The 223,912-nt window shown below is 62.4% G+C and carries 216 protein-coding genes and 2 pseudogenes (1 of these 218 running past the window's edge); 102 read left to right on the top strand and 116 right to left on the bottom strand.

What is annotated here, in order from left to right; translation table 11 throughout:
* Positions 1-788: the 3' portion of a LysR family transcriptional regulator gene (locus ACLEJW_RS10395; protein ID WP_440777497.1), read on the top strand. 118 nt of this gene lie to the left of the window's left edge; only the last 788 of its 906 coding nucleotides appear in the window; its start codon lies beyond the left edge, outside the window; the stop codon is at positions 786-788.
* The gene (locus tag ACLEJW_RS10390; protein WP_313646130.1) at positions 776-1,597 is read left to right on the top strand and encodes an aldo/keto reductase; all 822 of its coding nucleotides are present in this window, start codon (positions 776-778) and stop codon (positions 1,595-1,597) included. The genes ACLEJW_RS10395 and ACLEJW_RS10390 overlap by 13 nt, the downstream gene beginning before the upstream one ends.
* 22 nt (positions 1,598-1,619) lie before the next feature.
* On the opposite strand, the gene ACLEJW_RS10385 is transcribed toward ACLEJW_RS10390, so the two are convergent.
* The 4 genes from ACLEJW_RS10385 to lexA are packed head-to-tail and all read right to left on the bottom strand — an operon-like array spanning position 1,620 to position 7,359.
* On the bottom strand, positions 1,620-4,700 hold the full coding sequence (locus ACLEJW_RS10385; protein ID WP_440777496.1) for an error-prone DNA polymerase: 3,081 nt from the start codon (positions 4,698-4,700) through the stop codon (positions 1,620-1,622).
* Complete coding sequence (locus ACLEJW_RS10380) at positions 4,697-6,115, bottom strand: Y-family DNA polymerase (RefSeq protein WP_313295151.1); 1,419 nt, start codon at positions 6,113-6,115, stop codon at positions 4,697-4,699. Before ACLEJW_RS10380 ends, ACLEJW_RS10385 begins: the two co-directional genes overlap by 4 nt.
* A 6-nt stretch (positions 6,116-6,121) precedes the next feature.
* Positions 6,122-6,742 (bottom strand): translesion DNA synthesis-associated protein ImuA, encoded by a 621-nt coding sequence (gene imuA, locus ACLEJW_RS10375; RefSeq protein ID WP_313295152.1) that lies wholly within the window; start codon positions 6,740-6,742, stop codon positions 6,122-6,124.
* Entirely contained in the window at positions 6,742-7,359 is a 618-nt protein-coding gene (lexA, locus tag ACLEJW_RS10370) for a transcriptional repressor LexA (RefSeq protein WP_178108284.1), read from the bottom strand. The genes imuA and lexA overlap by 1 nt, the downstream gene beginning before the upstream one ends.
* Before the next feature lie 95 nt (positions 7,360-7,454).
* Here lexA and ACLEJW_RS10365 point away from each other — a divergent pair, with 95 nt between their 5' ends.
* On the top strand, positions 7,455-8,114 hold the full coding sequence (locus ACLEJW_RS10365) for an HAD family hydrolase (protein WP_440777495.1): 660 nt from the start codon (positions 7,455-7,457) through the stop codon (positions 8,112-8,114).
* Between the two features lie 79 nt (positions 8,115-8,193).
* Here the strand turns inward: ACLEJW_RS10365 and ureG are convergent, their stop codons facing one another.
* From ureG to ACLEJW_RS10325, 8 genes are read right to left on the bottom strand one after another with little or no spacing between them, the layout of a single operon-like run.
* Positions 8,194-8,817 carry an urease accessory protein UreG gene (gene ureG / locus ACLEJW_RS10360; protein WP_145183211.1) on the bottom strand — a complete coding sequence of 208 codons (624 nt, stop codon included), beginning with the start codon at positions 8,815-8,817 and terminating at the stop codon, positions 8,194-8,196.
* An 11-nt stretch (positions 8,818-8,828) separates the two neighbouring features.
* Complete coding sequence (locus ACLEJW_RS10355; RefSeq protein WP_440777494.1) at positions 8,829-9,503, bottom strand: urease accessory protein UreF; 675 nt, start codon at positions 9,501-9,503, stop codon at positions 8,829-8,831.
* Positions 9,503-10,048, bottom strand: coding sequence for a HupE/UreJ family protein (locus ACLEJW_RS10350; RefSeq protein WP_313295154.1), 546 nt, complete (start codon positions 10,046-10,048; stop codon positions 9,503-9,505). Before ACLEJW_RS10350 ends, ACLEJW_RS10355 begins: the two co-directional genes overlap by 1 nt.
* Before the next feature lie 19 nt (positions 10,049-10,067).
* Positions 10,068-10,577 (bottom strand): urease accessory protein UreE, encoded by a 510-nt coding sequence (gene ureE / locus ACLEJW_RS10345; RefSeq protein ID WP_145183202.1) that lies wholly within the window; start codon positions 10,575-10,577, stop codon positions 10,068-10,070.
* 10 nt (positions 10,578-10,587) lie between these two features.
* Positions 10,588-12,291 (bottom strand): urease subunit alpha, encoded by a 1,704-nt coding sequence (gene ureC, locus ACLEJW_RS10340; protein WP_145183199.1) that lies wholly within the window; start codon positions 12,289-12,291, stop codon positions 10,588-10,590.
* Positions 12,288-12,605 carry an urease subunit beta gene (locus ACLEJW_RS10335; RefSeq protein WP_313295156.1) on the bottom strand — a complete coding sequence of 106 codons (318 nt, stop codon included), beginning with the start codon at positions 12,603-12,605 and terminating at the stop codon, positions 12,288-12,290. The genes ureC and ACLEJW_RS10335 overlap by 4 nt, the downstream gene beginning before the upstream one ends.
* A 19-nt stretch (positions 12,606-12,624) precedes the next feature.
* The gene (locus ACLEJW_RS10330) at positions 12,625-12,927 is read right to left on the bottom strand and encodes an urease subunit gamma (RefSeq protein ID WP_145183193.1); all 303 of its coding nucleotides are present in this window, start codon (positions 12,925-12,927) and stop codon (positions 12,625-12,627) included.
* Positions 12,928-12,936: 9 nt separating this feature from the next.
* A complete protein-coding gene (locus ACLEJW_RS10325; RefSeq protein WP_313295157.1) occupies positions 12,937-13,770 on the bottom strand; it encodes an urease accessory protein UreD in 834 nt (277 codons plus the stop codon).
* Between the two features lie 272 nt (positions 13,771-14,042).
* Between ACLEJW_RS10325 and ACLEJW_RS10320 the strand changes: the two genes are divergently transcribed.
* The 4 genes from ACLEJW_RS10320 to ACLEJW_RS10305 all read left to right on the top strand — a co-directional run bounded on the left by ACLEJW_RS10320 (position 14,043) and on the right by ACLEJW_RS10305 (position 17,757).
* Positions 14,043-14,420 carry a glyoxalase superfamily protein gene (locus ACLEJW_RS10320; RefSeq protein WP_313456738.1) on the top strand — a complete coding sequence of 126 codons (378 nt, stop codon included), beginning with the start codon at positions 14,043-14,045 and terminating at the stop codon, positions 14,418-14,420.
* A gap of 123 nt (positions 14,421-14,543) precedes the next feature.
* Positions 14,544-15,563: a branched-chain amino acid aminotransferase gene (locus ACLEJW_RS10315; protein WP_313645873.1), complete on the top strand. Its 1,020-nt coding sequence runs from the start codon at positions 14,544-14,546 to the stop codon at positions 15,561-15,563.
* Between the two features lie 144 nt (positions 15,564-15,707).
* A complete protein-coding gene (locus ACLEJW_RS10310; RefSeq protein ID WP_145183182.1) occupies positions 15,708-16,388 on the top strand; it encodes a response regulator transcription factor in 681 nt (226 codons plus the stop codon).
* Complete coding sequence (locus ACLEJW_RS10305) at positions 16,366-17,757, top strand: sensor histidine kinase (protein ID WP_145183179.1); 1,392 nt, start codon at positions 16,366-16,368, stop codon at positions 17,755-17,757. Before ACLEJW_RS10310 ends, ACLEJW_RS10305 begins: the two co-directional genes overlap by 23 nt.
* 33 nt (positions 17,758-17,790) lie before the next feature.
* Here ACLEJW_RS10305 and cysS read toward each other — a convergent pair whose 3' ends face one another.
* Together cysS and ACLEJW_RS10295 are read right to left on the bottom strand one after the other, a co-directional pair.
* Complete coding sequence (cysS, locus tag ACLEJW_RS10300; protein WP_145183176.1) at positions 17,791-19,173, bottom strand: cysteine--tRNA ligase; 1,383 nt, start codon at positions 19,171-19,173, stop codon at positions 17,791-17,793.
* A gap of 9 nt (positions 19,174-19,182) precedes the next feature.
* Positions 19,183-20,886 (bottom strand): glutamine--tRNA ligase/YqeY domain fusion protein, encoded by a 1,704-nt coding sequence (locus ACLEJW_RS10295; protein WP_440777493.1) that lies wholly within the window; start codon positions 20,884-20,886, stop codon positions 19,183-19,185.
* A gap of 248 nt (positions 20,887-21,134) precedes the next feature.
* On the opposite strand from ACLEJW_RS10295, the gene ACLEJW_RS10290 reads away from it, so the two are divergent.
* Positions 21,135-21,635: a peptidylprolyl isomerase gene (locus tag ACLEJW_RS10290; RefSeq protein WP_145183170.1), complete on the top strand. Its 501-nt coding sequence runs from the start codon at positions 21,135-21,137 to the stop codon at positions 21,633-21,635.
* Positions 21,632-22,357: a UDP-2,3-diacylglucosamine diphosphatase gene (gene lpxH, locus ACLEJW_RS10285; protein WP_145183167.1), complete on the top strand. Its 726-nt coding sequence runs from the start codon at positions 21,632-21,634 to the stop codon at positions 22,355-22,357. Before ACLEJW_RS10290 ends, lpxH begins: the two co-directional genes overlap by 4 nt.
* A 54-nt stretch (positions 22,358-22,411) precedes the next feature.
* On the opposite strand, the gene pvdQ is transcribed toward lpxH, so the two are convergent.
* On the bottom strand, positions 22,412-24,718 hold the full coding sequence (pvdQ, locus tag ACLEJW_RS10280) for a bifunctional acylase PvdQ (protein ID WP_440777492.1): 2,307 nt from the start codon (positions 24,716-24,718) through the stop codon (positions 22,412-22,414).
* A 198-nt stretch (positions 24,719-24,916) separates the two neighbouring features.
* Here pvdQ and ACLEJW_RS10275 point away from each other — a divergent pair, with 198 nt between their 5' ends.
* Complete coding sequence (locus ACLEJW_RS10275) at positions 24,917-25,291, top strand: fe2+ zn2+ uptake regulation protein (protein WP_313456723.1); 375 nt, start codon at positions 24,917-24,919, stop codon at positions 25,289-25,291.
* 34 nt (positions 25,292-25,325) lie between these two features.
* On the opposite strand, the gene ACLEJW_RS10270 is transcribed toward ACLEJW_RS10275, so the two are convergent.
* Entirely contained in the window at positions 25,326-25,514 is a 189-nt protein-coding gene (locus tag ACLEJW_RS10270) for a hypothetical protein (RefSeq protein ID WP_145183158.1), read from the bottom strand.
* 148 nt (positions 25,515-25,662) lie between these two features.
* Between ACLEJW_RS10270 and ACLEJW_RS10265 the strand changes: the two genes are divergently transcribed.
* From ACLEJW_RS10265 to ACLEJW_RS10250, 4 genes are all read left to right on the top strand, one after another.
* Positions 25,663-26,121: a hypothetical protein gene (locus ACLEJW_RS10265; RefSeq protein WP_145183155.1), complete on the top strand. Its 459-nt coding sequence runs from the start codon at positions 25,663-25,665 to the stop codon at positions 26,119-26,121.
* A gap of 232 nt (positions 26,122-26,353) precedes the next feature.
* The gene (locus ACLEJW_RS10260; RefSeq protein WP_145183152.1) at positions 26,354-26,734 is read left to right on the top strand and encodes a Mor transcription activator family protein; all 381 of its coding nucleotides are present in this window, start codon (positions 26,354-26,356) and stop codon (positions 26,732-26,734) included.
* A gap of 63 nt (positions 26,735-26,797) precedes the next feature.
* Positions 26,798-27,448, top strand: a complete 651-nt coding sequence (locus ACLEJW_RS10255; RefSeq protein WP_313295164.1) for a DUF2589 domain-containing protein — start codon at positions 26,798-26,800, stop codon at positions 27,446-27,448.
* 86 nt (positions 27,449-27,534) lie between these two features.
* On the top strand, positions 27,535-28,071 hold the full coding sequence (locus ACLEJW_RS10250; RefSeq protein WP_409520656.1) for a DUF2589 domain-containing protein: 537 nt from the start codon (positions 27,535-27,537) through the stop codon (positions 28,069-28,071).
* A 6-nt stretch (positions 28,072-28,077) separates the two neighbouring features.
* Here ACLEJW_RS10250 and ACLEJW_RS10245 read toward each other — a convergent pair whose 3' ends face one another.
* From ACLEJW_RS10245 to ACLEJW_RS10235, 3 genes are read right to left on the bottom strand one after another with little or no spacing between them, the layout of a single operon-like run.
* Positions 28,078-31,752, bottom strand: coding sequence for a translocation/assembly module TamB domain-containing protein (locus tag ACLEJW_RS10245; RefSeq protein WP_313456718.1), 3,675 nt, complete (start codon positions 31,750-31,752; stop codon positions 28,078-28,080).
* Positions 31,749-33,491 (bottom strand): autotransporter assembly complex protein TamA, encoded by a 1,743-nt coding sequence (locus ACLEJW_RS10240; RefSeq protein ID WP_313456715.1) that lies wholly within the window; start codon positions 33,489-33,491, stop codon positions 31,749-31,751. The genes ACLEJW_RS10245 and ACLEJW_RS10240 overlap by 4 nt, the downstream gene beginning before the upstream one ends.
* A 52-nt stretch (positions 33,492-33,543) precedes the next feature.
* Positions 33,544-34,194, bottom strand: a complete 651-nt coding sequence (locus ACLEJW_RS10235) for a GNAT family N-acetyltransferase (protein WP_313295167.1) — start codon at positions 34,192-34,194, stop codon at positions 33,544-33,546.
* A gap of 145 nt (positions 34,195-34,339) precedes the next feature.
* On the opposite strand from ACLEJW_RS10235, the gene xthA reads away from it, so the two are divergent.
* On the top strand, positions 34,340-35,152 hold the full coding sequence (gene xthA / locus ACLEJW_RS10230) for an exodeoxyribonuclease III (RefSeq protein WP_313295168.1): 813 nt from the start codon (positions 34,340-34,342) through the stop codon (positions 35,150-35,152).
* A 55-nt stretch (positions 35,153-35,207) separates the two neighbouring features.
* On the opposite strand, the gene ACLEJW_RS10225 is transcribed toward xthA, so the two are convergent.
* Both ACLEJW_RS10225 and ACLEJW_RS10220 read right to left on the bottom strand, forming a co-directional pair.
* Positions 35,208-35,960, bottom strand: a complete 753-nt coding sequence (locus tag ACLEJW_RS10225) for an anti-sigma factor family protein (protein ID WP_313295169.1) — start codon at positions 35,958-35,960, stop codon at positions 35,208-35,210.
* Positions 35,957-36,478, bottom strand: a complete 522-nt coding sequence (locus ACLEJW_RS10220; protein ID WP_145183132.1) for a sigma-70 family RNA polymerase sigma factor — start codon at positions 36,476-36,478, stop codon at positions 35,957-35,959. The genes ACLEJW_RS10225 and ACLEJW_RS10220 overlap by 4 nt, the downstream gene beginning before the upstream one ends.
* A gap of 127 nt (positions 36,479-36,605) precedes the next feature.
* Between ACLEJW_RS10220 and ACLEJW_RS10215 the strand changes: the two genes are divergently transcribed.
* From ACLEJW_RS10215 to ACLEJW_RS10205, 3 genes are all read left to right on the top strand, one after another.
* Positions 36,606-37,652 (top strand): catalase family peroxidase, encoded by a 1,047-nt coding sequence (locus ACLEJW_RS10215; protein WP_313456710.1) that lies wholly within the window; start codon positions 36,606-36,608, stop codon positions 37,650-37,652.
* Entirely contained in the window at positions 37,649-38,182 is a 534-nt protein-coding gene (locus ACLEJW_RS10210; RefSeq protein WP_440777491.1) for a cytochrome b, read from the top strand. Before ACLEJW_RS10215 ends, ACLEJW_RS10210 begins: the two co-directional genes overlap by 4 nt.
* A gap of 144 nt (positions 38,183-38,326) precedes the next feature.
* Entirely contained in the window at positions 38,327-38,872 is a 546-nt protein-coding gene (locus ACLEJW_RS10205) for a cupin domain-containing protein (protein ID WP_145183123.1), read from the top strand.
* Between the two features lie 32 nt (positions 38,873-38,904).
* On the opposite strand, the gene ACLEJW_RS10200 is transcribed toward ACLEJW_RS10205, so the two are convergent.
* The 3 genes from ACLEJW_RS10200 to ACLEJW_RS10190 all read right to left on the bottom strand — a co-directional run bounded on the left by ACLEJW_RS10200 (position 38,905) and on the right by ACLEJW_RS10190 (position 41,383).
* On the bottom strand, positions 38,905-39,498 hold the full coding sequence (locus ACLEJW_RS10200) for a 2-hydroxychromene-2-carboxylate isomerase (RefSeq protein WP_145183120.1): 594 nt from the start codon (positions 39,496-39,498) through the stop codon (positions 38,905-38,907).
* Positions 39,499-39,523: 25 nt separating this feature from the next.
* Positions 39,524-40,255 (bottom strand): SDR family oxidoreductase, encoded by a 732-nt coding sequence (locus tag ACLEJW_RS10195; protein ID WP_145183117.1) that lies wholly within the window; start codon positions 40,253-40,255, stop codon positions 39,524-39,526.
* Positions 40,256-40,378: 123 nt separating this feature from the next.
* Positions 40,379-41,383, bottom strand: coding sequence for a bile acid:sodium symporter family protein (locus ACLEJW_RS10190; RefSeq protein WP_145183114.1), 1,005 nt, complete (start codon positions 41,381-41,383; stop codon positions 40,379-40,381).
* 106 nt (positions 41,384-41,489) lie between these two features.
* Here ACLEJW_RS10190 and ampC point away from each other — a divergent pair, with 106 nt between their 5' ends.
* Both ampC and ACLEJW_RS10180 read left to right on the top strand, forming a co-directional pair.
* A complete protein-coding gene (gene ampC, locus ACLEJW_RS10185; RefSeq protein WP_440777490.1) occupies positions 41,490-42,659 on the top strand; it encodes a class C beta-lactamase in 1,170 nt (389 codons plus the stop codon).
* A 261-nt stretch (positions 42,660-42,920) separates the two neighbouring features.
* Positions 42,921-43,253: a hypothetical protein gene (locus ACLEJW_RS10180; protein WP_145183108.1), complete on the top strand. Its 333-nt coding sequence runs from the start codon at positions 42,921-42,923 to the stop codon at positions 43,251-43,253.
* A 27-nt stretch (positions 43,254-43,280) separates the two neighbouring features.
* Here ACLEJW_RS10180 and ACLEJW_RS10175 read toward each other — a convergent pair whose 3' ends face one another.
* The 5 genes from ACLEJW_RS10175 to ACLEJW_RS10155 form a co-directional block, all read right to left on the bottom strand.
* Positions 43,281-43,595, bottom strand: coding sequence for a hypothetical protein (locus ACLEJW_RS10175; RefSeq protein ID WP_313295175.1), 315 nt, complete (start codon positions 43,593-43,595; stop codon positions 43,281-43,283).
* 171 nt (positions 43,596-43,766) lie between these two features.
* Positions 43,767-43,955 (bottom strand): hypothetical protein, encoded by a 189-nt coding sequence (locus ACLEJW_RS10170; protein WP_440777489.1) that lies wholly within the window; start codon positions 43,953-43,955, stop codon positions 43,767-43,769.
* Positions 43,956-44,091: 136 nt separating this feature from the next.
* The gene (locus ACLEJW_RS10165) at positions 44,092-44,412 is read right to left on the bottom strand and encodes a YbjQ family protein (protein ID WP_313295177.1); all 321 of its coding nucleotides are present in this window, start codon (positions 44,410-44,412) and stop codon (positions 44,092-44,094) included.
* A 58-nt stretch (positions 44,413-44,470) separates the two neighbouring features.
* Positions 44,471-45,358: an EamA family transporter gene (locus ACLEJW_RS10160; RefSeq protein WP_313456697.1), complete on the bottom strand. Its 888-nt coding sequence runs from the start codon at positions 45,356-45,358 to the stop codon at positions 44,471-44,473.
* Between the two features lie 189 nt (positions 45,359-45,547).
* A complete protein-coding gene (locus ACLEJW_RS10155) occupies positions 45,548-47,578 on the bottom strand; it encodes a PAS domain-containing protein (RefSeq protein WP_440777488.1) in 2,031 nt (676 codons plus the stop codon).
* A gap of 304 nt (positions 47,579-47,882) precedes the next feature.
* On the opposite strand from ACLEJW_RS10155, the gene yghU reads away from it, so the two are divergent.
* The 3 genes from yghU (at position 47,883) to ACLEJW_RS10140 (ending at position 51,598) form a co-directional block, all read left to right on the top strand.
* Positions 47,883-48,686, top strand: a complete 804-nt coding sequence (gene yghU / locus ACLEJW_RS10150; protein WP_440777487.1) for a glutathione-dependent disulfide-bond oxidoreductase — start codon at positions 47,883-47,885, stop codon at positions 48,684-48,686.
* A gap of 197 nt (positions 48,687-48,883) precedes the next feature.
* A complete protein-coding gene (locus tag ACLEJW_RS10145; protein WP_313456692.1) occupies positions 48,884-50,587 on the top strand; it encodes an amidase in 1,704 nt (567 codons plus the stop codon).
* 93 nt (positions 50,588-50,680) lie between these two features.
* Positions 50,681-51,598, top strand: coding sequence for a pyridoxal-phosphate dependent enzyme (locus ACLEJW_RS10140; RefSeq protein WP_313456690.1), 918 nt, complete (start codon positions 50,681-50,683; stop codon positions 51,596-51,598).
* Between the two features lie 18 nt (positions 51,599-51,616).
* On the opposite strand, the gene ACLEJW_RS10135 is transcribed toward ACLEJW_RS10140, so the two are convergent.
* Both ACLEJW_RS10135 and ACLEJW_RS10130 read right to left on the bottom strand, forming a co-directional pair.
* Positions 51,617-52,075 carry a metallophosphoesterase family protein gene (locus ACLEJW_RS10135; protein ID WP_313295184.1) on the bottom strand — a complete coding sequence of 153 codons (459 nt, stop codon included), beginning with the start codon at positions 52,073-52,075 and terminating at the stop codon, positions 51,617-51,619.
* Between the two features lie 87 nt (positions 52,076-52,162).
* A complete protein-coding gene (locus ACLEJW_RS10130) occupies positions 52,163-52,372 on the bottom strand; it encodes a DUF2945 domain-containing protein (protein ID WP_145183083.1) in 210 nt (69 codons plus the stop codon).
* A 194-nt stretch (positions 52,373-52,566) separates the two neighbouring features.
* On the opposite strand from ACLEJW_RS10130, the gene ACLEJW_RS10125 reads away from it, so the two are divergent.
* The 10 genes from ACLEJW_RS10125 to ACLEJW_RS10080 all read left to right on the top strand — a co-directional run bounded on the left by ACLEJW_RS10125 (position 52,567) and on the right by ACLEJW_RS10080 (position 64,216).
* Positions 52,567-53,664 (top strand): carboxynorspermidine decarboxylase, encoded by a 1,098-nt coding sequence (locus ACLEJW_RS10125; protein WP_145183080.1) that lies wholly within the window; start codon positions 52,567-52,569, stop codon positions 53,662-53,664.
* Positions 53,665-53,697: 33 nt separating this feature from the next.
* Entirely contained in the window at positions 53,698-54,942 is a 1,245-nt protein-coding gene (locus ACLEJW_RS10120) for a saccharopine dehydrogenase family protein (protein WP_145183077.1), read from the top strand.
* Positions 54,943-55,099: 157 nt separating this feature from the next.
* Positions 55,100-55,591 carry a hypothetical protein gene (locus ACLEJW_RS10115; protein ID WP_145183075.1) on the top strand — a complete coding sequence of 164 codons (492 nt, stop codon included), beginning with the start codon at positions 55,100-55,102 and terminating at the stop codon, positions 55,589-55,591.
* A gap of 65 nt (positions 55,592-55,656) precedes the next feature.
* The gene (locus ACLEJW_RS10110; RefSeq protein ID WP_440777486.1) at positions 55,657-56,139 is read left to right on the top strand and encodes a hypothetical protein; all 483 of its coding nucleotides are present in this window, start codon (positions 55,657-55,659) and stop codon (positions 56,137-56,139) included.
* A 129-nt stretch (positions 56,140-56,268) separates the two neighbouring features.
* A complete protein-coding gene (locus ACLEJW_RS10105) occupies positions 56,269-57,489 on the top strand; it encodes a putative DNA modification/repair radical SAM protein (protein WP_145183069.1) in 1,221 nt (406 codons plus the stop codon).
* Positions 57,480-58,319, top strand: a complete 840-nt coding sequence (locus tag ACLEJW_RS10100; RefSeq protein WP_313295189.1) for a TIGR03915 family putative DNA repair protein — start codon at positions 57,480-57,482, stop codon at positions 58,317-58,319. Before ACLEJW_RS10105 ends, ACLEJW_RS10100 begins: the two co-directional genes overlap by 10 nt.
* A gap of 122 nt (positions 58,320-58,441) precedes the next feature.
* Positions 58,442-60,598, top strand: coding sequence for a TonB-dependent siderophore receptor (locus ACLEJW_RS10095; protein ID WP_440777485.1), 2,157 nt, complete (start codon positions 58,442-58,444; stop codon positions 60,596-60,598).
* Positions 60,599-60,712: 114 nt separating this feature from the next.
* A complete protein-coding gene (gene treS, locus ACLEJW_RS10090; RefSeq protein WP_440777484.1) occupies positions 60,713-62,779 on the top strand; it encodes a maltose alpha-D-glucosyltransferase in 2,067 nt (688 codons plus the stop codon).
* 99 nt (positions 62,780-62,878) lie between these two features.
* Positions 62,879-63,505: a riboflavin synthase subunit alpha gene (locus tag ACLEJW_RS10085; protein WP_313295196.1), complete on the top strand. Its 627-nt coding sequence runs from the start codon at positions 62,879-62,881 to the stop codon at positions 63,503-63,505.
* Between the two features lie 9 nt (positions 63,506-63,514).
* Positions 63,515-64,216: a YoaK family protein gene (locus ACLEJW_RS10080; protein ID WP_313295198.1), complete on the top strand. Its 702-nt coding sequence runs from the start codon at positions 63,515-63,517 to the stop codon at positions 64,214-64,216.
* 3 nt (positions 64,217-64,219) lie between these two features.
* On the opposite strand, the gene proP is transcribed toward ACLEJW_RS10080, so the two are convergent.
* From proP to ACLEJW_RS10050, 6 genes are all read right to left on the bottom strand, one after another.
* Positions 64,220-65,722 carry a glycine betaine/L-proline transporter ProP gene (gene proP / locus ACLEJW_RS10075; RefSeq protein ID WP_145183052.1) on the bottom strand — a complete coding sequence of 501 codons (1,503 nt, stop codon included), beginning with the start codon at positions 65,720-65,722 and terminating at the stop codon, positions 64,220-64,222.
* Between the two features lie 183 nt (positions 65,723-65,905).
* A complete protein-coding gene (gene hemB / locus ACLEJW_RS10070) occupies positions 65,906-66,880 on the bottom strand; it encodes a porphobilinogen synthase (RefSeq protein WP_145183049.1) in 975 nt (324 codons plus the stop codon).
* A gap of 161 nt (positions 66,881-67,041) precedes the next feature.
* A complete protein-coding gene (locus ACLEJW_RS10065) occupies positions 67,042-67,935 on the bottom strand; it encodes a PA4780 family RIO1-like protein kinase (protein ID WP_313295202.1) in 894 nt (297 codons plus the stop codon).
* A 121-nt stretch (positions 67,936-68,056) separates the two neighbouring features.
* Positions 68,057-69,664 (bottom strand): aldehyde dehydrogenase (NADP(+)), encoded by a 1,608-nt coding sequence (locus ACLEJW_RS10060; RefSeq protein WP_313456680.1) that lies wholly within the window; start codon positions 69,662-69,664, stop codon positions 68,057-68,059.
* The gene (gene araD1 / locus ACLEJW_RS10055) at positions 69,661-70,650 is read right to left on the bottom strand and encodes an AraD1 family protein (protein WP_313295207.1); all 990 of its coding nucleotides are present in this window, start codon (positions 70,648-70,650) and stop codon (positions 69,661-69,663) included. The genes ACLEJW_RS10060 and araD1 overlap by 4 nt, the downstream gene beginning before the upstream one ends.
* The gene (locus tag ACLEJW_RS10050; protein ID WP_313456676.1) at positions 70,641-71,963 is read right to left on the bottom strand and encodes an MFS transporter; all 1,323 of its coding nucleotides are present in this window, start codon (positions 71,961-71,963) and stop codon (positions 70,641-70,643) included. Before ACLEJW_RS10050 ends, araD1 begins: the two co-directional genes overlap by 10 nt.
* A 185-nt stretch (positions 71,964-72,148) precedes the next feature.
* Between ACLEJW_RS10050 and ACLEJW_RS10045 the strand changes: the two genes are divergently transcribed.
* Positions 72,149-73,882 (top strand): IlvD/Edd family dehydratase, encoded by a 1,734-nt coding sequence (locus ACLEJW_RS10045; RefSeq protein ID WP_313295211.1) that lies wholly within the window; start codon positions 72,149-72,151, stop codon positions 73,880-73,882.
* A 106-nt stretch (positions 73,883-73,988) separates the two neighbouring features.
* Entirely contained in the window at positions 73,989-74,711 is a 723-nt protein-coding gene (locus ACLEJW_RS10040; RefSeq protein ID WP_440777483.1) for a FadR/GntR family transcriptional regulator, read from the top strand.
* 29 nt (positions 74,712-74,740) lie between these two features.
* On the opposite strand, the gene ACLEJW_RS10035 is transcribed toward ACLEJW_RS10040, so the two are convergent.
* Positions 74,741-75,241: a hypothetical protein gene (locus tag ACLEJW_RS10035; RefSeq protein ID WP_313295214.1), complete on the bottom strand. Its 501-nt coding sequence runs from the start codon at positions 75,239-75,241 to the stop codon at positions 74,741-74,743.
* A gap of 1,179 nt (positions 75,242-76,420) precedes the next feature.
* Here ACLEJW_RS10035 and ACLEJW_RS10030 point away from each other — a divergent pair.
* The gene (locus ACLEJW_RS10030; RefSeq protein WP_313295216.1) at positions 76,421-76,597 is read left to right on the top strand and encodes a hypothetical protein; all 177 of its coding nucleotides are present in this window, start codon (positions 76,421-76,423) and stop codon (positions 76,595-76,597) included.
* Between the two features lie 435 nt (positions 76,598-77,032).
* On the opposite strand, the gene ACLEJW_RS10025 is transcribed toward ACLEJW_RS10030, so the two are convergent.
* Complete coding sequence (locus ACLEJW_RS10025; RefSeq protein WP_440777482.1) at positions 77,033-77,173, bottom strand: DUF7660 family protein; 141 nt, start codon at positions 77,171-77,173, stop codon at positions 77,033-77,035.
* A 1,255-nt stretch (positions 77,174-78,428) separates the two neighbouring features.
* Positions 78,429-78,920: an immunity 8 family protein gene (locus ACLEJW_RS10020; protein ID WP_440777481.1), complete on the bottom strand. Its 492-nt coding sequence runs from the start codon at positions 78,918-78,920 to the stop codon at positions 78,429-78,431.
* On the opposite strand from ACLEJW_RS10020, the gene ACLEJW_RS10015 reads away from it, so the two are divergent.
* Entirely contained in the window at positions 78,880-79,011 is a 132-nt protein-coding gene (locus ACLEJW_RS10015) for an endonuclease V (RefSeq protein ID WP_409520936.1), read from the top strand. The two genes, ACLEJW_RS10020 and ACLEJW_RS10015, sit on opposite strands and share 41 nt — an antisense overlap.
* 153 nt (positions 79,012-79,164) lie before the next feature.
* On the opposite strand, the gene ACLEJW_RS10010 is transcribed toward ACLEJW_RS10015, so the two are convergent.
* From ACLEJW_RS10010 to codA, 4 genes are all read right to left on the bottom strand, one after another.
* Positions 79,165-79,413 carry a hypothetical protein gene (locus ACLEJW_RS10010; RefSeq protein WP_440777480.1) on the bottom strand — a complete coding sequence of 83 codons (249 nt, stop codon included), beginning with the start codon at positions 79,411-79,413 and terminating at the stop codon, positions 79,165-79,167.
* Positions 79,414-79,661: 248 nt separating this feature from the next.
* A complete protein-coding gene (locus ACLEJW_RS10005) occupies positions 79,662-79,994 on the bottom strand; it encodes a hypothetical protein (protein ID WP_313295330.1) in 333 nt (110 codons plus the stop codon).
* Between the two features lie 59 nt (positions 79,995-80,053).
* Positions 80,054-80,452, bottom strand: a complete 399-nt coding sequence (locus ACLEJW_RS10000) for a transposase (protein WP_409520651.1) — start codon at positions 80,450-80,452, stop codon at positions 80,054-80,056.
* 94 nt (positions 80,453-80,546) lie between these two features.
* The gene (gene codA / locus ACLEJW_RS09995; protein ID WP_313295223.1) at positions 80,547-81,788 is read right to left on the bottom strand and encodes a cytosine deaminase; all 1,242 of its coding nucleotides are present in this window, start codon (positions 81,786-81,788) and stop codon (positions 80,547-80,549) included.
* A 144-nt stretch (positions 81,789-81,932) separates the two neighbouring features.
* On the opposite strand from codA, the gene ACLEJW_RS09990 reads away from it, so the two are divergent.
* Both ACLEJW_RS09990 and ACLEJW_RS09985 read left to right on the top strand, forming a co-directional pair.
* Entirely contained in the window at positions 81,933-82,184 is a 252-nt protein-coding gene (locus ACLEJW_RS09990) for a hypothetical protein (RefSeq protein ID WP_145183025.1), read from the top strand.
* A gap of 123 nt (positions 82,185-82,307) precedes the next feature.
* Positions 82,308-83,027 carry a TorF family putative porin gene (locus ACLEJW_RS09985; RefSeq protein WP_313295228.1) on the top strand — a complete coding sequence of 240 codons (720 nt, stop codon included), beginning with the start codon at positions 82,308-82,310 and terminating at the stop codon, positions 83,025-83,027.
* A gap of 36 nt (positions 83,028-83,063) precedes the next feature.
* On the opposite strand, the gene ACLEJW_RS09980 is transcribed toward ACLEJW_RS09985, so the two are convergent.
* The 3 genes from ACLEJW_RS09980 to pobA all read right to left on the bottom strand — a co-directional run bounded on the left by ACLEJW_RS09980 (position 83,064) and on the right by pobA (position 87,070).
* The gene (locus ACLEJW_RS09980) at positions 83,064-83,945 is read right to left on the bottom strand and encodes a LysR substrate-binding domain-containing protein (RefSeq protein ID WP_145183019.1); all 882 of its coding nucleotides are present in this window, start codon (positions 83,943-83,945) and stop codon (positions 83,064-83,066) included.
* A 71-nt stretch (positions 83,946-84,016) separates the two neighbouring features.
* Positions 84,017-85,813 (bottom strand): gamma-glutamyltransferase, encoded by a 1,797-nt coding sequence (gene ggt / locus ACLEJW_RS09975; RefSeq protein WP_440777479.1) that lies wholly within the window; start codon positions 85,811-85,813, stop codon positions 84,017-84,019.
* 69 nt (positions 85,814-85,882) lie between these two features.
* The gene (pobA, locus tag ACLEJW_RS09970) at positions 85,883-87,070 is read right to left on the bottom strand and encodes a 4-hydroxybenzoate 3-monooxygenase (RefSeq protein ID WP_145183013.1); all 1,188 of its coding nucleotides are present in this window, start codon (positions 87,068-87,070) and stop codon (positions 85,883-85,885) included.
* 125 nt (positions 87,071-87,195) lie between these two features.
* On the opposite strand from pobA, the gene ACLEJW_RS09965 reads away from it, so the two are divergent.
* The 3 genes from ACLEJW_RS09965 (at position 87,196) to ACLEJW_RS09955 (ending at position 89,460) form a co-directional block, all read left to right on the top strand.
* The gene (locus ACLEJW_RS09965; protein ID WP_145183010.1) at positions 87,196-88,074 is read left to right on the top strand and encodes a helix-turn-helix domain-containing protein; all 879 of its coding nucleotides are present in this window, start codon (positions 87,196-87,198) and stop codon (positions 88,072-88,074) included.
* 73 nt (positions 88,075-88,147) lie between these two features.
* Positions 88,148-88,546 carry a MerR family transcriptional regulator gene (locus tag ACLEJW_RS09960; RefSeq protein ID WP_313295240.1) on the top strand — a complete coding sequence of 133 codons (399 nt, stop codon included), beginning with the start codon at positions 88,148-88,150 and terminating at the stop codon, positions 88,544-88,546.
* A gap of 14 nt (positions 88,547-88,560) precedes the next feature.
* Positions 88,561-89,460, top strand: coding sequence for a hydroxymethylglutaryl-CoA lyase (locus tag ACLEJW_RS09955; RefSeq protein ID WP_440777478.1), 900 nt, complete (start codon positions 88,561-88,563; stop codon positions 89,458-89,460).
* A 529-nt stretch (positions 89,461-89,989) separates the two neighbouring features.
* Here ACLEJW_RS09955 and ACLEJW_RS09950 read toward each other — a convergent pair.
* Positions 89,990-90,508, bottom strand: a complete 519-nt coding sequence (locus ACLEJW_RS09950) for an MgtC/SapB family protein (protein ID WP_313295245.1) — start codon at positions 90,506-90,508, stop codon at positions 89,990-89,992.
* Positions 90,509-90,646: 138 nt separating this feature from the next.
* On the opposite strand from ACLEJW_RS09950, the gene ACLEJW_RS09945 reads away from it, so the two are divergent.
* The 3 genes from ACLEJW_RS09945 (at position 90,647) to ACLEJW_RS09935 (ending at position 94,596) form a co-directional block, all read left to right on the top strand.
* The gene (locus tag ACLEJW_RS09945; RefSeq protein ID WP_313295248.1) at positions 90,647-90,886 is read left to right on the top strand and encodes a DUF3203 family protein; all 240 of its coding nucleotides are present in this window, start codon (positions 90,647-90,649) and stop codon (positions 90,884-90,886) included.
* A 167-nt stretch (positions 90,887-91,053) separates the two neighbouring features.
* Positions 91,054-92,463 carry a GntR family transcriptional regulator MpaR gene (gene mapR / locus ACLEJW_RS09940; protein WP_145182996.1) on the top strand — a complete coding sequence of 470 codons (1,410 nt, stop codon included), beginning with the start codon at positions 91,054-91,056 and terminating at the stop codon, positions 92,461-92,463.
* Positions 92,464-92,520: 57 nt separating this feature from the next.
* Positions 92,521-94,596, top strand: a complete 2,076-nt coding sequence (locus tag ACLEJW_RS09935) for an ATP-binding protein (protein WP_440777477.1) — start codon at positions 92,521-92,523, stop codon at positions 94,594-94,596.
* A 33-nt stretch (positions 94,597-94,629) separates the two neighbouring features.
* Here the strand turns inward: ACLEJW_RS09935 and ACLEJW_RS09930 are convergent, their stop codons facing one another.
* The 3 genes from ACLEJW_RS09930 to ACLEJW_RS09920 are packed head-to-tail and all read right to left on the bottom strand — an operon-like array spanning position 94,630 to position 97,859.
* Positions 94,630-96,165 carry a DHA2 family efflux MFS transporter permease subunit gene (locus ACLEJW_RS09930; RefSeq protein ID WP_145182992.1) on the bottom strand — a complete coding sequence of 512 codons (1,536 nt, stop codon included), beginning with the start codon at positions 96,163-96,165 and terminating at the stop codon, positions 94,630-94,632.
* A complete protein-coding gene (locus tag ACLEJW_RS09925; RefSeq protein ID WP_145182989.1) occupies positions 96,162-97,355 on the bottom strand; it encodes an HlyD family secretion protein in 1,194 nt (397 codons plus the stop codon). The genes ACLEJW_RS09930 and ACLEJW_RS09925 overlap by 4 nt, the downstream gene beginning before the upstream one ends.
* A 30-nt stretch (positions 97,356-97,385) precedes the next feature.
* Positions 97,386-97,859 (bottom strand): MarR family winged helix-turn-helix transcriptional regulator, encoded by a 474-nt coding sequence (locus ACLEJW_RS09920; RefSeq protein ID WP_313295256.1) that lies wholly within the window; start codon positions 97,857-97,859, stop codon positions 97,386-97,388.
* Positions 97,860-98,114: 255 nt separating this feature from the next.
* Here ACLEJW_RS09920 and ACLEJW_RS09915 point away from each other — a divergent pair, with 255 nt between their 5' ends.
* The gene (locus ACLEJW_RS09915; RefSeq protein ID WP_145182983.1) at positions 98,115-99,122 is read left to right on the top strand and encodes a FecR family protein; all 1,008 of its coding nucleotides are present in this window, start codon (positions 98,115-98,117) and stop codon (positions 99,120-99,122) included.
* A gap of 2 nt (positions 99,123-99,124) precedes the next feature.
* Here ACLEJW_RS09915 and ACLEJW_RS09910 read toward each other — a convergent pair whose 3' ends face one another.
* A complete protein-coding gene (locus tag ACLEJW_RS09910) occupies positions 99,125-100,444 on the bottom strand; it encodes a Na+/H+ antiporter family protein (protein WP_440777476.1) in 1,320 nt (439 codons plus the stop codon).
* 58 nt (positions 100,445-100,502) lie between these two features.
* On the opposite strand from ACLEJW_RS09910, the pseudogene ACLEJW_RS09905 reads away from it, so the two are divergent.
* The 5 genes and pseudogenes from ACLEJW_RS09905 to msuE all read left to right on the top strand — a co-directional run.
* Positions 100,503-101,945, top strand: a pseudogene (locus tag ACLEJW_RS09905) (PDC sensor domain-containing protein); the annotation flags it as partial.
* 102 nt (positions 101,946-102,047) lie between these two features.
* Positions 102,048-102,803 carry a methyl-accepting chemotaxis protein gene (locus ACLEJW_RS09900; RefSeq protein ID WP_371921219.1) on the top strand — a complete coding sequence of 252 codons (756 nt, stop codon included), beginning with the start codon at positions 102,048-102,050 and terminating at the stop codon, positions 102,801-102,803.
* 84 nt (positions 102,804-102,887) lie between these two features.
* A complete protein-coding gene (locus ACLEJW_RS09895) occupies positions 102,888-103,904 on the top strand; it encodes an ABC transporter substrate-binding protein (RefSeq protein WP_313295264.1) in 1,017 nt (338 codons plus the stop codon).
* A complete protein-coding gene (locus ACLEJW_RS09890) occupies positions 103,901-104,749 on the top strand; it encodes an ABC transporter permease (RefSeq protein ID WP_440777475.1) in 849 nt (282 codons plus the stop codon). The genes ACLEJW_RS09895 and ACLEJW_RS09890 overlap by 4 nt, the downstream gene beginning before the upstream one ends.
* Positions 104,750-104,938: 189 nt before the next feature.
* Positions 104,939-105,499 carry an FMN reductase gene (gene msuE / locus ACLEJW_RS09885; RefSeq protein WP_313456659.1) on the top strand — a complete coding sequence of 187 codons (561 nt, stop codon included), beginning with the start codon at positions 104,939-104,941 and terminating at the stop codon, positions 105,497-105,499.
* Positions 105,500-105,517: 18 nt separating this feature from the next.
* Here msuE and ACLEJW_RS09880 read toward each other — a convergent pair whose 3' ends face one another.
* Positions 105,518-106,141 carry a glutathione S-transferase family protein gene (locus tag ACLEJW_RS09880; RefSeq protein ID WP_313295269.1) on the bottom strand — a complete coding sequence of 208 codons (624 nt, stop codon included), beginning with the start codon at positions 106,139-106,141 and terminating at the stop codon, positions 105,518-105,520.
* 280 nt (positions 106,142-106,421) lie between these two features.
* Between ACLEJW_RS09880 and ACLEJW_RS09875 the strand changes: the two genes are divergently transcribed.
* The 3 genes from ACLEJW_RS09875 to ACLEJW_RS09865 all read left to right on the top strand — a co-directional run bounded on the left by ACLEJW_RS09875 (position 106,422) and on the right by ACLEJW_RS09865 (position 116,170).
* The gene (locus ACLEJW_RS09875) at positions 106,422-110,984 is read left to right on the top strand and encodes a hypothetical protein (protein WP_440777474.1); all 4,563 of its coding nucleotides are present in this window, start codon (positions 106,422-106,424) and stop codon (positions 110,982-110,984) included.
* Positions 110,981-115,369 (top strand): RHS repeat-associated core domain-containing protein, encoded by a 4,389-nt coding sequence (locus tag ACLEJW_RS09870; protein WP_440777473.1) that lies wholly within the window; start codon positions 110,981-110,983, stop codon positions 115,367-115,369. The genes ACLEJW_RS09875 and ACLEJW_RS09870 overlap by 4 nt, the downstream gene beginning before the upstream one ends.
* A 267-nt stretch (positions 115,370-115,636) precedes the next feature.
* On the top strand, positions 115,637-116,170 hold the full coding sequence (locus ACLEJW_RS09865) for a GNAT family N-acetyltransferase (RefSeq protein ID WP_313295278.1): 534 nt from the start codon (positions 115,637-115,639) through the stop codon (positions 116,168-116,170).
* 23 nt (positions 116,171-116,193) lie between these two features.
* Here the strand turns inward: ACLEJW_RS09865 and ACLEJW_RS09860 are convergent, their stop codons facing one another.
* Positions 116,194-117,072: a DMT family transporter gene (locus ACLEJW_RS09860; protein ID WP_440777507.1), complete on the bottom strand. Its 879-nt coding sequence runs from the start codon at positions 117,070-117,072 to the stop codon at positions 116,194-116,196.
* A gap of 316 nt (positions 117,073-117,388) precedes the next feature.
* On the opposite strand from ACLEJW_RS09860, the gene ACLEJW_RS09855 reads away from it, so the two are divergent.
* Positions 117,389-117,703 (top strand): hypothetical protein, encoded by a 315-nt coding sequence (locus tag ACLEJW_RS09855; protein WP_313295280.1) that lies wholly within the window; start codon positions 117,389-117,391, stop codon positions 117,701-117,703.
* Positions 117,704-117,748: 45 nt separating this feature from the next.
* Here ACLEJW_RS09855 and ACLEJW_RS09850 read toward each other — a convergent pair whose 3' ends face one another.
* Positions 117,749-117,961, bottom strand: coding sequence for a PLD nuclease N-terminal domain-containing protein (locus tag ACLEJW_RS09850; RefSeq protein WP_145182950.1), 213 nt, complete (start codon positions 117,959-117,961; stop codon positions 117,749-117,751).
* Between the two features lie 244 nt (positions 117,962-118,205).
* Between ACLEJW_RS09850 and ACLEJW_RS09845 the strand changes: the two genes are divergently transcribed.
* Complete coding sequence (locus ACLEJW_RS09845; RefSeq protein WP_440777472.1) at positions 118,206-119,213, top strand: GlxA family transcriptional regulator; 1,008 nt, start codon at positions 118,206-118,208, stop codon at positions 119,211-119,213.
* Positions 119,214-119,216: 3 nt separating this feature from the next.
* On the opposite strand, the gene ACLEJW_RS09840 is transcribed toward ACLEJW_RS09845, so the two are convergent.
* Positions 119,217-119,888 carry a TetR/AcrR family transcriptional regulator gene (locus ACLEJW_RS09840; protein ID WP_145182944.1) on the bottom strand — a complete coding sequence of 224 codons (672 nt, stop codon included), beginning with the start codon at positions 119,886-119,888 and terminating at the stop codon, positions 119,217-119,219.
* 180 nt (positions 119,889-120,068) lie between these two features.
* Between ACLEJW_RS09840 and ACLEJW_RS09835 the strand changes: the two genes are divergently transcribed.
* Positions 120,069-120,317 (top strand): CsbD family protein, encoded by a 249-nt coding sequence (locus tag ACLEJW_RS09835; protein ID WP_145182941.1) that lies wholly within the window; start codon positions 120,069-120,071, stop codon positions 120,315-120,317.
* Positions 120,318-120,425: 108 nt separating this feature from the next.
* Here ACLEJW_RS09835 and quiC read toward each other — a convergent pair whose 3' ends face one another.
* A complete protein-coding gene (gene quiC / locus ACLEJW_RS09830; protein WP_313456647.1) occupies positions 120,426-122,333 on the bottom strand; it encodes a 3-dehydroshikimate dehydratase QuiC in 1,908 nt (635 codons plus the stop codon).
* Positions 122,334-122,811: 478 nt separating this feature from the next.
* Between quiC and ACLEJW_RS09825 the strand changes: the two genes are divergently transcribed.
* Positions 122,812-124,185 (top strand): MFS transporter, encoded by a 1,374-nt coding sequence (locus ACLEJW_RS09825; protein ID WP_313295292.1) that lies wholly within the window; start codon positions 122,812-122,814, stop codon positions 124,183-124,185.
* Between the two features lie 55 nt (positions 124,186-124,240).
* Here ACLEJW_RS09825 and ACLEJW_RS09820 read toward each other — a convergent pair whose 3' ends face one another.
* From ACLEJW_RS09820 to tam, 4 genes are all read right to left on the bottom strand, one after another.
* Complete coding sequence (locus ACLEJW_RS09820) at positions 124,241-125,650, bottom strand: DOPA decarboxylase (RefSeq protein ID WP_313295295.1); 1,410 nt, start codon at positions 125,648-125,650, stop codon at positions 124,241-124,243.
* Between the two features lie 96 nt (positions 125,651-125,746).
* A complete protein-coding gene (locus tag ACLEJW_RS09815) occupies positions 125,747-126,691 on the bottom strand; it encodes a LysR family transcriptional regulator (RefSeq protein WP_313456643.1) in 945 nt (314 codons plus the stop codon).
* A 64-nt stretch (positions 126,692-126,755) separates the two neighbouring features.
* Entirely contained in the window at positions 126,756-127,466 is a 711-nt protein-coding gene (locus ACLEJW_RS09810; RefSeq protein ID WP_145182928.1) for a YebC/PmpR family DNA-binding transcriptional regulator, read from the bottom strand.
* A gap of 107 nt (positions 127,467-127,573) precedes the next feature.
* Positions 127,574-128,350, bottom strand: coding sequence for a trans-aconitate 2-methyltransferase (gene tam / locus ACLEJW_RS09805; RefSeq protein WP_145182925.1), 777 nt, complete (start codon positions 128,348-128,350; stop codon positions 127,574-127,576).
* Positions 128,351-128,433: 83 nt separating this feature from the next.
* Here tam and ACLEJW_RS09800 point away from each other — a divergent pair, with 83 nt between their 5' ends.
* Positions 128,434-128,613 (top strand): hypothetical protein, encoded by a 180-nt coding sequence (locus tag ACLEJW_RS09800; RefSeq protein WP_145183353.1) that lies wholly within the window; start codon positions 128,434-128,436, stop codon positions 128,611-128,613.
* A 16-nt stretch (positions 128,614-128,629) separates the two neighbouring features.
* Here ACLEJW_RS09800 and ACLEJW_RS09795 read toward each other — a convergent pair whose 3' ends face one another.
* Positions 128,630-130,042 (bottom strand): amino acid permease, encoded by a 1,413-nt coding sequence (locus tag ACLEJW_RS09795; RefSeq protein ID WP_145182922.1) that lies wholly within the window; start codon positions 130,040-130,042, stop codon positions 128,630-128,632.
* 324 nt (positions 130,043-130,366) lie between these two features.
* On the opposite strand from ACLEJW_RS09795, the gene ACLEJW_RS09790 reads away from it, so the two are divergent.
* Positions 130,367-131,782, top strand: a complete 1,416-nt coding sequence (locus ACLEJW_RS09790; protein ID WP_313295310.1) for an aminotransferase-like domain-containing protein — start codon at positions 130,367-130,369, stop codon at positions 131,780-131,782.
* Between the two features lie 77 nt (positions 131,783-131,859).
* On the opposite strand, the gene ACLEJW_RS09785 is transcribed toward ACLEJW_RS09790, so the two are convergent.
* The 3 genes from ACLEJW_RS09785 to ACLEJW_RS09775 are packed head-to-tail and all read right to left on the bottom strand — an operon-like array spanning position 131,860 to position 135,463.
* A complete protein-coding gene (locus tag ACLEJW_RS09785; protein ID WP_440777471.1) occupies positions 131,860-132,882 on the bottom strand; it encodes a histone deacetylase family protein in 1,023 nt (340 codons plus the stop codon).
* Positions 132,882-134,123 carry a Zn-dependent hydrolase gene (locus tag ACLEJW_RS09780; RefSeq protein WP_440777470.1) on the bottom strand — a complete coding sequence of 414 codons (1,242 nt, stop codon included), beginning with the start codon at positions 134,121-134,123 and terminating at the stop codon, positions 132,882-132,884. Before ACLEJW_RS09780 ends, ACLEJW_RS09785 begins: the two co-directional genes overlap by 1 nt.
* Positions 134,124-134,149: 26 nt before the next feature.
* Positions 134,150-135,463 carry an MFS transporter gene (locus ACLEJW_RS09775; RefSeq protein ID WP_313295317.1) on the bottom strand — a complete coding sequence of 438 codons (1,314 nt, stop codon included), beginning with the start codon at positions 135,461-135,463 and terminating at the stop codon, positions 134,150-134,152.
* Positions 135,464-135,615: 152 nt separating this feature from the next.
* Between ACLEJW_RS09775 and ACLEJW_RS09770 the strand changes: the two genes are divergently transcribed.
* From ACLEJW_RS09770 to ACLEJW_RS09760, 3 genes are all read left to right on the top strand, one after another.
* The gene (locus ACLEJW_RS09770; protein WP_145182908.1) at positions 135,616-136,536 is read left to right on the top strand and encodes a LysR family transcriptional regulator; all 921 of its coding nucleotides are present in this window, start codon (positions 135,616-135,618) and stop codon (positions 136,534-136,536) included.
* Between the two features lie 117 nt (positions 136,537-136,653).
* On the top strand, positions 136,654-137,196 hold the full coding sequence (locus tag ACLEJW_RS09765) for a WYL domain-containing protein (RefSeq protein WP_313295321.1): 543 nt from the start codon (positions 136,654-136,656) through the stop codon (positions 137,194-137,196).
* Positions 137,197-137,337: 141 nt separating this feature from the next.
* Positions 137,338-138,867: a catalase gene (locus ACLEJW_RS09760; RefSeq protein WP_440777469.1), complete on the top strand. Its 1,530-nt coding sequence runs from the start codon at positions 137,338-137,340 to the stop codon at positions 138,865-138,867.
* Positions 138,868-138,876: 9 nt separating this feature from the next.
* Here the strand turns inward: ACLEJW_RS09760 and ACLEJW_RS09755 are convergent, their stop codons facing one another.
* The gene (locus tag ACLEJW_RS09755; RefSeq protein WP_440777468.1) at positions 138,877-139,896 is read right to left on the bottom strand and encodes an AraC family transcriptional regulator ligand-binding domain-containing protein; all 1,020 of its coding nucleotides are present in this window, start codon (positions 139,894-139,896) and stop codon (positions 138,877-138,879) included.
* A gap of 166 nt (positions 139,897-140,062) precedes the next feature.
* Between ACLEJW_RS09755 and ACLEJW_RS09750 the strand changes: the two genes are divergently transcribed.
* Both ACLEJW_RS09750 and ACLEJW_RS09745 read left to right on the top strand, forming a co-directional pair.
* On the top strand, positions 140,063-141,247 hold the full coding sequence (locus ACLEJW_RS09750; protein ID WP_440777467.1) for an acetyl-CoA C-acyltransferase family protein: 1,185 nt from the start codon (positions 140,063-140,065) through the stop codon (positions 141,245-141,247).
* A 10-nt stretch (positions 141,248-141,257) separates the two neighbouring features.
* The gene (locus tag ACLEJW_RS09745) at positions 141,258-142,106 is read left to right on the top strand and encodes a 3-hydroxybutyryl-CoA dehydrogenase (RefSeq protein WP_440777466.1); all 849 of its coding nucleotides are present in this window, start codon (positions 141,258-141,260) and stop codon (positions 142,104-142,106) included.
* A gap of 27 nt (positions 142,107-142,133) precedes the next feature.
* Here the strand turns inward: ACLEJW_RS09745 and ACLEJW_RS09740 are convergent, their stop codons facing one another.
* From ACLEJW_RS09740 to ACLEJW_RS09720, 5 genes are read right to left on the bottom strand one after another with little or no spacing between them, the layout of a single operon-like run.
* The gene (locus ACLEJW_RS09740) at positions 142,134-142,511 is read right to left on the bottom strand and encodes a response regulator (RefSeq protein WP_110699668.1); all 378 of its coding nucleotides are present in this window, start codon (positions 142,509-142,511) and stop codon (positions 142,134-142,136) included.
* 44 nt (positions 142,512-142,555) lie between these two features.
* Entirely contained in the window at positions 142,556-143,782 is a 1,227-nt protein-coding gene (locus ACLEJW_RS09735) for a hybrid sensor histidine kinase/response regulator (RefSeq protein ID WP_145182891.1), read from the bottom strand.
* Positions 143,776-144,351 carry a chemotaxis protein CheB gene (locus ACLEJW_RS09730; protein WP_313456620.1) on the bottom strand — a complete coding sequence of 192 codons (576 nt, stop codon included), beginning with the start codon at positions 144,349-144,351 and terminating at the stop codon, positions 143,776-143,778. The genes ACLEJW_RS09735 and ACLEJW_RS09730 overlap by 7 nt, the downstream gene beginning before the upstream one ends.
* Positions 144,348-145,169, bottom strand: a complete 822-nt coding sequence (locus ACLEJW_RS09725; RefSeq protein ID WP_145182884.1) for a CheR family methyltransferase — start codon at positions 145,167-145,169, stop codon at positions 144,348-144,350. The genes ACLEJW_RS09730 and ACLEJW_RS09725 overlap by 4 nt, the downstream gene beginning before the upstream one ends.
* Complete coding sequence (locus ACLEJW_RS09720) at positions 145,166-148,633, bottom strand: response regulator (protein ID WP_440777465.1); 3,468 nt, start codon at positions 148,631-148,633, stop codon at positions 145,166-145,168. Before ACLEJW_RS09720 ends, ACLEJW_RS09725 begins: the two co-directional genes overlap by 4 nt.
* A 253-nt stretch (positions 148,634-148,886) precedes the next feature.
* Here ACLEJW_RS09720 and ACLEJW_RS09715 point away from each other — a divergent pair, with 253 nt between their 5' ends.
* A complete protein-coding gene (locus ACLEJW_RS09715; protein ID WP_145182878.1) occupies positions 148,887-149,237 on the top strand; it encodes a response regulator in 351 nt (116 codons plus the stop codon).
* A gap of 30 nt (positions 149,238-149,267) precedes the next feature.
* On the opposite strand, the gene cobF is transcribed toward ACLEJW_RS09715, so the two are convergent.
* Positions 149,268-150,017, bottom strand: coding sequence for a precorrin-6A synthase (deacetylating) (gene cobF, locus ACLEJW_RS09710; RefSeq protein WP_313296751.1), 750 nt, complete (start codon positions 150,015-150,017; stop codon positions 149,268-149,270).
* Positions 150,018-150,302: 285 nt separating this feature from the next.
* Here cobF and ACLEJW_RS09705 point away from each other — a divergent pair, with 285 nt between their 5' ends.
* From ACLEJW_RS09705 to ACLEJW_RS09695, 3 genes are all read left to right on the top strand, one after another.
* Positions 150,303-150,665, top strand: a complete 363-nt coding sequence (locus ACLEJW_RS09705) for a histone-like nucleoid-structuring protein, MvaT/MvaU family (protein ID WP_145182872.1) — start codon at positions 150,303-150,305, stop codon at positions 150,663-150,665.
* A 227-nt stretch (positions 150,666-150,892) separates the two neighbouring features.
* Complete coding sequence (gene gloA / locus ACLEJW_RS09700) at positions 150,893-151,420, top strand: lactoylglutathione lyase (RefSeq protein ID WP_145182869.1); 528 nt, start codon at positions 150,893-150,895, stop codon at positions 151,418-151,420.
* A gap of 95 nt (positions 151,421-151,515) precedes the next feature.
* Positions 151,516-151,758, top strand: a complete 243-nt coding sequence (locus ACLEJW_RS09695) for a hypothetical protein (protein ID WP_145182866.1) — start codon at positions 151,516-151,518, stop codon at positions 151,756-151,758.
* A gap of 6 nt (positions 151,759-151,764) precedes the next feature.
* Here ACLEJW_RS09695 and ACLEJW_RS09690 read toward each other — a convergent pair whose 3' ends face one another.
* Complete coding sequence (locus tag ACLEJW_RS09690; RefSeq protein WP_440777464.1) at positions 151,765-152,595, bottom strand: shikimate 5-dehydrogenase; 831 nt, start codon at positions 152,593-152,595, stop codon at positions 151,765-151,767.
* Positions 152,596-152,852: 257 nt separating this feature from the next.
* Here ACLEJW_RS09690 and ACLEJW_RS09685 point away from each other — a divergent pair, with 257 nt between their 5' ends.
* From ACLEJW_RS09685 to pbpG, 3 genes are all read left to right on the top strand, one after another.
* Positions 152,853-153,035 carry a hypothetical protein gene (locus ACLEJW_RS09685; protein WP_145182861.1) on the top strand — a complete coding sequence of 61 codons (183 nt, stop codon included), beginning with the start codon at positions 152,853-152,855 and terminating at the stop codon, positions 153,033-153,035.
* Positions 153,036-153,429: 394 nt separating this feature from the next.
* Positions 153,430-153,720, top strand: coding sequence for a hypothetical protein (locus ACLEJW_RS09680; protein ID WP_313296740.1), 291 nt, complete (start codon positions 153,430-153,432; stop codon positions 153,718-153,720).
* Positions 153,721-154,138: 418 nt separating this feature from the next.
* The gene (pbpG, locus tag ACLEJW_RS09675) at positions 154,139-155,065 is read left to right on the top strand and encodes a D-alanyl-D-alanine endopeptidase (protein WP_145182855.1); all 927 of its coding nucleotides are present in this window, start codon (positions 154,139-154,141) and stop codon (positions 155,063-155,065) included.
* A 51-nt stretch (positions 155,066-155,116) separates the two neighbouring features.
* Here the strand turns inward: pbpG and ACLEJW_RS09670 are convergent, their stop codons facing one another.
* The gene (locus ACLEJW_RS09670) at positions 155,117-155,554 is read right to left on the bottom strand and encodes a hypothetical protein (protein WP_145182853.1); all 438 of its coding nucleotides are present in this window, start codon (positions 155,552-155,554) and stop codon (positions 155,117-155,119) included.
* Positions 155,555-155,740: 186 nt separating this feature from the next.
* On the opposite strand from ACLEJW_RS09670, the gene ACLEJW_RS09665 reads away from it, so the two are divergent.
* From ACLEJW_RS09665 to ACLEJW_RS09625, 9 genes are all read left to right on the top strand, one after another.
* Entirely contained in the window at positions 155,741-157,075 is a 1,335-nt protein-coding gene (locus ACLEJW_RS09665; RefSeq protein ID WP_313456598.1) for a lysine N(6)-hydroxylase/L-ornithine N(5)-oxygenase family protein, read from the top strand.
* Positions 157,076-157,238: 163 nt separating this feature from the next.
* The gene (locus ACLEJW_RS09660) at positions 157,239-158,432 is read left to right on the top strand and encodes a PepSY-associated TM helix domain-containing protein (RefSeq protein ID WP_440777463.1); all 1,194 of its coding nucleotides are present in this window, start codon (positions 157,239-157,241) and stop codon (positions 158,430-158,432) included.
* A complete protein-coding gene (locus ACLEJW_RS09655) occupies positions 158,429-158,968 on the top strand; it encodes a thiamine pyrophosphate-binding protein (RefSeq protein WP_145182843.1) in 540 nt (179 codons plus the stop codon). The genes ACLEJW_RS09660 and ACLEJW_RS09655 overlap by 4 nt, the downstream gene beginning before the upstream one ends.
* Complete coding sequence (locus tag ACLEJW_RS09650) at positions 158,965-159,285, top strand: hypothetical protein (protein WP_440777462.1); 321 nt, start codon at positions 158,965-158,967, stop codon at positions 159,283-159,285. The genes ACLEJW_RS09655 and ACLEJW_RS09650 overlap by 4 nt, the downstream gene beginning before the upstream one ends.
* 11 nt (positions 159,286-159,296) lie before the next feature.
* The gene (locus ACLEJW_RS09645) at positions 159,297-159,881 is read left to right on the top strand and encodes a DUF6162 family protein (RefSeq protein WP_440777461.1); all 585 of its coding nucleotides are present in this window, start codon (positions 159,297-159,299) and stop codon (positions 159,879-159,881) included.
* A 15-nt stretch (positions 159,882-159,896) separates the two neighbouring features.
* Positions 159,897-160,799, top strand: a complete 903-nt coding sequence (locus tag ACLEJW_RS09640) for a metal ABC transporter substrate-binding protein (RefSeq protein ID WP_313456591.1) — start codon at positions 159,897-159,899, stop codon at positions 160,797-160,799.
* Positions 160,796-161,542: a metal ABC transporter ATP-binding protein gene (locus ACLEJW_RS09635; protein WP_145182831.1), complete on the top strand. Its 747-nt coding sequence runs from the start codon at positions 160,796-160,798 to the stop codon at positions 161,540-161,542. The genes ACLEJW_RS09640 and ACLEJW_RS09635 overlap by 4 nt, the downstream gene beginning before the upstream one ends.
* Complete coding sequence (locus ACLEJW_RS09630; protein WP_440777460.1) at positions 161,542-162,441, top strand: metal ABC transporter permease; 900 nt, start codon at positions 161,542-161,544, stop codon at positions 162,439-162,441. Before ACLEJW_RS09635 ends, ACLEJW_RS09630 begins: the two co-directional genes overlap by 1 nt.
* Complete coding sequence (locus ACLEJW_RS09625; protein ID WP_313456587.1) at positions 162,438-163,319, top strand: metal ABC transporter substrate-binding protein; 882 nt, start codon at positions 162,438-162,440, stop codon at positions 163,317-163,319. The genes ACLEJW_RS09630 and ACLEJW_RS09625 overlap by 4 nt, the downstream gene beginning before the upstream one ends.
* 141 nt (positions 163,320-163,460) lie before the next feature.
* Here ACLEJW_RS09625 and ACLEJW_RS09620 read toward each other — a convergent pair whose 3' ends face one another.
* Both ACLEJW_RS09620 and ACLEJW_RS09615 read right to left on the bottom strand, forming a co-directional pair.
* On the bottom strand, positions 163,461-163,922 hold the full coding sequence (locus ACLEJW_RS09620) for a hypothetical protein (protein WP_145182822.1): 462 nt from the start codon (positions 163,920-163,922) through the stop codon (positions 163,461-163,463).
* A gap of 84 nt (positions 163,923-164,006) precedes the next feature.
* Positions 164,007-164,342 (bottom strand): hypothetical protein, encoded by a 336-nt coding sequence (locus tag ACLEJW_RS09615; RefSeq protein WP_440777459.1) that lies wholly within the window; start codon positions 164,340-164,342, stop codon positions 164,007-164,009.
* A gap of 130 nt (positions 164,343-164,472) precedes the next feature.
* Here ACLEJW_RS09615 and ACLEJW_RS09610 point away from each other — a divergent pair, with 130 nt between their 5' ends.
* The gene (locus tag ACLEJW_RS09610; RefSeq protein WP_313296718.1) at positions 164,473-165,243 is read left to right on the top strand and encodes an SDR family NAD(P)-dependent oxidoreductase; all 771 of its coding nucleotides are present in this window, start codon (positions 164,473-164,475) and stop codon (positions 165,241-165,243) included.
* Between the two features lie 232 nt (positions 165,244-165,475).
* On the opposite strand, the gene ACLEJW_RS09605 is transcribed toward ACLEJW_RS09610, so the two are convergent.
* Positions 165,476-166,732, bottom strand: coding sequence for an MFS transporter (locus ACLEJW_RS09605; RefSeq protein ID WP_313296715.1), 1,257 nt, complete (start codon positions 166,730-166,732; stop codon positions 165,476-165,478).
* A 61-nt stretch (positions 166,733-166,793) separates the two neighbouring features.
* On the bottom strand, positions 166,794-168,293 hold the full coding sequence (locus ACLEJW_RS09600) for a sensor domain-containing diguanylate cyclase (protein ID WP_145182810.1): 1,500 nt from the start codon (positions 168,291-168,293) through the stop codon (positions 166,794-166,796).
* A gap of 188 nt (positions 168,294-168,481) precedes the next feature.
* On the opposite strand from ACLEJW_RS09600, the gene ACLEJW_RS09595 reads away from it, so the two are divergent.
* Positions 168,482-169,270: a substrate-binding domain-containing protein gene (locus ACLEJW_RS09595; protein ID WP_313296711.1), complete on the top strand. Its 789-nt coding sequence runs from the start codon at positions 168,482-168,484 to the stop codon at positions 169,268-169,270.
* Between the two features lie 40 nt (positions 169,271-169,310).
* Here the strand turns inward: ACLEJW_RS09595 and ACLEJW_RS09590 are convergent, their stop codons facing one another.
* From ACLEJW_RS09590 to ACLEJW_RS09575, 4 genes are all read right to left on the bottom strand, one after another.
* Entirely contained in the window at positions 169,311-170,564 is a 1,254-nt protein-coding gene (locus ACLEJW_RS09590) for an OprD family porin (RefSeq protein ID WP_313296708.1), read from the bottom strand.
* Between the two features lie 63 nt (positions 170,565-170,627).
* Entirely contained in the window at positions 170,628-171,932 is a 1,305-nt protein-coding gene (locus ACLEJW_RS09585; protein ID WP_313296706.1) for a CitMHS family transporter, read from the bottom strand.
* A 122-nt stretch (positions 171,933-172,054) separates the two neighbouring features.
* The gene (gene dctA / locus ACLEJW_RS09580) at positions 172,055-173,368 is read right to left on the bottom strand and encodes a C4-dicarboxylate transporter DctA (protein WP_145182797.1); all 1,314 of its coding nucleotides are present in this window, start codon (positions 173,366-173,368) and stop codon (positions 172,055-172,057) included.
* A gap of 63 nt (positions 173,369-173,431) precedes the next feature.
* Positions 173,432-174,511, bottom strand: coding sequence for a 4-oxalomesaconate tautomerase (locus tag ACLEJW_RS09575; protein ID WP_313296701.1), 1,080 nt, complete (start codon positions 174,509-174,511; stop codon positions 173,432-173,434).
* A 145-nt stretch (positions 174,512-174,656) separates the two neighbouring features.
* Here ACLEJW_RS09575 and ACLEJW_RS09570 point away from each other — a divergent pair, with 145 nt between their 5' ends.
* From ACLEJW_RS09570 to ACLEJW_RS09560, 3 genes are all read left to right on the top strand, one after another.
* Positions 174,657-175,550: a LysR family transcriptional regulator gene (locus ACLEJW_RS09570; RefSeq protein WP_145182774.1), complete on the top strand. Its 894-nt coding sequence runs from the start codon at positions 174,657-174,659 to the stop codon at positions 175,548-175,550.
* Positions 175,551-175,639: 89 nt separating this feature from the next.
* A complete protein-coding gene (locus ACLEJW_RS09565; protein ID WP_440777458.1) occupies positions 175,640-177,397 on the top strand; it encodes an OPT family oligopeptide transporter in 1,758 nt (585 codons plus the stop codon).
* Positions 177,398-177,418: 21 nt separating this feature from the next.
* Complete coding sequence (locus tag ACLEJW_RS09560; protein WP_313296694.1) at positions 177,419-178,111, top strand: DUF421 domain-containing protein; 693 nt, start codon at positions 177,419-177,421, stop codon at positions 178,109-178,111.
* 16 nt (positions 178,112-178,127) lie between these two features.
* Here the strand turns inward: ACLEJW_RS09560 and ACLEJW_RS09555 are convergent, their stop codons facing one another.
* The gene (locus ACLEJW_RS09555; protein WP_440777457.1) at positions 178,128-179,462 is read right to left on the bottom strand and encodes an APC family permease; all 1,335 of its coding nucleotides are present in this window, start codon (positions 179,460-179,462) and stop codon (positions 178,128-178,130) included.
* 178 nt (positions 179,463-179,640) lie between these two features.
* Here ACLEJW_RS09555 and ACLEJW_RS09550 point away from each other — a divergent pair, with 178 nt between their 5' ends.
* The 3 genes from ACLEJW_RS09550 (at position 179,641) to ACLEJW_RS09540 (ending at position 181,504) form a co-directional block, all read left to right on the top strand.
* Positions 179,641-180,168 carry a DUF3455 domain-containing protein gene (locus ACLEJW_RS09550; protein WP_440777456.1) on the top strand — a complete coding sequence of 176 codons (528 nt, stop codon included), beginning with the start codon at positions 179,641-179,643 and terminating at the stop codon, positions 180,166-180,168.
* A 101-nt stretch (positions 180,169-180,269) separates the two neighbouring features.
* The gene (locus ACLEJW_RS09545; RefSeq protein WP_313456563.1) at positions 180,270-180,818 is read left to right on the top strand and encodes a sigma-70 family RNA polymerase sigma factor; all 549 of its coding nucleotides are present in this window, start codon (positions 180,270-180,272) and stop codon (positions 180,816-180,818) included.
* On the top strand, positions 180,815-181,504 hold the full coding sequence (locus tag ACLEJW_RS09540) for an anti-sigma factor (protein ID WP_440777455.1): 690 nt from the start codon (positions 180,815-180,817) through the stop codon (positions 181,502-181,504). Before ACLEJW_RS09545 ends, ACLEJW_RS09540 begins: the two co-directional genes overlap by 4 nt.
* Here ACLEJW_RS09540 and ACLEJW_RS09535 read toward each other — a convergent pair.
* Together ACLEJW_RS09535 and ACLEJW_RS09530 are read right to left on the bottom strand one after the other, a co-directional pair.
* On the bottom strand, positions 181,501-182,670 hold the full coding sequence (locus tag ACLEJW_RS09535; RefSeq protein WP_145182755.1) for an MFS transporter: 1,170 nt from the start codon (positions 182,668-182,670) through the stop codon (positions 181,501-181,503). The genes ACLEJW_RS09540 and ACLEJW_RS09535 overlap by 4 nt on opposite strands.
* Positions 182,663-183,475, bottom strand: coding sequence for an alpha/beta fold hydrolase (locus tag ACLEJW_RS09530; protein ID WP_313296681.1), 813 nt, complete (start codon positions 183,473-183,475; stop codon positions 182,663-182,665). The genes ACLEJW_RS09535 and ACLEJW_RS09530 overlap by 8 nt, the downstream gene beginning before the upstream one ends.
* Positions 183,476-183,612: 137 nt before the next feature.
* Between ACLEJW_RS09530 and ACLEJW_RS09525 the strand changes: the two genes are divergently transcribed.
* The 6 genes from ACLEJW_RS09525 (at position 183,613) to ACLEJW_RS09500 (ending at position 189,472) form a co-directional block, all read left to right on the top strand.
* Entirely contained in the window at positions 183,613-184,107 is a 495-nt protein-coding gene (locus ACLEJW_RS09525; protein WP_440777454.1) for a MarR family winged helix-turn-helix transcriptional regulator, read from the top strand.
* 25 nt (positions 184,108-184,132) lie between these two features.
* Positions 184,133-185,071, top strand: a complete 939-nt coding sequence (locus ACLEJW_RS09520) for a LysR family transcriptional regulator (protein WP_145182749.1) — start codon at positions 184,133-184,135, stop codon at positions 185,069-185,071.
* Positions 185,072-185,201: 130 nt separating this feature from the next.
* On the top strand, positions 185,202-186,134 hold the full coding sequence (locus tag ACLEJW_RS09515; RefSeq protein WP_145182746.1) for a TauD/TfdA family dioxygenase: 933 nt from the start codon (positions 185,202-185,204) through the stop codon (positions 186,132-186,134).
* Positions 186,131-187,612 carry an AMP-binding protein gene (locus tag ACLEJW_RS09510; RefSeq protein WP_145182742.1) on the top strand — a complete coding sequence of 494 codons (1,482 nt, stop codon included), beginning with the start codon at positions 186,131-186,133 and terminating at the stop codon, positions 187,610-187,612. Before ACLEJW_RS09515 ends, ACLEJW_RS09510 begins: the two co-directional genes overlap by 4 nt.
* 10 nt (positions 187,613-187,622) lie before the next feature.
* Positions 187,623-188,234 (top strand): thermostable hemolysin, encoded by a 612-nt coding sequence (locus ACLEJW_RS09505; protein ID WP_313296671.1) that lies wholly within the window; start codon positions 187,623-187,625, stop codon positions 188,232-188,234.
* Positions 188,235-188,281: 47 nt separating this feature from the next.
* The gene (locus ACLEJW_RS09500; protein ID WP_145182736.1) at positions 188,282-189,472 is read left to right on the top strand and encodes a multidrug effflux MFS transporter; all 1,191 of its coding nucleotides are present in this window, start codon (positions 188,282-188,284) and stop codon (positions 189,470-189,472) included.
* Positions 189,473-189,493: 21 nt separating this feature from the next.
* On the opposite strand, the gene ACLEJW_RS09495 is transcribed toward ACLEJW_RS09500, so the two are convergent.
* The 5 genes from ACLEJW_RS09495 to ACLEJW_RS09475 all read right to left on the bottom strand — a co-directional run bounded on the left by ACLEJW_RS09495 (position 189,494) and on the right by ACLEJW_RS09475 (position 194,449).
* A complete protein-coding gene (locus ACLEJW_RS09495; RefSeq protein ID WP_145182733.1) occupies positions 189,494-190,396 on the bottom strand; it encodes a LysR family transcriptional regulator in 903 nt (300 codons plus the stop codon).
* 51 nt (positions 190,397-190,447) lie between these two features.
* Complete coding sequence (locus ACLEJW_RS09490) at positions 190,448-191,662, bottom strand: MFS transporter (protein ID WP_313296665.1); 1,215 nt, start codon at positions 191,660-191,662, stop codon at positions 190,448-190,450.
* Between the two features lie 154 nt (positions 191,663-191,816).
* A complete protein-coding gene (locus ACLEJW_RS09485; RefSeq protein WP_313296663.1) occupies positions 191,817-192,539 on the bottom strand; it encodes a pirin family protein in 723 nt (240 codons plus the stop codon).
* A gap of 137 nt (positions 192,540-192,676) precedes the next feature.
* Positions 192,677-193,129: a GNAT family N-acetyltransferase gene (locus tag ACLEJW_RS09480; RefSeq protein ID WP_313456549.1), complete on the bottom strand. Its 453-nt coding sequence runs from the start codon at positions 193,127-193,129 to the stop codon at positions 192,677-192,679.
* A 102-nt stretch (positions 193,130-193,231) separates the two neighbouring features.
* Positions 193,232-194,449, bottom strand: a complete 1,218-nt coding sequence (locus tag ACLEJW_RS09475) for an MFS transporter (protein ID WP_440777453.1) — start codon at positions 194,447-194,449, stop codon at positions 193,232-193,234.
* Between the two features lie 140 nt (positions 194,450-194,589).
* On the opposite strand from ACLEJW_RS09475, the gene ACLEJW_RS09470 reads away from it, so the two are divergent.
* Both ACLEJW_RS09470 and chrA read left to right on the top strand, forming a co-directional pair.
* Entirely contained in the window at positions 194,590-195,057 is a 468-nt protein-coding gene (locus ACLEJW_RS09470) for a winged helix-turn-helix transcriptional regulator (protein WP_440777452.1), read from the top strand.
* Positions 195,050-196,249: a chromate efflux transporter gene (chrA, locus tag ACLEJW_RS09465; protein WP_440777451.1), complete on the top strand. Its 1,200-nt coding sequence runs from the start codon at positions 195,050-195,052 to the stop codon at positions 196,247-196,249. The genes ACLEJW_RS09470 and chrA overlap by 8 nt, the downstream gene beginning before the upstream one ends.
* Positions 196,250-196,266: 17 nt before the next feature.
* Here the strand turns inward: chrA and ACLEJW_RS09460 are convergent, their stop codons facing one another.
* The 9 genes from ACLEJW_RS09460 to ACLEJW_RS09420 all read right to left on the bottom strand — a co-directional run bounded on the left by ACLEJW_RS09460 (position 196,267) and on the right by ACLEJW_RS09420 (position 203,863).
* The gene (locus tag ACLEJW_RS09460) at positions 196,267-196,464 is read right to left on the bottom strand and encodes a DUF1289 domain-containing protein (RefSeq protein WP_145182712.1); all 198 of its coding nucleotides are present in this window, start codon (positions 196,462-196,464) and stop codon (positions 196,267-196,269) included.
* 73 nt (positions 196,465-196,537) lie between these two features.
* The gene (locus ACLEJW_RS09455) at positions 196,538-197,047 is read right to left on the bottom strand and encodes a ProQ/FinO family protein (RefSeq protein ID WP_145182709.1); all 510 of its coding nucleotides are present in this window, start codon (positions 197,045-197,047) and stop codon (positions 196,538-196,540) included.
* Positions 197,048-197,201: 154 nt separating this feature from the next.
* Complete coding sequence (locus ACLEJW_RS09450; RefSeq protein ID WP_145182706.1) at positions 197,202-197,426, bottom strand: hypothetical protein; 225 nt, start codon at positions 197,424-197,426, stop codon at positions 197,202-197,204.
* Positions 197,427-197,478: 52 nt separating this feature from the next.
* Positions 197,479-197,913 (bottom strand): acetyltransferase, encoded by a 435-nt coding sequence (locus ACLEJW_RS09445; RefSeq protein ID WP_313456538.1) that lies wholly within the window; start codon positions 197,911-197,913, stop codon positions 197,479-197,481.
* Between the two features lie 239 nt (positions 197,914-198,152).
* A complete protein-coding gene (locus ACLEJW_RS09440; protein WP_145182703.1) occupies positions 198,153-199,430 on the bottom strand; it encodes a DUF2254 domain-containing protein in 1,278 nt (425 codons plus the stop codon).
* 408 nt (positions 199,431-199,838) lie between these two features.
* Positions 199,839-200,852 carry a transketolase family protein gene (locus ACLEJW_RS09435; protein WP_313296639.1) on the bottom strand — a complete coding sequence of 338 codons (1,014 nt, stop codon included), beginning with the start codon at positions 200,850-200,852 and terminating at the stop codon, positions 199,839-199,841.
* Entirely contained in the window at positions 200,849-201,697 is an 849-nt protein-coding gene (locus ACLEJW_RS09430; RefSeq protein ID WP_440777450.1) for a transketolase, read from the bottom strand. Before ACLEJW_RS09430 ends, ACLEJW_RS09435 begins: the two co-directional genes overlap by 4 nt.
* Before the next feature lie 17 nt (positions 201,698-201,714).
* Complete coding sequence (locus ACLEJW_RS09425; protein WP_313456533.1) at positions 201,715-203,013, bottom strand: MFS transporter; 1,299 nt, start codon at positions 203,011-203,013, stop codon at positions 201,715-201,717.
* Positions 203,014-203,113: 100 nt separating this feature from the next.
* Positions 203,114-203,863 carry an SDR family NAD(P)-dependent oxidoreductase gene (locus ACLEJW_RS09420; RefSeq protein ID WP_313296631.1) on the bottom strand — a complete coding sequence of 250 codons (750 nt, stop codon included), beginning with the start codon at positions 203,861-203,863 and terminating at the stop codon, positions 203,114-203,116.
* A 174-nt stretch (positions 203,864-204,037) separates the two neighbouring features.
* Here ACLEJW_RS09420 and ACLEJW_RS09415 point away from each other — a divergent pair, with 174 nt between their 5' ends.
* Positions 204,038-204,955 carry a LysR substrate-binding domain-containing protein gene (locus tag ACLEJW_RS09415; protein WP_440777449.1) on the top strand — a complete coding sequence of 306 codons (918 nt, stop codon included), beginning with the start codon at positions 204,038-204,040 and terminating at the stop codon, positions 204,953-204,955.
* Between the two features lie 35 nt (positions 204,956-204,990).
* A complete protein-coding gene (locus ACLEJW_RS09410; RefSeq protein ID WP_440777448.1) occupies positions 204,991-205,944 on the top strand; it encodes an alpha/beta hydrolase in 954 nt (317 codons plus the stop codon).
* A gap of 87 nt (positions 205,945-206,031) precedes the next feature.
* Here ACLEJW_RS09410 and ACLEJW_RS09405 read toward each other — a convergent pair whose 3' ends face one another.
* The gene (locus ACLEJW_RS09405) at positions 206,032-206,202 is read right to left on the bottom strand and encodes a hypothetical protein (RefSeq protein WP_313456524.1); all 171 of its coding nucleotides are present in this window, start codon (positions 206,200-206,202) and stop codon (positions 206,032-206,034) included.
* 456 nt (positions 206,203-206,658) lie between these two features.
* A complete protein-coding gene (locus ACLEJW_RS09400) occupies positions 206,659-207,018 on the bottom strand; it encodes a LexA family protein (RefSeq protein ID WP_440777447.1) in 360 nt (119 codons plus the stop codon).
* A 167-nt stretch (positions 207,019-207,185) separates the two neighbouring features.
* On the opposite strand from ACLEJW_RS09400, the gene ACLEJW_RS09395 reads away from it, so the two are divergent.
* Both ACLEJW_RS09395 and ACLEJW_RS09390 read left to right on the top strand, forming a co-directional pair.
* Positions 207,186-207,644 carry a response regulator gene (locus tag ACLEJW_RS09395; RefSeq protein WP_440777446.1) on the top strand — a complete coding sequence of 153 codons (459 nt, stop codon included), beginning with the start codon at positions 207,186-207,188 and terminating at the stop codon, positions 207,642-207,644.
* 302 nt (positions 207,645-207,946) lie between these two features.
* Positions 207,947-208,318, top strand: coding sequence for a response regulator (locus ACLEJW_RS09390; protein ID WP_440777445.1), 372 nt, complete (start codon positions 207,947-207,949; stop codon positions 208,316-208,318).
* A gap of 11 nt (positions 208,319-208,329) precedes the next feature.
* Here the strand turns inward: ACLEJW_RS09390 and ACLEJW_RS09385 are convergent, their stop codons facing one another.
* From ACLEJW_RS09385 to ACLEJW_RS09375, 3 genes and pseudogenes are all read right to left on the bottom strand, one after another.
* Positions 208,330-208,554, bottom strand: coding sequence for a hypothetical protein (locus tag ACLEJW_RS09385; protein WP_440777444.1), 225 nt, complete (start codon positions 208,552-208,554; stop codon positions 208,330-208,332).
* Between the two features lie 12 nt (positions 208,555-208,566).
* Positions 208,567-208,719, bottom strand: a pseudogene (locus ACLEJW_RS09380) (DUF2514 family protein); the annotation flags it as partial.
* A gap of 38 nt (positions 208,720-208,757) precedes the next feature.
* A complete protein-coding gene (locus tag ACLEJW_RS09375) occupies positions 208,758-208,973 on the bottom strand; it encodes a DUF6555 family protein (RefSeq protein ID WP_440777506.1) in 216 nt (71 codons plus the stop codon).
* A 162-nt stretch (positions 208,974-209,135) separates the two neighbouring features.
* Here ACLEJW_RS09375 and ACLEJW_RS09370 point away from each other — a divergent pair, with 162 nt between their 5' ends.
* Positions 209,136-209,450 (top strand): hypothetical protein, encoded by a 315-nt coding sequence (locus ACLEJW_RS09370; RefSeq protein ID WP_440777443.1) that lies wholly within the window; start codon positions 209,136-209,138, stop codon positions 209,448-209,450.
* A 9-nt stretch (positions 209,451-209,459) separates the two neighbouring features.
* Here ACLEJW_RS09370 and ACLEJW_RS09365 read toward each other — a convergent pair whose 3' ends face one another.
* From ACLEJW_RS09365 to ACLEJW_RS09310, 12 genes are all read right to left on the bottom strand, one after another.
* Positions 209,460-209,744, bottom strand: coding sequence for a hypothetical protein (locus tag ACLEJW_RS09365; RefSeq protein WP_440777442.1), 285 nt, complete (start codon positions 209,742-209,744; stop codon positions 209,460-209,462).
* Entirely contained in the window at positions 209,741-210,103 is a 363-nt protein-coding gene (locus ACLEJW_RS09360) for a hypothetical protein (protein WP_440777441.1), read from the bottom strand. The genes ACLEJW_RS09365 and ACLEJW_RS09360 overlap by 4 nt, the downstream gene beginning before the upstream one ends.
* Positions 210,100-210,726 carry a glycoside hydrolase family 19 protein gene (locus ACLEJW_RS09355; protein WP_440777440.1) on the bottom strand — a complete coding sequence of 209 codons (627 nt, stop codon included), beginning with the start codon at positions 210,724-210,726 and terminating at the stop codon, positions 210,100-210,102. Before ACLEJW_RS09355 ends, ACLEJW_RS09360 begins: the two co-directional genes overlap by 4 nt.
* Positions 210,727-210,781: 55 nt before the next feature.
* Positions 210,782-211,339 carry a tail fiber assembly protein gene (locus ACLEJW_RS09350; protein WP_313456420.1) on the bottom strand — a complete coding sequence of 186 codons (558 nt, stop codon included), beginning with the start codon at positions 211,337-211,339 and terminating at the stop codon, positions 210,782-210,784.
* Positions 211,336-211,905, bottom strand: coding sequence for a hypothetical protein (locus tag ACLEJW_RS09345; protein WP_313456417.1), 570 nt, complete (start codon positions 211,903-211,905; stop codon positions 211,336-211,338). The genes ACLEJW_RS09350 and ACLEJW_RS09345 overlap by 4 nt, the downstream gene beginning before the upstream one ends.
* A 1,200-nt stretch (positions 211,906-213,105) precedes the next feature.
* Positions 213,106-216,912 (bottom strand): TipJ family phage tail tip protein, encoded by a 3,807-nt coding sequence (gpJ, locus tag ACLEJW_RS09340; RefSeq protein ID WP_440777439.1) that lies wholly within the window; start codon positions 216,910-216,912, stop codon positions 213,106-213,108.
* A gap of 55 nt (positions 216,913-216,967) precedes the next feature.
* Entirely contained in the window at positions 216,968-217,552 is a 585-nt protein-coding gene (locus ACLEJW_RS09335) for a tail assembly protein (RefSeq protein WP_440777505.1), read from the bottom strand.
* A 442-nt stretch (positions 217,553-217,994) separates the two neighbouring features.
* On the bottom strand, positions 217,995-218,750 hold the full coding sequence (locus ACLEJW_RS09330; protein WP_440777438.1) for a C40 family peptidase: 756 nt from the start codon (positions 218,748-218,750) through the stop codon (positions 217,995-217,997).
* Positions 218,751-218,752: 2 nt separating this feature from the next.
* Entirely contained in the window at positions 218,753-219,502 is a 750-nt protein-coding gene (locus ACLEJW_RS09325; protein ID WP_440777437.1) for a phage minor tail protein L, read from the bottom strand.
* Entirely contained in the window at positions 219,499-219,837 is a 339-nt protein-coding gene (locus tag ACLEJW_RS09320) for a phage tail protein (RefSeq protein ID WP_440777436.1), read from the bottom strand. The genes ACLEJW_RS09325 and ACLEJW_RS09320 overlap by 4 nt, the downstream gene beginning before the upstream one ends.
* A complete protein-coding gene (locus tag ACLEJW_RS09315) occupies positions 219,837-223,289 on the bottom strand; it encodes a phage tail tape measure protein (protein ID WP_440777435.1) in 3,453 nt (1,150 codons plus the stop codon). Before ACLEJW_RS09315 ends, ACLEJW_RS09320 begins: the two co-directional genes overlap by 1 nt.
* Before the next feature lie 99 nt (positions 223,290-223,388).
* A complete protein-coding gene (locus tag ACLEJW_RS09310) occupies positions 223,389-223,841 on the bottom strand; it encodes a type II toxin-antitoxin system YafO family toxin (protein WP_440777434.1) in 453 nt (150 codons plus the stop codon).
* Positions 223,842-223,912 lie beyond the last annotated feature (71 nt).

Raw genomic sequence — 223,912 nt, 5'->3', positions numbered from 1 at the left:
AAGAAAACCTCGGTGGCGCCCTGCTCACCCGCACTACCCGCAGCGTCAGCCTGACCGCCGAAGGTGAGGTACTGCTGCCGTTGGCCCGGCGCCTGCTGGCCGATTGGGACGATACCGAGGAAATGTTGCGCCAACGCTTCACCTTGCAACTAGGGCGGGTGTCGGTGGCGGCCATGCCCGCCTTTGCCGGGAACCTGCTGCCGCACTCGCTCAAGGTGTTTCGCCAACGCTATCCCAAGGTCAACGTCACCGTGCACGACGTGATCAACGAACAGGTGCTGGAACTGGTGCGCCATCGCCGCGTCGAACTGGGCATCGGCTTCGAGCCGGATAACACCGATGGCTTGAATTTCCATCCGTTGTACCTGGATCGGTTCGTCGCCGTGCTACCCGCCGATTCGGTGCTGGCGCAGCAGGCTCAGGTGAGCTGGGCGCAACTGCTCGCCGAGGACTTCATCGCCCTGCAACGTCCGTCGGCGGTGCGCTTGCTGTTGGAGCAGAATGTCGCATCCCGCCATGGCAAGCTGGCGGTGGCCTTCGAAAGCCACCAGTTGACCACCATTGGCCGCATGGTCGCCAGCGGACTTGGGGTCAGTGCGGTGCCGGCGTTGTGCATCAAACAGATGGTCGAACTCGGTGCACGCTGTGTGCCCCTGGTCGAGCCTGCGGTGCAGCGGCGCATCGGTGTGATCGCCCTGGCCGACCACAAGCTGTCCACGGCCGCGCAAGCGCTGCTTGAGGTCGTGCTTTCCCATACCCAGACTCCGGAGGTGACATGCGTTACGTGAAGTTGGCAGGCGAGAGCGTCCCGGCCATTGGCCAAGGCACCTGGTACATGGGTGAAGATCCAGGGCGCCGGGCTGCTGAGGTGGCCGCGTTGCAACAAGGCATCGAGCACGGCATGGGCTTGATCGACACCGCCGAGATGTACGCTGAAGGCGGCGCCGAGCGTGTGGTCGGCCAGGCCATCGCCGGGCGCCGGGACCAGGTGTTTCTGGTCAGCAAGGTCTACCCGCACAATGCCAGCGAGCGTGGCGTGGCGCAGGCCTGCGAGCGCAGCCTCGAGCGCCTGGGCACTGAAGTGATCGACCTGTACTTGTTGCACTGGCGCGGGCAGTACCCGCTCGAAGAAACGGTCGAGGCCTTCGAGCGGCTGCGCGAGTCGGGCAAGATCCGGCACTGGGGCGTCTCGAATTTCGACGTCGATGACCTGCGCGAGCTGCACAACCCTGCCTGTGCCACCAATCAGGTCCTGTACAACCCTACCCAGCGCGGCATCGAGTTCGATCTGCTGCCCTGGAGCCGGCAACGCCGCCTGCCCACCATGGCCTACTGCCCCTTGGCCCAGGCCGGTCAGTTGCTGCGCCACCCGGTGCTGGGCGAGATCGCCGAGCGTCATGGCGCAACTCCGGCACAAGTGAGCCTGGCCTGGGTCACCCGCGAGGACGATGTCATCGCCATACCTAAGGCAGTGTCGCCAGAGCACGTGCGCTTGAACGCTGCGGCCGGCGCCCTGAGGCTGACCGCTGAAGACCTGCGGGCGATCGACCGGGCATTCCCGGCGCCGACGCGCAAGCAGCACCTGGCGATGGTCTGACGCTAAGCAGACCCGTGCGTTTTCAATGAAAGTCCCGGCTCCTGACGTCCAGCCCCTGCAGCAGTGGGCTAACGTCTTCCAGGCGCCGGGCGATCAGATGACGCACGCCATTTTCCTGCTCGAGCCGCCCGCTCACCTTGAGCAGCTGCGCGCCAACCAAGGCCCGCCGCTGCCGCTCGGCCAGCTCACGCCAGACCACGACATTGAGCATGCCGTATTCGTCTTCCAGGGTAACGAACGTGACACCGCTGGCGGTGCCTGGTCGTTGCCGGCCCACCACCAATCCGGCCACCGCCACGGCATCACCGTGCTCCACTCCGTCAAGCTCGGCTGAGCTGCGACAGCCCAGCGCGCGCAATCTCGGTCGCAACAGCCTGAGCGGATGCGGTCCCAGGGTGGTGCCCAGGGTGTCGTAATCAGCCACCAGGTCCTCGCCGACCGTGGGTGCTGGCAACACCACCTCGTCTTCCGGCGCCGCTTCCACCTCGGCGAACAGCGGCAATTGCGACTGGACGGCGGCCACTTGCCAACGCGCGTGATGACGGTCGCGCGCCAACCCGCGCAGCGCGCCAGCATCGGCCAGGCGCGCGCGGGCACGGCTATCGAGCCCGGCGCGCAGGCACAGATCCTCGACATCGCGCCACGGGCGCTCGGCCCTGGCCTGCTGCAAGCGCTGGGCATCGGGTTCACTGAAACCACGAATCTGCCGCAAGCCCAAGCGAATCGCCAGAACATCGTGTTGCACAGGCTCCAACGTGCAATCCCATTGGCTGTGAAACACATCCACCGGCCGCACTTCGATGCCCTGGCGTCGCGCCTCCTGCAGCAACTGATCAGGGCTGTAGAAACCCATGGGCCAGCTGTTGATCAGCGCACAGGTGAAGATCGCCGGCTCGTGGCACTTGAGCCAGCTGCTGGCATAACACAGCAGGGCGAAACTGGCCGCATGGGACTCGGGAAAGCCATAACTGCCAAAACCCTTGATCTGCTCGAAAATGCGCTCGGCAAACGCCAAGTCGTAACCGTTGCGCAGCATGCCGTCGAGCAGCCGCCGGCGATGCGGCTCCAGACCGCCATGACGCTTCCAGGCCGCCATGCTGCGGCGCAACTGATCAGCCTCGCCTGGGCTGTAATCGGCGCCGATCATGGCCAGTTCCATGACCTGCTCCTGAAACAGCGGCACGCCCAAGGTGCGCTCGAATACCGCCTTGAGCTTTTCCGAGGGGTAGGTCACTGGCTCCTGCTTGAGGCGCCGACGCAGGTAAGGGTGAACCATGTCGCCCTGAATCGGGCCGGGGCGCACGATGGCGACTTCGATGACCAGGTCATAGAAGGTACTGGGACGCAGGCGCGGCAGCATGGCCATCTGCGCCCTGGATTCGATCTGGAACACGCCCATGGTTTCGGCGCGGCTGATCATCGCGTAGGTCGCTGGGTCTTCACTGGGTATGGTGGCCAAGGTCAGTTGCCGGCCGCGATGGCGTTGCAGCAGATCGAAGCAGCGGCGCAAGGCGCTGAGCATCCCGAGCGCGAGGACGTCGACCTTGAGCAGGCCAACCATGTCCAGGTCGTCCTTGTCCCACTGAATGACCGTGCGTTCGGCCATCGCAGCGTTTTCCACCGGTACCAGCTGATCCAGCGGTTGCTCGGAAATGACAAAGCCACCGGGATGCTGCGACAGGTGCCGGGGAAAACCGATCAGTTCACCGGCCAGCACCAGGATACGCCGCAGCGATGGACTGGCTGCATCGAAGCCGGCCTCGGCCAGGCGCTGCGCATCCGGAATGCGGTCGGTCCAGCGTCCGCAGCACTTGGCCAGTGCATCGAGCTGATCGGCCGGCAGGCCCAGCACCCGGCCGACATCGCGCACGGCACCTGCGGCATGGTAGGTGTTGACCACGGCAGTCAAGGCTGCCCGGTCGCGCCCATAGCGACGGAACACGTACTGAATCACCTCTTCGCGGCGTTCATGCTCGAAGTCCACATCGATATCCGGTGGCTCATTGCGCTCGCGCGACAGAAACCGCTCGAACAACAGGCGATGCTCCATCGGGTCCAGTTCAGTGATACCCAACACGAAGCACACCACCGAGTTGGCTGCCGAGCCTCGGCCTTGGCAGAGGATGCGCTCGCGGCGGGCGAAAGCGACGATGTCGTGAACGGTGAGAAAATAACTCTCGTAGCCAAGCTCCTCGATCAGCGCCAGCTCTTTGTCCAATGCGCCACGCACCTTGGCGCTCACCCCTGCCGGCCAACGCTGCGGCAAACCGCGTTCACACAAGGTGCGCAGCCAGCTGGCAGGGGTTTGCCCAGCCGGCACCAACTCACGCGGATACTGGTAGCGCAACTCGCCTAGGTCAAAGTGGCACTGCGCGGCAATGACCAGGCTCTCGGCCAGCAGCGCTGGCGGAAACAGCTCGGCCAGATGCTGCACGGTGCGCAAGTGCCGCTCGCCATTGGCGAACAGATGCCTACCTGCCTCGGCCACGGTGCAATGCTGGCGGATGGCAGTCATGCAATCCTGCAAGGCACGCCGGCCACGCACATGCATGTGCACATCGCCACAGGCCACGGCCCGGATGCCCAACTGCTGCGCCCACGCCAGCGTGCGCGCCAGGCGCTGGGCATCGTCGCTGCCGCGGTGCAGGTGCACCGCCAGCCACAACCGCTCGGCGAACGCCTCACCCAGCCAGGCGGCGGCGGACTGAGGGGTGTCGTCATCAGCGATCCATAACGCCAGCAGCCCCTGTTGGTAGCGCTGTACGTCCTCGGCAAACAGCTGATAGTCACCTTTTGCGGCGCGCCGCCGGGCGCGGGTGATCAAGGCACAGAGGTTTTGATAACCCTCGAGATTCTGCACCAACAGGACCAGGCGAGTGCCATCCACCAGCTGGACCTCGCTGCCGACGATCAAACGCACCTGGTGCGCTTTGGCGGCCTGCCAGGCCCGCACGATGCCGGCCAGCGTGCATTCATCGGTGATCGCCAACGCCTGGTAGCACTGCTCGCGGGCACGGCGGAACAACTCATCGGCGCTCGAGGCGCCGCGCTGGAAACTGAAGTTGGACAGGCAATGCAATTCGGCGTATCCCGGCACGCTCATGCGAACCAACCTTGCAGCCAAAGCGGGCCAGGCTGGGCGAGGTCCTGATAGGCCCAGCCACGCAGGCCATCGCGGGTTTCGATACGGTAGTAGTCGCGGCGCACGTCACCGCCGTCCCACCAACCCGACTCGATCCGCTCGGCTGGCCCCAGGACGATGTGCGCTGCCGGCTCCAGGGCTTGCGGGGTAGACAACAGCCAGCCAGGGCGGCTACCGGCCGTTACACTCAGGCCGCTCGCAGCGCCCTGCTCCGCTACTTGCCAGGCGCATTCAGGGCGATGGTCGGCCTCGGCGCGCAAACCGTTGACCGCCTCGTCACCGAGGCGGGCGCGCAGGCGTTCGCGCAGTTGCGGCCATGGCTGAGCCTGTTTGGCTCGGGGGTCGAACAGCGCCTGATGCTGGGGTACGAAAGGCGGTAGATCTTCAGCGACCAGGCGCAGATTACGCACCGGCGCCGGAATGCGCAGCGGCTCAAGACGTCCACGGGCCAGTTCGAAAAGCAGGGTGGCGTCGCGTTCGGCAGCCAGCAGCCCGACTTGCAGCAGCGTCTCTGGACCTTCAGCGTGCTCGAGGTACACGTTGAAACGCTGCACGCCGCAGTCACGCCCGGCCAGAAACGCCGCCAGGTCGTTGAGCATGCGCCGTAACGGGAACAGCAAGGCCTGGTGCGACTCGACGTCGAAGTTCAGTTCCAGGCGGGTTTCGAAACGGTCCGGTGGCTGGTAGAAGTCCAGGGCCATGGAGCGCAGCCCGGTCAACTGGTCCAGGTGCAATAGCACCTGGGCACTGAAGCGCTTGGCCAAGGCATCACGCGGCAAGGCCAGCACCTGCCCCAATTGCTGCAGCCCCATGCGGGCAAAGGCTTGGGCGGCGTCGGCAGCTAATCCGACCCGGCCGATAGGCATGCGCGCCAGCGCCCGGCGCGTGTCTTCGGCGCAGGTCAAGGCCAGGCCATCATGGCCGTTGGCAAGCATGCGCGCCGCGACCGGGTTGCTCGCCAGGACGATGCGCTGACGCAAGCCCAGGGCTGCCAGCTCCTCACGCAGCCGCGCCTCGAAGCGAGGCCAAGGGCCAAACAACTGCAAGCTCGAGCCTACTTCAAGCAACACTGCACGCGGGTAATGCAGGCTTACCTGGGCACTGAAACGATAGGCCCAGGCAGCCAGCAGTCGTTGCAAGTGCTCGATGCGAGCGGGGTCGGCTTCGACGCACTCGAAACCATCGGCCAGGGCTCGCGCTGCCGTAAGTGCCTGCCCTGCCTTCAAGCCCAGCGCTGCGGCAGCGGGGTTGACCGCTTGCAGCACTCGGCGCTGCTGCGGACCGCCCACCAGGACCAGCGGCGCATTGGCATCGTCACGCTCACGCAGGATCGAGTCCAGCGCTAGCTGCGGCAAGAGAATACAGGCCCAGAGCATGTGTCATCAGCCTCGCCCGGGGCTCGCGATCGGCACGGCCGGGGGCATGCCCCCGCGGCATTTGAGTACCCGCCATTGCGCCGGACGGGTGTCGATGGCCAGGCGCAGTGCGGCCGGCGATGGATTATGGGCGGCCTGCTGCGGCCGGCAGGCGAATGCCAGTGCCTGGCCCGTTTCGGCGGCCACCTGCAAGCGCCGCAATGCGCGGTCATCGGCGCGCTCGGGCCAGCACAGCACAGCGGCGCAACTGCCTGAACGCAGGCACTGTTCAGCGGCCCACAGTGCCTCGGCCTGGCCGGCCTCGACCTGCACCAGCCAACGTAGATCCACACCTGCCGCTTGCCAGGCCGGGGCGTAGGGAATGAACGGTGGTGCTACCACGACCACTCGCCCGCCCTCAGCGGTCAGGCGCGCCAAGGTCGGCCAGAGCAGCTGCAACTCGCCGCAGCCTGGGCTGGCCAGCAACAATTCGCTCAACGCCGCGGCGGGCCAGCCTCCTTCGGGCAGCCGCTGGTCGAGTTCGCCATGACCGGTGGGCTGCAGGCCCGCCGGGCGCGCCTGGCCTTGCCGCCCACGCCAGACATGACGCTGATCGAGCAGCCGGTCGAGTTCAACTACCGCGCCCATCAGTCACGCCTCAACAGGCCACAGAACACGCCTTCGATGAAGAATTCGCGCTCAGGGCCCACCTCGATTGGCGCATAGGCCGGGTTACGCGGCAGCAAGCGGTAGCCACCCGGCTGACGCTGCAGACGCTTGATGGTGACTTCGCCATCCAGGCGGGCCACCACGATCTGCCCATCCCGAGCATCGCCCTGCTGACGGATGCCGACCAGGTCACCGTCAAAGATGCCGTCGTCGATCATCGAGTCGCCACGCACCTTCAGCAGGTAATCGGGCGTGCGTTGAAACAGGCTGGGGTCGAGCAGCAGCTGCTCATGAATATCCAGGTCGGGGCCGATGGGGGCACCGGCAGCTACTTGGCCAAGCACAGGCACCTCGAGAATCTGCGCCCGGCGCAGCGGCCCGGCCAGGCGAATGCCGCGCGCCTGATTGGGCGTGACCTCGATGAAGCCGGCCTGGCACAGCGCGGTGATGTGCTTGCGCGCAACGCTGCGCGAAGCGAAACCGAAGCGCGCAGCGATGTCGGCCAGGCTTGGCGGCTGGCCGTGGTCTGCGATGCGCTCGCGAATGTAGCCGAGGATGGCCCGGCGTTTGGGGGTCAATGTGTCCATGGAGCACATTTGTACTCTTTTCGAGGATGAGTGAACAGCCCCCTTTGTCGCCCGGTTTGGGTATGATCACCAGGCTTGTGATTTTCTGACCACCTGGATACCTGATGCTGACTGCCCTGCTGTTCGATCTCGATGGAACCTTGACCGACACCGACACCCTGCATTTGCAGGCCTTCCGCCAACTGCTCGGCGACTATGACGGCCGTGAGCTGACCCAGGCGCAGTTCGATGCGCAGATCAGCGGACGGGCCAACGGCGAGCTGTTTGGCGAATTGTTTCCGCTTGCCAGCGCCGCCGAATGCCACGCCTTGGCGGCGCGCAAAGAAGCGCTGTTTCGCCAACTGGCGCCCACGCTGCAACCGATGCCGGGCCTGCTGCGCCTGATGGACCATGCGCGGGCCTGGGATATCGGCATGTGCGTGGTGACCAACGCGCCACGCCTGAATGCCGAGCACATGCTCGATGCGCTGGGCATTGCCGAGCGTTTCGACGACGTGGTGGTGGCCGATGAGCTGGCACGGCCCAAGCCCGACCCCCTGCCCTATCTGACCGGACTGCAGCGCCTGCAGGCGCGAGCCACCGAGGCGTTGGCGTTCGAGGACTCGCTGCCTGGGGTCAAGGCCGCGCATGATGCCGGCATCTACACCGTCGGCATCGCCACCACCCAGCCGGCGCAACGGCTGCTCGAGGCCGGCGCGCAGCTGGTGGTCGAGGACTTCAACGACCCGACGCTGTGGGCCCTGATCGAAAGCATGCACGGCTGAGTCGATCGCCAGGCCTTGCCCTGCTGAGTTTGCTCGCTACTGCCTGGTGTCAACCGCTGCGCCCGTGACCGCTTGAGCCTCAGGCGCGCAGGCCAAGCATGCCGCGCTCGACGATGAAGTCGATCACTGCCTGCAGGCCCTCGCCCTTTTTCAGGTTGCTGAAGGTCCACGGACGCTGCGGGCGCATGCGCTGGGTGTCTCGCTCCATCACCTCCAGCGAGGCGCCGACATACGGCGCCAGGTCAGTCTTGTTGATGACCAGGAAATCGGATTTGGTGATACCAGGGCCCCCTTTGCGCGGAATCTTCTCGCCTTCGGCCACGTCGATGACATAGATGGTCAGGTCGGCGAGCTCCGGGCTGAAGGTGGCGCTCAAGTTGTCGCCACCACTTTCCACGAAAATGACTTCGAGGTTGCCGAATTTGCGCGCCAGCGCCTCGACAGCGGCCAGGTTCATCGAGGCGTCTTCACGGATCGCGGTATGCGGGCAACCGCCGGTCTCGACGCCAACGATGCGCTCAGGTTCCAAAGCCCCGGCTTCGGTGAGAATGCGTTGGTCTTCCTTGGTGTAGATGTCATTGGTGACCACGGCGATCTGGTAGTGATCGCGCATGGCTTTGCACAGACATTCGAGCAGTGCGGTCTTGCCGGAGCCCACCGGGCCGCCGACGCCGACGCGCAAGGGTTGCTGATAGCTTTGCATGGAGCCAGTCCTCAGGATCGGAATAAACGGGTGTATTGGGTTTCGTGTCGCGACGAGGCGATGGCCAGCAGCGGCAGGCCGCCGCCCAATTGCTCATCGCCAAGCCGCAAAGCTGTATCGAGGGCGGCGGGCAGCTCGGCGCTGAGGTCGCGCAGCAGGGTCTGCGCCGCTTGCTGGCCGAACGGCACCAGCTTGACGCCAGCCATCACCGCGCCCTCAAGCCAGGCGAACGCGTGGCCCAGGGCCAGTTGGCGCAGCGGGATCTGCCAATGCACCGCAAGCCAGGCCATGCCACCGAGCTGGCTGAGCTCGAGGCTAGGCCGCCAGGCTGGGTCCTGGCCCACCTGCCAGCCGTCGAGCAAACGGGCCAAGGCCGAGCCACGCTGTTGCTCTTCCAGGCGCAATTCGGCGGTTTCACGGTTGGCCAGCAAGAACCGGGTCCAACGCGCGAAGGCCTGTGCATCGCCGCCCTGGCAGGCGCCATACAGGCGCGCCAACAGCGGCCAATCGAGACACGCCAGGGTGTCGTGCAGTTGCTCACGCTGCCAGGCGCTGAAACTGGCGAGGTCTTGCACCCAGCCAGCCTCCACCGCCCATTCCAGGCCTTGCGAATAGGTAAAGCCGCCCACCGGCAGGCCGGGGCTGGCCAACTGCAGCAGGCGCAACAGCGCAAGGTCGCTGTTCATTAGCCCGCCAGCACCACGGCTGCGCCGGCCAGCAAACCGCCGCCAAAGGCTTTCTGCAGGACCGGATGACGACGCAACAGGCAGCCGACGGTGAAACCGGCTGCCAGCAGCAGGCCACTGACGGTAACGAAACCGGCGCTGAACAGCCAGAAGGCGCTTGGGGTAGCTTCGACACCATGGGCCCAGCCATGGAACAAGGCGAATACCGGCATGGCCAGCGCCAATAGAAGCTGGCGGTTGGGCAACAGGACGGCCACCGCCGCGACCAGTACCGACCCGGCGATCAGGCTTTCCATGCCTAGCACATCGCCGAACAGATGGCCGCACACTGCCCCTGCAAACATCGCGCCCAGGGTCGCCAAGGGCAGGAGCAGGGTGCGTCGGGTCAACGCCGCCAACACGCCGGTCCCCAGCAGCATCAGCAAGTGGTCAAGTCCGGTCAGGGGATGCAGTAAACCATCATGCAAGGGATTGGCATCGTGGCCGGGGTGGGCGAAGGCCGGCAGCGCGATCATCAGCAAGGCGAAGGCTAGGGTCTTTTTCATCTTGGGCTCTTTTAAGGGGTCAGGAATGAGCAGGCAAACGCACGAACGGATGGTCGTGGTCATGGTTGTGCGCGTGACTGTGGGCGTGACCATGGCTGTGCGCGGCGCTCTGGTAGGCACCTGCTTCAGGCTCGAACGGCGCCTGTTCGGTGAGCACGTCCAAACCCAGACCGCGCAGCATGTCGTCGAGCACATGGTCGTGCTGGTAGCGCAGCAGACCGGGCTCGATCTGCAGCGGAACATGGCGGTTACCCAGGTGATAGGCAGCGCGGGCGAGCAGGTGCGGATCGACGCAACGCACGGTGGACACCGTTTCAGGGGCTGCCAACACACGGATCACCTGGTTCGATTCGGCATCGCAGAGCAGTTCGCCTCCGCGCAGCAGGTGGCCACGCTCGAGCATCAGTCCGGCTTCGCGACCGTCGTCCAACGTCACCCGCAGGCGGCTTTTGATCCGGCTGTCGACATCCAGGGTGACGCTCCCGGTTATGTGCTCGGACGCCTCGATACGGCGGGTCAGAACAATCATCTTCACTCCTTCAGAACAAGAAATAGCGCTGGGCCAACGGCAGTTCGCTGGCCGGCTCGCACACCAGCAACTCGCCGTCGGCGCGCACCTGGTAGGTCTGCGAATCGACTTCGATGACTGGCTGCAGGGTGTTGTGGACCATGTCGGCCTTGCGCACCCGACGGCAGCCGTGGGCGACCCCGATCAGGCTCTGCAAACCCAGTTCCTGGTGCAGGCCGCGGTCCATGGCGGCCTGGGGCAGGAAGGTCATGCGCGTGGCATGGCGGGCCGCGCCCAGCGCGCCGAACATCGGCCGGTAATGCACCGGCTGCGGGGTGGGGATCGAGCCATTGATGTCGCCCATCGGCGCGGTGACGATCATGCCGCCCTTGACCACCAGGGCCGGCTTGACCGCAAAAAAGGCCGGCGCCCACAGCACCAGGTCAGCCAGCTTGCCCACCTCCAGCGAACCGACCTCGTGGGCGATGCCGTGAGTCAGCGCCGGGTTGAGGGTGTACTTGGCGATGTAGCGCTTGACCCGGAAGTTGTCGCTGTAGTCGCTGTCGGGGGCCAGCGGGCCGCGGCGCAGTTTCATCTGGTGAGCGACCTGCCAGGTGCGCAGCACCACTTCACCAACCCGGCCCATGGCCTGGGAATCGGACGAGGTCATGGCAAAGGCGCCCATGTCGTGGAGGATGTCTTCGGCGGCGATGGTTTCGCGGCGGATGCGCGACTCGGCGAAGGCGACGTCTTCGGCGATGCTCGGGTCCAGGTGATGGCAGACCATGAGCATGTCCAGGTGCTCGTCGACGGTATTGACCGTGTACGGCAGGGTCGGGTTGGTCGAGGACGGCAGCACGTTGGCCTGCCCCGCTGCACGAATGATGTCCGGTGCGTGACCGCCGCCAGCACCTTCGGTGTGGAAGGTGTGAATGGTGCGGTCGCCGATCGCCGCCAGGGTATCCTCGATGCACCCCGACTCGTTCAACGTGTCGGTATGGATCGCCACCTGGATGTCCAGCTCCTCGGCCACCCCCAGGCAGCAGTCGATGGCGGCCGGCGTCGAGCCCCAGTCTTCGTGCAACTTCAGGCCCACCGCACCGGCCGCGATCTGCTCGCGCAGGGCTTGTGGCTGCGAGGCATTGCCCTTGCCCAGCAGGCCGATGTTGATCGGCAGGCTATCGGCGGCTTGCAGCATGCGCGCCAGGTACCAGGGACCGGGTGTACAGGTGGTGGCATTGGTGCCGGTCGCCGGGCCGGTCCCACCGCCAATGAAGGTAGTAATGCCACTGGTCAAGGCTTCTTCGACCTGCTGTGGGCAAATGAAGTGGATGTGCGAGTCGATGCCCCCTGCGGTGACGATCTTGCCTTCGGCGGCAATCACTTCGGTGCCCGGCCCCACCGGTACGCTGACGCCTGGCTGCACATCGGGGTTGCCGGCCTTGCCGATCGCCGCGATACGCCCATGCTTGACGCCAATATCGGCCTTGACGATGCCCCAGTGATCGATGATCAGGGCGTTGGTCAGCACCAGGTCCATGGCCTCGGCGGCGAGCATCTGCCCTTGCCCCATGCCATCACGGATCACCTTGCCGCCGCCGAACTTGACCTCTTCGCCATATACCGTGAAGTCCTTTTCCACCTCGACCCAGAGTTCGGTGTCAGCCAGGCGCACTCGGTCGCCCACGGTGGGGCCGAACATATCGGCATAGGCGCGACGGGAAATCCGGCTCATACCCTGCCCTCCAGCGCGCCCATCACCTTGCCCTGAAAGCCATATACCTCACGCTTGCCGGCATAGGCGACCAGGTGCACGGTGCGCGACTGGCCCGGCTCGAAGCGCACCGCGGTGCCCGCCGGGATATCCAGCCGGAAACCTCGGCTGACGTCGCGTTCGAAGACCAGGGCCTCGTTGACTTCGAAGAAGTGATAGTGCGAACCGACCTGCACCGGTCGATCACCATGGTTGGCCACGCTGACACTGACCGTGGCGCGGCCGACGTTGAGTTCGATGTCGCCAGCGGCAACCTGAATTTCACCTGGAATCATGTGCGGTTCCTGCTCCGGCTCAGACGATGGGGTCGTGCACGGTCACCAACTTGGTGCCGTCGGGAAAGGTCGCCTCGACCTGCACGTCGTGCAGCATCTGGGCAACCCCTGGCATGACCTGTTCGTGGCCGAGCACTTCGCGGCCCAGGCTCATCAGCTCGGCAACGGTACGGCCATCGCGGGCCCCTTCGAGCACGGCGGCGCTGATCAGCGCCACCGCTTCCGGATAGTTGAGCTTCAGGCCACGGGCCAGGCGCCGTTCGGCCAACAATGCGGCCGTGAACAGCAGCAGTTTGTCTTTCTCTCTCGGGGTGAGCTCCATGGCGTTCTCTCAAGTGGCCCAGATTCGCGGCGGGCACGCTGGCAGGCCGAGCACGGCCGGACGCAGCAGGTGCCAAAGGCGCTGCAGGGTCTGTTGCAGATGTTGGTTGTCGTGATCGAGCAGACGGATCACCAGCAGCGAACCCAGCAAGGTCGCGCCGGCTGGAACAGGCAACGCATCGAGCACGACGCGCACCTGTTCCAGCAGTGCCGGGCCGGCCGGTGCTGCGCAGAATGTCGCCAGCAGCGGATGGCCGGCCACTTTGCCCAATTGCCCGCCGCTGATGCGCAGGCGCTCGTGCAAGCCGGGGTCATCCGCCAGCTCGATGCACAAGCGGCTGTCCAGCGCACCGTGGGCGAAACGCTCGTTCATCACCGGGCGGCCCAGGCACAGGGTTTCCCATGCCAGCAGCCGCGCGCCGGGCTCGAGGGTGAAACGGCTGTCGAGGGTGGCCCGCGCACCGTCGAAGAAGATGCTGTCCTGCGGCAGCCATTCCAGGGTGCTGCCGGCTTGCAGGTGAAAGCGCTGGGTCAGCCGCGCGGTGGGGCCGATGCTGCGGTAGAACTTGCTCGCCCCCGGCATGGTCAGCAGCGCATGGCTGCCCGGTGCCAGGTGAATGTCCAGTTCCAGACGGTCGCCGGCGACGATGCCGCCGGGTGGGTGCAGCACATAGACATGACACGGCGCTCCCTCCGGGTAGAAAGGACGCTGCACCAAAAGCGGGCCGAAATGCCGCCGCGCACCAAGGCGGGTCACGCCGTCACGCTGCACAAAGCGCAGCTGCAGGTAAGCGCTCCAGCCTGCGTCCTGCTCTGCTTGCTCGATGTGCTGCGCCAGCGTCATGCTGCGGCCCCTTGTTGGTACTGGCCTGACGGCCGCCTGGAGGGTCAAGCCCCGTCTGCACCTGAGGCGCGGGCTGACCACTCGATCAAATTTCGCAGGCTGGATATAGCAGGTTGCGGGCCAACTTCGCAGGTGAACGCAGATGAAACCTGTACAGCCCCCGCGCTGGCATGGGGCACAGCCCACGATCACGCACAGCCCAGGGGCGCTGCTTGGCGCTGTTTCGGTGCTGGGGTAGAGTCGCGGGATAGCCATTGGCCCAAGGAACCGCCATGTCACTCGCCGCCGCCATTCCTGTCCTGCGCATCTTTTCAGTGGAAAAGGCCAAAGAGTTCTACCTCGACTTTCTCGGCTTCCAACTGGACTGGGAGCACCGCTTCAGCCCGGACTTGCCCTTGTATGCACAAGTCCGCCGCGATGGGCTGATCCTGCACCTGAGCGAGCACCATGGCGACGCCTGCCCGGGCTCGACCGTCTTCATACCTGCCGACGATGTGAGTGCGCTGCAGCGGGAACTGCGCGACAAGCACTATGGCTATGCCCGTCCCGAGGCCGAGCGGTTCGGCTGGGGCTTGCAGATGCAGGTGCGCGACCCGTTCGGCAATCTGCTGCGCTTCTGTCAGCAGCTCGACGAGCAGGCAAGCGCCTAGGCGTGTCGGCATGCCAATTCGTGACTGGCCGTTTCCGATCAGCACGCTTTGTATTATCGTGGCGTGGTGCGCATATAACAGCAGCCCGAGCGATCGGGCACCTGCAAGACAATCGAGGGTGTCATGAGTAACGAGAGCATTAACTGGGACAAGCTGGGTTTCGACTACATCAAGACCGACAAGCGCTACCTGTCGGTGTGGCGCAATGGTGAGTGGGACCAAGGCACCCTGACCGAAGACAATGTGCTGCACATCAGTGAAGGCTCCACCGCCCTGCACTATGGCCAGCAGTGCTTCGAGGGCCTGAAGGCCTACCGTTGCAAGGACGGCTCGATCAACCTGTTCCGCCCTGACCAGAATGCCGCGCGCATGCAGCGCAGCTGCGCGCGCCTGCTGATGCCGCAGGTGCCGACCGAGGTGTTCATCGAAGCCTGCAAGCAGGTGGTCAAGGCCAACGAGAAGTTCGTGCCGCCGCACGGCAAAGGTTCGCTGTACCTGCGCCCTTTCGTCATTGGTACCGGTGACAACATCGGCGTGCGCACCGCGCCGGAGTTCATTTTCTCGGTATTCGCCATTCCGGTCGGCTCGTATTTCAAAGGTGGCATGAAGCCGCACAACTTCCAGATTTCCAGCTTCGACCGTGCTGCCCCTCAAGGCACGGGCGCAGCCAAGGTCGGCGGCAACTACGCGGCCAGCCTGCAGCCGGGCTATGAGGCCAAGAAAGCCAACTTCGCCGATGCCATCTACCTCGACCCACTGACCCACACCAAGATCGAAGAAGTCGGCTCGGCCAACTTCTTCGGGATCACCGCCAACAACGAGTTCGTCACCCCGAAATCGGCATCGGTACTGCCGGGCATCACCCGTCTGTCGCTGATGGAACTGGCGCAATCGCGCCTGGGCCTGACGGTGGTCGAAGGCGACGTCGAGATCAGCAAGCTCGACCGCTTCCTCGAGGCCGGCGCCTGTGGCACTGCCGCCGTGATCACGCCGATCGGTGGTATCGAGTACAACGGCAAGCTGCACGTCTTCCACGACCTGGAAAAGGTCGGTCCGGTTACCCAGAAGCTCTATGACGAGCTGACCGGCATCCAGAGCGGCGACGTCGAAGCGCCTGCCGGCTGGATCGTCAAGGTCGCTTGAGCTCGGACGAGGTAACGAACGACGGGGCATGCCAGGTGTGGCATGCCCCGTTTTCGTTTGCAGGGTGTAGATGAATTTTTCTTAAATCGCCGTTTGGCTATTCTTTGGCACAATCGAGTCTTCACCAGACGCCCAGGAACGAGCATGCCACGCGTATTGACCATCGAAGACGACGCCGTTACCGGCCAGGAAATCGTCGCCGAACTCACCAGCCACGGCCTGGACGTGGACTGGGCCGACAACGGCCGTGAGGGATTGGCCAAGGCGATCGCCGGCGGGTATGACCTGATCACCCTGGACCGCATGCTGCCCGAGGTCGATGGGCTGACCATCGTTACCACCCTGCGCAACCTCAAGATCACCACCCCGATTCTGATGATCAGCGCCCTGTCCGATGTCGATGAACGCGTACGCGGCCTGCGTGCCGGCGGCGATGACTACCTGACCAAGCCGTTTGCCTCCGATGAAATGGCGGCCCGTGTCGAGGTGCTGCTACGGCGCAATAGTGTGCCGATGACCCAGACCCGCCTGCAGGTGGCCGACCTGCAACTGGACCTGATCAGCCACGAAGCCCGCCGTGGCGAACAGACCCTCAACCTGCTGCCCACCGAATACAAGCTGCTTGAATACCTCATGCGTCACAGCGGCCAGGTCATCACCCGGATGATGATCTTCGAGGAAGTCTGGGGCTATCACTTCGACCCTGGAACCAACCTGATCGATGTGCACATCGGCAGGCTGCGCAAAAAGATCGACTCCCCCGGCCAGTCGCCGCTGATCCGCACGGTACGGGGTTCTGGGTATGCCATTGCTGAACCCGTCTAAGGGCTGGAGTTCTTCGACCAGCCGCCTGTTGGCGCTGTACAGCTTTCTCTTCGTGGCCTGGAGCAGCATCCTCATGGGCGTGCTGTATTTCGAGGTTTCGAGTTACCTGAACAAGTTGACCCGCCACTCCATGCTGCAGCGCCAGCACCTGTTCGCCCACATGAGCGGCAAGCAGCTGGATGACGCATTGATCGCCAGCCAGGCCTTCGAGGAACGCAGCTTCGATGCCTATGGTCTGTTCGACGCGCAACTCAACCCGGTCGGTGGCCGCATCCGCACGATTCCCCCGGAGCTGGGTCTCGATGGCAAGGTTCACGAACTCAAGCGCTGCCTCGATGCCGACGATCCGCACATGCCCCGCGACAGCTGCGATGCGGTGGCGATCAAGGTCCAGGACGGCCGCTGGCTGGTGCTGCTGCGCGACAATGGCTCGCTGTTCGTGGTCACGCGCATCATCCTGCATGCCTTGCTGTGGGGGATTTCGCTGACGCTGATTCCGGGTTTCGCCGGCTGGTACCTGTTGCGTCGCCGGCCCCTCAAGCGCATTCGTGCCATCCAGGCGCAGGCCGAGCTGATCGTTGCCGGCGACCTGACTCATCGCCTGCCGCTGTCGACCCGGCGCGACGAGCTGGACATGCTGGCCGACATCGTCAATGCCATGCTCGACCGCATCGAGCGCTTGATGCATGAGGTCAAAGGCGTCTGCGACAACATTGCCCACGATCTGCGCACTCCGCTGACCCGCCTGCGCGCGCAGCTGTACCGCATCCGCCAGCACAGCCCGGCCGACTCACCCCAGGCCGAGGCGCTCGACCAGGCTATCGGCGAAACGGACACGTTGATGGCGCGCTTTCGGGGTCTGCTGCGGATCAGCGAGCTGGAAGACCGTCAGCGCCGCGCCGGTTTCGTCCAGCTCGATCCGCGCGAACTGCTGATCGAGCTACACGATTTCTACCTGCCGCTGGCAGAAGATGGCGGCATTCGCCTGCGACTCGAGCAACCCGAACGCCTACCCGCCTTGCATGGCGACCGTGAGCTGCTGTTCGAAGCGTTGGCGAATCTGGTTGGCAATGCCATCAAATTCACGCCGCAGGCGGGTCGCGTGGCGATCACCGCTACCCAGGATGAAGCGGGTGTGCACATCGCCATCGAAGACAGCGGGCCGGGCATCCCCGAAGAAGAGCGCGCGGCAGTGCTCAAGCGCTTCTATCGCAGCGAGGAAGGCCATCGCCACTCAGGCTTCGGCTTGGGCTTGTCGATCGTTGCAGCGATCGTCGACCTGCACGGGTTCGCCCTGGAAATCGGCGAGAGTGCGTTGGGCGGGGCGAAGCTGGTACTGCACTGTCCGCTGGCCGGCTTGGCCAAATAGAACGGGGCCGCCAGGCGGCCCCGCTTGCCCTGATCAGTCAGCCAGGCGCCAGGTGGTGGTGCCTTTGCTGTCTTCGAGCACCACGCCCATGGCAGTGATCTGGTCGCGAATGCGGTCGGACTCGGCCCAGTTCTTGTCGGCACGTGCTTGCAGGCGGGCCTGGATCAGGGCTTCGACCTCAGCCGCATCGACTTTGCCTTCGGCGCCCGCACGCAGAAAATCGTCGGCGTCCAACTGCAGCACACCGAGCACATCGCCCAGCTCGCGCAGACGCCCTGCCAGGCCTGCCGCGGCCTCCACATCGCTGTCGCGCAGACGGTTGATCTCGCGCACCAGGTCGAAGAGCACGGCGCAGGCTTCAGGTGTACCGAAGTCATCGTTCATCGCCACGCTGAAACGCTCGACAAAGGCTTCGCCCCCCTTCGCCGCGACCCGCGGCAAGCCACGCAGGGCATGGTAGAAGCGCTCCAGAGCAGCCTTGGCATCGCGCAAGCTGTCTTCGGAATAGTTGATGGCGCTGCGGTAATGGCTAGCCACCAGCAGGTAGCGCACGACTTCTGGGTGGTACTTGGCCAGCACATCGCGGATGGTGAAGAAGTTGTTCAATGATTTGGACATCTTCTCGCCGTTGATGCGAATCATGCCGCAGTGCATCCAGGCGTTGGCGTACTGCTTGCCGGTAGCTGCCTCGCTCTGGGCAATCTCATTCTCGTGGTGCGGGAACTCGAGGTCGCTGCCACCGCCGTGGATGTCGAAGCTCTCGCCCAGGCAGCAAGTGGACATCACCGAGCATTCGATGTGCCAGCCAGGGCGGCCAGGGCCCCACGGCGAATCCCAATAGGGCTCGCCTGGCTTGACACCCTTCCACAGCACGAAGTCCAGTGGATCCTGCTTGGCTTCGTCGACCTCGATGCGGGCACCGATGCGCAAGTCTTCGATCTTCTTGCGCGAGAGCTTGCCGTAGCCGAGGAACTTGCCGACCCGGTAATACACGTCGCCATTACCTGGCGCGTAGGCGTAGCCCTTGTCGATCAAGGTCTGGATCATCGCGTGCATGCCAGCGATGTGGTCGGTGGCACGCGGCTCCAGGTCTGGCTTGAGAATGTTCAGGCGGCGCTCGTCTTCGTGCATCGCTTCGATCATGCGCGCCGTGAGGGCGTCGAACGCTTCACCATTCTCGTTGGCGCGATTGATGATCTTGTCATCGATGTCGGTGATGTTGCGCACATAGGTCAACTCGTAGCCGCTCTTGCGCAGCCAGCGCGTGACCAGGTCGAATGCCACCATGCTGCGGCCATGGCCCAAGTGGCAATAGTCGTAGACGGTCATGCCGCACACGTACATGCGCACCTTGTTGCCATCGAGTGGCTTGAAGGTTTCCTTGGTCTTGCTCAGCGTGTTGTAGATGGTAAGCACGGCGGTTCCTCAGCTGCCCCAGGAGTCACGCAGGGTGACGGTGCGGTTGAACACCGGACGACCCGGCTGGCTGTCTTTGAGGTCGGCGCAGAAGTAACCTTCACGCTCGAACTGGAAGCGGTCTTCAGGTTGCGCCTGGGCCAGCGATGGCTCGGCACGGCAGCCGCGCAGCACCTGCAGCGAGTCCGGGTTGATGTTGTCCAGGAAGCTGCCACCCTCCTCGGTTTTCTCCGGGTTGGCCGAACGGAACAGGCGGTCGTACAGGCGTACTTCGCATTCGATGCTGGCCTCGGCCGGCACCCAGTGGATCACGCCCTTGACCTTGCGGCCCTCGGGGTTCTTGCCCAGGGTGTCGGGATCGTACGAGCAGCGCAGCTCGACGATATTGCCCGCGGCGTCCTTGATCGCTTCGTCGGCGCGAATCACGTAGCTGCCGCGCAGACGCACTTCGCCGCCGGGTTCCAGGCGCTTGTAGCCCTTGGGCGGGGCTTCCATGAAGTCATCCTGGTCGATGTACAGTTCGCGGGCGAACGGCAGCACGCGCACGCCCATGTCTTCCTTGGGGTGGCGCGGCAGTTCGAGCTGCTCGACCTGGCCCTCCGGGTAGTTGGTGATGACCACCTTCAAGGGGCGAAGGACGCACATGGCCCGTGGCGCGGTGCGGTCCAGATCGTCACGGATGCAGAACTCGAGCATCGACATGTCGACCACGCCATCGGAGCGATTGGTACCGATCATTTCGCAGAAGTTGCGGATCGACGCCGGGGTGTAGCCGCGGCGACGGAAGCCCGACAAGGTGGACATGCGCGGGTCGTCCCAGGCGCTGACGTGCTTCTCGTCGACCAGTTGCTTGAGCTTGCGCTTGGAGGTGATGGTGTAGTTCAGGTTCAGGCGGCTGAACTCGTACTGACGCGGATGCGCCGGTACCGGCAGGTTATCGAGGAACCAGTCGTACAGCGGACGGTGGCCTTCGAACTCCAGGGTGCAGATCGAGTGTGTGATGCCTTCGATGGCGTCCGACTGCCCGTGGGTGAAGTCGTAGTTCGGGTAGATGCACCAGTTATCACCGGTCTGGTGATGGTGGGCGTGGCGAATACGATAGAGGATCGGATCGCGCAAGTTCATGTTCGGCGAAGCCATGTCGATCTTCGCCCGCAGGACGCGCTCGCCGTCCATGAATTCGCCGGCCTTCATGCGCGCGAACAAATCAAGGTTCTCCTCGACGCTACGCTCGCGGAACGGGCTGTTCTGGCCCGGTTCGGTGAGGCTGCCACGGTACTGCTTGGCCTGATCAGGGGTCAGGTCGCAGACATAAGCCTTGCCACGCTTGATCAGTTCAACCGCCCAGTCGTGCAACTGGTCGAAGTAGTTCGAGGCGTAACGCACATCGCCTGCCCAGTCGAAGCCCAGCCATTTCACATCGCGCTGGATCGCGTCGATGTATTCCTGGTCTTCCTTGGCCGGGTTGGTGTCGTCGAAGCGCAGGTGGCAGACGCCGCCGAACTCCTTGGCCAGGCCGAAGTTGACGCAGATCGACTTGGCGTGGCCGATGTGCAGGTAGCCGTTGGGCTCCGGCGGAAAACGGGTCACGATGCTGCTGTGCTTGCCCGAGTCCAGGTCGGCCTGGATGATCGGCCGCAGGAAGTTCGCAGGGACGGCGGGAGCGCCTTTGGCAGCGGCGTTGGGCGCGTTGTCGGCAGTGGGCTTGCTCATAGGATCCTTGAATGCACGTGTCCGGCCTGGGTAGGCCGATTGAATCAAAGGGCCTATCATAGCCGAAGCAGTCAAGCTGCTGACAGCCGGGGCACCGACAAACTGGCGTGATTTATCCCGTTGCGGGCAAAATGGCCGCCATGCGTCATGTTCATGAACATGTGTCGTGCTTGCCCGATCCTGCGTCAGGTGACTACACGCGCGCTGCGCAGCCCATTTCCGAATGCCTTGAAAGAGTGAATTTGAGCATGTCCAAAGTAAAATTGAGCACCAACCACGGCGACATCGTCCTGCAACTGGACGCCGAAAAAGCGCCGCTGACCACTGAGAACTTCGTTCAGTACGTCAAGGACGGCCACTACGACGGCACCGTGTTCCACCGCGTGATCAAGGGCTTCATGATTCAGGGCGGCGGTTTCGACGGCACCATGAGCCAGAAGAAGACCCGCGCCAGCATTCAGAACGAAGCCGACAACGGCCTGAAGAACAAGAAGTACAGCATTGCCATGGCCCGCACCATGGAGCCGCATTCGGCCTCGGCGCAGTTCTTCATCAATGCTTCGGACAACGACTTCCTCAACCACAGCGGCAAGAACGTACAAGGCTGGGGCTACGCGGTATTCGGTGAAGTGATCGAAGGCCGTGAAGTGGTCGATGCCATCGAAAAGGTCGCCACCGGCTCCAAGGCTGGCCACCAGGACGTGCCGAAAGAAGACGTGATCATCGAGAAAGCCGAGATCGTTGAGTGATCCTGCTGATCTCTGATCTGCACTTGCAAGAAGAACGCCCGGACATAACCCGGGCGTTTCTAGATCTGCTCGACGGCCGTGCTCGGCACGCCAAGGCGCTGTATATCCTTGGCGACTTCTTCGAAGCGTGGATTGGCGATGACGCCATGACCGCGTTCCAACTGTCGATCTGCCAGGCCTTGCGCCAGCTCAGCGACAGCGGCACGGCAGTTTACCTGATGCATGGCAATCGCGATTTTCTGATCGGCGCGGATTTCTGCCGGGCCGCAGGCTGCACCTTGCTGGCCGACCCCAGCGTGGTCGAGCTGGGCGGCGAGGCGGTGTTGCTGATGCACGGCGACACCCTGTGCACCCGCGATGTGGGCTACATGAAAATGCGCCGCTACCTGCGCAACCCCGTGAGCTTGTGGATTCTGCGTCACCTGCCGTTGGCTACCCGGCAGAAGCTGGCGCGCAAACTGCGCAACGAGAGCCGCGCGCAGGTACGCGCCAAGGCCACCGACATCGTCGATGTCACGCCTGAGCAAGTGCCGAGGGTGATGGCTGCGCATGGCGTGCGCACCTTGGTGCATGGCCACACGCACCGGCCGGCGATTCACAAGCTGATGGTGGATGGCGAGCCGGCCAGACGCATCGTGCTCGGCGACTGGGATCGGCGCGGCTGGACCCTGCAAGTCGATGAGCAGGGTTTTGCCCTGGAGCCATTCGACTTCGCTTGCTAAGCGACCTCCCCCTCGCGGGCGCGCTCCGCGAAGGGGTAAGCTGGCGAGCTGAGCTCAAGGCTGACGAGCCACTGCCTGACTGTTCTGCTCGCTGATCACATACTGCCGGTACTGCGGATCCGCCTTGATCTGCGCCTCGGTGAAAGGCAATGCTACCAGCTGTTTGGCGGCAAAAGCCTTGGTCTGGTCACTGGCGTGGGCGGAGCCGGCTTCACTGGATTGCGAGAAGGCCAGCAAACCGCGCGCCTGTGGTCCTTGGTCAGTGAAGCTGACCAATTGCAGGTAACTGGTGCCGCTGACCACCAGGCGCTTGCCCGTGTCATGGGGCACGCTGTACATGGCGTTGTAGATGCCCAGTTGCTGCGGCCCGCCTGGGACCGGTGTGCCGTCGACAGACTGCTGGATCTGCCCCCAACGACTATCGGCTGGAATGCCTGCCTGGGCCACTTGCTGCAACGATGCCTGCGCCGCTGCGTGCAGCCAGTTGCTCACTTCGGCCTGCTCTACCGCCAATCCGCGTGGCGTGTGCTGCGGGTCTGCTGGATCGAAGGCCACGCGCCAACTGTGCGGATGCTCGTTCAATGCCTCGAGCATAGTCTGGAAGTGCACCAGGCCCAGCCCGCTGTCCAGATCAGCCTTGCCATTCCAGGCCGCAAGGCTGGAGCACACGGCCTCGACGTCGGTCGGGGCCGTCTTGCACCAGTGCAGAAGATCGGGCAGCACCAGTTGCGCCAGGTAGACCTCGTCATCGAGCACCATGCGTTGCAGGTCGTCGATACCCAGCTTGGCTGTGCCCTGCAAACGCGCCAGGGCAAACCGCCCACGCAGACTCAGGGGTTCATCGCTGCGGCTGATCAACGGCGAGAAACCGGTCAGCGGCTGGGCCGGATTGGCCATCCAGGCGGGGTCATTGGAGTTTTGCACGAAGTCGCCACGCTGCAGGCTTGGCAACAGCCGTGCGGGGAAGATGCCAGCTTGCGCGGCCTCGGCGTCGCTCTTCCACTGGCAAGCGCTGCGCGAGCCGTCCAGCACTACCAGCGGGCCCTGCGCCGCGGGATTGCCGCATTGGCTCAGCAACTGCTGATCCACATACGGCACTACCGACTGATTGAGGTAAAGCGCCTTGCCAGCGGCATCGACTGCCAGGGTGTTGACCCAGGGAATGCCTTGCAGTTGCTCGATCGAGCCTTTCAGGGCAGCCAGACTGTCGGCACTGTTGATGCGATACCACTGTTGCAAGACCCGAGTGTTGTCCAGATTCGCATCGCGCAGGCTGTAGGCCGCCTGGTTGTCCCAGTCCAGGCGCCCTGGCCACTGCACCACTGGCCCGTAGCTGGAACTGTAGATCTGCCGCTGGACCTGCTTGAGGGTGCCATCGACGCCTTTGACCATGACGCTCACGGTGTGCTGCTTCATCGCTGTGGACTTGCCGTCCTGCAGATAGCGGGTCGGGTCCTTGGGGTCCAGTTGCAGGCGGTACAGGGTGAAGTGCTTGGACGTGTCCACCGTATGGGTCCAAGCCAGGTGCTGGTTGAAGCCGATATTGACCACCGGCAGACCGGGCAAGGCCGCGCCCATGACATCCAGTTTGCCTGGAATAGTCAGTTGCATCTGGTAAAAGCGCATCCCGCCTAGCCAAGGAAAGTGCGGGTTGGCCAACAGCAGGCCATGGCCATTGGCAGAGCGCTGCGCCCCGACCGCCACCGCATTGCTGCCGCGCTCGGAGGCGAAGCGTTGCTGTTGGGCCAACGCTGCGTCAAAGGCCGTGGCGCTGCGTTCAGCGGCAAGCGTGGGCGGCTGCGCCCCGGCCAGCGCTTCGGCGAACTGACCAAGCCCGCCTTCGGCCAACAAGCGACGGGTCAACTTGATCAAATCCTGGCTGGTAATCGCCCGCACCCACTGACCATCGCCACACTCGGCCGGCAAGCCCTGGCGCTGCCGTTCAGCCAGCACGCGATTGAAACCGCTGGCATAGCCATCCAGCAGCGCGCGCACCGGCGCCGGCTGCGCGCGCAGAAACGCATCCACCGCCTCGGGCGTGTTCAGCCATGTGAAGAACAGGTCGCTGGCCAGGTTATCGCGTTGCTCCAAGGTCTTGCCGTCGGCACCGAAATAGCGCGAGCGCTGACCATTGACCGTGAGCACCTCGTTGGCCAGCAGGCACAGGTTGTCCTGCCCATAGGCATAGCCGATGCCATAACCCAGGCCATGCTCGTCCTTGGCCACGATGTGCGGTATGCCAAAACTGGTACGCCGGATCTGCGCACTGGCATCGAGGCTGGCGGCTTGCGCAGCAGCGCTTGGGAGGAGCAGCGCAGCTGCCAGGCTGGCGTAGGTCAGTGGGCGCGAAATAGGCAACACGGGCATTCCTCGGATTCAGGGTCATGTCCCGTTCAAACGAATGACCTCATGAAAATTTTACGCGACCAAACCAGGTAAACCGTCTTGTAGAGACACCAGCAGCAAATCTTTTCGCGCTGCACTGCAGATTTGCCGATCTCATTCGTCCTAATAAGTGCCACCCCTGTTTCGGGGCCGTCCACGAAAAGGAGCATTCACATGTACAACCCGCAATCTTCATTGCAGACCGGGCGTGGCCCGGCCAAGGCGACCAACGGAGCGGACGCCGGCGGGGACGAGCGTACGGGCAACGAGCAGATACGCGAATTGCTGCGCAGCTATGGCCTGCGTACCAGCCTGATCCGCCTGAAGGTGATCGACGCCTTGCACAACGCCGATCGCACCGGGCGCAGCATCGGTGTGCGCGGAGTGCATGCGCAGCTGGAGCAACTGGACATTCCGCTGTCGTTCCTGAGCGTGCGCGAGGTGCTCAAGCGGCTGTGCAGCGAAGGCGTCATCAGCCTTGGCAATGACAAGTGTTACAGCCTCAAGCCCGAAGCGCGGGCCGTGCTCGAGCAGAACCAAGCCCGCTGAGCGGATGGCCGGCTTGCAGTGCCGGCCAATGCCATCAGCGTTTGACCTTGCGCCGCAGGACGCCGTTGATCACCACCACCACCACTGCAATGGCAATGGCCAGCCCCTGGAAAGTCTGCTCACTGATCGTGCCTTGCTTCTGCAGATGTGACAGGCCGAGCATCAGGCCCAACACCACCAGGATGATCAGAAGCGAGTATTTGAGGCGCTGCACGTGTGTCATCGAAAATTCCTTCAACATCGGGGCAATGAGCTCGCAATGAGCGGTGGCAATGATACAACGCCCGTGGCCTGCGGCGCTGCATTTCCTGCTTAGCCTGCCGCGCACGACCTGAAAGCATGGGATGACCCCAATCCCTGCTGGAGGCACCATGCGCCGCTTCGTCCTGTTCCTGAGCTTGTTTACCCCCACCCTGCCCGCCTTTGCGCTCGATACGCGCCAGGTGGCGCCCGAGCGGCTACTCACCCTGGGCAGCCAATTGTCCAGCCATGCCGGCAGCAGCCAGTGGCAGCAGCTCTGGCAACGCACCCGCGCCGCAGGGCATTTCGCTGCCGGTCCAGGGCGGGCCTATTTCACCATCGACCAGGCGGCGCTGCCTGAGCTTGCACGCCAGGCCTTGGGCCAGGCCGAGCATGTCCAGGCGCTGGATACCACGCAGGTTCGCTACAAGCGCGCGATTCCCGGCAGTCCCGTCGGCATGCTCGATGGGCAACCGCTGCACAGCCTGTGTGTCGTCATCGATTGGCGCAGCTTGCCAGAGGCCGCCGACGGCACAGCGCATGCCTCGCTGCGCGGAGCCAGCCTGATGGCCACCTACCCGTGCAACTGAGGGTGTTGATAGCTAAAGCGCTGGCAGCACTAATACCCCAGGAAAATTAAGGGCTGCAGGGCAATGAAGGGATTTCGTCCTACACGCTACGCCATCGTTGCCTGCAAGTCCTGCTCACCGAAACTACAAGTCCCAGCCCACTTGGCGCCTAGCGGCACGCTCTGACCCTCACCGAGAATTCCTCCATGCCACCCATCGGCATCGCGCCCCATCTACCGCGAGGAATTTTCCAATGGAGCTGCCAGATCTCACCGCCATCGATATAAGCCAGTTACCGCACTCGCTGCAGGCTCTGATCGAGTGCATCGGTCTTGAAAATGCCTACCACCTGACCTGCGCCTACGGTGGCAGACCCAAGTACATTCCCAAGCACCGTGAACGCACCAAGCTGGCCAGCGTGCTACCGCCTGATGCCCTCGACGCGTTGATCAAACGCTTCGCCGGGGTAGCGCTGGAAATCCCCAAGGCAGACCATTTCCTGCGCCAGTTGCGCAATTTGCAAATCCAAAAAGAAAGCGCCAATGGGCTGTCCCGCAGCCTATTGGCCGATAAATACGGCTTGAGCCTGCGCCAAATCGGCAACATCCGTCGCCAGGAACACTGCCCGCGCTGACGGCGAACCCCCAAGCGGTCGCCTGATGCGGCCGGTCCACCCTGAAGTAAGAGGTAACCTCCCATGTCCATCGATAACAGCCTCATCGGCTCGGTCATCAACGCCCTGCCGATGGATCGCATGATCTCCGCGCCACTGCAGGCAATGGTGCAAGCCCAGGTCACCGCGAGTAAATCCTACGCCGACTTCCTCATGCAGGTCTGTGTACAGGACGGCAAAGCGGTCGCGATCCAGTTCGACTATGACGAAACCATCGTCGACGAACAGGGCGAATACAAAGGTATCGTCAGCAAAACGATGAAGGTGCCGCTGCTGGCGGCCATTACCCACCCAAACATCTCCATCGAAGAAGGCAACGTCGAGTTCGAGCTGACCATCAGCCAGATGGCTGAAGATTTCAGCGAGTCCAATAAGAGCGGCGAGATGGCCGCATCGCTCGGCTGGGGGCCTTTCAAGCTGGATGTCAAAGGCAGCATCAGCAGTAAATCGACCCAGACCCGCAAAACCGATACCCGCGCCCGTTACGCCTTCAACACCTCGCTGCGCCGCCAGGATCCGCCAGAGGCGATGATGCGGGTGATCGATTTCCTGACCGAAGCGGCCACCAAGCCGACCGTGGTCAAGGACAGCACGCTGCAGAGCCCGGACGAAATTTCCAAGGTTGGCGTACTGCAAAATGATCCAACCCCAGGTGCAGACGGTAAGGAAGGCTGATCTCGCCGCTTGACCGGTTGCCCTGCCGTACCTGGCGGGGCGCCTCGCCACTGTAAGGAGCCAGGCCATTGGACACCCCACCCCCCATGACCGCGATCGACCTGCGCGACATCACGCGCGGCCTGCAAGAGGCCGCTGCCGCCACCAACAGTCTCATCGCCCAGCAATACATCACCTTGTTCGACCAGTTTTTCGACTGCGATAGCCAGGCGCTTGGCAGCCCCATGAAAGCGAAAATGGTCGAGATCGCCATGGACGACCGGCACATCATGCGCGTGCCCTTGTTCGCCCTGGTCGCACCAAAAGGCCTGAGCCTGGAGCGCATGCAGGTCGATCTCTCGGTTCGCGTCAACGCCACCGAAGCCCTCACCGCCCTGCGCGAGCAATGCGAGCAGCCCAATGGCGCCTGCTTCAAGGTGACCATCGGCGCGCAAGGCCGCCAGGGCGAAGTCCGGGATCCGGACGAGGTGCAGATACGCATGCAGTTTCACGCCAGCGAACCACCCGAGGCGCTCAACCGGCTGATCGAGGAATACACCAAGATGATCATCCCGATCCGCCGACCGTTGGTGCCCGAAACTCCGGATACCAACGAATTCATCGAAGCCGCCACGGTCCGCTGAGCGGCCTTAGAAGTCGCGTTTGTAGAAAATGTCCAGCGAGCTTGCCAGCCCGCTGGCTGCCTCCAGATACACCTTCTTGCTCAGCTTGTAACGCAGGGCGATGGTATTGGCCGGCTCGAACACCCCAACCCCATAGCGCAGGCTGAGCTTCTCAGTGAGATTGCCACTGGCAACTACACTGGTGCTGTTGCCCGACCCTTGCGTATCCAACTCGAAGTCCTTGATGCCCAGGCTCGATGCCAGGTTGCCGGTGATCCCGGCACTGCCCGCCAGACCCAAACCCAGTGCTGCCTGGGCCAACATGTTGTTGTCTTCACCGGTATTGCCCAGCGGTCGGCCGAGCACCAGGTACGACAAGGCCTGCTCCTGACTCATCGCAGGCTCCGAGAACACCGTGGTGGTTGGCTGCTCGGCGCTGCCGCTCAGGCGAATGCCGGCGATGACGTCATCGACCTGGCGGATCGCTTCGATATCCAGGTAGGGCTGGTCGATGGGGCCTGCGAACAGCAGCCGGGCGCGGCGGATGTTCAAGCGCTGGCCATAGGCGCGGTAACGACCATCGGCCAGGCTCAGTTCGCCACGGGTATCCATGTTGTCGCCAATGTGCACATGCCCGATCAAATTAGCCGTGAGGCCAAATCCGCTGAACGACAACTGCTCTTGCCCCACCTCGACATCGATGTCCATGGCCATTGCCATGGGCGGCTTGCCCTGCTCGGTCTGATTGCCCACGATGACCGTGTCGTCCGAGACCTTGACCGTCGAGGGCGGCAACTCGCGCACGGTGATCTTGCCCTTGGGCACCAGTACCTTGCCCGTCACTGCCAGCTTGTCGTCCACCAGGCGCAGGTTCAGGTCCGGGGCGACATCCAGGGTCGCATACGGCTCGACATTGACTGGCAACTGCTGCCCCTGCAAGCGCAGGTCCATACCCAACGCCTGCCCCCAGGTCAGCTGGCCGCTGAGGCGGCCGCGACCGGCGGCGCCGCTGCGCCAATTGCCATCGAGCTGCACCTGCTCGCCAGCGACCAGGGCTTGCAGCGACAGGTCCTGCAAGCTGACCGGCAGCTCGGGGCCACTGACTTCGCCACCGCTGAGCTTGAGCTCGCCATTGACCTGCGGCGCCATCAAGGTTCCGGTCAGGCGTCCATTGCCATTCAACTGCCCTGCCAGGCGCTCGACCATCGGCACGAAGGGGCGGGCTATCGACAGTTGCACGCCAGCCAGGCGGAAGTCGCCCGACAGCGGCTTGTCGGTGGCCGTGGGGTCCAGGCGCGCATTGACGTTCAACTCACCCAAGCGATCACCGCGAAACGCCAGGCGAGTGTCGACCCGGCGTGGCGCCAGGGTGCTGTCCAGGCTCAGGGTCTGGTACGGGAAATCGATCCAGCGCCCGTTGTCGCGCACCCGCAACGTGCCGCCGCTGGCGTCGACACGCACCGTGCCTTTAGGACCACCGGCGGGAATGTCGAGATTGACATCGGCATTGAGCATGCCCTGCCAAGCGAAATCTTTTGGCAACCACTGCGCCAAGCTGTCCAACGGGAACTGCTTGAGGTGGTAGCGCAAGCGGGGCTCCGGGGCCAGCCGCTGGTCTTCCCCGCAAAGACTGGCTTGGCCTGAGCGCCAGCAATGGGCGCCGAAATCGATCTGGCCGCTGGCCAGGCGTTGCAGGCGGGCGGGTGCCTGCAATTGCCAGTCCTGTCCGCCTGCCTGAATCCTGCCGCTGGCCAGGCGGCCGCGCCAATCGCCCTTGTTCAGCTGGCCATCGGCGCCGAGGTCGAGCTTGAGCTGTGGGCCGTCCAAGGCCACCGTCAGCGCCTGTTGGCGTATATCGCCCTTGGCGTTGGCCCGCAGCGTACCCAGCACGGTTTCACCCAGGCGAATGCCGGTGGCGGTCATATCGACCAGGCCACGCTGGGCGCTGTCCAGACGCGCCTGAACGTCCAGGCGCTGAATGCGGTTTTGTTCCTGGGCCAATTGCTGGCCTTGCAGGGCCAGACTGCCTTGCGGCGCCTGCAGGGTGCCGGCGAGATCCAGGCGACCTTTGACCTGGCCCTGCAACCCTGGCCAAAGCTGACCCAGACGCGGCAGGTTGATATCGACCTGCCCGGCCAGGCGCTGCTGCAAGCTGCCGCTGCCGTTGATGCGATTATCACCCAGTTGTACCGCCAGGGTGCCGAGGGTCCATTGTTGCTCGGCGCCTTGGGCCTGGACCTTGAGCATCGCCGGTTGGCCGCGCAGACGACCGGTGAGGTCGAGCTGGGCATCCAGGCTGAGCTGTTCGTCCTTCATCTGGCCCTTGCTGCGCAGTGGCCCGGCGAGGGTACCGGGGAGCTCGGCAAGCCAGTACGCCGGATTGAGCGCCGACAGTTGCAAGTCGACGTCCCAGGCCAGCGCATCGGCAAAGCGCACGGCGACGCTGCCAGTGGCCTTGCCCTGCCCGGCAGTCAAGGCCAATTGCCCCAGGCGCACTTGGCTCAGATCACCTTCGAATGGGCTGGCCAGGGTAAAAGCACCCGCCGGACCATCAAGATCGCCATCGAAAGTACCCTGGTAGTTGCCGTCCTGGTAATGAACGTTAGCCTTGAAACGCTTGACCGTGACCTGGGGCGGCGTTTCCAGCGGATACAGACGCAGCCACGGAAAATCCACCCAATCAAGCTGCGCGTCAGCGGTCACGCCCTCCTGCCAATCGGCTGTGGCCTGCAATTTGACCTGCTGACTGTCGTTGGCGGTCAAGTCCAGGGCGTCGAGCCTGGCACCCTTGGCGTCGACCAATCCATTCAGTGCGAGGGCTATAGGCCCCTGCTCAGCGGGCAGACTGGCAGTACCGGCGAGTTTATAGCCCTTGAGCAAATCACCCTGCGCGTTCAATTGCAGGTCGTTGAAGCGCAAGGTGTCAGGCAGCGCGTCTGTCGGCTTGAAGCTGTCGCTGCGAATGCGCAGTTGCGCTGGCAGGTGTTCGGCCAACGCCTGCACCTCGCCGTTCAGGCGTGCGTCGAGGTAGCCGCTGCTGGTGGCTTCCAGACGCAGGGTCTGCTGCAGCGGGCCGGTGGCCGTGAGATCGAGCTGCCAGGGTTTGCCCTGAACGGCGGGCAGTTGGACCTGGCCCTGCAGCTGCAACGGCCAGTCGCCTTCGGGCTTGATGTCGCCTTGCAGGTCCACGCGCAGGTCATCCCGTTGCAAGCGCAGGCTGTCGACGCGCAGACCGTTCTGGGTCCAATGCGCTGCCAGGTGCAGATCGCCGAGCAGATCACTGCCATCGAGGCGCAGTTGACCAATGACTACCTCGCCTACATCGATGGCCAGGGGTAATTGCAGATTGGGTAACTCTATCGGCCCGCTGTCTGCCTTCTGTTCACTTGGGGCAAAGGCCATGTCGATGCGCTGGGCATGCAGGCGCTCGATACACAGCCTGGCACGCAGCAGGCAGGCAGGCGACCAGTCGAGCAACGGCGCTTGCACCTGGACGCGGGTGTCGCCGTCGATCCAGCTCAAGCGGCTGGCTTGCCAGGTGCCTGCAAGCCGGCCCTGAAAATCATCCACGGTCAACCCCGGTACGCGGGCAAGCGCCCAACGGCTGCCGCTTTCGCTGCCCAACAGCACCGCCAGGGCCACCACCACCAGCAGCAGCGTGGCGCACACGCCCAACAGCAGGTATTTCAACACACGCTTCACAGCTCAGGCCCCATGGAGAAATGCAGGCGAATGCCGCCCTCGTCATCCAGCGCCTTGGCCAGGTCCAGGCGCAGCGGGCCTACCGGGGAGACCCAGCGGACACCGAAGCCGACCCCGGTCTTGAGGTTGGGCAATTCCAGGTTATTGAACGCACTGCCTTGGTCGACGAAGGTCGCTACTCGCCATTTATCGGTGAGCGAATACTGATACTCGACGCTGCCTGCGACCAGGTAACGGCCGCCGATGCGATCGCCGTCGCTGTTCTTCGGCGACAACGTCTGGTAGTCGTAACCGCGCACGCTCTGGTCGCCGCCGGCGAAAAACCGCAGCGATGGCGGGATGTTGTTCTTGTAGCCGTTGGTGGCGCTGCCACCGAACTGGACACGGCCAAGCAAGCGGTGGTTCTGCCCGACCGTGGTCAAGCCCTTGAGCAACACATTGCCATGCAGCAAGTTGGTGTCCGACACCAGCCCTTCCTTGGCGACCTGCGCATCGAACTGCAGACGGTAGCCATTGTGCGGGTCGATGCGGTTGTCACTGCGCAGGTACGAATAGCTCACCCCGGGCATCAGCAGCGTACTCAGCCCCGAGTCGTCGCCCAGGCGGTACTCTTCGCGCTGATACTTGAGCGAGATCACCCGCTGCCAGCCGCTGGGCAGCTTGCTGTGCCATTCAGGGCCTACGGTAAGCAGCTTGCTCAGGGTATCGGTGCCGGCGATTTCCTCGTTCTGGTAGCCGCCGGCGAAACGCAGCTTGTCGGTCAGGGGCGGGTCGAGCGGCACGTCGTACCAGATGCCGACGTTCTGCCGGGGTGCGGACAGCTCGGTTTCCCAGCCATAGCTATGGCCCTGCGGATTGACCCAGTGCCGCGTCCAGTTGGCCTTGCCGCGCGGCCCGACGTCGGTCGAGTAGCCCAGACCCAGGCCGATGGTACGAGGCTTGCGCGTATCCAGGCGTACCTGAACCGGAATCTGCTCGGCGACCGCGGCGGTGGGCGCTGCGTCCACCCGCACACCCTCGAAATAACCACTGGACTGCAGGTCGTTGTTGAGTTCGGCGATCAGCTGGGAATCGTAGGGTGTGCCTGGTTTGAACGCCACCATGCGTTGCAGCAGGTCTTCGTCCAATGGCGTGTCGCCGGTGAATTTGACAGCCCCCAGGCGATAGCGCGGGCCACTCTGATACACCAGGTCGATATCGGCAACGCCCGCCTTGGGATCGACGGCCAACTGCTGCCGGCTGAAGCGACCACTGAAGAAGCCGTAACGCGACGCCTGGTTCTGGATCAGCCGCTTGGCATCTTCATACAGGCCATGATTGAGCTGGGCTCCGGATCGCAAGGCTTTGCTGTCGGGCACGTGAAAACCCGGCATGTCGCTGGCCGGACCTTCGATGCGCACCGTCACATTGCGCAAGCGCACCGGCTCACCTGGCTCGATCTTGATGATCAGGCGCGGCGATTGGTCAGCCTGGGCAGGCGGCCTGACTTCGGTGTCGATCTGCGCCAGATAATAGCCAAGCGCCTGCGCCGCCTTGCGCGCCTGCTCCTCGGCTCCGCGACTGAAACGCACCAGCGCTTCTTCGTCACGGTCTCCCAGGCTGCCGATGTAACCCTCTACATTGGTCTTGAGCGCTTTGTTGGCAGGCTTGACCTGCACCACCAGCTCGCTCTGGCCCCATGCTGTAAAACTGGCCACCCAGAAAACCAGGCCCCAGGTAAGTCTTCCTGAATACGTCATGCGCCGCATGCTACCAGAGCCAAGCGCCCAAGGGAGCCGTCAGAGGGCCGGTTCAAGCGATTGATGGCAGGCTCCTCGCCGGATTGGGATGAAAGAACACCCGCTCGCGGATAGGCCCCAACGCCACTTCGCCGATCTCCTCGTAGCCCTGGCGGGCGTAGAACGCCAGGTAGTGCTCGTTGCCAGAGTCCAGCACCACGCCTTCGGTATCGGGATCGTCAGCGCACCAGTCGTGCACAGCTTGTAACAATTGCTCGCCGTAGTGCTGCCCGCGATAGTCCGGATGTACGCCCAGCAGCGGCAACGTATGCACCTGGGTAGGCGGCACGCAGGTCGACAGTGCGGCCTGATAGTCCAGATAACGCCGAGTGCAGCGCTGGCCTGCCCCCAGCAACATGCGCAAGCGCCACGCCCAGCTATCGGCCACGCCCAGGCGGCGCAGCGGCGGGACGATCAACGCCAAAGCGATCAGGCGATCGTCGAGCAGCAGGCCAACGGCAGGCAGTTGCAGGTAGAAATGCTGGCGTACCCACTCACGCACCAGGGTGCGCAGCCGCCGTTCATAGCCGGGTCGCTGGGCTTCGAACAGGTAGGCAAACGTGGGTTCGTTACGGTACGCCTCGAACAGTAGCGCACGTGCTTCTCGTCGGTAGCCGGCATCGAGCAGGCAGACACGTGCCTGGGCGGCAGAGGTTTCGGGCATGGCGGGCAGTCCTCCTGGAAATAGCTGCTCTGTGCCTTGGAGACGCTTCGCTGTGCATCGTTCATCTTTAAACACCACTGCCGCCAGGCTGGTGATCGCGGCCGATGTTGGTTAGCATCCGGCCTTTTGCCGGGATCGTCTTTACATGAAGATCGTCTGTTTCAACATCAATGGCCTGCGCGCCCGTCCGCATCAGCTGGCCGCGCTGATCGAAAAGCATCAGCCGGACGTGATCGGCCTGCAGGAAACCAAGGTCAGTGACGATCAGTTTCCCCTGGCCGAGGTGCAAGCGCTGGGCTACCACGTGCACTTTCACGGCCAGAAGGGGCACTACGGCGTCGCGCTGCTCTCACGTCAGGCACCGCTGAGCCTGGTCAAAGGCTTTGCCAGCGATGAAGACGATGCCCAGCGGCGCTTCATCTGGGGCACCTTCGCCGATGCCGACGGTACGCCGATCACCATCATGAACGGCTACTTCCCTCAGGGCGAAAGCCGCGACCACCCCACCAAGTTCCCGGCCAAGCAACGCTTCTACAGCGACCTGCAAGCACTGCTCGAAGGCCAGTTCAAGCACGACCAGCCGCTGCTGGTGATGGGCGACATGAACATCTCTCCCGAGGATTGCGACATCGGCATTGGCCCGGACAACGCCAAGCGTTGGTTGAAAACCGGCAAGTGCAGCTTCCTACCAGAAGAGCGCGAGTGGATGCAGCGGCTCAAAGGCTGGGGCTTGGTGGACAGCTTCCGCCACTTGTATCCGCAAGTGAATGACCGCTTCAGCTGGTTCGACTACCGCAGCCGGGGTTTCGAGGACGACCCCAAGCGGGGCTTGCGCATCGATCTGATCATGGCTTCACAGGCGCTGGTGCCGCGGATCAAGGCGGCTGGGGTGGATTATGAATTGCGCGCCATGGAAAAGCCGTCGGACCACGCGCCGATCTGGCTAGAGCTGGCTTAAGCGCTTCACGTCGGCCATTGATGGTGCGAGCTGTGCGCCAGTGCTGCAGAAGCTTTCACAGCCCCAGCCGCAGTGCCTCGCCCACCCCTGCCCCACGGCGATCGTCGGCGGCACTGACCAGCGCGAAATTGTACGCGCCATGTGACCAGTAACGCGCTTCGAGCTGGCCATCGACGCGCTGCCCTTGGGGCATGCGCTGATAATGGTCACCGGGCGAGCGCAGGAACAAACTGATGCGCTCGCCATTACGGTCCTGGAACACCAGTAGCGCCGCTGGCCCCTGTTCATTGCTCAACAGACGCGCGCCGACGGGCTGAAAACCGTAGCCGGCCAGATCCGGCAAGGTGCCTACCCGGCTGAAGTGGCGGCCGAGCCAATCACGCAATTGGCCTGGGTCGCTGACCTGGACGTCCAGGGCCTGGCTACTGGCGAACAATCGATGGGCTTGCACGGCATCGGCCATCGGTAGCGCGTTGGCGACCAAGGTCATTTGCCGCGCCTGCCAACCGCCCATGCCACCGATGCCCAGCGCCAACATCACGACCGCCGCCGAGGCCAGGCGTCGTTGGCGGCGCTGACGCAGCCGTTGCTTGATGTGCTGCAGGTCCAAGGCCCCCGCTGCCGGTTGCTCGGCGAAACCGGCCAAGGCGGTGCGCAGCCGCCGGGCATCGTTGCGCCAGCCCTCGACCCTGGCCGCTTCCTGTGGATTGGCCGCCAACCAGGCTTGCACCTCGGCGCGGCGCGCCGGCTCCAGGCGGTCGTCGATATAGGCATGCAGTTCGTCTTCGGCAGGGATCAGACGGGTCATTTAAGTCTCCGCAAGGGCGCAGGCGCGGGATTGCCTTCGGTCAGTCCACGCAAGGCGGCACGCGCGCGTGACAGGCGCGACATCACCGTGCCGATTGGAATTTCCAGGGCTTGGGCCGCTTCCTTGTAACTCAGGCCTTCAACGCTGACCAACAACAGCAACGCGCGCTGCTCAGTCGATAGCTGGGCGAATGCCTTGAGATCGGCCTGGGCGAAGACGATGGCCTCGGTATTGTCGCCCAGCGCTGGATCGTCGGCCGAGCCACGGCCGAACCACGACAACCAGCGGGCGTGCAGACGTTCGCGGCGCTTGGTATCGAGAAACAGGCGATAGAGAATGGTGAACAACCAGGCGCGCAAAGCCTCGGCTTCGCGCTGCTGAGTGCGCCGACTCAAGGCCCGCTCGACGGTGGCCTGGACCAGATCGTCGGCGCTGGCCGGCTCGCGCGTCAGCCACAAGGCAAAGCGCCGCAAGCGCTGCAGCAGATCTCGCCATTGTTGTTCGTCCAGATCTTGCATGGTCAGTACCGGGCGCTGGGTGGTCAGTGTAAGGTCAGACGGCTGATCGTGAAATCTATTCCAGGCCAAGGAATAAGTTTCGCCTGGCTGCGTCGTACTTGCACTTTTACCGACGCGGAGCACTCACATGAATTCACCCTTGCACGGCCCCGCCAAGGCTTTACGCCTGGCGGGCATCGGCGCGGCGATGCTGGCGCTGGGCGCAGGCTTCGCTTATGCCGCCGGCTGGATCGGCAGCCCTGAGCTTACCCCGCAACGCATCATCGACACGTTCGAGGCCCAGGCTGGGCATCACCCCGGCTACCGCAAGAACCACTCCAAGGGCCTGTGCATCAGCGGTTACTTCCAGCCAAGCGGTCAAGCCGCCAGCCTGTCCACCGCGCGCGCGTTCAGCCAGGCGCGGGTGCCGGTGATCGGCCGCTTCGCCATCGGTGGTGCCAATCCGTACGCCCCCGACACCGCCATCGCGGTGCGCAGCCTGGCGGTTCAGTTGAGCACCGATGACGGGCAAATCTGGCGCACCGGCATGAACAACCCACCGGTCCTGGCCGTCAGCACCCCGCAGAGCTTCTACCAGCAGGTGTTGGCCAGCACCCCAGACCCTGCCACCGGCAAGCCGGACCCTGCCAGGATGCAGGCTTTTTTCGCCGCTCACCCCGAAAGTGCGGCGTTCCGCCAATGGGCGGCCAGCTATAAACCCAGCGACAGCTTCGCCAATACCCAGTATCACAGCATCAACGCCTTCCGCTTGATCGATGCCAGCGGCACGGCGCATCCGGTGCGCTGGCAACTCGAGCCGCAGACACCGTTCGCCGCCCTGCCCGGCCAGGTCGACGACAAGCTGTTCCTGCAGCACGACCTGCAGCAGCGCCTGGCCCAGGGCCCGTTGCGCTGGACGTTGCGTGTGGTATTGGCCGACCCGGGCGATGCCGTGGACGACCCGGCCAAGCCGTGGCCGGCCGAGCGCCGCAGTATCGACGCCGGAAGCCTGGTGATCGAACACGTCGACGCGCCTGAGCAAGGCGCGTGTCGTGACCTGAACTTCGACCCGTTGATCTTGCCAAGCGGCATCGAGCCGTCTGCCGACCCCATTCTCGCCGCCCGCTCGGCGGCTTACTCGGAATCTTTCAACCGGCGCAGCCGCGAGTCGCTGGGAACAGGAGCACAACCATGAAGCCGGTCACCTTCCATCCGCTCGCCCGCTTGCTGCACTGGCTGATGGCGTTGCTGATCCTGGGCATGTTGTTCATCGGCGTGAGCATGGTCGGCGACTTGTCGCCGCGCCACCCCCTGCTGGTCGAGCTGCACAAAGCCACTGGCCTGGCCCTGTTGCTGCTGGTGGTCATCCGCATCGGTGTGCGCCTGAGCCTGCCGCACCCAGCGCTGCCCGCTGACCTGCCAAGCCTGCAGCGCCTGGCTGCGAAGGCGTCGCACTGGTTGCTGTATGCCCTGATGCTGGCGATGCCGCTGCTGGGCTGGGCGATGCTTTCTGCAGGCGGCTATCCGCGCCCACTGCAACTGCCGGCCATCGCCCCGCAAGACCTGCAACTGTACGCCGTGCTGCGTCAGGCCCACGGCTGGGCGGGCTACCTGTTGTTCGCCACCGTGCTCATACACCTGGGGGCGGCGCTGATGCATGCACTGGTGCGCCGCGACGGTGTGTTGCGCAGCATGTGGCCAGGCCCCGTCGGGCGCGGCGAGTGACCGCTCGGCCCGAGCGTGCAGCGCGCCGCTCGGGCCAGCACTGGCGCGTGGTCGGGCGCTCCTGATACGCACAGCGCGCAAGCCTGCAGAGTATGTTTTAATGCGTCGCCCATTATTTTCAACACCTCTAATTACAAGGCGGCTATGGACACGGGGACACGACTCAAACTGGTGCGCGAGCGCAATAACCTCTCTCAACGGGAACTGGCCCGGCGCAGCGGGTTGACCAACTCGACGATCTCGCAGATCGAGCAAAACCGTGTCAGTCCGTCGGTCAGCTCGCTGAAAAAACTGCTCGAAGGCATTCCCATGTCCTTGGCCGAGTTTTTCAGCTTCGACGAGCCGGCACGTGAGGAGCGTTTCGTGTTCAGGGCCAGCGAGCAACCGGACCTTGGCCGCAATGGCCTGCGCATGCTGCTGGTAGGCGCCAGCGTAGAAGCCCGGCAAATGCGCATGCTGCGCGAACTGTACGCGCCCGGCGCCGATTCCGGCGAGCCAATCGTGCATGCCGAGGGCGAGGAATGCGGACTGGTCACGCGCGGCACCGTGGAGCTGTGGGTCGATGGCCAGGTGAGCGTCCTCAACTCAGGCGACGGTTACTACATTCCCACCACCCTGCCGCACAGTTTCAAGAACATTGGCCAGGACGAAGCGGAAATCATCAGCGCCAACACACCCGCCAATTTCTGAGCCGCCTGGCCGTACCCGTCAGACGCCAGAGTTCACCGGCTCAACGCCTCGGCGACGAAGTCCAGGCGATCCTGGCCAAAAAACATTTCCTCCTCGACGAACAGGGTTGGCGCGCCGAACACACCGCGCGCCACAGCCTGCTCGGTAAGGCGCTTGAGTTCGGACTTGATCTCGGCGTCTGCGGCAAGCGCATGGAAGCGGTCTGGGTCGATTCCGGCCTCAGCGAGGTGTCGATCCAGCACCCCGGCGTCGCCGAGATCGAGCTGCTGCGCCCACAGACCGTCGAACAGCGCAGCCAACAGCACCTCGAATTGCCCTGGCTCGCGTAACTGCATGCCCAGGGCGCCGCGCATCAGCATCAGGGTGTTGATCGGGAACCCTGGTGGCAAGCCAAATGGCACTCCATAGCGACGCGCGTAGCGAGCAAGATCCTTGAACATGTAGCGGCCTTTGGCGGGGACCATCGCGGGTGAGGCGTTACCGGTGGCCTGGAACACTGCACCGAGTAGCATCGGGCGATACACCCAATGCGCGCCGTGTCGTTGGCACAGCGCAGGCAGCTGAGTCCAGGCCAGGTAACTGGCTGGACTGCCGATATCGAAGTAGAACTCCACGGTTTTGCTCATGCATCACACTCCTGGCACAGCGTATTCACCAACGCTCCATCCACGGGCGCAGGTCCAGTTCGAACGTCCACGCATCACGCGGTTGTGCATGCAGGAACCAATAGCTGTCGGCGATATGCTCAGGATCGAGGATGCCGTCCTGATCCTTCAGGGCATAGCGCTCGGGGAAGCTGTCGCGGATGAATGCGGTGTCGATGGCGCCATCGACCACCACATGGGCGACATGAATATTGCGCGGCCCAAGTTCACGGGCCATGCTCTGGGCCAACGCCCGCAAGGCGTGCTTGGCCCCGGCGAACGCGGCGAAGCCGGCAGCCCCGCGCGTGCCCGCGGTGGCTCCGGTGAACATGATGGTGCCGCGTTCGCGGCCGACCATTCGCCGCGCCACGGCCTGGGCGGTGAGAAAGCCGGCGAAACAGGCCATCTCCCATATCTTGAAATATTTGCGCGGCGTTTCTTCGAGGATGCTGCAGGGCACATTGGCGCCGATGTTGAAAACGAAGGCTTCGATCGGCCCGATATCGCGCTCGATGGTTTCAACCAGCTCAGCCACTTCCTGCTCATCGCGCGCATCGGAACCAAATCCATGGGCCTGCCCGCCGCTGGCGCGGATGTCCTCGAGCAGTGGCTGCAGCTTGTCGACCTGACGGCGCGTCACGCAGGCGACGAAGCCTTCACGAGCGAAGCGCTTGGCGATGGCGCTGCCGGTCGCATCACCGGCCCCGACCACCAGCACGACTTTGCATTGCTCTGGCATGGCGCCTCCTGATTGACTGATCACCTGGCCAACAACGCTAGGGCATGATCGCCAAGGCCGTCAAAGCGCCCATCGGCCATAGTTGCCGGCGATCACGCCAGGCAACCAGGGCCGCAGGTACCGTCAAGACGACGCGCCGACCTGCTCGGCAGCCTGCTCGCGGCTGGCATAACGCTGGGCCAGCACGGCGCACACCATCAGCTGGATCTGATGGAACAGCATCAGCGGCAGAATCATCGCGCCGATGCCGCTACCGACGAACAGCACCTGGGCCATCGGCACACCGGTGGCCAAACTCTTTTTGGAGCCGGCGAACAGGATCGTGATGCGGTCTTCGAGGTTGAAGCCCAGCACTCTGCCCAGCAAGTGCGTACCTACCAGCACCACGGCCAGCAGAATCCCGCACACGGCGAACAAGCCGGCCAGGTGCTGCGACGATACGGTGTGCCAAAGCCCGGTCACCACTGCCTCGCTGAACGCGGTATACACCACCAGCAGAATCGAGCCTTGATCGACCAGTTTCAGCCAGCGGGCGTTGTTCTTGACCCAGGCGCCGATCCAGCGCCGGGCGATTTGCCCAGCCACGAAGGGCACCAACAGCTGCAGGGTGATCTTGAGCACCGCATCGAGCCCTGAGCCAGTATCACCACTGGCGCCCAGCAACAGCATCACCAACAGTGGCGTGAGGAAGATCCCGATCAGGCTGGACGCCGCAGCGCTGCAAATGGCCGCGGGCACATTGCCGCGGGCGAGCGATGTGAAAGCGATGGCCGACTGCACAGTTGCCGGCAACGCACACAGGTACAGCACCCCCAGGTACAGCTCATTGCCCACCAACGGCAGAAACAGCGGCTTGAACGCCAGGCCCAGCAGTGGGAAGAGCACGAACGTACAGGAGAACACCAGCAAATGCAGGCGCCAATGGCCGGCACCGGCAATGATCGCTTCACGTGACAACTTGGCCCCGTGCAAGAAGAACAACAGGCCGATCGCCAGGTTGGTCAACCAGCCGAAATACACTGCGCCATCGCCCGAACATGGCAGCACGGTAGCAATCACCACCACCCCGAGCAGGCACAAGGTGAAGTTGTCGAATAACATGCGCAAATACTTCATAACAGTTTCCATCTTGTCGTTGTGCAACGACAGAGGATAAGGTTTTGCGTTTTTTCCTGCTAACGCTGTAACCCCCAACAGTGTCGCCCAACGGACACTTGCCAGAAAGGACCCTTGCATGCCCCGCCGGTACCTTGCTTCATTGCTCGTTCTCTTCAGCCTGACCGCAGCGCATGCTGCTCAACCTTTGCAGCAGCAGGTGGATGATGTAGTGCGGCCGCTGATGAAACGCCATGACATCGCCGGTATGGCCATCGCTCTCTACACCGGCGGCCAGGCGCACTACTTCAGCTACGGGGTCGCCAACACGGCGACCGGCCAGCCGGTGAGCCCCGATACCGTGTTCGAGATCGGCTCGCTGAGCAAGGTCTACACCGCCACCCTCGCCGGCTTGGCCAGTGCCGAGGGCAAACTCGACCTGAACGCCCCTGCCGAGCACTACCAATCCGCGCTCGCCGGCACTGCGCTGGGCAAGGCCAGTGTCCTTGCGCTCGGCGCCTACAGCGCAGACTGCCTGCCCCTGCAGTTCCCCGACCATGTGCATACGCCCGAGCAAGTGCTGGCGTTTTTCCAGGACTGGACGCCACGCAGCGAGCAAGGCACCCAGCGCTGCTATTCCAACCCGAGCCTGGGGCTGTTTGGCGACCTGGCTGCGCGGGCCCAGCACCGCACGTTCGCCCAGGTCATGACCGGGCAGCTGCTGCCCGGAATGGGTTTGCCTCACACCTATCTGCAAGTCCCGCAAGACGCTCAGGCACGCTACGCGCAGGGCTACGATGCGCAGAACCAGCCAGTGCGGGTCAACCCAGGCCCCTACGCCGATGAAGCCTACGGCATCAAGACCAGCGCGACCGACCTGCTGCGTTTCGTGCGCCTGCACATGCAACCGGCTGAGCTGTCCCCGCCCCTGCGCAATGCGATATCCACCACCCAGGCCGGCTACTTCAAGGTCGGCAACATGACTCAAGGCCTGGGCTGGGAACGTTATGCCTACCCGGTCGACCTGCCTCAACTTCTCGAGGGCAACAGCTCGCGGGTGGCGCTCGAGCCGCAAGCGACCCAACGGCTGGCTCCGCCGCTCCCTGCAGTGCCAGCCGCCTGGTACAACAAGACAGGCTCCACCAGTGGCTTCGGTGCCTACGCCGCGTTCATTCCGGCCCGGGGCAACGCCATCGTGTTGCTTGCCAACCGCAACTATCCCAACGAAGCACGCGTGCGAGCGGCCTTCGAAATACTTTCCAGACTCGACCGCTCAGTCACCGAAAATGGATTGTCCGACAATATGTAGTGAGAAAAAATATTCACTACAAAACGGTTGACGGCGTTCTCGACGCTTGTGCATAGTGAAGCCGTCTCCCCGATCGGGAGCGGTGGCAAGGGTATTCCAGACGGCCTGCGCGGTAACGCAGGCCGTTCGTGGAGCGGGAATCTGTCCAAAAGGCAGCGTGAGAAAGCCCCTGTTGCGATGCTGCGGTAGCAGCCTTGGTAGCGCGCTACATCCTGTGGCGCCAACTGTGACAATCAACAACAAATAGGTAATGGGGGCTTTATGATGAACTTGAACAACGATCCGACCATCGATCAATTGGCCGAACTGTTCGCGGTACGCAAGGACAGCCTCGATGACCACCTGCTGTGGGTCAGCCAGAGTGGCGAAGTGCGCCTCGACCGGCTGCCGCCAAACACGATCGAAGATGAATTCGAAGCGCATCTGCCCAGCATGCGCGCACGCTTCAAGGTCTACCGCCGTGGCCAGGGCTACGTCGGCAAGAAGGCCGCTGCCGACACCGAGTTCGTGGGGCGCGTGCTGCAGGTTCTGCAACAAGAATGGCCCGCCGCCCGAGAGCGGCAGGCAGTCAAGGTAATCGATGCGCTGAACTGAGCTCGACACCTTCGAATAGCCCGGCCCTCATAGGCCGGGCTTTTTCATGCCGCGACGCGCCTGACGGGGCATGGGCAATGCGCCGATGGCCAAAGCCCGCGCCCGGTTCACGCCCCACACCAATGCTCGGGTCATGGTTTCACCAGGCCTTGCGGCATAGTATTCCTCAAGCTTCGCCTGGCCATCTTGCCCATACAACCCCAAGAACAACTGCGTCGCGCCAAGCCGCGATAGACGCACCTGCACGTCCAGGGTTGTACCGTCGCTCAATACCTCATCGTGGCAGCGGCTGTGCAGCTGCGCATCAGCCCACTGCCAGTAAGTCTCGTCCCTGACTCGCATGGAAAATCAATCCTCCGTTTCCTGGATACATCACCAGAAAACCACAATCCCCTGGCACCCGCGAGCGCAACTCACCCATACCCTGCCCAGGATCAAACAACCTCGATATAAACCTGCCGTTCGGCGGGCATTGTGTGAGCGCGCTCACAATCGTGCAGCTGTCGCCAGCACCTATTTGCGCGCGGGTACTCGAGGCGTGAAGCGGGCTTTTTTGGCCCGCTGCAGATGTATTGGCCTGACCTCTTCGGATTCATCGAGGGTCATATGGGCAAAACCCAGGCGGAACGCGGCCTGCCCGCAGCGCACCTGGCTATTGATGGGGAACGCATCGTTCATGTCTTCGAAAAAGGACTCGCTCATGCCCAGTCTCCGCTCAGCAGCAACCGCGTCGGTCGGCGTACAGCCAACCTGGGAAACGCGATCCGTGATTTGCAGACTAGTCGGTCACAAGCAGACTGCTTGGACGAACTTGCCGGAGCCGACAAGTGGCATTTAGCTATCGCAAGCGCACGGCCGTGCCGGTGGCGAACACCACGACCATCCCGCCCTGCACCGACGGCATACTGATTTCGAAATCCACACCCACCACGGCATCGGCATGGATTTCCCGTGCGCGCGCCTTGAGCTCTTCGGTCGCTTGCACCCGAGCCTCGCGCAGTGCGCTTTCCAGGGTCTGCGAACGACCGCCGAAGACATCGCGAAAGCGTGCAAAGAAGTCGCGCACGAAATTCACGCCCTGCACCGATTCGGAGCTGACCACGCCAAGGTATTCAGCGATCGGGCGGCCTTCGAGGTGACTGGTGGTGGAGATGATCATGGGATGCTCCCTGGGCTAGGCGAAAGACGACCGAGTCTAGCAAAAAGCCCAGGGCCGATCAGTGCGCACTCGCCGCGCGCAAGCGCCGCCCCAGCATCGGCCCGAAGACATTGACCAGCAGGCCGAGCATCACCAGCAAGGCCCCCCAGCCCTGGGCTGCGGTCAGCCGCTCGCCGAGTAGCCAGGCCGATGAACTCAGGCCGATGACCGGCACCAACAGTGAGAACGGCGCGACCTTGCCTGCTGGGTGGCGCGACAGCAGCTTGCTCCACAGGCTATAGCCGAGCATGGTGGCGACGAACGCCAGGTAGGCCAGGGCCAGTACCGAGCTCCAGCCGATATTCAGCAGCGCGTGGCCGATGCGCTGCGGACCTTCAAGCCACCAGGACAGGGCCAGAAACGGCAATGGCGGGATCAATCCACCCCAGATCACCAATGCCACCAGGTCCACCGAGCCGAAGCGCCGGGTGATGATGTTGCCCATGCCCCACATGGCACCGCCGCACAGCGTCAACAGCAACGCCAGCATGGGCACGTGACTGCTGTCCTCGCTGCCGATTACCGCGAGGCCGCTGGCGGCGATCAGCAGGCCGACGACGCTGGCTGCACGCAGGCGCTCGCCAAGGAACAGCGCAGCGAAGCCGAGGGTGAAGAATGCCTGGGATTGCAGCACCAGCGAGGCCAGACCCGGCGGCATGCCGCTGTACATGGCTTGAAACAGGAAGGCGAACTGGCCAAGTGAAATGGTCGCCCCATAGGCAATCAGCCAGCGCCAAGGCAGCTTCGGCCGTTTGATCAACAGCACCGCCGGAAACGCCACCAGCACGAAGCGCAATGCCCCCAACAGCATAGGTGGCAAGCCATCGAGGCCAACCTTGATGACCACGAAGTTGACTCCCCAGGCGATGATCACCACCAGGGCGATCAGCAGGTCCTTGAGCGGCATTGGGCGTTCCTTATGCGAGTTCTAGACATATTTCGTAACAGCATAAGGAAATTTCCCAGCAAGCGACCAGCACAGTTGCCGGTAACCCTTGCGCAACAGATCGACTGCGATCGCTGTCGCCTCGCTTCAGCCCAGGCGGCCGAGCACCAGAATGCTTGAGTGGCTAAACTCCAAAGCGTCCGCCAGCCCTCATTCCAGCGGCCGGCTGGCCGCGCCCAGCAGCGCGTGGACCTGAGCGATCAGATCGTCCATGGCAAAGGGCTTGACCAGCACTGCCGCTGACTCACGCCAGGCCTCGCCCTCGAACATCGATGGGTTCGCGTAGCCGGTCATGAAGATCACCGGCAGATCGGCACGCGATAGGCGCCCGTGATCGGCCATCTGCCGGCCGTTTATGCCGCCCGGCAGGCCAATGTCAGTCACCAGCAGGTCGATCGGCGTGTCGGATGTCAGCAACTGCAAGCCAGCCTGGCTGTCGTTCGCCTCGATCACCGTGAAGCCCAAGCCACTGAGCACCTCACTGGCGAACAGGCGAACCGACGGTTCATCATCGACGACCAGCACCGTGCGTTCTGCCCATTGGCGGGTGAAATCATGATCGCTCGGCTCGCGGACGACGACGTGCGCCTGGCACGACTGACTGGGCAGGGAAATATGAACCTGCGTGCCCTGCCCCTGCTGCGAAGTGATCCTCACCTGCCCGCCAGACTGCTTGGCAAAGCCGTAGACCATCGACAGGCCAAGGCCTGTGCCTTCGCCGATGGACTTGGTGGTGAAAAACGGCTCGCAGGCCTTGGCCAGGGTATCTGCCGACATGCCCATGCCATCGTCAGCCACGCAAATGGACACGTAGGCGCCTGGCGCAAGCTCGGCATCCAGGCCCGGCCCTTGCTCGAGCGTTTCGTTGCGGGTAGTGATGCTGATGGTGCCCTGGGCCTTGCCCACGGCATCACGCGCATTGATGCAGAGGTTGAGCAATGAATTTTCGACTTGGGCGGGGTCGACCAGGCACGTCGAAAGCTGCGCCCCCAGGTCGACCTTCAGCGCGATCGCCGGACCGACCGTGCGGCGAATGAGATCTTCCAGGCCGCCGATCAAGGCGTTGACATCCGTGGGCGCCGGCTGCAGCGGCTGACGCCGGGAAAACGCCAGCAAACGGTGGGTCAACGCGGCGGCCTTCTTGGCCGCGCGATGCGCGACGCCCAGGTAGCGTTCGACATCGGCCGTGCGCCCTTGTTGGCCGCGCAGTTTGGCCAGCTCCAGGCTGCCGGTGATGCCGGCCAGCAGGTTATTGAAGTCGTGGGCGATGCCGCCGGAGAGTTGCCCGATAGCTTCCATCTTCTGCGATTGGCGCAGCGCTTCCTGCGCCGCTTCACGTTCGGCGACCGCTTCGCTGATGCGTTTTTCCAGGGTGCGGTTCAGCTCCAGGAGCGCCGCTTCTGCCGCTTTGCGTCCCGACACGTCGATCGATGAGCCGATCAGGCCGATCACATTGCCGTGCTCATCGAGCAGGGGCGCCTTGACCGAAAGCCAGGTGCGCTCGGAGCCGTCAGGCAGGTCGACGCGCTCTTCGATCTGCACGGTCCTGCCGCCGCGCATGACCTCCTGGTCGGTTAGCATCACTTGCCGGGCCTGACCTTTGTCTTCCAGAAATTCAAGGTCGGTCTTGCCCAGATAGAACTCGGGCGGCTTGCCGATCAGCTCGGTGGCGCCGTGGTTGGCGATGAGCATCCGGCCCTCGAGATCCTTGGCGTAGACCACCCCCGGCACGGCAGCGGTGAACGAGCGCAACAGGGCCGAAACGCGGTCGCGTTCGGCTTCGGCGGCGCGTCGCGATTCGATGTCCACGAGCACGCCGGGGAAGCGCACCGGATGCCCCTGGGCATCGAGCTGGGCATGCCCGGTGGCTTCGATCCAATGATACTGGCCATCATCGTTGCGCACCCGGTACTCACAGCGAAACGCGCCGCCGCGCGCCATGGCGTCTTCGATGTCCCTGGATACCCGCTCGCGATCCTCTGGATAAATCGACGCGAAGGCCTCGGCAATCGGAATGCCCGCCTCGCACTTTTGCGCAGGGATGCCAAATGAACGGGAGAAACGTTCATCTGCCGTTACCCGATCATTGGGAATGTCCCATACCCAGGACCCTACGACGCTGGCGGCTTCGAGCACCAGGCGCAGTTTCTCGGACGAATCATCCGAAGTTGTTTCGTTCACGGTTTGTAACCTGCTCAATGGGCTGAGCGCTGTTGCGCCAGCCCGTGTTTATCCATGACTCACCTCGGCCGCGACCGGGGGACCCTCGCTCACGTCATGAACGATTGAACCGAAGAAGACTGACAGACACTCTGACCGCAACGCAATGGCCCCGTTCTGTACCCGTGCGGCAAAGTCATCGTCCACCCGACAGCCCCCCTCGCCCGCGCCCTTGAAGCATTTGCGCTGCCTGGCGAACCCATGGCATACATGCAGGTCCAGGTGTTTACCTGCCCGCTTTCGCGCCTATCGAGGAGATCCCTGCATGAGCACGTCCCCCTACGTACCGCCCAAGGTCTGGCGTAACGACGCAGCAGCCGGTGGCCAGTTCGCCAGCATCAACCGGCCAGTCGCCGGGCCCACCCACGATAAAGAGTTGCCCACTGGCGAGCATCCATTGCAGCTGTACTCCCTGGCCACGCCCAATGGGGTCAAGGTCACTATTTTGCTCGAAGAGTTGCTTGCCCTGGGTCACAGCGGCGCCGAATACGACGCCTGGCTGATCCGTATCGGTGAGGGCGATCAGTTTTCCAGTGGTTTCGTCGCCGTCAATCCCAACTCGAAGATCCCTGCCTTGCTCGATCGCAGCGTCGAGCCGCCGGTGCGGGTGTTCGAGTCGGGCTCGATCCTGCTCTACCTGGCAGAGAAATTCTCCGCCTTCCTGCCCACGGCACATGCGGCCCGCAGCGAGTGCCTGAACTGGCTGTTCTGGCAGATGGGCGCTGCTCCCTACCTGGGCGGCGGCTTCGGTCACTTCTATGTGTATGCACCGCTGAAGATCGAATACGCCATCAACCGCTTCACCATGGAAGCCAAGCGTCAACTCGATGTGCTGGAGCGGCGCCTGGCCGAAAGCCGCTACCTGGGCGGCGATGAATACAGCATCGCCGATATCGCCGTGTGGCCATGGTACGGCCAACTGGTGCGCGGCAACCTGTACAACGCCGCCGAGTTCCTCGCCGTGGACGAGTACCCGAACGTCCAGCGCTGGGCGCAAGAGATCGCCGAGCGGCCTGCCGTACAGCGCGGCACGCGGGTCAACCGCACGTGGGGCGACGAGGCCAGCTAGGTGCCTGAGCGCCATAGCGCAGCGGACCTCGACTAGCCTGCCTCGACAGGGTCGCACCGCGGCCCTGACGCCTGCCTGAAGGCGCATCACTGCCTGGTTGCAACCAGCCATTTCTGCGGCGCAAACCTCCCTGTGCCCATCCCTTCTTGTACACTTCTGCGCACTAGCCCCCACCTGCACAAATTTTTGGTGAACGCATGATCGAGGTAACCGAGGTTTCCATCGCCGAGCTGCGCGACGCGCTCGAAAACGGCCGCACTACCGCAGTCGAGTTGGTCAAGGCCTACCTGGCCCGCATCGACGCCTATGATGGCGCGGACACGCCCACTGCGCTGAACGCCGTGGTGGTACGCAACCCCGAGGCCCTCAAGGAAGCCGAAGCGTCCGACGCCCGCCGCGCCAAGGGCCAGACCTTGAGCCCGCTCGATGGCATCCCCTACACCGCCAAGGACAGCTACCTGGTCAAGGGCCTGACCGCCGCCTCTGGCAGCCCAGCTTTCAAGGACCTGGTGGCCCAGCGCGACGCCTTTACCATCGAACGCCTGCGTGCCGCGGGCGCCGTGTGCCTGGGCAAGACCAACATGCCACCCATGGCCAACGGCGGCATGCAACGTGGGGTGTACGGGCGCGCCGAGAGCCCGTACAACGCCCGCTACCTGACCGCGCCGTTCGCCTCCGGCTCGTCGAACGGCGCCGGTACCGCCACTGCGGCCAGCTTCAGCGCCTTTGGCTTGGCCGAGGAAACCTGGTCCAGCGGCCGCGGGCCTGCTTCGAACAATGGCCTGTGCGCCTACACCCCTTCGCGCGGGGTGATCTCGGTACGCGGGAACTGGCCGCTGACGCCCACCATGGACGTGGTGGTGCCGTTCGCCAGAACCATGGCCGATCTGCTGGAAATTCTCGACGTGGTGGTCGCCGACGATGCCGACCCACGTGGCGATCTGTGGCGCCTGCAGCCTTGGGTGCCGATTCCGGCCGCCTCGGCGGTGCGCCCGGCCTCGTACCTGGACCTGGCGGTCGACGCCAGCGCCTTGAAGGGCAAGCGCTTTGGCGTGCCACGCATGTACATCAACGCCGACGGCGATGCCGGCACCTCGGAAAAACCTGGGATCGGCGGCCCCACTGGCCAGCGCATCCACACCCGCGACAGCGTCATCGCGCTGTGGCAGCAAGCCCGCCAGGCGCTGGAAGCTGCCGGCGCCCAGGTACTGGAAGTGGACTTTCCGCTGGTGTCCAATTGCGAGGGCGACCGCCCGGGCGCGCCGACCGTCTACAACCGCGGGATCGTCAGCAAGCAATTCCTCCATGATGAGCTGTGGGAGCTGTCAGGCTGGGCCTTCGACGATTTCCTGCGGGCCAACGACGACCCGCGCCTCAACCGCCTGGCCGATGTCGATGGCCCGCAGATCTTCCCGCATGATCCAGGCACCCTGCCCAACCGTGAAGACGACCTGGCAGCGGGCATGGACGAATACGTCAACATGGCCAAGCGCGGCCTGAAGAGCTGGGAGCAGATCGACACGCTGCCCGATGGTCTGCGCGGCCTTGAACACACCCGCAAGATCGACCTGGAAGACTGGATGGATGCCCTTGGCCTGGATGCCGTGCTGTTCCCAACCGTGGCCGACGTGGGGCCGGCTGACGCCGACGTCAATCCGGCCTCGGCGGACATCGCCTGGAGCAACGGGGTATGGGTCGCCAATGGCAACCTGGCCATCCGTCACCTGGGGGTGCCGACCGTTACCGTACCCATGGGCGTGATGGCCGACATCGGCATGCCGGTGGGCCTGACCTTCGCCGGCAAAGCCTACAGCGACAACGCCCTGCTCAGCTTCGGCGCCGCCTTCGAAGCCACCGGCTCGCGCCGCCAGGTCCCGCCCCGTACCCCACCCCTGAGCTGACGCGCGTCGCCCTGCGCGCCGACTTGCCGGCGCGGGGCGAAACGGGTATGACTGCCTTCTACATTTATAGATGCGTCGCATTAGAAGGCTGTCATGACCCTGCACATCCAGACCCCGCTTTTCGAATCCCGCCCCCTCTCGCTCGCTGCAGGCCGCGCCGTGTGGCTCAAGCTCGATGCCCTGCAGCCGTGTGGCTCGTTCAAGCTACGGGGCGTAGGCCATGCCTGCGAAGTGCACCACGGCCGCGGTGCCCGGCATTTCGTGTCGTCATCGGGGGGCAATGCGGGGCTTGCGGTAGCTTACGCGGGGCGTCAGTTGGGCGTGCCGGTCACCGTGGTGGTGCCTGAAACCACCACGGCGCGGGCCAAGCAGCTGTTGCGCCTGGAAGGCGCCGAGGTGGTGGTGCACGGCAGTTCCTGGCAAGAGGCCAACCAGTTGGCGTTGACCTTGGTCGGCGCCGAGGATGCGTTCATTCATCCCTTCGATGACCCGCTGCTGTGGGCTGGCCACGCCAGCCTGATCGACGAAGTCGCTGCCAGCGCCTGCAAACCCGATGCGGTGGTGCTGTCGGTGGGTGGCGGTGGGCTGCTCAGCGGTGTGGTCGAAGGTCTCAAGCGCAATGGCTGGAGCGATGTGCCGGTGCTGGCGGTGGAGACCGAGGGCGCGGCTTCCCTGCACGCCGCCATGCAGGCCGGGCACACCGTGGAAATTGAGCGCCTCGCCTCGGTTGCTACCTCGCTGGGCGCCAAGCGCGTCGCCGAGCAGGCCATGCGCTGTGTCGAAAGCCATCCCGTGTACAGCCACCGGGTCAGCGACAAGGCCGCGCTGCTGGCGTGCAAGCGTTTTCTCGACGATCACCGGGTGTTGGTCGAGCCGGCCTGCGGGGCTGCGCTGGCACTGGCCGCCGATGCTCAGGCGCTGGCCGATTACCGTAATGTGCTGGTAGTGGTGTGCGGCGGCGCCACGGCGACGCTCGAACAGATCGATACCTGGTTGGCCACTGCCCAATAGGGGCATACCGCCACGGGCTCACGCCAGCAGGGGCACGATGCGCGGTGCCAGCCCCTGCCCAGTCACTTCGATGATCGCCACCGTCACCGGCAACTTGAAGCGCCGTGGCCCGGCACTGCCAGGGTTGAGGAACAAGCGCGAGTCACGCCACTGGATCAGCGGCTTGTGCGAATGCCCGGTAATCACCACTTTCAGCGCGTCGTCCAGCACTGCGGGCACATCGGCGATATCGTGCACCAGCAACGTCGGATGACCGCCAAGGTCCAAGCGCAGCTCATCGGCAATGCCTGCGGCCCACGGCAGCTTCACATCGTTGTTGCCGCGGATCACCTGCACTGGCGCAAGCGCGCCGAGTGCATCGAGTACCTGGGGCTTGCCGATATCCCCGGCATGCACGATCAACGCGCAGCCGCGCAGTGCCTCGAGCGCCTCAGGGCGCATCAGTCCATGGGTGTCGGCAATAACGCCAATTCTCATCAGTGTTCACTCGTTGTCAGCCTGAATAAAAAAGCCCGTGACGGACACGGGCAAGAGAGCACCAACGCAGATCGTTCGCCATGCGCCTCAGGCTTTGTGCAAGGCCTCTTCCTTGTGCATGGCCAGGTGACCGGTCTTGTCGCTCTTGACCTCGTACTGCGGCTCGTCCTTCGAGCAATGCCGCTGCCGCCCGAGAAATTCCACATCCTCGGTGTGAACCTTGACCACTTTGCCGTCAATCATGCCGGCCTCGGAATTCCACCGTACGTGGTCACCGCGCTTGAACGTGTGGCTCATCGAATTCTCCAGTTATCGGTGGGCAGATGATTACGATGTTCATACTGTCTTGATCTACTGAACCCGTACTCATCCGATTAATTCACTCGACGTGCGCGCGTGCAGACGAAATGCGCATCCCGCCCTTTCGATCTGCGGCCAGTGAAGGCACAATGCGGGTCTTTTTTTTGGCCGGCCTGGCCGGGGGCCTTTAAATGATCAAGACGCCGTACTACCTCATCGACAAAACCAAGCTGCTGAGCAACATGGAGAAGATCGCCTACGTGCGCGAACACTCCGGTGCCAAGGCGCTGCTCGCGCTCAAGTGCTTCGCTACCTGGTCGGTGTTCGACCTGATGCAGCAGTACATGGATGGCACGACGTCCTCGTCGCTGTTCGAACTCAAGCTCGGCCGGCAGAAATTCGCCGGCGAAACCCACGCCTACAGCGTGGCCTGGGCCGATGACGAAATCGATGAGATGCTCGAGAACTGCGACAAGATCATCTTCAACTCGATCGGCCAACTGCAGCGTTTTGCCGAACAGTCCGAAGGCAAGGTGCGCGGCTTGCGCGTCAACCCGCAGGTGAGCAGTTCCGACTACCTGCTGGCCGACCCGGCGCGCCCGTTCAGCCGCCTCGGCGAATGGGACCCGGCGCAAATCGAGCAGGTGATTTCGCAGATTTCCGGCTTCATGTTCCATAACAATTGCGAGAACGGTGATTTCAGCCTGTTCGACAAGATGCTCACGCACATCGAAGAGCGCTTTGGCCACCTGCTGCACCAGGTCGAGTGGGTAAGCCTGGGTGGGGGTATCCACTTCACCGGCGAAGGCTACGCCCTGGATGCTTTCTGCGCCCGCCTCAAGGCGTTCTCCGAGCGCTATGGCGTGCAGGTCTACCTGGAACCGGGCGAAGCCGCCATCACCAACAGCGCTTCGCTGGAAGTGACCGTGCTCGACACCCTGTACAACGGCAAACACCTGGCGGTGGTCGACAGCTCCATCGAGGCGCACCTGCTCGACCTGCTGATCTACCGCCTCAACGCCAAGATGGCGCCCAACGACGGTGAGCACACCTACATGGTCTGCGGCAAATCGTGCCTGGCCGGTGACATCTTCGGCGAATATCAATTCGAGCGCCCGCTGGCCATTGGCGACCGCCTGTCGTTCATCGACACGGCCGGTTACACGATGGTCAAGAAAAACTGGTTCAACGGTCTGAAGATGCCGTCGATCGCGGTCAAACAACTCGACGGCAGCGTCGAGGTGGTCCGTGAGTTCGGTTTCGACGACTACCTTTCCAGCCTGTCCTGAGACAGGCCTCCCAAGTAAGGAGCAACAGGTAAATTGAAGAAGAACGTTCTTATCATTGGTGCAGGAGGTGTCGCCAAGGTGGTGGCCCACAAGTGCGCGCAGCATAACGACGAACTGGGTCGTATCGCTATCGCGTCACGGAACATCTCCAAATGCCAGGCCATCATCGACAGCGTCAAGGCCAAGGGTAGCCTCAAGGTGCCCGCCGACATCCAGGCCTTCTCGCTCAATGCCCTCGATGTCGAAGCGACCAAGACATTGATCCGCGAAACCGAATCGCAGATCGTGATCAACGTCGGTTCTGCGTTTCTCAACATGTCGGTGCTGCGTGCCTGCATCGATACCGGTGTCGCTTACCTGGACACCGCCATCCACGAAGAGCCGGGCAAGATCTGCGAGACCCCGCCGTGGTACGGCAACTACGAGTGGAAACACCTCGAAGAGTGCCAAGAAAAGAACATTACCGCCATTCTCGGCGTCGGCTTCGACCCGGGTGTGGTGAACAGCTACGCGAAACTCGCGCAGCAGCAGTATTTCGACAGCATTGATTCGATCGACATTCTCGACGTCAATGCTGGTTCGCACGGCAAGTACTTTGCCACCAACTTCGACCCGGAAATCAACTTCCGCGAGTTTACTGGGCAAGTCTGGAGCTGGCAGAACAGCCAGTGGACCAGCAACAGCATGTTCGAAGTCAAGCGCACCGACGATCTGCCGGTGGTGGGCTCGCAGAACCTGTACCTGACCGGGCATGACGAAGTTCACTCGATCTCGAAGAACCTCAACGTGCCGAACGTGCGTTTCTGGATGAGCTTCGGCGAGCACTACATCAATGTGTTCACCGTGCTGAAGAACCTCGGGCTGCTGTCCGAACAGCCGGTGAAGACCGCAGAAGGCCTGGAAGTGGTGCCGCTGAAAGTGGTCAAGGCGGTACTGCCTGATCCTGCTTCGCTGGCCCCAGGCTACACCGGCAAGACCTGCATCGGTGACCTGGTCAAGGGCACCAAGGATGGTCAGCCGCGCGAAGTGTTCATCTACAACGTGGCCGATCACGAAGAAGCCTATGCCGAGACCGACAGCCAGGGCATTTCCTACACGGCGGGGGTTCCACCGGTGGCTGCAGCGCTGCTGGTTGCCCGCGGCGAGTGGGACGCCAAGCGCATGGTCAACGTCGAGGAATTGCCGGCTGAGCCGTTCCTCAAGGCCCTTGACGTGATGGGCTTGCCCACCCGCGTTAAGGATGAAAAGGGCGATCGTCCATGGGACGCTGAAGCCTAAGCTGTGATCACGAAGGGGCGCCAAGATGGCGCCCCTTCTGCTTTCCAGGTACATGACCCTACGCACCCGGCGCCCTGCCGGAAACCCTTCTGGCTTCATGGATCTACGCTTGCCCCTACGATTGAGTCCTACCTCAACCCGTCAAGAGGCATGATTCATGGAAGCTGAAGTACTTTACCCGCACTGGGTCGAAGAAACGTTCTTCGGCAAGCTTTACGTCGACATCCGCGAGCAGCAGATGCCGGTGAGCATCCTGGAGACCAAGCGCGAAGTATTTTATGGACTAGACGAGTATTCACCGCCCCCTACGGTCAGCAAATTCTATCTGGCGGTAAGTTCCAAACCGGCATTCACTTGCCTTTTCAGGATTGATAAAAGCCAGCGCGAGCGGCTGCGTTATCGATTGCTGAAGCCCACGGCCAATGAGCACTTCGCACTGGACGCCAAGGGAAACATCATCATTAGCGATCAACACCCGCGAAGCTTCGAGCTTGAAGTGCTGTCAGCGACCACCGACACCGTGCGAGGTTCGCTGTTCTGTGACAAGCGACCAATTGGCCTGGCCAAGCTGGCCCATGACAATGGACCGGCTCACGTGCTGCAGCAAGGTGCCCATGAGGTCTGCGAGTTCATAATCGAGCGCTGTTGAGGCGCGGCGGCTTTGCCAATTCGATGTTCACCGCCAGCACTATTCAATATTGCAAGGAGTTTCCCATGCCAGCAGATCGACAACCCAGTCCGTGGATAAAACGCTCTTCCTTCATTGGGAAATTGTATTTACTGGATAACGCAGAGCGTATCCCCGTTTCAGTGACGACGTCTGGACTCTTCGACGTCGCTGCTGACGACTGGCTGCAAACCTCAGCCGGCAGCTCGCCGGCGGCCATGCTGTTTCACTATCACTCGCAAACGCCCGAACGGCTTAACTACACGATTTCGCTACTGGATAAACGTTCGGCCACCTTGGATGTCAGCCGCAACCAATACCTTGGTTTCTACGCCGAGCAGACGCGCATTAACTTCTTCAAGCTGCAGCCCTTGGAGTGGAACAGGGATTCACTGCGCTGCCTGATTCGCGACCACCAGGGCCACAAGGTCAAGCGTATAGCCGGAGCACCCGCCGACGTGACACAGGCTGCCTACCTGACGGTGGGCGACGGCGTCGAGCATGAGTTTATGGTGGTACGCATCGATTGATGCGTTGCAGAGCATGCATCGAGCGTCGTTGCAGCGGCCTCTGCAAGCCGTGACCGTCTGGCTCCTGGGACTTGCAATCAGACCCGGCGGTCAATACTGTATGAATAGTCAGTATCCAGAGACGACGCCATGCAGCTCATTGCCAAACTCGGCATTCTCGCCGACGCCGCCAAGTATGATGCCTCCTGCGCCAGCAGCGGTGCGCCCAAGCGTAGCTCGCGCGGCAGCGGCGGCATGGGCGCGACCGATGGCATGGGCATCTGTCACAGTTATACCCCCGATGGCCGCTGCGTATCGCTGCTCAAGATCCTCCTGACCAACTTCTGTCTCTACGATTGCCAGTATTGTGTGAATCGCCGCTCCAGTAACGTGCCGCGCGCGCGTTTCAGCCCGGAAGAAGTGGTGCGTCTGACCCTGGATTTCTACCGGCGCAACTGCATCAGCGGCTTGTTCTTGAGCTCAGGCATCATTCGCTCGGCTGACTACACCATGGAGCAGCTGATCCGCGTGGCGCGCCTGCTGCGCGAGGAACACAATTTTCGCGGCTACATCCACCTCAAGACCATCCCCGATGCCGACCCGTTGCTGATCGAAGAAGCCGGACGCCTGGCCGATCGTTTGAGCGTGAACATCGAGCTGCCCACCGATGCCAGCCTCAAGCGCCTGGCGCCAGAGAAGCACGCGCATACTATCCGCCAGGCCATGGGGGTCATTCATCAAGGCCAGCAAGCAGTCGCCGGCGAGCCGAGGGCGCCCAAGTTTGCCCCCGCCGGGCAAAGTACCCAAGTGATCGTCGGTGCCGATGCGACGGACGACAGTACGCTGCTGCGCAATGCCGAGTCGCTGTACCAGGGCTATGGGCTCAAGCGCGTGTATTACTCGGCCTTCAGCCCAATTCCCGACAGCCCTGGCAGCGTGCCTCTGGCGGCACCGCCGCTGCTGCGTGAACACCGCCTGTACCAGGCGGACTTCTTGTTGCGCGGATACGGCTACAAGGCCGGCGAGCTGCTTGGGCAGACTGGTAACTTGGCGCTGGACATCGACCCCAAGCTGGCCTGGGCGCTGGCCAACCGTGAGGTGTTTCCGCTGGATGTCAATCGCGCTGAGCCTGCGCTGCTGGCGCGCATTCCGGGAATCGGCCTGCGCAGCGTGCAACGGCTGGTTGAGTTGCGTCGCGAACGGCGGGTGCGCTACGACGATTTGATCCGCCTGCGCTGCGTGCTGGAAAAAGCTCGGCCATTCATCGTCACCAGCGACTACCGCCCGGCCGAAGCGGAACTGCGCAGTGGCTTGCTGCGCTCGCGCCTGCGGGAGCCGCAGGCGCCCGTGCAAATGGGTCTGTGGGGGTGATTGCACTCGATTGCGATGACCAGTTCGGTACGTGGCGCATCCAGGCCCGAGCGCTGTTGGGCCATGGCATCGATCCGGCCCAGGTGACGTGGGCGCAAGGCCCCATGCAGGACTTGCTGGCCGTGCCCGCGACGCTGCCCGAGGGCCCCGGTCCCTTCCGCGCCAAAGTGCCCGCGGCGCTGCTGGAGCAATTGGAACAGGCCGCTCGCTATCGCGGTGAGCAACGCTGGAACCTGCTCTACGAGATTCTTTGGCGCGTCGCCCACGGTGACCGCACGGCGATGTTGGCCGGCGATCGCATTGGCAGCGAATTGCAGCGGCGGATCAAGCAGGTCAGGCGCGAGGCGCACCACTTGCATGCGTTTGTGCGCTTCGTACCGCTGCCGCCTAACCTGGCGGAGCGCCTGCAGTTGGACCTGGTCGCGTTTCACGAACCCGCCCATGACATTCTGCAGAGCGCCAGCGCGCACTTCGCCGACCGACTGGGACGCCAGCGCTGGCTGATCGCAACGCCCCACGATGGCATCCGCTACGATGGCAAGGTGTTTGACTACCGCCGCCACTGCCCTGAAGAATGGCGCCAATGGGCCGAGAACGCCGACGATCCTGGCGCTGATTTGTGGCTTACCTACTACCGGCATATCTTCAATCCCGCTCGCCTGAATCCGGATGTATTGCGCCAGCACATGCCTGGCCGCTTCTGGCGCCACCTGCCTGAGGGCATGCTGATTCCGCAGCTTGAGGGGCTGGCCCGCCAGGGTAAACAGCGTGATGGCCAAGCGCAGGAAGTTGCCCAGCAACGCGGTAAGACTATTCCCGGTAAAGCCTAGGTTGTGAAAATTTTGTAATGGATTGGTCGCCGGCCTATCCAAGGTGCGACACATCCTGACAAACTTACTGCTAATCGTTCTCATAAACAGTAACATTAGCAGTTATCAGGAGCCGCCTCGTCATGCCGTTGCCCCTCGCGCACACGCGCCCCTCTTCCGCTCGCAACCTGCTCGCCATAGCCGTATGCATGGCCGTTGCCTCCCCCAGCTTTGCCGACGAAGCGCCCACCACGCTGGAGCTGGGTGCGACTGAAATCAGCTCGGACGTACTGGGCAGCACGACCGAGGGCTCAGGCTCGTACACCACCGGGGCCATGTCGACAGCGACCAAGCTGCCGCTGAGCATGCGCGAAACGCCCCAGGCAGTGACGGTGATCACCCGTCAACGCATGGACGATCAGGCCATGACCACCATCAACGATGTGGTCAAGGCCACCCCAGGGCTGTTCCTCGACTACTCCAACGGCCCGGGCCGTCAGGCCTATTCGGCCCGTGGTTTCAACATCGATAACCTGATGTATGACGGCATCCCCAGCGGCTACACCGGCTGGGTGGTCGGCGCGCAGCCGAACCTGGCGATGTTCGACCGGGTCGAGGTGGTGCGCGGCGCCACGGGCCTGGTGACCGGTGCCGGCAACCCATCAGCCGCCATCAACCTGGTGCGCAAACGTCCGCTGGCGGAGCAGAAGGTCACCTTGACCGGCGCGGCGGGTAGCTGGGACGACTACCGGGGCGAGATCGACGCCTCCAGCCCGCTCAATGACAGCGGCAGCGTGCGCGGCCGGGTGGTGGCGTCCTATCGCGATGCCAACAGCTTCATCGACGGTGTCGAAGACGACCACGGCCTGTTCTATGCCGTGACCGAAGCCGACCTGTCCGACGATACCAGCCTGATGGTCGGGTTCTCGCATCAAAAGGACAAGACCAATTACTTCTGGGGTGCCATGCCCACCGCCCTCGATGGCCACCACATGGGCTTCTCGCGCTCCTACAACCCGGGCACCGACTGGGAGAACAAGGACCAGGAGATCGACACCCTGTTCGCCGAGCTGCGCCATCGCCTGGCCAACGACTGGCAACTGCAGGTCAATGCCAACTATGCCCAACAGCAAGCCACCTTCACCGGTTCCTACCAGTCGCGCTGGGCTGGCCTGGGCGCTCCGCTGTCGCGGACGGTCTACCAGTCCAAGCACCAGGAAAATCAGGCGGGTCTGGATGCCTTCGTCAGCGGCCCGTTCGAGCTGCTCGGGCGCAGCCACGAGCTGGTGATCGGCGCCAGCAAGCGTATCTACGACATGGACACGCGCAACTACAGCCCCTACGACACCAACTGGCCGCTCAACGGTGGCAAGCCGGACTTCGTGCACACCGGCAACAAGCGTGAAGTCACCACCCAGGATGGCGTGTACCTGACCACCCGCCTGAGCCTGGCCGACCCGCTCAAGCTGATTCTCGGCGGGCGGCTGGACTGGTACGACTACGACAACCGTGATGGCGACGGCGACTACAAGGTGACGCGCAATGTCACCCGCTACGCCGGGCTGATCTACGAGCTGGACCAGCACCACTCGGTCTACGTCAGCTACAGCGATATCTTCACTCCGCAAAGCGAGAAGGATACCAGCGCCACGCCCGTCAAGCCGATCGTAGGTAAAAACTACGAGGTCGGCATCAAGGGTGAATACTTCGACGGCGCGCTCAATGCCAGCGTGGCCCTATTCCGCGTCGACCAGGAAAACCGCGCCACCCAGGTGATCGTTCCCAACTGCCCGCAAACCTCCTGCTACGAGGCCTCCGGCGAGGTACGCAGCCAGGGCATCGACATGGAACTGCAAGGCGCGCTGACGCCGAACTGGCAGGTCGGCGCCGGCTACACCTACGCGCGGGCACACACCATCAAGGATGCGGCCAACCCCGGCAAGGTCAACCAGCGCTTCGATACCGATACCCCTGAGCACATGTTCAAGCTCAACACGGTGTACCACTTCCAGGGTCCGCTGGAGAAGCTGCGCGTGGGTGGCAACATTTCGTGGCAGAGCCGTATCTACAATGACTTCACCGTGGCCGATGGCAGCGAGTACCGGTTGATCCAGGGCGCTTATGCGGTGACCGACCTGATGGCCGGCTACCGGGTCAACCAGAACCTCGACCTGCAGCTCAATGCCAACAACGTGTTCGACCGCAAGTACTACTCGGCAGTGGCCATGTCGGTGGACTACGGCGGCGATACCTGGGGCACGCCGCGCAACCTGATGCTCACGGCCAAGTACAGCTTCTGAGCCTCGGGCCAGCCTGCCCGCACGCAGGCTGGCCTTGCCGCGCTTCGAGCCGAACGATCCGCGCGCTATACCGTCATAACTTGGGCCGGTGCCGCCACGCAGAGAGGATGCGAAATGACCCAGCCCGACCCGTCTTATGTGAAATGGCTTGAAGAGCGTTCCATGCTCAAGGCCTCGCAGGAGCGAGCCACTCAATATTCCGGCCAGTCCCGTCTGTGGCAGAATCCCTACGCCGAAGCGCAACCGCGCCGCGCCACGGAAATCGCCTCGGTGTGGCTCACCGTATACCCCGATGCGATCATTGCCCCCGAAGGCTGCTCGGTGCTCGCGGCGCTGGGCCACCAGGCGCTGTGGAAGCGCCTGTCCGAGATTGGCGTGCAGGGGGTTCACACCGGGCCGATCAAGCAATCCGGCGGCGTGCGTGGGCGTGAATTCACCCCTAGCATCGACGGCAACTTCGACCGCATCAGCTTCGACATCGACCCGCTCTACGGCAGCGAACAGGAGCTGGTGCAGATGAGCCGCATGGCGGCTGCGCACAACGCCGTCACCATCGACGACCTGATCCCCTCGCATACCGGCAAAGGCGCCGACTTCCGCCTGGCCGAGCTGGGCCATGGGGCGTATCCCGGGCTCTATCACATGATCGAGATCCGCGAAGAAGACTGGTCGCTGCTACCGGATGTGCCCGCAGGCCGGGACGCAGTCAACCTGGCGCCCGCGCAGTGCGACGAACTCAAGGCGCGCCACTACATCGTTGGCCAGTTGCAGCGGGTGATCTTCTTCGAGCCTGGTGTCAAGGAAACCGACTGGAGCGCCACGCCGCCGATCACGGGCGTCGACGGCAAGACTCGACGCTGGGTGTACCTGCACTATTTCAAGGAGGGGCAACCGTCGCTGAACTGGCTGGACCCAAGTTTCGCCGCCCAGCAAATGATCATCGGCGACGCCCTGCATGCGCTGGACTGCCTGGGCGCCCGCGGCCTGCGCCTGGACGCCAACGGTTTTCTCGGCGTGGAAACCCGCGCCAGCGGCAGCGCCTGGTCGGAAAGCCACCCGCTGTCGATCGTCGGCAACCAGATCATTGGCGGCATGATCCGCAAGGCTGGCGGCTTCAGCTTCCAGGAGCTGAACCTGACCCTGGACGACATCGCGCAGATGTCCAAAGGCGGTGCCGACCTGTCCTACGACTTCATCACCCGCCCGGCGTATCAGCATGCCCTGCTGACCGGCGATACCGAATTCCTGCGCCTGATGCTCAAGGAGATGCATGCCTTCGGCATCGACCCGGCGTCGCTGATCCACGCCCTGCAGAACCACGACGAGCTGACCGTGGAGCTGGTGCACTTCTGGACGCTGCACGCCCACGACATGTACTTGTACAAAGGCCAGACCTTGCCGGGCAACATCTTGCGCGAGCACATTCGCGAAGAGATCTACGAGCGGCTTTCCGGTGAGCATGCGCCGTATAACCTGCGCTTCGTCACCAACGGCATCTCTTGCACCACCGCCAGCTTGATCACGGCGGCGCTGGGAATGCGCGACATCGAGCAGCTGTCTGCCAGCGACATCGAACTGATTCAGAAACTGCACTTGCTGCTGGTGATGTACAACGCCATGCAGCCGGGTGTGGTGGCGTTGTCTGGCTGGGACATGGTCGGTGCCCTGCCCCTGCCTGCCGAAGCGGTGGCCGAGCGCATGGGCGACGGCGATACCCGCTGGATCCACCGCGGCGGCTACGACCTGGCCGGTCTCGACCCGCAGGCCGAGGCATCGGTTCGCGGCATGCCCCGAGCCCGCGCTCTGTATGGCAGCCTCGACAGCCAGCTGGAGAATCCCGACTCGTTCGCCAGCAAGGTCAAGAAGCTGCTTGCGGTGCGCCAGGCCTACGGCATCGCCAACAGCCGCCAGGTGCTGGTACCAGATGTCAGCAGCCCTGGGCTGCTGGTGATGGTGCACGAGCTCCCGGCCGGGCGCGGAATCCAGATCAGCGCCTTGAACTTTAGCCAGGAGGTCATTGCCGAGGAGCTGCTGCTGACTGGCTTTACCCCAGGCCCGGTGGTGGACATGATCAACGAGACGGTCGAAGGCGACCTGACCGAGGATGGGCGCCTGATGGTCAATCTGGACCCCTACGAGGCCTTGTGCCTGCGTATCGTCAACAGCAGCGGCCACGTCTGAGGCGCGATGTCGGCGCCCGAGCCGGCACCCTCGCCTTGCTTTTGCCGCGCCACAGGCTTAGCGTGCGGGAAATTGTTTTCCCGTGCGCAGGAGCTCTTCATGTACACCGGCATCGTTCAAGCCGTGCGTCCTCTGCTTGAGGTGACCCGCCACCCGGGCCACCACCAATTCACCCTCGACCTGACCCCAGCGCTGCTCGAAGACCTCAAGATTGGCGCCAGCGTCAGCGTCGAAGGCACCTGCCTGTCGGTCACCGAGATCCACGGCAGTCAGGTGCGCTTCGACGCCATGAGCGCCACTCTGGAGCGCACCAACCTGCGCTTTTTCAAGCCAGGGCAAGGGGTCAACATCGAACGCTCGGCCAAGATGAACGCCGAAGTCGGCGGTCATCTGATGGCCGGCCACATTGCCACCACCGCCGAGATCGTCGCCTTGGTGATCGAACCGACTGGGGCCTTCATTCGCTTTCGCATGCCGGAACCCTGGGACAAGTACGTATTCCCCCGGGGGTTCATCGGTGTCAATGGCTGCAGCTTGACCGTGGCCGATGTCGAGGACAGCGTGGTGACCATCAACCTGATCCCGGAAACCCTGCGCCAGACCACCTTCCCCCGCTACCAGGTGGGCGAGCTGCTGAACATCGAGGTGGATCACCAGACCATGGTCCTGGTCGATGTGGTGGAACGCACCATCAAGAGCACCCTGGCCCGCGAACTGCCTCGCTGAGGCCTGCGCATGCTGCCCTCCGCTCACCCTGCCCGCTCCGCCAAACGCCTGCACCTCGAGCGCCGGCGCGGCCGCGTTGGGCTTGGCCTGGTGGCTGGCCTGTCGGTGCTGGCAGGCATGACCGACGCCATCGGCCTGTTGGCGCTAGGCGATTTCGTCTCGTTCATGAGTGGCAATACCACGCGCCTGGCGGTGGCCATCAGCGAGGCTGACGCGAGCATGGTGCTGCGCCTGGGTGCTGCCGTGCTCGGCTTCGTTGCCGGCAACGCGCTGGGCGTGCTGCTGGCACGGGCCAGCCGGCGCCGCGCGTGGCCACTGCTGTTGGTGGTAACGGGGCTACTGGGTCTGGCTGCCAGCTGGCCTGGCACGACCACACTGGCGCCGCTGCTGAGCGCGATCCTGGCCATGGGCATGCTCAATGCGGTGGTGGAACAGGTCAACGGCTTGCCGATCGGGCTTACCTACGTGACCGGCGCGCTGTCCAGATTCGGCCGCGGCCTGGGGCGTTGGCTGCTCGGCGAACGTCGCGCTGGTTGGCGGGTGCAACTGGTGCCCTGGGCGGGGATGCTGCTCGGCGCTGCCCTGGGCGCCTGGTTGCAACAGCGGATGGGCCTGCAGGCCATGGCCGGGAGTGCTGCTCTGGCCTGCCTGCTGGCCCTGCTCTCGGGCCTGATTCCGCGCGTGTGGCAGCGCGGCTACATGCCGCGCTGAGCCTCAGTCGATACGCGGGTGTTGCTGCACCAGCAGCTTGCGCTTGGCCTCAAGCTCCGCAATCTGCTCGTCGATGTCTTCGATCTTCTGCTCGATATTGTCGTGGTGCTCTTGCAGCAGCTCGCGCGCCTCGTTGATGTCCGAGGCGGCTGGGGCCGCGCCGCGCAGAGGCTTGTTGGCGGTTTCCTTCATGGTCAGGGCAGTGATGAGGCCAACCACGGCGATGACCATCAGGTAGTAAGCGGGCATGTAGAGGTTGCCACTGGTTTCCACCAACCAGGCCGCAAGCGTGGGGGTGAGGCCGGCGATCAGCACCGAGATGTTGAACGCGCTGGCCAGCGCACTGTAGCGGATGTGCGTGGGGAACATCGCCGGCAGGGTCGAGGCCATCACGCCAATGAAGAAGTTCAGCAGCACCGCGATCATCAGCAGACCGGCGAAGATCAATCCCAGTACGCCGCTGTTGATCAGCATGAAGGCCGGAATTGCCAGGGCGAACAAGCCGATGCTGCCGACCATGATGAAGGGCCGACGGCCGAACTTGTCGCTCAGCAGGCCGATCACCGGCTGCACGAACAACATGCCGACCATGATCGCGATGATGATCAACACGCCGTGGTCTTCGCTGTAGTGCAGGTTATGCGACAGGTAGCTGGGCATGTAGGTGAGCAGCATGTAATAGGTGACGTTGGTCGCGATCACCACGCCAATGCAGGTGATCAGACTGCGCCAGTGCTTGGTCGCCACTTCCTTGAACGACACTTTCGGGCCGGACGCCAGACCCTCGCGGTCACCCTGCTCAAGCTTCTCGACGTGTTGCTGGAACGCCGGCGTTTCTTCCAGCGCATGGCGCAGGTACAGGCCGATGATGCCCAGCGGCAGCGCCAGGAAGAACGGCAGGCGCCAGCCCCATTCGAGGAACTTCTCTTCACCCAGCACGGTGGAGATCAGCACCACTACCCCAGCGCCGAGCACGAAGCCTGCGATCGAGCCAAAGTCCAGCCAACTGCCGAGGAAGCCGCGTTTGCGATCCGGGGCGTATTCGGCAACGAAGATCGAAGCGCCGGTGTATTCACCACCGACCGAGAAGCCCTGGGCCATCTTCGCCAGTAACAGCAAGATCGGCGCCCAGATACCAATCGAGGCGTATGACGGTATCAAGCCGATGGCGAAGGTGCTCAGCGACATGATCACGATGGTGGCGGCGAGGATTTTCTGGCGACCGAATTTGTCGCCCAGTGCGCCGAAGAACAGACCGCCCAGCGGGCGGATCAGGAATGGCACCGAGAAGGTGGCCAGCGCAGCGATCATCTGGATGCTGGGGTCGGCGTTGGGGAAGAACACCTTGCCCAGGGCGTAGGCGACAAAACCGTATACACCGAAGTCGAACCATTCCATGGCGTTGCCCAGCGCAGCGGCGGTGATCGCCTTGCGCATCTTGGCATCATCGACAATGGTGATGTCTTTCAAACCGATCGGTTTGACGCTTTTTTTGCGGGATCTCATGCCTGTTTTTTCCTGTTACTGAAGGCTCTATGGCATCAGATACAACAGGACACTAAATAATTCAGCGCTTAGTGTTTTTTTGTGCGTGCGCCCCGTCAGGCCGAGCAAAAACGGTTCCGCACCCGCGGCACAAGGGTCGATGACAGCCCTGCGCTGCTGCTACAGCGCAGGGCCAGGCGGCGGTCAGATACCGTCGCGGGCCAGGTCCATGGCGAAGTAGGTCAGGATCAGATCGGCCCCGGCGCGCTTGATCGCGCCAATGCTCTCGCGCATGACCCGGCCCTCGTCGATCGCACCCGCCAGGCCGCCGAACTTGATCATGGCGTATTCGCCGCTGACCTGATACGCCGCCAGCGGCAAGCGCGACGCGGCGCGAATGTCGGCAATCACGTCCAGGTAGGCACCGGCCGGCTTGACCATGAGCACATCGGCTCCTTCTTGCTCATCGAGCAGCGACTCGCGCACCGCTTCACGGCGGTTCATCGGGTTCATCTGGTAGCTCTTGCGATCACCCTTGAGCGCGGTGCCGCCAGCTTCGCGGAACGGGCCGTACAGCGACGAGGCGAACTTGGTGGAATAGGCCATGATCGCCGTGTCATGGAAACCGGCGCCGTCCAAGGCGCTACGGATGGCCTGGACCTGACCGTCCATCGCCGCCGAGGGAGCAATGAAATCGGCACCTGCGGCAGCGGCAATCACCGCCTGCTTGCCCAGATTGGCCAAGGTAGCGTCGTTGTCCACGCCGTGGTCATGCAGCACCCCGCAATGGCCATGGCTGGTGTACTCGCAGAAGCAGGTGTCGGACATCACCACCATTTCCGGTACGGTGTCCTTGCAGATGCGCGACATGCGCGCCACCAGGCCGTTCTCGTTCCAGGTGTCGCTGCCGGTGGCGTCGAGGTTGTGGGAAACGCCAAAGGTCATCACCGACTTGATGCCGGCGCGGGCGTAACGCTCGATCTCCTGGGCCAGACGTTTCTCCGGAATGCGGTTGACACCCGGCATACTGGTGATCGGCACGAAGTCATCGATGCCTTCCTCGACGAAGATCGGCAGGATCAAGTCTTCGAGGCGAAACTCGGTTTCCTGGAAAATCGTGCGCAGGGACTCGTTCTGGCGCAGACGGCGTGGGCGAACGGAGGGGAAACGGTTGGACATGACAGCTCCAGGGAATTTGAACGGCGTATACCTTATGCCTGTAGCGGGCCAGTGAAAAGGCCAAATGACGAGATAGTGCCTTGCGTCAAAGGCAACAGCCGCCAGCTGCCTTTGTCGCAGACGCAAGAAGGCCTTTGCAAAACGCCACCGTCCTCACCGCCTCACTGCAACCACGGCGGCGTCGGTTCCTCGGCTTTGCCTGACCCATGCTCGGCCTCATCACGCGCGGCCCTGCGGCGTGCTTCGTCGCGCAGGGTGGCGTCGATCTCGCGCATCACACCGGCGACGTCGGCGGCCTGGGCGTCATCCTCGAACTGGCCGGTCAGTGGGCTGTCCGCACGCAACTCGCCGGCTTCGTACAGCGCCCACATTTCATCGGCAAAGCGAGTGGTCTTGAGTTCGGGTGCGAAGCGGCCGAAATAATGCGCCATGTTCGCCACGTCGCGCTGCAACATGCTGAACGCGTGGTTATTGCCCGCCGCGTCCACTGCTTGCGGCAGGTCGATGATCACCGGGCCGTCAGGGCCGAGCAGCACATTGAATTCGGACAGGTCACCGTGCACCAGGCCTGCGCACAGCATCAGCACGATCTGGCGGATGACGAAGGCGTGGTACTCGCGCGCTTGATCGGCATCCAGGTGCACGTCATTCAGGCGCGGGGCCGCATCGCCGTCGGCGTCGGTGACCAGCTCCATCAGCAGCACACCGTCCTGGAAGTCATAGGGTTTGGGTACGCGCACGCCGGCATTGGCCAGACGGAACAACGCCGCCACTTCGGCGTTCTGCCAGGCATCTTCGGCCTCTTTGCGGCCGTACTTGCTGCCTTTGGCCATGGCCCGGGCCTGGCGGCTGTTGCGCACCTTGCGCCCTTCCTGATACTCGGCTGCCTGGCGGAAGCTGCGTTTGTTGGCCTCTTTGTAGACCTTGGCGCAGCGCACCTGGGCACCGCAGCGCACCACGTAGACGGCCGCTTCCTTGCCGCTCATCAGGGGCCTTAGTACTTCGTCGACCAGGCCATCTTCGATCAGTGGTTCGATTCGTTTTGGTGTCTTCATCAGGCTGCGTTCGGGGTCCTGGCTGGGGTGGTGGACATCCTCTCACAGGTGCGCAGGAGTTGCTCGTTTGTCTGCAGCGGCCCTTGCGCAATCGCGCCTTGTCGCACAAGGGCCGCCAGCGTCAGGCCAGCGCCTGGCGAGTATGCTCGCCGTTGACCAGGCGCAACAGGCCCAGCGGATTGCCATCGCGCAAGGCCGGCGGCAGCAGCGCATCGGGGTAGTTCTGGTAGCACACAGGCCGCAGGAAGCGGTCGATGGCCAACGTGCCCACCGAGGTGCCACGCGCGTCCGAGGTAGCCGGGTACGGCCCACCGTGCACCATCGCCTCGCTGACTTCGACACCGGTCGGGTAGCCATTGACCAGCAACCGCCCCGCCTTGCGTTCAAGCACCGGCACCAGCGCCGCGAACTGCTCGAGGTCGGCGGGCTCGGCGATCAGCGTCGCCGTGAGCTGGCCGTGCAGCGCCTCGAGGGCCAGGCGCAGTTGCTGTTCATCCGCAACTTCGACCAGTACCGTGGTCGGCCCGAACACTTCTTCTTGCAGCAGTGCGTCGCCTTCGAGCAACAGGTGCACATCGGCCTGGAACACCTGCGCATGGGCCTGTTCGCCGCTCTGCTGCGCACCGGCCAGATGGCGGATGCCCGGATGCTGGTGCAAATGCGCCAGGCCCGTGGCGTAGCTGCGCAGGGTACCGGCGTTGAGCATGGTCTGGGCCGGCTGATCAGCCATGCGGGCGCACAAGGCGGTAACGAAGGCTGACCATGCCGGACTGGCGATACCGAGCACCAAGCCTGGATTGGTGCAGAACTGCCCGCAACCGAGCACCACCGACGCCGCCAGCTCGCTGGCCACCTGCTCGCCCCTGCCCTGCAACGCAGCCGGCAGGACCACCACCGGATTGATGCTGCTCATCTCGGCGAACACCGGTATCGGCTGCGCACGCGCGGCGGCCAGGTCACACAAGGCGCGCCCGCCCTTGAGCGAGCCGGTGAAGCCTACCGCCTGAATGGCCGGATGCCGCACCAGCGCTTCACCGACCCCGGCACCAAAGATCATGTTGAACACACCTGCCGGCATGCCGGTAGAGAGCACAGCACGTTCAATCGCCTCGCCCACATATTCGGCGGTCGCCATGTGGCCGCTGTGCGCCTTGACCACCACCGGGCAACCGGCGGCCAGAGCCGCAGCGGTATCACCTCCGGCGGTGGAGAACGCCAGCGGGAAATTGCTCGCGCCAAACACCGCCACCGGACCGACGCCGGTGCGGTACTGGCGCAGGTCCGGGCGTGGCAGCGGCTGACGCTGGGGCAGCGCCGTATCGATGCGTGCGCCCAGGTAGTCGCCGCGGCGCAGCACCAGGGCAAACAACCGCAGCTGGTTGCTGGTGCGGCTGCGCTCACCTTGAATACGCGCGGCGGGCAAGGCGGTCTCGCGGCATACCGTGTCGATGAAGGCACTGTCGAGCGCATCGAGCTCGGCCGCGATGGCGTCGAGGAACTGGGCACGGCGCTCTGGCGCCAGGCTGTGATATTCAACGAACGCCTGCTCGGCAGCGCGGGCGGCAGCATCGACCTCTTCGGGCGTTGCCTGGGTGAACTGGATGGGCAGTGCCTCTGCGGTGTGCGCATCGAGGCTCTGCAGCCGCACGCTGCCGGTGGCACTGCGGCGGCCACCAATGAAATTGCTTCCCGACATGGCTGTCTCCTGTGGCGAGGTTTGAAGGTTCATAGGCTTTTCACCTGGCCGGGGCGCAGGGCCTGCTCGGCAGCGACGATGCCGTTGCGCAGGGGCTGACCGAAGGCATCTAGGCTGACTTCGAAAGTGTCCCCAGGCCGCGCCTGAATGCCGTCGGCGAACGACAGCGTTGCGGTGCCGAAATAATGCACGTGCACATCGCCAGGGCGCAGGAACTGGGGGTACTTGAAATGATGAAACTCAAGGTTCTCGAAGCTGTGACACATGTTCTGCTCGCCGGACAGAAACGGCTTGCTCCATAGCGCCTGGCCGTCGCGCAGGATGCGGCTACGGCCCTCCAAGTGCGCCGGCAGCGCGCCCAGGCGCAGCTCCGGACCGAAGCTGCAGGCACGCAACTTGGAATGGGCCAGGTAGAGGTAATTACGCCGTTCCATCACATGGTCGGAAAACTCGTTGCCCAGGGCATAGCCCAGTCGAAACGGCGTGCCACATGGGCCGATCACGTACAGGCCCACCAGCTCAGGCTCCTCACCGGCGTCTTCGGCAAACGCTGGCAGCGGCAGGTCGGCACCTGGGCGCACGACGATGCCGCCATCGCCTTTGTAAAACCACTCCGGCTGTGCGCCCTGCTCGCCCGCAGCGGGACGCCCGCCTTCAAGGCCCCACTGGAACATGCGCATGCTGTCGGTGACTGCTCCGTCGACCTGTTGCTGGTGCATCTTGTCGCGGGTGGCGGCGCTGCCCAGGTGCGTCAAGCCAGTGCCGGTGACCAGGCAATGGGCCGGGTCGGCATGGTCCAGTGGCGGCAGTACCCGCCCCGCGGCCAGCAAGGCGAGGTAATCGTGCACCTCCCCGAGGCCCGCCACTTGCACCTGAGCCGCCAGTTCACGCCCGGCGGCGATGGCCTGCAGCGCCAGTTCGCGGGTCGTGTCGACGCCGCAGATTTCCAGGGCGCGCTCGCCCTCCACCACGCCGACCCGGCGCTGACCGGCGGCGGTTTCGAATTGGATCAATCGCATGCTTGAGCTCGCTTGTCGGTTGCAATGTTATCGGATGCCAGGCGCTGACGGCGCTCCAGGCGGTTGTAGACGACCCCGGTCAGCACCAGCCCGAACATCATCACGACAGCCAGGAAGTACAAACCCGAGGACAGCTGCCCGGTGTGCTCCTTGAGCGCGCCGATGCCGAACGGACCCAGGTAACCACCGAGGTTGCCGATCGAGTTGATCAGGGCGATGCCGGCTGCTGCGCTGGCGCCGGAAAAGAAGCGTCCGGGCAAGGTCCAGAAGATGGCGGTGCAGGAAAACAGCGCGAAGGCGACCAGGCACAGGGCTGCCAGTTGCAACGCCGGCACGCTCAGCCAGGCGCTGAGGAACAGGCCCAGCGCACCCAGGGCATAGAGCAGCGCCAGATGCCCATAGCGGTCGTTGAGGCGGTCGGAGCTGCGCGGGATGATCAGCAGCCCGATGATGCCGAACAGGTACGGTACTGCGGACACGAACCCGGTGATCAGGTCACTGCCGCCAAACTGGTGGATCAGTGTGGGCAACCACAGGCCCAGGCCGTAGATGCTCAGGGTCACCGGCAGGTAGAACAATGCGAGCAACAGCACCCGACCATCCTTCAAGGCGTGCAGCGGGTTGCCGTGCCGGGTCTGGCCGAACTCGCGCAGGTCGTTGGCCAGCTGCGCTTGCAGCCAACTGCGTTGCGCGTCGGTCAGCCACCGCACCTTGTCCGGCCCGTCAGGCAGCAGGCGCAAGGTCGGCCAGGCCAGCAGCACGGCAGGGGTACCGATGCAGATGAACAGCCACTGCCAGCCATGCAGCCCAAGGTTGCCATCAAGGCCCAGCAAAGCCCCGGACAGCGGCCCGGTGACCAGCATCGCCAACGGCTGCGAAAGAATGAAGAAGCCCAGGATCTTGCCGCGATGACGCACCGGGTACCACTGGGTGATGTAGTACAGCACGCCGGGGAAGAAGCCCGCTTCGGCGGCGCCGAGCAAGAAGCGCATGACATAGAAGCCGTTAGGGCCAGTGACGAACGCCATACCGATGGTGATCGCACCCCAGGTCAGCAGAATGCGGGCGAACCAGCGGCGCGCGCCGAAGCGGTCGAGCATCAGGTTGCTGGGCACCTCGAAAAAAAAGTAGCCGATGAAGAAAAGCCCGGCACCCATGCCATAGGCCGCATCGCCGAGACCGATATCGGCCCCCATGTGCAGCTTGGCAAAGCCCACGGCCGAGCGATCGACATAGGCCACCAGGTACAGCAGGACCAGGAAGGGGATGAGTTTAAGCGTGATCAGGCGGACGAGCCGCTGCTCCTGAATCATGGCGAAGTCTCCGATTGTTCTTGTAGTGGGGACAGCACATGGCTGGGGTCTCCACGGGGGAGCTCCAGCGCGGTGGCCAGATCATATAGTAATACTATTTAAAACGACAACCCTTCACACCGGCGCTTTTTGTAGTTACATTTGGCCCATAACGACAATTAGTAATACTAATAAAGGTGACTGCTATGTCTGATCCCAAACGCCCCCTGCGCTCGGCCCAATGGTTCGGTACCGCCGACAAGAACGGTTTCATGTACCGCAGCTGGATGAAGAACCAAGGCATTCCGGACCATGAGTTCCAGGGCAAGCCGATCATTGGCATCTGCAACACCTGGTCCGAGCTGACCCCGTGCAACGCGCACTTTCGCAAGATCGCCGAGCACGTGAAAAAAGGCGTGCTCGAAGCCGGCGGTTTTCCCGTGGAGTTCCCGGTGTTCTCCAGCGGCGAGTCCAACCTGCGCCCCACCGCCATGCTGACGCGCAACCTGGCCAGCATGGATGTCGAGGAAGCCATTCGCGGCAACCCGGTCGATGCCGTGGTATTGCTCACCGGCTGCGACAAGACCACGCCGGCGCTGCTGATGGGGGCGGCGAGCTGTGACGTGCCGGCGATCGTGGTCACCGGTGGGCCGATGCTCAACGGCAAGCACAAGGGCCGCGACATCGGTGCCGGGACCATCGTCTGGCAGATGCACGAGGCGTACAAAGCCGGGCAGATCGACCTGAACGAATTTCTCTCGGCCGAAGCTGGCATGTCGCGTTCGGCCGGTACCTGCAACACCATGGGCACCGCCTCCACCATGGCCTGCATGGCCGAGGCGCTGGGTACCTCGTTGCCACACAACGCGGCGATCCCGGCGGTGGATGCGCGCCGTTACGTATTGGCGCACCTGTCCGGCATGCGCATCGTCGAAATGGCCTTCGAAGACCTGCGCTTGTCGAAAATCCTCACCCGCGAAGCGTTCGAAAACGCCATCCGGGTCAACGCCGCCATCGGCGGCTCGACCAACGCGGTGATCCACCTCAAGGCGATTGCCGGGCGCATCGGCGTCGACCTGCAGCTCGAAGACTGGACTCGGGTCGGTCGCGGCACACCGACCTTGGTCGACCTGCAGCCATCCGGGCGCTTCCTGATGGAAGAGTTCTATTACGCAGGCGGCCTGCCTGCGGTGATTCGCCGGCTGGGCGAGCACGCCCTGCTGCCCCACCCCGTGGCACTCACCGCCAACGGCAAGAGCCTGTGGGACAACTGCCAAGCTGCACCCTTGTACAACCAAGAGGTGATCCGGCCGATCGACCAGCCGCTGGTGGAAGACGGCGGGATTTGCATCCTGCGCGGTAACCTGGCGCCCAAGGGCGCGGTGCTCAAACCCTCGGCCGCCACCCCGGCGCTGATGCGTCACCGTGGCCGTGCCGTGGTGTTCGAGAACTTCGAGGACTACAAAGCCCGCATCAATGACCCGGACCTGGACGTCGATGCCAACTCGGTGCTGGTGATGAAGTACTGCGGGCCGAAGGGCTACCCCGGCATGGCCGAGGTCGGCAACATGGGCTTGCCCGCCAAGCTGCTGGCCCAAGGCGTCACCGACATGGTTCGGCTGTCCGATGCGCGCATGAGCGGCACCGCCTACGGCACCGTGGTGCTGCATGTGGCGCCGGAAGCTGCCGCCGGCGGCCCGCTGGCGGCAGTGCGCGAAGGCGACTGGATCGAACTCGACTGCCAAACGGGGCGCCTGCACCTTGAGGTCAGCGATGAGGAACTGGCCGGCCGCCTGGCCGACCTGCAAGCGCCGCCGCAGTTGATCAGCGGCGGCTACGCCAAGCTGTACCTCGACCACGTCATGCAGGCCGATGAAGGGTGCGATTTCGACTTTCTGGTCGGCTGCCGCGGTTCGGCTGTGCCCAAGCACTCGCATTGAGCGCCTCAGCGCCCTGCTTCGCCCGCCCCGGCAGGCGAAGCGGTCGCCCCGCCAGGCAGTGATGCTATGATGCCGATCCCGCTCCGATGGACCGCCAACGCCGCACATGAATTACCGCCAACCCACCAAGCGCAAGAGCATGCATGCCACGTTGGTCCAGGACCTGGGCCTGCAGATCGTCTCCGGGCAGCTGCAGCCCGGGCAAAAGCTGCCTGCCGAAGCCAGCTTGTGTGAAGCCTACGCGATCAGCCGGCCGGTGTTCCGCGAGGCCATGCGCGCCCTGACCGCCAAAGGCCTGATCGAGGCTCGCCCACGCGTCGGCACTTTGGTGCGTCCGCGCCATGACTGGCACATGCTCGACCCCGATGTGCTGCATTGGCTGATGCAGGCCACCCCGCAGCAGGAATTTTTCCACACCCTCTCCAGCGTGCGCTGGGTCATCGAGCCAGCCGCCGCCGCGCTCGCGGCGACCAATGCCAGCCCTGCCGACGTCGAGTCGATCAGCGAGGCCTACCAGCGCATGGAAGCCGCTCGCAGCCATGAAGAGCGCCTGCTGCCAGACCTGGATTTCCATGCCCGCATCGCCGATGCCACGCACAACGACCTGCTCGCCTATCTGTGCAACATGTTGTCGCTGGCGCTGCGTGAATCGGTGCGCTACTCCAACCAGCGCCCCAATTTCGACGAGTTGGCCCTGCCCCGGCACAAGGCCATTCTGACCGCCATCCAGAACGGTGACGCCCTCGGCGCGCGGCATGCGGCGCTGGTGCAACTGGAAGATGCGCGGGTGGCGTTGAGCAAGGTGCTGGGGCAGGATCCGATTGGGTAGCTGCTTTTACAGGGCTGAACGGCGCGGCGTCAGGGCGCGACGACTGCGCTCAGCGGTCCACGACTTGAAGGGTGCGAACCTGTGTGGGCAAGGCAGGAAATAGGAACGCCAATAGTAGCCTGGCCGGCTGCCGCTTTTGCACCGACTATCACGTCACCAGAGTCTAGATAAATCGAATAGGACTCATAGTCGCCACCGCAATCAGCCTGAATTACAATTTTGTCGCATGAATCAAATGAAATCTGAAGTGAAGCCCCTTCAACCTCCTCAACAAGCACAACCTCTTTCAACAAGAGATCTAACAACGGCGCGCTGGTAGATGAGTCTGTAAATTCTCTCTTTCCTGATATATCACCAACCTGATAAGTTAAGCCTGCCTTGACACAAATAGAAACCTTATAGGGAGGGACACCAGGAGCAATCTGCGGTCGTGAAAAATCCAGCCTTGTGAGGTGCGCACCATAACAAATCATTTCCAGATAACACTCGGAAAGCAGCATAAAACCAAAATCATCTGGCAATTTGTACATGTACCCGCTATTAATCCATGATTTCAACGACGAACAGGTGGTAAAGAATTCGGCGAGGGTGGAAAATGTGTACCCCCTGCTCTATGCCAGATTTACCTGTTGCTGGATTCAACGGTTGTTTTCCGGAGTTTTGCCAACACCAGGATCCGTTCTCGTATCTTGGAACAGGTGAGCAGCCGGGTGACATGACTTTAATGAGTTCTCCTTTCGCTGGATCGGTACCAGCTGGAAAGTAGATTCCACCGCCATTTCGCCCCGATCGACTGACCACTCTGGGTATGTTCTCGGCTTTAGTTTGACACTAAAAAAGCCTTCTCAGTAAGCGCCTGATCCTCGATCTGCTCGTCGTTACAACGGAAATCTTGCGATCAACTAAAACTTCACCATCCACACCATCGAATTCAACCAACCTCCTTGATCCATTCGCCATCGTTCCTTCTAGCGCGGGAGCTCGGCCAGACTGGGTTGCGGCATTGGAGCGAGCACCGGTCGCTGAATCAATAGAACAAAAACTCCATGACCATCAATTGTAATCTCCATAGCTACTACTTCCATAATCCAATAGGGGAGACGGTTTTACAGTAATTCGTGGTTATATATAGTAGCCCATCGTTTGTATACAGCAATCGCGTGCTAGGCTAATTGCTGCGAGACATAGTGCTATTCAAGCCAATATCAGCTTCAAACCACGTCCCACCTGCGCTCGACGGAAGAACATTCGTCGCATCAAGAAAAATATCCCCACCTATCTGCACGCTCGGAACACTGTTATTCAAAGCCTTTCCAGGCTGCCAACTTTGCTGCATTGCTCGAGCTTAATTCACGTAGTTGGCAGGAAGCCAGTTCGGCTTCGGGGATGGGGGCCATTCGGTATCTTCTCAAACCTTGTCGAGTATCTCACAAGGGATTACTGGCTCCATATAGATATTTTCGTCAACCCTCATCAGAACCAGAGGTGACAATGCCAAGCATCGACTACCATCAAGGCTTGTTCTAGATGAGCTCTACTGAACGCCTCTTTCAGCTACGCAAACAACACAGCCTGACCCAGCAGCAAATGGCTGACACCGTGGGAATCCATATCACCTAGGTAAAACGCTACGAATCGGGCGAGGCTCAACCGTTGTTGGAGATTCCTAAAAAGCTCGCCACCACGTTTACCGTGACCACCGACTGCTGGTGTTCGAGCAAGGCGAGCGCGAGCCACAAGACGAGCTGAAGCTAAAGTTCGTGGCGCAGATGGACGAGTACGAACGCCGCTCGATACTGGCCCTGCTCGATGCCATGATCTTTAAGCACCAGACCAAGCGTTTCTTCGTTCCACAGGCCGAAAACAGCAAGACCGCAGGCCACTAAAGAATGCGGCTAGAGAAAAGGCACTGTGGCATGGGTGTGGCCTCATGTCATCAGGTAGTGCGGGGCATGCAGCCAACAGCGTTGCCGCATGAGGCCACGCTGTTGGCTGATAAACCACCGCAACCCAGTAAATCCGGGGCTTGGCAGCACCGGCAAGGTGCGTATGGTGTAGAGCCCGATGAACAGCAGTTAAGGACAATACAAAGCCCCGAATACACACCAGATTTAAGGGCCAAATCGGCCAGAGGATCGGTTATCGACAATCGCTTGCCTTATTGAGGCGTGGGCTTTATCACTACAGACAATATGCAGACTGTTTGCAGACAAATTACTGACAGCCTCAGCAGTTATTTCTTGGCGCTGACCGCAGATAAAACAACACCGGAGCTAGGCCGGTGTTTTCAACGTGGCATAATTAAACAGCCGGCACTCCGATCACTCGTAGACTTTCGCAGCGTACAGTATTTTTGCAAACGTGCTCCAACTTGGATGGACCACATCACTATCTCCAGTGTTCTTTGCATAGATATCCATTGATCTAATCCAAGCCGCCATTGCAAACAGAAATCGCTCCAAATCAGCGTTTTCCTATTCGTCGGGAGAAACGGTCAGGTCCTCACCCAGGTCTTCGATGAAACTTGCCAGCTCTTCTTTTGTTTGTATCGCAACCACTCGATCAAGATTCATAAGCCCTCACTTACAGACGCCAGGAACGCAAATAATTGATCTATCATTCGGCGTAGTCATTTTCCAACATTTTGGCAACTTCTGCTGGCGTTGCTGGCCCAATCTTGATTGGGACACCGGCTTGTGACGCGGCAAGCGAACGGCAATTGTCCAATCTGTAACTCACTTCATTTTTCTCAAACACCCGAATAGGCGTCAAGTCGCCTGGGGATATTTTCCCAGTTCTTAAGCCATCAATTGTGGCTTGGAGCGTTTTGCCATCCTCGAATGTGTTTGAAACACTGTCCTGCGTAAACCGAATGTCCTACGGGCTTGCATACCCAGTTAAGTTATGAGGCAACGACGATGGGAGCTTACTTCCAGCAGTCCCTGTCGCTTTTGTACCAATGGAGCTACCACCCATCGCCGCACTCAGCGATGTCGAGCCTAGCATGGAAAGGAATCCACTACCATCTCCTCCTCAAGCGCACTCAACTCACTCGCAATGACATTCTTCGCATCTTGATTGCTAGTGCTAGTGACATACCCGATGACAACAGAAGCGCCATAACCTCCCTGCCCCGATGCATCTTTCGCCAACGCTCGAAGCTTCGGCTCACCGGCACTAGGCTTCGCGGAAAGTTCTTCGCACTGCCCTGGGTTATTGCGGCTCACATCGGCCATTGCTTATTGCGCGTCTCATCCAGTAGAGCATACCACTCTCGTAGAACATTGACGCATCCAGCATCCGCGCAGGCTTTCTCTTCAACGCGCTGGGCCCGGGCTTCTTCATGGGTCAGGTAGTCATTGCGTCGAGTAGTTCGCCACCCAGGCGTCCATCTGTGCGCGGTCGCCGTGGCCGCTAACCGCAGCAGCCATCACACCTAAAAATTAGATACTTACCATACCGTTTTGGAGAACTGTTTGATCAGCAGCAGGAAACTATTGATGCGTACACGCGAGCCTGCGCCAAATGGTTACAGCAACTTGAAGCCAGCGAGCAGCGATCTACAAGCCAACAAAAATCCCTCGCGCAAATGCTTCATGCCTTGATCGCCATGTCCACGACCAAAGCCAGCGACTAAGGAAAGGAGATTTCGCGCTGAGCAGATCTAAACATTACCGGCGCGGGGACGGTGGCAGTTATGCATGCATATCTTGTTAGCTATGGTTCGTAATCTTCGAATTCCCACACCCCAATACGAGACAGTTTTTGGGCTAGATCCCAAAAATCTGTCCCCGAGCAACCATCAACGTAGTTTGAAATTTCTTTGACTATCAGATCCTTGTCGTATTCAAAAACGATCAACATATGTCGACCCCACACAGCCCTCTGGAAATAATACTTGTTTTGAATCCAGTCGGGAGTACATACAGGTATCTGAAACAGATGCCCGCCCTCTTGATCGTCAGGTCCAATTTGAACTGTCAGCCATATCCCAAAATTTTTTTCGTCATCGGGCCAGTATTGATCAAAATCAATGGCATCGTTAAGGTCGATTGTTTTTAGGCCTGCCTTCATTAGTTCGTAACACTCAAGTGGCCATTTCTTTGCGTGCAGAAGCTTTTTCGTTTCGCGCACTGCCTTCGATTTCAGCGCTTTTAGCGAACGGGAAGTGCCGCCCCCCGACCTGATCATCTGCGACGGGCAAGGCATCGCCCACCCTCGCCGGTTCGGTCTGGCATCGCTTGCTCTCCAGCGCGATCACACTCCGACTCAACACAGCCCACGCCGCCTCCGGAAATAAAGTCACTGCGATAAGCATCTATATAGCGGCCACAGGCGAATCGCTCGCCCGATACAAGCCTTCGCTTGTGAAATTCTAATGCCGCGCCAGCGTAGAGCGTATTTTGAAATGTCCATGTCCCATCCCGCTCTACTAATGCCGTTTTTTTGATAATCATTTGTTGTTGGTCCCGGTGATAACATCCATAAGCACACCTGGATAACGGGTCAGTACACTGTTCACGGCCCCAGCCTGCGCGTGCAATCCTGGAATAACGTTTTGCACGTCATACCGCTTTCCTGCGCCAACAAGCCCCACGATCATCTGTCCAACCTGACGTGTCAGTGGCGTTCCTGCATTAGCATACAGCTCACTGACCTCTGTCATGAACAAGTCCGTGTTAGTCACTGTGAAGTATTCCATGGCCTCACCGAATCGTTCGATGCCCGGAAAATTCGGTACTCTCGCGTTGATGTTGGTGAACGCGTTACTTATTTAATCCCGGCCTGGCCCCCCCCTGCCCTGGATAACGCCACCCCAGCAATGTCCCAGCCTTGATGTGAGCTGGGCCTTTCCCGTGACAACGGACGCTAAGAAGCCAGCTACACAGCTTGCTGCTCCAATCACTTCGCATAATTATTAGGTGAACGATAACCCAACGCTGAGTGCAGTCAGCTGCTGTCATAGAACCCATGCACGTAGCTAGCAATCCCCAGCTGAGCATGTCTTTTGGTGGAGTAGATCACACAGGTTTCCTCCCTTTTCAGCGTAGCTAAAAAGCTCTCAGCCACTGCGTTTTCCCAGCAATTTCCTCTACGACTCATGCTTTGCTGGACATCTTCTGAATGCGATTTCTGACGCAAGGCTGCGACCAGTCGAGGTCGGCTATTGTCGTTTCGACTGGCTGCTATAACGCTGCGTAAATTAATGCGAACTTGATCGTCAAGGTCGGAGCGAAGCCGACGATCTGTGAAATCGTAGAAGCCTGAAACCGAGACTTCCATCACCTGGCACCACACTCGCACCGGGTGTTGAGTCCTCTCAGCAGCGACGAAGGCGTATCTCACCTGGAGTCTTTGGCAAAGAATACCGCCGCCTTTTTTAGGATTTCCCCCTCCATTTTCAGTTCTGCGACCTCGGCACGCAGGCGGGCAAGTTCGCTGTCTTCCTTGGTAGCGGGTTTGCGCTCGGGTGAGTTCAATGGCTTGCCTCTGCGAACGGCATCTACCCAGTTGTCAAAGGTTTTGACGGTATCCGGAGCCGCTGGGACGGGAGCCGGTGACGATTGCTGGCCTGGGAGATCGCGCAGGTCGTCAAGGCGGCGCTGCTGCTCTTGAAGCAAACGGTCTTGGCGATCGCGGATCAGATCTTGCTCACCCGGCGTAGCCGCCAAGCTGGCGTCAGCTGCGCACAGCCCGACGGTCACAAGGCACAACCTCATCACGAGGTGGTGATACTGCATTGAACTCCCTGCTATGTCATTGTGCCATCATTGGCGGCGCCATCCTAGAGTGATGAAAAACTGACATCAACAAAATCACGCCTCAACGCCACCCTCAGCCCAACCGCTCGACCTGCGCCGGCGTACGGCGCATCAGCACCTGGCCATTGCGCACCGATACCAGCGCATGGCCCTGACTACGCACCATCTCGTAGTCATCCGGCGCCGAGAGCAGCAGCAGATTGGCCGGGCGGCCCACTTCGATGCCATAACGCTCGCCCAGATTGAGCGTGCGGGCGCTGTTGTCGGTGATCAGGTCCAGGCAGCGCTGCAGGTCTTCGTAACCGAGCATGTGGCAGATGTGCAACCCGGCTTCGAGGATGCGCAGGATATTGCCGTTGCCCAAGGGGTACCACGGGTCGACGATCGAGTCCTGACCGAAGCATACATTCATCCCGGCGCGGTCGATTTCGGCGACGCGGGTCAGGCCGCGACGCTTGGGGTAGCCGTCATAGCGCCCTTGCAGGTGAATGCTTTCGGTCGGGCAGGACACGAAGTTGATTCCCGACATTTTCAGCAGGCGGAACAGCTTGTAGCAGTAGGCGTTGTCGTAGGAGCCCATGGCCACGGTATGGCTGGCGGTGACGCGCGCGCCCATGCCGCGCACCCGCGCCTCCTCGGCCAGCACTTCGAGAAAGCGCGACTGCGGATCGTCGGTTTCATCGCAGTGCACATCGACCAGGCAGCCGGTGCGCTCGGCCAGGTCCATCAGGAACTTGATCGACGACACGCCTTGATCGCGGGTGTTCTCAAAATGCGGGATGCCGCCGACCACATCGGCGCCCATGGCCACCGCTTCGGTCATCAAGGCGCGGCCATTGGCAAAGGACTCGATGCCTTCCTGGGGAAACGCGACGATCTGCACGTCGACCCAATCGCGCACCTGCTCGCGCACGTCGACCATGGCCTTGAGTGCGGTGAGGCTGGGATCGGTCACATCGACGTGGGTGCGTACGTGCTGGATGCCATGGTCCACCAGCATGCCGATGGTTTTGGTAGCACGTGCCTTGATGTCCTCGTGGGTGGTCAGTTGCTTGCGTTCGGCCCAGCGTTCAATGCCTTCGAACAAGGTGCCGCTCATGTTCCAGTTAGGCTCGCCGGCCGTCAGCGTGGCGTCCAGGTGAATGTGCGGCTCGACGAACGGCGGCACCACCAGGTTCTGCCGGGCATCGAGGTCGCCAGGTGCACCAGGCGCCGCGCCATCGCCCTGGGCCACGATGGCGGCGATGCGCTGGCCCTGCACCTCGATGCGGTACAGCCCTGGCTTGCCCCGCAGGCGGGCATTGATGATGTTCATGGCGTTGCTCCTTGGCTGTTGTTCTCAGGCTCGCCCAGGGGGTAGCAGGCTCGATAGTCACTATCGACAGCACCAATTTCTAAGCGAGGCGGGCAATCAATATTCTAGCTCCATCGAAACATACACCCTTTCTGGAGCTTCCCGATGACCGCCACGGCCCGCTTGCTGCTCGCTGCCCTGACCGCTACCGCCCTTGCCGTGCTCACCGGTTGCGCCAACCACCCCGAATTGCGCCCCTACACCGCGCAAGAAACCCGCCAATTGCAGCTGGAGTCGCTGCAGCGGCGCGGGCTGTCACTGGATCAATATGAATTGCACAAACGCGTGATCGAGCGCTCGGGCAGTCAGCAAGTGGTCACCGAATCGGCCGAAGCCGACCTGGCCATCAAAGGCTGAACAACCGCGTCGGCGCCTGGCGGCTAGCGCCAACGGTCGCGTGGCGACCGGCACAGGTAGCGCCGCGGTGGCCGACGCAGGTATGCTCGAGCGCTCAAGAGCAAGCCTTCCAGGACGGTGACCATGACCAGGCCACTGCTGATGCTGACTGCGGCCCTCCTTTGCAGCCCGGCACTGCATGCGCAGCAAATCCAACGTCAACTTGGCGATTTCGATTTCAAACTCGGCACCACGCCCTCGCGCAGCATGGCGCAGGGCTTGATCTCGCCGAGTGCGGTCGGCGCCTTTCATGGCGGCCTTGACCTGAGCCACCCCAGCGGCTGGTACATCGGCCAATATGCCCCAAGCATGGGCATGACGCCCGATTCGACCCTGCGCCTGGACAGTTACCTCGGCTACAAGCACCACTTCGACAGCACCCTGGGCTATGAAGTCGGCTTGATTCATTACAGCCAGCCCAAGCTCACGGATGCAGACAGCTACGCACTGTATGGCGGTATTTCAGTGCTGGGCAGCCGCTTCGGCGGCGCCTGGCGCGACAATCCCGACAACCGCACCGGCACCCTCTTCGCCGACTTCGGCCGGCTGCCGCTGTTTGACGTCGACCTCACCGTCAAGGTCGCTCACCACAGCCTAGGCACACCGTTCACCATCGGCGATGGCAGCCGCGTGAGTGGCTTCTCTGACTGGTCGCTGGAGCTGTCACGGCCCTGGTTGGGCCTGGATCTCAACCTGATCTACAGCAACTCAGACCTCAGCGGCGGCGGCTGCGATGCCTACGCCGGGATCAATGCCTACTGCGAGAGCGTGGTTACGCTCAAGGCCCAGCGCAATTTCTTCTGATGCGCTGCAGCCTGGAAGCGCGCAAGCGCATGCCGGCTAGATCCCGCCACCTGCCAGCAACTCGGTCATCACCCCGGCCAGCGCCTTGACCATCGCATCGGCGGTCGGCTTGTGCACGATCACGATCTCGTAGCTGTTCACCTCCGGCAAGCCCTGCTGCGCGCCTAGCACCCGGTGTTCGCCGCTGGCCGCGCGCGGCGGCAGCAGGCTGATGCCCATGCCATCGGCGACCGCCGCCTGGATGCCGCTGAGGCTGGAGCTGGTGAAGCTGATGCGCCAGCGCCGGCCCATGCCTTCGATGGCGCTGATCATGTCTTCGCGGTAAAGGCCTCGCGGTGGGAACGTCACCAGCGGGACTGGGTCGAGCTCGAAGGCCGGGAGTCGCGCGCTGTCGATCCACTGCAAGCGTTCAGGCCAGCAGGCCACGCCCTCGCGGCTGTTGCGCCGTTGCTTGAGCAGCACCAGGTCAAGCTCACCATTGTCGAAGGCCTGGCTCAGGTCACGGCACAGGCCACTGGTGACTTCCAGCTTGACTTGCGGATGCTGGCGGCTGAATGCCGACAGTGCATTGGTGGTGCGCCCGCCGACAAAGTCCTCAGGGACGCCCAAACGTACGGTGACGCCGACCATGGCGCCGGCCAGGGCTTCGAGCATTTGGTCGTTCAGCGCCAGCATGTGGCGGGCATAGCCGAGCAGTGTCTGCCCGGCGTCGGTGGGCAATACATCGCGATTGCCGCGCACCAGCAGGCGGTGGCCGACCATGTCTTCGAGCCTGCGAACTTTCTGGCTGATGGTGGACTGGGTCGAATGCAGCCGGGCCGCCGCGGTAGTGAAGCTGCCGCAGTCGGCCACGACGACGATCGCGCGCAGCAGGTCGAGGTCGAACAGAGCTCTATTCGATTTAACGCTGGTGGACATCTGGGTATTCATCTTTCGAATGGCGAGCGCGACTTCTACCATGGCGCTGTTGGCCCGGCAACGTGCGTTCGCTAATCGCCGAGCGCCACGCCTTCACGCCTTGGATCGGCACCGCCCTCCCAGCCCTGCTCGGTACGCTGAATGATCTGCATGCCACTGGTCATCACCATGGGCGTGACCGGGTGTCCGCGCGCTGCCAGCTGACGCATCAGCGCAGGGCTGATCAACCCCGTCTCCACTTCCGTGCCGGCGTTGCGGCTGCCGAAGTTGGGCAGGTTGGCCGCTTGCTGGGGGTCCAGCCGCCAGTCCAGCAGCGCGACCAGCGCCTTGTTCACATAACCGATGATCTGTGACCCTCCCGGTGACCCGAGGCTGGCCAGCAACTCGCCGGAGCTGCGCGAGAACACCAGCGTCGGTGCCATCGCGGAAAGCGGACGCTTGCCGGGCTGGACCCGATTGGCCACAGGCCGGCCGTTTTCCTCAGGCAGGAACGAGAAGTCCGTCAGGTGGTTGTTGAGCAAGAAGCCGCCGACCATCACATGCGCACCAAAGGCTGATTCAACCGACGTGGTCATGGCCAAGGCCTGGCCCTGGTCATCGACGGCGGACAGGTGCGAGGTGGCAATGCGCAGCGGCGAGCGGTCCGGGGCCATGGCCAGATCTGCACCGGGCGGTGTGCCAGGGCTGGCGCGTTGCATGCTGCGCGCGCCGACTTGCCGGGCACGCTCAGCCAGGTAAGCCGGATCGAGCAGGGCCTTGACCGGCACTGCTACGTAGTCGCTGTCGGCCAGGTACTGAGCGCGGTCGGCGTAGACCAGGCGTTCGGCTTCGGCGATCAGGTGCACCGCCTGCGGCGCAGGCTCGAACCCCGCCGGCGAGGTAATCGGCTGAGGCGCCAGCTTGGCCAGATCATGCGCGGGCGACTGGCGCTGCAAGGCCTCTAGTATGCCCAAGGTTTGCAACACGCTGACCCCACCCGAAGAGGGCGGCGGCATGCCGCAGATGTTCCAGCGCTTGTAGGCGGCGCATACCGGCGTGCGCACCTTGGCCTCGTACTGCTGCAGGTCGTCGAGCGACAGCTGCCCTGGGTTGGCGTGGGCGTGCACCGCCGCCACCACGGCGCTGGCGATCTCGCCTTGATAAAACGCCTGTGCGCCCTGCTCGGCGATGTGTTCGAAGGTAGCGGCAAGCGCGGGATTGCGCAGCAGCGTGCCAACGGCCAACGGCGCCCCTTGCTCGTCCAGAAAGTAGCCAGCCATTACCGGCGCGCTGGCGATGAAGCGGTCTTGCGCAATCAGGGTGTGCAGGCGTTGCGACACGGGAAAGCCTTCACGGGCCAGCTTGATCGCTGGCTCGAACAATACCCTCCACGGCAGCTTGCCGTGCTGCTCATGGGCCAGCTCCAAGGCCCGCAACACGCCCGGCACGCCGACCGATCGCCCGCCGATCTGGGCGTCGCGAAAGGCCATGGGCGAGCCATCGGGCTGCAAGAACAAGCGCTCGCTGACCCTAGCCGGTGCCGCTTCGCGGCCGTCATAGGCCTGAATCTGCTGGCCGTCCCAGTACAGAATGAAAGCGCCGCCGCCGATCCCGCTGGACTGCGGCTCGACCAGCGTCAGCACCATCTGCATGGCGATCGCCGCATCGATGGCGCTGCCACCGGCACGCAACATGGCCCGTCCGGCCTGGCTGGCCAGAGGGTTGGCAGCCGCAACCATGTGCCGTTTGCCCTGCACTGGCAGCAGGCCGCTGCGGTAGCCCGACTGCGACTCAGGCGCGATGGCTAGCCCTGGCCCGTCGGCCCAGGCCGGCAGCGCGGCGGCGCCCAGGCAGAGAATAAAGATGGACGCGGCAGCGTAGCGGAGCATCGGCGGCTTCCTTGCGCGGGGTGGCAGCTGTGGGTCGCCTGCACGAGCGCTTCGCGCCCTGGCGGCGCGCTACAGCACTTGCTCGTACGGCAACCCAACGTAGTTCTCGGCAATGTTGGCCAAACCGGCGGGCGAGGACAAGAAATACTCGCGATCGGCCTCCTGCATCTTCTGGTCCCAGGCATCCTTGTGTTCGCCGAAGTCGTGCAGCAACTGGGTCATGAACCAGCTGAAGCGCTCGCCCTTCCACACCCGTCGCAAGGCCATCGGCGAGTACTGTTGCAACAGGTCGGTGCGCCCTTCGCGGTAGACCTTGACCAGGATCCGGTACAGATAGTTGACGTCAGAGGCCGCCAGGTTGAGCCCTTTGGCACCTGTAGGCGGCACGATGTGGGCAGCATCGCCGACCAGGAACAGCTGGCCGTACTGCATCGGCTCGACCACCAGGCTGCGCAGCGGGGCAATGCTCTTTTCCAGCGCCGGGCCGGTCACCAGGCGCTGCGCCACATCAGCGGGCAGGCGCGCCTTGAGCTCTGCCCAGAAACGCGCATCCGGCCAATCCTCCACCTGTTCGCCCAACGGCACCTGCAGGTAATAGCGGCTGCGGGTCTGCGAGCGTTGGCTGCACAGGGAAAAGCCGCGCGCATGATGGGCGTAGATCAGTTCATGGTTGACCGGTGGCGTGTCCGACAACAGGCCGAGCCAGCCGAATGGGTAGACCCGCTCGTAGGTCTGCAGCACCCCGGCCGGAATGCTCTGCCGCGACACGCCATGGAAGCCGTCGCACCCGGCAATGTAGTCGCAGTCCAGGCGCCGGCGTTGGCCGGCGTGCTCGAAGGTCACGTACGGTTTGCCGCCCTTGAGCTCATGCAACTGCACATCGCTGACGTCATGCAGGATCGCTGCGCCATTGGCGGCGCGCGCTTGCATCAGGTCGCGGGTGACTTCGGTCTGGCCGTAGACCATCACCGTCTTGCCGCCGGTCAGCCCCTTGAGGTCCAGGCGCTGCCGGCGCTCGCCCAGCACCAGCTCTACCCCGTCATGAACCAGGCCTTCACGGTCCATGCGCTCGGCGACACCCGCTTCGCGCAGCAGATCGACCGTGCCTTGTTCGAGCACGCCCGCACGAATGCGGCCCAGCACATAGTCAGCGCTCTGGCGCTCGAGAATGACAGTGTCAATGCCAGCGTTGTGCAGCAACTGGCCGAGCAGCAGCCCGGACGGACCTGCGCCAATGATTGCAACCTGAGTGTTCATTGTTGTTATCTCGTGGGTGTTCGTGCTTGCATTTTTACTGACGACACAGGCCCAATTACTGCGCTTTTTCCGGTTAAACCTGCACTTTTACAAAAATGGTTCGATTAACGGACAGGCCAACCTCCATGAAATCCATTCTAGGCAAGGTGCCGCTGTTTCAGCTCTACGGCGAAAACCACCCCTGGCCGGGCACGGACCTGCTGCATTGCGAGCCCATTCATGCGCGCAGTCGCCCGCATCGCTGGGAAATCAAGCCGCATCAGCACGCCGAGCTGTTTCAACTGCTGCACGTGCAACGCGGGCAGGCCGAGGTGGAAATCGAAGGCGTGCGCAGCACCGTCGCCGAGGCGGCCATCCAGGTGGTGCCGCCACTCACGGTGCATGGTTTTCGCTTCAGCGAAGATATCCAGGGGCATGTCCTGACGTTTGGCGCAGCGCTGGTGGCCGAGCTTGAACAGCGGCTGGGGGCGCCGCTTGGCGTGTTGGCAAAGGCTGCCTGCTATCCGCTGGGCCAGGACCGAGCGCGCCTGCGCGCATTGGTCGAAACCTTGCAGCATGAGTACCAGGGCACCGCGCCGGCACGGGCGACGCTGCTCGAATCACTGATGACCGCACTGATGGTGTGGATCAGTCGCCGCCAGCAGTCAGGTCAGGCACCGCGGACCCGCGATGAGCGCGACCGGCAGGTGCTCGGCGCCTACCTGCGCCTGGTCGAGGCGCATTACCGTGAGCACCTGTCGGTCGAGGCCTTGGCCGGGCGCCTGAACGTCTCGAGCCTGCAACTCAACCAACTATGCCGCACCCTCACCGGGCAAAGCGCCTTGCAGGTCGTGCATCAGCGCCTGCTGCTCGAAGCCCGGCGCAACCTGGCCTACAGCCGCATGAGCATCGGTCAGCTTTCCGATAGCCTGGGCTTCAGCGACCCGACCTACTTCGCCCGATTCTTCAAGCGCATGAGCGGGCAGACGCCCAATGCCTACCGACGTTCGGTGCAAGCCCGATAAGCGCCGCCGCTGACTTGACGTATACGTCAAGCTGGCTTCAGGATACCGTCATCCATACCCCTCGAGCCCGCGCATGAGCAGCCAGACCTACAGCATCTCCGACCTTTCCCGCGAGCTGGACATCACCACCCGCGCTATCCGCTTTTACGAAGAACAGGGCTTGCTCAGCCCGGAGCGACGGGGCCTGGAACGTATCTACTCGGCTCGTGACAAAGTCAGCCTGAAGCTCATCCTGCGCGGCAAGCGCATCGGCTTCTCACTGGCAGAATGCCGCGAGCTGATCGAGCTGTACGATCCCAGCAGCGGTAACATCAAGCAACTCAACAGCATGCTCGCCAAGATTGCCGAGCGGCGCACTCAGCTCGAGCAGCAGATGCTCGACATCCACCAGATGCAGCTGGAACTCGACACCGCCCAGGAACGCTGCGAGCAAGCCTTGGCGGCCACCTTGAACACTCCAGACAAACGCTGACAGGAAGCTTATCCATGCCCATCCCCACCACTGTGCGCGTAGTCGAAGTCGGCCCGCGCGACGGCCTGCAGAACGAAGCCCAACCGATCAGCGTCGCCGACAAGGTGTGCCTGGTCGATGCGTTGGCCGACGCCGGGCTGCGCTATATCGAAGTCGGCAGTTTCGTCTCGCCCAAATGGGTGCCGCAAATGGCCGGCTCTGCCGAGGTGTTCGCCGCCATCGCGCAGCAGCCCGGGGTCACCTACGCGGCGCTGGCGCCCAACATGCGTGGCTTTGAAGCTGCAGTGGCCGCCGGGGTCAAGGAAGTGGCGGTGTTCGCCGCCGCAACCGAGGCGTTCTCGCAGCGCAACATCAACTGTTCCATCAGCGAGAGCCTGCAGCGCTTCGAACCGATCATGGAGGCTGCCCAGCGCCACGACGTGCGCGTGCGCGGTTATGTGTCGTGCGTGCTGGGCTGCCCCTACGAAGGCAGTGTCAGTGCCGAGCAAGTCGCCCCTGTAGCCAGCGCCCTGTATCAGCTGGGCTGTTACGAGGTGTCGCTGGGCGACACGCTGGGCACTGGAACGCCCGGGGCTACTCGACGGCTCTTCGAAACCGTGGCCGATGTGATTCCGCGCAAGCAATTGGCCGGGCACTTCCATGACACCTACGGCCAGGCACTGGCCAACGTCTATGCCAGCCTGCTCGAAGGCATCAGTGTGTTCGACAGTTCCGTGGCGGGCTTGGGCGGCTGTCCCTATGCCAAGGGTGCAACGGGCAACGTGGCTACCGAGGATCTCGTGTACCTATTGCAGGGCCTAGGCGTCGAAACCGGCATCGACCTCGAACGCTTGATTGCTGCCGGCCAGCGCATCAGCGATGTCCTGGGCCGGGTCAACGGCTCGCGTGTGGCCCAAGCACGTCGGGCACAATGAATTTCATTAAGGTGTCACATGAGTGTGGGTGAGTGTTACCGGCCCCACATCGCGGGGAGAAATATCGGGTAACAGGGAAACAGATAAACCGTCGCGCTGCCTCGTGAACACCTACCAATTTTCATAAATCATTGATTTATAGAGCTTTTCAAAAGTTGGCACGGCACCTGCTATATCTTTGGTACAAGAACAAGAAAAACGCGAAACCAATAAAAACAACAGGCAACGGCTCTGACATAACAAGAACAACACGGCAGAGGCGCAGCAAGCAGATTTTTTTGGAGTCGACAGGCTTTTCAGGGGCTCGCCCCGCGAACTGACACAGAACAACAAAACCACCTCCAGGTGGCGACAGTCAGATCGGACCCTTTGGGTAAAAGCAGTTCAGCGCTCAAAAAAATACGTTTGCTCTTGACCCCGGATAGGGGTCACCCGCGACATCAAGGCAGGCCTACAAAAACAACAAAAGGCCGGCCTCAATAATAAAAAAGAGCAGGCAACAACGCTTTGGGGGGAGCTTCGGCTCCCCTTAGTGCTTCTCGCCCCCCTCCTCATGTTGCTTCTCCTCGTTCTGCCCCTCGACCTTGCCCACCAACAGCGGCATCGTGCCCAGCACCAGTAACGCCAGCACTGTACTGATCAGCGCGGTGGCTTCGCGCCCCATACCGGCAGCCGTGCCGATGGCGGCGGTCATCCACAGCCCCGCAGCGGTGGTCAGGCCTTTGACATGGCTGGGGTCCTTGCCGTTACCCTTGAGAATGGTGCCCGCCCCCAGGAAGCCGATCCCCGCCACGATCCCCTGAATCACCCGGCTCAGTGCCTGCTCGTCGGCCCCGGCCATGCTTGGCGCAAGCACGAACAAGGCCGCGCCCAGCGACACCAGCATGTGTGTACGCACGCCGGCTGACTTGCCTCGGTGCTCACGCTCGAAGCCCAGCACCGCGCCCAGCAGCGCGGCCATCATCAAGCGCACGAGGATGCGAACCACCTCCTGCACATCGGTGATGTCGGCGAATTCAGCTTCTATGGCTTCCCAGATCAATTCCATGCGTGGTGTTCCACTTCAAACGGCGACTCCTGAGCGATTGACCCCCAGTCAGTGCGCAAAGTGCCCAGCGGGCGCCTGCATTGAGCATCCTGCAGCCCCCTGCGGTCACAACCACCATCAGCCCTGGAGGATCACGCCATGCCTATCGAAATCGAAGAAAACACCCAACGCTGCACGTTGATTGGCGACACGCTTCGTATCGACGCCATGGGACCTGAAATCGAGATCGTCACCGATGAACAACTGCGCATGTCAGTCGCCGTGCTGGTGGGTGAGCGCTTTCCCATCACTGAGGCCGAAGCCGATGCACTGACCGTGGCAGGTGCCAAGGACAGCCGCAAGCATCTCAAGGCCAGCGTGCCGGGTTCAGTCATTTGATCGCAGGCGGCCGCTCGGCTGATCTGATATGGTTTTCAGTCGCCGACCTGAGCCTGTGCTGAATACAGTTTGCAGGTCATAGTGTCTCGGCTATCTCCGGCCCGGCGCAGTGCTGCGTAGAACGCTACTGCGCCCTTCCCCGCCGTTACCCCTGCTTGCGAGCCGCCATGAAACGTTACGAACGCTTTGCCGATGACATCGCCGAACTCATCCGCACCGGCGTGCTCGGCCCTGGCCAACGCGTGCCATCGGTGCGTTATGCCAGTCAGACCCACGGCGTCAGCCCGTCCACCGTCTTTCAAGCCTACTACCTGCTGGAGCGGCGCGGACTGATCCGCGCGCGCCCGCGCTCGGGCTACTTCGTCAACGCCTATGCGCCGCGCCAGATCAGCGAGCCTCAGGCCCAGCCAGTGCTGAGTGAGTCGACCGAGGTGGATGTCAGTGCTCTGGTGTTCTCCATCCTTGAGTCGATCAAGGACCCCCACACCGTACCGTTCGGCTCCGCCTTCCCCAGCCCCGAGCTTTTTCCGTTGCAACGTCTGTCACGCTCGCTGGCCAGCGCGACCCGCGCGATGGATCCGCGCATGGTGGTCACCGACCTGTCACCGGGCAACCCACAACTGCGTCGGCAGATCGCCCTGCGCTACATGGTCGGCGGCTTGATGCTGCCGATCGAAGAACTACTCATCACCAATGGCGCCTTGGAAGCCCTGAACCTGTGCCTGCAAGCGGTGACCGAGCCGGGTGACCTGGTGGCCATCGAGGCGCCAGCGTTCTATGCCTGCCTGCAGGTATTGGAGCGGCTCAAGCTGAAGGCGGTGGAAATTCCGGTACACCCTCGCGAGGGCATGGACCTGACCGTGCTGGCGCAAACCTTGGACAAACATCCGGTCAAGGCGGTCTGGTGCATGACCAACTTCCAGAACCCGGTAGGCGCGAGCATGCCCGAAGCCAAGAAACAGGCGTTGGTCGAATTGCTGGCGCGGCATCAGGTGCCGTTGATCGAAGACGACGTCTATGCCGAACTGTACTACGCCCAGCAAGCGCCGAAACCGGCCAAGGCCTTCGATACCCAGGGCCTGGTGATGCACTGTGGCTCATTTGCCAAGAGCCTCGCGCCTGGCTACCGCATCGGCTGGGTCGCTGCCGGGCGCTTTGCGCAGAAGATCGAGCGCCTGAAACTCATGACCTCGCTGTGCGCTTCGATGCCCGCGCAGGCCGCGATTGCCGACTACCTGCAGCATGGTGGCTACGATCGCCACCTGCGCAAGCTGCGCTATGCCCTGGAGGGCCAACAAGCCAACATGCTCGCCGCCATCGCTGAACACTTCCCCGCACAGACGCGGGTCAGCCAACCGTCCGGGGGTTACTTCCTGTGGCTGGAGTTGCCCGAGCATGTCGACGCGCTGAAACTGTTCCACCTGGCCTTGGCCCAGGGCATCAGCATTGCGCCGGGTCCGATTTTTTCGCCGACCCGGCGGTTTGGCAATTGCATCAGGCTCAACTACGGCACCCCCTGGCATGCCGGCAGTAGCGAGGCCATGCGCACGTTGGGCAGGATCGTGCGATCGTTTTGATGGCGCTTGGCGAGGCGCTTTTCTATAGTTAGGGCGAGTTTTCATCGAGTCAGCGCCATGTACATCGCCTCGCCATCCAACCAGCACGCGGCCCTCGAAGCGCGTATCGCCCAACTAGAGCAGGAGCTGGAAGACGCACGCTTGAAGGCTACGTGCTTCGAGCTGATTTCCTCGCGCATGGACGAAGGATTCTGCGTGGTCGAATTGCTGACCGACGAGCACGGACGCTATCACGATTACCGCTACCTGCTGACCAATGGCGCGTGCCTGCATCACACCGGCCACCCCAAGAAAATGGGCCAGACCGCCCGGCAGATCATCCCGGCTGAAGCTGACCAGTGGCTGGAGCGCTTCGCCGAGGTCGCGCGTACCGGTCAGTCGGTGAGTTTCGAGAAACGCCTCGAAGTCACCAACCGCCTGTTGTTTCTGACCGTGCAGCGCTTGGAGCCTGCACAGCTCAACCGATTGGCCATCCAGTTCACGGCGCAGACCGCCGGTGAGCCCGAACGCGACCGCCTGTGGCAACGTAACGCCGACCTGAACCAGCGCGTCACCCAGGCCCAGGCCAACAGCAAGCTGCTCGGCGAATTGGTCGATCACAGCCTGGCCAACGTGTTCGCAGCCGACCGCAGCCTGCGCTTGCTGGCGATCAACCGCACGGCCCAGGAGACCTTCAAGCGCCTGCGCGGTTTCGCCCCTCAGGTCGGTGACTTCATCCCGCAATTTCTTGCCCGGCATCCTGACCTGATGAGCCGGCTGGAACCGGTGTGGCCGCGCCTGATGTCCGGTGAGGCCTTCACTGAAATACTCGCCGTGGGCATGCCCGATGCACTGCGCCACTACGAGATTCTGTATAACCCATTGCGCGATGAACAACAGCGCATCCAGGGCGGCTATCTGTTCGCCTATGACATCACCGACCGGGTCAACGAGCAGGAACGCCTGCGCGAAACCGAGCGGGCCCTGCGCCAATCGCAGAAGATGGAGGCGGTCGGCCAATTGACCGGTGGCATCGCCCATGATTTCAACAACTTGCTCGGCAGCATCATGGGTGCGCTGGAAATGGCCGCCAAACACCACGGCAAGCAGCGCCATCACGAGACGTTGCGCCTGATCGGTGTGGCGCAGCACGGCGTGCAGAGTGCCGCCTCGCTGGTACAGCGGTTGCTGGCGTTTTCGCGCCAGCAGACCTTGATGCCGCAGCCTGTGGATGTACACGCGCTGGTTGGCGGCATGCAGGACCTGATCAACAGCTCAACCAACCGCAACATCGAATTCGTCAACCAGACCGTGCCTGGGCAATGGCCGATTCTGGTCGACCCCCCGCAGTTGGAAAGTGCACTGATCAACCTGTTCCTCAACGCCCGCGACGCCATGCCATTGGGCGGTGTGCTAAGCATTGCCAGCGTCAACGCCCGTTTCGATGCTGCCAGCGCGCAAGGCCTGGAAATGCCCCCCGGCGACTACCTGCACATTCAGGTCAAGGACAGCGGCGTGGGCATGCCAGCGGAGGTGGCGCGGCGCGCGCTCGATCCATTCTTCACCACCAAACCCCTGGGCGAGGGTTCAGGCCTGGGGCTATCGATGGTCTATGGCTTCGTGCGCCAATCCGGTGGGCAATTGCACATCACCAGCGCCTGCGGCGAGGGCACCGTCATCGATCTTTACCTGCCCAGACACCTCGGTGCTGCGCAACCGCCGACGGTAGCCGCGCCCAGCATGGTCAACCTGCCCAGCACCCCTTTGCACCTGTGCACGGTCTTGGTGGAAGATCAGGACGTGTTACGCCTGCTGATCACTGACCTGCTGGAAGACTGTGGCCATGACGTGCATTCCTATGCCAATGCGCGCCAGGCACTGGCGGCAGTCAAGGCAGGGCTGAGCCCCGGCCTGTTGATCACCGACGTCGGTTTGCCAGGGCGCTTCGACGGCCACCAACTGGCCCACGAATGCCGCCAGTTGTGCAGCGACCTGCCGGTGTTGTTCATCAGCGGCTACAGTCCCAATGCGGCCTTGCCGGCAACAGCGCTGGGCGAGCGCGACGATATCCTGTTCAAGCCGTTTGAGCTGACCGTACTCAAGCAGCGCATCGCCCAGCTGCTGCAACGCCAGCCGCTGCGCAGCGAGCGGTAACAGCGCTTTCACGAGGCTACCGCCCGCCAGGTGTCAGTGGCCTGCCGAAGGCGGCCCGGCCTTGGCAGTAAACGGTGGCTTGGCCAGCCATACCAGTAGAATCAGCCCCGCGAATATCCAGGTCATCAGCGTGAAATAATCCACGGTCGACATCATGTAGGCCTGGGCGTTGACGATACGCTCCAGTTGGGCGTAGTTCTGCATGTTGGCTCCGCCCAACTGCTCGAGCGTATGGCGCGTGGCCGGGTCGAACTGGCTGATGTGCTCACTGAGGTAGGCATGATGCTGGTCGGCGCGGCGAATCCAGATCCAGGTGGTCAAGGAGGCCGCGAAGCTGCCGCCAAGCGTGCGCAGGAACGTCGCCAGCCCGGAGCCATCGGCGATCTGCTGCGGCGGCAGGTCCGAGAGCAGGATGCTCAAGGTCGGCATGAAGAACAGCGCCACGCCAATGCCCATGAACAGCTGCACCAGGGCGATATGCTGGAAGTCCACTTCACTGGTGAAGCCCGCACGCATGTAGCAGCTGGTGCCGATGGCCAGAAACGCAAGCCCGGCCAGCAGCCGCAGGTCGAAGCGGTGCGCGTACTTGCCCACGAACGGAGACATGATCACCGGCAGCAGGCCGATCGGCGCAACCGCGAGCCCTGCCCAGGTCGCGGTGTAGCCCATCTGCGTCTGCAGCCACTGGGGCAGGATCAGGTTGATACCGAAGAACCCGGCGTAGCCGCCGACCAGCACGATGGTGCCGACCCGGAAATTGCGGTACGCAAACAGGCGCAGATTGACCACCGGGTGACGGTCGGTCAGCTCCCAGATGACGAAGATCGCCAGGAATACCACCGAGATCAGGCTGCCGATGATGATGAACGAGGACTCGAACCAATCCAGGTCATTGCCTTTGTCCAGCACCACCTGCAGTGCGCCTACGCCGACGATCAACGTCAACAGGCCGATGTAGTCCATTGGTTGCCGGCTGGTGACCACCGGGCGCGCCCGCATCTGCTGACGCACCACCGCTGCAGCGAACAAGCCGATCGGTACGTTGATGAAGAAGATCCACGGCCAGCTGTAGCTGTCGGTGATCCATCCGCCCAGTATCGGCCCGGCGATCGGCGCCACCACGGTCACCATCGCCAGCAACGCCAGGGCCATCCCCCGCTTGGCCGGCGGATAGACGGCGATGAGCAGGGTCTGGGTCATTGGGTACAGCGGCCCGGCCACCACCCCCTGCAGCACTCGGAAGCCCACCAGCTCCGGCATCGACTGGGCGATGCCGCACAAAAACGACGCCAGCACGAACAGCAATGTGGCCCAGATGAACAGCTTCACTTCGCCAAACCGCCGGCTCAGCCACCCGGTCAACGGCAAGGCGATGGCGTTGCTCACCGCAAACGAGGTGATCACCCAGGTGCCTTGCTCGTAACTGACGCCAAGGTTACCGGAGATGGTCGGCAGCGCGACGTTGGCGATGGTGGTGTCGAGCACCTGCATGAAGGTCGCCAGCGACAGGCCGATGGTGGTCAGCAGCAAGCTCGGCGGGGTGAACTGCGCCTTGGCATTGTCGCTCATCGGTTGGCCGTCTTGCCTTGGGCGCTGTTGTCATGGATCAGCCGCGCGATCAAGGCATCGGCCTCGACTAACTGGCGGTCATACACCTGGGTGGTGTAGCTGGCCTGCTGCGGCGGTTGCTGGGCCAGGGCCGGGCCGCTCTGATCGTGCAGGTCGACTTCGACCACGGTGGACAGCCCGATGCGCAGCGGATGGTCCTTGAGCTGGTCCGCGTTCAGGTGAATACGCACCGGCACGCGCTGAACGATCTTGATCCAGTTGCCAGTGGCATTCTGCGCCGGCAACAAGGCGAAAGCGCTACCAGTGCCGGCGCCCAGGCTGTCTACCGTGCCGCTGTACTTGACGTCGCTGCCATACAGGTCGGCGCTGATTTCGACTGGCTGGCCGATGCGCATGTCGCGCAATTGGGTTTCCTTGAAGTTAGCGTCGATCCACACCTCGTTCAGCGGAATCACCGCCATGGTCGCAATGCCTGGCTGCAAGCGCTGACCGAGCTGCACGGTACGCTTGGCGACATAGCCGGTAACCGGTGCCACCAAGGTCGTGCGCGCATGGTCGAGGTAGGCCTGGCGCAGATCGGCAGCGGCTGCCATCACTTCGGGATGCGATGAGATGACGGTGTCGTCGACCAGTGCCGTGCTGGTGTTGAGCTGCTGGCGCGCACTGTTCACCGCCGCCTGCGCAACAGTCAGCGCATCACGGGCGTGGGACAGTTCTTCGGCGGCGATGGCGCCGCTTTGCGCCAGCATCTTGCGGCGGTTGTAGTCCTGCTGGGCCTTTTGCAGTTCGGCCTGGCGGGTTTGCAGCTGAGCCTTGAGCGAATCGACATTGCTATACAGCCCGCGCACCTGGCGCACGGTACGCGCCAGCTTGGCTTCGGCAGACTGCAAGGCCACCTCGCTGTCGGCGGGGTCGAACTGCAGCAGCACTTGGCCGGCATGCACCAGGTCGCCGTCATCGGCGCCAATGCTGGTGACCGTGCCGGTGACCAATGGGGTGATTTCCACCACGTTACCGTTGACGTAGGCGTCGTCGGTACTCTCGTGCCAGCGCCCTACCAGGCTGTACCAGGCCCAGGTGCCGGCACCTGCGAGCAGTACCAGCACCAGCAGGCCGAGCAGCCACAGTTTGCGCTTGCCCGACGCGGGTGCGTCGGCGGAGGGGGATGAGGTGTCTGTGGGAGTGGCCATGACAATACCTTGGAATATGCGTAACAGGGATCAACGATCGCCGAAACGGCGGATCGTGAGGGGGTCGCCAGCGCCCAGGAGGACCTTGGCCAGCAACCCTTCAAGACTTTTCAGCTCGTCAGGCTGCAATACGCCGACCAGCTCATTCAGCGCCGCCGCGCCAATCTCTGGCAAACGGTCGGCCAGGCGCTGGCCATCGGCGCTCAAGGCCAGACGCACCTGGCGACGGTCATCGGCGCAGCGGTTGCGCACGATCAAGCCCTTCTGCTCCAGGCGGTCGAGCATGCGCGTCATCGATCCGCTGTCCAGGCCCAGGTAGCGACACAGCTCTGCTGGCGTGTCCACCTCATATTGAGTGACGATGATCAGCACCTTGAACTGCGCTGCGGTCACCCCTTCCGATTCCAGGTGCCAATCAAGAATACGGTCCTTGAGGATCGCCGCTCGGCCCAACAGCATGCCAATGGCACAGCTATGGAAATTCTCCGGGGTGAAATGCGACATCGGTATCGACTCGGGCAATTGTTTTAAAATATTACTGCCTAGGCAGTGAATGTCAAAGCTTTGATTAGCGGCCTATGTAAAAATCCTACCGCCGGTATGGACCCTTCCTACGCCCGGATGGGCGCGAAGTGTTCTCAAACGTGGAATATTCCGTGTTCATCAGTCAAAAACGCAGTGGAATGATAGTCATTCGCCATTACCTTGGTTCTCGCAGGACGCCCGCCAAGGGTAGAATGCGCAAAACCTGGAGCCACGATGAACCACGACAGCCTCATTCCCAGCCAAGACGACGCCATCACCGACGCCGCCGCACATTGGTGCATGCGCCTGCATGCCGATGACTGCACCGAGGCTGAGCGCGAAGCCTTCGCCCGCTGGCTGGCCGCGAATCCGCGGCATGCCGAGGAATACCAGGCGATACTGGAGATCTGGCAAACCGCCGATCTGCTACCACGAAGCGCCACGCCGATCGACCTTCCTGCGCTGGCCCGCCCCTCGCGCCAGGCCCGCAACTGGCGGCCAATGGCTTCGGCTGCCGCGCTGGCATTGCTGGTTCTACCCTTGGGCGCCTGGATCGGCTGGGAGCAAGGCTGGCTGCCCAATGACTACCAGCATTTCGAAGCGGGCAGGCAGCGGCAGACCGTGCAGTTGGGCGACGGCAGCACGGTCGAGCTGAACCTCAACACGGAACTGACCTACCTGAACTTCAAGGATCGGCGTCAGGTCACCCTTGGCCAGGGCGAGGCGTTCTTCAAAGTGCACCACGACAGCAGCCATCCTTTCGTGGTGCGCGCCGGTCGCGGGCAGACGCGAGTGACCGGCACCCAGTTCAACGTCTGGAAGTACCAGGACCAGGTCAAGGTCACCTTGGTGCAGGGCTCGGTGCTGGTCAGCAGCGATGGCGATGCCGGCGGCTACCGGCTTGGCCCGGGCATGCAGGCCACCTACCACACCGGCGACTTCGAGCCGCAATTGGCCGAGCACGACGACTACGCCAACAGCCTGGCCTGGCGATCAGGCAAGCTGGTACTCGACAACCTGCCGTTGGAGCAGGCACTGCCGGTCATCAACCGCTACCTGGACGCCCCGCTGCTGCTGGCCGATGCCGGCACCGGGCGCATCCGCATCAGCGGGATCTACAACACCGGCGAGGTGGCACGGCTGGTGGACAACCTGCCCAAGGTGCTGCCGGTTTACCTGACCCGCAGCAAAGACGGCAGCACCGTGCTCAACAGCATATCGCCGCCGCCGCGCAGGGGCTGAACCTACAGCGTCATCGCCGCCAGCCAGCCGAAGGCCAGCAGCGGCAAGTTGTAGTGGATGAAGGTCGGGACCACCGTGTCCCAGATGTGATGGTGCTGGCCATCGACGTTCAACCCCGAGGTCGGCCCCAAGGTCGAGTCTGAGGCCGGTGAGCCGGCATCGCCCAGTGCCCCTGCCGTCCCCACGATGCACACGGTCGCCAGCGGATCGAAGCCCAGCTGCACGCACAACGGCACGAAGATCGCCGCCAGGATCGGCACCGTCGAAAACGACGAACCGATGCCCATGGTCACCAGCAGCCCCACCAACAGCATCAACAGGGCACCGACACCTTTGCTGTGATCGATCCATTGCGCCGACGCCTCGACCAGCCCTTTGACTTCGCCGGTGGCCTTCAACACATCGGCGAAGCCCGAGGAAGCGATCATGATGAAGCCGATCATGGCCATCATCTTCATGCCCTCGGTGAACAGGTCGTCGGTGTCTTTCCAGCGCACGATGCCCGACAGCGAGAAGATCAGGAAGCCGACCATCGCCCCGATGATCATCGAGTCCAGCCACAGCTGCACGATGAACGCCGAAGCGATGGCCAACCCGGCTACCAGCAGGGTCATGGGGTTGTAGCTGACGCTGACCTGCTCGACTTGCTCGATGCGCGCCAGATCGTAGTCACGTTTCTTGCGGTAGCTGATGAACACCGCGATCAGCAGGCCAACCAACATGCCAGCCGCCGGGATGGCCATGGCATGGGTCACGTTGACGCCACTGATGTCGACGCCGGCGCGGGCGACATTGGCCAGCAGGATCTGATTGAGAAAGATATTGCCGAACCCTACTGGCAGGAACATGTACGGCGTGATCAGGCCGAAGGTGATGGTGCAGGCGATCAACCGGCGGTCGATGCGCAGGCGGGTCATTACGTACAGCAGTGGCGGCACCAGCAGCGGGATGAAAGCGATGTGAATGGGCAGGATGTTCTGCGAGCACACTGCCACCACCAGCATCAGGCCAATCAACAGCCACTTGAGCTTGCCGCCCTCGCCCTGACCTTGACGGTCGACCAACGCCAGGGCGCGGTCGGCCAGGGCATGCGCCAAGCCAGACTTGGCAATCGCGACAGCGAAAGCGCCCAGTAGCGCATAGGACAGCGCCACCGTTGCGCCGCCTCCCAAGCCGCCATTGAACGCTTTGAGGGTACCCTCGATACCCAATCCACCGACCAGGCCACCGGTCAATGCGCCGATGATCAAGGCGATCACCACATGCACCCGTGACAGGCTGAGAATCAGCATGATGCCTACAGCGGCGATCACTGCATTCATGGTTTGGGGTTCCTCGCGACGGACAAAAAAGCGCGCACTCTGAAGCAATGGCCACGGGATGTCAAAAGCGCCACGGGGCGGCGCATTACCCGCGAGCGTTAAATTGAATGCTCGAATAAAGAAAAACCGGCGTGGGTCGATACAGCGATGGGCCGGCGTGCATGTCTTGCCCTGTCACCATCAAAACCCTGCAATTAAAAAGGGACTCGACACCATGCCTTTGCGACAACTTTCCATCCAGTGGAAAATCACCCTGCTCGCCGGTCTGTGCCTTGCCGGCATCGTCACCCTGCTGGTCGGCCTATCGCTGTACCGCATGGATCACAGCTCGGACCTGGTCAAGGCCAGTAGCACCCAGATGCTCAGCGAGTCGGCGCAGGCGCGCATCGAATCGCAGGGCGAAGTCCAGGCGCTGAACATCCGTCGCCAGTTCATGGATGCCTACCAGTACGGCGCCGGGTTTTCCCGCCAGGTGTTGTTCTTGCGTGAACAGGCGGAAAAACGTTTTCTCGATGCCTTCGACCTGCGCGAGGACATGACCCGTCAGGTGCGTGCGGCATTGCAGGCCAACCCCGACCTGCTGGGCCTGTCGCTGGTGTTCGAAGCCAACGCCCTGGACAACAAGGACAGCCTGTTCGTCGGCAAGCCCGAGCTTGGCAGCAACGAAACCGGGCGCTTTGCCCTGTACTGGTCGCAGCCGCGTGCTGGCCAACTGACCGCCATGGCCTTGCCCGAACACGACATGGCCAACACCGACATCGGCCCCAGTGGGCAGCCGGCCAACACCTGGTGGACCTGCCCGCGCAGCAGCGGCAAGGTCTGCGTCGTCGAGCCTTATTTCTACGACATCGACGGCCAGCGCGTGCTGATGACCAGCATCGTCTTCCCGCTGTTGGTCGACGGCAAGATCATCGCCACCCTGTCGGTGGACATCAACCTCAACAGCCTGCAAGCCTTGAGCGAGGACGCCAGCCGCGGCCTGTACCAAGGCAAGTCCACGGTGGGTATTTTAAGCCCGGTCGGCTTGCTCGCCGGCTACAGTGCCGATGCCAGCAAGCTGGCGCAGCGCTTCGACCAGATCGACGCTCGCCAGGGCGCAGAGCTGGTACGCACGCTCGCTCAGGGCAAGCTGACCATCCACCATGATCAGGCTCGGCTCAAGGTGCTCGCAGCCTTTGCCCCGGTACCCGGCGCGCAACCGTGGGGCGTGCTGCTCGATGTACCGGAAAATGCCCTGACCGGCCCTGCCGAAGCGCTCAAGCAGGAGCTGGACAGCCTCAACACCAGCGGCACCCTGTTGGAATTGAGCCTGGGGGTGGCCGCGGCGGTGCTTGGCCTGCTGCTGATATGGCTGATGGCACGTGGTGTGACCAAGCCGATTCTAGGAGTCGCGGCCATGCTCAAGGACATTGCCAGCGGTGAAGGCGACCTGACCCGCCGCCTGGCCTATGACAAGCGCGACGAGCTGGGTGAGCTGGCCGGCTGGTTCAACCGCTTCCTCGACAAGCTGCAACCGACCATCGCCGAGGTCAAGCAGTCGGTGCACGCCGCGCGCGGGACCGCCGACCAGTCATCGGCCATCGCCAGCCAGACCAGCGCCGGCATGGAGCAGCAGTATCGCCAGGTAGACCAGGTGGCCACCGCCTCGCACGAAATGAGCGCCACCGCCCAGGACGTGGCGCGCAGCGCCGCGCAGGCTGCACAAGCGGCGCGCGATGCTGACCAGGCGACCCGTGAGGGGCTGGCGGTGATCGATCGCACCACCACGCGCATCGACGCGCTGGCGGCCAATATGAGCGAGGCCATGGCCGAGGTAGAAGGCCTGGCGCAGAACAGCGAGAAAATCGGCTCGGTGCTCGAAGTGATTCGCTCGATCGCCGAACAGACCAACTTGCTGGCGCTCAATGCGGCCATCGAAGCGGCGCGCGCCGGCGAGGCCGGTCGAGGCTTTGCCGTGGTTGCCGATGAAGTGCGCAACCTGGCGCAACGCACCCAGGAGTCGGTGGAAGAAACCCGCCAGGTGATCGAAGCGCTGCAGAACGGTACCCGCGAAGTAGTGGGTGCCATGGACAACAGCCACCGCCAGGCCCAGGGCGGTGTCGAGCAGGTCGGCCAGGCAGTCACCGCGCTGCAGCGCATTGGCCAGGCGGTGAGCGTGATCACCGACATGAACCTGCAGATCGCCTCGGCCGCTGAGGAACAGAGCGCGGTGGCCGAAGAAATCAACAGCAACGTGGCGACCATTCGTGACGTCACCGAATCGCTGTCCGGGCAGGCCAATGAGTCGGCGCGGGTGAGCCAGTCGTTGAACAGCCTGGCCAATCAGCAGCAGGCGCTGATGGACCAGTTCCGCGTCTGACCTGCCGGGGCCGTGCACGGCCCCGAACACTTCGTCGTCTACACTTGCCCGCAATCAAAGGCGCAGTAACCGACGAGGCTCCCCATGAAGAAAATCCATGCGCTGCTGGCCAGCCTGCTACTCGCAGCAGGCCTGGCCAGCACCGAAAGCGCTGCAGCGGCAGACGCCAGCAAGCCCATTCACTTCGGCGCCCTCACATGGGAAAGCGGCGCCCTGACCACTGAAATCCTGCGCTACATTGTCGAGCACGGTTACGGTTACCCCACCGATACCCTGCCCGGCAGCACCGTGAGCCTGGAGGTGGCACTGGCCCGCAACGACCTGCAGGTGATCGCCGAGGAGTGGGCCGGGCGCAGCCCTGCCTGGGTCAAGGCCGAACAGGCCAAACAGGTGTTCGCCCTGGGCGACACGGTGAAGAACGCCGAAGAAGGCTGGTGGGTGCCTGAATATGTGATCAAGGGCGACCCGCAGCACGGCATCGAGCCACAAGCCCCCGAACTGGTCAGCGTGCAAGACCTCAAGCGCTACCCGCAGGTATTTCGCGACCCTGAATCGCCAGACCAAGGCCGATTCCTCAACAGCCCCAGTGGCTGGACCTCCGAGATCGTCAATAGTCAGAAGCTCAAGGCCTACGGGCTGGATAACCTGTACACGAACTTTCGCAGCGGTTCCGGTGCCGCGCTGGACGCTGAAATCAGCTCGGCCATTCGTCGCAGGCAACCCGTGCTGTTCTACTACTGGAGCCCTACCCCGCTGATTGGCCGCTACAAGCTGGTGCGTCTGCAGGAACCTGCGTTCGATGCGGCAGCCTGGGCTACCTTGACCGACGCAAAAAACCCCAACCCGAAAGGCAGCCAATCGTTGCCAGCGAAGCTGTCGATCGGTGTCTCGAAGGCATTTCGCGATGGCTATCCGCAACTGGTAGCGGTGTTCGAGAAAGTCGACCTGCCCATCGATCTATTCAACAAAACCCTGGCCGAGATGAGCGAGAAGCGCCAGCAGCCCGCCGATGCCGCGAAGGTGTTCCTTCAGGCCCACCCGGATGTGTGGAAGGCGTGGCTGCCCGCTGAAGTGGCCGACAAGGTCGAGGCCAGCCTGTGAGCGCGGGCTTCCCCAACGCTCTGCAAGTGTCGTTCGCCGACACCATCAACCGCTGGGTCGACTGGCTGGTGCTGCACTATGGCGACCACCTGCGCAACGTCTCCGACCAACTGTTGCAGTTGCTGGTCGGCCTGGAAAACCTGCTCCGCCTGATGCCCTGGTGGCTGCTGTTGCTGTCGGTGGGCCTGCTGGCCTGGCACGCTAGCCGCAGTGTCCTGCGCAGCGCGGTGCTGGTGGCACTGCTGGCCTTCATTGGCATGCTCGGCCTGTGGGACAAGCTGCTACAGACCCTGGCCCTGGTGCTGGTCAGCACCGGCCTGTGCGTGCTGGTCGGGGTGCCGCTGGGGATACTGTTGGCCACCCGCGCGCTGGCTCGGCGCTTGCTGATGCCAGTGCTGGACGTGATGCAGACATTGCCCGCGTTCGTGTACCTGATCCCGGTACTCATGCTGTTTGGCCTGGGTAAGGTCCCGGCGGTATTCGCCACCTTGATCTATGCGCTGCCGCCGCTGGTACGGCTGACTGAGCTGGGGCTCAGCCAGATCGACCCGTCGCTGCTGCGCGCCGCACACGGCCTGGGTGCCGGACGCTGGCAGCGGCTGCGGCGCATTGCCCTGCCGCTGGCGTTGCCGAGCATCATGGCCGGGCTCAACCAGTCGGTGATGATGGCTTTATCGATGGTAGTGGTAGCGTCGATGATCGGCGCGCGTGGGCTGGGCGAAGATGTGCTGGCCGGCATCCAGACCCTCAATGTGGGGCAAGGGGTCGAAGCGGGACTTGCTATCGTCGCGCTGGCGATGGTCATTGACCGCATCAGCCAGGCCTATGGTCAGAGCAAACGGTGAGGTAACTAATAATTAAGACATAAGAATAGATTTTTATATTCTTTTCCATGGCGGCCGGGGTTTGGTTATTAATAGGCCCACTGCACAGCCGCCCGTGCCCGGCCAACTGCTCGCAGCCCCGCATCCTTTGAATTTTGCCACGACGATTGCTCCAGCAAAGTCTGCGCTCCTCAAGACCCGGAGACCTGCATGGGCACCCCTTTGAACGTCGTCGCCTTGTCCGGTGGCACCAGCCGCCCTTCGCGCACCCTGGCCCTGACTCAGGCCATCGTGGCCGAACTCAGCCAGCATCTGCACATCAAGACGCACCTGATCGAACTTGGCGACATCGCCCGGCCGCTGGGCGCCGCGCTGTGGCGCAGCGAGCTGCCCGACACGGTGGAGCAGCAGCTGCGCCTGGTAGAAAAAGCCGACCTGCTGGTGGTGGCCGCACCGGTATACCGCGGCAGCTTCCCCGGCCACTTCAAGCACCTGTTCGACCTGATCGGCCAGGATGCCCTGGTCGACACCCCAGTGCTGCTGGCAGCCACCGGCGGCAGCGAACGTCACGCGCTGGTACTCGACCACCAATTGCGTCCGCTGTTCAGCTTCCTGCAGGCCCTGACCTTGCCGATCGGCGTGTATGCCAGCCAGGCCGAGCTCGCTGACTACCAGGTTTCCAGCAGCGCTCTGGACGCCCGCATCCGCCTGGCTGCCGAGCGCGCGGTGCCTTTGTTCGGCGCACACTACGCCCGGCGCGAGAGTGCCTGAAGGCAGGCGATGAACGACTCAGGCGGTGCGGGGCATCAACTCATACGGATGCTTCCACCCCGGCATCGCCTGTATGCGCTGCTTCCATGCCTCGACGTGGACGAATTCGCCGAGCACGATCCCAGTGTCCTCGGGCATGAACACATACCCCGCCAGCGACAGGTCGGCGATGGTCAACCGCCTGCCAACCATAAATGGCTCCTTTTGCAAATGTGCATCGACGATGCGATAGGCCGCCGTGGCCCGTTCACGGAGAAAGCCTGTCACCTCGGTTTCGCCGGTTTTTTTCAGGCACAGCAGGAAGCGTAGGGCCGCGTAGTAACTGGTGAACTTGTGGTTATCGAACAGCATCCAGCGCCAGATCTCACGCTTTTCATGGTCGTCACGCGGTCCGAACTGGCCGGTGCGCTCGGCCAGGTAGTCGAGAATCAGCGCCGACTGGGTAAGCCGCTGCCCGGCGTGCTCCAGCACCGGCACCTCACCCTGTTCATTGACCTCTTCGCGCCATTGCCGGTCGCGGGTCTGGCCGTTGAAGAAATCGACGAACACTGGTTGCCAGTCCTGGCCGGTGAGTTCAAGCATCAGCGCAGCCTTGTAGGCGTTACCGGATTCGGCGAAGCAATGCAGCGTGTAGCCAGGCATAGGCGGACCTTTGGTTTTCTTGATTGATCGTTGCACCTGTTCGCGCAGAAGACAGCGAGCTTTCGGAGGAAATCACGCCCAGCCAACCTCGGTCAACCAGTCATCAGTAACGCGCAGGGCTGGCACAAATCACAACCATCGCCGGCCTAGCATTTTTGACAGGTGACAAAAAGGCACAACATCGCACAATAGGCGTGCGCACAAATAAACTTCCGCCACACAGCAAACAGTGGCGCAATCTGCTCTTCATGTTTTCTCAAACCTTACTAAGGAGTGAAGCATGGGCCGGTTTTCCGATATGACCAAAGTGGGTTATAACAAAAAAATAATTGAAAACGCGCACCTCAAGAAAGGTGACCGTGTGAGGCTCGATGAGTCCAACAGATCGGCGTGGTTCATCAGCGCCGATGACGCCGGCATCACTGTAGACTATGAAGACAAAGACGGAAAATATCCTGTACGGCGTCTATATGACGACTTCAACACGAGGGGGATACAGGGAGGACATTCAGGCATATTGACTGGTATCGACGGCATCCCGGCAGAGGTAATCAGTGTCTACAGCACCAACCCATCCCTTTACTGCAACTATAATGATACTTACGACCACTTACTCAATAAACTCATTAACGCGGGCATCAAGAAACGAGCGCTTACAGATCTGCTAGAGCTCGCGGCCCCTCATACTGTAGTCCTGCTTGAACTCGCTCAACCGATGGAACTTCCAGAGGCCGAGCAGTGGCCGAGTTCAGGACTTCATGAGGGTGGGCTCGATGATTCCATTCTGCCAGATTTCATGAAAGCCTATGGCCTACTGGCCTTTATAAAAGACATTTCGTTCACGACCGACCTAAGTGAAATTACGCTAGCCTCTGACCCGTTGCTAACTTCACTGCATGAAAAGCTCGCCTCAGAATACGACTTAATCAGCTACTTCCCCACTCCTACCGAAGAAATAGTAATACCCACCAACACAATAGTCACCCTCTATTCACTGGCCGGCCTGGAAGGCGTTGCGCCAGTAATGGCAAAATCAGTTGCCGCAGAGCGTGCGCTCCGAGCGCCGCTAGAGGACGAGGCCTCCAAGCCGACAGGCGCAGAAGACGAAGTCATAGAGTTGCCCTTTGCGCCCCTGCAATGGGGGCAGTCCTTCGACCGCTTCGTTGATGATCTCCTACCCGATATGACGGGATTCGAACCCGCCACTCTAGGGGCAGGTAGACACCTCTGGAACAGTCCGGGCTTTTTGTTGGCCGATCGAGATCTCCAAGTGGGCGAGTGTGTGAAGGCCTGGGCTGTAGATACACGTAATGGGTGCGTGCTCAAGTGCGTTCACTTCACAGCGGATAAAGGCAACCTCGCCAAGGAGGCATGGCCGACGGCGTTACTTTCAGCGATCAACCTTGCGCCTGTGGATGCGAAAGGTAACAAATGGTTAGATGCGGGTTATTTGACAGAGGTCGGTAATCTGGATATTACCAAAGTCGGGCTGCGCACAGCCGGCTTGCTGAAGAAGACCCCTGCAGATAAACGTAGCCTTGATCGGCTCTGGCACTACGCAGATGGTTGTAGATTAATCACTAACGCCCCATTCCAAGCCAACCAGGTAATAGCAGGCCATCTGCCCGACCTACCCCCGGCTCAGGGCGATATTGTCTCGGTGCAGGTGCGAGACAGAACGACACTGCGCCTGTATGAAACTCACCTGTATAAGCCCGGCGTTGTGAAAGGCGCCAATGCAAGCGATTGGCCCAAGGGGCTTTGCGAAGTGATTAACGGTCGGCACCTGGCGGTCACCAGTGCGTATGGGATGCTCCGTGCAGGAGCGCTGGGCTCGGATAGGGTCACTATCGAAGCGGCAGCCAGTGGCAATGCCCTGTGGATTCCACAGAACTCCAACCTATCGGTCGAGATTGACGCCCTGGCTTGGAGAAAGCACCACTCAGTGAGTGCATTCACGCCGCGTGCAGGCGAGGTTATCAAATTCTATTATTTCGACCAATACAGCAGTACTCAGTTGCCAGGCTCCCCCTTCTGCTACACCGTCCCACAGTCCGACCGCAGCGCTGAACAATGCCTCAGTTCAATTGCCGCAGCTCTCAAGGCATCAGACTTGGGCGATTATCTGCGCCTAGGGGATAGCCATTCGCCAGACGACAGACCCAGTTCAATCCTTGACTGGCATCTCTGGGTCATGCCACTCCCTGCGCGAGTCATGGTGCAGGGCCTGCCCGGGCTAGCCGAGCATTATGAGCCGGCGCTGGAAACGCCGGAGGGAGAATCACTGACGCTCGAGCAACTGTACAACGGTTACAAGGAAGGCTTGAGTTTGATGTTGAGAGAGCGCTGGAACGGGCAGGTGGTTAACAGCTGGACTTTCCAGCCGGACACGGAGCAGGTCGATGATCTTGGACTTTGGGTCCAGGGCTTGGCTGCGACATTTGACGAGCCATTGGCATTGTGGGGTATAGCCGACACGCTTTCACCACAGCCAGAAAGAGAGTCGCACCGCTTATCAGCGCATACCCTCTGGCTTCCTCAGGGGCTGCAAAGCGTCATCACCGCCGAAAGGGCTAGTTTAGCACCTACCCCGAGCATTAACGCGATCCCCGATCTCCATCCTGAATTCACTTATTTACGTGACTATCTGATGTGGGAGGAAGCTGAAAAATACGCTCAGCTCAAACCTGAAGAAAACGCGTATGTGACCAACTATCATAAATACTTTTCGGCAATCATCGCTCTGGGCGAAGCGCCTCTGACTCCACGCGACCGGAAAGAAGTCAAAAATCGCCCCCATTCTGAGTTCACCCGCCAGCTGATTGAACGCCCTAACTTTGGATTTTACATCCCCTCTGCCAATGTACCTGCATTGGTCGCCTCCAGACTGTCGCAGCTTGATGCGTGCTATCCGCAAAAGGACATATGGCAGCTGCGCATGACGTCATGCCCTCCCCATTACACTAGCGCTTTGCACGCTGATCCTGGCCACTGGACAGAGTGCATCTCAAGTAACGAGCATCAGTTAGTCCTCGCTTTTTCGGAAACCAACGCTGACGCCCCGCTCAGCGCAGTCTCCAGCGAGTACCTTCACCTGCAGCTGACCCCCAGCGTTATCGAAAAAGGTGTTCGCTTCATTTCTTATACGTCAGATTTCGCACCTGACCTGCCACCCGATTGTCGTACTGCACTCGGCGGTTTCCGGTTGTACATTCCTACTTCATGCGATCTTGAAGCAGATGAAGTGTTGTGCAGCGCTAGCCGAGTAAGCCGTGCGGGAATAACCCCTCCCCGCCGTTGCCTCTCGCTCGAAGGCGTTCGATACCCGCAAACAGCTTTTAAAATACACCCTCCCTTCTGTGGACGTACTTTTACGCCGAAGGACTCGCTGTGTGCGGATTATGCCAATACAGTGGGTTCTGCAGTCTATGACGTCAGCGGCGCGAGCGAAAACGGTGTCGATCCAAAGACCGGTCTGTTTCACGCCCACTATCCCATCGGGATAATTTGTGGGCTGTCGGGCAAGGGGCCGCAGATCGATCTTACCCTTCACTACTCCGCCACGCGCGCCAATGAAAGTGCCTTGGGTGACGGTTGGGCATTGCGCTTCAGTGCTTATGACAATCGTCTGCACAGATTGACGTTGCACACTGGTCAGACCATCACACTCACTGCTGACCACATTCAGTCGGCAAAAGGCGCAAAGCGCCTGGCCATCAGTGGGGTCACGCTCACGGGTGCAACTGGTAATTACGCATCATTGACGGGCTTGAAAGTGATCCTTCCCTCTGGGCGCATGGAAACTTTGGCCAAACCCAGTCCTCACGACGGCCAGGAAGCGAGTGAGGATTACAAGCACGCATTCATTCGTAAACTGCAAAAAATCAAGGAGAACTTGCAACAGTGGCTCAAGGAATCAGGACTGACAACGGAGCAAACTACCAATTTCAACGATAAAATTACAGACATCGAAAAGCTTGAGAAGGAGATGAACCGCAAAGCGCTCATGCTGGTACCCACAAGCATCACCTCACCGCAAGGTGGCACGCTTACACTGGCCTGGGAAAGTAAAAAAGGCCATGTTCGACTGAACACGATCGCGGATGGCGATATCCAGCTGCTTACGGCAAACCATGAAACGCCGAAAGCAACGGGGACCTATTCCAGCTCCTTTACGGTTTGGCCGGGCACTGACGAGCAATACACCGTAACCCTCAAAATTGAGGACTGCCTGCTGACGCAACTCCAACGTCAAGGAAAAAACGAAGCCAACCCGGTGCAAACGGTGGTGTTTGGCTACGAAGGTGAGCCGGTCCTCGACCGCGTGCTGTGCTCAGTGGCCGAAGAAGATGGCTCTCTGGAATATGTGAGTTATGCACCAATGTGGAAACATTGGGATACCAGCACCACGCTCATCCCTCTTTCCCGGGTGCTGCGCCATACCTTGTTGCCAGGCGCAGGGCAGCAGCCCATCACTCATATTTGGGAGTGGGAAGGTAAAAACAGCGGGTTTGGCATGAGCGAAGGCGATAGCTTCACCGCCACCCGTAGCCTGGAGACCGGCAGCCGTCTCCTTGGTCCCTCTACGCGTCGGACATGGCAGCTCAAAAATGGCCTATTGGTGGAAACGAAGGTCGTTGTAACGACGCCTGGCTTGAGTCGTGAAACTACAGAGATGACGTACCCAGACGCGATCGCAAGCCCTGACGCAACCGTGATTTATCGCCTGGCGACTCAGCCTATATGCACGACAGTGACAACCGAAGATCTGCGCTCCAGCACCATCAATCCCGCCGCTCAGGGCGATACTACCGACGACTCCGTTGTGGAGAGCCAATCATGAACACAGGCCTGGAAGCAACCGCCACTCCGATGACTCAACCTGCTTGCGGACGGGTGACAGAAACGACCCACTTCACCTACGACGCCAACTTCGGGCTGCTGACAAAAACCGTCACTGAGGATGGGTACACCACCCACCTTTGCTATTACGGAACGCAGGCAAGCGCCGAAAAACCTGATCGCAGTGATCAAGTTCCGAAGACCGCTCATTTGTTGAAAGGGCTCAAAGTTGAACAGGACCAAGCAGCCGCATCCGCCCAGGTGTTGTCATGTCCAGAGCTCCCGGACGCCAGTTCACCTCCGTTGCTGGCGCAGTGCAGCTATCTAGTGTTCCCAGATGGTAGCCGCTCGGAAATGAGTATTTTACTGTTCGGCTATGCCGATGCCCATAAGGACAGTTTGGGGATTCTGACTCCCGACACGATCCTGAGCTTGGAGGGGGTCACGGTCGACACCTCCAACACACCGTGGACCCTCGCTAAAGCTGAAGGCCGCGATGGGCTTCTAGTCAGCTTGCAGCAGGTGAGTAACTCAGAGAGCGGTGGGCTGAGCGAAACCGTGACGACTTCCACCCGTTGGTATAAAAACAACGAAGCTCGCCAAACTCACATTCTGAAGGAAACGACGACTGCAGATGCAACCTGCGGCACGCTGTCGAGCAAGAGCGAATCCCCCTTCGAATGGCGTGGACTGAAGCTGACGGCGACTGTGGCTCACCATGTACGCTCCGCGCACAGCGGTCTTGTGATGCGTGAAACGACGCAAGACGAGTTGGGCCGGCCCAGCGGCATGGTGTATCACACCTACGATGCCCGTAACCGGCTATTGAGCAGCACAGCCTACGACTGGGACGAAGGTTGCTTTACCTCTGGGCGTGCCGATGGCGCTGCGCTCGCGAAGACCACCCATACGCTGGCCGATTCGGTAAATGGTACCTACGTGACCTCTGTGGGCCCGGATGGCCGTACTACGCGCACGTTGATCGATGGGCTTCAACGTCCGGTACGCCGAGAAATGCAACGCCAGCCCGGACCCAACGACTTAGCCGGAGATTATGTCTGTCTTGAAGAAATAGCATACGGTGCGAATGGCGAAATGCAATCCTGCTGTACTTATGACTATCACCCAGGCGGCCTGTGCGTGCGTAACGACGGTGCCAGTTTGCCATCTCACCTGCGAGATTGGTTCTGGCAGAGCGAGTTGCAGCAGACCCTGGTCGAGGAAGATGGGTCGCAAGGTCTGAGCACGGCGCTGACAACTGGCACTGTGCTGAAGGGGCCTTTGCACTGCCAAGTTGAAACACAAAAAAATCATCGCGACGGCCGCATTACGCTCGAACTGCACCACCAGCATTGGAACAAAATGCACAAGCGAATGGATGACCAGCCGCTGCATACCGAGCAACGTATCAATGCTCGCGGCCAATGCGTTCTCATTACAGAATCCTTGGGAAACATCAAAAGAGAATGGAAACACGACTACGACGAATTGGGGCGCCGTACTCAGACCACAGCGCCAAATGGAGCACTAGTGAAATGGGCTTTCGAAGGGTTGAGCAATACCCCCGTGCGGGTCAGCATCAAATCAGCAACTGATCACGAGGTGCAACTGGGCCAACAAGAACTGCGTGGCCCCGGCAATGCAGGTGATCGGGTGTTGTCCAGAACCGTAGGTACCGAGAAGTCATCGCGGGTATTCAACTTTTATGACAGTGGCTACCAGCGGCCGGATGGTGCTAAGGTTTGGAGTGAAAGTAGCACTGACGGTAATACCGTGACGTGGTACAGCGAGGCAAAGGAAAGGCGTGGCGCGAAAACTAAAATCGCTTCCTTTAGCTACAACGCAATCACCCAGTCCATGCAGTCAGAGCGAACAGCCACTAAAGCAAACCTGCAAAGCCGTATCAGCGCTGAAAGCCTAGCGCCGCGGTTGCTTGGGCAACTGAGTATAGTGCAATCAATCCGCGGCTTACGACAGCACGCACGGGTACTGCACTCGCTACGTAATAACGCCACTGTTCTTGAGTCGTCTAACGGCGCCATTAGTCGCGCCTGGACGGATGCGCAAAATCGCCGTATACGGGTACGCCGCGGGCAGTTTGAGTATCGCTACCGCTATGCCGCTCAGGGCGAAATTGAGCACATGAACATCAATGACCGAAGCAGCGGTCGCAACATGGCTATTTCATATGATTACGACAGTCTTGGCCGAGAATCCCAGCGCACATACTTCCTCGACGGTGAGGTCAAGAGCCGTTATGAACAGCGCTGGTCCTCGACGGGCCAATTGTTAAGCAAGGCGTGGTACCGCAATGGTGACAATTCGGCAACTCGTACCGAAACCTATGAGTACGAGGCCGATCGCAATGAGCTCAAGCACTGGACCGTCGTCGCAAGCGAAGGCTTCGAGATCAGGGACGCAAACAATCAAGCCATCAGAGAACAAACCTACACCTATGATGTGCTTGGTAACGTTTCGACGTGCACAACGCTTCACCTTGACGGCGCGAAAGAAACGCGAGTCTACGCGTATACCAATCCATCGCAACCGACCGAGCGTACTCAAGTCACTGTCACACGCACACCTCAAGGTGGAAAAGCTGGGCAGCCAACTATTCTCAAACTAGTCAGCGATGAGAACGGTAGCCTCACCCGAGATGCGTTGGGGCAAGTGATCACTTATACCCCAGAGGGCAAAGTGCTTGCCGTCAGCATGAGTGCTAATGAGCAGGCTATTACGCACTATGAATACGACCAACTTGGCAGACTGGCCACGCAATGGGATGAGCGCAAGCAGCAACGACGAGTGCTGCAATACCATGGCGCTCTCCTGTGTGGTGAGGTCTGGCTCGACGCGAACAACAAGCCGCAACGCCAGCGTGTGCTCGACGAGGAAGTTGGTCTAATCGTGCAGTGCCGGAACATTGCCGCGGACAGACCAAGTACGCAAACATTTTTTGTGCTCGCAGATCCGCAAAACGGCGGTGGAGAAGAGTATTCGCTCAACCGTAAAAGCGAGTGGGAAAGCCGGTCAGTTGGCTTTACTCCTTGGGGCGAGGCTCCACTGGAAAACCTCAATGCACTGAACAGCGGTCTTGGCTATAACGGTCAGCGAGTCGATCCGGTCACGGGAAGCTATCATCTCGGCAACGGCCACCGCGTCTACGACCCTCGCCATCAGGCCTTCTTTCAAGGGGACGGTCTGAGTCCGTTTGATAATGGCGGGTTGAATGACCGCGCTTATTGCGCAGGCCGCGACCCCGTTAACTGGCACGATCCGAGCGGGCGCATCATGATCAGCCGCCGCGAAGAGTCAGTCAGTCTGGCGTCTCTAGATGAGATGATTCGCGACACCAAGCCACCGCATCATGAGCCTGCTGCATGGTGGGAATGGGTGCTACTGGTTTACGGCACTTTGCTGATCGTCGGATTATCCGTTATGACCGGTGGTGCAGCAGGCGCACTGATGCTGGGCTTCGGCCTTTTAGGGTTCGGACTGGGAGCGGCGGCCCTGGCCACGCAGCGCGATAACCCAGCGCTCTCTGAAAAACTAGGCTGGGCGAGCCTGGCCGTTGATCTTATCGACATGTCCGGCAAAGGCCTTGTCAAGGCAGGCAGGGCACTGTTAAGTGCCGGAAGAAAGGCGGTCAAAGGCATTCGATCAATCCGTGAAATGAGAAAACTGCGAAACTTATCGAAGGCATTTGGCTCCCCTATTAAGAATGTGGTAGAGCGAGGACATGCGACATTACCTGGCGGGGCATACCCACTGCTGTCCCTCCATGGTGAAAATTTCACGCTTCACTCCGTACAGAACTCGAAAGGGTTGTTCATCAATGGCCATGGCATACGCGTCGATGGACTCAAACGAGGAGGACCCGCAGGAGTAGATGTGCCAGAATACTTTGGCACCACAGTCGCCCCCGAAGTTCACTTCTATACGCGCGAGGGGCTTAAGGCAATGATGCTGGGAAAAAGCTATGACAGCGTCCTGATGGGCGTGAGCAAGCCGTCAGAGCGGATTTATTCTAGTGTGGTTCCCAACTACATTATTTCCGAGCTAAGCGCTGCCGAGGTGGCCACTGAGTTGCCCGCGCTCGCAGGAAAACCAACAGATCTTTTTCACGCAGCGATTGCAAGAATCGCAAATTCCTACAGCTTCGACTACCTGCAAGTTCACGGAGCGGCATCATTCGACTCAATCTTGAACATATTGGAATTGAACGGCCATCGTTACAACACGGTCAATGGAATGTTCTGCCGCGGCACAGCGTCATTGATCGCCCCGCCAAATACGCCGAAAATGTTGTATGACATGAAACTCGCAGCGATCTACTCGGCAAACGATATCGTTAATTATACAAAAGGCGTTAGGCAAGTTCCGTAGTCAATACTCATTACCGAAAGTGCCCGGGTGTATACCGGGCGCTTTTTTCTTATAGCATTATTTAAAGAGTACCTCTCTTGAGGCTCTGCTTGCGAAAGCCGCTACCTATAGGCATGTCAACAGCCAGCGAGGCCATCGCGGCATAAACTTTTACGCGCTTGTCGAAGCGCGTACGATTCAGCAGTTCTCCTTAGCGTGCCAAGCAGGCCCATCCAAGCGGCATAGGTATTATGCTTACATCCCGATCAGCCGTCAGGAAGGCCCGCAATGCCCTACCCCACCCTGCCCCGTACCCTATCGACCGCCCGCACGATGCTGGTGCGTCCAGCCGTCGCATTCGCCCAGCAGTTGCAGCAGGCGCTGCTCGACAGCTATGACCTGCACCAACCGTTTCTCGCCTGGGCCAAGCCGAACTGGAGCTTGGCTGAAGTGGTCGACAGCCTGCAGCTGAGCGCCGAAGAATTTCTTCAGCCAGACAAGGAAAAACGCTTCTTCGTCCTGGCCCCTGGCAGCGGCGAGGTAATCGGCTGCATCGGCCTGCGGCCCGGCCAAGGTGAATACGAGGTTGGCTACTGGGCCAGCCAGGCCAGCACAGGCCAGGGGCTGATGCGCGAAGCACTGACTTGCCTGCTGGACGCGGTCGAGGCGCCGGTGTGGCTGACTACCGACATCGACAACCTGGCCAGCCAGCGCCTGGCCGAACGCGCCGGTTTCCACCGCGCCGGCAGCAAGCTGACCGAGCTCGACCCGAGCACGCCGCGCCCGCTCTATCGGCGCTTGCCGGTTGCACCCGCTGCCTGAAACGGCGGCGCTGCAAGCATCGCTCAGCGCTCGCGCTGCATCCAGGCCGCCCCGAGGCCGCTCAAGCAGATGATGGCAATGCCCAAAAGACTGGCGCTGTCCGGTACCTGACGGTAGATCAACAAGCCCAGCAGCCCGGCGAAGACGATCTGGCAGTAGCTGAACGGCGCCAGCAGCGCGGGCGCAGCGTGGCGAAAGGCCTGGGTCAGCAACAAGTGTGCGCTCATGCCAAAGCCGCCCAGGGCCAGCATCAGCAAGGCATGCTCCCAGCGCGGCACCTCCCAGAAAAACGGCACCAGCGCACTCATCACCACGGTATTGCACAACCCCGCGTAGAAGTTGCTGGTGGTGGGACTGTCGTAGGCGGAAAGAATGCGCGTGAGCAGTTGGTAGAAGCAAAAACCCAATGCCGAGCCGAAAGGCAAGAGAATGGCCGGGGTGAACATCGCCCCGCCTGGGTGCACCACCACCACCACGCCGATGAATCCAAGCACCACCGCCAGCCACTGCCCCGGCGTCACCCGTTCCTTGAGCAGCGGCGCCGACAGTGCGGTGACCAGCACCGGTGCAAGAAAGTTGACCGCGGTAGCCTCGGCCAGTGGCAGGTATTGCAGGCCTGTGGTGAACAACAGGCTGGTGCTCAGCAGGCTCAGGGCGCGCAGGGTTTGCAACAGCGGGCGGCGTGTGCGCAGTACGTTCAGGCCGGATTGAGGTAGGAAAATCCCGGCCATCAGCAGGGTATGCACGACGTACCGCGCCCATACCACCATGACGATCGGGTACAACCCACCGAGGAATTTCGACAGCGCATCGTGGCTGGCGAACAGAAACGTCGCCACCACCACCAGGGCGATGCCACGCAGGGGTTGGTTGACTCCGGACAGCGGGGTACTGGAACTCATGGCGGTCTCGACGGCGGCGCGGCTCATTGCTGCGCCAGGGGAAGGTGCGACAGCACCGATTCTAAAAGAGATACGACGACTTGAGGAAGTTCATTCGTACCGGCGTGCACCGCAGGCAAGCCAATGCGTGCGCTAATCGACCACTTTCAATTGAGCGCTGGCGCTGTGCCCCGCTTCATTGAGTCAGAAACTTCCCACGACCTACAGCGACACTAGACATCACGTGTGTAGGCAGTAGCCGCTTGGCTGTTTACATTCAGTGCCCCGGCATGGAGGCCAGTACAGCCAACACAGGCACCTGATAAGAGGAACGACCATGGCACTGTATTCATTTCAGCTCGCCTACACCGTAAGCCCTTGCAGCGACAGCGACGAGGACGCCGCACGCGATGCGCGGCGCCGCTTGCGCAGCGTCGAGTGGGAAACCATCAAACACATCGAGACCACTCTGCTCGGCGAGCTGGAGCTGAATCGAAGCACCCTGGCCGGCAGGATCACCCAGGCGCAGGAACTGGTCAGCGAACGGATCAAGGATGAACTGCGCGATCTGAAGGTGCTGTCGCGAATCAGGTTTCGCGGCAGCCTGATGGTCGATGGCCTGGGCTCGGCCATCGCGTTCAGCCTGTCCTGAGACTGTACGGGCGTATCGAGTGCCGCGCACCTGATACGCCTGGGCTCACTTTTCTTCCAGCACTGCCCGCCCCTTGGCCGCCCGTGGCCCGCGTACGGCCCAGGCCAGCAAGCCCACGATCGGTACCCAGACCACGAACACGATCCATAACATCTTGCGCTCGGCGCGGCGTTCGCTGCCGATGATGTGCCAGATGGCCCAGATCTCCAGCAGGATGATCAAGGCCGCGACAATGATCCAGATCGTTCCGATTTCCATGTGCATTCTCCCAATGGCATGTACCGCTTTGGCCGCCGCCGGCCGCAGTGGTTCCTTTGAGTTTAGCCAACAAGCCGAGCGGTAAAGGGTTTGTTGTTCGGGCGAGGTCTAGGGACGGATAGTCGGCCATGCGGCCGGCCACTTGCCCGGTTACGACATCGGGCACGACACGCCTCTGGCAGAGATTGTCTTTACCTCACGCTGCCCCCACACTCTGCTGGCACGCCAGGAAACGGAGTCCAGAGTGGCCATTCCACGTCAGTTCAGCAAGAAAACCAGTACCAGCAACATGCTGCGGCTCAAGGCCAGTAGCGACAATCCGGCTGCGCCCTATCGAGTGGATTTCATTCTGCTCGAGCACTTTTCCATGGCCAGCTTCACCGTCGCCCTGGACGTGCTGGTCACCGCCAATTTGCTGCGCGCCGACAGCTTTCACTTCACGCCGCTGGCGCTCAGCGGCGACCGCGTGACCAGCGACCTTGGCCTGGAGCTGGTGGCCACCGAACTGTGCGCCGAGGAGCTCAAGGGCCTGGACTTGCTGATCGTCTGCGGCGGCTTGCGCACCGCATTGAAATACCCCGAGCTCGATCGCCTGCTCGCTGACTGCGCCGCCCAGGGCATGGCCCTGGGCGGCCTGTGGAACGGCGCCTGGTTCCTCGGCCGCGCCGGCGTGCTCGACGACTATGGGTGCAGCATTCACCCCGAGCAGCGCGCCAGCCTGTCCGAACGCAGCCCACAGACGCGTATTACCCCATCGAGTTTCACCCTCGACCGCGACCGCCTCAGTGCAGCCAGCCCCAACGGTGCCATGGAGTTGATGCTGGGCCTGGTACGGCGCCTGTATGGCGATGGCCTGGCCGAGGGCGTGGAGGAAATCCTGTCGTTCTCAGGCGCGCGCTACCGCCAGGTAGGCCCGGGAGCGAAAAAGTCCATGAGCCTGCACCTGCGCACCATCGTCGAGCTGATGGAGAACAACCTCGAAGAAACCCTGAGCCTGGATCAGCTGGCCGCCTACAGCGGCCGCTCGCGACGGCAGATCGACCGCTTGTTCCAGGCCCAGCTTGGCACCTCGCCACGGCGCTACTACATGGAGCTGCGCATCACCAAGAGCCGTCGCCTGCTGCAGTACTCAGACCTGTCGGTGATGGAAGTGGCGGTGGCTTGCGGCTTCGTCTCGGTGTCGCACTTCAGCAAATGCTACGCCGCCTATTTCGGCTACCCACCCTCGCGCGAACAGCGCCTGGGCGAATGAGCCCTAGGCGCGGATGTAGCTCATCACCACCTCGCAGATCATCTGCCGATGGCGCGCCTTGACCTGCTCGGCGGCCAGGTCGATCTGGAAGATGTCGCCGAAGGTATGGCGGTTGGAGACCCGATAGAAGCAGAACGAACTCATCAGCATGTGCAGGTCGATGACTTCGATGCCAGGACGGAACACTCCTTCCTCCACGCCCCGGGCCAGGGTGCTGCCCAGCGCTTGCAGGACCAGGCTGCTCATCTCGCGGATCACCGGTGACTTCTTGACGAATTCACCGTAGTGAATGTTCTCGGTGCAGACCATGCGCACGAAATCGACGTTGCGATCGTGGTGATCGAAGGTGAATTCGGCCAGCCGGCGAATGGCCTGCTCGGCCGGCAGCGACTCCAGGTCCAGGCTCTGCTCGGTCTTGCGGATGTCGCCGTACAGCTTGACCAGGCACTCGACATAGAGCTGTTCCTTGCTGCCGAAGTAGTAATAGATCATGCGCTTGGACGTCGCCGTGCGCTCGGCAATGGCGTCCACGCGCGCGCCGGCCAAGCCCTGCTGGACGAATTCGTTGATCGCCGCCTGCAGGATGTCTTCGCGGGTTTTCTCGGGGTTGTTCTTGCGCGGTTGGCGCGTAGCCGAGGGTTCAGGCGGGCTGAGGGGGGCTACGGGGTTGGTCATGGGGGCTCACGGAGTATTTTTGGAATTAGCGGGCGATTATCCGTGACTGCGCCTGCGCAGGGAAGCGTTGCCCATGGCGCAGCGACACTTCAGGAAAAGCGTGCGAAGGGTTTTGAACTATCGCCACAAGCCTGCGCCCTAACCTTGTGCCCATTAGCTTTTAACGGAAGGTAAAGCCCTATGAAGCGTGAACAGATCGAAGGCGTAGCAGACAAGTTGACTGGCAAGGCACAAAGCGTTGCCGGTGAATGGCTGGGCGACCCGGCCTTGGAAGCGGAAGGCGACGCCCGTCAGGCCTCGGGCCAGGTCACCAAAGCCTACGGCGATGCATTGGATAACGTCTCGACGTTCGTGCGCGAAAAGCCGCTGACTGCACTGGCAGTGGCAGCGGGCCTGGCGCTGGTCGTCAGCCGCTTGCTGCGTCGCTGATCGACGCATGAGGTTGCGCGGCAGCACTGACCTCATCAAGGTCGCTGCCGCGACACCGCCCATCCCTGCGGCTGGCTAAACAGATGCCGCTACTTCACCCCTGCAGTTTCACAACACCGGTTTGCGCACCGCGCCGCTGCGCCGCTTGGCCATCGCCGCCAGGCGTACGGCGACATTCGCCGCACCATAGCCGGCGTAGCCACCCTTGCGTTGAATGATCTCGAAGAAGAAACGTTCTTCGAAGGGCTCGGTGTAAACGTGGAACAGTTCGCCGCCCTGGGCATCGCGGTCGTACAACACGTTGTAGTAAGCAAGCTCGCTCAAGAACTCGTCGGTGAAGTCGAAACGCGCCGCCAGGTCGTCATAGTAGTTCAGCGGGATCTCCAGCAATGGCACCCCTGACTCCTTGGCTCGCGCCACTTCACTGAAAATGTCCGCGCAATCGAACGCGATGTGGTGCACGCCCGAGCCACGGTAGCTGGACAAGGCGTGGGCAATGGCCGTGTTGCGGTTCTCGGAAATGTTCAACGGCAGACGCAGGCTGCCGCAGTGGCTGCGCAGGGCACGACTTTTGACCAGGCCATAGGGATCAGGCAGTACCACTTCATCGTCGGCAGCGAAGTCGAACAGGCTCTTGTAGAACAGCACCCAGCTGTCCAGCGCCTCGGCCGGCAATGCCAGAGCCATATGGTCGATACGCTGCAGCCCGCCGCTGGCCATGGCGGCTGCGTCGAGGCGGAAGTCGGTGTCGTACAACGACGGCCCCTGCTTGCCCTGTTCGACCAGGTAGATCAAGCTGCCGTCGGGTGCGCGCACCGCTGGCACTTCACACTCGTTAGGGCCAACCAGGCCGCGAAACGGCTGACCGCGAAAGTCCGTGGCGCGCTGCAGCGCGGCCTGCTCGTCCTTGACCCGCAAGGCAGTGGCGCACAGCGACGGGCCGTGGGCTTCGAAGAAGTTATGGCCGAACGAATAGGGCTCGGCGTTGAGCACGATGTTGATATCGTTCTGACGCAGCAGGCGCACATCCTTGCTGCGGTGCTTGCCGGCCTCGGCGAAGCCCAAGCGCTTGAGCCAGCCGCCAAGGCGCGCGCCGACTGCCTCATCGACGGCAAACTCGAGAAACTCCACCCCTTCGTAGGCACTGGCGGCCGGTGGGCTGAACAGTACCCCCGGCTCGAGGCTGGTGCCCTGCTGGGCCAGGCGCAGGCGCGTCTGTTCTTCGAGGTACAGCAAGGAGCGCAGACCATCGGCAGCATTCTGCCGTGGCGGCGCGGCACGGAAGCCATCGTTGAAGATTTCCAGCGACAGCGGGCCGCGATAGCCGGTGCTCAGGATCGGCGCGAGAAAGCCGGCCAGGTCCATCTCACCTTGGCCAGGGAAACAGCGGAAATGCCGGCTCCACTCCAGCACGTCCATGTTCAGGATCGGCGCATCGGCCATCTGCACGAAGAAGATCTTGTCGCCAGGAATGTCAGCGATGGCAGTCGGGTCGCCCTTGAGCGACAGGGTATGGAAGCTGTCGAGGATCACCCCCAACGACGGGTGGTCGGCCTGGCGTACCAGGTTCCACACCTGCTGATAGGTGTTCACATGGCGGCCCCAGGCCAGGCCTTCATAGCCAATGCGCAGGCCACGCTTGCCGGCGTGTTCGGCAAGCAGGCGCAAGTCGTCCACCAGCATCTGCTCCTCGCCCAGGGCGTCGGCCTGCACGTTGCTGCACACCAGCACCAGGTCGGTGCCCAACTCCTGCATCAGGTCGAACTTGCGCTCGGCCCGGTCGAGGTTCTTCTGCAAGCGCTCGCGCCGGCAGCCTTCGAAATCGCGAAAGGGCTGGAACAGGGAAATGGCGATGCCCAGGTCGGCACAGATCTGCCGCACTTCACGCGGACTGCCGGCGTAGTACAGCAGGTCGTTCTCGAAGATTTCGACGCCGTCGAAACCGGCGGCGGCGATGGCCTCGAGCTTCTCCGGCAGAGTGCCGCTCAAGGACACGGTGGCTATCGAACGCTGCATGGTAGGTTCCTTGTTATTGGACGGACGACAGGGCAAGACCCCACAGGGTTTATGGCACTGTCGATTATTCGCAGGTAAAGTCACCCGGGCAATCTGTTTGTACGAAATGGTTAGTTTTTCGTTCGATTACCGCACACAAGCGAATTCAGCGAATTGCGTCACTGCAGGCCCTGGGCAAACATGAGTCCGGACGTAGTCGCCGAGCCACCCTGCTCTGCCGCCTGGGAAGCTCGCTGTAACCTGCGCCACCATGCCTGACGTCACGCCCTGATAAATTCAATAAACCGGGTACCGACCTATGTACATCGACTTCGCCTTGCGATCTGCAGTTGCTCGTTCGTCTCTGTTGTGCAGGCACCCCCTGCGCGCACTTGCGCTTTAAACCCACGCCCTACTCCCGACAAGCGATCGCACCTCGCTTGGCCGCCAGCGCGCGACGCCAGCAGTGCGACGACCTACAAGAACAACGGAGACCACGATGGCTCACTCAAGCTCCCAAGCCAAGAAAGCGACCGCCAGCGGATGGATCGGCTCGGCCCTGGAATACTACGATTTCTTCATCTATGCCCAGGCTGCGGCGTTGATCTTCCCGCAGATATTCTTCCCCAACAGTGACCCAAAAATGGCCATCATCGCTTCGCTGGCCACTTACGGCGTGGGCTACCTGGCCCGCCCCATTGGCGCCTTCGTGCTGGGCCACTGGGGCGATACCCGTGGTCGCAAGCATGTGCTGTTGCTGTGCATGTTCCTGATGGGCCTGTCGACCATGGCGGTGGGCCTGCTGCCGACCTACCACGACATTGGCCTGTTGGCGCCGGCATTGCTGGTGGTGTTGCGACTGATCCAGGGCTTCGCCGTGGCCGGTGAGATTTCCGGTGCCAGTTCGATGATCATGGAGCACGCCCCGTTTGGGCGTCGTGGCTATTACGCAAGCTTCACCCTGCAAGGTGTGCAGGCTGGGCAAGTGCTGGCGGCTGCGGTGTTCTTGCCGCTGGCTTACTTCATGCCGAGCGAGGCGTTCAACGACTGGGGCTGGCGCATCCCATTTCTGATGAGCGCGGTGGTCCTGATCGCAGGCTTCATCATTCGCCGGGAAGTGCACGAGACTCCAGCGTTCGTCAATGAAGAGAAACACGCCAAGGTCGCCAGATCGCCGATCAGCGAGGCCTTCCGGCACAGCTGGAAACACATGGTGCTGGTGATGTTCATGGCGTTGATGAACGTGATACCAGTGGTCGCCACCATCTTCGGCGCCGCCTACGCCGTGCAGCCGGCCTATGGCATCGGCTTCGACAAGAGCGTGTACCTGTGGATTCCGGTGGTGGGCAATATCGTCGCGGTACTGGTGATCCCCTTCGTGGGCAACCTGTCGGACAAGATCGGCCGCCGCCCGACGATGATCGCGGGCTGCCTGGGTTCAGGCTTGCTGGCCTTCGTCTACCTGTACGCGATCAGCCTGCACAATGTGCCGTTGGCGTTTGCCGCGTCGATCATCATGTGGGGCATGGTCTACCAGGGCTACAACGCCGTCTTCCCAAGCTTCTACCCGGAGCTGTTCCAGACCCGCTACCGTGTCTCGGCGATGGCCATCGCACAGAACATCGGCACCATGCTCACCGCCATGCTGCCAGCACTGTTCGCCCTGGTCGCGCCCCCAGGTTCGCAGAACATCCCGCTGGTGGTAGGCGCGCTGGCGTTCTTCATCACCTGCGTCTGCGCGCTGGCGGCGTACATCGCACCGGAAACCCACCGCCTGGCGATGGAGGACCTGGGCAATCCGCAAGCCAGGCCGATGGAGAAAGAGGCGTTCGAGGCCAGCCGCAAGGGCAGCTTTCAGGCGATAAGCTCATAACTGCAGGTGCAGGGCCGGGCGACGGCCCTGCCGGCAGCACGCCAAGTGGCCGTGGCTACGCCACCACCGCCTGCAGCTGGCGCCAGAGGTTCTCCACGTGCACGCGTTCGGTCGGCAGCGCCCCTACCGATACCCGCACCATCCATTGCCCTTGTAGTGTCGCAGGCGTCACATAGGCGGCACCGGAGGCGTTCAGGCGCTCGGCCCAGGCCCGGGTGTGGGCATCCAGTGCCTCGCCCTCTAGGCCCTCAGGGCAATGCCGGATGCACAGGGTCTGCAACTGCACCGGTGCCAGGATGTGCCACTGCGCCGCTGCGCCGATCTGCTCGGCCAGCCAGCGTGCATTGTCGAGGTCGCGGCGCAAGCGATGCTGCAATGCCTCGACCCCTTCGCTGCGCAGCATGAACCACAGCTTCAAGGCGCGGAAACGCCGCCCCAGTGGAATGCCCCAGTCGCGCAGATTCTTCACCTCACCATCGACCGCCGATTGCAGATAGCTGGGGTTGGTGCTCATCACCCGAATCAGGTGCTGCGCATCGCGCACATAGTAGAGCGAGCAATCGAACGCTACGCCCAGCCACTTGTGGGCGTTGACCACCACCGAGTCGGCCAGCTCGATGCCATCCCACATCCAGCGGCACTCGGGCAGAATCATCGCCGAACCTGCCATGGCCGAGTCCACATGCAGCCACAGCCCGTGGGCTTGGGCAATCTCCCCGATGGGCCGCAGCGGATCGAGCGCGGTGGTGGTGGTGGTGCCGGTGGTTGCGACCACCGCGCAGGGCTGGTTGCCCGCAGCCAGGTCCTGCTCGATGGCCGCCTGCAGCGCCTGCGGGCACATGGCATAGGCGGCGTCGGTGGCGATCAGGCGGATGTTGCTGCGCCCGAAGCCGGCCAGCAGCGCCGCTTTGTCGACCGAGCTGTGGGCGTGCGCACTGACGTAGACGATCAGGGCTTTGGCTTCGGCCTGCAGGCCACCCCGCACCAGGCCATAGTCCGTGGCCCGCTCACGGGCACTGATCAGTGCCACCAAGGTGCTGGTCGAGGCGGTGTCCTGGATCACTCCGCTCCATTGCGCGGACAGCCCGAGCAGCTGGCGCAGCCAGTCGAGCGTGGCTTCCTCGAGCTCGCTGAGCGCCGGGCTCGATTGCCACGACAGCCCCAGCACGCCCAGGCCGGTGCTGAGGAAATCGCCAAGCACCGAAGACAGTGTTCCGTTGGAGGGAAAATAGCCGTAGAAGTCCGGGTGCTGCCAATGGGAAAGGCCGGGCATGATCAGCGTGTCGACATCCGCCAGAATCGCCTCGAACGGCTCGCCTTGCGAAGGCGCAGTTGCCGGCAGTTGCGCCTTGAGGTAACCGGGTGCGACCTGGGCCATGACCGGTCGCGCAGCGACCGATTCACGGTAGTCGGCGATCAGGTCGATCAATTGGTGGCCATGGCGGCGAAACTGTTCTGGGGTCACGGGCGGGTCTCCTGCGCGGGTGGCTGTTGAAAGATTCAAGAGCCGTCAGTCTAGGCGCTCGCCCGGACGCGAATAAGCCCGCCTGGCGCATAGCTGCTATGGCAGATCCGCAACCCCGCCGTGCACCCCGAACTGCGACTGGCGCCACAGTGCATACACCCGCTCACGCAACCATCGGTGCTCGGCCGAAGCATGCAGGCGCTGGTGCCAGACCACCCAGTAGCGCTGGGTGTGCTCGATGAACGCCAACGGACGCCAGGCCAGACCGTGCAAACGGCACAGTTGGCGAGCGATGTGCTCGGGGACCGTAGCAATCGCTTGGCTGCGACCCAGCACCTGCACGGTCGCGCTGAAGAACGGCACCTCCAGGCAGACCCGCCGCTGCAAGCCCTGGGCGCGCAAGTGGCGGTCGATGAAGCTGTCCTTGTCCCCGCCGCCGGAGATGCGCACATGCTTGCAGCCCAGGTAATCGGCCTGGGTGAGCGCTGCCAGTGGGGTAAGTGGATGATCGTGGCGCATCAGGCACACGGCGCGGTCTTCACCGAGCAGGCGGCCGTGCAGGTTGGCGGGCGACTCCTCGAACAGCGTGGTGGCCAGGTCGATCTCACCACTGGCCAGCGAGGCGTACTGCCCGGCCTGCCAACTCCGATAGTCGATCGACACCCCCGGTGCCTCGCGCTCCAGCGCCGTCACCAGCAACGGCAGCATGTGCTCGGCCACATAGTCCGAAGCCGCCAGGCAGAACCGTCGCTCGCAGCGTGCCGGATCGAAGGCCGCCGGTTGGCGCAGGGCCTGGAGCTCCTCGAGCACCTGGCGCAGCGGCTCGACCAGCGCTTGGGCGTATTCGCTCAATACGTAGCCACGACCCTGGCGCACCAGCAGTGGGTCGTCGAAGGCTTGACGCAGGTGCGCCAGTTGCCGGCTCAGCGCCGACTGGCCGACATCCAGGCGGACGGCAGCATGGCTGAGGTTCTTCAATTGCAGGAGAACGTCGAGGGTGCGCAGGTGGGCAAGGCTGAGGGAGGCGAAAGCCGGGTTCATGCAGGCACCTTGGGTTGATCGAGCGCACCCTGAAAACGGGCCGCCAAGCGGCCCGATCGGTGTCTTAGGCGGTCAGGCCGACGTAGACGTTCTGTACGTCGTCGTTCTCGTCGATCGCTTCGAGGAAGGCTTCGACTTCGGCCAACGCCTCGGCGCTGAGGCTGGCTGCACTCACCGGGTTCTTCGGCGTGTAGCCGATTTTTGCCGAGGTGACGGTGAAGCCGTGTTCAGGCAGCGCCTTCTGCACGGCGTCAAGGTCGGTGATGTCGGTGATGAACAAGGTCGAGCCTTCTTCCTCACCCTCTTCGAAATCCTGGGCGCCGGCTTCGATGGCGGCCATTTCGGGGTCGGCATCGCCCTCGGGCATGGCCTCGATCAGGCCCACGTGATTGAAGTCCCAGGTGACCGAGCCGCTGGCACCGAGCTGACCCTTGCGGAACAGCACGCGAATCTGTGCCACGGTGCGATTGACGTTGTCGGTCAGGCACTCGACGATCAACGGCACCTGGTGCGGGGCAAAACCTTCATAGCTCACGGCATGGTATTGCACGGCATCGCCGTCCAGGCCAGCGCCTTTCTTGATGGCGCGTTCCAGGGTCTCACGGGTCATGGAGGCTTTCTTGGCCTGGACGATGGCCAGGCGCAAGCGCGGGTTCATGTCAGGATCGGCACCGGATTTGGCGGCGATCTGAATTTCCTTGGCCAGCTTGCCCATGATCTTGCCCTTGGCATTGGCAGCTGTTTCTCTATGTTTGGCTTTCCACTGTGCGCCCATGTCGACTCTCTTTGTTTCAGCGGCCGGTTCCGGAAACGACCGGCCAAAAGTGGGTGCAGTTTATACGCCCTCGGGCAGTGGCTCGACAAGTGTTCTGACGCTTGGCCCTAGCGCGTGGCCACCACGAACAGGCGCGGAAACGCCAACAGCACCTTGCCGTCGGCCGCTGGCGGATAGTGCTGCTGCATGGCTTGCAGGTACATCTGCAGAAAGCTGGCCTGCTGGTGCTCGTCGAGCCGGGCCAGGTAAGGCCGCAGCGCCGACCCCTTGAACCAATCCACCACCGCCTCGGCGCCGCCAGCCAGGGGATGATGATAGGTGGTACGCCAGACATCGACCCGCGTGCACAGTGGGCTGAGCAGGTCGTAGTAGAAGCCGGCGGTGTGCCGTGGCGGTAGCTGAAGATCAGCGAACTTGGCCGCCCAAGGCCCCTGACTGGCGATCTCGCGCAGCTGCCGATGCGCCGGTTCGTCGAGGTTGTCCGGGGTCTGCACCGCCAGGCTGCCGCCCTCGCTCAACTGGCGCACCAGGTGCGGGTACAGCGAGCCGTGCTCTGGCAGCCATTGCAGTGAGGCATTGGCAAGGATCAGATCCTGCGGCTCGGGTGCCGACCAGCCGCCGATGTCGGCAACCTCGCAGCGCACCCGCGGCAGGTGCAGGCGCTTGCGCTCGCGGGCCTTGTCGATCATGTCGGTGTCGCTGTCCAACGCAGTCACCTGGGCGTCCGGGCAGCGCTGCAGCAGCACCTCGGTGGAATTGCCCGGGCCGCAGCCAAGGTCGGTGGCGTGCCGCACCGGTCGCGGCGGAACGGCGGCCAGCAGGTCGCGCACGGCGCGGGTACGTTCATCTTCGAACAGCGAGTACTGGTTGGCAGACCAGGCCATGGGGCGGCTCCTTTGGCGGGCGATGAGTGAGCATAAGCATGGATCAACTGGAACTGTCCATCCATGCGCGAAGTCAGTCGTTCATGCGCATGCCCGTGAAAATCTCCCTGGCCTTGGCCATCCTGGCGCTGATCGCCGCCGCCGTCCTGCTCGGCTCGCCCTGGATGAACCAGGGTTTCCACATGCCCGCGGAAAAACACCCGGCGCCACAACGCGAAACGGCCGGCTCCTCGAAGGAGCCGGCCGCTTCCACAAGCAAATGATGCCTGGCGCGATCGATCAGTGCAGGCGCTTGGCGCTGCGCATCTGATGCACCACACCCATGGCCACCACGATGCCCGCGGCGATGCCGGTGGAGATCACCAGGATCTGATAATCAGGCATGAACGCCATGGTCACCAGCGCTGCGACGATGAAGCCGATCACCAGGTAGGTCAGCCACGGGAACAGCCACATCTTCAGGCGCACTTCCTTGCCTTCGGCAATCAGCTTGCGACGCATGCGCAGCTGCGAGAAGGCGATCACCAGGTACACCAGCAAGGCGATCATGCCGGTGGTGTTCATCAAGGTGTCGAGCACGTCTTTCGGGCGCAGGGTCTCGCTGAAGTTGATCAGCGCACAGACGACCGCCACGGCGCACGAGCCGATGATGGCGAATACCGGGACGCCGGTACCGGCGCGGGTAATCTTGAAGAACGACGGCGCATCGCCGCGCTGGGCCAGCGAGAACAGCATGCGCGAGGCAGTGTAGTGGCCGGAGATCAAGCAGCTGCTTACCGAGGTCAGCACCACGAAGTTCATCAGCAGCTCGGCGTGCGGCACGCCCAGCAGTTCCAAGGTGCGACGGTAGGCACCGTAGCCGGAAACGCCCAACTGCGGGTCGTTCCATGGCACCAGGCAGACGATCAGGAAGATCGAGCCGACATAGAACAGGCACACGCGCCACACCACCGAATTGGTGGCCTTGACGATCTGGGTGGCCGGGTCCTTGGCTTCGGACGCTGCGATGGTGACGATCTCCGCGCCCAGGAAGGCGAACATCACCCCCAGCAGCGCGCCGATCACCGTGGTGATGCCGTTGGGCATGAAGCCTTCGGCGGTCAGGTGAGTCATGCCGCGCACTTCACCGAACTGCCAGATGTTCATGACTGCGGCGGTACACACCACCAGGAAGCAGACGATCGCCACCACCTTGATCAGCGCGAACCAGAATTCGAACTCGCCGTAGTGCTTGACGTTGAAGAAGTTGACGGTGATCAGCAGCAGGGTCGTGGCCAGCACGAACACATTGACGCTCACGTCCGGGAAGAACCCGTGGAGGATCTTGCCCGCCACATAGGCTTCCCAGGCCATCAGGATGACCCAGTACCACCAGTACAGCCAGCCGATGGTGAAGCCGGCCCAGCGGCCGATGGCGCGGTCGGCGTAGGTAGAAAACGAGCCGGTGTCAGGCGATGACGTGGCCATTTCGCCGAGCATGCGCATGATCAGCACCACCAGGATGCCGCCAGCCAGATAGGCCAGCACCGCTGCTGGACCGGCGCTGTGAATCACGCTGCCGGAACCGACGAACAAGGCGCCGCCGATGACCCCGGCGATCGACATCATCGTCAGGTGGCGCGACTTGAGCGAGGCACTGAGCTTGCTCTCGTGCTCGCCTTTCGCGGTGGTGGATGTGGATGTTGCGTCCATCAGTTGTGTACCCCGTGCTTCTTTTTATCCAAGGAAAACTGTGAAACCCCGATGGCTCTCGGTTTCACCTGTACATCAGTGCTAATGCGGGCAGGATGGTGTGCGCAGCACACGCAGGCCTTCCATGGCGGCCTGCTGACGCGCCCCAGGTAGGCCCCTGGGACGAACTGAACATGCTTTGTGTGGCGATATCCGACACCTAATGTAAAAATGTCCGACGTAGAGAGCCATGCACAGTGGCATGAATCTCGCACTGCACTGTACAGGTCGCCGATGCAATACACCTCGCTGGCGCTTGCCGTCACGCACTCCTGAAGGCCCCGAATGCTTGAATTACACCCAGACTCGCCGACGCCGTTGGTCAATCAGATCATCGACGGGCTGCGTGAGCTGATCGACAACCAGACCCTCAAACCTGGCGCCAAGGTTCCGTCTATCCGCGCTTTCGCCGCGACCTATTCGGTGAGCACGTTTACTGTGGTCGAGGCGTACGACCGTTTGGTTGCCCAAGGGCTGTTGGTGAGCAAAGGCAATGCCGGGTTCTTCGTCAACCGCGCGGCGGGCGAGTTGCTGGACAATCAAGCCAGCGAAACCGACAGCGGTCGCCCGACGTTCAATTCCGAGTGGTACCTGCAGCAGATCTTCGAGACCCGCCAGCTGCCGTTCAAACCAGGCTGCGGCTGGTTGCCCAACGACTGGATGTACGAAGACGGCCTGCGCCGCGGCCTGCGTCAAGTCGCGGGCAGCCCGTTGGAGCTGTCCGGTTATGGTGATCCGATGGGGTTGCCAGAGCTGCGCGCGCTGACCGCGCAGAACTTGCAGCAGGAGCTGTCGATCGTCTGCAACCCGGCGCAGTTGATGCTCACCCATGGCGCCAGTCAGGCCCTGGACCTGGCCGTGCGCACCCTGGTGCGCCCAGGTGATGTGGTGCTGGTGGACGACCCTGGCTATCCGAACCTGATGAGCATCCTGCGCACCCAGGGCGCCACCTTGATCGGCGTGCCGCGCACGCCCAACGGCTACGACCTCAACCACCTTGAGCAGCTGCTGGCGCACCAGCGCCCGACAGCGTTTTTCACCCAGCCGCACCTGCACAGCCCGACCTGCTCACGCACGCCATTGGCGCAGTTGCATCGGCTGTTGCAACTGGCCAGCCAGCATGGCTTGCGGCTGGTAGAAAACAACCTGTACGCCGACATGGTCGCCGAGCCGCAACCGTGCCTGGCCAGCCTCGATCACCTGCAGCAAGTGGTGTACGTCGGCAGTTATTCCAAGAGCATCTCGCCCAATGTCCGGGTCGGCTACCTGCTGGCCAACCCGGCGTTGGCGCAGAAGCTGCTGCAGCTGAAAATGCGTTCGGGCCTGACCACCTCGCAGGTCATGGAGCGGGTGGTATACGCCGCGATCATCGATGGTCGCTGGCGCAAACACCTCAAACGCCTGCGCCAGCGCCTGGCCGAAGCCCATCAGCAGGTCGGCCGACACTTGCATCGGCTGGGCTTCGAGCTGTTCATCGAGTCCGACGAAGGCATGTACATCTGGACCCGCCACCCGGCGATTCCGGACAGCGCAGCGTTGCTGGACGACGCGCTGGAGCAAGGCATCATGCTCGGCCCCGGGCAGTTGTTCATGGTCGATGCCAAGGCCACCGGCTGGATGCGCTTCAACGTGGCATTCAGTACCGATCCGGCGATGTGGGAATTGTTGGAGAAGGTGCTGGTCAAGCATGTGCGACGCTGAAACCGTGGCCAGACCGTGGCCAGACCGTGGCCAGCCAGGACAACGAGGCGCTAGCCTTACCGCACCTGCCATCGACCCTAGCGCCAGTCCCCCAGGTCCGCAAAAAACGCCCGTGCATTGTCCTGCAAGCTCTCCAGGTGATACCCACCCTCCTGCACGATGACACACGGCAAGCGCAGCGCCCGGATCCGCTCGCCCAAGGCGGCGAAGCCTGCGGTGGTCACCGCCACCTTGCTTTGCGGATCGAGCTCGTAGATATCGAAGCCCAACGACAGCACCAACGCGTCGGCGCCGAAGTTCTTCACGGCAGCCAAGGCCACCTCCAGCTTGGCCATGAAGTCCGCCTCACTGGCGCCATGGGCCATCGGCAGGTTGAGGTTGTACCCTGCACCGGCGCCGCTGCCGCGCTCGTCTTCGAACCCCGCTACGGCGGGGTAGAAATTGGTCGGATCACCATGGGTCGAAACGTACAGCACGTCGTTGCGTTCGTAGAAGATCTCCTGGATGCCCTGGCCGTGGTGCATGTCGGTGTCGAGGATCGCCACCCGGCCGTAGCGGCTGCGCAGGGCCTGCGCTGCAACGGCGGCGTTGTTCAGGTAACAAAAGCCGCCGGCCGCCTCGACGCGCGCATGATGGCCCGGCGGGCGACTCAGCGCATAGGCCGCTGGCGCCCCATCGATCACGGCCTGGGCGGCGGCCTGCGCGCTCTGCGCCGACCAGTAGGCCGACCGCCAGGTGTGCTCACCGACGGGGCAGCTGCCATCGGCCAGGTAGCGCGCGGCCTGGGCGAGGATGCCGCGCAGCGCGTTGGGCTCACGCACGAAGATGTTCGACATGACCTCGTCGCCCCAGTCTTCGGGTACTGCTTTCCAGCGTGTGTGCGCCTGTTCGAGAAACGCCAGGTAGGCCTCGCCATGCACCGCCTTGAGCGGCGCCAGACCGGCATCGCCCGGCTGGCGGATATCCATGCCAAGCCGTTGCGCCGCTTGCAGCAGCTGCTGGGCACGCTCTGGGACCTCTTGCGGGGTGCGCATGGCGCCGCGCGAGTAGTAGCTGCGCGGATGATGCAGCAACTGTTCGGGATGGAAATAGCAACGCATCAGGCTTCTCCTCGTGCGACGTGGCCGGCGCGGGCCAGCACCGCGTTAAGCAAGACATCGACACCCTGGCGGGCATCCTCGGGCAGTACGTCTTCGGCTTCGTTGTGGCTCAGCCCGCCTACGCACGGGATGAACACCATGGCGGTCGGGCAATAACGGGCCAGCAGGATGGCGTCGTGGCCGGCGCCGCTGACGATGGATTGCTGGGCATAGCCGAGCCCGTCCACGGCCTGCTGCACGGCCGCTACGCAGTCGGCATCGAACGGCGTCGCCGGGCTCACCCAGTGACGTTCGATGCGCACCTGCAGGCCGCGCTGCTTGGCGATAGCCTGGAGCTTCAGACCCAGGTCGCGCTCCATGGCCTCGATGGCGTCATCGCGGTGGTGGCGCAGGTCCACGGTAAACCGCAGTACCCCTGGAATGGTGTTGCGCGACGACTTGGCGATGCTCAGCTCACCGACGGTGGTCAGGCCTTGTGGGGCAAAGTCCGCCGCCAGTTGCTCAACGGCCTGGATCATCCGCGCAGCGCCATACAGGGCGTCCTTGCGCAGCGGCATCGGCGTGGTGCCGGCGTGGGCGGCCATGCCTTCGACCGTCACATCCAGCCAGCGGATGGCCTGGCCGCCACTGACTACGCCAATGGCCTTGGCGTTGTCTTCAAGGATTGGCCCCTGCTCGATATGCGCCTCCAAATACGCATCGACCGCGCCGCCCAGCGGGCGTTGCCCGGCAAAGCCGGTGCGCTTGAGTTCATCGGCGACGCTTAGGCCAGCCGCGTCACGGATCGCCAAGGCCTGATCCAGGCCCAGGCTACCGGTGAACACCGCCGAGCCGAACATCGCGGGGGTAAAGCGTGCGCCCTCCTCGTTGGTCCAGACTGCGAGTTCCAGCGGCTTGCGGGTACGGATATCCAGCTCATTGAGGCGGCGCACCACCTCAAGACCGGCCAGCACCCCATAGACGCCATCGAAACGACCGCCCTCGGGCTGGGTGTCGAGGTGGCTGCCGATCATCACCGGCGCCGCTTGCGCATCGGTCCCTGGGCGGCGGGCGAACAGGTTGCCAATGGCATCCACGCTCAGCGTCAGGCCGGCCTCGCGGCACCAGTGGCTGAACAGTTCGCGCCCGGCCTTGTCCTCATCGCTCAGGGCCAGTCGGCAACTGCCACCGCGGGCGGTGGCGCCGATTTCGGCCATTGCCATCAGGCTCGCCCACAGACGATCACCATTGCTCTTCAACATGTGTGGATACTCCAGAAGCTGAGAAATCATCGCGCCATTTCCAGGCGCTGGCTGTGGGCATACTGGCGCGCCAGGGCGAGCACGCAGAGCAGCGAGGTCATGGCGATCACGCTGTAGAACACGGCCATGGGCCACCACTGACCGGTGAAGGTGTGTGCAAGCCAGGTGCCGATCAGCGGTGTCAGGCCGCCGGCGATGGCGCCACAGACCTGGTAGGCCAGGGATATCGCGGTGTACCTGACCCGTGTCTCGAACATGCCACTCACGTAGCCGGCGATCACCGCATAGAACGCTGCCATGCAGGCCGCAGCCAAGGCGATGCCGAGCACGATCAACGGACCTTCGCCGGTGCTGACCAGCACGAACATCGGATAGGGCGAAGCCATTGCCAGCAGCGCGACCAGGGCCAGGAAGCGCGTGGCACCGAGCTTCTCCGACAGCCATGCGGCCAGTGGCTGCACGCAGAACTGGATGATCGCCACGAAGAACAGGCACTCAAGGATCAGCGAGCGCTCGAGCTGCAACTGCTGCGTGGTGTAGCTGATCATGAAGGTGTTGGTGAAATAGACTCCGGCGATACCCAGGGTGTTGGCGCCGATGCACAGCAACAGCGGGCGCCAGGCGCTGCGCAGCACCTCCATCACTGGCGCTTGCTCCTTGCGCTGGGCCTTGGCCGCCTGCTCGCGGCTGGCGATGAACTCCGGCGACTCGTTGACCCCCAGGCGAATCGCCAGGCCCACCAGCAGCAGCAACGCGCTGGCCAGAAACGGCACGCGCCAGCCCCAGCTCATCAATGCCTCTTCGGGCAGGCGGGTGACCGCGCCAAAGGCCAACAGCGACAGAATCAAACCAGCCGGGCTGCCCAATTGCGCGAACGAGGCGAAGAAATTACGCCGTCCCTTGGGCGCATGCTCGCCGGCCATCAGCACCGCCCCGCCCCACTCACCGCCCACCGCAATGCCCTGGACCACCCGCAGGAGGATCAGCAGCACCGGCGCCGCTGCGCCGATCTGCGCATAGGTCGGCAGCAGGCCGATGCAGACCGTGACGATACCCATCATCAACAGCGTGATCACCAACGACTTCTTGCGGCCGATGCGATCACCCATGTGGCCGAAGATGATGCCACCCAACGGCCGGGCGAAGAAGCCCACGGCGAAGGTGCCGAAGGCGGCCATGGTGCTGAACAGGCTGTTGTCGGACGGGAAGAACAACGCGCCGAACACCAAGGCGGCGGCGGTAGCGTAGATATAGAAGTCGTACCATTCGATCATGGTGCCGATGAAGGCGGCAGCAGCGGCACGACGCGGCTGAGACTGGGGCGAAGCGAGCGGCTTCATGGTAGCTCCTTTGCTTGTTGTTCTGGCAGGAGTTGAAGATCACGGTGGCACTCTGGGGGTGCCTAGGGGGTGATTTTTCGACCGAGGGCTATGATTAGTCAATTTTCTATTTATTATTCGCACTATTAGCCTTGCTTATTATCGAGTCGATCATGTCCGACCGCTTGCTCAACGATCGCCTGGACTGGAACCTGCTGCGCACCTTTCGCGTCATTGGCCAGGAGCTGTCGATCAGCCGCGCCGCCGCCCGCCTGCATTTGACCCAACCGGCAGTGAGCCAGGCGCTCAAACGCCTGGAGGAACAACTCGGCCGCCAACTCATCGCCCGACGCGGCCCCCGCTTCGTGCTCACCGACATGGGCGAGCAGCTGTTTCGGTTGGCGGGTGAGGTGTATGGGCAGATGTCGCAAATTGGCGGCCTGCTGGAACATCCGGCCGATGAAGTGGTGGGCAAGGTCCGGCTGTTGATGATCAGCCGCATCGTCAGCGAGCGTTTCGATGACTTTCTTGCCGATTTTCACCGGCAACACCCGCGGGTCGATCTTGAGATCGACGTGATGCGCAGCTCCGACATCGTCGCCGCCTTGCAGGAAAAAACCGCGACCGCAGGCCTGAGCCTGAACCGCCGGGCCCAGCCGCGACTGGAACAACGGCTGTTTCTGCGCCAGCGCTATGCGTTTTTCTGCGGCAAGCATCACGCTCTGTTCGGTCAGGCCGAGGGCGATCTGCAACGGGAAAACTTCGTCAGCTTCACCAGCGACCAGATCGGCGGCATGTTGTCACCGCTGACCATTTTCCGTGACCAACAAGGTTTTTCCGGGCGCATCGTGGCTTCCTCACCCAGCCTGGAAGAAGTACGGCGGCTGGTGATCGCCGGGTTCGGCATCGGTTGCCTGCCTGAACACGTGGTCGCGCCGGATGTGGCAGCGGGGCTGCTGTGGAAACTGCCGCCTCGTGAAGGCATTGCTGACGTCGATATCCACCTGTTGTGGAACAAGGAGCAGCGCTTTAGCCGCGCTGAAAACGTATTTATCGAAGCGTTGCAACAGTGTCTGGAGCACGCCATCGGTTAGCGCTTGCTGATGCGCTCGGGAAACTTGGATCCGATCGAGGGTTGGAGTATGCTACGACAGTAGCCAATTGCCATCACCTCGCACGTCGCTTGTGCCTGGTTTCAAGGACGAAGCCCAGTGCCCAGCCATCCGACCCGCCATACCATTGCTCGCCAGTGGCAGCTGCTCAAACTCTTGCCCGATCGCCATCCAGGCATGAGCTCGACCCAACTGCGCGCCGCGCTGGCCAAGCTGGGGCATGCCACCAGCAAGCGCACGGTAGAGCGCGACCTGGTCGAGCTGGCAAGTCTGTTCACGTTGCGCTGCAACAACAAAGGCACGCCGTATGGCTGGTACTGGCAGCCGGGGCTAAGCCTGGACAAGGCGCAGCAACTGCAGCCCGATACCCTCACGCCGTCGCCTGCGATCGAGCTGCAGGCGTGGGTCGACGATGGTCTTGCGCGCCAACTGCAACGCCAGCCGCTGGCCGACAACCAGCAGCTGGCACCCTACGCCGACAGCGGCGCACTGCTGGCGGCCACGGTCGAAGACAGCCGGGCATTGATGAGCTGGCTGCTGTCCCAGGCCGGGTCGATCCGAGTGACGGCTCCGGAAACGCTGCGGGTGGCGCTGGTCGAGCAGTTGCGCCAGAGCCTGGCGCTGAACGATTGCAATCTCTGAGCGGGCCATTCAGTGCGCCACGCTGCGCGTCGGACCGCACCGCAAGGAAAAGTCGTACACCAGGCGCCGACTCTCCTGACTGTGGTATCCGCCCAAGCTGACTAGCATCGGCACTCCTTCCCCGAGATGAGTGCCATCGCCATGCTCTCGATCCGCCCACGCCAAGCAGCGCTGACGATACTGTGTACAGCTGTCCTCGCCAGCCCTGCGTTGTTCGCCTCACCGCTGACCCGCGACAACGGTGCTGCCGTTGGCGACAACCAGCATTCCCAGACTGCCGGTGCAACGGGGCCGGTGTTGCTGCAAGACGTGCAATTGATCCAGAAGCTGCAGCGTTTTGACCGTGAACGCGTGCCCGAACGCGTGGTGCATGCACGCGGTACCGGCGCACATGGCGAGTTCACAGCCTCTGCAGACTTGTCCTCACTGACCGTCGCGCCGCTGTTCACGCCTGGGGAAAAAACCCCGGTCTTCGTACGTTTCTCCTCGGTGGTGCATGGCCTGCATTCGCCGGAGACGCTGCGTGATCCACGAGGCTTTGCCACGCGCTTCTACACCACCACGGGAAACTGGGACCTGGTCGGCAATAACTTCCCGACCTTCTTCATTCGCGATGCCATCAAGTTCCCTGACATGGTCCACGCGTTCAAGCCTGACCCGCGCACCAACCTGGGCAATGACGCACGGCGCTTCGACCTGTTCTCGCACATGCCCGAAGCCACGCGCACGCTGACGTTGCTGTACTCCAACGAAGGCACCCCCAAGAGCTATCGGCACATGGACGGCAACAGCGTGCATGCCTACAAGTTCATCAATGCCAAGGGCGACGCGACCTACGTCAAATTCCGCTGGAAAAGCCTGCAAGGCCGGGAAAACCTCGACCCCAAGGCGGTCGAGCGTATCCAAGGTAAAACCTTCAGCCACATGACCGAGGACCTGGTCACGGCCATCGAGCGCGGCGACTTCCCCAAGTGGGACCTGTACATCCAGACCCTGCGCCCTGAGCAACTGCCTGCCTTCGACTTCGACCCACTGGATGCCACCAAGGTGTGGCCGGATGTGCCGGAGCGCCGGGTCGGGCAGATGGTGCTCACGCGCAATGTCGGCAATGTCTTCCAGGAGGTCGAGCAAGTCGCGCTGGCGCCCTCCAACCTGATCAAGGGTATCGAGCCTTCCGAGGACCGCCTGCTGCAAGGTCGGCTGTTCGCCTATGCCGACACCCAGATGTATCGGGTCGGTGCCAACGCGGCCAACCTGCCGATCAACCAGCCACGGGCGGCTGTCAACAACGGCAATCAGGACGGGGCGCTCAACCCCAACCGCAGCCGCGACATGGTCAACTACCAGCCAAGCCGCCTGCAACCGCGGGGCACCACCGACAGCGCTCGCTACAGCCAGCTGCCCCTGGCAGGCACTACCGAGCAACGTGTCATCACCCGCACGCAGGATTTCAAGCAGGCAGGCGACCTGTATCGCGCTTACTCGAAAGACGAGCAGCGCGACCTGGTCAACAGCTTCGGTCAGTCACTGGCAGTTGCCGATGACCAAAGCAAGCACATCATGCTCTCGTTCCTCTACAAGGCCGATGCCGAATACGGGACACGTGTGAGCAAGGTGGCCAAGGGTGATCTGCAACGGGTCAAGGCCTTGGCCGCCGAGCTTGCGGATTGAAGCAACCGGTTACCGGGTCTCAAGGTTGATCAGCCGGGCACGGTAGGTTCCAGGACTCTGCCCGGTCCACTTCTTGAACGCCCGGTGAAAGGCACTGGGCTCCTGGAACCCGGCCTGGGTGGCGATTTCAGCAATGCTCAGGCACCCTTCACGCAGGTGCTCGAAGGCTTGCGCGCGGCGCACCTCATCCTTGATCTGCTGGTACGAACGCCCTTCGCGCTCGAGCTGCCGCCGCAACGTGCTGGTGCTGATGCCCTGCTGCTGGGCAAGCGCCGACAGGGTTGGCCAATGCCCATGGGGGCAAGCCCGCAGCTGTCGGTAGATTTGGGCAGCGCGCCCAAGCGGGTTGCGAACGCGGATCACCAACCCTTGGGGCGCGCTGCGCAGGAAGGTCCTGAGCCCTGCCACGTCCTGAACCACCGGCAGGCGCAGCCAGGCGCTGTCGAGTTCGACTTCGGTACGCCCGCTGCCCAATCGCAGGTCCGGGCCCCAGAGCAAGGCGTCGTCGTCCTGGGCCGGGCGGGCCACTGCCAGCTCGGTGCGGTGGATGACGACACGCTGCCCGGCCAGCCAGCACAGCAGTCCGATCACCAGAATCAGGTAGGTTTCCTCGGCATACACCCGCTGCAGCGGGTCGGCAATCGCCGACTGCACGCTGATCACCGCGCGTGAGCCGCGCAGCGTCAAGGTGCCGCGTAAATCGCGCAGGAACAGGGCAAAACTGCTCAGGCACTGGCGCAGCGCTTTCTCCAGGTTCGGCTCGTGGATCAAGCCGCGGCAGATCAAGGCAAAGCTGCCCAGTGGCATGCCATGGCTGTCCAGGTGAAAGAACTCATCGTCCAACGCCGAGATCATGTCCAGCCACAGGCGCGCGAAGGCCTTGGCCGGCACCCGCGCCTGGGCCTGTCCGAGCAGGGCCGGGTCTATGCCGACGCCGCGCAAACGGGCGTCGCGCGCTTCAGGCTGCTCGCGCAGCGCATGCAGCATGGCATCGAGAAAATACACCGCGACCGAATCGCTATCGCGCATGGCAGGCTTCTGTCTATGCTGAGTGGCAAAAAACGCCAGGTTGACTGAACAGATCCGGCATAGGCTGGCTTGACGGGTTTGCCTAGACTCAAGCCCACATCCGGATCGCCGGGCATTCTCGCAGAGCCGGCCCGGTCCCCGCCACGCCTTCGTCTCTGGAGCCCTCATGAGCCGCGCAGAAATCTACATCGTCAGTGCCGTACGAACCGCCATCGGTGGTTTTGGCGGTTCACTCAAGGATCTGCCTCTGGCAGACCTCGCCACGGCCGCGACGCGCGCCGCCATCGAGCGATCGGGCGTGGCCGCCGAGCAGATCGGCCACGTGGTGATGGCCAACGTGATTCCCACTGAACCACGCGATGCTTACCTGTCGCGTGTGGCCGCGATGAATGCCGGCATCCCCAAGGAAACCCCGGCCTTCAACGTCAACCGCCTGTGCGGCTCCGGCCTGCAAGCCATCGTTTCTGCCGCGCAGTGCCTGCTGCTGGGTGATGCCGAGGTGGCGCTCGCCGCCGGTGCCGAATCCATGAGCCGCGGCCCGTACCTGCTGCCGCAGGCACGTTGGGGGGCGCGCATGGGTGATCTGCAAGGCATCGACTACACCGTCGGCGTGTTGCAAGACCCCTTCGAGCACTTCCACATGGGCATCACCGCCGAAAACGTCGCGGCCAGCCAAGGCATCAGCCGCCAGATGCAAGACGAGCTGGCGCTGACCAGCCAGCGCCGTGCCGCTCGCGCCCAGGCCGAAGGCCGTTTCGACAGCCAGATCGTGCCGCTGGAACTCAAGACCCGTAAAGGCACCGTGCACTTCGCCGTGGACGAGCACGTGCGCGGCGATGTGACCGCCGAGCAGTTGGCAGGCATGAAGACAGTGTTCAAGAAAGACGGCACTGTCACTGCCGGCAATGCCAGCGGCATCAACGACGGTGCTGCCGGGCTGGTGCTGGCCAGCGGCGAGGCCGTGCAACGGCTGGGCCTCAAGCCCCTGGCGCGGCTGGTGGCCTATGCGCATGCCGGGGTTGAACCGGCGCTGATGGGCCTGGGCCCGATTCCGGCGAGCCGCAAGGCCCTCGACAAGGCAGGGCTGAAGGTCAGCGACCTGGACGTGATCGAGTCCAATGAAGCGTTCGCGGCGCAGGCATGCGCCGTGGCCCGCGAGCTCGGCTTCGACCCAGAAAAGGTCAACCCGAACGGCTCGGGCATTTCGCTGGGCCATCCGGTAGGTGCCACTGGCGCGATCATCGCCACCAAGGCCATTCATGAACTGCAACGCGTCCAGGGCCGCTACGCGCTGGCCACCATGTGCATCGGCGGCGGCCAGGGCATTGCCGTGATCTTCGAGCGGGTCTGAGGACTGAAGCATGAGCATCGAACACATCGCGATCATCGGCGCGGGTACCATGGGCAACGGCATTGCCCAGGTGTGCGCGGTAGCGGGCTACCAGGTGCTGATGGTCGACGTCAGTGAGGCTGCCTTGGAGCGCGGCCTGGCGACCCTGGGCAAGAACCTCGAGCGCCAGGTCGGCAAAGGGACACTGGACGCCGAGCGCGCCACTGCCGCGAAGACCCGGATCCGCACCAGCACCGACTACGCACAACTGCACAGTGCCCAGTTGGTGATCGAGGCGGCCAGCGAAAACCTGGCACTCAAGCAGCGCATCCTGCAGCAAGTGGCTGCCAACGTCAGCGCCGAATGCATCATCGCCACCAATACCTCATCGTTGTCGGTAACGCAGTTGGCAGCGGCCATCGAGCAGCCACAGCGCTTCATTGGCGTGCATTTCTTCAATCCGGTGCCGATGATGGCGCTGGTCGAGATCATCCGCGGCTTGCAGACCTGCGACAGCACCTATGCCCAGGCCTTGCTGCTGACCGAGAAGCTCGGCAAGACCCCGATCAGCGCAGGCAACCGGCCAGGGTTCGTGGTTAACCGAATTCTGGTACCGATGATCAACGAAGCGATTTTCGTGCTGCAGGAAGGTCTGGCCAGTGCGCAGGACATCGACACCGGCATGCGCCTGGGCTGCAATCAACCGATCGGGCCGCTGGCCTTGGCCGACCTGATTGGCCTGGACACCTTGCTGGCGATCATGCAGGCGTTTCATCAAGGCTTCGACGACAGCAAGTACCGCCCTGCCCCGCTGCTCAAGGAAATGGTCGACGCCGGCTGGCTGGGACGCAAGAGCGGGCGCGGCTTCTTCAGCTACTGATCAGCCAGCTCCAGCCCTGCTTGCGCTTCAGCGCAGCAGGGTCTGGATCTGCTCGTGCAGGGTGTCGAGATCGAACGGCTTGGCCAGGATCGGCGCCTTGCGCGCGATCGGGCTACCGGACTCAAGGATCTCCGCCGGGTAGCCGCTGATGAAGATCACCTTCAGATCCGGACGCAGCTTCACCGCAGGCTCGGCGATTTCCACCCCGGAAATGCCGCCGGGCAGGCGAAAATCGGTCACCATCAAGTCCAGGTGCGGTTTGCTCGCCAGGATGGCGAAGGCCTGCTCACCGTCTTCTGCCACCAATACATGGTAGCCCTCACCCGCCAGGTAATCGCGCAGGATCATCCGGATCGCCGGTTCATCCTCGACCACCAACACCACATCTTGTGCATCTTCACTCATGTTAACGCCTTGAAATTCATACAGTTGGCCATCTGACCCCAGCCTTAGACGGAGGTTGCCCGCAGCTGGTCGTTTTGTTCGGTGACGCCTGCCAAGGGCAACAGCAGGCTGAAGGTCGAGCCCTGCCCCACTTCGCTCTCGACGTGAATCCGCCCGCCGTGCGCTTGCACGATCTGCTCGGAAATATACAGACCCAGCCCAAGCCCGGCACTGCTCTGCTGGGTAGCGACCCGTTCGAACTGCTGGAAGATGCGCTGCTGGTTGCTGGCACTGATTCCGATCCCATGGTCTTGCACCTGTACCCACGCCATGCCGTCCTGGCCGAAGACCCTGACATGCACGGGCTTGTGTTCACCGTAACGCAATGCATTGGACAGCAGGTTGGCCAGTACTTGTTCAATCCGGAATTCATCCCACAGGCCCTGGAGTGTTTCGCAGCGTTGCAGCTCGATACAGGTGTCCAATGTCGCCGCCTGCGCGCTGAAGTTTTCCACCAGGCCGCGCACCAGCTGACTGAGATCGAAGACCTTGGGCCGCAACGACAGTTTACCGGTGCGGATGCGCGAGACATCGAGCATGTCTTCGATCAGGCGGATCAGGCTGTTGATCTGCCGCTCGTCGCGCTCGACCATGGCCTGCAGCTTGTCGGCACTGAACGCCTCGAGGTTGCCGCGCGACAGGTGCATCTTGCGCAACTGGGTTTCCAGGATCAGCCCGTTGAGCGGTGTGCGCACCTCATGGGAGACGATCGACATGAAGTCATCGCGCATGCGCACCGCGTGCTCCAGCTCGCCGCGTGCCAGCTGCAACTGCCCCAGCAGCAGCTCCTGCTCCTGGCGGCTGCGTTCGAGCGCCTGCAATTGCCGGTCGAGGACCTTGCGCTGACGGTACAGGTCGACGAACACCGACACCTTGCTCTTGACCGCCAAGGTGTCGAGCGGCTTGTACAGGAAGTCCACCGCACCACTTTCATAGCCTTTGAATGCGTAGTTCATTTCTCGCCCGGCAGCGGTGACGAAGACGATCGGGATATGACGCGTCTTCTCCGTGCCGCGCATCAGCTCGGCCAGCTCGAAGCCATTCATCCCAGGCATCTGCACGTCGAGGATGGCCAACGCGAACTCATGCTCGAGCAGCAGCGACAACGCCGCTTCGGCCGACTGGGCCTGATGCACTTCACGGTCATCGCCTTGTATCAGCGCGTCGAGCGCCAGCAGGTTTTCCGGCAGGTCGTCGACGATCAGCAGTTTGGCGGTGGTATGGCTTAGCATTCGCTGGATTCCAGGGTAGCGAGCAACTGCCCGATACCGCTAAGAGAAAGGATAAGGTCAGGCTGGTGCAGGGCCAACGCGGCCTCCGGCATCAGCGCCACCTGTGCGTCGCGGGGGTCCTGGACCACAGTCCGGCCGCCGCTGTTCTTGATGTAGGCAAGCCCTTGGGCGCCGTCTTCGTTGGCACCGGTGAGCAGTACGCCGAGCAATGCGCGGCCATAGGCATCGGCCGCCGAGGTGAACAGAAAATCGATGGCTGGGCGGGAAAAATGCACCGGCTCCTCCTGGCTCAGTGACAGGCTGAAGTCCGCTTCGACCGACAGGTGGTAGCCCGGCCCGGCTACATAGATCTGTCCAGCGGCAATCGGTTCCTTGTCACAGGCCTGGCGCACCGGGCGCCGCACGCGGCGCTGCAGCACTTCGGCCAACTGGCTGTGGCGATCGTCAGGCAGGTGCAGCACGCACAGCACCGGAATGCCGAAGTTCGCTGGCAGCGCGCCGAGCACGGTGAACAGCGCCGTGACGCCGCCTGCCGAGGCGCCAATGACCACCGCCTGGATACCGTTCATGATTTACGAAAGATCCGTTCAGGCTTGACCAGCGGCTGGAAACGCTCGCTGTATGCTGAAAAGTCCACCGATTCCTTGCTGCCCAGGACCAGGAAACCGCGGTGGCACAAGGACTCATGAAACAGCCCGAAGGCCCGGTCCTGCAGCTCCTTGTTGAAGTAGATCAGCACGTTGCGGCACGAGATCAGCTGCGTCTCGGAGAACACGCTGTCGGTGGCCAGGCTGTGGTCGGCGAACGTCACGTTCTCACGCAGGCTGCTGTCCATGATGGCGTTGCCATAGGCGGCGGTGTAGTAATCGGAGAAATCACGACGGCCACCGGCCAGGCGATAGTTTTCCTCGTACCCACGCATGCTCTGCAGGGTATAGATGCCTTGCTTGGCACGGTCCAGCGAATGCGGGTTGATGTCGGTCGCATAGATGATGGCGCGCTCGAGCAGGCCTTCTTCACGCAGCAGGATGGCCATCGAATACACCTCCTCCCCAGTGCTGCAACCGGCGATCCACACCTTGATCGACGGCCAGGTGCGCAGCAGCGGCACCACCTCTCGACGCAGCGCCAGGAAGTGGCTGGGGTCGCGAAACATCTCGCTCACCGGAATCGTCAGGTACTGCAGCAGTTGCATGAACATGCCAGGGTCATGCAATACCCGCTCCTGCAAGGCCGAAACGGTCTGGCAGTCGAACTGTCGCAGGGCATGAAGTATCCGGCGCTTGATCGAAGCGCCGGAGTAGTTGCGGAAATCGTAGCTGTACTTGAGGTAGATCGCCTCGATCAGCAGCCGGATCTCGATGTCGGTGTTGCGCTCGCTAATCAAATTCGCTCCAGTTGCGGCAGCCAGACGCGGATCAACGAGAACAAGCGGTCCAGGTCGATCGGTTTGGCCAGGTAATCATTGGCGCCCGCTTGCAGGCAGCGGTGCTGGTCGTCTTTCATCGCCTTGGCGGTGACGGCAATGATCGGCAGCTTGCGCCAGCGCGGCTGCTGACGGATCAGGCGGGTCGCTTCGAAACCGTCCATCTCCGGCATCATCACGTCCATCAACACCAGGTCGATATCTTCATGCTGCTCCAGACGCTCGATGGCCTCGCGGCCGTTGCGGCCGATCTCGACGATGGCGCCCTTGTGCTCCAGGGCACTGGTCAGGGCGAAGATGTTGCGCACATCGTCATCCACCAGCAGGATCTTGCGCCCCTCGAACACCTTGTCGCGGCTGCGTGCGGTCTTGAGCATGCGCTGACGTTCATGGGACAACTGCGATTCGACCTTGTGCAGGAACAGTGTCACTTCGTCGAGCAGACGCTCTGGCGAGCGCGCGCCCTTGATGATGATCGAACGCGAATACTTGAGCAGGTCGGTTTCTTCCTCGCGGGTGAGGTTGCGCCCGGTGTAGACGATCACCGGCGGGAAGGCGCGGATGTCCTCGGCGGTCATGCGCTTGAGCAGCTCGTTGCCGAGCATGTCCGGCAACTTGAGGTCGATGATCATGCAGTCGTAGATGTTCTCGCGCAGCAGCGCCAGGGCATCCTGGGCCAGGGCCACGGCGGTGATCTCGATGTCGTCGTCGCCGATCAGGCGCGCAATGCTCTCACGCTGCAGGTCATCGTCCTCGACCAGCAGGATGTGCTTGAGTTTCTGGGTCAGCTTGGATTCCAGGCGAGCGAAGACTTCCTTGAGCTGTTCGCGGCTGGTCGGTTTCACCGCATAACCCACCGCGCCCATGTGCATGGCCGCCTCGACCCGGTCTTCCACCGAAATGATGTGCACCGGGATGTGCCGGGTGCTGGCCTGCTCTTTGAGGCGCTGCAATACAGTCAGGCCGGAGTGATCGGGCAAGCGCATGTCCAGCAGAATCGCGTCAGGCAGGTATTGCGCGGCCAGCTCGAAGCCTTCGTCGGCGCCATGGGCGACCAGGCAGTTGTAGCCCAGCTCGTGGGCCAGGTCGAAGAGGATGCGAGCGAAGTTGGGCTCGTCTTCGATCACCAGGATGCAACGATTGTCGAATGGGGCACGCTCACGGTCATCGGCAAAGGTTGGCCCAGGGCTCTTGCTCGTCGCTGGCAAGGCAGGCACGCGCGGCGCAGGCAAGCTGTCGACCGCAGGGCGCAAGCTTACAGGCTCGATATCCTGATCCTGCGACTCGTAGCGCTCAGGCAAGGTCAGGCTGAACACACTGCCCTGGCCTGGGGTGCTCTGCACGGTGATCTGCCCCCCCAGCAGGAGCGCCAGGTCGCGCGAGATCGACAGGCCCAGGCCGGTGCCGCCATAGCGGCGGTTGCTGGTGCCATCGACCTGGTGGAAGGCGCCGAAGATCGCCTGTTGCTGGTCGGCGGCGATGCCGATGCCGCTGTCGCGCACCGAAAAAATGATGCCGCTGTCGGCCTGGTAACCGATGTCCAGGCTGACCTTGCCGTGTTCGGTGAACTTGAAGGCGTTGGACAACAGGTTCTTGAGGATCTGCTCCAGGCGCTGACGGTCAGTGAACAAGGTGGCCGGCACCGTGGGCGCGACGCTGACCTCGAAGCCCAGGCCCTTCTGCTCGGCCAGTGGCAGGAACATCCCACGCAGGCCCTCCACCAGACGCGCCAGCTGGGTGGTTTCCGGACGCACCTCGAGCTTGCCGGCCTCGACCTTGGCGATGTCGAGAATATCGTTGATCAGGTTCAGCAAGTCGTTGCCGGCTGAGTAGATCGACTCGGCAAACTTGACCTGCTCGGCGCTGAGGTTGCCTTCGCCATTCTCGGCCAGCAGCTTGGCCAGGATCAGCGAGCTGTTGAGCGGCGTGCGCAGCTCGTGGGACATGTTGGCGAGGAATTCGGACTTGTATTTGCTCGAGCGCTGCAAGTCATCGGCACGCGCCTGCAACTCTTGCTGGGCCTGGCTGAGCTCGTCGTTCTTGCGGTTCAGGGCGTCGGTGCGCTCCGACAGCTGCTCGTTGGTCTGCTCAAGTTCGGCCTGTTGGGTTTCCAGGTGCGCCTGGGATTCCTTGAGCACCCGCGATTGCTCTTCGAGCTCTTCGTTGGCGGTCTTGAGTTCTTCCTGCTGGACCTGCAACTCTTCATTGAGTTGCTGGGTTTCGGCCAGTACTTCCTGCAGGCGCTGGCGATTGCGCGCACTCTCTACCGAGATACCGAGGTTTTCGCCAATGCGCTGCATGAGCTCGTCGTCGCGCTCCTGCAAGGGGCGCAGGAAGCCCAGCTCGATCACGCCGTTGATCTGTCCATCGTCGCTGGTCGGCATCAACAGAGCGCTGCGCGGCAGCCCGCTGCCGAGCCCGGAGCTGAGGTGGTAATAGTCCTGAGGCAGGTCATCCAGACGCAGCAGGCGGTTTTCCCGCACCACTTGCGCCAGCAGGCCGTCGTGCTCGCCGAGCACTTGGGTGCGCGCCTGCTCGGCCGCGTCCAGGCCGTAGCTGGCCACGCGGACCAGGCGCCCGTGGTCGTCACGCACGTACAAGGCGCCGACCACGCTGCCCAAGTAGCCGGCGAAGAAGCGCAGGATCTTGTCGCCGAGCATGGTCAGGGTCAGTTGTCCCAGCACCTGTTCGGCCAGGCGGGTCTGGCCATTGCGCAGCCAGGCCTGGTGCTCGAGACGCTCGGCCGAGCGCTGTTGCGCCTGCAGGTTGGCCGTGTAGCTGTCAGAGAGCGCCAGGAGATCGCGGCGGCCCAGGTACGCCAGCATGGCGCTGAGGCCGACGATGAACAGCACGAATACACTGATGGCGGTGACGGTGACCGAACTGACCTTTTCATTTCGGGCCATGCGCAGTTGCTGTTCGCTGCCGATCAGGTCGTCGAACTCTTTGCGAATTTCGTCGGTGATGCGCTTGCCGCGACCATTGATGACGGACTGACGGTAATCGCCGCCGTTGCGTCGCTGCTCGATCATCTCGCTGCCGAAATCGTTCCAGGCGCCTTGCAGGGCGACCAGGCGGTCGATGCGGTCGAGCTGCTGCGGGTTGTCTTCGACCATTTCGCGCAGGCTTTTCAGGCTTGCCAGGATACGTGGCTTGGCCACCTCGTAGGGATCGAGAAAGCGCTCGTCGCCGGTAATGAGAAAACCGCGCATGCCGGTTTCCATGTCGATCGACAGCTTCACCGTTTCGTTGGCGTTGCCGATTACCCGGTCGGTGTGCTCGACCCATTGCATGGCTGACAGCAAGTAATTGATGACCGCGACGAACGCCACGGCGCCGAGCAGGCCTACCCCCAAGGGAAGGCCAATGTTGCGGCTCAACAGCTTGCGAAAGCTCTGCTGGTCCATTGAGGCTGCTTGAATCATTCGAAAACGCCCGCGCGAAAAGTCCATTGAAAAAGAGTGGCGGCCACCGCCTTGTTGTTATCTACCGCTGTACTCAGCGGTCAACCGCCGAGTCTAACCGGCTGCGCACAGTACCGGCAGGGCATTTAGCCAGTATTTGAAGGTGTGCCATGCGAATCGTTCCATCGAGATTGCACAATCGGTATCCTCGGGAACTTCTTTCTCTGTCTGGCGCACAGATAGGGACATGCCTTCAATAACAGGAAATCAACCCATGCACCTTCTAGTAGTCGAAGACGACGACATCGTACGGATGCTGATGGTCGAAGTGCTCGACGACTTGGGCTACGCCACCATCGAAGCGGAGAACGCCGCTGCTGCGCTCAGGATTCTCAACGATCCCGAGCAGCACCTGGCCCTGATGGTAACCGACGTGGGCCTGCCTGACATGCGCGGCGACCAACTGGCTGGCGAAGCACGGGCAGTGCGCCCTTCGCTGCCGATCTTGTTCGCCAGCGGCTATGCGGAAAATGTGGTGGTGCCGGAGGGCATGCACTTGATCGGCAAACCGTTCAGCATCGATGAACTGCGCGACACGGTTTACCGCATTCTCGGCAAACCCTGAGATGTTTCATGTTGGCCAACGCATGGCTAGCTAGACAGTCCTGCGCAGCAAATAGATGTCCATGATCCACCCCCTGCGTAGCCGCTCACGCTCGCGCACTTCAAGTATCCGGGCCTTGACTGCCTGCAACGGCCCGGCGATCAGCACCTCGTGCTCAGTGCCCAGGTAGGCGCCCCAGTAGATGTGCAGCGCCGGGTCGTGCAGCGCTGCAAACCTGCATTGGCCATCGAGCATGACTACCACGTTGTCTAGCTGCCCATGGGCTGTCAGGTGTCGCCCCGGCAGCACGGTCAGCGGCTCGCTCACGCGGTTCAGCGGCACCTGATGCCTGGCCGCCAGGGCCTGTAGGCTGCTGATGCCGGGAATCACTTCTACATGCATCGCTACGCCAGCCTCACGCACCAGGTCGAGAATGCGCAACGTGCTGTCGTACAGACAGGGGTCGCCCCACAACAAGAAGGCTCCGGTGTCGTCACTGCCCAGTTCTTCATCGATCAGCCGCGCATACAACCTGGCCCGTTGGGAATGCCACTGATGAACCGCGGCCTTATAGTCGGGCGCATCGGCGTCGCGCTGCGGGTCGGCAACTTGGACCAGCCGGTAGTTGCCCTGCGGGCAGTGGCGTTGGAGCATGTTTTTGCGCAGGTGCAGCAACGCGTCTTTGTCAGTGCCCTTGTCCAGTACGAAAAACACCGAGGCGCGGCGCAAGGCATCGAGTGCTTCGAGGGTGATCTGGCGTGGGTCGCCGGGACCGATTCCGATCAACAGCAAGGTTTTCATTACACGGTCGCTTATGAAACGAGGATGATGGTGAAGTTATAGCTGAGCGAGGCCATCGCGCCCGGCAATTGACAGCGCCGCATGGATCAATTCAATGAGCGAAGTGGACAGCACGGGCAACAGCAGAAAGTTCCCGAATTAGTTAATCAAAGTTAGCTGTTTGCCGAATGCCATGGGCTGACTACACTCGAAGTCAGTGGACTGATGTTTAAACCGCGTGGCCGGCGCCAAGTGCTTGACAGTTGCGTTGCGCCCTGCCGCTGAAGACGTTAAGGAGTGATGACAGTGTCCAGACTTGCAGAGTTTCGCGCCGCCGAAAAAGCGCTTCAAGAACAGATGGCGCAACTGGAGGCGTTAAAAAAGGACGCCGGCCTCAAACGGGAAATTGAATTCGAGCAGAAGCTGGTTGGGTTGATGAAAACCTATGACAAGGGCCTGCGTGATATTGTCGCGCTGCTCGACCCCAAGACGCCATCACGGGGTAAAGCGAGTGCGCCCAAACAACAGCGTCGGGCGCGCGTGGTGAAAGTCTACGAAAACCCGCATACCGGCGAAAAGATCGAAACCAAAGGGGGTAATCACCGGGGCCTGAAGGCCTGGAAAGAGCAATACGGCGCCAGCACGGTAGACAGTTGGCTGCGCGGATGAAACATCAACAAGCGCTTCACACTTTTTTCACACCGCCGCGCGCACTATCGAACCAGCTAACGGACTAGCGACCCCATCACGCGCCCGCACATGCGGGCCTCTAATTCCAGCGCCCTGCTCCTTCAAGAGCAGGGCGCTTTCATTTGCGCTGAATCTTCACTGCCGTATCATGGTCTGCTTGTTTGTTGCGCTGGCAACCGCTTGCCAGCTTCGCTATTGGAGTTCCTATGAGCCTGCATGATCTGCAAACCCTGCCTGGTGTCACCGCGCAGCCTGACGCCGCCACCGCCCAGTTCGTGTTCAACCACACCATGCTGCGGGTCAAGGACATCGAGAAATCGCTGGACTTCTATACCCGCGTGCTGGGCTTTCGCGTCGTCGACAAGCGCGACTTCCCGGATGCGGCCTTCAGCCTGTACTTCCTGGCGCTGGTCGACCTGGCGCAGATCCCCGCCGATGACGCCGCGCGCCATCAGTGGATGAAGTCGATCCCAGGCGTACTGGAACTGACCCACAACCACGGCAGCGAGAACGACCCTGAGGTCGTCTACCACAACGGCAACACCGACCCGCGCGGCTTCGGCCACATCTGCGTATCGGTGCCGGACGTGCGCGAGGCGTGCGCCCGTTTCGAGGCGCTGGGCGTGCCCTTCCAGAAGCGTCTGCAAGACGGGCGCATGAACCACCTGGCCTTCATCAAAGACCCGGACGGTTATTGGGTCGAAGTGATCCAGCCGGCCGCACTCGAGGGCTGATCACCCCTGGGTACGCTCGTCGGGCCGGGTTTCGCCGGCCCCCTGCTGTGGTATATCAAAGTTATGGCTTTACCCACCACAGCGAGGTAAGGACGATGCAATCTCTTCACTGTGAATACCGCGACCACATCATCACTGCCAGCGTGATGCCCCATCCCGATTCCCCCCTGCCCTATGCCGCTGGCTGTCTGATCACCGATCCGCAGGGTCATGTCAGCAGGCGCATGTCGATGCCGATGAAGTTCTTCTCCGACCTGGACAATGCCCAGCACGTGTCGCTGGCCCACGGCCGAGCACTGGTCGACCAGCAACTGGATGGGCGCCACCGCGCCCGCTAAGGGCAATCAACTCACCGATGCGGCGCGCGCGTAAGCCACCGCCGCATCGACTTGTTCCGGGGTTGGCCTGACGCCGGTATACAGCACGAATTGCTCCAGGGCCTGCAAGGCGATGACCTCCAAGCCTGTGATCACCGGTTTGCCCAGCGCCTGGGCGCGGCGGATCAAGGGCGTCTGCGCGGGCATCGCGACCACGTCGAAGACGCGCTCGGCAGCCGTGATGGCAGTGTCGCTGAAGGCCAGTTGCTCCGCCTCCGGCCCACCGGCCATGCCGATCGGCGTGACGTTTACCAGCATCGGCGGGCACAGGTCACCCAGCTCCGCCACCCAGCGGTATCCGCAGACATCGGCCAACTGCCGCCCAGCCTGCTCGTTGCGTGCCACGATGATGCCCTCGGCAAAGCCAGCATCGCGCAACGCGCAGGCCACTGCCTTGGCCATGCCGCCACTGCCGCGCAAGGCAAATGCGGTATCCTGATCGACTGCATGCTGCTCGAGCAATTGCCGAACCGCCAGGTAGTCGGTGTTATAGGCCTTCAGGCGCCCTGCCTCGTTCACCAGCGTGTTGATCGACTCGATTGCCGCTGCCGATGGGTCGATTTCATCGACCAGGGCCATGCAGGCCTCTTTGTACGGCATCGACACCCCGCAGCCGCGAATGCCCAAGGCACGGATACCTGCCACGGCCGCCGGCAGGTCATCGGTGGTCATGGCCTTGTAGTAGAAGTCCAGCCCGAGCTGCTGGTACAGGTGATTGTGAAAACGCACGCCGAACGTACCTGGCCGTCCCGCCAGGGAAATACACAACACGGTGTCTCTGCTGGGGGTGACCGCCATGAATCGCTCCTTCTTCTAGATACTCACCACCACTGCGCCGGGCCACGCCGACCGCCAGGCTTACCTTACACAACCTTTACCCTTTCCCTGTGCCTGTTTTACACAGGTCGTTGTCATAGTAACAAGGCCCGCAGACAGGCGTTGGCAGTGCTCGTCACCTGAGACCGTTGATAAAACTAATGAGCACTATTGAGCGTGTTGATTTCAAACGCCGACGGCTGCTGGGTAAGGTAGGCCCACGTTTACAGGAGGTCCCCATGACCACTATCCAGATCATGTCCGTCGTCGGCACTGCCGTCCCTGCCGCGCTGCGTGCGCAAGGCCTGCTGGCCTGTTGGTACCTGGTCAGCAATGGCGAGCCGGTGAGCGGCCCGCTGGCCAGCCGCGCCAGCGCCCAGGCCCTGGCCGAGCAGCTGCAGGCCGATTGTTTCATCGCTTGACCGAATTTGTTGTGCGTTGCTCCCTACGCCCTTTGCGACCCACCTTTTGGTGGGTCTTTTTTTGCCTGGCAGAACAGCGGGGAGCGGTTGCATGCCGTCCACAGCATCATCCTTTATCAGGCATGGAAACTAACGGCACCTGTACAAAACAGGGAATAAAACCGAGCTGCAAGATAAGACGCCGGCGGTGCCCGCTGCATGAATGGGTGCTGCATTGCCCAAGACGCTTCGCTTGAAAGCTTGATCGACGTGGCTTCCATGATTATTCTCCGGCGACTTTTCAAGCGCTTGCGACGTCTGTTTTGCCAGAAGACGGCTAAACCGTGACGCGCAAAGCCGGACACGCCTACGACGAATACCGTTTCATTGGACGTAAAAAGGAGCTGTACGCCTCATGTGGATGACAAGCGAGCGGGAAATCGTGGGGAGTTTCAAGATGCTGGGGTCCAAAGACCCTGATGCGGTTTTTGCGCAGAAAAACATGCTGCTCAAAGGCGCAAAGTTTCTCAAGCTCATCGGATGGTGTTGCATCGCGCTGGGAATACCCATGCTCTTTCTGATTATTCCAGGGATCATAATGATTGCCCTGGGATGGTTCCTGTTGTCGCGGGCCAAGAAGAACATTGCGTTGATCGAGAGCGCGGCAGCGTCATACTGCGCTGAGGTCGGGATAAGCAGCATTTAAGCTTCATGGAGAAACTCGCCGAGCGGCGCCAAATGCTGCGCGGGCTCGGCGAATCCCGCATTCCGGATAGCTGATCAACAGCTAACTGCCGCAGCCTCATGGCAGCGCAAGTCATCCATGCCAGCACCCAGGCCGCTTACCCTTTTTGGCCGCACGGTTGCAGCGAAGCAATTCGCCGCCCAGTGCGACAGCCAGCCTATCTATGCCAACTGACTATGCCCAAACTATTGGGCTTATCTCGCCCGGCGTGAGGTGACGTAATGGGTACAAAATGGGTACAGGATTAAATTTCCTTCACGTTTAGCCCTTTGGATATAAGGCATTCGACAGCCGTTGAGCCATACTCCAGAATGCAGCGGTTTTTTGGGGGAAAACCCTTGCACAGCCAACGACATACCAACCTTTAGTGAGCCTCATTGTGAAAACATCCCTGTCCATACTCAGCCTGCTGCTGTTGCTCACAGGTACCGCGACGCTGCCGTCGACCGCTGCTGCTCAACCCCCGGCCAAGGTCCAGCGTGACCCGTCCAAATTGCACCTGGCATCGGGCAGTGCCCTGCTGATCGACCTCAACACCAATCAGGAGCTGTATTCAAGCCATGCCGATCGCGTGGTACCGATCGCCTCGGTGACCAAACTGATGACTGCGATGGTGGTGCTGGACGCCAAGCTGCCGATGGACGAAATGCTCACCATGACCATCGCCAACAACCCGGACATGCGCGGGGTGTATTCACGGGTACGCCTGGGCAGTGAGTTGAATCGGCGCGAAACCCTGTTGATCACCTTGATGTCATCGGAAAACCGCGCGGCCACCTCGCTGGCCAACCATTACCCAGGCGGCTATCCGGCGTTCATCAAGGCCATGAACGCCAAAGCCCGTGCACTGGGCATGGCGCACACCCGCTACGTCGAGCCGACCGGGTTATCGACGCAGAACGTCTCCAGTGCGCGCGACCTGGCCAAACTGCTGCTGGCCTCGCGCAAATACCCACTGCTCAGCCAACTGTCGACCACCCGGGAAAAGACCGTGGCGTTCCGCAAGCCCAACTACACCTTGGGCTTTCGTAACACCGATCATCTGGTGAACAAGAGCAATTGGGACATCAGCCTGACCAAGACCGGTTTCACCAACGAGGCTGGGCACTGCCTGGTGCTGTTGACCAAGATGGACAACCGCCCGGTAGCCATGGTTATTCTCGACGCCTTTGGCAAGTACACCCACTTCGCCGACGCCAGCCGCCTGCGCCAGTGGCTGGAAACCGGTGCCGCCAAGCCAGCGCCGGCGGTGGCCATGCAGTACAAGTCCGACCGGCAGGGCAAGGGACGCGTCGCTGCGGACTGAGCCTCGCGTCCGATCATTGCCCCAGCACCGACAGGCCGCTCGCTACCCGCGTCAAGCCTGGGTGTTGACCACACTACCCGCGCTGCTGCCGCCACTCTTCTGCAGCGCCTCGAGCAGTTGCCCGGTGGCCGTCATGATCTCGCCTGCCAAGGTGGCGATGCTGGCCTGTTTGGCGGTGATGGCCGCCAGACGGGTGGGATCGTCGCCCTTCTGCGCCATCAGGCTGGCCAATTGCTTCTGCTCCTCGGTCAGCTGCTTTTGCAGTTTCTTGATCATTTCGCGTAGCTGCTTGATGTGCGCAGGCTCATCACTGGCGCTGCTGTCCTGGGTACCTTTGGTCGCCTGGGCCTGGCCGTCGCCGCGGACCTTGCCGGTGTCGACGTGCAGTTTCGACCCGGCCGCCGTGGCCTTTTCGCTGTCTGCGGCCTGGGCACTACCCAGTGCCTGGGCCGCATTGTTGCTGATGTTGACTGCTGCGATACCAACCATTTTTGTCTCCCTGCCGTGCAGTGGGTCCTTGCGTTGACCAGCATATCGACCGAGGGGCGCAGAGCTTTAGCGTGCACCCGGCTGGCAGTAAATTACCTTTCCCTTGGCTCGTTCCACCCAATGTACAAGCGCAGGCGCCGGAGCTACGGCATGCGCCCACATTCGACCCTTTATGGAATCGCAGCCATGAGCCAGCCTGCACACACGGAAATCATCAAGGACTTGATCGGCGTAGGCTTCGGCCCGTCCAATCTGGCCTTGGCCATCGCCCTGGAAGAACTCGCCCAGACCCAAGGTCATGCCCTCGACGCGCTGTTCATCGACAAGCAGGAGGAATACCGCTGGCACGGTGAAACCCTGGCCACGCAAAGCGAGCTGCAGATTTCCTTCCTCAAGGACTTGGTCTCGCTGCGCAACCCGACCAGCCCCTACAGCTTCGTCAACTACCTGCACCAGAAGCAGCGCCTGGCCGATTTCATCAACCTGGGCACGTTCTATCCCTGCCGCCTGGAGTACAACGACTACCTGCGCTGGGCTGCCGAGCATTTCGCCAACCAGGCGGTGTACGGCGAGCAGGTACTGCGCATCGAACCTGAGCTCAAGGAGGGTCGCGTCCAGCACCTGCGCCTGGTGTCGCGCGATGCCCAGGGCCGCGAATTCAGCCGCTTGACCCGTTCGGTGGTGGTGGGCAGCGGCGGCACACCGAAGATCCCCGAGAAGTTCGGTGCCTTCAAGGACGATCCGCGGGTATTTCACCATTCCCAGTACCTCAGCAGCCTGAGCAAGCTGCCCTGCACCGCTGGCAAACCCATGCGCATTGCTGTCCTGGGCTCCGGCCAGAGCGCGGCCGAGGCGTTCATTGACCTCAACGACAGCTACCCGTCGGTCAAGGTCGACATGATTCTGCGCGGTTCTGCCCTTAAACCCGCCGACGACAGCCCGTTCGTCAACGAGATCTTCTCGCCGGACTACACCGACCTGGTCTACAACGAGCCGGCCGACCAGCGCGCGAAGTTGCTCGGTGAATACCACAACACCAACTATTCGGTGGTCGATCTCGACCTGATCGAGCGGATCTACGGCATTCTCTACCGGCAGAAAGTGGCCCATCAGTTCCGCCATAACGTACTGTGTCGGCGCCAGGTGGAAGCAGTGGTGGCCACACGCGATGGCATCGAACTGACCCTGCGCGACCTGGCCACCGGTCAGCAGCAGACCCACCGCTACGATGCGGTGATCCTCGCCACGGGCTACGAGCGCCGCTCTCACCGCGAGCTGTTGGCGCCCTTGGCCGATTACGTGGAGGACTTCAACGTCGACCGCAATTACCGCTTGCTGGCCGGCCCTGAGCTGCAGGCATCGGTGTACCTGCAAGGCTTCTGTGAAAACAGCCACGGCCTGAGCGATACCCTGCTGTCGGTGCTGCCTTCGCGCGCCGCAGAGATCGCACGAGCGCTGCACCGCGACCTGGCCTGCCAACACGGCGCTGCCCAGGCGCCGCTGGCGCTGACCAGCGCATAGCCGAGGCCTGCAGGCAGCAGGGCGCTTCGAGCGCCCTGCTTGCCCGGGCCTTTGAAATATTTGCTTGCATTTAATCTCGCAAGATTTCCATTCTCATTCGTCTTCTCAAGAACAGCCCCTGTTGGTTGGGCCTGTGTTCGCCCCTTTTCTTGAAGAATGACCGATGGCCAAATCACCGAAAAAATCCAAGTCCAAGCTGTGGTTTCTGGTGCACAGCTGGCTCGCCCTGCCGATCTGGTTCTTCGTGCTGATCGTCTGCTTCACCGGCATGCTCGCCGTGGTCAGCCAGGAGATCGTCTGGCTGGCCAACCCGGATGTGCGCGCCAGCAAGCCTGACGGTGCCACGCAGCGCTTGAGCTTCCAGCAGGTCTTCGATGCCTTGCACCAGGCCGAGCCGGACATGGCGATCAACTCGATCAGCCAACCCGACGGCTCGCACTTCGCCCTGCGCGTCGACGTCACCCGAGCCGATGGCTCGAGCCCTACGCTCTATGTCAACCCGTATACCGGGGTCATCCAGGGCAAGATGCCTGACTTCAACTTCGAGGCGTTCACCCGCGCCCTGCACGGCTGGTGGCTGGTGCCCTTCACCAGCGGTTTCAGCTGGGGCTGGTACATGGTGTCGCTGCTCGGCTTGCCGATGCTGGCATCGCTGGTGACCGGCCTTGTGGTGTACAAGAAGTTCTGGAAAGGCTTCTTCAAACCGGTGCGCCTGGGCCAGGGTGCACGGATCTTCTGGGGCGACGTGCACCGCCTGGCCGGGGTGTGGTCGATCTGGTTCATTGCCGTGATATCCATCACCAGTATCTGGTTCCTGATTCGGGCGATCCTGTTCGATAACCAGATCACCATCTCCAGCGAACCGATCGTGCCGGTGATCGCCCGCGAGCAGGTGCCACAGAGCAGCGATGGCGGCCCGGCGCCGCGCATCGACCTGGACGAGGCAGCGCGAATCGCCGGCTTGGCCATACCGAGCCTGGACATCACCTCGGTGTCGCTGCCGGCTACTGCCTATAGCCATATCGAAATGGGCGGACGCGGCTGGTATCCGCTGATGTTCCAGAGCGCTTCGGTCAACCCTTATACGCGCGCCGTCGACAGCCAGTTCCTGCTCAGCGACCGCTCCGCCCTGGAATTCGTCACCGAATCCATGCGCCCGCTGCACACCGGCGACTTCGGCGGCCTGGTGATCAAGCTGGTGTGGTTCTTCTTCGGCCTGGTGTTGACCTTGATGGTGTTCAGCGGCCTGTTGATCTGGACCAAACGCACGGCCCAGGCCACTGCCGCCGCCCTCAAGCGCAGCGAACGGAGGCCGCGGGTTGCGGCTGAGCCCAGCCGCCTGGAGGTGCAGCCATGAACCAGACACATGCTGTGCCGCCTCGCTCGTTGAAAAGCTGGTGGCTGAAGTGGCGCTTTCACCTCAACATCCTGCTGATCCTCATACCCCTGGGCTTCATGCCCAAATATTTTGCCGACGCCAAACTGTTCCGCGGCGACGCCGGGCTCGGCGCCAACCCGATCAGCGCCATCGCCGTAGGCCCCTACAGCCTGGACCTGGCCGAACTGCGTGACGAAGCACCCCGCGCCGACGGACCTGCCGGCCATTTCAAGCTGTTCAACGCCGCGCTGTGCAAAGCCTGCGTGAATGACGTCAAGGCGGTCTACCTGCGTATCGGCAAGCCGCGCAGCCTGCGGGCGGCGGGCACGATCTTCTTTGGCGCGCCGTACCGCATGATCACCAACCTGCCGATCCCGCCACGCACCCGTACCGACGCGCAGATCTGGATCACCATCGAAGGCTGGGACGGCAGCATGCACCAGGCGTCGGTGCCATTGGCCAAGGCATCGCCGGCGACCCTCGCCTGGCTTGAAAAACAAGGAGGCAAACCATGAAACACCTGATGCGCAGGCTCGCCCTGCCCCTGCTGATGCTTGCTGCCGGCCCGGCGCTGGCCCACAACCCGATGTGCGAGTGCGAAGAGCTCGTGGGCGGGCAGGTCAAGTGCACGGGCGGCTTTTCCGATGGCAGTGGTGCCCCGGGGGTGACGCTCGATGTCATCGGCTACGACGAACAAGTGCTGGTAGGCGGCAAGCTCGGCGATGACTCGAGCCTGACCTTCAAGCGCCCCGATGGGGAGTTCTATGTACTGTTCGATGCAGGCCCTGGTCACGTGGTAGAAGTCGACCACGCCGACATCGCCCAACCATGAGCCGCGCTGCCATGAACCGCCCCGCCCCTCACCACAGCCAAGTGGTACGCCCGGCCGGTGCTGGCCATGAGACGCTCTTCGTGTTGCTGATCAGCCTGTTGATCGTCGCCCTCTCCGCCAGCGTGGTCATGCTGCGCGGTGAGCGCCAGGACGAACAAACCATCGCCGGCCACCAGATCGACGCGCGCCGCGACTTGAGCGCCGCCGAACAGGGCATCTACACCGACCTGAGGGTGGCCTTCGATGAAATTCAGCTGCTGCGCGAGGACACCGGCAGCGTGCCCAGCGTCGCCACCTTGGCCGGCGAAGCGCTGCCGCCGTTCGTGGACGACGCGGGCAGCCAGAGCCGCGGTGACCATCACTGGCAGTGGCTGCCCAGCGGCGCTTACCTGGGCCACAGCCAGGCGCCGCGAGTGGCGGGCAGCTTTCTGATGATCGTGCCGCACGACACCACCGGCGAGGTCGACATTTGGCTACGCCGCGATGGCGCAGCCGATCCAATCACGACCTTCGAGCCAGCAGCCCTGATCGATGCGGGCTGGCAGCAGGTGGTCAGCCACTACGACGCCGGGGTCACCCGCGAACACCGCCATTGAACCCAAGGATTTCCCATGTTTCGCAAAACCCTCGCCCTGCTCCTGGCCTGCGCCCTGCCGGCACTGGCCATGGCCGACACAGGCAAGCCCCTGCGCGTCGGCATCACCCTGCACCCCTATTACAGTTACGTCAGCAACATCGTCGGTGACAAGGCCGAGGTCGTCCCGCTGATCCCTGCAGGCTTCAACCCGCATGCCTACGAGCCGCGCGCCGAAGATATCAAGCGGATCGGCACGCTGGACGTGATCGTACTCAACGGCGTCGGTCATGACGACTTCGCTGACCGCATGATCGCCGCCAGTGAAAAACCCGCCATCGCCACCATCGAGGCCAACCAGAACGTGCCGTTGCTGGCCGCCACTGGTATCGCTGCGCGCGGTGCCGGCAAGGTGGTCAATCCGCATACGTTCCTGTCGATCAGCACCACCATCGCCCAGGTCAACAACATCGCCCGCGAGCTGGGCAAGCTCGACCCGGACAACGCCCGCTTCTACACACAAAATGCCCGCGCCTATGCCAAGCGCCTGCGCACCTTGCGCGCCGAGGCCCTGGCCAAGGTCACCGAAGCGCCGGCAGCGACGTTCCGGGTCGCCACCATCCACGCGGCCTATGACTATCTGGTGCGCGATTTCGGTCTTGAGGTAACCGCTGTGGTCGAGCCGGCCCACGGCATCGAACCAAGCCCGGCACAGCTGAAAAAAACCATCGACCAACTCAAGGCGCTGGACGTCAAGGTGATCTTCTCGGAGATGGACTTCCCCTCGGCGTACGTCGAAACCATCCAGCGCGAGTCGGGGGTGCGCCTGTATCCGCTGACGCATATCTCCTATGGCGAGTACACCAAGGACAAGTACGAGGTCGAGATGCAGCGCAACCTCGACACCGTGGTGCGCGCCATTCAGGAGAACCGCGCATGACCGCCGCCGCTCAATTGCGCCTGGCCGCCGGGCCGCGCATCGAGTTCGCCGGCATCGACCTGACCCTGGGCCGCACGCGCATCCTCGAACAGGTGCACTTCGCGGTCGAGGCCGGCAGCGTGCATGCCATCGTCGGACCCAATGGCGGTGGCAAAAGCTCGCTGATCAAGACGCTGCTCGGGCAGATGCCGCATCAGGGTCAGCTGACCCTGCACTGGCCTGGCGATCAACAGGTCATCGGCTACGTACCGCAAGCGCTGGAATTCGACCGTGGGTTGCCGATGACCGTGGACGACTTCATGGCCGCCATGTGCCAGCGTCGTCCGGCCTTCCTTGGCCTGTCGCGGCGCGTGCAGCCGGCGATCGATGCGGCACTGGCGCGGGTCGGCATGCTCGACAAGCGCAAGCGCCGCATGGGTGCGCTGTCTGGCGGCGAACGCCAGCGTGTGCTGCTGGCCCAAGGCTTGATTCCCGAACCGCAATTGCTGGTGCTCGATGAGCCGATGTCGGCGCTCGATGAAGCGGGCATTCAGGTGTTCGAGCAGCTGCTGCACAGCTGGCGCCAGGCAGGTACCACGGTGCTGTGGATCGAACACGACCTGGAGGCGGTGCTGCGCCTGGCCGACCGGGTCACCGGCCTGAGTCGCCAGGTGTTGTTCGACGCCCCGCCAGCCGAAGCCCTGACGCCCGAGCGGCTGCTCGGGCTGTTTTCCGTTCACCCACGCAGCGAGAGCCTTGCCTGATGAGTTTCGACGCATTTCGCCAGCTGATCCAGGAATGGGCCGGCGCCGGTTACCTGCCAGAGGCCCTGGCCTATGGTTTCGTGGTCAACGCCTTGCTCGCAGGCTTGATGATCGGGCCGGTGCTGGGCGGGCTGGGCACCTTGGTGGTGGTCAAGCGCTTTGCCTTCTTCTCCGAGGCGGTGGGCCATGCGGCGCTGACCGGCGTGGCCATCGGCATCCTGCTCGGCGAGCCCTACACCGGCCCCTACGGCAGCCTGTTCGGCTACTGCCTGCTGTTCGGCATTCTGCTCAACTTTCTGCGCAACCGCACGGGGCTGTCGCCGGACACCTTGATCGGCGTGTTCCTGTCGGTATCCCTGGCCCTTGGCGCGAGCCTGCTGTTGATGCTCGCAGGCAAGATCAACGTGCACATCCTCGAAAACGTGCTGTTCGGTTCGGTGCTGACGGTCAGCGGGCAAGACCTGGTGGTCCTGGGCATCGTCGCTGTGCTGGTGCTGGCCTTGGCCTTGCCGCTGTACAACCGCATCATGCTCGCGAGCTTCAATCCGCAACTGGCTGCCGTACGCGGGGTCGCGGTGAAGACCCTGGACTACCTGTTCGTGGTGCTGGTGACCTTGGTGACAGTCGCAGCGGTCAAGGTGATCGGAGCCATCCTGGTCGGTGCCTTGCTGGTGATCCCGGCCGCCGCCGCACGCCTGGTCAGCCAATCGCTCAAGGGGTTCTTCTTCGTGTCGGTGGTGATTGCCACGTTGAGCACCTTGCTGGGCATCCTGCTGCCAATCGTTCTGGACCTGCCGGTGCCATCGGGTGCCGCGATCATCCTGGTCGCTGGCATCTGCTTCGCCCTCGCCGCATTGGCCCGCACCCTCGTTCCACGCCTGCAAGGAAATCCGGCATGAACTTGAAGCACCTGACTATCGCCCTCACCCTCGCCGGCCTGCCCATGCTGGCCTCGGCCACGCAGGTACTGACCACCTTGCCGGTGACCCATAGCCTGGCCAGCACCTTGCTCGAGGGCACCGCCGTGCAGCTCACCCGCGCAGCGCCTGCAAGCTTGCCGGCCAGCCGCCAGCCCTCGTACTTCAGCAGCCGTGGCGCCGCCGGCCTGGCCAAGGCGGCACAACAGGCCGATGCGGTCATCGGCGTGCGTTCGATTTGGCGCGACGATCCGCTGTATCCACTGGCGCGGCGCAGCAATATCCGCATCGTCGAGATCGACGCGGCGCGCCCGGTCGACGGCGCCTTGCCGGGTATCGCGGTGAACGGTGACGACGCCTATGCCGCGTACCCGTGGCTGCATCCGACCAATCTTGGGCGCATGGCCGATGTCGTGGCCAATGACCTGGAACGTCTGGCGCCGGCCGACAAGTCAGCGATTCAGCACAACCTTGCGCAACTCAAGCGTCGGTTGCTGACACTGACCGCCAATAGCCAGGTGGAACTGGCCAAGGCTGACAACCTCAGCGTGGTCAGCCTGTCCGATCGCCTGGGATACCTGGCCAGTGGTTTGAACCTGGATGTAGTGGAGCAACCGCTGCCCACCGACGGCAAATGGGACGCGGTGGCGCTCAAGGCATTGGCCGATACACTCAAGGAGCAGGACGTGGCGCTGGTGTTGGATCATCGGCAGCCCGATGCGGCGCTCGCTGAGATAATCGAGGCCAGCGGCGCGAAGCTGGTGGTAGTCGACAGCGACGCCGAGGATGCCGTGGCGGGGCTGACGACGGGCACCGAGCAGGTGGTGCAGGCGCTGGCGGGGCGCCGAAGCGGTGACTGAAGAGGCGTGCAGCGGAACTCAGGCTATCGGCTGCGTAGCTGATACTGCCGGGGCTGCGTTGCAACCCGGCCGTTCCGGCTGCCTAGCTTGAATCCTGGAGGCTGTGCGTCCTCTGGCAGAGTCAACGCCGGATGATCAAGGTTATTTAAGCTCAGCCAATGCCTGATTCAGCGCTGCGGAGTCAGTGAACCTGCGCTCACTCACCACCTGCCCTCCTTGCAATTGAAGCCATTGAACCTGGTCGCGGTCACCTGCATAGCGCTCGGCTACACGCCCTTCACGATCCAGCAGAATCCGGTACTTGGCTGAGCGCATGGACGGAATCAACACCGCCTGCGCCATGCTGGGCACTTGCGCGATGTCGGCCACGAACACCACCGCGCGCTCGTCTAGATAGCCGGCAGGCGCCTGCTCGATGGCGCGGTTGACCATGCGCGCAGTGGAAAAGCTGCGGGCGATGAGGACCACTTGGGTTCTGTCATCCAGGGTATAGGCGCGATCGAATTGATCGACCAAGGTCCAACCGCCCACCACGGGTGTGGCAGACTCAGCGTGGGCGAAGGGCAGCGACAGCAACGCAAGCAACAGGCAGCAGAACCGCATTCGGGTAACTCCGGCTAGGTTATCCAGCAACCTTAGCCGGGCTGGGCCTATTGCAACAAATTTTGCATCGCTGTCACCGGGTTATCACGGCTTGGGATGCTCGCTGGACACCGAATTGTTCGCCTCGACGTCCTTGAGCTCCTCTTCGATGGGCGCATCGTCGTCGCTGTGCAGCGGCGGATCTTCATGGGTGCGCGCGGTGCCGTTGTCACGCGGTACTTGAGAGTCCTGATCGGAACCCGGATTGCCCGGTGGTGGGTTCCAGTCCTCTGGACGATTGGCCGACCATGCCTCACCTGTACCCTGCTTGGGCTCCGATGGCGACTGCTCAAGCCCTGAGCCGTGGCCTGCGTTTTGCTCGGTGTCGCCTTCGGCTGGCCCTGGGTACGGGGCGTCAGGGCCGTTGTGATCGATCGCCATGATAATTCTCCAATCTGCGGTGCAGCCGATCCGCACCTATAACTCTGAGGAACTCAAACGCCGCTGAGTGCCTCAGTTGCGACAAGCGGCATGAAAACATCCTGCCCAACCGCCTGACCCGAGGTCCCCAATGAGTCTGATCCCCAATCTGGACGGCACTGCCGATGCACTGGTATGCGGCGCTAGCGCCGGGATAGGCCTGGCCCTGTGCGAAACGCTGCTGGCACGCGATGACGTGGCACGCCTGTGGGCCGTATCGCGAAGCGCAGGCAACAGCGAAGCACTGGCAGCGCTGGCGGCGCAGCATGGTGAGCGGTTGATCGTCATCGCCTGCGATGCGCGTGACGAGCAGGCGCTAGCCGCCTTGGCGACGCGGATCAGGCAAGTCAGCCAACACCTGCATCTGGTCATCAGCACACTGGGTATTCTGCATCAGGACGGTGCGAAGCCGGAGAAGTCCCTGGCACAGCTAGACTTGGCCGGCCTGCAGGCGAGTTTTGCGACCAACGCCTTCGCGCCGATCCTGCTGCTCAAGCACCTCATGCCACTGCTGCGTCAACAGCCGACAACCTTTGCCGCCCTGTCGGCCCGCGTCGGCTCGATTGGCGATAATCGGCTGGGCGGCTGGTACAGTTATCGCGCGAGCAAGGCGGCGCTCAACCAGCTACTGCACACCGCGAGCATCGAGCTCAAGCGGCTCAATCCACAGGCCACGGTGTTGGCCTTGCACCCTGGCACGACAGATACTCAGCTGTCGCGGCCTTTCCAAGCCAATGTCCCAGCGGGCAAGCTGTTCGCTACGCGCTTTGCCGCGCAGTGCCTGCTTGACCTGGTGAGCCGGGTCGAGCCGCTGGACAGTGGCGGGTTCTGGGCCTGGGACGGGCAACAGATCCCGTGGTGATCCGCGCCCCTCCCTGACCTGTCAGCACACAGGCGCCCTGTCACTCGGCGCCTGGCGGGATGCCGTCCTTGTTCTTGTCTTTCAGGCGAGCCTTTTCTTCTTCCGTCGAATGGGCCGGCACCTGGGATTGCTGCTGATCCTTGTTCTGTTCAGTCATGTTGCTGTCCTCTTGTGGTCAACACTTGGGCAACGCCCTGAGACCGACGGTTCAAGGCAATTGCCCGCCGCGGTATCAGGCTGCCGGGCCGACTGGCGTGGCCGACGGTACCGATGACCGTGCGTTGTCTGCCATGGTTTCCGGCACCGCGGCCCACACCAGCACGAACGCTACCGCGGCGATGCCGGCCAAGGTCAGAAATGCCGCATCGTAACCGGCCGACTGCACCACCAGCCCGGCGATGCCAGGGCTGAGCGCAGCGCCAAGACCGAATACGGTGGTCAGCGCCCCGAGGCTGACATTGAAGCGCCCAGTGCCCTCGGTCAGATCGCGCACCACGATGGGGAACAGCGCGCCGAAAATGCCTGCGCCCACACCGTCAAGCAATTGCACGCCCACCAGCCAGAACGGGCTGTCTGAAAACACGTACAGCGCGCCACGCAGGGGCAGAATCAGAAAACCAGCCAACAGAAACGGCTTGCGCCCCCACTGCTCGGCCTTGGCACCCACCAGCCAGGCCATCGGCACCATGACCAGCTGCGCGGCAACGATGCAGGCCGAGGTCAAGGTGGTAGCCAGGCGCATATCGACCTGAGACAGCTTCTGGCTCACCAATGGCAGCATGGCCGCGTTGGCCAGGTGGAACAGCGCGCAGCACACCGCGAACAGCAACAAGGTGCGGTTGTGCAGTAGCAGGCGCAAGCCCGCCGGTTGTTCCTCAGCGCCAGGCGCGTGGGCCAGGCCACGGGCCAGCTGATGATCGATGGCCGCCGCCGGCACGCGGCTGACGGCCACGATGCTGGCCACGGTCATGACCGCCATGAGGTAGAACACCACGACAGGGCCAAAGGCATACGCCAATACCCCTGCCAACAGTGCCGACACGGCGTTGCCCGCATGGTTGAAGCTTTCGTTGCGCCCTACCCGCCGGGTGAACGCCTTGGGCCCGCAGATGCCCAGAGAGATCGCGGCGATGGCGGGGGCAAACACGGCACCGGCCATGGCGCTGAGGGTCTGGGTCACGGCCACCCAGCCGAACGTGGACAGCCACGGCAGCAGCAGGCAGGCACCAGTGACCAACAACGCCGCAATGACGATCAGGGTGCGCTTGGCCGGCGTGCGGTCGGTCAAGGCGCCGACCGGGGTTTGAGTCAGCAGTGCCGCGACCCCAGCCACCGACATCACCAGGCCGATGCTCGCCGGCTGCCACTGATGCACCGCCAGCAGGTAGATCGCCAGGTAGGGACCGAGGCCGTCGCGCACATCGGCAAGAAAGAAGTTCAGCCAGTCGAGGGCACGCTGGTGTGATGCACAAGGCCTTGAATTGTCCAAGGATGCAGTCTCGCAAGAAGCCACAGGGAGCACCTCGGGCAGCGGCCTTCGGCGCCGTTGTTCAGCCGACCTGCAGGCGATTGCGGCCTGCGGCCTTGGCGGTGTACAAGGCCTGGTCTGCGCAGGCAAGCAAGGCTTGCTCGCTGTCCCGTGGGCTGCCGCTCACGCTGGCAATACCGATACTCACGGTCACCTGTTGGAAGGGACTTGCGCGGTGCGCGATTGGTTCCTGGCCCAGGCTGACGAGCATCGCCTGGGCGACCGCCACAGCGCCGGCTGCATCGGTTTCGGGCAGCACCACCGCCAGCTCCTCGCCGCCGTAACGGGCCAGCAGGTCGGGCGGGCGGCGCACGCAGCTGGACAGGCGCTGGGCCACCTGTTGCAGACACGCATCGCCTGCCAGGTGGCCATAGTGATCGTTGTACGCCTTGAAATGATCGACATCGATCATCAGCAGCGCCAGCGCCGTGCCATTGCGCCGGGCCCTGGCGAACTCCTGGTGCAGGGTTTCATCGAAACAGCGGCGGTTGGCCAGGCCCGTCAGGGCATCGTGCATGGCCAGCCGCTCAAGTTGCCGGTTGCTGTCGAGCAGGTGCTGCTGGGCCACGCGCAGTTCGCCTTCGGCATCGCTGCGCCTGCGCATGGCACGCAGCAACCACCAACCGATGAGGCCGGTCAGGCCCAGTAAACCGCACACCACCAACAACGACAGCTGCGCCTCCAGTTGCCAGGCTGCCAGCGCCTCGCGCTTGCCCAAGGCGACGGTGGTCACCAGCGGCAGCTTGTCGCTTTTGCGAAAGGCGTACAGGCGCTCGACGCCATCCAGGCTCGAGGTGAACGATGCCGTGCCCACCGCGTTGTCGACCAGGTACTTGGCATAGATCGGCGACTGAGAAAAGTTGCGCCCCATGTCCTGCTCGCGGAACGGGTAGCGCACCAGCATCGCGCCGTCGGTGTAGGACAGCCCGATCGCCCCATCCCGGCCCACATCGATCTGGCCGAACAGCTGCAGGAAGTTTTCTACCCCGAGGGTCACCGCCACCACACCGGCGAACTGCCCAGCTGCATCGTTGAAGCGGCGGCTGATGGTGATCACCCACACCTGGTTGGAGCGACTGCGAATCGGCAGACCAATGAAAGGCTCACGCGATGGGTCATCGCGGTGATGAATGAAGTAGCCACGGTCGGCGCTGTTGAGTCCTGCCGGGATCGGGTGGTCCGAAGACATCAACCAGCGACCGTCCCGGCCATAGACGGTGATGCCACTGGACTGCGGCATCAACGGCTGCAACCGCGCGACCAGCTGGCGCAAGCGACGGATCTGCACAGGCCCACTGCCCTCGGTTTCCAGGCGCTCCACCAGCCCGGTGAGGACCACGGCGCTCTGGCGCACCATACCCTCGGCGTAGTTCGACAGCGCCTGGGTCAGGTTCAGGCCGTGGGTGTTGATTTCATCCAGGGCATGGCGGCGTGAGTCCATCACTTTCCACAGCGTCAGCGACGCCAACGAGCAACCAATGACCAAAAGCAAGAGGACAACAAGGTGAACGTCGCGCTTCACGTGAGTACCTGATGGACAATCCGAATTCCGAGGCTGGCAGGGTGCAAGGATACAGGCTGGCATGCCGCCCACGCACCTCCCAGCGCGCGCGGCGGCGCGGCGATGTGAAAGATTCTTAACCTGCGCTTAACCCCGCTTGCCGTCGCGCAGCGCTAACATGCTGATCTTTCACCACTAGGAACATTGCGATGCTTCGTGTGCTGTCTTGCGCTGCCCTGTTGACCACCGCCTTCGCCTGTTCGGCCGCTGAGGCCGGGCCTGATGCGCACACCCTGACCGTCTTGAGTTCAGGCGGCATCATGGGCGCCATTCGCGAAGTGGCGCCAGCCTATGAAAAGCAGTTCGGCGTGAAGCTGCAGGTGCTGGCCGCCCCGTCCATGGGCCAGACGCCCCAGGCCGTGCCCAATCGCCTGGCCCGTGGCGAACAGGCCGACGTGGTGCTGATGGTCGGCGCAGCGCTGGACACACTCAGCGCTGCCCAGGTCGACAAGGCCAGCCGCGTCGACCTGGGCGAATCGTACATCGCCATGGCCGTGCGTCACGGTGCGCCCAAACCCGACATCAGCACCCTGAAAGCCCTGCGCACCACCCTCTTGAACAGCACCTCGGTGGCCTATTCCGACAGCGCCAGCGGCGTGTACCTGTCCACCACCTTGTTCCCGCGCCTGCAGCTGGGTGAGCCGTTCGCGAGCAAGGCGCACATGATCCCGGCCGAGCCGGTCGGCGCGGTGGTCGCGCGCGGCCAGGCGCAAATCGGCTTTCAACAGTTGAGCGAGCTCAAGCCCGTCAAAGGGATCGATATCGTCGGGCTGATCCCGGACGAGGCGCAAAAGATGACCCTGTATTCCGGCGCCATCGTCAGCAAGAGCCAGCACCGTGCCGCGGCCCAGGCGCTGCTCGACTACCTGGCATCGCCCAAGGCCGACGCCGCCATCGAGGACAGCGGCCTGAAGCCACTGCCACACAGGGCCGGCTGATTCGCCCGGCGTCAGGCCAGATCGGTCCCCCGGTCTGGCCTCACCAGATGGCGATGTCGTAGGTCAGGTAGATGCGGTTGCTGTCGCGCCCACGGGCAAAGTCCGAGCGGTACACGTAGTTACGCAGCTTCACTCCCAGGCCCTTCGCCGGCCCGGCCTGCACCACGTAGGCCAGCTCCATGTCCCGTTCCCATTCGGCCAGCCCGTTCTCGCCCGAGCGGCCGTTATCGCCGCTCAGGTAGCGCGCCATGAACGTCAGGCCCGGCACGCCAGCGGCCGCAAAGTTGTAGGCATAACTGGCCATCCAGGTTTTTTCGTCCTCCTCGATGAATTTGCCGATCCCAACGTTGCTGAACGAATACACCGTCGCACCGCTGACGTAGGGCAGCCCGCCCTGGCCGTCGAGTACCTGGTAGCCGGCGCCGAAAGTGTGCCCCGCCAGGCTGTAGGCCAGTTGCCCGCTGTACATGTGATTGTCCAGGCTGCCTGTGTAGCCGGCACCGTGGTCGCGGCTTTGGAAGTAGCGCAGGTCGGTGGTCAACACGCCTGCGCCGATGGGCAGTTCATGCACCAGGCCCAGATAGCGCTGACGGTAGAAATCATCGAGCTGGCCCTGATACAGGCTGATGCGCAGTCCCTTGCCGAGCGCATAGTCTGCACCGGCGAAGCTGAAGTCGCCTGATTCCGGACCCGCGTAGCCGTCGGCATACAAGCCCGTGCTGTCGGCTGAATCGCGTTGTTTGAAACGCTCCAGGCGCCCGGCGGTGAAGGCCAGGCCGTCGATGTCGGTACTGGTCAACTGGGTGCCCTGGAAGGTCTGCGGCAACAGACGGGCGTCGTTATGCACCAGTACCGGCAACTTGGGCAACAACGTGCCATGGCGTACCACGGTCTTGCCCAGCCTGGCCTTGGCGGTGAACCCGGCGCTGCTGAATTCGTCCGCCGCGCGGCCATCGTCATGCACCGGCAGCAAGCCCGTACCGCTGCGTCCGCGACCGGAGTCGAGCCGCACGCCCAGCAACCCCAGCGCATCCACGCCCAGGCCGAGGGTGCCGCTGGTAAACCCGGACTGGTAGTCGAGCAGCGCGCCTTGGGCCCACTCGACCCGCTCGCTCTTCGCGTTGGCAGCGGCGCGCGCGCTCATGCCGTGCTCGTCACGGAAGTTTTCATTGAAGTACACATTGCGCAGCTGCAGCTTGAGCTTGCTGTCGTGGATCAAGCCGGCAGCGCCGGCAACGGGCAAGCAGCCGCACAGCAGGCCGCAGGTTGCCACACGCAGAATGACAGGCGTCATGTTCGATGCTCTTTTAATTGTTGTTGGCGCGAAGGCCGGGCGCAGCTTGCTGCCCGGCCCGTCTCAGACGAAGAACGACAAGGCGCCGGTAGCGACGGCCAGGGCGGTGATGACCAGCGAAGTGAGCACCGCCCATTTGACGGTGGCTTTCTGGAAGTCGCCGATATCCCGGTCGACCATGCCCACCAGCAGCAGCGTGGAAGCCACCAATGGGCTCATCAGGTGCACCGGCTGGCCGAGTACCGACGCGCGGGCGATCTCCAACGGATCGATGCCGTAGGCCGCTGCAGCGTTGGCCAGGATCGGCACCACGCCGAAGTAGTAGGCGTCGTTGGAGAGCACGAAGGTCAGCGGCATGCTGGTCAGCGCCACCACCAGCGGGAACCAGTGGCTCCACGAGTCGGGAATCCAGTCGACCAAGGTCTGCGCCAGCGCATCGACCATCTTGGTGCCGGAGAAGATGCCGGCGAAGATACCCGCAGCGAACACCAGCAGCACCACCGTCATGGCATTGCCCGAGTGCGCGAGAATTCGCTCCTTTTGCAGCTCGAGTTGCGGGTAGTTGATCATCAGCGCGGCGACGAAGCCGATCATGAACAGGATCGCCGCATGCATCACGCCCAGCACCAGCGCGATCATCACTGCCACCACCAGCGCCAGGTTGATGTAGGCCAGGCGCGGGCGCTTGTGCGGGGTGTCCTCGAGAATCGCCTTGATGTAGCAGTTACCCCCGCCAGACTCGAGCTTGATGTTGCCGATGCGCCTGCGCTCGGCGCGGCCCAGCCAGAACGCCGTGAACACCACCCAGGCAGCGCCGCCGGCCATGGTCGGCAGCATGGGGATGAAGTACTCGCTGGCATCCAGTCCCAAGGCTGCGATGGCACGGGTGGCCGGTCCACCCCAAGGGCTCAGCCCACTCATGATGCTCAACGACAGCATCGCTACCGTGGCCAGCACCATCGGGTTCATGCCGATGCGCTTGTACAGCGGCAACATCGCCGCGCAGGTAATCATGTAGGTGGTGGTGCCGTCACCGTCCAGGGCCACCAGCAATGACAACAGCGCAGTGCCGATGGCGATCTTGATCGGGTCGCCGTTGACGCGCTTGAGAATCTTGCGAATCAGTGGGTCGAAGAGGCCGGCGTCGATCATCAAACCGAAGAACAGGATGGCGAACAGCAGCAGCGCGGCGGACGGTGCGACCATCTTCAAGCCATCGAGCATCATCTTGCCGGTGGTCGGGGCGAAACCGCCGATGACCGCGAAGACGATCGGCACCACCGTCAGGGCAACGATGGGCGACAAGCGTTTGCTCATGATCAAGTAGGTGAAGGTCACCACCATGACCAGTCCAAGCAATGCGAGCATGATTGGGTTCTCTTGTTTTTATTCTGTGCAAGGCTTGCTGCGGGCAGCAGGCCGCCTGCCCACTGCGCATCGTGCCGATGCTCAGTGGGATTCTAATCAACGTCTGGGGGCTTGGCTGGGGCTTAGCCGATCTGCCGAGGCGGCGCCGACCACTGGCTTTGTTCAGCCAGCGCGGGACTCGGCAGCGCTGCGCCGCGGTCGAGTGCGCGCAGCAGGGTCTGCCGTTCGCAGGCGTTTTCCGACAGTGAGATCACCACGGTGGCGACCGCGTTGCTGGCAAGACTGGTCAGCGCCCGCGCCTCGGACATGAAGCGATCGATACCGATCAACAAGGCCAACCCTGCCAGCGGAATGTCGTGGATCACGGTCAAGGTCGAGGCCAGCGCAACGAAGCCGCTGCCGGTGACCCCTGCAGCCCCCTTGGAGGACAGCAGCATGATCGCAAGCATGGTGACGGTCTGGCCAAGCGTCAGGTCGATGTTGCAGGCCTGGGCAATGAAGATCGCCGCCAGCGACAGGTAGATCGCCGTGCCATCGAGGTTGAACGAATAGCCAGTGGGCAGCACCAGGCCGACCACGCCTTTCTTGCAGCCCAGTGCCTCGAGTTTTTCCAGCATGCGCGGCATCACCGGCTCGGTGGACGAAGTGCCGAGCACCACCAGAAACTCCTCGCGCAAGTAGCGCAGCAGTTTCCACAGGCTGAACCCGTGCGCCCGGCACAGGCCACCGAGCACCACCAGCACGAAGAACGCACAGGCGATGTACAACGTACCAATCAGCTTGGCCAGTGAGCCGAGCGAGGTGACCCCGTACTGGCCCACGGTGAACGCCAGCGCGCCGAACGCACCGACCGGGGCGAAGCGCATCAGGTAGCCGAAGATACGGAACACCATGCCCGAGGCCGACTCCAGCACGTGCAGCACCGGCTTGCCCTTCTCGCCCATGGAGGACAAGGCAAAACCACTGAGCACGGCGATGAACAGCACCGGCAGCACTTCACCCTTGCTGAAGGCGCCGACGAAGGTGTCGGGGATGATGTGCATGAAGAAGTCCACTACCGACAACTTGGCAGCCGATGCAGTGTACTGGCTCAGGCCCGCTGTACTGAGGGTCGAGGGGTCGATATTCATGCCCACGCCCGGGCGCAGCAGATAGACCGCCGCCAGGCCGATCATCAGGCTGATGACCGTGAGGATCAAGAACAGCAACAACGTCTTGCTCATCAGCCGCCCCAGCGAGCGCTTGTCGGTCATGCCGGCGATGCCGGTAACAATGGTGCAGAACACCACCGGGGCGATCATCATCTTGATCAACTTGATGAAGGCATCGCCCAGCGGTTTGAGCGCAACGGCCTGTTGCGCCCAGAAGTGCCCGACCACCACGCCCAGCAGGACGGCGCAGATGATCTGGAAGTACAGCGATTTGACGAGTTTCATCGGCATCACCCTTGTTGAAATTGTATGGATGCGCTTATCGAATGGGTATCTGGGTCGTACGGATCAGCCCGCCAGCCTGCGCGCCTGCGCGGCATACACGAAACCTGAGAACAGCCGTCGCGCGGTGCGCACCACCGACGCCTGCAAGGTCTTGCCATCGGCACCGCTGCGCGTCAGGGCCACGTCGATGCCGCCGCTGGGGTGTTCCAGGCGCACTTCGCTCAACTGTTCGGCAGCCTCGCCAAGCAGTTGCAGGGTTACCGTGCCAGGGCTGACGCAGGCAGTGGCCAGCCCTATCGCGCCGGTAATCGCCAGGGCGCGGTGACAGTTGTGCGGCATGAAATAGCGCACCTGCAGGGTGCCGTCGTACCGCGGCGGCGAAACCAGCACCGGCTTGGGAATCACCATGGCGCTGACATCGCCCAGGCCCATGGCCTTGCCGGCCTTGATTCGCAGCGCTTCCAGACGCTGCAGCAAGGCCCCGTCGGCATCCAGCTGCGCCGGCGTTTCGCTGCCGCTGACGCCCAGTTCACGGGCATCGACGATCATCATCGGCATGGCCATGTCGATGCAGGTGACCGGCACGCCGTCGATCACATCCCGGGCGTTGCCGGTGGGAAACAACTTGCCGGTCTTGCTGCCCACGGCGTCGAGGAAGGTCAGGTGCACCGGCGCGGCAGTGCCCGGCACGCCATCGATGGCTGTACGCCCCTCGTAGCGCACCACGCCGCCAGGGGTCTGCACCCGTGAGTTGACGAACGTGTTGGTATTGAGGTTACGAATGCGCACCAGGGTAGTGCCTTCATCGGCCTTGACCAGCCCCTGCTCGATGGCGAACGGCCCCACCGCACACAGCATGTTGCCGCAGTTCGGGGCGGTGTCGACGCGGCGCTGGGCGACCATGACCTGCACGAACAGGTAGTCGACATCGGCATCGGCATGCAACGAGGGGCTGATGATCGCCACCTTGCTGGTCTGCGGGCTGCCGCCACCTATTCCGTCGATTTCCAGCTCATGGCCCGAGCCCATGAGGTTGATCAGCAACTCGTCGCGCTCCACCACATTGGTCGGCAAGTCCCAGGCGTGAAAAAACGGGCCTTTGGAGGTACCGCCGCGCATCAGTACACAGGGAATACGTTGCATGATTTCTGACTCTTGTTGATCAATAGGCTTCATTGATGTGTTAGAAACAAGAGTGACAGGCCGCGATAAATCAATTCAATGCAAAGATCGGAGCGATTATTGCGTTTCGCGAACAAATTAACCGACTGCTGACCGAGCGCCGAGCATGGAATATGAACTGGTAGATGTCAGATCTTTCGTGAAGATCGCTGAAATTGGCAGCTTTCACGAGGCAGCCGAAGCGCTGCATGTGTCGCAATCGGCGCTCAGTAGGCGAATCAAGAAGCTTGAGGACGGCCTCGGCACTCCCTTGCTCGAACGCACCACCCGGCGCGTCGGGCTGACCAGCGTCGGGCGTGATTTTCTTCCCAAGGCCAGACGCCTGCTCGATGACTTCGAAGACTCGATCATGAGCATTCGTGAACTGGCCGAGCGCCAGACCGGACAAGTGACCCTGGCGTGCATCCCGACGGCAGCCTTCTATTTTCTGCCCTCGGTGATCCGCGATTACAACGAGCAATACCCCAAGATCCGCATCCGATTACTTGACCTGAGCGCCAACGATGGGCTCGAGGCAGTGTTGCGTGGCGAGGCTGACTTTGGCATCAACATGATGAGCGGGCAGCATCCGGATATCGAATTCGTGCCTTTGGTGGAGGAGCACTTCGTACTGGCCTGCCGCCGCGACCACGCCTTGGCCAAGCGCCGGGCAGTGACCTGGGCCGAGCTTGCCGACTACCGATTGATCGGCGTGGGCCGCCTGAGCGGCAATCGCATGCTGCTCGACCATGCCCTGGCGGGCCTGAGCTTTCGCCCCAAGTGGTTCTACGAGGTGCAGCACTTGTCCACCTCGCTGGGCATGGTCGAGGCGGGGCTTGGGATTTCCGCGATGCCTAGCCTGGCGATGCCGGCGGCTGACCACCCTACCCTGGTCAGCGTGCCGCTGACCGAGCCGGTGGTTACGCGCACTCTGGGCCTGGTTTATCGGCGCGGCGCCTCGCTGTCGCCAGCAGCGGAAAAATTCGTCTCGATCCTGCTGGCGAAGTGGCCGAACCAGTGACCGCGCCGCAGGCGCGGCGGGGTGAACCTTCAGGGCAAATGGCGCTCAGTTGAGCAGACCCTCGCGCGCGACATCGACAAAGGATTGCCATGGCAAACGCTTCACCCACCGCCCTCCCGCCGCTTGGCCCGCAACGGGAGCTGAGCCTGCGCGCGGTGCTGACCGGCGCGGTACTGGGCATCTTGCTCACCCCCTCCAATGTCTATGCCGGGCTCAAGATCGGCTGGTCGTTCAACATGTCGATCATCGCCTTGCTGGTCGGCTTCGCCCTGTGGCAGCGTCTGGCTACCCGTTCGAGCGCACAGCCCAGCTGGACGCTGCATGAAAGCAACATCAACCAGACCGTGGCCTCGGCGGCCGCTTCGATCGTTTCCGGTGGCCTGGTCGCGCCGCTGCCCGCCTATACCCTGCTGACCGGGCAGCAGCTGGACCCGCTGCCGATGATGGCCTGGGTATTTTCGGTGAGCTTCCTCGGCATCTGGATCGCCTGGTACCTGCGCCCCACCCTGCTCAACGATGCGGATCTGAAGTTTCCGGAGGGTATGGCGACGCTGGAAACCCTGCAGCAGATCTACAACGAGGGCAGCGAAGCCCTGGCACGGATCAAGGTGTTGTGCAGCGCCGGGTTGTTATCGGCAGCGGTGAAATGGCTCGATGGCTTTCTCTGGAGCATACCGCGCTGGGCGCCGACGCCGGCGCTTGAGCGGCTGACCTTCACCCTTGATCCGTCGATGCTGTTGATCGGCTTCGGCGGCATCATCGGCCTGCGCGTGGGCCTGACCTTGCTCGGCGGCGCAGCGTTGGCCTGGGGTGGTCTGGCCCCAGCACTGATTGCGCAGGGCTGGGTGACGCTCGATGCCAACGCCAGCGGCCCACAATTTGCCGCACTGGTGGAGTGGTTGCTATGGCCCGGGGTCAGCCTGATGGTGTGCGCGACCCTGACCTCGTTGGCGATGCGCCTGCTGCAAGGACGCAAACGGCGGTCCCAGCAGCGCCGCGCGCACTCCCCAGCCCAGGCCGGCGTGGGCCTGTCGCCTTGGCCGATCGCAGGCTTGTTCACTGCGGTGGCCCTGGTCGTCACCCTGCAGGCGCTGTTGTTCGCCATCGATTGGTGGATGGCGCTGCTGAGCATCCCGCTGGCCGTGTGCCTGGCGGTGGTCGCTGCCCGCGTGGTTGGCGCCACCGGTATCGCGCCGATCGGCGCCATCGGCAAGCTGTCGCAGCTGAGCTTCGGCGTGGTCGCCCCTGGCCAGGTGGCGATCAACCTGATGAGCGCCAATACCGCCGGTGGCGCCGCCGGGCAGTCGACTGACCTGATGAACGATTTCAAGGTCGGCCAGGCCATCGGCGCGACGCCGCACAAGCAGTTGATCGCGCAATGCATCGGCATTTTCCTCGGCAGCGTGGTTGGCGTGCTGGTGTACCTGATGCTGATCCCCGACCCGCACAGCCAGTTGCTTACCAGCCAGTGGCCGGCACCTGCGGTGGCGACCTGGAAAGCCGTTGCGCAGACCCTGACCCAGGGCCTCGGCGCACTGTCGCCTGCGGTGCAGTGGGCGATCGTCGCCGGCAGTGCCATGGGTGTGCTGCTTGGCGTGCTGGACAGCAGGCTGGCACCGCGCATCGCCCGTTGCTTGCCAAGCACCGCGGCGCTGGGGCTGGCCTTCATACTGCCAGCCTCGATCAGTCTGATGATGGGCTTGGGCGCGGTACTGACCTGGCTGGTCAGTTGCCGTTGGCCGAACATTACCCAGCGCTTTGCGATCACAACAGCAGCGGGGTTGATCGCTGGGGAAAGCATCATGGGTGTAGGCGCATCGTTCTGGGAAATGCTGCGCGCGTTCTAGGGCTTCGAGGAGAGCGACACGATGGTAGCGTTCGATCTGCAACGGATGCTGTTGGGCGAGTTGCCGGGCACGTTCCTAATGGAAGTGGCGGTGCGCGCACTGGCGGCCTTTCTCGCCGTGTTCCTGTTCCTGAAATTCAGCGGTCGGCGGGGCATCAAGCAACTGTCGCGCTTCGAGCTGGTGGTCATCCTGACGCTGGGTTCGGCCGCAGGCGACGTCACCTTCTACGAGGACGTGCCGCTGTTACCGGTGGCGCTGGTGTTCATCACGCTCCTGCTGCTGTACCGCGGCACGGTGTTTCTCATGCGCAAGAGCAAAGCCTGCGAAGCGTGGATCGACGGGGTGCCGATCACCGTGGTCAAGGACGGCATGTACGAGATCCATTCGCTGCGCAACCTGAACATCTCGTCCAACGAGCTGTTCATGGAGCTGCGCCAGCTCGGCGTCGAGCACCTGGGCCAGGTACGCCTCGGGCTGCTGGAAACCGACGGCGAGCTGAGCCTTTACTTCTATGCACCCGAGGACACGCGCGCAGGTTTGTCGGTGCTGCCGGTCGAGCACCGGCCGGAGTACCGGACATTCCCAGGCGCGGGGGTGTATTGCTGCGTAAGCTGCGGCGCTGCGGCCTATCACGAGGCCGAGCAGACAGCGGTGTGCGAGCGTTGCGGCCACGATGTGTGGTCTGCCGCACTGACCGCTCCACGTAACCGTTAATGGTGGCAGCGGCGGCTCACTCCGGGGTTTGGCCAGGCTCCACGTGGCGCTCGCGAGCAGCCGGTCGCCACCAGCGGGCCAGGCCGTAAAGCACCGCGCCGAGGGCCAGCAAAACCCCGGCGCGCAGCCAGTTTTGCCATGGCTGTTGGCTCATCAAGAGCAAGCAGGAGGCGATCGCCAGCACGGGCACCAAAGCCGGTACCTTGAAGTGCGCCTCAGCGATCTTGTCGCGTTTCAACACCAACACCGCCAGGTTGGTACTGAGGAACACCACCAGCAGCAACAGCACCACCGTCTCGGCCAGCACCTGCAGCGAGCCCGTGAAGGTCAGCAGGATGGCCAGCGCCGTGGTCGCGACGATGGCGTAGCCCGGTGTCCGGCGCTGCGGCAATACGCGCCCCAGCACCTGTGGAATCAATCCCTCACGGGCCATGCCCCAGGCCAGGCGGCTGGCCATGATCATGGTCAGCAAGGCCCCATTGGCCACCGCGATGAGGGCGATCACGGCAAACACCCCCTGCGGCACGCCCAACTGCGCACGGTGCACGATATCCATCAAGGGCGTCGCCGCCGCGATCAGTTGCGGCACGGGCATCACCAGTGCGGCACCGGCGCCGATGGCCAGGTAGACGACACCGGCGATGAGCAACGCGCCGAACAGGGCCCGTGGATAGGTGCGGCGTACGTCCTTGATTTCTTCGGCCAGGTTGGCCGAAGTTTCGAAGCCCACATACGAATAGAACGCCAGCAAGGCCCCGGCCAATACCGCCCCGCCCGGCCCATGGCCGCCAAAGTCGAGCAAGCGCGCGGGCTCGGCGTGACCTTGCCCGCTGAGCACCGCAACGGCGACCAGCACCAGCACCAGACCGCTCAGCTCGATGAGGGTCATGACCAGGTTGGCGCCCAGCGATTCCTTGATGCCGCGCAGGTTGAGCAAGGCGATGGCGACCAGGAACAACGGCGCGAGCACTGCCGAGGGCCAGTCGATGAATACCCGCAGGTATTCACCGGCGAAGGCCAGTGCCAGGCCCGCTGCACTGGTGATGCCAGCAGCGAGCATGGCGAAACCGACCAGAAACGCCAACAACGGTGAACCGAACGCCCGCCGCGCGAATACCGCCGCACCGCCTGCGCGCGGGTACTTGCTGACCAGCTCGGCATACGATGCCGCCGTCAGCAGCGCGAACAACAAGGCCATGCCCAGCGGCGCCCAGAGGGCTCCGCCGGCTCTGTCGGCAATCGCTCCAGCCAGGGCATAGACTCCGGCGCCCAACACATCGCCGAGAATGAAAAACACCAGTAGCTGGGTGCCGATCGCGCGTTTGAGTGGGACTGCGGCTTGGCTTGCCATCGGTGCTCGCTCCTTGTGCTCGAGGGTCATGGCGCTGTGACTGGGAGCGAGTCGGCAGGGTTCAGATCGATTGCGCTGGTTTTTTTTCACACCCCTGCATCCAGAACGGCAACTGGCGGGTAGTTAGGAGCAGGCAGCTTGTCGCTGTCCACCCAATGACCTGTCAGGAGTACTGCCCATGAACGTCAAAACTTCCGCCAGCCTGTTCGTCTGCACGCTGGCCCTGGCGCTGCAAACCGTGCATGCCCAGAGCGCAGTGCCACAACCGATCCAGGTGCCCGATGGGCACAAGGTGCTGCTGGAAACCGTCGGCGTCGGTGAGATCACTTACGAGTGCCGCGACAAGCCCAACGCGGCAGGCCAGACCGAATGGACTTTCGTCGGCCCCAAGGCGGTGCTCAATGACCGCAGCGGCAAGGCCGTTGGCGATTATTTCGGCCCGCCCGCCACCTGGCAGGCCAAGGATGGCTCGAAAGTGACCGGTACCCAGTTGGCCGTGGCGCCGGCTGGCGAAGGCGCCATTCCCTATCAACTGGTCAAAGCCAACCCGGCCGAAGGCAAAGGCGCCATGCAGGGCGTGAGCTACATCCAGCGCCTGGCGACCCGCGGTGGCGTGGCCCCGGCCAGTGGCTGCAGCGCACAGACCAAAGGCAGCCAGCAAATGGTGCAGTATCAGGCTGACTACGTGTTCTGGACCGCCAATTAATCCAGCCTGGGGCCCACACCCGGCGCCCGATGATCTACGCTCCTGGCAAGGCCCCGGCACTGTGGTCGGGGTCACTTGCCTGACGCAAGGATGCACCGCCCTTGAATTCATCTGTTGCGCCGTTTGACTTCCAGCAGTGTCTGCACGCCTGCGCGCAAGGCGAGCGCCGCGCGTTGCAGGCACTCTACGACCACGAAGGTGCGCGCCTGCTTGGCGTAGCGCGGCGCATCGCCCGCGACGACGCCATGGCTGAAGACATCGTCCACGACGCGTTCATTCGCATCTGGACCGGCGCCGCCAGCTACGACCCGGCGCGCGGTTCGGCGCGCGGCTGGATCTACAGCATCACTCGGCACCTGGCGCTCAACGCCATACGCGCCAGGCGCCGCGAGACGCTGCTTGAAGAAGGCGAATTGGAAGCCGCCCATGGCCTGGACCAAGGCGTCGAACAGCTGCACAGCTGGAGTGGCTCGGCCAGGCTTTACCGCTGCCTCGAACGACTTCAGCCAGCGGCCCAGCGCTGCATCGTGCACGCCTATGTCGATGGCTGTAGCCACGCCGAAATCGCCGGTCTGCTCGGTGCGCCGTTGGGTACCGTCAAAGCCTGGATAAAGCGCAGCCTTACAGCGCTGCGGGAGTGCCTTGGATGAACGCCGAAGCTGCTCAAGCGCTGGATGTGCTCGCCGGAGAATACGTTCTGGGCACCCTCTCTGCCGAACAAGCCGCACTGGTCAGCGAACGTCTGGCGCGCGAACCTGCGCTGCGCGCGGCGGTGGATGCCTGGGAGGCGCGCCTGCTGGACTTGACCGCCCAAGCGCCAGCGCAAGCGCCGAGTGCCCGGCTGTGGCCGCGTATTCAACGCAGCCTGGACGCACAGGCAGCCCCTCGCCACGCGCACTGGTGGCAACGCCTGGTGCTCTGGCAAGGGCTCAGTGCCGCCGGCCTTGCCGCCAGCCTGGTGTTGGCCTGGACGCTGGTGCACGCCCCGGCGCCAACCACCGAATACCTGGTCGTGCTGGTGGCTCCCGACAGTCAGCAAGCTGGCTGGGTGGTGCAGGCCCATGACAGCCGTACCATCGAGCTGCTGCCACTGGGCCAAGACCCTGTGCCACAAGGCAAGGCGCTGCAATTCTGGACCAAAGGCGAACAGTGGGGCGCGCCGCTTTCGCTGGGACTGGTCAAGCCAGGCGAGCCCTACCGCGTGCCCAGCGGCAGCCTGCCGCCCCTGGAGCGCAACCAGCTGTTCGAGCTGACCCTGGAGCAGGCCGGTGGCTCGCCGAGCGGGCGGCCAACCGGTCCGGTGAAATTCATCGGCCGCGCGGTCAAGGTCATCTAGGCACCGCTGGCGTGCGCCGCTGGCACGACCGGCGGGCGCAGCAGCCTGGCCAGGCCCAGCAGGCACAGGGCGCCGATGACCATGATGCCCCAGGCCCAGTGCAACGAGCTCAGCTGATCGCGCACGATACCGGCGACCAGCGGCACGCTGGCCGCGATCAGGTAGCCACCGCCTTGCACGAAGGCCAGCAGCGCACCGGCCTGGGCCGGGGATTCAGCGTGATCGAGCGTGACAATGAGCGACAGCGGAAACAATGCGCCGATGCCAAGGCCCAGACACAAGGTGGCGAGGATGGCCAATTGCAGCGGTGCGCTCATCAGGCAGGCCAGACCGGCCAGCAACAGCACAATCACCACCGTCAATGGCTGGCGGCGGTCCGGGTAGCGATGGATCAGTGCCGACACCATCAGCCCGGCGGCCACCTCCGTGAGGGTCAAGGCACCCAACAGGTAACCGGCCTCGGCGGCACTCCAGCCAAGCTCCACATAAAACGGTGGCAACCACGCCAACACCAGGGTGTAGGCACCGGTGCCAATGCCGAAGAAGGCCAGCAGCAACCAGGCCCGGGCGCTGTCGTACGGCAACCTCGCCTCGGTGACACGCGCCGGGTCGCTACCGGCTGCCAGCACCCATGCGATCAAGCCGATCAGCGCAGGCAAAGCCGCCCAGCCGAGCGTCAGCTGCCAGCCGAAGGTTGCCGCGCCGGGGGCCGCGAAGGCAGCCGCCAGGGCTGCGCCGGCCATGATTCCGGTGGTGAACAACCCCATGAGCATGCCGGCGCTTTGCGGGTGGCTGCGCTTGAGAAACGCAGGCATCAGCGCCTGGATCATCGCGATGCCCACGCCGCCGAGCATCGCCGTGGCGATCAGCGCTGCGCCCGAGGTGACATAGGCGCGCGCCGCGCAACTGATGGCGATCAACGTGATGCCCAAGGCGACGCCTTTGATCTCGCCAATCAGGCGTAACAACCAGGGACCGCAGAGGGCGAACAAACCCATCATCATCACCGGGAGCGTGGTCAGCAGCCCGGCCTGCGCGCTGCTCAGGCCAAGGTCCTGCTGCAGAGTCCCGAGCAGCGGGCCGATGGCCGCCATGATCGGGCGCAGATTCAGGCCAATCAGCACGGCCAACAGGCCGACGCAGGCTTTACTCGGTACGTTACGCATGCTCAGGTTGCTCCTGCAGAAAACTGCCCATCGCCTGATTGAACGCTGGGGCGAGCGGAATGTTGAAGACGTGGCCGTCGCCCGCCAAAGTCAGCAGCTGAGCGTGGCCGATGCGCTCGCTCAGAAGCTCGGCTTCCGAACGCGGGCTGAGCTGGTCGCCTGTGGCCGCCAGCACCAGGGTCGCGGCCTGGATCGCTGGCAGCTGCTCTCTGAGGTCGTACTGCTGCATGCCCTGGCACCAGTGCACCTGGTTGGCGCTGGCCAGTTGCGCGGCCTGGGCATGCCAAGCCTGATACAGCCGTTGCCCACGATTGGACGCGGCGAACTCGGCTCCGACCAATGCCGGCCAGGTCGACTTGAAGCGCTTCAGGCACCCATCGGTTTGCCGCAGGCCGTCGGCCCAGTCGCTGAGCGTGGTTTGGCGGTGACCATCGTTCATGTGGGCGAAACTGGCGGCGATGATCAGCTTCTGCACGGCATGCGGCGCATGACAAGCCATCTCCAGCGCCACCATGCCGCCAAGCGACAGGCCGATGACATGCGTGGATTCCAACCCCAGGTGATCGAGCAGAGCAAGCATCTGCAGTGCCTGGGCGTGGGCTGTGATACCTTCCGGCGCACGGCTGGAGGCGCCGTGGCCCAGCAGGTCAGGTACGATGACGCGGTGCCCCAGATCCAGCAGCGCGCTGACCTGGGGCATCCAGGCGCGCCCACTGTTGCCCAGGCCATGCAGCAACAGCACCGGGCTGCCGGCTCCGGCGTCGTAGTAGTAGTGGCGGTGCGGCCCCTGTGTGAAAAATGCCATGTGTCTCTCCTGATCCTTCAGTCGCATGTTCGTCAAGATAACTTAACGTTAAGATACTTTAAAGGCGCTGGGGTTCAGGTTTGTGTGCGGGTTAACAGTGCTGAAGGGCACGATCGAGGGAAACGATGGACGATCATGTGGATTTCGTGGTGGCGCAGTGGGCGCAGGCGATGCCCGAGGTGGACGTTTCTTCCATGGCGATCTTCGGGCGCATGGTGCGCATCCATAAGCATCTGGAACGCCTGCGCGCCGAGGCGTTGGCCCAGTATGGCTTCAAGGAAGGCGAGTTCGACGTGCTGGCCACGTTGCGCCGTGCAGGGGCACCGTATCGGCTCACCCCCACCGAGCTGTACCGCTCGCTGCTGATTACCTCCGGTGCCATGACCAATCGGCTGGCACGGCTGGAAAGCGCCGGCATGGTCGAGCGGATCGCCGACAGCCAGGACAAGCGCAGCTCGCACGTCGCGTTGACCGCCGGGGGGAAGGAATTGATCGACCAGGCCGTCCTTACCCATACCGAAATACAAGAGTTGGTATTGGCACCTTTGAATGAACAACAGCGCGCGGACTTTGCGCAATTGTTGAAGCACGTGCTCGTGCATTTGCCCGGCGAGGGCGCGCCAACACCATGAACTGGAATATTCAGGAGGAATTTCCATGCTTCACAGCAACTACCTCAAGCAGTTGGACCTGCAGGACATCGTGGTGTTTCTCAACTTGCTGGAGTTGCGCAGTGCCAAACGCACCGCCGAGCTGATGAGCGTGAGCCAGCCGACGGTCAGCTATTGCCTGAAGCGGCTGCGTGGCTGCTTCGACGACACGTTGTTTTCTTCATCTCAAGGGGTGCTGCAACCGACCAGCAAGGCCGAGAAGATCGCGCCTTATCTGCGCGTAGTGGTCGAGTCGGTCAACCGCTGCGCCGAAGACGAAAGCCAGGCAGCTGCGCAAGCCGTGCGCAAGATCTGGCGGCTCTGCGCGCCGGAGTACTTCGAGCTGTCGTTCCTGCCGCAAACCCTGGCGATGCTGTCGCGCACGCATGCCAATACGTCGCTGCACCTCGACCGCCTGAGCCGCGACCTGCCGGTGGATCAGTTGATGTCAGGGGAAATCGACATCGCCATCGGCTTCGGTCCGGGTTATCACCAGATGCACCCAGAGTTGCAGTGGCAAGCGATAGTCAACGACGATTTTGTCTGCCTGACCAGTCAAAACGGGTTGGCCAACGACGCGGCCATGAGTCTGGATGAATTCTGCGCCTCGCCCCATGTGTTCCCAACACCGTGGATTTCGGAAAAGAACATGGTCGACAGCTGGCTGGATAAAGTCGGCCGTTCGCGCAACGTGCTGGTACGCGCCAATGGTTACCAAGCCTGCGTGAACATCGTCGCCGCAGTACCGGCCACGCTCGCACTGCCGGCACGCCTGTTGCCGCACCTGCGCATTGCGCCATCTGTGAAAGTCTGCCAACCGCCGCTGGGCTTCCCGACATTCACCTTGGACATGATCTGGGCGCGCGACCGTAGTGACAGCAAAGATATTGGCAGCCTGCGCCGGTTGATCGAACAGGTGGCCGAGGTGTTGTTGACGGAACGATGAAACGGGCTTTTAAATTTTCACCACGCTTTTAGATTTCTTAAAACCAGCCAGCCGCTCATTTCTCTTATCGTGTGGTCATCGGGTAGCGCAAGACCTACCTGAGTCCCACACTTTCATGGAGGAATGAGTCATGCTGGCGCACGCCGAACCTTTAGTGTTTCCCTACTTCCGACAACCGACGCCGTGCTACGGCTTCGAGTGTGTCATTGCGGTCGATCGCGACATGCGTGTAAGCGATTCGATCAGCGCCGCTTCTTTATATGAAGACCTCGCCCACAGTGGTGCGGTGATCTATCGCGACTTCGCCGACAGCCTGTCCGACTTCAACGAATTCGTCAGTGCGCATTCGTCGCGGGTCACCTTCGATCCCGCGCGCAAGGCAGCTACGGCCAATACCGCCGAGATCGAAGCCGGTATTCACGAAATGGGCTTGCACCGCGAAAACGGCAACCTGCCGTTCAACCCTGACTTGCAGTGGTTTTATTGCCTGGAAGCCGCAGATGTCGGTTCGCAGACCACACTGTGCGATGGCCAGCGGGTGCTGTTCGATCTGTCGGCAAAAACCCGCAAGTTGTTCGAACAGCGCGAGATCCGCTATAGCCGGCGCATCCCTTGGCAAAACGTCAAACGCTTCCTGAGCATTGAACTGCAACTGCCGCTCGAGGCCATTACCGACGAACACCTGCAACAGGTCAATGATCAGGTGGCAGGGCAAACCTATCGGCGCATCGACCAGAACCTGATTGCCTCGCAGTTGATCATTTCGGCGGTGGAAACCAGCTGTTTCAGTGGCCGCAAGGCGTTCTGCAATTCGATGCTCGGCCCCAGCGTCAACTACGAACCGCCGCGTATCACCTGGAGCGACGGTGAAGATATCGCCCTGGAAATCTGGGATGAAATCAAGGAAGTGACCGAGCGCAATACCTATAGCCACTTCTGGCAGAAAGGCGATGTCATCGTCATCGACAACACCCGCGTCATGCACGGCCGTCGCCGTCTGGATGACCCTTCGCGACGCATTTTCGGCGCGCAAAGCTACCGCCTGGGAGGCAACGGCCAATGATCAGCCAAAAGATGCAGGACTATCTCGCAAGCACGCCTGACCGCGTCGTCATCCGTGAAATGGACGGCCGTGAATACACCTTGCACGAGCTGCGCCGCGACGTCCTGCGCCTGGCCAGCGCCCTGGAGGGGCGCGTGGGGCGCTGCGAACGCAAAGTGTTCGGGATTGCCATGCGTTCGTGCTACGAGTGGGTCTATACCCTGCTGGCCATTCAAAAGGTCGGTGCGGTGCTGCTGCCGGTGCCGATCGAGTTCTCCGACGACCAGATCGCCAGTTTGCTGGGCAAGGCCGCAGCCGTACTGGTGCGCGATGAAAAAACCGCCAAACGGCTGCACAACATCCTGCCGGACAAGCCCTGCTTCATTCCCGGCCAGTTGATGACCCAGGCCATCGGGGAAGAATGGCGCAATGAGGACGAGCTGATTCCGGACGGTATCGTTTCGATCATCCATACCTCTGGCACCACCTCCAAACCCAAGGGCGTGATGATTCGCGACGAGGCGGTCAGCCTGTTGGTGGACAACGTCATGAAGCGCTTGCCCCAGCAGCCGCTGCATTATTTCTCGATCGTGCCAATGAGCTTGCTGATCGAGCAGGTGCTGGGCGTGTTCATCCCGATCCTGTCCGGCGGCACCCTTACGCTGATGCCCGAAGGCGTGCCCGAGTATGGCGCGGCAAGCGGTAACGCCAGGCACTATCTGGAGCTGATCGCACCCAACGAGCCGAACTTCCTCTACCTGCCGCCCAAGCTGCTGGAGGAAGCCAACACGCTGCTGCAGGACTGTTCGGTGCAGCAGCTGTTCGGTGCCCAGCACCCCCACATCATCACCGGCGGCGCGAAGATCCCGGTCAGCGTGCTGGAGGCGCTGGAAGCCCATGGCGTGCAGGTATTCGAGGCCTATGGCCTGAGCGAAAACTCCTCGATCATCTCGCTGAACTCGCCAGCCGAGCGGCGTATCGGTTCGGCCGGAAAGCTGCTCGACGGCATCGAGCCCAAGCTGGTCGACGGCGAGCTGCTGGTGCGCACGCCGACCCTGTGCGCCGGCTACTACAACGCCGATGACACGGCCTGCGACCTGTCGGACGGCTACCTGCACACTGGGGATATCGCCGAACTGCGCGACGGATTCCTGTACATCACCGGGCGCAAGAAGCACGTGATCATTCTTTCGACGGCGCGCAACATCTCGCCCGAGTGGGTCGAGAACGTCTACAAGGAAAGCCCGTTGGTTGACGACATGATCGTCATGGGCGAAGGCCAGGACGAGCCCTGCGCCATCGTGCTGAGCGGCGCCGGCAGCGATCAGGTACGCCGCGAAATGGCGCGCCTGGAACATCGCCTGGCCGACTTCGCCCGGGTCCGGCAGATTCGCGTGATCGAGGACATCGCCCAGTTCCGCGAGCAGTTCTACACCGTGACCGGGCGACCGCGACGGGCCGAGATCGAAGCGCGTTTCATCGACCAGATGTACGCCTGAGGAACGCCCCATGTACATCGTGCGTAATTTCTACAAAGGCCGGCCCGGCTACCGTTGCCTGCAGGAGGCGGTGCGTGCTCACTACCTCAAGCACTACGATGCCACCCCCGAGCCGCAGCCGGACGTGTTCGTGTGCCTGACCGGGTCCAACGGCGGCGCGCCAGGTTATGCCTGCGCCGGCATCAGCTACGGCGATTCGGGCAAGCTGTTCAGCGAGTACTACCTGGACCAAGGTCTGGATCAGCGTTACGGCCTGGACCGGGCGCGGATTGCCGAATTGGGCGCCTTCGCCTCGTTTCGCAGCGGCAGCGGCGCCGGCAAGTACCTGCTCAATAACGTGATCCAGACCTTGGCCCTGCGCAATTTCGGCCTGGTGGTGCTGACTGCGACCGAGCAGGTGCGCCAGCTGCTGACCCCGATCGTCGATACCCTCGACGATCTGGGCGGCGCCGATCAAGGCCGGGTCAAGGATCCGCAGGTCAATTGGGGTTCGTACTACCAACATGGCCCGCGCGTGGTGGCCGCGCGATTGTCGCCGCCGAGCATCTGGATGAGCGCACCGGCATCCGCCGCGGGCCTGGGCCATGCCCTGCCCTCTTTCAATCGCCAGGCCTCGGCCTGACCACGATGCGCGCCGGGCATCCGCTGCCCGGCGCGCCGGAGGTAAGCATGAACGCGACCAAGCGTTACGAGAATTTCATCGTCTTCCTGGCACCGCTGATCAACAGCGTGGGCGGCATCGCCATCGATCTGTACGCGCCGAGTATTCCCTCCATCGGCCGTGAGCTGTCAGCCAGTCCGGCACTGATGCAGAACACCATCACCATCACCCTGCTGTTCTACGCCCTCGGTCAGCTGTTCTTCGGCATCATGGCCGATGCCCGAGGGCGGCGGCCGGCAGTGCAGCTGGGGCTGCTGGTGTTCCTTGCCGGCAGCGTGCTGGCGACCTTTGCCACGTCCATCGAGATGCTGCTGCTCGCCCGCGCTTTGCAAGGCTTCGCCATCGGCGCCTGTCAGGTGGTTGCCCGTGCGTTGCTGGTGGACATCGTCAAAGGGCCGCGCTTCTACGTGGCGATCATCTACCTGAGCCTGGCCTTCGGCCTGGGCCCAGTGATCGCGCCGTACATTGGCGGGGTGATCGAAGTGCACCTGGGCTGGCGCTACAACTTCGTGCTCTACGCTGTGTACGCTGTCATCGTGCTGGCCTTCGTGCTGGCAGGGCTCAAGGAGTCGTTGCCCGCAACCAACAGACGCAGCGCCTTGCAGACCTGCGCCGGCTACCGCCCGATCCTGGCCGACAGCCGCTTTCGTTCCTCGGTGGTGGTGCTCGGCTCGAGCTTCTCGGCGTTCCTGCTGTGGAACGTGTTCGGCCCGCACATCGTCCAGGAACGGCTCGGGCATAGCGCACAATATTTTGGCACCACCGCGCTGGCCGTGGGCAGTTGCTACCTGGTCGGCACCCTGGTCAACCGCGCGCTGATTCGGCGGATCAAGCCCCGGCTGCTGATGTGGGGAGGAATGACAGTGTTTCTGCTCGGCGTCGTGACCATTGCGGCGCAGGCAAGGGGCCTGCACCTGGCCTCGATCCTGGGCGGCATCATGCTGGTCGCGTTCGGCCAAGGCTTCATCTTCTCCAACGCCATGGCCAGCTCGATGTCGCTGTTCCCCGACCGCGCCGGCGTTGCCGCCAGCCTGCAGGGCTGCCTGATGCTGGTATTCGGGTCACTGGCTTCGGCGCTGGTCAGTGCCTTGCCGCTCACCTCGAACCTGGCAATTGCCTGCGTCTTCGTGGTGCTGTGGTTGATCTCGTTGTCGGGCATGTTGAGCGTGCGCGTGCAGCGTCAGGCCTCGGTGGCCTGAACCTTGCCACCCTGGGGTCTGCTAGGCAGCGCTTAGCAGACCCTTGATGAACTGCGAGAAGGCCTTGATCCGGGAGGATTCCCGGTTGATCGGCAGGTACACGAGATTGATCGACGCATCCACGGCAGCGGGCGCGACGGCATGCTCGGGCAGCACGCGCAGCAGGCGGCCGTGTTGCACATCGTCGGCCACCAGCCAATCGGCCAGCAAGGCCACGCCCTGCCCTGCGACGGCCGCCTGCCTGAGCACATCGGCGTTGTTGCTGAGCATTCGGCCCTGCACCGCGACTGCCACGCACTGCCCGTCGACGCTGAACTGCCAGTGCTTCATCGGCCCGCCGTAGTCGAAGCGCAGGCAGGCATGGTGCGCCAGCTCGTCGGGCTGGTGGGGCGTGCCCTGGCGGTGCAGATACGCCGGGCTTGCCACCAGCCAACGCTGGAAGTGGCCCAGGCTCGCGCAGATCACATCGTCGCTCGATACCGTGGAGCCCAGGCGGATGGCCAGGTCCACGGGCTCCCTGAACAGATCGACCCGTTCATCGCTGAGGTTCAGGCTCACCTCCAGCGCAGGGTGGCGAGCAAGGAAATCACCCAGGTGCGGTGCTATCACCCGGCGACCGAATTCGACCGGCACGCTGACCCGCAGCTTGCCTTTGGCCTCGCTGCCTCTGTCGGTGACCAGGCTATCGGCGCTGGCCAGCGCGTCGAGGATGGCCACGGCGTTGTCGAAGTACGCCCGGCCCTGGTCGGTCGGGTGGTTCTGTCGGGTGCTGCGAGTAATCAGCGTGACGCCCAGCTCGGCTTCCAACGCCGCCACCTGCCGCGCCACCGACGATGTCGCCAGGCCCAGCTTGCGCGCGGCGGCCGAATAGCCGCCGCAGCGCACGGTTTCCACGAACATGTTCAACGCCAGAAACTTATCCATCTGTGCAACTCTGCTGGTGATCATCGGAGCGGTCTCTCCAGCAGTCGATTGTCAGCGCTTGATGCCGTGTTTGGCGAGGAAAATCACCAGCGCCAGTGCCGGGATGATGGCCGCAGCGCAGCTGGTGGTGGCCCAGCCGAGGTTCTCGTAAAGGGGGCTGGCGAGCATCGAGCCCAACGCGCCGCCGACGAAGATGCTGGTCATGAACACCGCATTCAGGCGTGCCCGGCTGTGCGGATCGAGGGCATAGACCTCGCGCTGGCCAAGCACCATGTTCATCTGCACGGCGAAGTCCAACGCCACCGCAGCGATCACCAGGCCCAGATAGCCTAGCCCTGGCAGGCCGCCCACCAACAAGGCAGTCGGGGCCATGAGCAGCGCCACCCGTGTGCTGGCATGACCGTGGCCGGCATCGGCCAGACGCCCGGCGATCGGCGCTGCGATGGCACCCACGGCGCCGACCAGGGCAAACAGGGCCACACCGTTCTGGCTGAATCCGTAATGGCGGATCAGTTCGATCGGTGCCACCGTCCAGAAGAAACTGAAGCTTGCGAACAACAGGCCCTGATACAGCGAGCGCTCGCGCAATACAGGGTATTGCCTGGCCAGCTTGAACACCGAGCCGATCAGGCGCGGATAACCGGTGTGGTGGCTGGGCTTGCGCTGGGGCAGCAAGACGGCTACCAGCGCGGCGATCACCAGCATCAGCAGCGCGGCGCTGAAGAACACGCCACGCCAGCCAATGTACTCGGACGCCACGCTGGCCACCGGACGGGCCAGCAGAATACCCAGCAGCAGACCGCTCATGATGTTGCCCACGACCCGACCGCGGCTGCTCTCGGGCGCCATGTGCGCTGCCAGGGGCACCAGGATCTGCACCGCGACCGAGGTCAGCCCGATCATCAGCGAGGCGATCAGGAATAGCGAGGGCGCCTCGGCCAGGCCGGCGGCGGCGAGAAATACAGCGACCAGCAAGGTCAAGCCGATCACCAGGCGCTTGTTCTCCGCGAGGTCGGCCAGCGGCACCAGGAACAACAGGCCGGCGGCATAACCGAACTGGGTGAGCGAGACGATCAGGCTGGCGTGCTCGGGGGACAGGCCAATGCTGGGGGCGATGAGCTCGACGATAGGCTGGGCGTAATACAGGTTGGCGACCACGGCGCCGCAGCAGAAGGCCAGAAAGATGACCAGGGTTTTGGACAGCACTGGCGTGGTGCCGCTGTGCGCTGGGGATGATGCCAGGACTTCAGGGTTGCTCGCGGACATCGCGACGCCTCCGAGTGAGGATGAAGGGATTTGCGTGCAAGCCTAAGCCTGGCGGCCGGTTGCTGGAATACCCGTGTCGAGCAATACAGTTGCGCGCGCTGCGCCAAACAGGTCGCAAACCTGCCAGCGCCAGCACAATCCTCAGCGCCTGCCCTCACGGCATGCGTGGTAACTCGTTGGGCCGCAGATCGAACACCAGCACCTCGGCATCCTGGCCATTGCGCAGTTCGATCAACTGTTCGTGTCTCAGGCGCACACCGTCGCCCTCACCGAGTCGCTGGCCGTTCAGCTCGATGCGGCCGCGGGCAACGTGTACATAGGCATGGCGGTTGTCGGTCAGGGTCAAGGTGGCATGCTCATCGCCATCGAACAACCCGGCATACACCCGCGCATCCTGGCGCACCTGCAACGAACCCTGCTGGCCATCGGGGGATATGATCAAGCGCAATTTGCCGCGTTTCTCGGCTACCGCGAAATGTTGCTGCTGATAGCGCGGGGTCGCCCCGCGCACGCTGGGCACGATCCAGATCTGCAGGAAGTGCACCGGCTGCGTCTTGCTGTGGTTGAACTCGCTGTGGGCAACGCCGCTGCCGGCGCTCATCAGTTGCACGTCACCGGGTTTGATCACTGAGCCGGTGCCCAGGGTGTCTTTGTGCTCAAGAGCGCCTTCGAGTACGTAGGAGAAAATCTCCATGTCACGGTGCGGGTGCTGGCCGAAGCCTTTGCCCGCGATGACGCGGTCATCATTGATCACCAGCAGGTCGGAGAAGCCCTGCTCATCAGGGTCGTAGTAGTTGGCGAAGGAAAAGGTGTGCGCCGACTTCAGCCAGCCGTGGTTGGCGTGGCCACGTTCGTGAGCGTTACGGACAGTGATCATGATTCGTCTCCTTGAGGCTTAGCTGCCTGTGTGCGTTGAATCCACTTTACTGTCAGTGATGGATCACAAAAATACGTTGGCACAGGATTTACTGTCACGCTGAAAGAGACAGTGAACCTGTGCCACCTGGCTTACGTTCAGGGAATCAGCGTCGAGCGCTCGTAGGTTCGATAGCCTCGCGCAGTAAGCCCGACCCAGACGAATCCAGCTTTCTGATAGAGGTAGCTGGCAGGGTTGTCGGGACGCACGTTCAGGCGCAGCTGGGTGAAGCCTTGCAGCCCGGCATCGCGCCGGTAGGCCTGCAACAGCGCAGTGCCCACGCCCTGCCTGCGCAACGCTGGGTCGACATGCAGGGTACACAACTCGGCGCAGGCGCCATCGGGCACCCACAGTGAATACCCGGCGAATCGATCATCGACCACGGCGATTTTCAGTTGGTTGAAGTGCTCGACCCAGCGCGTCAGGTGACGACCCAGTTCGCTGCGCCAGGCTGCCTCATGGGCAGGCTCCCATGTGCGGATGTAATGCTCTTCGCCGCGGTAGATGGCGGGAAGATCAGCCACCTCGGCCTGTCTGAGTTGCAGTGCCATTCCATAGCCTCTGATTGCTTGATCCATGCGTAGCGAATCTAGGGGGTTTGGCGCGTGTAAGGCAAGCGGCACTTACCGGTTGCACGGGGCGCGATGCAGGCGTCATCCAGCGCGCCGTTCAAGCCACAACCAGTACGACAAGGCTGTCGCGCTGATGATCGCCCCCAGCGCGCAGACCGCCGGCCAACCCGAGTAAGCGTAGGCGTGGGTTGCCGCAACCGCCCCCAGCCCGCTGCCCAGGGAATAGAAGCACATGTAGGCGCCCACCAGACGGCTGTGCGCGTCGGGGCGCGCGGCCAGTATCAGGCTTTGGTTGGTCACGTGCACAGCCTGAACGGCGAAATCCAGCAGCACCACGCCAACGAGCAATGCCAGCAACGAACTGTGCAGCCCGGCACTGGGCAGCCATGACACGGTCAGCAGCAACAACGCCCATCCGGTCGTGCGACTGCCCTGGCCGCGGTCGGCCAACCGTCCCGCCCGCGCCGCAGCCAGCGCTCCGGCAAGGCCGGCCAGGCCGAACAGGCCGATCTGCGTATGCGAAAGACCGAGTGCCGGATCACTGAGCGGTAACACCATGGCCGTCCACAATACGCTGAACGCCGCAAAACTGAGCAGGGCCAACAGCCCGCGTCGACGCAGCGTTCGTTCGTGCACGAGCAACTGCAGCATCGAGCGCAGCAGGGCGAGATAACCCGCGCTGGCACGCGGCGTATCGGCTTCAGGCAGGGTTCGCCACAGCACCACGGCCATCGCCGACATCATCAGCGCTGAGGCGAAGTAGACACTGCGCCAGCCCGCCAGGTCCGCCAGCACGCCAGATACCAGACGCGCCAGCAAGATGCCCAGCACTACCCCGCTGGTCACGCTGCCGACCACCTCGCCGCGTTGCTCGGGGCTGGCCAATGTCGCCGCGTAGGCGACGATCACCTGTACCAGCACGGCCATCAACCCCACCAGCAGCATGGCCGCCAGCAGCAAGCCCCATGTCTGGGCAAGGCCGACCGCGCCCAGCGCCACTGCGCACAGGAGCATCTGACCGATGATCAGCCTGTTGCGGTTGAGCAGATCACCCAGGGGCACGATGAACACCAGCCCCAAGGCATAGCCCGCCTGGGTGGCGGTGACGATCACACCGATCGTGGCACTGGGCACCGACAGGCTGTCGGCCATCGACTGCAATAGCGGCTGGGCGAAGTACACATTGGCGACTGCCAATGCGCAAGTGACGGCAAAGATAAACGTCTGCCGACGGCTCAAGACACAGTTGCGGATATGCCCACTGTCGATTGACTGTGCTGTTTGATTGGTGGAACTCATCGAGTCGTCCTTGATACTGGTTTTAAAAAGAAACCGGTTGATTGCGTTCTAGCAAACCAGGTTGTTAAATGCAACCGGCGAGCTTGGCGCGCTGTCGTCGCTCTCCACTTTCCAGTCCGCAGATCATCAGGTAGCAAACCATGGCCAGACAGCACCTGCTGGCGCGCAGCGAATGCCCAGTGGCGCGTACCTTGGAGGCGATCGGCGATCGTTGGATGTTGCTGATCTTGCGCGAAGCCTTCGACGACGTACGCCGGTTCAACGAATTTCAGAAGCGCCTCGGCGTTGCCAAGAACATCCTGGCCGTCAAGCTCAAGGCTTTGGTCGCGCTCGAAGTATTCGAGATACACCCAGCGTCCGATGGCAGCGCCTACAAGGAGTACGTGCTGACCGACAGGGGGCGCGCAGCCTTTGCGATCGTCATCAGCTTGCGCCAGTGGGGCGAGCGCTTTTTATTCGACACCGCGGAGCGTCGTTCCATACTGGTCGACAATGCCGCGGGCGAACCGGTCGAGGCGCTGACTGTGCGCTCGCGCGCGGGCAAGGCATTGCGCCCTGAGGACTGTCATCGGGTGCTGGTCGACGCGATGGTCGCAGATCGTGAGTAAGCCACGCGAAGCGGGACAAGGCCCTTGGCCGGTGTTTCTGATCTTCCTGCGCCTGGGGCTGACCTGCTTCGGCGGCCCGATTGCGCACATTGCCTATTTTCGCGACGAGTTCGTGGGGCGGCGAGGTTGGCTGAGCGACAGCAGCTATGCGCAACTGGTCGCGCTCTGCCAATTTCTGCCGGGTCCGGCCAGCAGTCAAGTGGGGATGGCGTTAGGCTTCACCCGTTGCGGCTACGCCGGCGCGCTGTCCGCCTGGCTGGGCTTCACCTTGCCGTCGGCATTGCTGATGATCATCGCCGGCGTCGGCATCACGCATTATGGCGCTGTGGTGCCGGACGGCGTGGTGCACGGCTTGAAGGTGGTAGCCGTGGCGGTAGTGGCTCAGGCGGTGTGGAGCATGGCGCGCACGCTGTGCCCTGATGCCGCGCGCCTTTCACTGATGGCGGCCGCGACCTGCCTGGTGCTGTGGATGCCGTGCGCATTGGCTCAGCTGGGGGTCATCGCTGCTGGCGCGTTGCTCGGCCTTTTGCTGCTCAAACCGCAGCATGAAGGCAGCGATGCGCCGCTGCGCATCGGCATCAAGCGTCGCACGGGCGTGCTGTGGCTGGGTGCGTTCGTCGCGCTGCTGGTGGGGTTGGCGCTTTTGCACGCACTGTCGTCAAGCCCATTGCTGGCCGTGGCGGCTGCGTTCTATCGCGTGGGCAGCATGGTGTTCGGTGGCGGTCATGTGGTGCTGCCGCTGCTGCAGGCCGAGGTGGTGCCGGATTGGCTGAATAACGATGTGTTCGTGGCGGGGTATGGCCTGGCGCAGGCGGTGCCAGGGCCGCTCTTCACGTTCGCGGCGTATCTAGGCGCCGCGATGGACCTTGGGACAGGCGGCTGGACGGCAGGCGTGGTGTGTCTGCTCGCTATCTTCGCGCCTTCGTTTCTCTTGGTGATGGGCGCGCTGCCCTTCTGGGCGGCCCTGCGTCGTAGCCGCCGCAGCCAAGCGGCGTTGCAGGGCATCAATGCCGCTGTGGTCGGCCTGCTGCTGGCCGCGCTTTATCAGCCGGTCTGGAGCAGCGCCATTCACGCACCTGCCGACTTCGCCTGGGCCTTGGTGGCGCTGGTGGCATTGATGGCGTGGAAGATACCTGCCTGGCTGGTGGTGATCGGCAGTGGTGTGCTTGGTGGGTTATTGGCGGCGGTGTGACTGGGGGGAATGCAACTTTAGCGTTTTTTCTTTTTCTTCTTGTGCTTGCCCAGGGCTTTCATGCGCTCTGCGGCTTTTTGCACGGTCGCCATTTTCTCCGGACGCTTCATGCCCCGCCACTTGCGAATTTCTTCGCGTGTGCGTCCGCAACTGACGCACATCTCGCTGTTGAGCTGGCACAGCGAGACGCAGGGGTTTTCCACATCTTTGGCCATGGCACTACTCGTCTGTTGCGCTGGTGGCGTTGCTGGGCCTGACGGGCGTGCGCCAGGCCCAGCGCGACCAGGATTACTCGGCGGCCTGCTCGACCGGCGCTTCCACGGCCGCCGCTGGCGCTGGGGCCTTGGGCTTGGCGCGCTGCTTGCGGCTCTGGCTGCGTTGCCGCGAGGCCTGCTGCTTGGCGTACAGCGCCTGGGCGGCGGTGACACTACCGGCCGGCTGGCCGTTGAGGTCCAGGCGCGGCGCGTCCTCGACCATGCTGGTCCAGTAACGGTTGCCGCGGCACCAGGTGGAGATGCCCAGCTTCAGTTGTTCGCGGGTGATGCCAAGCAACTCGAGGTGCTGCTCGGCATCCTTGAAGATGCCCTCCTTGAGTGGAACCTTCGGCGCCGGGTTGACCGGGAAGGCCAAGGGGAAATGCTTCTGCAATGGCCAGATCGCTTCGACCGCTGGATCTTGCTCGCGCGCCTTGGCCTGAGGCGCAGGCTTGCGCTTGGCGGGCTTCGCGGTGGCGGCCTTGGCCTGCTCTTTCTCAGACCGCAGGCGGTCGCGTAATTCAGCTAGTTGTTCAAAACCCATCGTTAATTCACTGCTTCTACGTTGATTGCGTGGCGTAAGGATATGCCATGCAGCGCCCAAGAGCAGCAGGAAAGAGGATGAATCGCTGCAGTTTTCGTTACCAACCGTCGTCGGAGCCTGGCTGCCGAGCCCCGACGACACGCTGCGCCAGCCCTCAGGCAATGGCGATTTCAGTGATTCCCAGCACCTCGGCCTGGGCCAGGACCTGCACCGGCGTGGCGTCGGCCGGTGGCAGGAGCAGGCTGTTTTCGCTGTCGCCGAAATGCAGCACGATGAGGTGCATGGCGGCTTCGTGAAGGGCGAGATTGCCCTGTTCAAGCTCGAACGTGTGGGTCGAGGGTTGGCCATCGAGGGCATAGCTGACGGTGTAGGCAGGCATGGCGATTTCCTAAGCGGATGAGGGACTCATTACCTGACCGACAGGACAGGAATTAATTCAGCGCCAAATGCAGCAAGGGAAACGGGCGCCCCTCGCCGTCCAGCGGCGAACGGCCAGTTTGCGCGAACCCGTAATGCCGATAGAAGCCCACCGCTTCAGGGTTCTGTTCATTCACATCGACGCTCAATTGACTGCGTGTACTGCGCGCATGATCCAGCAGCGCGCGGCCGATGCCTTTGCCGCGCAGGTCGGGCTCGACGAAAAGCATTTCGACGTGGTTGGCATTGAGGCCAATGAAGCCGAGCGGTGAATTTTCGGCATCGACCGCAACCCAGAGCTCGACAGCGGGCAGGTAACAATCGCGCAACTGCGGCAGCAAGGCTTCGATATCAGCGTCTTGCAAGAAGTGGTGAGTTGCGCGGACGGAGCGCTGCCAAAGCGCCAGCAATCGCGGATGGTCGGCAAGAGTAGCCTGACGAATGATCATGGAATCATCCTTTGTATTTGATAACGGAAGTGAGCCGCGCCCGCTAATGAGAGGCGGCCGGATCAGTGTCGGCAACGTGAATGACCGCTTCGCGAATTAACGCCTGGGCGGTTCACGGCAGAGGTGGCCGAAAAGGAAGGAGGCGGCAACGATACCTATCGGGTTGCCGGAGGTCAACCAAAGCGCAGCCGCGGCGCTGCATCCCTTGGCTGCTTGGCCGAAGATCGCCTGATAGCTTATTAGCGATGCCGCAGCGGCGCTGCCAGCGTGGCAAGTTGCACGCGCTCCTCGGGCAGCACCAGGGCGTGATCGGCGAACGCCAGCAACCGCCGCGCGTGCCTGGCAGCGCTGGCTTCAAAGGCCAACGGATTGATCTGTGCCAGGCTCAGCAAGGCCTTGAGCAGACGCAGGTTGACCTCTTGCAAAGCGGCGCAGTCGCGACTGAGCGGCCCGAAGAAATCGTCGAACAGGTCATCGATGACCAGACCGCGCACATAGACGCGTGCGAAGCCATCACGCGGCGGCGTCAACACCTGCGGCCGTGCCCATTGCGACAGGCATCTGACGCTCCGGCCGATCACATCGATGGCCGTGCCTGGGTCGTTGGTGGCCGGGGAAAGCGCCCGTGAGGCGATCTCTGACAGCACCGAGACAGCAAAGCGCGGGTCATGCTCGAAGGTCCGCCGCGTGCCCACGGTGATCGCAGCCAGGACCCGCTGCTGAACTTGTTCGCGTGCAGCCATCGATGGCTCTTCGCGAGGCACGATATTGGCCAGAAGCGCGCCTGGGTGCACAAACGCGCCTGGAAGCACCTCGACATACACTTCCAGTTGCTGACGCTTGGCGATGCCGGCCAGCGCTTCGACGTCGATGTGCTGGACATAACCGGTCTGCTGACTCACCAAGCGCCAGGCGCCGGGCGCCAGCACCAGATCCTGCGGATAGGCCGAGCCACCGAGGAACGGCCAGCGGTTGCGGTGCGCGATGGCGTCCAAAGCGGCTTGCTCGACGCGATCGATGGTTTCTCCAACGCGGCCAAGCCGTGACAGATGATCGATCCAGCGCAACAAGGTGTAGACGATCAGGATGACCACGGCAATGGTGACGGCGAACAGCAGCACGCGGCCCTGGTCGCCGTAGGCACCGGTGCTTAACGCAATCAGGCCGACCAGGCTGAACAGAAATGAGCCGATGAAGGTGGCCAGGGCGTTGTGGGTGGTCGCGTCTTCCATCATCAACTGGGTGGCACGCGGCGTCACGGCAGTGCTTGCTGCGCCGTAGGCCGCGACCATGGTGCTCAGGGAAAACGTAGTGACGGCGAGCATGCTGGAGGCGATGATGCCCAGAATCTTGTCGACGGCATCGGCGCCTATCTGGCCAGGCAATGAGGCTGGGATGTGCCCCTTGAGCACCACGGCTATAAGTGCCGTTGCCACGCCCAACAGGGAAAACAGCGTGGCGCGGAACCACAGCCGTTTGGTGATTTTAATAGCGAACCATCGCCAACGCGCCATCATCGTTGCTGTCCCCTTCCCCAACATAGCCAACAAGCGTATCGGTGGTTGCTGGGCTGACGCCAGTCATGAATTGCCACCCTGCCGCATCCGACCACTGAATGCGGCGAGGGTCACCATCTGCCGGCCAGATAAAACATGCCTCCCGCAAACCCGGTTATAAAGACGCCTTTGAGTACATCGCCAGAATCCGCAGATCCTGAGAGCCAGGCTTCGACCTGTACGGCCAAGAACAAGATAGCGATGAGCAAAACGACGCAGGCTATGCACCGCTGAGCTTTGAACCTGGCCTTGTCGGTTCCGAACCACAACATGTGGGCCTCCTTGAGCCTCCGTTCGTAAGCAAGATAACTCGCGCAGGCTCTTTGGTCACGGAGGCGTCAAGCGGCAGCATGTTCCCTGAAAGCGCAATCACAGCCAGGCTTTGATCTGCGCGCACACCGCTTGGGTCGAAATACCGTACCGGTCATGCAGCGTCGGCAAGGCCCCTGCATCGAGGAACGCGTCGGGCAACGCGATCTGGCGGAACGTGGGGGTCACGCCGTTGCGCAGCAACAAGCCCGCGACCGCCTCGCCCAGGCCGCCAATGATGCTGCTGTTCTCGGCGGTCACCACGAGCCGCCCGGACTGCCTGGCCTCGGCGAGGATGGTATGTTCATCCAAGGGCTTGATAGTCGGCACGTGCAGCACCGCGACGTCCACCCCATCGGCCTGCAACGTCTTCGCAGCGTCCAGCGAGCGCATGGTCATGAGCCCGGTTGAAATGATCAGCACGTCCCTGCCCGTGCGCAGGGTCTTGGCCTTGCCGATCTCGAACGTGTAGCCGTATTCATCGAGCACCACCGGTACATTGCCGCGCAGCAGGCGCATATAAACCGGCCCCTGGTGGGCGGCGATTGCCGGCACTGCCTGTTCGATTTCCACCGCGTCGCACGGATCGACGATCATCAGGTTCGGCATCGCGCGGAAGATGGCCAGATCGTCGGTCGCCTGATGGCTCGGCCCGTAGCCGGTGGTGAGCCCAGGCAGCCCGCAGACGATCTTGACGTTCAGGTTCTCTTCGGCGATCGCCATGCAGATGAAATCGTATGCGCGCCGCGAGGCGAACACCGCATAGGTCGTGGCGAAGGGCACGAAGCCCTCGCGCGCCATGCCGGCGGCGGCGCTCATCAGTAACTGCTCGGCCATGCCCATCTGGTAGAAGCGCTCTGGGTGCGCCTTGGCGAAAATGTGCAGGTCGGTGTACTTGGACAGGTCGGCCGACAGCCCGACAATGTCCGTGCGATGCTCGGCCAGGGCAGCCAGTGCATGACCAAAGGGCGCCGCCCGGGTGGCCTGGCCCTCGGCGGCAATCGAGGCGATCATCGCCGAGGTGGTCAGGCGCTTCTTGGTCGGTTCACCAGCGCCAGTATTCGAGTTGTTCATCGCTGTTTTCCTTGTTCGAGATGGTCGAGGGCCATCGCCCATTCGTGTTCTTCAACCCGGATGAAGTGGGTTTTCTCCCGGGCCTCCAGAAACGGCACGCCCTTGCCCATCTTCGTGTCGCAAATGATCACGCGCGGTTGCGTCCCGGCGAAGGTACGCGCGGCATCGAATGCTGCGACCAGGGCCTTGAGGTCATTGCCATCGACACGCTGGGTGAACCAGCCGAACGCCTGCCAGCGGTCCACGATCGGCTCGAAAGAAAGAATCTCGCTCGAATAGCCATCGGCCTGCTGGTTGTTCACATCGACGATGGCGATCAGGTTGTCGAGTTGCCAGTGCGAGGCCGACATCACCGCCTCCCAGGTCGAGCCTTCATTGAGCTCACCATCGGACAGCAGGTTGTAGACGAAGGACTTCGACTGCTTGCGCTTGAGGCCCAGGCAGGCCCCGACCGCGATCCCCAGCCCCTGCCCCAGCGAACCTCCGGTGATTTCCATGCCAGGGGTGTAGGCGGCCATGCCGGACATCGGCAGGCGGCTGTCATCAGAACCATACGTTTCCAGCTCCTCGAGCGGGACGATGCGCGCTTCGATCAAGGCAGCATAGAGTGCTATCGCGTAATGCCCGATCGACAGATAGAAGCGATCGCGTGGCTCCCAGTCCGGGTCATCAGGCCGATGGTTCAGCGCATGAAAGTAAGACACAGCCAGCAGGTCCGCAGCGCCCAGGGCCTGGCCGACATAACCTTGGCCTTGTACCTGGCCCATGCGCAGCGCATGTCGGCGGATATTGTGCGCGCGCTCGGCCAGGCTCAAGGCAGGCGTGGTAGTGGTAGTGGTAGTCATGAAGTGGCTCCGTTATTTCATCGATTGACTGCAGCAGCGGGGATGCGCAGGACCAGCGAGGACCCAATCAGCAAGACCCCGGTAATCAGGTACATGCCGATGGCACTGGACCCTGTCTGGGTAGTGATCCAGCCAATCAGGTAGGGTGAGCAAAAACCGGCCAGGTTGGCGAAGCTGTTGACCGCGGCGATGCCCGCAGCAGCGGAGACGCCGCCCAGCAGCGTGGTCGGAAGCATCCAGAACAGCGAGGTGGCCGACAGGATCCCGGACGCAGCCAGGCACAGGCTGAGAATCGAAAGCGTGACATTGCCCCCCATCAAGGCGGCCAGGCTGAGGCCGATGGCGCCGGCGATCATCGGCACGATCAAATGCCAGCGGCGCTCGCGGTGTTTGTCGCCGCTACGCCCGACCAGCAGCATGGCGGCTATCGCGCACAGGTACGGCAGGCTGGACAGCATGCCGATGTGCAGCGGATCGGATACGCCGGCATTGCGCACCAGCGTCGGTAGCCAGAACGTAATGGCATACTGGCCCATGACCACGCAGAAATAGATGCCAGCCAGCAACCATAAGCGGCGGTCGCGGATGAACTCGCCCACCGAAGCATGGGTAACCTTGTGCTGGTTGTCCTCGGCCAACTCGCGGGTGACCAGGACCTTCTCCTCATCGTTGAGCCAGGTAGCCTGATGCACCCCGTCTTTGAGGTAAGCCAGTACCAGCAGGCCAACCACGACTGTCGGCACGGCTTCGAGCACAAACATCCATTGCCAGCCGGCCCAGCCCTGCACGCCGGCGAACGCGTTCATGATCCAGCCGGAGAGCGGCCCGCCGACCATGCCTGACAGTGGGATGGCGATGAACCACAGCACCGTCATGCGTGCACGCCGATAGGAGGGAAACCAATAGGTCAGGTAGAGCAGCAAGCCCGGGGCCAGGCCCGCTTCGGCCACGCCGAGAAAGAAGCGCAGCAGGTAAAACTGCCAGGCGGTCTCGACGAACGCGAACAGCGCCGAAATGATCCCCCAGGTGATCATGATGCGGGCGATCCACACCCGCGCGCCGACCTTGTGCAGGATGATGTTGCTGGGCACCTCACAGAGAAAATAACCGATGAAGAACATGCCTGCGCCAAGTCCATAGACGGCTTCGCTCAAGGCCAGGTCATTCATCATCTGCAACTTGGCGAAGCCGACGTTGACCCGGTCCAGATAAGCGCAGAGGTAGCACAGCATCAGGAACGGCATCAGGCGCCAGGCGGTCTTGCGATAGGCGGAGGTACGCACGGTCGAAACCGCTTCGAGCGAAAGGGTAGTCATGAGGGTTCGATCTCTTGTTGTTATTGACCGCCAGGCCTGCAACCTGGCTGGGCCATCGATCCAGAACCGCGCGGGCCGTGCTCGGCCCGCCCACGTGAACTCAGTGGATCAGCATCCCGCCGTTGACATCCAGGGTGATACCGGTGAGGTAGCTGGACAGGTCGCTGGCGAGGAACAACGCCGCGTTGGCCACATCCTGTGCCTGGCCAAGCCGCCCCAGCGGAATGCCTTCAATGATGGCGTGGCGACGTTCGTCCTGCATCAGGCCGCCCGTGATATCGGTGTGGATCAAACCTGGCGCAATGGAATTGACCCGCACATTGTCCGGCCCCAATTCCCGCGCCATCGCCCTGGCGAGGCCGAGTACGCCCGCCTTTGCGGCGCTGTAGTGCGGACCACCGAAAATGCCACCGCCGCGTTGGGCAGACACCGAGGACATGCACACAATGCTGCCACTCGACTGCGCGCGCATGGAAGGGATCACCGCCTGGGACATCAGCAACGTGCCGCGCAGGCTGACGTCGAGCACCTTGTCGTAGTCGGCGCCGCGGATATCCAGAGTCTTCAGTGGCTGGGTGATCCCGGCGTTGTTGATCAGCACGTCGATGCGGCCGAACTGCTCGATGACCGTCGCCACTGCACGCTGCACCTGAAGCTCATCGGCCACGTTGGCGGACAAGCCAAGATGCCCCTCGCCCAGTGCCGCAGCGGCATCGCGAGCAGCAGACGCGTCGAGGTCGAGGATCACGACCCGAGCACCGTGTTCGGCGAAGGCCATGGCAGTGGCCCGGCCAATACCGCGCGCTGAAGCGGCGCCGGTGATGATTGCGACTTTACCTTGAAGAAGCATGCATGAACCCTTTGTTTGTTGTTGTGGGTCGATCCGTGAATCGTGGGTTCAGCTTGGTCTCCGCCAGGAGGACGAGCAATAACGTGAAAATCATTTGATACTGAAAAAATTTCAGCACTCCTGAACTATCTTGGTCTCGCAGCACGAAAAAAAATAACGAATGGAGCTAGCTAAATGCGTTCTCTCAATGATGCAGCAGCGCCCTTGCCGCCGCTTAAGACCATCCAGGCCTTCGAACAGGCCGCCCGCTTCGGCAATGTCGCACGCGCTGCCGAAGTGCTGGACCTGACGCCCTCCGCCGTGAGCCACCAGTTGGCCAAGCTGGAGGCGATGATCGGCAGGCAGCTGTTCGTGCGTGGCGCTCGGGGCGTTGCCCTCACCCCGGTGGGCGAGCAATACCTGCAAGAGGTGTCGGGCCTCCTGCACAGCCTGGCCATCGCCACCGAGCGCGCCAGTAGCGATGTCAGCCTGGACTGCTTACGCCTGCATTCCTCGCCAAGCTTCGGCCTGCTTTGGCTGATGCCGCGCCTGGAGGCGTTTCGCGAGGAATACCCGGCCATCCAGATCAATCTGTCTTGCTCCTATGAAGCGCTGCATTTCAGCCGCGACCAGATCGATGTAGACATCCGCCACGGCGAGCCGAATTGGCCCAGTTACGAGGTCCGCACCATGGCCAACGAGACCTTCGAAGTGCTGGCCGCGCCGAAACTCCTGGCACGCCAGCCCGTGCGCCACGCCGGCGACCTGCTCGACCGCGACTTGATCTTGTCCGAGGCAACCCTGCTGAAATGGCCGGCCTGGTTCGCCCAGCATGGCCTGGCACGCCCTGAAAAACCCTATGCCCTGAGTTTCGACCGCTCCTACATGAGCCTGGAGGCGGCCAGCCATGGCCTGGGTTTCGCGTTGGAAAGCGGCTTGCTCGCGCAGAAATACCTTGAGGCCGGTACCCTGGTCAAAGTGGCGCCAGAAGCGCTGGGCGCGCCGGTGGCTGCGCATCACCTGGTGTTTCCCAAAGCCCACGCGGCGTTTCCCAGAGTTCGATGTTTCCTGCGTTGGGTCGAGAATGAACTGGGCCATCAGTTCGTTTTCTGATGCTTACCCAGGCGACGCCAGACCGCGAGGCTTGAATGTCCACGTACACACTCGAACCGCAACTTCAGCAGTACCTGCGCGAATGCGCCCAGTTCGAAGGGAACACCGAAGATTGGCAGGTGCGCCGCGCACGCTTTGCCGAATCGGGCAGGTATTTTTCCCCGGACATGGCTGGTATCGCTGTGACCGACGAACACTGCCGGCACGTGCCGGTTCGCATCTATCAGCCCGAGGCGGCGGCGCAAGCGGTCACCGTGCCAACGATCATGTACCTGCACGGAGGCGGCTGGTGCCTGGGCGACCACACTACCCACGACTGGTTCGCGCACGCGCTGCTGTCGCGCCTGCATGCCAGGGTTATCGCAGTGGGCTACCGGCTTGCGCCTGAACATCGCTTTCCTGCACAGTTGGATGATACGCGCACCGTGTGGGAGGCGCTGAACCAGGGCCATTGGGACGACGTCGATACCCGCGCTCTGGCGGTGGTCGGTGACAGCGCCGGTGCAACGCTGGCGGCTGGGCTGTGTATCGACCTGCACGACCGCGGCCAGCCTCAACCGCTGCTGCAGGGGTTGCTCTATCCCCTGCTCACGCGGCGTCCCGATCTGCCGTCCATGCGGGCCCACGCCGATGCGCCGCTGCTGACCAGTGCCGACGTGCACGCTGCACTGGCGCTCTACGCGCCGGAGCCAGAACAGTACCTTGACCCTCGGGCGCTGCCGCTCGATGCAACCATCCGACCAGGGCTCGCCCCTGCATTCATCGTGGCGGCGCAGTACGATCCCCTCGCCGATCATGCCCAGGCTTACGCAAGCGCATTGGCCACGGCAGGGGTGGCGGTGGAATTCCATCTGGCACTGGGGATGCTGCATGGGGGCCTGCGGGCAGCGAAACTGGCGGAGACTGCCAAGGTATTCGAGCGCCTGTCGAATGCACTCGGGCGGGCTGGCTCAAGGCCAAACCAACGCATAAGTGCAGGTGACAGCTAGGCAGCCGCGGAGGCCGGCCCAGGCACACCAGTCGCGATGAGACGCCTGGACACCCCTGATGAAACGCCCCTCAACCCTCCTTGCAACTCAAGCCCGCCGACAGTACCCGGCGATCAATAACCCCGCGCCTGGCAGCAGCAAACCCACTGCGGTGTAACCGAACGCAGACTGCCCTGAAAAGCCCACAGCTGCGAATGCAGCACCTACGGCAATCAACGGCGCGGCGACGAGATAAAACGGTTTGGCTGTCTTGCTCATATCGAACCTCCTGTAGGACCTCCACTTTTTAACACAACGGTCCGCTGCTACGCGCGGGCATGGAGCGCCGTTGAGATGAGAAACACACAGCAGAAGGCTGGAGGAGCACTGAGGCCATTTGAGAAGGCGAGGACTGACCGTTTTGAAAAGGAGCCAGGTGTAAAACGTGAGAAGTCACTCAAAAGTCACGCACATGAAAAAGGCCACCCCTTTCGGAAATGGCCTAAATCACTGAAATATATGGTCGGGACGGAGTGATTCGAACACTCGACCCCTTGCACCCCATGCGTGCAGGATACACCTAAAGCCTTACGGATCAAGGCCTTGAGCGGGCGCTCGCTGCAAACGGTGCCGCACTGTGCAAGACTCGTTTTCACCTACCCCCGAAAATCTCCCCACGGGCTTCTGCCTGCATCCGGCGTTCTGCCGACCGATTCCCATCCTTTAAATGGCTGCTTACGACCAACGATCATGATCCCGGATGCTGTGGGTCACCACACCCCATATTTCGAACTGGTCACTCTCCAGGATGTACCTGGCCGGAAACTTCGAGTTCTCGGACAGCAGCACCACGCCACCGTCGCGGATAACCATGCGCTTGCAGATCGGCTCGCTGTTCACTGCGGCAATGATGATGCTTCCCGAGGTGGCCGGGGCCAGGCGATCGACTACCAGCAGATCGCCAGAATAGATTCCTGCGCCCTGCATACTGTCGCCCTCCACCCTGACCAGGTAGACGCTCGGCGCGCGCAGTTGGAGCAGGCTATCTATAGATGAGGGAATGTCTTCGAGGTTGATTGGTTGGGTTGAGGTCATGACGATTAGCCGATACTGGTTATATAAACAGTATCTTATGCCTTCATTGGCATGATAACCATGGCCTTAGTAGGTCAACCTAGGCGGAGCTTTGAGCTCGGTAGGAATAGTCGAACGCATTGGCTGGGATGCTGCTAGCATTCGCGCCTCAATTACAGGTGTTACCCGTGCATAAACCAATCCTACTGGTCGAAGATGACGACCGCGATCTTGACCTTATCCTAATGGCACTGGAGCAGGGGCAGCTCGCAGACGAGGCCGTCGTGGTTCGTGACGGTGTCGAGGCGCTAGATTATCTGCTACGCCGAGACCGATTCGCGACCCGATCCGACCTCAACCCTTCCATCATTTTCCTCGATCTGAAGATTCCTAGGTTGAGCGGCTTAGAGGTCCTAGAAGCCATTCGCTCAACCAGCAACTTGAAGATGATACCGGTGGTGGTTTTTTCAGGTTCCAAGCTGGACAGCGATCTAGCCGAAGCCTACAAGCTAGGAGCTAATGCGTTTGTTACAAAACCCATTAATTTCAAGGAATTCACGTCTGCTGTATCAGCGCTTGGGTCGTTTTGGGCACAGCTGAACATGCCCCCACCGGGATCTGCCCTTGCAAACCAAAAGCTTAAATGAAGGCGCTGAAGATTCAGTCCGGCTACTTAAGGTGCTCGGGCTTTCGGAGCGCGGATCGATGACTCAACGTGGCAACCCTTCCCAATCTCCTGTCGTCGCTTAGCCGTGGGTGCGTGCCTTTTCACCTCAAAGCCGGGCGTCTGTGCGGGTCAGCACCCAGTGTAGTGGCAGATATGGCCAGCATTGTACAAGCTCATCCCAAGCGGCTAATACCTGTACAAAACCTTCCGTTCATCTATCCAAATCAACTTGTAACTCGCCATTGCTTCACAGCTTTACGAATGAAATTTAGGTCAGCAGTCATGAACAACACACGGATCCTGGTGGTAGAAGATGAGCCCGTTCTTCGCGAGTTCATCACGTTGATTTTGGAAGACACAGGGGCGGAGGTGACTGCGGTTGAAACTGCTGACGAAGGAATTGCTCTGATCAATAAGCGTCCATGGGCCGCCGTTGTAACTGACGTGCGCACACCGGGCGGTGCCGACGGCCTGGATCTCGCTTGGGCGGTACACGACAGATTCCCCACAGCACTTGTGGTCGTCACCAGCGGGGGTCACGACGACTTCGACAGAGACCTGCCCGAAGGCGCAAAATTCATTGAAAAGCCCTGGACCGCCGATCAGCTCATTTCAGCCTTGCTGAGCGGGAGCACAGCGCAAGGTGAGTCTTGAGAGACAGTACCTCAGTGCAGCGTGGGCAAGTCTTTGCCTCGGGCTTTTGCGATCACACGAAGTTGGTAGTCACACACCGCTTGGAATAACGACTCAGCGAGCAAATGCAGTCGCTCCACCTCGTCGGCGGGCCTTCCAGCGTCCTGGGCCGCTTGATAAGCACGCAAGGCATCAAGGGCTTCCTTTAGCAGCGGCTCGCCTGCCTGTGCCATGCCGATGAGTGTGCGCTTATCCATGGCCCGCTCCGATCAGTTGATCAGCGCATTATAGGACGCCTCGCAGAGCTGACCCGCTATTATGGCTTGGTCATAAGCTTGCGCCAGCTCTCCCGCTCGAGCATCAGCCCGTGTGAGCAGGTCGGAGAGCACCATGGCGGCGCGGATGGCTGCTTGGGAGGCAGCGGCGTTTACTACCGCCCTCGGCGGGTGGAGTGCTGATATCAGGCAGAGGGCCTCCAACGAACATTCCCGATTCCATACAGTTCAGCATTCGGCCTGCTGACTTTTTTGACATTTCGTTCGCCGCTGAAGCGTGGTATCACACCTACCCCGGCGTCACAGCTAGCCCAATGCCAAGCGTCTTCGCTGGTCATTTTAGGATGCCGGATGATAAATGAGCGCGCCGCTCCATTCAGCGTGTATTCGATAATGTACATCCCATTCGACATGAAGCGACTCCCCGATTTTGATTGCCCGTAACCCTTAGAGGGCGAACAGGCCGCTTCGTTTTGCTCTGATGCGATCAAAACAGCGACTACAATATAGGGAATTTGGATTCACCAGGCTAACCAGAGATTGAGAACCACAGGAGGCCGGTAATGTGGCATCGAGGTGACATATTCTGGAAATGGGCTGATCCAATTCTTCATCATCGAACCCATGACGAAACTCTAGCTAATGGGATTTCTATCGACGTCCAGGTGCGCCTGTCGCGCACGGGGTCCACCCAGCTATTCATTGGCGTCTACGCCGAACATGGACAACGGCTGTTCGAAGAAGCTTTCTTCAAACGGCCCGGCGAAACCATGACGAGGGCTCTAGCATGGGGAGTGTCGAAAGCACGTGCTTTGGCAGAAGGCGATGCGAACCACCGCCTCAGTATGAGCCGGAAAAACATTGTCAAGGCAAATTGAACATGCTCATTATTTGCAGGTGTCAACCGCTGCCTCTAGAAGCCGCGCGTAGCCAATCCGTTGCCTGCGTTCAGCCAGCAACGCTCTAATTTTCGCCTCCAGGCTGTCGGTGTTGCGCAGACCGGCAGCGGCCCAGCTTGGCACTGCGACCTCTGGCGCGCGGCATGGTACCGGCACCGGCACCTCGACGCGCACTGTGCGCACCTCCGGTTCGATAAGGGCTGCGCAGCCGGGTAGCAACATAAAGCCTGCGAGCACCCCCACCCCGCGCAGGGATCGTCTTGCAATGCTCATAGGCCAAGCTCCTTGTCGATGATCAAAGTCGCTGCTGCGCACTGGTCGCCGCCGATACGCTCCTGCTGCAAGCGATTGGCAGCCGCGTAGTCAAGGTCAGCGCTGACCCTGGCCTGGCTCACTGCCTGCTCGGCGGCGACCTGGCGAGCGTTGGCTGCTAACACCAGATCGCCCAAGGCCTTGCCCTGCTCCGTGGCCAGGCCGGCGAGGTTGTCTCGGGCAGCCTTGCAGCTCGCCACCTGGTTCTGCTCGGCGTCGAGCAGCGGCCGGAAATGGCCCGTGGTTGCCCAAGTGCCGATCAGCATGCCCAGCAGGATCAACAGCCCGGCACCGGCGGCGCGCAATGCCCAGGAGCTCATGCCAGCACCCTCAGTACGATGTCGTACAGCGCAATCCGTTCAGCTGCGCCGTGTGGCGTCTTGCCCGGCTGGCCAGTGTTGATGATGCTGCCGATATCGCGGATGCGGCCGGCGTCGGCCAGCTGGTTCAGTCCATTCTTGGCCCACCACCAGGCAGCCGACTGAGCGGCGTGCTCGGCCTGCTCGAGGAGATCGGGTTCCTCCTCGAGCGGCAGGCCCAGTCCCGCGCCGGCTTCGCGATAGTTGCTCCGGCCAGTGACCTGCAGTAGGCCACGCCCGCGGAAGCGCCAGCCGTCGCCGGACGCCTCCGGACCGTTTCCCATCCGCCCGCCATAGGCCTTGTTGGCGATCTTCTCCGGCTGCCGGGCATACGCGGCGGCGGTCTGCGCGGTGAACCGGCTTGGCCAAGTGCGCACCAGGGCCTCGGCGCTGTAGTTGAGGTTCTCCACCAGGTTGCGCAGCTGGCCCGACTCATGCGCGACCTGGGCCAGGAACGCGGCTTGACGAACTAGGCTGTCAATGCGCCAGCGAACCATGGCGCGGTTCAGCGCGGGCAGGAAGGCGCCGGCAACCGGCCGGGCCTTGGGCATGATCTGCAGCAGCTGCTGTTCGGTGATCGGCATGGTTTTCTCCAGGCAAAGAAATACCGCCAGGCGGCGGTCGGTGGTTTGGTGTGGGTTAGGCCGGCGGCGCGGGCCAGTCGATATCGACGGGGTAGCCCTCTTGGTCGGGAAGACGGTTCAGCGCCACGCGGAAGCGCTTCCATTCCTTGAGCAGAGCGAGCTCGGCATCCGTGGCCTCCTCCAAGTCGACTGCGTCCTGCAGCGGCAAAATGGCAGCGTCTGCGATCGCACGGTATCGGGACGCCTGCGCTTGGGCTGCCAGTAGCGGATCAGCTGCAGCGGGATCTTGCATAGGCGGAAGCTCCACCGCTGGCAGATCTTCAACAGAGACGTGCAGGGTAATGCTGTGAATGAGGTCGGCCGGCTCGCCATCCTTGGCCACGCTAACCGCTAACGTGCCCTCATTGAACCCGGTCGAAATGGAGGCGCCAGCGTCGAGCTGGTTGATAACGTAGCCCCAGCCCTCCGGCGGCGGCACCATGCCCAAGGTCCCGTGCACCAGGTACTGGCCAGGGCCTGGGTGATCGACCGAAAGGTCCGATTTGCCCAAGGACGTGATGTCGAGAATTTCGCCACTGCCGGCAATATTGATTGCTGCTCGAGTCATGGTCATATGGCCTTCAAGGTTCCGTCAGCGGCGCGGGTGGTGTTGCCGGTGTGGTAGATGATGTTGAACCCCACCGCCGAGTAATCCCCGGAGCGGAATCCGATGACGCCACCAGGTGAGGTGCTCATGTAAAGCTGTGCGCCAAGGTACGTGCCTGGGTTGCCGGGGAATGCCAGGTTCATGCACACGCCGTAGGGTATCGGGCGGTACTGCGTGGCATCGGCGATGACGCCGAAACTTGTTTCAAGGCGGTTCATGTCCGGCATGATCGAGGAATCACTGACCGCCTCGCGCGAGCCCAGCCCAAGCGCGGGCACGGTGAGCACTTGGCCCGCGGCCACCCCGACAGTGCGAGTGGCCGCGTTGCCAAGCTCCAGGCCAGCGCGGGCAGTTGCAGGCGTGGTTCCACCTGTACCACCCTTTGCAACAGGTAGTGCGGCAGGCAGTGTCTGGGGTGATCCGGTCGCCCCCAAAGCGTCATAGACTTCATCGAAGTTCGCCGCAATCTTCACATTGGCGCTGCGCGGACTGTCTCCGCCTTGGCCGGTGATAGGAGCGCCGAGGTTGATCACTTGTCTCGTCATTTTTGCACTCAGTTATAAGGGAAAGGGTAGTCGCTCGATCTGATAACCAAAGCGTTTGGTAGAACGCCAGCAGGAATATCGAAGTAAGTGTTCACATAAGAATTTGATTGATACATAGTCGTGCGTGCCGCATCGGCAGCTACGAACGTGATACCGCCAGAGGACCCGAAGCATCCATCCATGCAGGCCATCAAATTCACTATCGCAGGACTTAGGCCTGGGTCAGGACTTGGCGATCTTTCTCTCTTTCCCTGTCCCATTGTCCTGCTGTAAATAATACTCGCTGCAAATTCGCCAGCACCTATGGGCATGAATACTCGCGAAGTCCAACTGACGTAATACCCACTTACCCCTGATGGCCTGTCCCAACTATTGCTACCCCCCTGATAAACCGAGCCGTAGCCACTTGCTAATGGATTCCCCGGAGGAGGAGCAGCCACGTTGGCGATGATATTCAAGGGCACCTGACTGGAGTTGAAGGTCAGGGCGTTTGCTTCATTCCAACACTTAAGCCCATTGATAGGCCCCGAGTCCCTCATGGTGTCAAAGTAGTAGAACTTCGTACTCGCGCAAGCAAGCATGAAAAAGAAGGTTGTGACATTCCCGACTTTTGACGATCCGCACGAAATGCCGCTCCCGTTGATGAAGACGATTGGTGCGACCGCGCCCTCCACTGCGAAGCCAAAGAGGATGTCAGTCTGACTGGTTTCCGAGTAGTTGGAAGGGTTGGATGGGTCAAGCTGAATGGACCGTAGATACAGCCTGGGCCAGCTTCCTACCTGCTGTAGATACCCGCTCTTCCTGAGCCCATACGCGATATAGCGCGTATCAAATAGTTGACTTGTATCCTCTCTTAAGGCTACGAATCTGGCTGACATTTTCCACCCTATCGATAACCGTAATGAATGCGGCAGTTTAAAGAGTAAAACCCCCAGCCGGCCTGATAGGAATACTGCCACGTTAGCGTATTACCGTTCAGGCTCACAGCTGGGCGCTTACCCAAGTATCTATCCTGCTGACTGAGTTCCACGACCGCAAAAAAGAGCGTCTTACCAGCGGGCGCAGCAGGAATGATGACGCTACCGTTGGCAGCATTAGTGTCAACATATCCAAGCATCTGGCTGATAGGCTGCGTCATCTGTACTAGAACTACTCCGTTCACTAAGAACGATTTAAACCCAGTAGCCATTAGACCCCGATCCCCATCATCGTTGCTGGATTGCCGTTGGAGTAGAAGGTATTGACCTGACCATTTTTGATTTCTGTCGTACCCTCAGCATTTTGTCCGCGCAATGCAAACGTGCCGGTCACCATGTTCAACTCAATCAAAGGACGCCCAAAAGAATCTACCGCCTGTGAGCGAAGCGTCATGCCAAGTATCAACTCTTGAATGAATGCTTTGTTGATCAGCGCGGTATTCACGAACAGTTGGCCGTTCTCAAAGACAAACAAGTTGGCTTGCGGTCCATTTAGCCCGTTGATGATTGCAACGCGCTCAGCGGACAGCAAAATCTCACCAACGCTGCCATCGCTTCCCTGGATGATTCCAGTAGCCACCTTTTTGCCAGCGACGTTTGTCTCTGTTTTCCATGAAGAGATCGCCGACACGCGTCCGTTTGCATCTGCGATGGCCTGGTCATTACGCTGGATAGCGGCCGTGTTCTCCCCTTGCTTGGCCTGCACTTGGCTGAACTGGGTCGCGGTGGACTGCTGCAGGTCGACAACCGATTCGCTGACCTGCCGCACAAGTGCATTGGTCTGGCCTTGCTGGGCCTGAACCTGGCTGAACTGTGTTGCCGTCGAGCTGCTCAGATTGACCACCGACTCACTGACCTGCTGCACAAGCGCGCTCGTCTCACCTTGGCGTACCTCAACACGATCTGTGCGCTTGGCCTGCGCAACGTCACCCTCGATGCGAGCAGACTGCTCAGACCATGCACCCACGAAGGTCAGCTCAGAACCGGCAAAGTCGTCCTCGCTGCCGGCCATCGGTGGGTTGATCTGGGCAAAGACACCGTCGATCTTCTCGGCATTCGCCTTGACCTGGCCATCAATGGTTTCGACCGTGCCCTTCATCTGGCTCAGGCCCTGGGCCGTGGCCTCTGTCCCTGTGACCGGGTCATTGACCTTAGCCTGCACAGACTCAAGCCTTTCGGCCGTCGCAGTGATGCGGCCATCCTGCTCTTCGATATCAGTCCGGTTTCTGCTGACTTGCGCGGCCAAGCCGTTGGCAGTGCGCACCGCCTGCCCTATGTCCTCCCAATACAATGAGTTTGGCGGGGGCGTGTTGACTGGCACATCACCTTTGGCCTGATACAGCTTGCCGTCACTGCCGAGCACACCTTGATCAGCGGTATACGTCGCGCTGGGGTCGTAAGGCATGGAGTCCGACAGGTCGCCAATCTCGTCTCGCAGCTCGCCAATGCGTGCGTTGACCGAGCCCGGACCATCGCCCGAAATGAGCTCGATCTCTTCACGAAGCTCGGGATAGAGCGCGCCGCTGCCGATTTTGTCGCGGTAGTATTCCTCGTACTCGGTCTGGTCTGAGCTTGAGCGCCCTTGCACGCCTGCGCCCTCCGGGTACCACGGACCGACATTGCCGGAGCGGTCGATCAGACGCGCCCAGTAGAAGAACTCGACGCCAGCCGCCAGGCCATGAATCTGGTGCTCGGCCTGGGGGTAAGCGAAGTCGCCGAGCTTTATCGCTTGGTCGCGGCTGGTGGTTGCGCTCTGCCAGATTTCCGTGCGCTGGGTGTCTTCCGCACCAGGTGGGAAACCCCAGGCCAGGTCGGTACCGTAGACCAGCGGAGTTGCCCTCAAGTACGTGACCGCAGGCGGCGTACCCTGCTTGCCCTTGAGATCGGTAAGCATCGAAGCGCGCCAGGACGATGTGATATCAAACGCACTCACCGCCCGCACGCGCGCCATGTAGGCGCCAGCGTAGATGCCCACCACATCCACAGAAGTGGTGCCAGTGCGCTGCAAGCGTATCCAGTTGCCGTTGTCCTTGCGCCACTCCACGTCATACGCGGCAGCGCCCTCCACCGCTGGCCATGCGATCGTCATGGTGCTGATCGCAATGCCTTGGTCAACGGCATAAGCCGAGGACAGCGAGACGCTCGCCGGCGCCTGCACGGTGGTGATCGGGATAACGCTGATGGGCCGCTCGTCCAGTTTGGCGCCGGTGTCGATCGCATCGAACTTGCTCGGGTTGAACTCCAGGGCCGTGAACTCGTACTCACCCTCATTGCTGACCCGCTTGAGCACCCGGAATAGCTGGATGGCCAAGTCTTCGTAATCGATCGCCCACTGAAGCTCAGGCTCTGGCTGCAGCGCGTACGCGGTCGTCACGGTGACGGCACGGCCGTTCACCGACTGCACCGTTCGGCCTTGGGCAGTGCCGTTGGGTAGGTTGATGATCAGGCGATCACCAGCCTTGATCGGGGTGTCCCGGTCCAATGTCACCACCCGCCCCGCTGCGGCAGAGATACGGCCACCGTTCGGGCGCCCTGCGACCAGCTCATCGGCCACCGGGATGACATAGCCCGGCAGCACGTTGGCGCCTTCCATGCCAGTCTTGAAGGTCACCGTCCGGTCCTGGCTGTTACTCAACAGCGCCCACTTGCCGCGACGCTGGGCTTCGCTGGCTCGCGTGCACCCAATGGCAGAGATTTCGACCGGCCGATCGCGGTACCGCCGCTGAAGGGCGTTGTCGGTGACCGGGACCACATCGGTGTCGTAGTTGTTGGCCGGGTTGTCGTAGCTCACCAGCGCCCGGCTGTAATGCGTGTCTCGACCAGCGCCACCGTAAATGAAGTCGCCGTCGATGACATTGGACCTAGTGAAGACGTAGTCGATGTCCTGCGCGCGCGGCATGTCCGCCTGCATGAACAGCGAGCCCTGGGCCCAGTACACCATGCCCCGGTAAATGGCGGAGAGGTCGCGAAGCAGCGTCCAGGCCTCGGCCTTGCCCTGCAGGTTCAGGTCGCAGAGGTAGCGCGGCTCCTGGCCACCGATGCCATCCGGCACCAGCTGGTCGCAGTACTGGCCAATCCGGTACATCTCCCACTTGTCGACCATCCAAGGCTGGATGCGCTTGCCCAGGCCGAACCGATCGTTGACGCAAATGCCGTACGTCGCCCACACGGGATTGTTCGTCCAGGCCTGCTTGAAGGTGCCGTCCCACACGCCCGTATAGGTCCGGGTGACTGGATCGTAGTTGCTCGGTACCGGCCACCGTTTGGCCTTGCACTTGACGGTTACGGCCGGGATGTTCTGGAACTGCTGGGCATCGAACTCGATGTAGAGGAGCGCGGTGTTCGGATACCGGATTTTCTGATCGATGATCTCGGTGTAGCCGGCGATCGTCATCGTGTCGCCGATGGTGCTGCTGTTGGCATTGGGCGTGAGGCGGCGAACGCGCATCATCCAGCCCGAGGTCGTCGCGGGCAGGTTGACGCGCACCGAGCGCTGATAGCCCGTTGTGCTTTTGCCGTCGACCGCTCCCTGGTGCGCTTCAACGTATGCACCGCCATCGGTAGCGATATCGATCGCATACTCGATGCGGTAGCCGTTGGTGTTGCCCTCGCTGTCCTGCTGAGCAAGTCGCGGCCAGGCCATGCGCACGCGCACCGCCGAAAGCTGCGTGTTGCTCAGCGCCCGAGTGAACGGGTTGTCACTGCGCAGCTCGACGTTGACCGTCGTCTCGTTCTCGACCGAAGGGATGCCTTGAATGTAGTCCTGCTCGACAGTCCCACGGCGCCATTCCCACTTCACACCAGGGAAGTTGACGTTGCCGTTGGCATCCATGATTGGCGTGTTGTCCAGGTAGATGTCACGGTCGGTCGGGTCGCCGTCGAACTCACCCTCACCAACGGCCAGAAGAATTTTGGCAAGGTTGGTAGAGCGGAGGCTGTCCGGAGCTTCGACGGGGGTTTTGGGCTTGCTCTCGCCGCCCTTGGAGCCGGTGATGTCGGGGTGAGCTGCTGCGCCCATGCTTTCCTCCGGGCATAAAAAAACCGCCTGGAGGCGGTCTGTTCGAATGGTTGGCCTAAGCCTTGTCTTGCGCTTCGATTGAGGCTGAGATGATCGCCCCGCCCCAGCGGCGTTCGCCGATGCAGATCGGGACCGGGTTGCCGCTGGCAGTGGTGTTCTTGGCGCTGCCGAAGGCGTAAGACGGGAGGTTCTCAGGCGCGCCGCTTTGAGATAGACCCTTTGCCTGTGGGCTGAGCATTTGAATGACGCCACCGACGACCATCGAAATGCCTATAGGTAGCAAAAACTGAAAGCCTGGAATGAACGATGCGGCGATGAGGATCGCTCCGATTACCGTCTGCAGTATCCCCCCTCGCTTACTTCCTTCGACGACTGGGACAATCCTGACCTCTCTACACCCACTCTTGGAAAAGTCTTCGCAGCCGGTATTTTTGCCGTTGCGGAATATCGCAAACCTGATGCCAAGAGCCTGCAGGCGCCGGATCTCTTCCTCAAACCCAGGAACCGTAGCTTTGAGAGCTCGGAACACTTCAAACACTGATCCGCCGTCCAAAGCTCGACGGTGAATACGTCCAAATTTACGTGCCAATGAGCAAGAAAGCTTTATCACCGTCATTGGCTCATAGCGCAACGCAGACATTGCCATTCCGGCTCTCCTTTTCATGAAAAAGGCCGCACTTAGGCGGCCTCATATTCGATGTACTTACAAACAGGATTTCACAGCTTTTTCAATGGCAGCACGTCCTACCCCTGGAGACCAGGCCATCCGCTGACGCAACGTGACCCGACTTCCATTGGGTGTTTGTACGATGTCCAGTAGCTCGTCCGTCATTCCGCTACTGGATACCCATAACCGGTAGCCGCTCTCAGTCTCTGCCATCGCTGACTCTGTCCGGGCTGCCTGCCATTTGGGCAACACACATAAGGCGTATTGCTTGGCGTTTTTTCCGGTTTCAGCGCTGATCGAAGGCTCATTGCTCTCCAGATCTGCAGTGGTCACACAGCCCGCTAGTAACGCTATTCCTAAGCCGCATATTAAAGCCCGCATCTGCTGTCCCTCGCTCAAAACCCAAAATGTACCACTACGCGCCGTCACGGTGCCGCAGTACCAACCGCGCCCTTTCCTGCCAGGGCCCGCCGTAGACGATTAATTCCGAGGGCCGCCCGTACATGTGGTGCAGCATGAAAGGACCTGGTCCGAAGACATCGGCGTGCTCGCCGGGGAGCGCGGGATCAGCCCCCAGGAAGATGCCGGCGTGGTTAGGGTGCGCTGTGCGGCCCACGGCCATGACGATCATGTCGCCACGCGCCGGCTTGTCGACCTGGTAGAAGCCAGCCGCCTCGAAATGTTGCTCGTATAGACTCGGGCTGGCGGCCTGCTCCCACCACCCATCCTCGCGGGCGTAGGCTGGGAATTCCAAGCCCCACTCCCGCTTATACCAGTCGGCGCACACTTGCCAGCAGTCCCAGGCACCGTGCACGAATGGGCGCCCCAGCAGCTTCGTCTCGCCGGTCGGCATAATGGTCCGCAGGTCGCCCTCTGGCCAGGACAAGATGTGCCAGGGCAGTCCGGTGGCCTCGCACATGGCAAGGTCGCGCGGGGATGGCCTGCTAGTTGCGTCGGGGTGTGAATGCACGATGCCGATCACGTCGCCCAGGTCCTCGGCTGCAGCGTACTGCTCGGGCGCTATCCGGAATTCTTCGCCGGGATCTGCTGCGGTGTTCTCGCACGGCACGTAGCGCTGCGATCGGCCGCTGGCAATGATCAGGCCGCAACACTCGCGCGGATATTCAGCCGCAGCGTGCGCCTGCACGGCGGCGAGAATGTGCTTGCGCATGGTCAACTCCTTGCTATCAGTGACACGGCAGGGAAGCCGCCGAAGGGAACAGGATTGCCGGCGCCAAAGCGCACGACGCAGCCGGAGTCGAGACAACCATTGCAATCGTCCTTAGCCGGATCATCCGTGGGATTGCCATCCAGGTCGTAGTAGGGACCGGTGTAGCCGCAGTTCGGACCCCGGTAGCCATTGGTCATGGCCCAGTGGCACAGCGTGGTCATCTGCCGTCCGATAGACTCCCCTCCCACATCCCCCGGGCTGGCCAGCTCCCATGTCACCATCTGGCCGTTTTCGCCCGTTTTCTGGTCGATGAACCAGATCTCGATGCTTTCCTGGGTCGGGTCTGCGGTGGGGTTGCCGGCTGGAAAGTTCGCGGCATCCAGGAACTCGCCCAGCGTGTTGCGGATGGTCAGTTTGAACTCGAGCAGATTCGCGAAGGCGAGGCACAGCGCGGTGATTCGCCCGTTGACGTTACCGACGGACAGTTTCGGCCTCACCGCGGTGCCGTCCGAGTTTGCCTCGATGCCCTCGACCTTAAGCGGCCAGGCGCCATATTCCTCACCCTGCCACCAGATGGACTTGGCCGGCAGTTGGTCGGCATCGGCGCCAGCTGCTGCAAGCTCCTGAGTCGTGTGCGGGATAGCGTGGCCGTGGAACCGCAGCACGTCAGCACCGAAGTCGGAGCCGTCGAGCTCGAACAGCACCACCTCGGAGCCTGGCTCTAGCTTCTGTATCTGCTTGATCAGGCTCATGGATGGAATGCTCTTTCAAAGGTAGCTGTCACCTTGAACCGGCCGCCGCCTATAGGCGTGGGCTTCGGATCTTTGCAGGTGAATAGGCCCAGCTCACCGAGCGGGGTGAACCACAGAAAAGCTTTGGCCCCGCCGTGTCGGTCAAAGAAATCCATGATCTTCTGCGTTTGAACCTTCGTACCGGTCACGGTGATTGGGTAGCTGTCCTCTTTGTTATTGGGGCCGTCTCCCACCACCTGCCGGTATCCGCTGCCAAACTTGGACTCGCGGACCCGGTAGGTGATCTCTGGCGTTTCGCCGCGCTGCGTCGGCCAGCTGAACTTTTCGATGGCCATCAGCGCCCTCCTTTGGTATTTCGGTAACTCACCCCGCCAGGACGCCAAGAGTCCGCAACCGCTTTCTCTGCGGCCATTTGCATTTGCTTCTGCATATTTTGCTGCAGCAGCGCGGGATCGAGCTGCATGCCCTCATTGCTCCTGTCCTCCGTAATGAGGTTCACAGGCGCGGAGAGGCTGATGGAGGTCCCGCCACCGCCCACCGCTCTGACCCCGAGCTGGCCGCCAGACGTTCTGGTCAAAGGCATGATGGCCTCGTCACCCGCTTCTCCCATCACGCCCACCCTGCCACCGGCCATGCCAAAAGCCGTGGGCGTGCTGACGATGGAATTAGTGAACGCTCCACCGTCAGCAAAAAGCTGCACGCCATTCGACCAGGCCCCGCCGAGCGCTTGGAAGTAGGCGCTGTCGTAACCTGCCTGCGAAGCGCCAAGGTTTGAGGAAATAGCACCCGCAGACCCGGCCTCCATGCCGTTACCGCTACCGCTGCCGAAGTAGGCGGAGACAGCGGTGGAGCCCCAGTTAACCAAAGTGCTGAGCAATCCAGAGGCCGCGCGCTGGGTTTCGATTCGAACCATGTCTGCCAGGATTGACTTGGTGAAGTCTGCAAAAGAGAACTTGCCAGTCATGGCGAAATTCACGACCGCATCCTCCATCGAGCTAAAGGCATTCGTGAACAAAGATCTCGTCTGCCCGGCTACATCACGGGCCTGCTCCAGATAATTCTGGAAGGCCGAGGATGCGCCTTTGCGCCAGTCGCCCTGCGCGACCGTCATCTGGTCGTAGTTGACGATGGTTGTTTCCTGCAGGTCCTTCTCGGTCTTGTTCAGGGCCGCCAGCTTCTGGTTGTACTCATCAAGGCTCATACCCCTTGAACCGTCACCATACTGGTTGGCCAAGTCCAGGCGCTGCTGGTTGATCCGATCGGTGATACCGTTCTGTTGATCCTGCAGACCGCGCTGCCGGTCGCCAAGCCCAAGACCGTCGGCGGACCGCTGCCCCTGCAACCTGAGGGCCTGGACCTGCTGGTCAAGGGCGTCGGTGTAGGTCTGCACTGCCCTGGCCTGCTTGGCCAGGCGGCCCTGCTCATTGGTCGCAAGCACCGCGAGCTCGGTATCTGCGTCCTTCTGAGCTTTAACCATCGCGGCACGCGCATCGGCTATCTTCTGGTCGAGCTGGATGCGGTGCTGCGCGTTGGTGCTGCTGCGCCCTTTTGCCTGCTCAAGCGCAGCGATCTCTTCCTCATAGGCATGCGTTACATCGGACCTCTGCTGCTCGATAATCGCGGCACGCTGCGACGCGTAAGACTCCTGAGAGATCAGGCCGGCTTTCTGCGCAGCATCCAGCTCCTTCTGGTGGTTCTTGTACTCAGCCAGAATGGCGCTCAGCGCGTTCTTCTGGTCGTTGAAACCGGAGAGGTCAACTGCCCCCGCGCGGCCGGCAGGGTCCTTGAACTGCTTAGCAATGTCTGCCTTTACTCGGGCAATGTTCTCGGGCTTCAGCCGGTCATCATCGGGGTTCACCTTGCGGATCGCATCCAGAGACTTACCGTACTCTTTCAGCGCATCTGCACGCTTTTCTGCGTTGGTCCTGGCCGACTTTTCCAGCGCATCAATCTTGCCGATTGCAACTATGGCAGCCTGCTGCTGCTGGACATCCAGCTCGCGGGCTCTGGCGATGGCCTGCTGTGTGTCGCGCTGCTGGATTAGCCCCTTCAACTCAAGGCTGGCATCAGTCAGCTTTTTCTGTGCGTCGCTGTCATCCTTGTCCGCATTCACGGCACTTTGTGCTGCGGCTACTTGCCGCTGCAGGTCAACAATGCGCCCAGCTATGTCCTGGTCCCTGCCAGCGTTCTTGATCGAGTCTACGGTTGCAGCTACCTCGCCGCGCAGAGCCTTCCAGCCCCTCTCCCAGATGGAAAGGTTCTCGGTAACCTCTTTGCTGCGGTTTTTGATCGTATCGACGTAGGTATCGGTGAGCAGCTTTGCTGCCCCGATGGTGTCGCCCTGCTCTTTCAGCGCAACGATCTGCGAGTAGGTCGAAGCGGTCAGGAAGTTGTACTGCTCGTTTAGGTCCTTGGCAGCTGCCACCGGGTCCTTGCCGATCTTCACGAACTCGGCCACGGTCTCCTCGACTGCCCTACCAGTCGCTGAGCGCCATTCCAGGGCCGCCTCGGTGATCTCGACAAAGCTGTCAGAGGCGATCTTCCCGCTACCGGCCAGCTGGGTGAGCACCTCCGCCGCCGCGCCAGTGGTGCCGACGGTCGCCGCGACCTGCCGCGCCATTCCCGACATCTGGTCTGCTGTCGTACCGGCGGCGTTGCCAGTCTTGATCAGCTCCTTCTGGAATCCGACCGCCTCCTCGCTGCCCGAATAGTAGGCGTAGCCGAGCACAGCCATCGCAGCAGCCGCGACAGTGAACGGGTTCACCAGGCCCAGGACGTATCCGCCCAGGGCCTTAACGGCCGGTCCAACGCCGCCAAACATGTCCTTGAGCTGGCCGCCCTGCTGCAGGAGAACCGTCAGTGGGGCCTGGCCGCCTTGCAGGGACACAACGATATCAGTGAACTGCGCCGGCACACCGCGCAGTGCGGCTGCCGTTGCCTTGGCTGACATGCCAGTTTTGTTCAGCGCAACATCGGCGCCGCCCAAAGCAGTGCGCGCCTGGTCGATCTTCGCCTGGTACTCGCCGAAGGTTTCCGAGTCGAGCGCCTTGCTGTCGCGGAAGCCCTTCAGCTTCTGCTCCATCAGGTCCAGCCGGCTCATTGCCGCGACGGTCGGGTCGATCTTGCCCAGCAGCTCCTCGAGCGCCTGGCCTTCCTCCCGATGCGCTCCGGCAGCCTTCTTCGCCGCTTCCGCCTGGCGCTCTTCCGTGGCGATGAGGGCCTGAGCCCGGCTGTTGATGGATGCCTGACGGCTGGCACTGTCCGATAGAACGGCGTTCGCCTGGGCGGTGACCTCGGCGCTCTGCTCGGTCGCCCGGTTGAGCGACTGCACGTAATGGCTGGCCTCCAGCGAGGCCTTGGCCACGGCCAGAATTCTGGCTTGCTGCTCGTCGGCGGACTCGGCAGCGCGCCGGCCGGCCTGGGCTCCGGCATCCGTGGCGCTGGTGAGCGCCTCCTGCACCTTACCCGCCTGCGCGGCCTCGGTCCGAAACGCCCCCATGTTCGCTGCGGCGCTGCTGAACGCCGTGGAGGCGCTGGTGACAGCGCGCCCCACCGTGGCCATCTGCTGCGCCAGCTCGGTCTGCTTGGCGTTGAGCGCCTGCAGCTCCTGCACGATCTGCCGGGTGTCGCCCTGAAGGCTGCCCAGGGCAGTCTCCCAGGCGCGCCCGGTTCGTCCAGCCGACTCCTCGCTGCGCTTGCCGGCGTCCGTAAGCTGATCGAGGTTGTCCTTGGCTTCAACAGCATCGCCGGAGTCGATCTGCAGGCCAAGGGAGGCGATGGTCGTCATACTTTTCTCCGGGCAATAAAAAACCCGCCTAAGCGGGTTTTATGAAGGTTGGGCTAACAGCTGGGATTGAGCACACCAGAAAAGTGAATCAGCGCAGATCTATGGCTTCGCAATAATCCACTCCTCGTTCGCTGGATCCCTAGCGTAGGCCGATCTCTCTCTTTCAGTCAGATCAGCCATAGACCGCATGAAGATCGGGTCTGACATCTTGGAATGCCCAGGGTCCAAGATTGTCAGCAGCAAAAATGGCTGGAGGTAAAAATCACCCATCATGGTGTAAACAAGGATTCGATCAGAGGTAAACCGGTCTTGATCGGCGCCTCTATCAGCTAAACGATCCCATCGCTTTGTCACAAGATCAGTTTCTAAATGCACATGCCAGAGCTTTTGCTCTACCACTGCCTTAGGTTTGATGAATGGAACATCCTTGCCAAAAATTTCACCTAGGTAGGTCTGCCCAGCCTTGAAAAGCTGAAATTCAGTAGCCAGAGCTACCGAAGCTTCCTTGCCAAGGTCGATTTTTAGAGATGTCGATATGACAACCGGCTTCATTGCTTACCGGATTTACGGCCCATGGCAACCAGTCGCGCCTGACCTCGCTCAGCTGCCAAAGCCAAGACGGC

This window comes from Pseudomonas sp. SMSB3 (assembly GCF_052041965.1).
Classification (GTDB): domain Bacteria; phylum Pseudomonadota; class Gammaproteobacteria; order Pseudomonadales; family Pseudomonadaceae; genus Aquipseudomonas.
The sequence above is the reverse complement of the archived record's forward strand: the minus strand, read 5'-3'. Positions and strand labels throughout refer to the sequence as shown.

What these genes read in the sequence shown, in the direction of transcription:
- lexA (WP_178108284.1), bottom strand. Translation starts at nt 7,359, where the DNA reads ATGTGCTCCATGGACACATTGACCCCCAAACGCCGGGCCATCCTCGGC.
- ACLEJW_RS09405 (WP_313456524.1), bottom strand. Translation starts at nt 206,202, where the DNA reads ATGAGCAAGACAGCCAAACCGTTTTATCTCGTCGCCGCGCCGTTGATT.
- ACLEJW_RS09520 (WP_145182749.1), top strand. Translation starts at nt 184,133, where the DNA reads ATGCTTCACAGCAACTACCTCAAGCAGTTGGACCTGCAGGACATCGTG.
- ACLEJW_RS09325 (WP_440777437.1), bottom strand. Translation starts at nt 219,502, where the DNA reads ATGAGCCTGATCAAGCAGATACAGAAGCTAGAGCCAGGCTCCGAGGTG.
- xthA (WP_313295168.1), top strand. Translation starts at nt 34,340, where the DNA reads ATGAAGATCGTCTGTTTCAACATCAATGGCCTGCGCGCCCGTCCGCAT.
- ACLEJW_RS10235 (WP_313295167.1), bottom strand. Translation starts at nt 34,194, where the DNA reads ATGCCCGAAACCTCTGCCGCCCAGGCACGTGTCTGCCTGCTCGATGCC.
- ACLEJW_RS09870 (WP_440777473.1), top strand. Translation starts at nt 110,981, where the DNA reads ATGAACACAGGCCTGGAAGCAACCGCCACTCCGATGACTCAACCTGCT.
- ACLEJW_RS10315 (WP_313645873.1), top strand. Translation starts at nt 14,544, where the DNA reads ATGAGTAACGAGAGCATTAACTGGGACAAGCTGGGTTTCGACTACATC.
- ACLEJW_RS10085 (WP_313295196.1), top strand. Translation starts at nt 62,879, where the DNA reads ATGTACACCGGCATCGTTCAAGCCGTGCGTCCTCTGCTTGAGGTGACC.
- ACLEJW_RS10065 (WP_313295202.1), bottom strand. Translation starts at nt 67,935, where the DNA reads ATGAAGACACCAAAACGAATCGAACCACTGATCGAAGATGGCCTGGTC.
- ACLEJW_RS09840 (WP_145182944.1), bottom strand. Translation starts at nt 119,888, where the DNA reads ATGACCAACCCCGTAGCCCCCCTCAGCCCGCCTGAACCCTCGGCTACG.
- ACLEJW_RS10050 (WP_313456676.1), bottom strand. Translation starts at nt 71,963, where the DNA reads ATGATTCAGGAGCAGCGGCTCGTCCGCCTGATCACGCTTAAACTCATC.
- proP (WP_145183052.1), bottom strand. Translation starts at nt 65,722, where the DNA reads ATGAGATCCCGCAAAAAAAGCGTCAAACCGATCGGTTTGAAAGACATC.
- ACLEJW_RS09445 (WP_313456538.1), bottom strand. Translation starts at nt 197,913, where the DNA reads ATGATCATTCGTCAGGCTACTCTTGCCGACCATCCGCGATTGCTGGCG.
- ACLEJW_RS09865 (WP_313295278.1), top strand. Translation starts at nt 115,637, where the DNA reads ATGCCCTACCCCACCCTGCCCCGTACCCTATCGACCGCCCGCACGATG.
- ACLEJW_RS09715 (WP_145182878.1), top strand. Translation starts at nt 148,887, where the DNA reads ATGCACCTTCTAGTAGTCGAAGACGACGACATCGTACGGATGCTGATG.
- ACLEJW_RS09565 (WP_440777458.1), top strand. Translation starts at nt 175,640, where the DNA reads ATGGCAAACGCTTCACCCACCGCCCTCCCGCCGCTTGGCCCGCAACGG.
- ACLEJW_RS09550 (WP_440777456.1), top strand. Translation starts at nt 179,641, where the DNA reads ATGAACGTCAAAACTTCCGCCAGCCTGTTCGTCTGCACGCTGGCCCTG.
- ureC (WP_145183199.1), bottom strand. Translation starts at nt 12,291, where the DNA reads ATGAGCCGGATTTCCCGTCGCGCCTATGCCGATATGTTCGGCCCCACC.
- hemB (WP_145183049.1), bottom strand. Translation starts at nt 66,880, where the DNA reads ATGTCCAACCGTTTCCCCTCCGTTCGCCCACGCCGTCTGCGCCAGAAC.
- ACLEJW_RS09535 (WP_145182755.1), bottom strand. Translation starts at nt 182,670, where the DNA reads ATGCGTAACGTACCGAGTAAAGCCTGCGTCGGCCTGTTGGCCGTGCTG.
- ACLEJW_RS09850 (WP_145182950.1), bottom strand. Translation starts at nt 117,961, where the DNA reads ATGGAAATCGGAACGATCTGGATCATTGTCGCGGCCTTGATCATCCTG.
- ACLEJW_RS09945 (WP_313295248.1), top strand. Translation starts at nt 90,647, where the DNA reads ATGCCTATCGAAATCGAAGAAAACACCCAACGCTGCACGTTGATTGGC.
- ACLEJW_RS09950 (WP_313295245.1), bottom strand. Translation starts at nt 90,508, where the DNA reads ATGGAATTGATCTGGGAAGCCATAGAAGCTGAATTCGCCGACATCACC.
- msuE (WP_313456659.1), top strand. Translation starts at nt 104,939, where the DNA reads ATGGGCACCCCTTTGAACGTCGTCGCCTTGTCCGGTGGCACCAGCCGC.
- ACLEJW_RS10180 (WP_145183108.1), top strand. Translation starts at nt 42,921, where the DNA reads ATGATGAACTTGAACAACGATCCGACCATCGATCAATTGGCCGAACTG.
- ACLEJW_RS09400 (WP_440777447.1), bottom strand. Translation starts at nt 207,018, where the DNA reads ATGACCTCAACCCAACCAATCAACCTCGAAGACATTCCCTCATCTATA.
- tam (WP_145182925.1), bottom strand. Translation starts at nt 128,350, where the DNA reads ATGGCCTGGTCTGCCAACCAGTACTCGCTGTTCGAAGATGAACGTACC.
- ACLEJW_RS09800 (WP_145183353.1), top strand. Translation starts at nt 128,434, where the DNA reads ATGCGCATGCCCGTGAAAATCTCCCTGGCCTTGGCCATCCTGGCGCTG.
- ACLEJW_RS10145 (WP_313456692.1), top strand. Translation starts at nt 48,884, where the DNA reads ATGATCGAGGTAACCGAGGTTTCCATCGCCGAGCTGCGCGACGCGCTC.
- ACLEJW_RS09495 (WP_145182733.1), bottom strand. Translation starts at nt 190,396, where the DNA reads ATGGATAAGTTTCTGGCGTTGAACATGTTCGTGGAAACCGTGCGCTGC.
- ACLEJW_RS09365 (WP_440777442.1), bottom strand. Translation starts at nt 209,744, where the DNA reads ATGAGCATTGCAAGACGATCCCTGCGCGGGGTGGGGGTGCTCGCAGGC.
- ACLEJW_RS09510 (WP_145182742.1), top strand. Translation starts at nt 186,131, where the DNA reads ATGATCAGCCAAAAGATGCAGGACTATCTCGCAAGCACGCCTGACCGC.
- ACLEJW_RS09785 (WP_440777471.1), bottom strand. Translation starts at nt 132,882, where the DNA reads ATGCGTTGCTATTTCCATCCCGAACAGTTGCTGCATCATCCGCGCAGC.
- ACLEJW_RS09555 (WP_440777457.1), bottom strand. Translation starts at nt 179,462, where the DNA reads ATGGCAAGCCAAGCCGCAGTCCCACTCAAACGCGCGATCGGCACCCAG.
- ACLEJW_RS09415 (WP_440777449.1), top strand. Translation starts at nt 204,038, where the DNA reads ATGCGTTCTCTCAATGATGCAGCAGCGCCCTTGCCGCCGCTTAAGACC.
- ACLEJW_RS10205 (WP_145183123.1), top strand. Translation starts at nt 38,327, where the DNA reads ATGGACACGGGGACACGACTCAAACTGGTGCGCGAGCGCAATAACCTC.
- ACLEJW_RS09620 (WP_145182822.1), bottom strand. Translation starts at nt 163,922, where the DNA reads ATGCGGTTCTGCTGCCTGTTGCTTGCGTTGCTGTCGCTGCCCTTCGCC.
- ACLEJW_RS09475 (WP_440777453.1), bottom strand. Translation starts at nt 194,449, where the DNA reads ATGAGTTCCACCAATCAAACAGCACAGTCAATCGACAGTGGGCATATC.
- ACLEJW_RS09745 (WP_440777466.1), top strand. Translation starts at nt 141,258, where the DNA reads ATGAGCATCGAACACATCGCGATCATCGGCGCGGGTACCATGGGCAAC.
- ACLEJW_RS09320 (WP_440777436.1), bottom strand. Translation starts at nt 219,837, where the DNA reads ATGGCCATCGAAAAGTTCAGCTGGCCGACGCAGCGCGGCGAAACGCCA.
- ACLEJW_RS10310 (WP_145183182.1), top strand. Translation starts at nt 15,708, where the DNA reads ATGCCACGCGTATTGACCATCGAAGACGACGCCGTTACCGGCCAGGAA.
- ACLEJW_RS09695 (WP_145182866.1), top strand. Translation starts at nt 151,516, where the DNA reads ATGCAATCTCTTCACTGTGAATACCGCGACCACATCATCACTGCCAGC.
- mapR (WP_145182996.1), top strand. Translation starts at nt 91,054, where the DNA reads ATGAAACGTTACGAACGCTTTGCCGATGACATCGCCGAACTCATCCGC.
- ACLEJW_RS09900 (WP_371921219.1), top strand. Translation starts at nt 102,048, where the DNA reads ATGGAGCAGCAGTATCGCCAGGTAGACCAGGTGGCCACCGCCTCGCAC.
- ACLEJW_RS10060 (WP_313456680.1), bottom strand. Translation starts at nt 69,664, where the DNA reads ATGAACCTTCAAACCTCGCCACAGGAGACAGCCATGTCGGGAAGCAAT.
- ACLEJW_RS10260 (WP_145183152.1), top strand. Translation starts at nt 26,354, where the DNA reads ATGGAGCTGCCAGATCTCACCGCCATCGATATAAGCCAGTTACCGCAC.
- ACLEJW_RS09960 (WP_313295240.1), top strand. Translation starts at nt 88,148, where the DNA reads ATGAGCAGCCAGACCTACAGCATCTCCGACCTTTCCCGCGAGCTGGAC.
- ureG (WP_145183211.1), bottom strand. Translation starts at nt 8,817, where the DNA reads ATGCAAAGCTATCAGCAACCCTTGCGCGTCGGCGTCGGCGGCCCGGTG.
- ACLEJW_RS10265 (WP_145183155.1), top strand. Translation starts at nt 25,663, where the DNA reads ATGCGCCGCTTCGTCCTGTTCCTGAGCTTGTTTACCCCCACCCTGCCC.
- ACLEJW_RS09735 (WP_145182891.1), bottom strand. Translation starts at nt 143,782, where the DNA reads ATGCTAAGCCATACCACCGCCAAACTGCTGATCGTCGACGACCTGCCG.
- ACLEJW_RS09875 (WP_440777474.1), top strand. Translation starts at nt 106,422, where the DNA reads ATGGGCCGGTTTTCCGATATGACCAAAGTGGGTTATAACAAAAAAATA.
- ACLEJW_RS09615 (WP_440777459.1), bottom strand. Translation starts at nt 164,342, where the DNA reads ATGGCGATCGATCACAACGGCCCTGACGCCCCGTACCCAGGGCCAGCC.
- ACLEJW_RS09760 (WP_440777469.1), top strand. Translation starts at nt 137,338, where the DNA reads ATGCTCTCGATCCGCCCACGCCAAGCAGCGCTGACGATACTGTGTACA.
- ACLEJW_RS10390 (WP_313646130.1), top strand. Translation starts at nt 776, where the DNA reads ATGCGTTACGTGAAGTTGGCAGGCGAGAGCGTCCCGGCCATTGGCCAA.
- ACLEJW_RS09370 (WP_440777443.1), top strand. Translation starts at nt 209,136, where the DNA reads ATGTGGCATCGAGGTGACATATTCTGGAAATGGGCTGATCCAATTCTT.
- ureE (WP_145183202.1), bottom strand. Translation starts at nt 10,577, where the DNA reads ATGATTGTTCTGACCCGCCGTATCGAGGCGTCCGAGCACATAACCGGG.
- ACLEJW_RS09720 (WP_440777465.1), bottom strand. Translation starts at nt 148,633, where the DNA reads ATGATTCAAGCAGCCTCAATGGACCAGCAGAGCTTTCGCAAGCTGTTG.
- ACLEJW_RS09575 (WP_313296701.1), bottom strand. Translation starts at nt 174,511, where the DNA reads ATGCAACGTATTCCCTGTGTACTGATGCGCGGCGGTACCTCCAAAGGC.
- ACLEJW_RS09390 (WP_440777445.1), top strand. Translation starts at nt 207,947, where the DNA reads ATGAACAACACACGGATCCTGGTGGTAGAAGATGAGCCCGTTCTTCGC.
- ACLEJW_RS09670 (WP_145182853.1), bottom strand. Translation starts at nt 155,554, where the DNA reads ATGGTTGGTATCGCAGCAGTCAACATCAGCAACAATGCGGCCCAGGCA.
- ACLEJW_RS09360 (WP_440777441.1), bottom strand. Translation starts at nt 210,103, where the DNA reads ATGAGCTCCTGGGCATTGCGCGCCGCCGGTGCCGGGCTGTTGATCCTG.
- ACLEJW_RS09375 (WP_440777506.1), bottom strand. Translation starts at nt 208,973, where the DNA reads ATGTACATTATCGAATACACGCTGAATGGAGCGGCGCGCTCATTTATC.
- ACLEJW_RS09455 (WP_145182709.1), bottom strand. Translation starts at nt 197,047, where the DNA reads ATGGGTTTTGAACAACTAGCTGAATTACGCGACCGCCTGCGGTCTGAG.
- ACLEJW_RS10005 (WP_313295330.1), bottom strand. Translation starts at nt 79,994, where the DNA reads ATGGAAGTCTCGGTTTCAGGCTTCTACGATTTCACAGATCGTCGGCTT.
- ACLEJW_RS10290 (WP_145183170.1), top strand. Translation starts at nt 21,135, where the DNA reads ATGTCCAAAGTAAAATTGAGCACCAACCACGGCGACATCGTCCTGCAA.
- ACLEJW_RS09915 (WP_145182983.1), top strand. Translation starts at nt 98,115, where the DNA reads ATGAACCACGACAGCCTCATTCCCAGCCAAGACGACGCCATCACCGAC.
- ACLEJW_RS09770 (WP_145182908.1), top strand. Translation starts at nt 135,616, where the DNA reads ATGTCCGACCGCTTGCTCAACGATCGCCTGGACTGGAACCTGCTGCGC.
- ACLEJW_RS09660 (WP_440777463.1), top strand. Translation starts at nt 157,239, where the DNA reads ATGGCCAAATCACCGAAAAAATCCAAGTCCAAGCTGTGGTTTCTGGTG.
- ACLEJW_RS09330 (WP_440777438.1), bottom strand. Translation starts at nt 218,750, where the DNA reads ATGCGCAAGCACATTCTCGCCGCCGTGCAGGCGCACGCTGCGGCTGAA.
- ACLEJW_RS09595 (WP_313296711.1), top strand. Translation starts at nt 168,482, where the DNA reads ATGCTTCGTGTGCTGTCTTGCGCTGCCCTGTTGACCACCGCCTTCGCC.
- ACLEJW_RS10320 (WP_313456738.1), top strand. Translation starts at nt 14,043, where the DNA reads ATGTCACTCGCCGCCGCCATTCCTGTCCTGCGCATCTTTTCAGTGGAA.
- ACLEJW_RS09855 (WP_313295280.1), top strand. Translation starts at nt 117,389, where the DNA reads ATGGCACTGTATTCATTTCAGCTCGCCTACACCGTAAGCCCTTGCAGC.
- ACLEJW_RS09730 (WP_313456620.1), bottom strand. Translation starts at nt 144,351, where the DNA reads ATGAACGGTATCCAGGCGGTGGTCATTGGCGCCTCGGCAGGCGGCGTC.
- ACLEJW_RS10195 (WP_145183117.1), bottom strand. Translation starts at nt 40,255, where the DNA reads ATGCCAGAGCAATGCAAAGTCGTGCTGGTGGTCGGGGCCGGTGATGCG.
- ACLEJW_RS09470 (WP_440777452.1), top strand. Translation starts at nt 194,590, where the DNA reads ATGGCCAGACAGCACCTGCTGGCGCGCAGCGAATGCCCAGTGGCGCGT.
- ACLEJW_RS10325 (WP_313295157.1), bottom strand. Translation starts at nt 13,770, where the DNA reads ATGACGCTGGCGCAGCACATCGAGCAAGCAGAGCAGGACGCAGGCTGG.
- gloA (WP_145182869.1), top strand. Translation starts at nt 150,893, where the DNA reads ATGAGCCTGCATGATCTGCAAACCCTGCCTGGTGTCACCGCGCAGCCT.
- ACLEJW_RS10220 (WP_145183132.1), bottom strand. Translation starts at nt 36,478, where the DNA reads ATGCAAGATCTGGACGAACAACAATGGCGAGATCTGCTGCAGCGCTTG.
- ACLEJW_RS10165 (WP_313295177.1), bottom strand. Translation starts at nt 44,412, where the DNA reads ATGATCATCTCCACCACCAGTCACCTCGAAGGCCGCCCGATCGCTGAA.
- ACLEJW_RS09585 (WP_313296706.1), bottom strand. Translation starts at nt 171,932, where the DNA reads ATGCTCGCATTGCTTGGACTGGTCATGGTGGTGACCTTCACCTACTTG.
- ACLEJW_RS09645 (WP_440777461.1), top strand. Translation starts at nt 159,297, where the DNA reads ATGAACCGCCCCGCCCCTCACCACAGCCAAGTGGTACGCCCGGCCGGT.
- ACLEJW_RS09350 (WP_313456420.1), bottom strand. Translation starts at nt 211,339, where the DNA reads ATGACCATGACTCGAGCAGCAATCAATATTGCCGGCAGTGGCGAAATT.
- ACLEJW_RS09505 (WP_313296671.1), top strand. Translation starts at nt 187,623, where the DNA reads ATGTACATCGTGCGTAATTTCTACAAAGGCCGGCCCGGCTACCGTTGC.
- ACLEJW_RS10250 (WP_409520656.1), top strand. Translation starts at nt 27,535, where the DNA reads ATGACCGCGATCGACCTGCGCGACATCACGCGCGGCCTGCAAGAGGCC.
- ACLEJW_RS09640 (WP_313456591.1), top strand. Translation starts at nt 159,897, where the DNA reads ATGTTTCGCAAAACCCTCGCCCTGCTCCTGGCCTGCGCCCTGCCGGCA.
- ACLEJW_RS09755 (WP_440777468.1), bottom strand. Translation starts at nt 139,896, where the DNA reads ATGCGCGATAGCGATTCGGTCGCGGTGTATTTTCTCGATGCCATGCTG.
- imuA (WP_313295152.1), bottom strand. Translation starts at nt 6,742, where the DNA reads ATGGGCGCGGTAGTTGAACTCGACCGGCTGCTCGATCAGCGTCATGTC.
- ACLEJW_RS09920 (WP_313295256.1), bottom strand. Translation starts at nt 97,859, where the DNA reads ATGTCGCATTTCACCCCGGAGAATTTCCATAGCTGTGCCATTGGCATG.
- ACLEJW_RS10215 (WP_313456710.1), top strand. Translation starts at nt 36,606, where the DNA reads ATGAATTCACCCTTGCACGGCCCCGCCAAGGCTTTACGCCTGGCGGGC.
- ACLEJW_RS09685 (WP_145182861.1), top strand. Translation starts at nt 152,853, where the DNA reads ATGACCACTATCCAGATCATGTCCGTCGTCGGCACTGCCGTCCCTGCC.
- ACLEJW_RS09425 (WP_313456533.1), bottom strand. Translation starts at nt 203,013, where the DNA reads ATGACTACCCTTTCGCTCGAAGCGGTTTCGACCGTGCGTACCTCCGCC.
- ACLEJW_RS09410 (WP_440777448.1), top strand. Translation starts at nt 204,991, where the DNA reads ATGTCCACGTACACACTCGAACCGCAACTTCAGCAGTACCTGCGCGAA.
- ACLEJW_RS10275 (WP_313456723.1), top strand. Translation starts at nt 24,917, where the DNA reads ATGTACAACCCGCAATCTTCATTGCAGACCGGGCGTGGCCCGGCCAAG.
- ACLEJW_RS10200 (WP_145183120.1), bottom strand. Translation starts at nt 39,498, where the DNA reads ATGAGCAAAACCGTGGAGTTCTACTTCGATATCGGCAGTCCAGCCAGT.
- ACLEJW_RS09880 (WP_313295269.1), bottom strand. Translation starts at nt 106,141, where the DNA reads ATGCCTGGCTACACGCTGCATTGCTTCGCCGAATCCGGTAACGCCTAC.
- pobA (WP_145183013.1), bottom strand. Translation starts at nt 87,070, where the DNA reads ATGAACACTCAGGTTGCAATCATTGGCGCAGGTCCGTCCGGGCTGCTG.
- ACLEJW_RS10365 (WP_440777495.1), top strand. Translation starts at nt 7,455, where the DNA reads ATGCTGACTGCCCTGCTGTTCGATCTCGATGGAACCTTGACCGACACC.
- ACLEJW_RS09515 (WP_145182746.1), top strand. Translation starts at nt 185,202, where the DNA reads ATGCTGGCGCACGCCGAACCTTTAGTGTTTCCCTACTTCCGACAACCG.
- ACLEJW_RS10210 (WP_440777491.1), top strand. Translation starts at nt 37,649, where the DNA reads ATGAAGCCGGTCACCTTCCATCCGCTCGCCCGCTTGCTGCACTGGCTG.
- ACLEJW_RS09780 (WP_440777470.1), bottom strand. Translation starts at nt 134,123, where the DNA reads ATGTTGAAGAGCAATGGTGATCGTCTGTGGGCGAGCCTGATGGCAATG.
- ACLEJW_RS09965 (WP_145183010.1), top strand. Translation starts at nt 87,196, where the DNA reads ATGAAATCCATTCTAGGCAAGGTGCCGCTGTTTCAGCTCTACGGCGAA.
- ACLEJW_RS10135 (WP_313295184.1), bottom strand. Translation starts at nt 52,075, where the DNA reads ATGAGAATTGGCGTTATTGCCGACACCCATGGACTGATGCGCCCTGAG.
- ACLEJW_RS09460 (WP_145182712.1), bottom strand. Translation starts at nt 196,464, where the DNA reads ATGGCCAAAGATGTGGAAAACCCCTGCGTCTCGCTGTGCCAGCTCAAC.
- ACLEJW_RS10305 (WP_145183179.1), top strand. Translation starts at nt 16,366, where the DNA reads ATGCCATTGCTGAACCCGTCTAAGGGCTGGAGTTCTTCGACCAGCCGC.
- ACLEJW_RS10385 (WP_440777496.1), bottom strand. Translation starts at nt 4,700, where the DNA reads ATGAGCGTGCCGGGATACGCCGAATTGCATTGCCTGTCCAACTTCAGT.
- ACLEJW_RS09925 (WP_145182989.1), bottom strand. Translation starts at nt 97,355, where the DNA reads ATGGCCACTCCCACAGACACCTCATCCCCCTCCGCCGACGCACCCGCG.
- ACLEJW_RS10190 (WP_145183114.1), bottom strand. Translation starts at nt 41,383, where the DNA reads ATGGAAACTGTTATGAAGTATTTGCGCATGTTATTCGACAACTTCACC.
- ACLEJW_RS09440 (WP_145182703.1), bottom strand. Translation starts at nt 199,430, where the DNA reads ATGATGGCGCGTTGGCGATGGTTCGCTATTAAAATCACCAAACGGCTG.
- ACLEJW_RS09610 (WP_313296718.1), top strand. Translation starts at nt 164,473, where the DNA reads ATGAGTCTGATCCCCAATCTGGACGGCACTGCCGATGCACTGGTATGC.
- ACLEJW_RS09625 (WP_313456587.1), top strand. Translation starts at nt 162,438, where the DNA reads ATGAACTTGAAGCACCTGACTATCGCCCTCACCCTCGCCGGCCTGCCC.
- ACLEJW_RS09935 (WP_440777477.1), top strand. Translation starts at nt 92,521, where the DNA reads ATGTACATCGCCTCGCCATCCAACCAGCACGCGGCCCTCGAAGCGCGT.
- ACLEJW_RS10335 (WP_313295156.1), bottom strand. Translation starts at nt 12,605, where the DNA reads ATGATTCCAGGTGAAATTCAGGTTGCCGCTGGCGACATCGAACTCAAC.
- ACLEJW_RS09860 (WP_440777507.1), bottom strand. Translation starts at nt 117,072, where the DNA reads ATGAGTTCCAGTACCCCGCTGTCCGGAGTCAACCAACCCCTGCGTGGC.
- ACLEJW_RS10020 (WP_440777481.1), bottom strand. Translation starts at nt 78,920, where the DNA reads ATGCCTTGCCCGTCGCAGATGATCAGGTCGGGGGGCGGCACTTCCCGT.
- treS (WP_440777484.1), top strand. Translation starts at nt 60,713, where the DNA reads ATGACCCAGCCCGACCCGTCTTATGTGAAATGGCTTGAAGAGCGTTCC.
- ACLEJW_RS09910 (WP_440777476.1), bottom strand. Translation starts at nt 100,444, where the DNA reads ATGAATGCAGTGATCGCCGCTGTAGGCATCATGCTGATTCTCAGCCTG.
- ACLEJW_RS09385 (WP_440777444.1), bottom strand. Translation starts at nt 208,554, where the DNA reads ATGGATAAGCGCACACTCATCGGCATGGCACAGGCAGGCGAGCCGCTG.
- ACLEJW_RS09430 (WP_440777450.1), bottom strand. Translation starts at nt 201,697, where the DNA reads ATGACTACCACTACCACTACCACGCCTGCCTTGAGCCTGGCCGAGCGC.
- ACLEJW_RS09450 (WP_145182706.1), bottom strand. Translation starts at nt 197,426, where the DNA reads ATGCCTGCCTACACCGTCAGCTATGCCCTCGATGGCCAACCCTCGACC.
- gpJ (WP_440777439.1), bottom strand. Translation starts at nt 216,912, where the DNA reads ATGGGCGCAGCAGCTCACCCCGACATCACCGGCTCCAAGGGCGGCGAG.
- ACLEJW_RS09980 (WP_145183019.1), bottom strand. Translation starts at nt 83,945, where the DNA reads ATGTCCACCAGCGTTAAATCGAATAGAGCTCTGTTCGACCTCGACCTG.
- ACLEJW_RS10270 (WP_145183158.1), bottom strand. Translation starts at nt 25,514, where the DNA reads ATGACACACGTGCAGCGCCTCAAATACTCGCTTCTGATCATCCTGGTG.
- ACLEJW_RS09500 (WP_145182736.1), top strand. Translation starts at nt 188,282, where the DNA reads ATGAACGCGACCAAGCGTTACGAGAATTTCATCGTCTTCCTGGCACCG.
- ACLEJW_RS10045 (WP_313295211.1), top strand. Translation starts at nt 72,149, where the DNA reads ATGTCTGATCCCAAACGCCCCCTGCGCTCGGCCCAATGGTTCGGTACC.
- ACLEJW_RS09480 (WP_313456549.1), bottom strand. Translation starts at nt 193,129, where the DNA reads ATGGCACTGCAACTCAGACAGGCCGAGGTGGCTGATCTTCCCGCCATC.
- ACLEJW_RS09540 (WP_440777455.1), top strand. Translation starts at nt 180,815, where the DNA reads ATGAACGCCGAAGCTGCTCAAGCGCTGGATGTGCTCGCCGGAGAATAC.
- ACLEJW_RS09775 (WP_313295317.1), bottom strand. Translation starts at nt 135,463, where the DNA reads ATGAAGCCGCTCGCTTCGCCCCAGTCTCAGCCGCGTCGTGCCGCTGCT.
- cobF (WP_313296751.1), bottom strand. Translation starts at nt 150,017, where the DNA reads ATGAAAACCTTGCTGTTGATCGGAATCGGTCCCGGCGACCCACGCCAG.
- ACLEJW_RS09650 (WP_440777462.1), top strand. Translation starts at nt 158,965, where the DNA reads ATGAAACACCTGATGCGCAGGCTCGCCCTGCCCCTGCTGATGCTTGCT.
- ACLEJW_RS09490 (WP_313296665.1), bottom strand. Translation starts at nt 191,662, where the DNA reads ATGTCCGCGAGCAACCCTGAAGTCCTGGCATCATCCCCAGCGCACAGC.
- ACLEJW_RS09795 (WP_145182922.1), bottom strand. Translation starts at nt 130,042, where the DNA reads ATGGACGCAACATCCACATCCACCACCGCGAAAGGCGAGCACGAGAGC.
- dctA (WP_145182797.1), bottom strand. Translation starts at nt 173,368, where the DNA reads ATGAAACTCGTCAAATCGCTGTACTTCCAGATCATCTGCGCCGTCCTG.
- ACLEJW_RS09665 (WP_313456598.1), top strand. Translation starts at nt 155,741, where the DNA reads ATGAGCCAGCCTGCACACACGGAAATCATCAAGGACTTGATCGGCGTA.
- ACLEJW_RS10140 (WP_313456690.1), top strand. Translation starts at nt 50,681, where the DNA reads ATGACCCTGCACATCCAGACCCCGCTTTTCGAATCCCGCCCCCTCTCG.
- ACLEJW_RS10105 (WP_145183069.1), top strand. Translation starts at nt 56,269, where the DNA reads ATGCAGCTCATTGCCAAACTCGGCATTCTCGCCGACGCCGCCAAGTAT.
- ACLEJW_RS09310 (WP_440777434.1), bottom strand. Translation starts at nt 223,841, where the DNA reads ATGAAGCCGGTTGTCATATCGACATCTCTAAAAATCGACCTTGGCAAG.
- ACLEJW_RS09420 (WP_313296631.1), bottom strand. Translation starts at nt 203,863, where the DNA reads ATGCTTCTTCAAGGTAAAGTCGCAATCATCACCGGCGCCGCTTCAGCG.
- ACLEJW_RS10170 (WP_440777489.1), bottom strand. Translation starts at nt 43,955, where the DNA reads ATGAGCGAGTCCTTTTTCGAAGACATGAACGATGCGTTCCCCATCAAT.
- quiC (WP_313456647.1), bottom strand. Translation starts at nt 122,333, where the DNA reads ATGCAGCGTTCGATAGCCACCGTGTCCTTGAGCGGCACTCTGCCGGAG.
- ACLEJW_RS09930 (WP_145182992.1), bottom strand. Translation starts at nt 96,165, where the DNA reads ATGAGCGACAATGCCAAGGCGCAGTTCACCCCGCCGAGCTTGCTGCTG.
- ACLEJW_RS09315 (WP_440777435.1), bottom strand. Translation starts at nt 223,289, where the DNA reads ATGACGACCATCGCCTCCCTTGGCCTGCAGATCGACTCCGGCGATGCT.
- ACLEJW_RS10240 (WP_313456715.1), bottom strand. Translation starts at nt 33,491, where the DNA reads ATGACGTATTCAGGAAGACTTACCTGGGGCCTGGTTTTCTGGGTGGCC.
- ACLEJW_RS10295 (WP_440777493.1), bottom strand. Translation starts at nt 20,886, where the DNA reads ATGAGCAAGCCCACTGCCGACAACGCGCCCAACGCCGCTGCCAAAGGC.
- ggt (WP_440777479.1), bottom strand. Translation starts at nt 85,813, where the DNA reads ATGCTCCGCTACGCTGCCGCGTCCATCTTTATTCTCTGCCTGGGCGCC.
- ACLEJW_RS09810 (WP_145182928.1), bottom strand. Translation starts at nt 127,466, where the DNA reads ATGGGCGCACAGTGGAAAGCCAAACATAGAGAAACAGCTGCCAATGCC.
- ACLEJW_RS10160 (WP_313456697.1), bottom strand. Translation starts at nt 45,358, where the DNA reads ATGCCGCTCAAGGACCTGCTGATCGCCCTGGTGGTGATCATCGCCTGG.
- ACLEJW_RS09355 (WP_440777440.1), bottom strand. Translation starts at nt 210,726, where the DNA reads ATGCCGATCACCGAACAGCAGCTGCTGCAGATCATGCCCAAGGCCCGG.
- ACLEJW_RS09895 (WP_313295264.1), top strand. Translation starts at nt 102,888, where the DNA reads ATGAAGAAAATCCATGCGCTGCTGGCCAGCCTGCTACTCGCAGCAGGC.
- ACLEJW_RS10380 (WP_313295151.1), bottom strand. Translation starts at nt 6,115, where the DNA reads ATGCTCTGGGCCTGTATTCTCTTGCCGCAGCTAGCGCTGGACTCGATC.
- ACLEJW_RS09990 (WP_145183025.1), top strand. Translation starts at nt 81,933, where the DNA reads ATGACCGCCACGGCCCGCTTGCTGCTCGCTGCCCTGACCGCTACCGCC.
- ACLEJW_RS09825 (WP_313295292.1), top strand. Translation starts at nt 122,812, where the DNA reads ATGGCTCACTCAAGCTCCCAAGCCAAGAAAGCGACCGCCAGCGGATGG.
- ACLEJW_RS09570 (WP_145182774.1), top strand. Translation starts at nt 174,657, where the DNA reads ATGGAATATGAACTGGTAGATGTCAGATCTTTCGTGAAGATCGCTGAA.
- ACLEJW_RS10175 (WP_313295175.1), bottom strand. Translation starts at nt 43,595, where the DNA reads ATGCGAGTCAGGGACGAGACTTACTGGCAGTGGGCTGATGCGCAGCTG.
- ACLEJW_RS09985 (WP_313295228.1), top strand. Translation starts at nt 82,308, where the DNA reads ATGACCAGGCCACTGCTGATGCTGACTGCGGCCCTCCTTTGCAGCCCG.
- ACLEJW_RS09435 (WP_313296639.1), bottom strand. Translation starts at nt 200,852, where the DNA reads ATGAACAACTCGAATACTGGCGCTGGTGAACCGACCAAGAAGCGCCTG.
- ACLEJW_RS09690 (WP_440777464.1), bottom strand. Translation starts at nt 152,595, where the DNA reads ATGGCGGTCACCCCCAGCAGAGACACCGTGTTGTGTATTTCCCTGGCG.
- ACLEJW_RS10355 (WP_440777494.1), bottom strand. Translation starts at nt 9,503, where the DNA reads ATGAACAGCGACCTTGCGCTGTTGCGCCTGCTGCAGTTGGCCAGCCCC.
- ACLEJW_RS09630 (WP_440777460.1), top strand. Translation starts at nt 161,542, where the DNA reads ATGAGTTTCGACGCATTTCGCCAGCTGATCCAGGAATGGGCCGGCGCC.
- ACLEJW_RS09485 (WP_313296663.1), bottom strand. Translation starts at nt 192,539, where the DNA reads ATGATCACTGTCCGTAACGCTCACGAACGTGGCCACGCCAACCACGGC.
- ACLEJW_RS09655 (WP_145182843.1), top strand. Translation starts at nt 158,429, where the DNA reads ATGAACCAGACACATGCTGTGCCGCCTCGCTCGTTGAAAAGCTGGTGG.
- ACLEJW_RS10010 (WP_440777480.1), bottom strand. Translation starts at nt 79,413, where the DNA reads ATGGAATACTTCACAGTGACTAACACGGACTTGTTCATGACAGAGGTC.
- ACLEJW_RS10255 (WP_313295164.1), top strand. Translation starts at nt 26,798, where the DNA reads ATGTCCATCGATAACAGCCTCATCGGCTCGGTCATCAACGCCCTGCCG.
- ACLEJW_RS09590 (WP_313296708.1), bottom strand. Translation starts at nt 170,564, where the DNA reads ATGACGCCTGTCATTCTGCGTGTGGCAACCTGCGGCCTGCTGTGCGGC.
- ACLEJW_RS09740 (WP_110699668.1), bottom strand. Translation starts at nt 142,511, where the DNA reads ATGAGTGAAGATGCACAAGATGTGGTGTTGGTGGTCGAGGATGAACCG.
- araD1 (WP_313295207.1), bottom strand. Translation starts at nt 70,650, where the DNA reads ATGCGATTGATCCAATTCGAAACCGCCGCCGGTCAGCGCCGGGTCGGC.
- ACLEJW_RS09530 (WP_313296681.1), bottom strand. Translation starts at nt 183,475, where the DNA reads ATGGCATTTTTCACACAGGGGCCGCACCGCCACTACTACTACGACGCC.
- codA (WP_313295223.1), bottom strand. Translation starts at nt 81,788, where the DNA reads ATGAACATCATCAATGCCCGCCTGCGGGGCAAGCCAGGGCTGTACCGC.
- ACLEJW_RS10330 (WP_145183193.1), bottom strand. Translation starts at nt 12,927, where the DNA reads ATGGAGCTCACCCCGAGAGAGAAAGACAAACTGCTGCTGTTCACGGCC.
- ACLEJW_RS10125 (WP_145183080.1), top strand. Translation starts at nt 52,567, where the DNA reads ATGATCAAGACGCCGTACTACCTCATCGACAAAACCAAGCTGCTGAGC.
- ACLEJW_RS10095 (WP_440777485.1), top strand. Translation starts at nt 58,442, where the DNA reads ATGCCGTTGCCCCTCGCGCACACGCGCCCCTCTTCCGCTCGCAACCTG.
- ACLEJW_RS09815 (WP_313456643.1), bottom strand. Translation starts at nt 126,691, where the DNA reads ATGAACCCGGCTTTCGCCTCCCTCAGCCTTGCCCACCTGCGCACCCTC.
- ACLEJW_RS10080 (WP_313295198.1), top strand. Translation starts at nt 63,515, where the DNA reads ATGCTGCCCTCCGCTCACCCTGCCCGCTCCGCCAAACGCCTGCACCTC.
- ACLEJW_RS10115 (WP_145183075.1), top strand. Translation starts at nt 55,100, where the DNA reads ATGGAAGCTGAAGTACTTTACCCGCACTGGGTCGAAGAAACGTTCTTC.
- ACLEJW_RS09635 (WP_145182831.1), top strand. Translation starts at nt 160,796, where the DNA reads ATGACCGCCGCCGCTCAATTGCGCCTGGCCGCCGGGCCGCGCATCGAG.
- ACLEJW_RS09790 (WP_313295310.1), top strand. Translation starts at nt 130,367, where the DNA reads ATGCTTGAATTACACCCAGACTCGCCGACGCCGTTGGTCAATCAGATC.
- ACLEJW_RS09835 (WP_145182941.1), top strand. Translation starts at nt 120,069, where the DNA reads ATGAAGCGTGAACAGATCGAAGGCGTAGCAGACAAGTTGACTGGCAAG.
- yghU (WP_440777487.1), top strand. Translation starts at nt 47,883, where the DNA reads ATGAGCACGTCCCCCTACGTACCGCCCAAGGTCTGGCGTAACGACGCA.
- ACLEJW_RS09680 (WP_313296740.1), top strand. Translation starts at nt 153,430, where the DNA reads ATGTGGATGACAAGCGAGCGGGAAATCGTGGGGAGTTTCAAGATGCTG.
- ACLEJW_RS10130 (WP_145183083.1), bottom strand. Translation starts at nt 52,372, where the DNA reads ATGAGCCACACGTTCAAGCGCGGTGACCACGTACGGTGGAATTCCGAG.
- ACLEJW_RS10110 (WP_440777486.1), top strand. Translation starts at nt 55,657, where the DNA reads ATGCCAGCAGATCGACAACCCAGTCCGTGGATAAAACGCTCTTCCTTC.
- ACLEJW_RS09750 (WP_440777467.1), top strand. Translation starts at nt 140,063, where the DNA reads ATGAGCCGCGCAGAAATCTACATCGTCAGTGCCGTACGAACCGCCATC.
- ACLEJW_RS10225 (WP_313295169.1), bottom strand. Translation starts at nt 35,960, where the DNA reads ATGACCCGTCTGATCCCTGCCGAAGACGAACTGCATGCCTATATCGAC.
- ACLEJW_RS10040 (WP_440777483.1), top strand. Translation starts at nt 73,989, where the DNA reads ATGAATTACCGCCAACCCACCAAGCGCAAGAGCATGCATGCCACGTTG.
- ACLEJW_RS09560 (WP_313296694.1), top strand. Translation starts at nt 177,419, where the DNA reads ATGGTAGCGTTCGATCTGCAACGGATGCTGTTGGGCGAGTTGCCGGGC.
- ACLEJW_RS10035 (WP_313295214.1), bottom strand. Translation starts at nt 75,241, where the DNA reads ATGTACAAATTGCCAGATGATTTTGGTTTTATGCTGCTTTCCGAGTGT.
- ampC (WP_440777490.1), top strand. Translation starts at nt 41,490, where the DNA reads ATGCCCCGCCGGTACCTTGCTTCATTGCTCGTTCTCTTCAGCCTGACC.
- ACLEJW_RS09955 (WP_440777478.1), top strand. Translation starts at nt 88,561, where the DNA reads ATGCCCATCCCCACCACTGTGCGCGTAGTCGAAGTCGGCCCGCGCGAC.
- ACLEJW_RS10000 (WP_409520651.1), bottom strand. Translation starts at nt 80,452, where the DNA reads ATGCAGTATCACCACCTCGTGATGAGGTTGTGCCTTGTGACCGTCGGG.
- ACLEJW_RS10350 (WP_313295154.1), bottom strand. Translation starts at nt 10,048, where the DNA reads ATGAAAAAGACCCTAGCCTTCGCCTTGCTGATGATCGCGCTGCCGGCC.
- ACLEJW_RS09335 (WP_440777505.1), bottom strand. Translation starts at nt 217,552, where the DNA reads ATGTCTGCGTTGCGCTATGAGCCAATGACGGTGATAAAGCTTTCTTGC.